We start from the raw sequence: 230,686 nt of genomic DNA, 5'->3' as shown, positions 1-230,686 counted from the left end.
AAGTTAGAAAAGCTGTTGGGACCGATTTTCCGATATCTGTAAAGTTAAATTCAGCAGATTTTCAGAGAGGAGGATTTACCGAAGAAGAATCACTGGAAGTAATAAAGATGTTAGATAAGGAAAAGATTGATCTGCTAGAAATATCAGGAGGGACTTATGAAAAACTAGCTTTCTTTATAATGAATGAAGAGGATTCTGAACTTAAAGAAAGCACTAAACAAAGAGAAGCGTATTTTATTGATTTTGCTAAGAAAATAAGAACTATCAGTAAACTGCCTCTAATGATTACTGGTGGTTTTAGATCTTATGATTTTTGTAATGAGGTGTTAGCCAATGGAGAGGTTGATTTGATAGGTATGGCTCGTCCTTTTATTACAAACAGAGAGGATATAGTTAAATTTCTAGATGGAGAATTACCGCATCTTAAAAACTTGGTACTCCGCACTGGATTAAAACAATTGGAAGATGCTGCAGAAGGCGGTTTTTACGCCAGGCAAATTATTCGGTTTTCTAAAGGAAAAGGATTGAAAACTAATATGAACCCACTTTGGTGTTCTATGTTTTTAATATTATATGAATTCCGAAAAGCAATGGCGAAGAAATTGGTTTGAAAAAATAATCCCTAAAACAGTAGACTGTTTTAGGGATATAAAATTGTTACTTTAAAACTTTAGCAACATCCACCACCATCATAGTGGTACGTAGATTCGCTAATGAAAATATCATCTCTTCCCAGATCAGCAAGGGCACCAGCAGTTTTATCACAAACCGCAATAGGTTGATTTTTCAGTAATACGTGTCCTTTTTTATCATCAAAATAACCTTCATTACCATAATAAATGGCAGCCTTACCAGTAAAAACGCATGGTCCGTCTTCTGGCATAGGATCCTTGATCGCGGCAACTTCTATTGACTCGATATAGATTAATTCATCGGTTTCATAGTTTTTAGGATCCAAAATACGATACGGTTTACGCGCTCTAATTTCTATGGTTCCAAAACCAACATCTGTTAATGCTTTTACATACTCGGCAATTGGTAAACTGCCACTTAGACATAAAGCTCTTAATCGTTCATCATTTCTGAGCGTATCATTCATAGGTTGCTCGCAAGTAGGATCGCTCATCACTAATCTGCCATGAGGTTTTAATACCCGATACATTTCTTCAATAGCTTTCTTAAGGTCTTCTGCTTTAAAAATATTGAATAAACAATTTTGAGCTGCAACATCGATACTATTATCTTCTACAGGGAGATTCAGTGCATCACCAAATCTTAGGTCGACAAATTCACTCTTGAACCATTCATTTTGTTCTTCTGCTTCTTTAAAATTTTTATGAGAAGCATCCAGCATTTCCTGAACTACATCAATACCAATCACACCACCTTTTTGACGAGAGAAATATGAAAATTGTAATAATTCCATTCCTCCACCAACACCAACATAAAGTGTTTTTGGATTATTGGTTAAATCACGAGCGTTTACTGTACTCCCGCAACCATAATTCATTTCTTGCATGATCTTTGGGATTTTTAATCCAGGTAGTTCCCAAATGGGATTTGTAGTACAACATAAACCTACATCTGGAGTTAATGCTGCTTCTTTATATACATCATGCGTGGTTTCTAAATAGCTCATATTTTTATTTTCTTTATTTTGAAGGGATAATTACTTAATTTATTAATGTTTAAAGAGATTTTATCAATTCTTTGAATAAAAGGATCATTTCTGGTTCTGCTTTTCCGGCCATGGCAATAATCTCGTCAATATTTACAGGTTGTAGGTTGTCCGGATCACATTCGTCTGTAAGAACAGATACTGCTGCAACTCTAAGATCCAAATGATTTGCTACAATAATTTCAGGAACCGTACTCATCCCTACAGCATCAGCTCCAATAATTTTTAGATAGCGATATTCTGCACGAGTTTCTAATTGCGGTCCTACTACTGATGCATACACACCTTTATGCAGATTGATGTTGTTTTCTTTAGCAATGGATTCTAATTTTGCATTAATTTTAAGGTCATAAGGAGCGCTCATATCTGTAAAACGAGTTCCTAATTGTTCCACTCCTTTAAATGCCAAAGGAGATCCTCCCTGAAGATTAATATGATCATCGATCAGCATTAATTCGCCTTTCTTAAAGTTTAAATTAATCGCTCCGGATGCATTAGAAACTAAAAGTGTTTTGATTCCTAATTGATGCATAATTCTAACGGGATATGTCACATCTTGCAGAGAGTAACCCTCGTAGAGATGAAAACGCCCTTGCATTACCACTACTTTTTTGCCTTCTAATTTTCCATAGATTAACTTTCCTTTGTGGAATTCTACAGTGGCTGTAGGGAAATTGGGAATGTGATTATAACTTACTTCTTTTATGATTTCTATTTCATCTAGTAACTGCCCTAATCCGGTTCCTAAGATGATGCCTATTTCTGGATTATCAAATCCTTTTTCTTGTAAGTATTCGGTTGTTTCTTTAATGTATTTAGTCATTTTGATAGCTTAATAAATGTTGAAAAACTGAAATGTCCTTGATATCTTCATAATAATCTATATCATTACGTTCTTCTAATAATTTAATATTTGTTTGTTGTAGATCGTTCAATGTATTTTGAAGTACAGTATTTGTTCCCCAGGATTTGTTTTGAAAAACTTTGGAATTCAGCTTTTTCATACCTAGTAAATAATACCCGCCATCTTCTGCGGGACCTATTACATAATCATGTATTTCCAGAGCATTGAATGCGTTCTGTATATCAGATTGGCTTAGGTCGTACATATCACTTCCTATAATGATGATATTGGTGTACCCTGCTTTAAACCCACTCTTGAAAGCATTATACATCCGATCACCAAGATCTTCTCCTTCTTGTTGTTTTTTATCATAAACAGTAGGATTCCAGATATCGTTCTCTCCAATTCGTGTGGAATAGTATACTTCTTTTGCCACTGTAAGATTTTTGGTAATAGATACCGTATGTTCTAACAATAGCTCGTAAACTTCCAGGGCGGCGTGATCTCCTATGGTTGCCGCTAAGCGAGTTTTACATTTACCCAATTCAGGATTTCGGGTAAAAATCATTAATAGGTTCTTTTCTTTCACTGTGTATATACTTTTTTTCCTTTATGTAACCATTTCCCCCATTGTTTGGAAAATGCGTGTATTTTATCCGTTTCTTTCCCTTTAGCGTTAATTACTTTATAATTATCATTTTTCCATTCAAAAATTCCGCCATATAGGTTATAGACATTGTTGTAGCCCGCTTCTCGTAGTTTTTCTGAAATGTCTTCTGATCGTATTCCTAAACTGCAGTAAACAATAATTTTTGATCTCTTATCTATGTTTTCGTTGGATACAGTATTAATATTAAAATGGTCATATCCTACATGGATTGCACCTTTTAGGTGACTAGTATTGTACTCATTTATTTCTCTAGCGTCTAATAGAATTACTTCACTTTGTATCTCACTTAATTCTTTTACCGATATATATGGAATACTTTCATTATTGTATTGATCCAGTAATTCATCAAGTGAATCCTGGCTAATAGCTAAAAAAGGAAATAAAATTAATAATAGTACTACGATTATTTTTCTCATATATAACAACATGTCTAGTTAATATAGCTATACAATGTAATTGATTGTTAAAGTGCAGATCTATTTGTAGAGATCAGTTTTTAAACCTGTATTCAGGACTGTTCCATAAACTTCACTTAAGAAGAAAAGGTAGTTGTTAGTATCTAAATAGTGTAAAAACTGGAATTCGAAAAAATAGGAGAACCTTTATTATAAAAGGATTGGAGATAACAAGTGTCTTTTATAGAACCTGTATGTTTTGATATCTCTATTTGGGAATTTGTAATATGATATATAATAGCCTGAAGCGTTTCAGAAAAAGTAAAATTAAGTTTAGAAATGATTTTTAGATCATCAACGGTATCAATGTCATATAAAACCTCAAGTTGTGCAACTTCAATTTCTGTATTTTTAATTAAAAATGATATACTCTTAGCTAAATGTTTTGATTGCCAAGGAAGTTTTAAGAAGGTATTTCTATTGAACTGAGATTTATGTAATCCCATCAGATAAAATCCACCATCAACAGATGGACCCAAGACAAACTTGCTGTTTTCAAGTTGTTTGGCACTTTCTAATAAATGATGTTTCTTTAAATGAGGTGTGTCATTTCCTATCGTGATTATATTTTCGAATCCAAGATCATAAGTAGCCTGAATAGCATTTACGAAACGTTCTCCGAAGGTCTTACCACTTTGCCTTTTTTCTGTAAGCACAAAAAATGGAAGTCCAGAGCTCTCTACAGTGTTCATTGTTTTTTTGGTAAGCTCCGTAAAAAGTTTTTCACCACCAATAATAGGTTTATGTAGAAGCTCTTCCTTAGAGGAGTTCACAAAAACTAATATGGCGGTTTTAATGTTCATATGTTGATCATTTTATGCTACAGTTCCTTGACAACTACTTCCAGCCCCAGCTGTACAGCCATAACAGTGCTGAGAGATGATGATATCTCTGTTTTGTAGTAGTTCTTCATTATACTCACTAATATGTTTTACTTTACTGGCAACTTTAAGATCTAACATTTGGTTAAAATCACAATCATATAACCAACCATCCCAGCTTATAGAAATAGTATTAGTGCACATTACATTTGCTACAGCAGATGGATTATACGCCTCTACCAACGAATACATATAGTCTTCATAATTTTCTGAAGCAATTAGATAATCTAAAAATCTACTGATCGGTAAATTAGTAATTGCAAACAAATTATGAAAGCGAATTCCAAAATCTTCTAATAAAGCTTTTTTAAAATCTTTTTCCATAGACGCTTGATCACCTGGTAAGAAAGCACCAGATGGATTATAAACCAAATCTAATCTCAAACCACTATCTGGCATGCCATATCCACGTTCATTAAGTTCTTGTAATGCTTTAATAGATTTGTCAAAGACACCATCTCCTCGTTGTTTGTCAGTTTTACCTCTAGTCCAATGAGGCATTGAGGAAACTACATGTACATTATGTTTTTTGAAGAAATCAGGTAAATCATAGTACTTTTTATTAGCTCTAATAATGGTAAGATTACTTCGTACAATAAAATCTTTGATTCCGGCTTTGCTTGCTTCTTCTACAAACCATCTAAAATTAGGATTCATTTCTGGAGCGCCTCCTGTTAAGTCTAAGGTGTGAGCTCCTGTTTTTTTAATGACTTCAAGACACTGTTGCATGGTCTCCTTAGTCATAATTTCTTTTCGATCTGGACCTGCATCTACGTGACAATGTTCGCAAACTTGGTTACACATATATCCTACATTAATTTGGAGTATTTCCAATTTATTAGGGCGCAATGTGTCATATCCAATTTCGGCAATTTTATCAGCGAATTTAGGCAATTCTCCATTTGCAAAAATACCATTATTCAGAATCTCTAGTTGTCTATTAGAGTTAGCCAGCTCGTTATTTCTTTTCTTTAGTGACTTAGTAGCCATACATTGTTTTTAGCGGTAATATTCTCTTTTTAATAAAGTAAAGCGTATGAATAGCAATCCGTTTACATTGACAATTTTTCGTATTTATTCATCATCTGCACACCGTGTACCAATGTAGCTCCACTCTCTATAGCTGCTCCTGCGTGCACAGCTTCCATCATTTCTTCTTTAGTAATTCCTCTCTGAAGCCCATCCTTCGTATAGGCATCAATACAATAAGGGCATTTTACTACGTGAGAGACTGCTAATGCAATTAAAGACTTTTCGCGTGCAGTTAATGCCCCTTCTTCAAAAACTTTTCCATAGTAATCAAAGAATTTAGTTCCAAGTTCTTCACTCCATTCTGTTATCTTTCCAAATTTTCTTAGATCCGCGGGATCGTAATATGTTTTAGACATGCTGTGTCATTTTTTAGTTACAGACATTTACTGTTAGTCGTATAGAATTTACCAAAACTTACAATAAACTTATATTTATTTTATAAGGACTAAAATCATCATTATGCTGTTAAAATAAAAGCTAATGTTAAATAATTAAGTCTTTTTTTTACAAATTGTAGGTTATAAAAAGATGAAAAGACCGGAATCGTATACTTATTGAAGTGTTGCTTTAATTTTGATATTGGTTTTTTTAATTGCAATTGTTAAGATAATGAGCTTCTTTTTAATTTGAAAATAGATAGATAATATTTAGTAGTAATTATAAAATTCTTTGATTTAATATATATAATTAATCTTTACTAGGTTTTGTTTTGTTAGCTGTTGAATCATTTCTTCCTTTAATAGTTAAAAAGCATAAATAGCTGAATTACAGTGTTTTTTTTGAATATTTGAAAATTATCTTTAAACTTTTGTTATGATATGTAAATACAATGTTAAGATTGGTTTGTTATAGCGAATTACGATGTAATGTTGTAGTTTTATCAATATTCATAGTAGAAAATCTAAAATATTTATTTACTCTTTAAATGATTATAGAGTTAATATTTTTTAAGTAAATAGAGGGGATAGATTTGTTTAATCATTTATTGCAAATAACTAAAAAGCAAAATCAGTGAAAATTTATAAAAAATTTAATTTTAGGAGTACTAGCATAATTATTACAATAGGTCTTTTATTAATAGTTCCTAAATTTAGTTTTTCTCAAGATAAAGGGAGTCAAGAATCTTCAGATATTATTGAAAGAAAAGTAGATTCCCTACTTTCTTTGATGACCGTTAAAGAAAAAATAGGACAACTTGTATTATATAATGGAAGTTGGGATGTAACCGGACCGCCTTCTGATGTAGGGAATAAAGAAAAATATGAAAAACTGAAAAACGGAGAAGTTGGAGCTATGCTTAATGCTACTTCTGTTGCAGGAACTAAAGAATTGCAGAAAACCGTTATTGAAAATTCACGATTAAAAATACCGTTGCTTTTCGGATATGATGTCATACACGGTTTTAAAACTATGTTTCCTATTCCACTTGGAGAAAGTGCAAGCTGGGATCTAGAGGCGATTACAAAGTCATCATCTATAGCGGCAAAAGAAGCAACGGCTTCTGGGATTAATTGGGCATTTGGCCCCATGATGGATATTTCTAGAGACGCTCGTTGGGGTAGAGTTATGGAAGGAGCGGGAGAGGACCCTTTTTTAGCTTCAAAAATTGCTGTTGCTAGAATTGAAGGTTTTCAAGGAGATGATTTGTCTAAAAATAATACGTTAGCTGCTTGTGCTAAACATTTTGCTGCATATGGTTTTGCAGAAGGTGGAAGAGATTATAACACAGTAAGTATTGGTGAGTATGAGTTGCATAATACGGTATTGCCTCCTTTTAAAGCTGCAGTAGATGCTGGTGTGGCTTCTATGATGAGTTCATTTAATGAAATCGATGGTATACCAGCGACTGGACATAAAGGATTGCAGAGAGATCTTCTTAAGAATACTTGGGATTGGGATGGATTTATAGTTTCTGATTGGGCATCTATTGCAGAGATGATATTTCATGGGTATGCAAAAGATAAAACACATGCAGCAGAACTGGCAATACACGCCGGTAATGATATGGATATGGAAGGAAGAGCTTATGAAACAGGTTTAGAACAGTTAGTAAAAGAGGGGAAGGTAGATGAAAAACTAATTAATGAAGCTGCTAAGCGAATACTTCGAGTTAAATTTAAGTTGGGATTATTTGATGACCCATTCAAATATTGTGATGAAGAACGAGAGAAAAAAGATGTATACACTAAAGAACATATAGAAGTTTCTAGGGATGTGGCCAAAAAGTCTATCGTTTTACTAAAAAATGATAATGACGTATTGCCTCTTAAAAAGGATATCAAAAGTATTGCAGTTATAGGTCCATTAGCTGATGATAAAGATACTCCAATTGGTAGTTGGAGAGGTATGGCAACCCCTAATTCTGCGGTTTCACTTTTAGAAGGAATTAAAACAGCAGTAGATCAAAGTGTTAAAATATCATATGCTAAAGGAGTAGAGCTTGGAGTGGGTGAAAGGAGTTTTGTACGTGATTTAAAAGTAAACAGAGATAGTTTTAAAGGTATTGAAGAAGCAGTAAAGATAGCTAAAGGTGCGGAGATTGTAGTTTTAGCTATTGGAGAAGAAGCTTTTCAGTCTGGAGAAGCTAGAAGTCAAGTAAGTATTGAGTTAACGAAGCCTCAACAAAAATTATTCGAAGAGATCTATGCAGTTAATAAAAATATAGTAGTTGTTCTTATGAATGGTCGTCCTATGGCGATTTCGGATATTGCTGAAAAAGTACCTTCGATATTAGAAACCTGGCATTTGGGATCAGCATCAGGAAATGCAATTGCAGATGTATTGTTTGGTGATTATAACCCTTCTGGTAAACTACCCGTTTCTTTTCCGAGACATGTTGGTCAGCTTCCTTTATATTACAATGTAAAAAATACAGGAAGACCTTCAAATCCTGATGGAATGGTGTTTTGGTCACATTATACGGATGAGAAAAATGATGCTTTATTTCCTTTTGGACATGGGTTAAGCTATACGACTTTTGAATATAAAGATCTAAAAGTAAGTACTCCGTCTTTTGCTTCTGGTGGGAATATCTCAGTTTCGGTAACTATTACAAACACAGGTAAGAGAAAAGGGAAAGAAGTTGTGCAATTATACATTAGGGATTTGATAGGAAGTTTAACACGTCCGGTGAAAGAATTAAAAGGGTTTGAGTTAATTGAACTCGAACCAAAGGAAAGTAAGACAGTTACTTTTAGTGTTAACGAAGAGACTATCCAGTTTTATACAGCCAATAAAAAATGGGAAGCAGAGCCTGGAGATTTTAAGGCTTTTGTAGGAGGGACTTCAGATACGGGTCTTGAAATTGATTTTTCTTTTAAAAAATAAATGATGCAAAAACTATATATAATATTATTGGTTCTAATTGTCGTAAGTTGTAATTCAGAATCAAATAAAGAGGATGGAAAATCGATGTCAGAAAAACCAATTAAAAGTACAGAATTAGATAATGAAGTAGCAAGCTTACTTTCTAAAATGACTTTAGAAGAAAAGGTTGGTCAGATGACACAGATTACGCTTGATGTTGTAACAAAAGGCGATAATCAATATAGTTCATCACAGCCTTACAAGTTGGACTCTGCATTGGTTTATAAAGCTATTCATACGTATAAGGTTGGTTCAATACTTAACACTCCAGGAGTACCTTTATCAAGGCAAGATTGGTATAAAACGATTAAAACCTTCCAAGATGAGGCTGCAAAAACGCCAAGACAGATTCCAATTATTTATGGGATTGACGCTATTCACGGAGTAAACTACACAATCGGAGCCACATTATTTCCGCAACAAATAGGATTGGCGGCAACTTTTAATAAAGATTTGGTTAAAGAAGCAGCAAAAATATCGGCTTATGAAACCAGAGCTTCTTCGATTCCCTGGAATTTTTCTCCTGTTTTAGGTTTAGGGAGAAATCCGTTATGGCCAAGATTATGGGAAACATTTGGAGAGGATGTGTATTTAGGAAAAACTATGGGTGTCGCAATGATAGAAGGGTATCAGGGAACATTGGGAGATCCAAATACAGTTGCTTCCTGTATGAAGCATTATTTGGGATATAGCGTTCCACTTTCTGGTAAAGATCGTACACCTGCATGGATACCAGAGAGAGAATTGAGACAGTATTTTTTACCCGCATTTAAAGAAGCAGTAGATGCAGGATCTGTAACCTTAATGATTAATTCTGGCGAAATTAATGGCGTTCCGGTACATGCTAGTAAGTTTTTACTAACAGATGTGTTAAGAGGTGAATTAGGTTTTGATGGTATTGCTGTTACAGATTGGGCAGATATCAATTATCTGCATACTAGACACAAAGTAGCCGAAACTATCAAAGACGCAATTAAAATGTCTGTTAATGCGGGAATAGATATGAGTATGGTGCCACATGATTTTGAGTTTTCAGAATTACTTGTTGAATTAGTGAAAGAAGGAAGTGTTTCTGAGGAAAGGATTAATGATGCAGTTTCTAGAATATTAAAAGTTAAGATGCAATTAGGGTTGTTTGAGAATCCCGTTACTGATCCAAAGGATTATCCTGATTTTGGATCTGATAAGTTTGCTGAGGTTAGTAAAAAAGCAGCAGTAGAATCTTTTACATTATTAAAAAATAAGAATAATATTCTTCCTCTAGAAAAGGGTGCTAAAATATTAGTAACAGGTCCAACTGCTAACACTATGAGATCACTTAACGGAGGTTGGTCTTATAATTGGCAGGGTAGCGAGGCTGATAATTATGCAAAAGATAAAAATACAATAGCTGAGACTTTTACGAATTCAGGTAATGCTACATTTATACAAGGAGTTTCTTTTGAAGGTGAAAATAATATTAATGAAGCAGTGAAAGCTGCAAAACAAAGTGATGTAATATTATTATGCCTAGGCGAAAATTCATACACAGAAACCCCAGGAAATACAAATTCTATACTAATGCCAAAGGATCAAATCGATTTGGCCAAAGCGCTATCTAAAACTGGAAAAAAAATAATACTTGTTTTATTAGAAGGAAGACCAATTATTTTTAATGAAATAGAACCGTTGGTTGATGCAGTTTTTATGGGGTACTTACCCGGTAATTATGGAGCAGATGCTTTAACAGATTTATTATTTGGGATAGAGAATCCATCAGGAAGATTGCCTATAAATTATCCGAAACATCCACATGCGTTTGTAAATTATAATCATAAACACTCGGATAACATTTCTGTACCTAATTATTATGATTCTGACTACGATCAGCAATATGAATTTGGAGATGGATTATCGTACACTAGTTTTGAATATGCTGATTTATCAATTAGTTCTAAAGAAATGAATCAGGATGGCTCAATTGAAGTTTCTGTAAATGTTACTAATACCGGAAGTAGAAAAGGAAAAGAAACTGTGTTACTTTTTATAAGTGATCTGTATGCTAGTATTACACCAGAAGTTCGTGCGCTGAAAGGGTATGATAAGATTACATTAGATAAAGGAGAATCTAAAAAAGTATCATTTACAATCACGAAAGATGAATTATCCTTTGTTAATGAAAATTTAGAAACAGTTGCGGAACCAGGTGATTTCGAAATTAGAATCAGAGATTTAAAGAAAAAAATTAAGCTTAAATAATTATCTAGATTTAGTATCTATCTTTTAGTGGATCAACATTGATGACTTATTAATGTTTTATAAACAAGTGGTTTGTGAAATGTGTTAAGATTTTAATGGTATATTTGATAAGCTTACTTATGTAAAAACTCATCTAATGTATCGTTTTTTTATTATACTTTGTTGTTTGTCTTTTTCGGTTTATTCCCAATCTATAAAGAATAAGACACTTCCTAAAATTACCCATTATGATACTAAAAATATGGGGTTTAATGCTCAGTCTTGGAATATTCAACAGGATGAGAATGGTTTAATTTATATTGCTAATGGGCATCAAGTTTTGATATTTGATGGGACTGATTGGTCTTCTGTAGCTACTAATTCGGAAATGGTCAATAGAAGTCTATTTGTTAAGAATAAGGATACAATTTATTTTGGCGCAGACGGGCATCATGGTATGTTAATTAAAAATGGCTATAATAACTATGATTTGCAGCCATTAAGGAATAGTAAGAAAGACGTTGTAGCAGATATAGAGGAATATTGGAGAACTCATTTTATTAATAATGAGATCATTTTTCAAACCTTCAGGAATTTATATGTTAATCAAGATAATATCATTACTAAAATTCCAGCTCCTTATCGCTTTAAATGGAGTTACAAGGTAGATGATCAAATATATGTAAATGATCTTAAGTATGGTGTTTTTAGATTACAGGAAACTAACCTGATCCCAGTGATTAGCGATTCTAATTTAAATGAGAATGTTATTGGAGTTACAAAGGTTAATGAAGATCTAATCATTATTACAGATACTAAGGGAGTATATAGACTTATTGGAGATAGTCTGGTTCCTCTTAATTTTTCAATGTCTGATGAAGTAGAGAAAGCCCAGATCTTTTCTTTTCTAAAACTTAGTGACAACAGAATAGCACTTGGAACAGTTTCTAATGGCTTATATATCATAGATCTTAAGACAGGAGAAACGGATAATATCAATAAACGAAATGGGTTACAAAATAATACAATACTCTCTATATATCAAGATTATGAAGATAACCTTTGGCTTGCGTTAGACTACGGAGTAGATTATGTAAAATTGAATTCTCCTCTTACTTATTATTATGATTATTATGGAGACCTAGGGTCCACTTATGCTGTAGTTAAAGAACAAAATCTGACGTATTTAGGAACCAATCAGGGACTATATGTTTCAGATAATTATGATATCTCCGGAAATTCTAATGATGTTTTAGAATTGTTACTTAATGGACAGGTCTGGAATATAGAAAGAGTTGAAAACGAAATTTATGTTGGACACGATAAAGGTGCTTATGCTTTAAATGGAAAGGTTTTAACAAGAATGGGAGAAGATTTGGGTGCTTGGAATTTTCGAAAATATGAAGTGCCAGGACAGAATGATGTCATCGTTTCTGGAAATTATAACGGAATCTCCTTGTACCAAAGAAATGGAAATGAATGGGAAGGATATAAATTAAAAGGTTTTGAAAAATCAGGGAGATATTTGGAAGTTGATGAAGAAAACAATCTTTGGGTGGCTCTGGGAACTGATGGTGTGTTTAAGTATCGTTTGGATTATGATAGTAAAGAATTAAAAAACCTTGCGTTTTATCCAGTAAGTGATTTTGACGGAAAAAGAGTATCGCTTTCAAAGGTTGAAAATAAGATTGTCATAACGTCAAATTTTCATTCTTATACTTATTCTAGCAATGAAAATACTTTTACAAAGTCTGAAATCGGTTTAAATCGAGGATATGCTCCCAGAATACTTAAAAAAGAAAATGAAACCTGGTTTGTAGATAATGATAAAGTAGTGGTAGAGGACAAAAACGGTCTTACAGCGCTGCCCGAACTAAAAGACCAGTTAATACCAGATGTTCTTAATGTTTTTTCATTGAATAAAGAGAATAAAATCATTCCTGTTTTTAATGGTTATGCTATGTATTCTAAAGGTAGAAAGACAATGAATAGAAATATTGGAAGTGATGTGTTAATCAGGAATTTCGTTTCGGTGAATAGTGGCAAATCATATGTTTTTGATTCGGAAATACCATTTTCAGATAATGATCTTAAGATTAATTATGCGCTACCTATATATGGTCAGGAAATAGCATATCAAACCCGTTTAAATAACAAGGAATGGAGTAAGAAAACTACAGCAACGGAGCAAACCTTGTTTAATCTTAAAGAAGGAGAATATACGTTTAAAATAAGAGCTAAATACAATGGTGATTTTAGAGAAAGTACTTTTGATTTCAGCATAAAACCTCCTATTTACAGAACACATTGGGCGTATGTTTTGTATCTGCTACTATTGTTATTGTTGATTATTTCGATAATCGGAATTAATCGATATAAAATGAAGAAGCAAGAACGAATTTTGTTAGAACAGAAAGCAGAAAAACTTCAAAAACAGGAAGAAGAGCATAGAGCTCAGAAATTAGAACAGGAACATAAAATTATTGAGTTAAATAATTCCAAATTACAGGATGAGATAAAGGCAAAAAGCAGAGAGCTTACTCAGATTGCTTATGTTAACCTAAATAAAAATAAGATTCTCAAGAAAATAAAGGATAAAATTGTCAAAGTACAAAGTTCTTCTCCTCAGAAACTGCCCACTAATAGCTATAATGAATTGGTAAGATTGGTGGATTATTATATTACAGATAAAGAAAGTAAGTTGTTTGAAATTAATTTTGATAAGTCACATCAGGAGTTTTATGAAAAACTTTCTAAAAATTACCCTAACCTAACTTCCAAGGATTTAAGGTTATGTGCATACCTTAAAATGAATCTTTCTTCAAAAGAAATTGCTCCACTATTAGGAATAAGTTCACAAAGTGTGGATGTTAGCAGGCATAGATTAAGAAAAAAGCTTAATTTAGGCTCCAAAGATAATTTGACTAATATTCTTATAAGTCTAAAATAAGAAATTTCTAATAGTAAGGTCATGAGGAAAAAGGTTACCCTAAAACAGCTTGCCAAAGAATTGAACCTATCCATTTCTACAGTTTCTAAATCATTAAAGAATGATTCGGAAATAAGTCAGAAAACCATTAATAGAGTTCACGAATTAGCTAATTTTTATAATTATAAACCTAACGCATTAGCCGTAAGTTTAAAAAGCAATAAGACAAATACTATAGGAGTTTTATTACCGGAAATTCTAAATCATTTTTATGCAAAAGTGTTATATGGTATTGAACAGGAAGCTTCTAAAAATGGGTATAAAATTGTAACCTGTATAACCAATGAGTCTTATGAAAAGGAGGTGGAGTATGTAGAAATGCTTAATTATAGCAGTGTAGATGGATTTATATTAGCGTTGAGTAAAGAGACGCAAATGCTTAATAAGCTAGATCACTTTAAAGATCTAAAAAGAGACAATGTTCCTTTGATCATGTTTGATAGGGTAAGCGGAGAAATAGATTGTGATAAAGTAATTGTTGATGATAAACATGCATCAAAAACAGCTATCCAACATTTGATAAAAACTGGATGTAATAAAATTGCAGTGATTTCTACCATTTTTGATCTTAGTGTAGGCAAATTAAGGTTAGAGGGTGCTCTAGAAGAAGTTTCATTACACGATGAGGTGTCATTGATACAATTGCCTATAAATAATGTAGAGACCGAAGAAAATGAAATAGAATCATTTCTTAAGAATAATGAAATAGATGCAGTACTTGGATTGGATGAGACTGCAGCGGCGATAGCAATAAATATGGCTAATAAATTGGGATATAGTATACCGAAAGAGATTTCAGTAATTGGCTTTACAGATGGTTTATTGTCAAAACACTCTTATCCTAAATTAACAACAGTATCGCAACATGCAGAAGACTTAGGTTCAAAAGCAGCAAAAATGTTGCTTGATCGATTATCTAATGCATCAGAGAATAATTATCAAACAAAAACTGAGATTGTAAAAACTTCTTTAATACTTAGAGATTCCACAAATTGATCTTATTCAATTACAAAGGTTTTCATTTCAGGTCCCACTCCCGTAATGGTTAACTTTTTCCAGCCTGATGGTAGAATTGGATTTTTTTGAATAATACCATCATCAGTAATGTACAATCCTGCAAATCCAAAAATTACTGCCTGTAACATGCCTCCGGCTCCTGTTGCAAAATAGGGGTTGTTACTTGTTGCGGCTTCGGCAAGTGCTCCAAAAGGAGGTCTCTTGTTAGGTTCATAACTCCTTTTAAAAAGTCTGAAAGAATTTTCGGCATCTCCTAGTCTAGCATAAATAACTGCAAATACGCTTTGCGCCATCGCAGGACCTTCTTCAGCGAGTTTAGATTCATAATAAGATAAATCTTTAAGTATTGTTTCCCGATCAGAGATGATATCCAAAGGATAAGCTAATAAATTTACATCTGCTTGTTTGATTCGATCTCCATTATATGTACTATGCTCTTTAGTAGTGCCATCATCAAACTTATGAATGACAATTTTTTCGGCAACTTCTTTCCATATTTTATGTGGTATAAGTCCAATTTCTTTTGCTGCAAGAGATGCATATCTTAAACAGGTGATGGCTGATCCATTAGTAAAAGCATTGTCATCAATGTTAGATGCAAATTCGTTAGCTCCTACTACGTTTTTAATAGAATATGATCCATCAGAGTTTTTTGTAGTCCGACTTACCCAGTAATCTGCCACTTCTTTTAATAAAGGGTAACCACGCTCTTGAAGCCATTTTTTATCTTTAGTCACTCTATAATAATTCCAGAAGGCGATACCTACATCTGCGGTTATGTGATGTTCAAAAGTTCCTGTTAATGCCCAAGGAGGGGTTGCTTCTTCTCCTGTGTCATCACTTTCCCAAGGAAACATGGCTCCTTTATATCCAAAATTAATAGCTTTTCTTTTTGCTACATCAAGTCTATCTGATCTGTAGTTAACTAGAGAGCGAGCAATATCCTGATTCAATACTAATAATGGAGGATACATCCATAACTCAGTATCCCAGAAAATATGTCCGTTATAACCTTGTGAGCTTAAACCCATTGGCGCAATACTAAGATTAGAATCTCCTCTTGAGAATGCATAAAGATGATATAATGCCAATCTTATATCCAATTGAGATTGAAGGTCTCCATCTATAATGATGTCCCCTTTCCAAAGGTTTTTCCATAAACCTTTATGTTGATTTAATAAGTCATTTCTTGGAGTAAGTAAGTTGAAAATAACAAAACGCTCGCTTTCGTTTTGGGGATCAAAAAAATCCTGAGTAGAACATTGGGCAGCAGTCCAAGCAAATTTATAGTGCTCCCCTTTTTTTACTTTTTTTTCAAAAGATAAATGATTGTTATACTCCGAAATTTTGTGGTGCGTTAGTTTGGGACGTTGATTTTCTTTTCCAGAATTAATATCGTGCCATATAAAAGTAGCTGATGTGCCAACTGTATGTTTACCTAATCTACTTTTTGCAACTGTTTGGAGAATTGGCATTGTTGTTTCTGCATCTTTTAATGTTCTAAAAGTACTCAATGGGGTAAGGTATTCTTCTGGAGTTTGAATTTTCCCCACGACTTTAAGGTCAATGTCCTTAGAGGTCTTTATTTCGAAATCAATATATCCAGAATAAGGTACATTTCGAAGCGCATATATAGTATATGAAATTTCTGCAATGGAATTATAGCTGAATGTTGTTGTGAAACTGGCTTCTTTCATATTCAACGTCTGTTTCCAATTACTGATATTTTCATTTCTTAACTTAACGTTGTTTATATATAGATCAAGATTTCCGAAGTTCATTCCTAAAAGTATCCTGCTAACACCAAGAGGAGATTCTTTATCATAAACATTGTTTAGAATGATTTTATCAGTTTCCAAAATATTGGAAGATGGGAGAATACCAATTCTTCCATTAGCGGTTACAATACCGGTATAATTTTGATTCTCAGTTGTAGATAAAGTCCATCCGCTTTTTTGTGAAAGTGCAGAGGTAATAGCAAAAAGGTGTAATAAAATTAGAATACGACAAGTTTTGGTAACCTTAAATGACATAACAAGATGATTTTGTGAAGTAAAAAAAATGTATTCATTCAAAAAATAAATACACTAAACAATTTACTAAACAAATTTTAAAAACTGTAATAAGATAAGTTGATATAATAATACAAGCGTTTGTATTATGGTATTTTCTGAAAAACCAAAAAATCTCCTATAATTCATCAATACTTTTCTTATGTAGAATGTTTTAAGTGCTTTCTCTTTCAGTTAGTTGCGTTTCTAATCGAACTATTGTTTTCTTGTGATCCATTTCATCAGGCTCATTAAGTTGATTGATAAGAAGCTCCGCAGCTTTTTGACCCATTTCAAAACTTGGTTGAGATACACATGTCAAAGTTGGGACAAATACTTCTCCCAGACCTAAATCTCCAAAGCCTATTACAGCAACTTCTTCTGGTATTTTTTTGCCTGTTTTTAGTAGGGTTTTCATAGTTAGTAGGCCATAATTATCAGTACAGGCAAAGACTGCATCAGGAGTAGTAGATAAATGCTGGAAAAAATCAAGGATTTCTTTATCTTCAAATTCTCGATGAAGAGAATTACAATGCAAAATTAGTTCTTTGTGAACAGGAATATCGTATTCAGTTAACGCTGCAATAAAACCTTTATATCGATCTTGGAATACCTTCTTTTCTTTTATGCCTCCGATGAAAGCAATTTTTTTCTTTCCTTTTTTTATTAGGAATTCTACAGCGGCAAAAGAAGCTTTTTTGTCATCTATCATTACATGATCAGCTCCAGAAACTTGTTCTCTAATATTGTCAAATAATACCATTGGCATTCCTTTGCTGATTAAGTCATTTAGATGAGCTACATTTTCAGTTTCATGTGTGGGTGATAAAATAATACCATCTACCAAACCCCTTTCAAAGGAAATTAAGTTTTCTTTTTCGAATTCATATGAGTTTCTAGAGGAACTAATAAGTATTTTATAATTATGATTTCTGGCATATTGATCAATCCCTCTGCAAACTTCAATAAAAAAAGGTTCATCATATCGAGGAATCAGAACCCCAATAATATTAGTTTTGCCTGAACTAAGACTTTTAGCAATTTGATTAGGCATATACCCCATCAACTTCGCAGTGTTAAATACTTTTTCCCGAGTGCTTGGTTTTACTCTTGGATTTTCATCTAAAGCACGAGACACTGTTGCAATAGAAACGTTAAGTTTTCTTGCAATATCCTCAAGTTTCACCCTTCTTTTTTTAAAACCCATTAAAATTAGTATTAAAATATTATCAATAAATATCTTATTTTGATAAAAAAACGATAATACAAACGTTTGTATTTTTTTTAGTAGAAGATTTACTTTTTTAGGATGCTATTTGTTATGTATTTTGTGGTAACATGAATTAGCACAAAATAATACAGTATTAAGATTTATTAAATAATAAGTTTTTTTAAAACCTTCCCCAAAATAAAATATTCAAATTTCGGTATTTGAATCACCTACGCTAATTTATGATAAATAATGTTATGACCTATGTTTTTTTAAGAAATTGAAAAATGGTTTGATAAGAAGTCTATTGGTTGTTTTTTTATGATTGTATAGAAAAATTTTAAAGATGTGTCTATATAAAATCTATACTTAATCGTTTACATTCTTTATTTGGACCTTCTTTTTATATCTTACTGATATTGGTTAATTATTTGATTATCAGTTTTTTAAATTTAAAAAACTACTATTAAACCTGTATTGTATAGGTAATGTAAAGATTTAGATATTTGAAATTCTATGTGAATATTATTGTAGTTTTGATAAAAAAAGAACTTAACATGTATCAATATTGATATATTTTAACTTTTTTTTTATTAATTCAGTTATATACAATGTTTTTTGAGAAAAAATTAATTAGAATCGATTTAATAGCGTCTGAATCCTTTAATAAGTAAGAATAATTATTGTTTAAAAATTAAAATTTATTAAGTGGAGCTTACTTGGTTTAAAAAAGGAACAATCTATCAGATATACCCTCGGAGTTTTAATGATAGTAATGATGACGGTATAGGAGATTTGAGAGGGATTATCAAAAAATTGGATTATATACATAGTTTGCATATTGATATTATATGGTTGAGCCCGATTTTTAGTTCGCCAAATGACGATAATGGATATGATATAAGTGATTATTGTTCTATTATGCCAGAGTTTGGTACTATGGATGATTTTGATGAATTATTAAAAGAAACTCATAAAAGAGGGATGAGGTTGATTTTGGATCTTGTTGCTAATCATTGTTCGGATGAGCATAAATGGTTTGAAGAGGCTAAGAAATCTAAAGATAATCCATATAGAGATTATTTTCATTGGAAGAAACCTTCGATTGATGGTGGTCCTCCAAACAACTGGAAATCCTTTTTTGGCGGAAGTGCTTGGGAGTTAGATGAATTTTCGGGAGAATATTATTTGCACCTTTTTACTAAAAAACAACCTGATCTAAATTGGGAAAATCCTAAAGTGAGAGAAGAGATATATGATGCAATGCGTTTTTGGTTAGATAAAGGAGTTGATGGATTTAGGATGGATGTCATTCCTTTGATATCCAAACCTGATGGATATCCCGATGCACCAGAAGTAGGTTTTAGAAAAATTATTGAAGATGTCTATGCCAATGGACCTACTGTTCATAGGTATCTTAATGAAATGAATAAAGAAGTTATCAGCAAATATGATGCTTTTTCGTTGGCAGAGGGAGTTGGTATTAATGAAGACACTGTTGGACTTTATGTAAACTACGATAGAAAGGAATTAGATATGTTATATCATTTCGATATTCTTGAGTGTACAATAGTAAATGGAAAATTTGAAGAAGCTTCTCCGTTCGATCTGATCCAGATGAAACGGATATTTAAAAAATGGCGAGATGCTATACATGAAACTGGTTGGATTGCTAATGCTATGGGAAACCATGATTTCGCACGTATGGTGTCTAGGTTTGGAGACGATAAGAAATACCATAAAGAGTCCGCTAAGATGTTAATGACCATGTTATCAACCCAAAACGGTACCTTGAATATATATCAGGGTGATGAGATTGGAATGACCAATATATCCTTGCTTAATGTTGATGAAGTAAGAGATATACAGTCTTTAAATTTTTATAATGAAAATAAAATAACTCATAGGTACACAGAGGAATTGGCTCTAGAGATGATTAATAAAGAAGGACGTGATAATGCAAGAACTCCAGTACAGTGGAGTGATGAGATAAATGGGGGTTTTTCTGAAGAAGAACCTTGGTTAAAAGCTAATCCTAATTACAAAGATATTAATGTAGAGCATCAGGACAAAGATCCTAATTCTATATTGAATTTTTATAGAAGTTTATTAAAAACAAGGAAAGAACATGATGTATTTGTGCATGGTGATTTCGAAGAAATAGAATTTAATAACCCTAAGCTGTATATATATATAAAGAAACTTGGCGAAGAGAAAATTATGGTAATGCTTAACTTCAATAGCTCTGAAGAGTTATTTGATTCTGGAAGTAGTATAAATGAAGTTGAGATTCTTTCGAATAATTATGAAAACCTAGATATTGAAGATAATAAGGTTGTCTTGAAGCCATATCAAGGGGTGATACTGGATTTAAAATAAAATTGAAGTATAACAAAGATGAATCAAGTAGAAAGTGAAATTAGTTTTTGTTTGTTAGCGAAGGAGTTTTTCTGATAGGAACTCCTTTAGAAGAGGTAACATAGGGGCATCTTAAAATTGTAACTTTTGTTTTCAAATATTTATTTGTAGTTACTAACGTGTCGATTGTTCTAGTAAGACGAAGAAGCCCCTGTTACTTGTTTTTTTGATAGAAAATTAATTTTTTAACGATAAAAGTATGAATAATTAACAACTAAATATTTAAATTTAATCAAACTCTAAATTATGAAAAGTATGATACTCAAAAAACTCATGTTTCTTTTGGTATTTATCTCGGGGAATATGATGTTTGCACAAATCACAGTTACAGGGGTGACTTCTGATGCAAATGGTCCCATACCTGGGGTGAATGTACTCGTAAGAGGTACAACAAATGGGGCAATTTCTGATTTCGATGGAAACTATACCCTAAACAATGTAGCAGAAGATGCTACCTTGATTTTTAGTTATGTCGGATTCCAGACCAAAGCGATAGAAGTTAATGGGAAAACGGTCATTAATGTTACCATGACAGAAGATGCTGCTGAATTAGAAACAGTGGTAGTAATCGGGTATGGAACACAATCTGTAAAAGATGCAACAGGTGCTGTGGCTGTAGTTAGTTCTAAAGACTTTAATCAAGGGGTGATTGCGTCTCCTGAGCAATTGATTCAGGGTAAAACTGCTGGGGTTCAGATTACACAAACAAGTGGTGAACCTGGAGCAGGAGTCAATTTGAGAATTAGAGGAACAAGTTCAGTTAGATCGAACAACAATCCTTTGTTTGTAGTTGATGGGGTTCCACTAGCTGGTGATGAAACAGGTGCCACAGGTAGTGATATTGGAGTCGGTTCAAGTGCATCCAGAAACCCATTAAACTTTATTAGTCCAGGAGATATAGAGAGTATTAGTATTCTGAAAGATGCATCGGCAACGGCTATTTATGGGTCTAGAGGAGCTAATGGAGTAGTTATTATTACTACCAAAACTGGTAGAGGATCTACAAAACCAACATTCGAGTTTTCTTCTACTGTTAGTATCGCCAAACCTGCAGAAGAATTTGATTTATTAGATAGGGATCAATATTTAGCAGCGATCGATTCTTTTGGAGGAGATGTTGCTTCTCAGGATTTTGGTAATAATACGGATTGGCAAGATGTTATCACTAGGACTACGGCTTCTCAAAATCAGAATTTGTCGTATGCGCAAAGTTATAAAAATGGAAATGTAAGAGCTTCTTTTGGATATGGTAAACAATTCGGTGTTATCGAGAAAAGTTCATTAGAAAGAATAACTGGACGGATCAATGCTTCACATCGTTTTTTTGATGAGAAATTGAAAGTAAATTTTCAAGGAACTATTTCTAGGGTTAATGATCAGTCACCTCCAATCGGTGGTGATGCAGGTTTCCAAGGAGATTTATTAGGGGCGGCTTATATAGCGAATCCAACTTGGCCGGCGAATTCTGGTTTTGATCCAGGAGGTTCTTTTGTAAATCCCTTAAACTTGTTGGTAAATAGTCAGAATGAAACAAAAACAAATAGAATATTACTAAACGGTTCTATTGAATACAAAATTATAGAAGGTTTATCTGCAAAACTTAATTTAGGATACGATGATTCAGAATCCACAAGAGGAAGTGCAATTTCTGGAAGTGTTATTGGTTTGCAAAATGGAACACCAGGTAATGGAAGAGCAACCGTAAATGATATTGACGTAACCAACAGGTTATTGGAATTTACAGTAAACTATGAAAAGGATTTAGGTGATTCTAATTTCTCGATATTAGGAGGTTATTCTTTCCAAGACTTTTCCAGATCAGGAAGAAATATAGGAGGATTTGGCTTTAATACCGTAAGTTTAGATGGTATGATTGATGGTTTGGAAGCTTCTGCGGATGCTATTGAAGGTAATATTGATGGTCCTTATCAGCAGTATATAGTTTCAGACAGGATAAGAGACGGAGGAGGAACAATTGCGGGAGCCTTTATCAATAGAATAGTCCCTAATGTTGAAGGTAGAGTTCCTTTTACTGCACCAAATGGTTTAGTGGCCTCTACGATTACAGGAGACACTTTTGATACTACAGATGAATTACAGTCATATTTTGTAAGAGCTAACTATACAATTAAAGAAAAATATATTTTTACTGCTACGATGCGTGCTGATGGTTCTTCAAGATTCGGTGAAAATAATAAATACGGATATTTTCCTTCCGGTGCAGTTGCTTGGAAATTGGATCAGGAAGATTTTATTCCAGATACTTTTTCTACCTTAAAATTGAGAGTTGGATATGGTGTCACGGGGAATCAAGATGGATTAGGATTTGGAAACTTCATACGTAGAGAGAGATTTGTTGCGCCGAGTATAGAAAATGGAGGAGAGGTAGTAGTTCCGGGAACAAGTGATGTTTCTTTTGAGAACCCAGATTTAAAATGGGAAGAAACTTCTCAGTTAAATTTTGGTATCGATTTTGGATTTATGAATGATCGTCTTAATGGTAGTTTAGATTTGTATAGAAAAGACACACAAGATTTGCTTTTACAAGTACAATCAGCTCAACCGGCAGCGCAACCTTTTACATTTACTAATGTAGACGGTAATGTAATAAACCAGGGAGTTGAATTTGCCATTAATTATGATATCATACAGCTAGAAGATTTAACTTGGAATTTTGGTTTTAATATTGCTTATAATAAAAATGAGTTACAAAATTTTGAAGGTGCATTTGATGCAGGTGCTATCTTTGGTCAAGGTCTTACAGGAGCATTTTCTCAACGATTAGTAGAAGGACAACCATTATTTTCGTATTTCCTAAGAGAATTTCAAGGTTTTGATCCAGATACTGGCTTGGCTATTACTGCTAATGATGATGCTCAAGTTTTTGTAGGTAAAAGTGCTTTGCCAGATATTAATGTTGGAATCTCTACCAGTTTTAACTATAAAAATTGGGATGCAAGTGTGTTTTTTGCAGGGCAGTTTGGTCATTATGTTTATAATAATACTCAAAATGCTTTTTTCACTGCAGGAAGTATCAACGGAGGTCGTAATGTTACCACAGATGTTATCGGAAATGGAGAAGCAGGAACAAATGCTGCAGATGTATCTACCCGTTTCTTAGAGAGCGGAGACTTCCTAAGACTGCAAAATGCAACCATTGGATATAATGTGCCTCTTTCAGGTAAAGGAGTTTTTAAAACGATGAGGTTATATGCAAGTGGTCAAAATTTATTTGTAATTACAGATTATAGCGGTTTAGATCCTGAAGTGAGTACAGCTCCAACCACAACGAGTAACAATCTTCTGAACAACCTCCCTACAGCGGGAATTGATTATACAGCCTTTCCAAGGCCAAGAACCTATACGTTTGGGTTAAATGCTACATTTTAAAAAAAATAGAATCATGAAAAAAGAACATTTTAAGTCAAGTTTGTTGATCGTATTATCGATGCTACTTGTAGTTTCCTGTACTGATCTTGAGATTGAAGAATCGGATTCTTCAATCGCAGATTCTGAAACTGAATTTACAGGAATTGAAGAACCCGGTCCTTTTATAGATAATCTTTACTCTGGAGATCTAAAAGGAATTATAGAAAATCAGCAGGATTTTTATGCATTAAATGAAGTGACTACTGATGAGTTATTAGTACCAACAAGGGGTACGGATTGGGGAGATAATGGGATATGGAGAAAATTACATGAGCATACTTGGACTGCTCAACATCCTTATATCTTAAATAACTGGAATAATTTGAATCAATTAGTTTTTCGAGCTAGTCAGATAATTGATGATAGAACAACTAGTGCAAGCACTGAGCAAAAGGCTAGTGCCAGATTTATAAGAGCATATGCTATGTTTTGGGTGATGGATATGTATGGTGTGGCACCGTTTAGAACCCCAGGAGATGGTCCGGAGATTAATCCGATGGTAATGACTAGATCCGAAGCTTTTGATTTTATCCTTGATGATTTAAATACTGCTTTGCCTAATTTGCCAACTCGGGGTCCTAGTGAAGAAAACTTAAGACCTACTGAGGCAGCAGCAAATTTCCTGTTGGCTAAGTTATATCTTAATAAGCATATTTATCTAGGTCAAGGGGACCCAGCAGCTTCTGATATGACCAAGGTTATAGAATTAGTGGATGCTATATCGGGAGATAGTTATTCTTTACAATCTGGTTATTTTGATATTTTTAAACCTGATGTAGATACAGAAACAATCTTTTTTACTATTGCAAGTGTAGGGAATAGAATGTGGAATGGGCTACATTATAATCAAAATGCTCCTGGTAATGGCGGTGGAGGTTGGAATGGTTGGTCTACTCTAGCAGAGTTTTATGATTTGTTTGAAGGAGATCCAAATATAAATGTACCTGGTAGTGGTCAAGAAGAGCGTAGAGGTTTTGTACCAACGGATGGATCTAATTTCGGTATCGGTTTTGGATTTTTGATTGGTCAGCAATATGATGCCTCCGGGAATCCCCTTACTGATAGAGGAGGAACACCTTTAGAATTTGAAAAACAATTTATAGCTTTATCCGGTAATACAGAGCGTGCTGGTATTCGTACTATCAAGTATCACCCAGAAAATGGTGCTTTTGCTGGTCATCAAATTTTATTTAGATATGCGGACGCACATTTGATGAAAGCCGAGGCTATTTTTAGAGGAGGAACCTCAGGAGATGATCCGTTGATAATGATAAATGAATTAAGAAACCTAAGAAATGCTGATCCTCTTGCCGCGCTTACGGAGGAAGATATCATTGACGAAAGAGGGAGAGAGCTATATAAGGAAATATGGAGACGTAATGATCTTATTCGTTTTGGAAAGTTTGATGATTCATGGGATTTAAAAATCAATACAGATGATTTTAGAGCATTATTTCCTATTCCTGCTTCTGCTTTATTGTCTAATCCTAATTTATCACAAAACCCTGGTTACTAACATAATAAATTGCTAAGATTTGTTAGAACAGAGCCCTTCAAGTATTGAAGGGCTCTGTTAATTAATGTATTCTAAATTATACTTATAATTGATAAATTACTTTAAAAATATTAGTTTAGGTGTACTGTTCACAATTATCTTAATCTCGTGTAAAAAGAATAAAGAGAATCACTTTTTTGAACTTTTATCAGAAAAAGAGACAGGAATTTCTTTTAAAAATAAACTAGAAGACACTCCAGATCTTAATATACTTACATATCTCTATTATTATAATGGAGCCGGTGTAGGTGTTGGAGATTTTAATAATGATGGTTGGGAAGATTTGTATTTTGTTTCTAATCAACATGAGAATGAACTATATATCAATCAAAAGAATTTTCAATTCAAAGAGGCTACTGCGAATATTCTTAAAGATCAAGACGGATGGTCTACTGGCATTACTATAGTTGACATTAATCACGATGGGTTGCAAGACATATATCTATGCAAAGTTGGAAATTATAAGGGGTTACAAGGGAAAAATAAACTATTTGTGAATCAAGGATTAGATGATGGAGGAATTCCTGTTTTTAAAGAAGAAGCATCTTTATACAACCTTGATATATCTAGTTTTTCTACACAAGCTAGCTTTTTTGACTATGATCTTGATGGTGATTTGGATATGTATCTCTTAAATCACTCAGTTCATCCTAATCGTACCTACGGAAGAGGGGTTAAACGAAAACAAATAGATTCTCTATCTGGGGATCGATTATATCGAAATGATGACAATAAATATATAGACGTTACCAGAGAAGCAGGTATTTTTCAAGGAGCGATAGGATATGGTTTAGGGATTGCTACAAGCGATATTAATAATGATGGATACCCTGATATTTATGTTGGGAATGATTTTTTTGAAAATGACTATTTATATATCAATCAAAACGATGGTACTTTTAAAGAAGTTATTACTTCAAGTTTAAAAACAATACAGCATACATCCCATTTTTCTATGGGTGCTGATATTGCGGATATTAATAATGATGGATGGTCTGATATTTTATCGCTAGATATGTTACCAGAAGATTTAACAACGTATAAATCATCCGGAACCGAATATGGATTCACAATATATAATCAATATCTTAAAAATGGATATCAACCTCAGTATATGCAAAATGCCTTACAGTTAAACAGAGGGAATGAAAACTTTAGCGAGATCGCTTTTTTTTCCGGGATTGCAGCAACAGAATGGAGCTGGACACCATTAATAGCAGATTATGATAATGATGGTTTTAAAGACATTTTTATTTCTAACGGAATAAAAGGAGCTACCAATGATATGGATTTTATAAGCTTTATTGCTAATGATAATATTCAGAAGCGTATCAATGAAGGAATGACTAAAGAAGATTTAGCATTGATTGATGAATTACCTGATAAAAAAACTACAAATTATTTCTATCGTAATAGCGGAGATTTGACTTTCGAGGATGTTTCTAATGTGTGGTCAGAGAGTTTGCCATCGTATAGCAATGGTGCAGTGTATGCAGATTTAGATAATGATGGAGATTTGGATATTGTAACTAATAACATTAACGAAAATGCTTTTGTGTATCAAAATCAGGTAGATACTTTGGAGCATAATAATTATATCAAAATAAAACTGAAAGGAACAGCAAAAAACCTAAATGCTATTGGAGCTAAAGCAACGATTTATACTGATAAAGGTTTACAAACTTCAGAAGTGTATACAACCAAAGGATATTTATCTTCGGTTTCACCCATATTACATTTTGGATTGAGTAATAGTTCCAGCGTAGATTCTATTGGCATTAGATGGCCTGACGGAGATAGATCTATGTATAAGAACATTACATTAAACACAACAATTACCTTAAGTAAGGATAATCTTTATACCACCGCCTTTAATATTAGCAAACTTTCGTATACTTTTGATAATGATTCTCTATCTATAAAATTTAAGCATCAAGATTATGAAACTAAGGACTTTAGTACAGAACCCTTAGCGCCCTATGCAATTTCTAATGAAGGGCCTCATATATCTGTAAAGGATGTAAATAAAGATGGACTGGAAGATGTTTTTGTTCCTGGGGGAAGATTTAAGGCAGGAACACTGTTTTTACAAGAAATATCGGGAAAATTCAATAAAATTGAACAGCCCGATCTGGAATTATATAAGAAATATGAAGATGTGGATCAGCATTTTTTTGATGTAGACGCTGATGGTGATTTAGATCTGATTACAATTTATGGAGGTAATGAAAATTATTCTGGATATGAGACAAGTCCAAAGCTTTTCATTAATGAAAATGATCAGTTTAAAGTAAATCTAGGTGCTTTTCCTGATATTAAAATGAATGCTTCAGTAATTGTTACATCAGATTTCGATCAAGATGGTGATCAGGATGTTTTTATTGGAAGTAATAGTGTTGCAGGATCTTATGGAAAGTCTCCGAAAAACTATCTTTTCCAGAATAATGGGAAAGGTGTTTTTAAAGAAATAACCGAAACCAATGCTCCAGATTTATATACTATCGGACAAGTGTTTGATGCTAAATTTATTGATGTCAATAATGACGGGTATCAAGATTTAATAGTGGCAGGACATTATATGCCAATAACAATTCTAATGAATAACAGAAAAGGAAGCTTTAAAAAAGAGATGGTGCCTTCTTTAAAAAATACAAACGGTTGGTGGAATTGTATTGTAGTTCATGATATGGATCAAGATGGAGATGTAGATATTGTTGCTGGTAATTGGGGACTTAATAGTCGTCTTAAAGCTTCAGAAGAAGAACCAATTCAGTTATATCTTAATGATTTTGATGATAATGGTAAAGTAGATCCAATTGTAACCTATTTTTATCAAGGAAGAGAAACACCAATTGCAACCAAAGATGAATTAACTAAACAAATACCACAACTCAATAAAAAGTTCTTATCATATAAAGCATTTTCCGAAGCCAATTTCAAAGATTATTTTTCAAAAGGAAAAATTGATCAAGCAGAGAAAAAACAAGTATTTACGCTTAAGACGATATATTTTGAAAACAAAGGCAATCTTGATTTTACTATGCATGATTTTCCTTGGGAGGCACAAGTATCTTCTGTTCATGATATATTAATTCATGATATAAATGATGATCAATATCCTGACATAATTCTCGGCGGTAATACCTATGAGATCAGCACACAATTAAGTAGATTAGATGCATCTTACGGGGTTGTGCTCTTAAATGATAAAGAAGGAAGCTTTGTAAGCTTTAAAAACACGGATTTGAAGGTTAATGGAGCCTTAAGATCTATTAAAACAATCAAGATTAAAGAAGAGGAATATTTTCTGTTTGGTATTAATAATGACAGTATCCAAGTTGTTAAAAAAATAAAAAAGAAGCATGAATAAGTTCCTATATAGCGGTCTTATATTACTACTATTTTTTTCCTGTGGGGAAGAAAAAATAGAACAAAAACCAGTAGAGCAAAGGAATACTTTGTTTACCAAACTAACTCCTGCAAAGACAAATATTGATTTCATCAATCAGGTAGATAATGAAAAAGACTTCAATATTTTTACCTATAGGAATTTCTATAATGGAGGCGGTGTAGCTATTGGTGATATAAATAATGATGGTTTACCTGATGTGTATTTAACTGCCAATAGAAAAGAAAATAAACTATATCTCAATAAAGGAAATTTCACATTTGAAGATATTTCTAAATCTTCCAACACAACGGGAAAGAATTCTTGGTCCACGGGAGTAGTCATGGTGGATGTCAATGCGGATGGATTATTGGATATTTATGTCTGTAACGCGGGTAATGTAAAAGGAGATGATCAGAAAAATGAACTTTTTATAAATAACGGTCCTTCGGCAAGTTCGGGAGCCATAACGTTTACAGAAAAAGCAGCAGAGTATAATCTGGCCGATAGTGGATTTACAACCCACGCGGCATTTTTTGATTATGACAAAGATGGAGATCTGGATGTATATATACTTAATAACAGTTTTATTCCAGTAAGTAGTCTAGGTTATGTAAATAAACGTAACCTTAGAGCAAAAGATTGGGATATCCCCGAAATTTTAAAAGGAGGAGGAGATAAGTTACTCAGAAACGATGATGGTGTATTTACAGACGTAAGTGAAACTTCAGGGATATTCGGAAGCCTAATTGGTTTTGGATTAGGAGTAACGATAGGAGATGTTAATAAAGATCTGCTTCCGGATATTTATGTGTCTAATGATTTTTATGAAAGAGATTACCTCTATATTAATCAGGGTGATGGAACGTTTAATGAAGAAATTAAGGATTGGGTAAAGCATCTTAGTATTTCCTCTATGGGAGCAGATATGGCAGATATCAATAATGATGGATATCCAGAAATTTTTGTAACTGATATGTTACCTGAGGATGATCAGCGATTAAAAGAAACCAGTTCTTTCGAAAGTTATGATGTCTATCAATTAAAGAAAAGCAGAGATTTTTATAATCAGTATATGCAGAATTCCCTTCAGCTTAATCATGGTGATAATACGTTTTCTGAAATCGCTTTTTATAGCGGTGTTGCCAAAACAGATTGGAGTTGGGGAGCACTGTTATTTGATATGGATAATGATGGCTATCGTGATATTTATGTAAGCAATGGAATTTATCATGATCTCACTAATATGGATTTTATGAACTTTTTTGCCAATGATATCATTCAGAAAATGACTTTAACCGGTAAAAAAGAAGAAGTAGATTCTATTATTAATAAAATGCCTTCCACACCAATTTCTAATTATGCCTTTAAAAATAATGGAGATCTAAGTTTTTCTGATGTAACAAAATCTTGGGGTTTCGAAGAGCCAACTTTTTCTAATGGATCTGCTTATGGAGATCTGGATAATGATGGGGATTTAGATCTTATAGTTAATAATTTTAACATGCCAGCTGCTATTTATCGGAATAATAGCGAGCAGGAAAATAATAACTATCTGAAAATTAAGATTAATGGAGATGCTAAAAATACTTTTGCCATAGGTAGTATTGTCGAGACATATATTAACAATGAAACGTTAATCCAAGAATTAATCCCTACAAGAGGTTTTCAATCATCAATAGATTATATAATGACCATCGGTCTTGGTAAGAGAAATAAAGTAGATTCTCTTCGGGTTATTTATCCAGATGGAAAATCGCAATTAATTAAAGATGTTATAGTAAATAAGAAAATAACGTTGAGTCATAAAGATGCGGATCAGGAGTATAAGTATCTCTCAGAAAAAAATGATACCTATTTTGAAGAAATTGAAAACACCTTAGATCATCATAAAGAAGATCCATATGTAGATTTCAATTATGAAGGGTTGATATACAAAATGCAATCCAGAGAAGGTCCGGCGATGGCAATTGCTGATATTAACGGAGACGGTAATGAAGATGTTTTTATCGGTGGAGCCTATGATCAACCTGGTAAGTTATATTATCAGAATGGAAGAGGTGAACTAACATTATCCAAATTCGAAACAGAAACCTTTTTTGAAGATACCGTCGCTATTTTTGAAGATATTGATGGAGATCAAGACATTGATTTAATTATAGGTTCAGGAGGAAATTTTAAAGGTGCTAAAACTGGAGTTAGAAGTTATATAAATGATGGAAGAGGATATTTTTCTAGAGGAGAAATTATTTTACCAACAATTACTAATATATCTGCGTTGGCTCCTTATGATTATGATCAGGATGGAGATATTGACATATTTGTTGGAAGTCATAGTATCATTGGTACATACGGAGTTTCTCCACAAAGTTATTTACTGGAAAACGATGGTAAAGGTAATTTTATAGATGTAACTAGTAATAAAGCTGCTGAAACTAAAAACACCGGAATGATCACTGATGCCGCCTGGCAAGATATGGATGGAGATAGTAAAAAAGATTTAATTCTTGTTGGTGAATGGATGTCTCCAAAAGTTTTTCTTAATAACGGAAATTCATTAAATCAGATAAAAACAAATTTAGATGAAGTTTCCGGTTGGTTTAATACAGTAGAAGCTACGGATCTTGATAATGATGGAGATGTAGATTTGGTACTTGGTAATAGAGGATTGAACGCTATTTACCAATGTACTAAAGAAACACCATCCAAGATGTATATCAACGATTTTGATAATAACGGAACCGTAGAACAAATTGTTACACAGACGATAGATGGCAAAGACATGCCAATACATTTAAAGAATGAAATAACGGCGCAAATTAATGTTTTGAAGAAGCAAAACCTTAAATTTTCTGAATATGCCACCAAGTCAATTGATGAATTGTTTTCTAAAGAAATTTTAGATAATACAACCATTAAAACGGTAAATAACTTTGCAAGCTTAATAGCATACAATAATGGGGATAATACTTTTGAGATCAAAGAACTTCCAAGAGAGGTACAATTATCCTGTATCTGTGATATTGAAACGGAAGATATAAATAAAGACGGCTACTTGGATCTTATCGTAGCGGGTAACAACTATAATTTTAAGCCTCAATTCTCCAGATTAGATGCTAGTCGCGGAAACGTCTTGCTAGGGGATGGTAAAGGAAATTATAAGGATCAAAAATCATCAGGATTTTTGGTAGAGGATGAGGTGAGAGTCATGCGTTGGATGAAAAATAAATCTGGAGAAAAATATTTGCTTGTTGGCATTAATAATAAAGCTCCAAAAATATTTAAAGTAGACAATAAATAGCCTAAGAATAGATTTCATAAGAATGATCAAGAATATAATCATATTAACATTGGGGCTGTTGCTTGTATCTGGGTGTAAAAAACAAAACGCACACCAAGGTGAATTATTTGACAAAATAACTTCAGAGATTACTAATATCAAGTTTCAGAATACACTGACTCCAACTGAAGAATTAAATATTCTTGATTATCTGTATTACTATAATGGAGCTGGAGTCGCGGTGGGAGATATTAATAAGGATGATTTAGTGGATGTGTTTTTTACTTCTAATCAAGGCAAGAATAAACTTTACCTCAATAAAGGAAACTTTCAATTCGAAGACATTACGGATAAAGCAGGAGTAGCAGGAAATTCTGATTGGAATACAGGAACTGTAATGACAGATATTAACGGAGATGGATATCTGGATATTTATGTTTGTGCGGTTGTTGGGCTTCAGGGGTTAAAAGGTAAAAATGAATTATTTATTAATAATGGTGATAATACATTTACAGAGAAAGCTTCGGATTATGGATTAGATTTTCAGAACTATACCACTTCAGCAGCATTCTTTGATTACGATAATGATGGAGATTTGGACATGTATTTATTAAATCACGCAATCCATACTCAGAATTCTTTTGGCAGAGCTGCGCTTAGAAATAAAAGAAGCTCGGAAAGTGGTGATAAATTACTTCGTAATGATGGAGATGTATTTACCGATGTTAGTGCAGAAGCAGGAATTTTTGGTGGAGGAAATGGATATGGTCTTGGGATAGCAACAGCAGATTTTAATAATGACGGATATATAGATATTTATGTGAGTAATGATTTTCACGAAGATGATTATTATTATATCAATAATGGTGATGGCACTTTTAGTGAATCTCTCAAGGAAAGTTTTGGCCATACCAGCCGTTTCTCAATGGGTAATGATGTCGCTGATATTAATCACGATGGATATGCAGATATAATTACATTAGATATGACTCCCGATGATGAAACAGTGCTGAAAGCTTCTGCTGGAGATGAAACGGTAGATATGTTACAAATGCGTATCAATCGATTAGGGTACCACTATCAGTATGCTCGTAATATGCTTCAGATCAATCAAGGGGATTATTTTGCTGAAACCGCTTTGCTAAGTGGTTTAGCAGCTACCGATTGGAGTTGGTCTGCATTGTTTGCAGATTATGATCAAGATGGAGAACAAGATGTATTTATATCTAATGGAATTCCAAAACGCCCTAACGATCTGGACTATATTAAATATATTTCTAATGAAAAAATACAAGAAAAACTAAACACTAAAAAGTTAGTAGATAATGAGGCATTAAATATGATGCCTTCCGGCAAGGTGCAAAATTGTATTTTTAGAGGAGGTAAAGAGATTAGCTTTGTAGATAAATCTTCCAGCTGGCTCCCGATAGAAAACACAGCCTCTACAGGAAGTGCTTATGCTGATTTTGACAATGATGGAGATCTAGATATTATGACAAACAATATCAATGCGCCAGTATCTTTCTATAAGAACAAAACAAATAAGAAAAGTAGGTTTTTAAAACTGAAATTTGATTTCAAAGACAAAAATAAACTAGGAATAGGAACCAAAGTAATATCCTACCATCAAGGAATAGCACAGTACAAGCAGTTATTTACTTCTAGGGGTTTCCAGTCTTCTTCAGAACCTATGATTCATTTTGGATATGATACTATTGCAACTATAGATTCGCTAAAAATTATATGGCCTGACAATACGATTCAGATTGCGGAAAATATCGCAACAAATCAAACCTTAACGATTAAATTATTGCACAAAAGAAATGCCGTAAATTATGAAGAACTATTTCCTAAAAATAAGGGATGGTTTAAAAAAGTAGATTCCATTCCTGGATTGCAGTATATACATAAAGAGAATAATTATACGGATTTTAATCGTCAAAAATTAATACCCTATAAAATTTCGGATCGAGGACCAGCTACTGTGATAGGGGATCTAAATGGAGATGGAAAAGACGATGTTTTCTTTGGGAGTTCTAAACTTGAAGCATCTCAAATATATATCCAAACCGATTCGGGTTTTAAACAACTGGAATCAGAATTTCTTAATACTGATAAAAAAAAGGAAGACGTAGCTGCAATTATAGAGGATTTAAATAGTGATGGTAAAAAAGATTTGCTAGTTGCATCTTCTGGAGGAGAGTTTTTTGGGACATCTAAGGAGTTGGTGGATAGATTATATATAAACTCAGATGCAGGTTTGTCTAAAAGTGATTTTCCGGAACTAAATGAGCACGAATCAGTAATTAAACCGTTTGATATAGATGCTGATGGAGATCTTGATCTTTTTGTTGGAAGTTATGCCGTTTCTAATGATTTTGGTAAGATCCCAAATTCGTATCTCTTGATCAACAATAATGGAAAATTTACCATAAAAGAAAACCAGGAGATTCAACAAGTAGGAATGGTTACTGATGCCCTCTGGAGTGATTTTGACAATGATACAGTAAAAGATTTGATTGTAATAGGAGAATGGATGTCACCACGTTTTTTTAAAAATAATAACGGAAATCTAATTGATGTTACAAATAAAGTTTCTGAAACAGAATTAAAGGGGCTTTGGCAATCCATTATAGATTTTGATGTTGATAATGATGGTGATATTGATTATCTGTTAGGTAACTTCGGATTGAACTCTAAACTTATTGCTTCTTCAGAGTTTCCGTTAAGATTATATTATTCTGATTTTGATAACAATAATAAAACAGAAACAATTTTGACATTACCTAAAAACGGAAAATACTATACCGCATTGGGTTTAGATGAATTGTCCGGTCAGTTAAACTATCTAAAGAAAAAGTTTACTACATACAAAAGTTTTGCGGGTAAAACGGTGGAAGAAGTTTTTGGGAAAACAGCATTACAGAGCGCTGAGCTGTTAGAAGTACATCAATTAGCCTCTGGCTATTTGAAAAATGAAAAAGGGACATTTGTGTTTGTTCCTTTTGAGGATTCTCTTCAATTAGCCCCAATTATGGCGATGTTAAAATATGATTTTAATAAAGACGGAAAGGAAAAAGTGTTTATGGCAGGCAATTATTTTGGAGTGATTCCTTATCACGGTAGATTTGATGGTTTTGCCGGTGCAATAATGAAAGGAGATACTTCTTTGATTGAAGCCCAAGAGTTGCATATTAATTTGAGTCAGAAGTCGGTTAGAGGATTAAATATTATTAATTTTGTAAATAAGGATTATTTACTAATCACATTAAACAATGGAAAAGCAGAAATTTATGAAATGCTTCAATAAATTAAACAAAATACCCATCTTGGTTAAGAGTAAGAATATACTTTTATTCACTTTTTTGCTATTGTTTTTAAATGCTTGCCAAAAAGAAGTCAAAGAGATTGAAATCACCTCTGGTGATTACCACCAAGCTGTGGATAAAATAACAGAAGTTATGGTGCATGATATTTTTTCACCACCTGTAGCTAGTAGAATATATAACTATGCCAATATTGCTGCATACGAAGTGATAAGACAAGAAGACGATAGCTATAAAACCTTATCAAATCAATTACACGGTCTAAAATCTATTCCTACTGTTGATACAACCAAAAATATTAATTATAAGCTTTCCGCATTAGTTGCATATCTTGAAGTAGGTAAATCATTGCTTTTTTCAGAAGATCGTGTAGAAGCATATCGTGATAGCGTATATAATGCATGGAAGTTACAAAATGAAGTAACTTTTAATGATTCTAAAGCATATGGATTAGAAGTAGCTGAGTATATAAAAAATTGGTATGCTGCAGATAATTATGCTCAGACTAGAACAATGCCTAAGTTTTCAGTAAATACAGAAGATCCTTCTCGATGGCAACCAACTCCACCAGATTATATGGATGGTATTGAACCTCATTGGAAAGAAATTAGACCATCGATTATAGACTCCTCCTCGCAGTTTAAGCCTGCTAAATATCCTGATTTTTCGTTAGAAAAGGATACGCCATTCTATAAAGAATTAATGGAAACTTATGAAGTTGGCCAGAAAATTAAGGAAGAAGGGGAAGACTCAGAAAAACTGGAAATCGCACAATTCTGGGATTGTAATCCATATGTTTCAACACATAAAGGGCATTTAATGTTTGCGACCAAGAAAATTACACCAGGCGCACATTGGATTGGGATATGTAAAATAGCTAGTAAAAAAACCAATGCAGATTTTGCGAAAACCGTTTTTGCCTATACCAAAACCTCTATCGCGATAGCAGATGCATTTATAAGCTGTTGGGATGAGAAATACAGAAGTAATTTGATTCGTCCAGAAACTTTGATCAATCAACATATTGATGAAAATTGGACTCCAGTTTTACAGACTCCACCATTTCCTGAATATACGAGTGGTCACTCTGTGGTTTCCGGAGCGGCTTCGACAGTGCTGACAGCTATCTTTGGAGATAATTTTGCTTTTGATGATGATACCGAATTACAATATGGTCTTCCCGTTCGTTCTTTTAAGTCTTTTAACCAAGCGGCTGATGAAGCAGCAATTAGTAGACTATATGGTGGAATCCATTATAGAGCGGCTATAGATTTAGGATTAGATCAGGGACGTGCATTAGGAAGTTTTGTGGTTCACAAATTAGAAATGAATACTTCAAATTCCAGAGTAGCAAGTTCTAACTAATATGAAGAAAATTGTAGTTTTAATCTTGGGGATACTATCCTGTGTGTCCATTTGGTATTTATTTATAAAAGAATATGATTATCAGATAACGTTTAAATCAAAAGGCTCACCAGGAAGTGTTTATCATCAAATAGTTAGTTGGGAATCTTGGGGAGCAGATCCAAGTGCAAGGAATATTAGTACAATAGATACAACATTATTTCAGAAAGTGACCCAGCGGATTACTTTAAAGGACACGATTATTAATTTAGATTGGACATTAGAAAGCGTCAATGATTCTATAACAGAAATTAAGGTAGGAATCAAATCAAATGACCATTCAATCATTAATAGATTAGGAGCACTTACTGGAGAAACTGAGTTTACCAGATCACTAAAAAAAGAATTAAAAGGTTTTGGGAAAGGAGCAAATAAATTTGCTAAGAATTTTAAAATTCAAATTGAAGGAATATCTGAAATACCACCTTTAGAGTATCTATATGCTTCTTCAAAGTCTAATCGAATAGAAAAAGCGATCATGATGTTAAGGTTAAATTCTGATCTTTATCCTAAAATACTAGACAATGAAGTGGAAAAAAACGGATATCCTTTTGTGAAAATAACGGAATGGGATACTTCTACTGACGCAATTAAATTTAATTTTGGTTTTCCTATAAAGTATAAAGATTCATTACCAATAAGTTCTGTAATAAAGCATGATAAGTCACCTGCTCAAAAAGCCTTAAAAGCCACGTTTTATGGTAATTACAGGGATAGTGATCAGGCCTGGTTTGCGTTAATAGAATATGCTAAAAGAAGAGGTATTTCTATAGAAAAAAAACCTTTAGAAATATTTTATAATGATCCTATGCTAGATGGAAATGCGTCGCAATGGAAAGCCGAAGTTTTTCTACCAATAATAGATTAAAAAAGGTTTATACCAGTTACGTTTGAATTTACTGTAAAAGAATAGTTTATTGCGTTAAACTCAAAGAAATGGTATTAGATCAATTTGATTATATCAAAATCTACCTACCACACCTAATTGACCTGCACCAAGTTTAAGATCCCATTTAATCCTGAACTTTTTACTGTCATAAACATACCGTTCTTTCTTGTTAAGATAGTTATCAATACCATCTACTATAACTACACTTAATGCTACTCCAAGTACTACATCAGTTAGCCAGTGGGCTCCACTCCATAAACGAGATACAGGGCTTATTAGACCTACAGCATAGATTCCTCCTTTTATATAGGGATTGTCAAATTGTTTAGCAATTGCATAGGCTGTAGTAAATGATAAGATCGCATGTCCAGAAGGAAAAGAATGATATCCTGCTTCACTAGAGTTAAAACGAAAACTTAAGCTACCTTCTTCTGTAGTTGGTCTGGCTCTGCCCACAAGTGTTTTGCTTACCGTTTGAAGAATTCCTCCGGCGGTTGCTGATGCTATAAGTAAAACTCCTGTTTTTCTTATTTTTTCATCTTTTGTAATCAAACCCAAAGCATAAATACTAGTTGTTAGTCCATAATTGAAAAGTGGTTTTCCAAAACGGAAACCACTTTCTTTTATTATATCAGGTACACCTTCACTCTGATTAGTGAAATAATCATTAGTGCGTTCGTCAATTACAAGTAAAATGGTACTACCTGCGATAATACCTCCTAATGTTGCCCAATCTTTGCCTTTCCATCTAAAAGGCTGTGTATAGGCGTTTTTGACTCCGCCAAAAGCAGAAAGACCATCGTATTTTAGCATTTGCCATCTGGTCATTTCATATTGCGATTTTTCCGTTTTTTCTTTAGAAGTTGATTCTGATTGTTCTCCTTCTAATTGTTTTTCAAGTTGTTCTTCTGATTTTTCTTGTGCATAGGTTACAACAGAAAAAAGAAATAGTAATAAAAAAACAGGGCGCATATTAAAATGTTTCATAGGCAGTATTTGGAAAGTAAAAATAACAACTTATTCGTAAATAAAAGTCATAATGTATAGAATTGGCTTATATAAAGTGAAGTTATAATAAGATAAAACAAAAAACCCGAACTTATGTTCGGGTTTTTAAGGTGGTGCCTCCAGGAATCGAACCAGGGACACAAGGATTTTCAGTCCTTTGCTCTACCAACTGAGCTAAGGCACCTTGCTGTAAGCGGATGCAAATATATAACGCTTTTTTTAATCCTCAAAAGAAAAATTTAAAAAAATCGTTTTGTACTTTTGCAAATTCATAATTAGAGTATGTAACGATCTGTAATATTTAATGTTGTAAATAATAAATTATTATTACGAATTGTACCTACTTCTATAAAAACACTAAATAAGGACAGATGAATCTGGTTATTGATGTCGGTAATACCTCTATAAAAATTGGCATTTTTGAAGAGACTTCAATGATTCACAAAGAAACCTTGAAGTCAGAAAATTTTCGCAAGGTGATACAGAAGGTTAAAAATGATTATCCATTAATAAAACACAGTATACTATCTTCTGTTTCGAATGTTAAGGAAGAAGATGTGATTTTTGCCAAAGACTTATTTGATATATTAGTTTTGGATCATACCTTGACGATGCCTTTTAAAAACTTATATGCTACTCCAACAACACTGGGTGTAGATAGATTAGCATTAGTAGCTGCATCTGTACTTAAGTTTCCTACAAAGGATACATTAATAATAGATGCAGGAACGTGTATCACTTATGATTTTAAAAATAAAAAGGAAGAATATTTAGGTGGAGCTATAGCGCCTGGTCTCAGATTAAGATATACAAGTTTAAACAGTTTTACTTCAAAACTACCATTGTTGGACCCTGAATCTCCAAAAAATCATATTGGAGATACTACAAATCAAGCCATACATTCTGGAGTTGTGAACGGTGTTTTGTATGAAATTGGAGGAGCAATTGCAGAATATTGCAACACTTACCCCAATTTAACAGTTATTTTAACCGGAGGAGATGCACATTTTTTGTCTAAAAGATTAAAAAATAGCATATTTGCCACCTCTAATTTTTTATTGGAGGGACTAAATCACATTTTAGCTTTTAATAATAGTCAATGATAAAGAAGATTTTAGTAGTAATTCTGGTAATAGTTACCAGCGTATCGTATGCTCAGGAAGGCACCTCTTCACCCTATTCTTTTTTTGGAATAGGATTGCAGAAGTTTAAAGGAACAGTAGAAAATAGGTCGATGGGGGGATTGGGTATACTTACGGATAGTATTCACTTAAATCTTCAAAACCCCGCATCTTATGGAGAATTAGCATTAACGACCTATACACTAGGTGCTAATTATAATGGATTGAATCTTGACAATGCAGCAGGAGATGATTCTTATAAAGATAATGCATCTTTGGATTACTTAGCTATTGGTATCCCAGCAGGTAAATTTGGTTTTGGTTTTGGAGTTATTCCAATCAGTTCTGTTGGATATCAGACAAACTCTTTTAATAGCGATGGTTCTGAAAATCAGTTCTTTGGAACTGGTGGGTTGAATAGAGTATTCGTTGCAGCAGGGTTCAAAGTTAACGAGAATTTAAGTGTAGGTTTGGATATTAATTATAACTTTGGTAATATAGAGAACAAGTCTATTAAACGAACCGACTTTGAATTTGAAAGTAGAAGAATTGATAATTCTGATCTATCAGGTATTAATCTGTCTTTTGGTATTGCATATAATAGAATGATTTCAGAAAAACTGAAGTTGACTACATCGATTGTATCAACTCCTTCATTTAATTTAAATTCTGAAAATTCTGTAGAATTAGCTACGGTAACTATATTAGCGAATGGAGCAGAAATCGTTAATAATAGGACAGAAGCAGATACTGAAGATCAGAAATTAGACCTTCCGGCTGAGTTAAAAGTTGGAGCTGGAATTGGAGAGCCAAAAAAATGGTTTATTGGAGCAGAGTATATCTATCTTAATGCAAGTAGTTTTGAGAATAGATCATTTGCCGCAGATAATGCAGTATTTGAGAATGCGTCAAAAGTAAAATTAGGAGGTTATTACATCCCTAAATACAATTCTCTTACTAGTTACCTTAATAGGATTGTATATAGAGGAGGAGTAAGGTATGAAGAGACAGGTTTAAATATCAATGGGCAGACGATTAATGAGTTTGGCATATCTTTTGGAGTAGGGTTACCAGTCGGCAGATTATTTTCTAATGCTAATGTAGGTTTTGAGTTCGGTACAAGAGGAACAACAGATGCTGGTTTAGTAAAAGAAGAATTTTTTAATATATCATTAGGCCTATCTTTAAACGATAGATGGTTTAGAAAAGTGAAATTTAATTAACTACAATTATACAGCTATGAATACTAAAGTTTTATATACAATAGCAGCAGGATTAGTTTTAAGCGCTACAAGTGTTAGTGCTCAGGCTACTGACTGCGCTACTACGGCTTCAATAGCCTATGAGCATGCTAAAGTAAAAAATTACGAGGCAGCAGAAGAGCCTTTATGGAAAGTAAGAAAAGAATGTCCGACGCACAGTGTTGCAACTTTTCAGTTTGGAAAAAAATTACTAGAAAGTAAATATAAAAAAGCAACTGGGGCAGAAAAAGCAACTCTTGCAAATGAGTTGATTTCTTTATGGAAAGAACGTTACCAGTATTTTCCTGCTAAAACTAAAGTAGGAGACATGTATTCTGATATAGGTCAGATTATGTATGATAACAAGATAGGAAATGCAGAGACTCAATTTGCAGAATTTCATAAAGCATATATAGACGACAAAAGTAACTTTAAGCGTCCTAAGAAATTGTATACATATTTTTCTCTGTTAGTTGATTTACAAGCAGCAGGTAAGAAAGAGCTTCAGGATGTTTTCGATTTATATGACGATATCACAGAAAAGATCGAAGAAGAAGAGAGTAAAAAAGCAAAAACAATTGCTACACTTTCTGAAAAAGAAGAATCAGGAGCTGCTTTGAGTTCTAAAGAAAAAAGAAACCTAAAAAATGCAGGTATAAACTTAAGAGCTTATAGTAAAGTAAAAGGTGGAATCAATCAAAAGCTAGGTGAATTGGCAGATTGTAAAAACTTAATACCTCTTTATAATGGTCAGTTCGAAGGTAAAAAGAATGACATTAATTGGTTAAAAGGCGCGGCAGGTAGAATGTCTGCAAAAGAGTGTACTGATGATCCTTTGTTCTTTAAGTTAGTAGAGGCGTTACATAAGGCAGATCCATCAGCAAAATCGGCTTACTATTTAGGAATATTAGCGCTTAAGGATAAGAAAACATCTAAAGCCTTAGAATATTTTAACCAATCGGCACAGTTAGAAACAAAAGCTAGTGATAAAGCTAAAGTGTACTTTAGAATTGGAGAAGTAGTGAAAAAACAAGGTAATTATAGTAAAGCTAGATCTTACTATAAGAAAGCATTAGCGAATAAGCCATCGTATGGAACTGCATATCTTAGAATAGCAGCAATGATTGCTAAAAGCGCTAATAGTTGTGGAACTGATGTGTTTAGTAAAAGAGCAGTATATTGGTTGGCAGAGCGATATGCACGAAAAGCTGGTAAGGTAGATCCAAGTCTTAAAAAGACTGCTGCTGCAACTGCTGCTAATTATAAAGCAAAAGCACCTTCTAAAACAGATATCTTTAATAACCCTGGAATTACTTCAGTGAAAATCGGATGTTGGATCGGTGAAACGGTAAAAGTACCGAAGCTATAATGCAAAAAAAGAATTTATATATACTATTAAACTTTGTCACAGCATTTGCTGTGACATTGTTTTTTTCATGTCAATCAAATACATCAAAAACTAATAACTACCTTATAACAGAAGATGCTCCAATGGCTGAAGGTTACGAGCTGAACCTAAAATATACCGACTCTGGTAGACTTACTGCGATTCTTAAAACACCCTTAGTAAAGGATTATACTAATAAAAATTTTGGGTATCAAGAATTTCCTGAAGGTATTATTCTGGATATCATTGATAAAGATGGTAAGATTAGTGTAGTTAAATCAGACTATGCTATTTATTATAAAGTAACAGGGCTTATCGATATGAGAGGAAATGTGGATATAAAGACAGCAGATAGTACTCATCTTATAGCACGTCAACTTTACTGGGATCAGAGTATAAACTGGGTATTTACGGATCAGCCTTATAAAAGTATTCTTCCTGATGGTACTGTTAACGAAGCAGATGGTTTTGATGCTAATCAAGATTTTACTATATTGAATTCTCGGGTCAATGAAGGAATAATGTTCATCGAGGAATAATTTTATATGATGAAAATTTTTAGATTTTTTGAACTTGCCTACCTGGCGATTATGTGTTTTTTCTTATATCAGGCTTATGAGGAGTGGGGTAAGGAAGGTAGTAGAAGTATTTTATACTTATGTTTTGCAGGAGTAGCAGTTTTTATGTATTTCTTCAAAAGGAATTTCCGGAAAAGATTCGATGCCAATAACAAGGATAATTAATGGAACTACAAATTATTGTAATTGTACTTTCTGTTATTCTCTCCGCTTTTTTTTCTGGGATGGAGATTGCTTACATATCTTCCAATAAAATCCATATCGAAATAGAAAAAAAACAAGATGGATTTCTTTCAGGTATCCTATCCCGGTTAACTAAAAAACCTTCAAAATTTATTGCTACTATGTTAGTGGGTAATAATATTGCTTTGGTGGTTTATGGGTTTTATATGGGTGAACTTTTAATGGGTTTTATTGAGGGTTATTATCCAGATATGGCCGGAAGTGTTAACTTATTGCTGCAAACAATAATTTCTACCTTGGTGATATTGCTTACTGCAGAGTTTCTTCCTAAGGTGTTTTTCCAAATTTATGCAAACACACTGCTGAAATTTTTTTCATTTCCTGCCTATATTTTTTACGTTATTTTTTGGCCTATTTCATTTTTTGTTATTCGGATATCTGATTTTGTGCTAAAGAAATTCCTTAAAACAGATGGAGATGAGGTTCAGTTAGCATTTACGAAAACTGAACTTGGGGATTATATTAATGAGCAAATGGAAACTGTTGAGGAACATGATGAAATCGATAGTGAGATTCAGATTTTTCAGAATGCACTTGATTTTTCGGATGTGAAATCTCGTGAGGTTATGATTCCGCGTACTGAGATTATTGCAATCGAAAAATCTCAATCCTTGGAAGAAGTAAGTCAACTTTTTATTGATACGGGTTTATCTAAAGTATTAGTATATAATGGAACTATTGATGATTTAATAGGGTATGTGCATTCTTTTGAATTGTTTAAAAAACCAAAATCTATAAGATCTATTTTACTTCCAGTGGTTTTTGTGCCCGAAACTATGTACGTAAAAGATGTACTTAATCTTTTGACAAAAAAACACAAAAGTATTGCTGTAGTTATTGATGAATATGGAGGGACTAGTGGAATTATAACGGTAGAAGATATAGTAGAAGAGCTCTTCGGTGAGATTGAAGATGAACACGATTCTATTGATCTCATAGAGGAAAAATTAAAAGAAAATTATTACCGTTTTTCTGCCAGAATGGAAGTAGATTACATTAATGAAACCTATAAGTTAAATCTTCCGGAAAGCGAATACTATGAAACCCTTGGTGGAATGATTGTTAATCACACAGAAGAAATCCCAGAACAAGGAGATATTGTAAAAATAGATACAGTAACAATCAATATTATTGAGACTTCTAATACCAAAATTGAGATTGTGGAGCTACAGATATTATCAGAAGATTGATATTTATGTTCGTCGATTGTTATTAGAACATACTTTAAGGTTATTGTTTGATGTAAACAGTTATTTCTGGAAAAATATCACCTATCTAACTAATTAATTTTAAATCTTGTATTGTGTTTTAAATCAGAAGAATAGTGGTTTGTGTTTAGCAGGAATATCAATGAATTTAGACTTCTGAATATCTTCAAAAATAAAAAGCAAAAAAAGTTGTAAAGACTTTCTGTCTTTAATTGGTAATATTCTAATAAAATGGTATTTTCGCCCACTATATTTTCAATAAATTAAACTTATAATGGCAGTTTTAAATAAAATCAGACAACGATCCGTTTTCTTAATTGTGATTATCGCATTAGCGCTTTTCTCATTTGTATTAGCGGATTTGATTCGAAATGGAGGAGCGATTTCTCAAAAAGCAGCAAATACAATTGCTACGATAAATGGAGAAGAAATTGATAGAACTGATTTTGCAAAAAAAGTTGAGGCAGCATCTAGAAATTTTGGATCCAATGGATCTAATATTCAGACTGTAAACTACGTTTGGAATCAAGAAGTGAGACAAATAGTTTTTGATGGACAGTTTGAAGAACTTGGAATTAGAGCCGGTGCTGATGAAGTAAATGACTTATTAAAAGAAGGATTGGCTAATAATCCAACTTTTCAGAATGAAGCAGGTGTATTTGATAATGCAAAAATGCAGGAATATGTAGCTAGTATTAAGTCAAACCCTGCTGCTTATCAGCAATGGACAGATTATAAAATTTCTTTAGGTAAAGGAGCTTTAGAGCAAACATACCTTAATATGATTAAAGCAGGAGTAGGTGTTACACTTAAAGAAGGTGAGTTAGCATATAAAATGGAAAATGATGTAGTTGATATCAAGTATGTTCAACTTCCATTTTCTTCTATTGAAGATGCCGATGTAAATGTATCAGACGCTGAAATTCAGGCATATGTGGATAAGCATCCTGAGTTGTATAAGGCTGAGGCTTCAAGAAATATGAGATATGTGTTCTTTAAAGAAGAACCAAGCCAGGAAGATGAAGACGCATTAACGGCAGATGTTGCTAAAGTTATACCAGAATTCAAAACTGCTGAAAACATTGAAGAATTTGTAAATGTAGATCAAAGTTCTGCATTAAAATACGATGATCGTTTTGTGTTTAAAAAGGATTTACCTGCAACTGTAGCAGATACATTATATAATGTACCAGTAGGTGAGGTGTTTGGACCTTATAAAGATGGGAAATTTATAAAAATATCTAAGGTTGTTGCTCAGACACAATTACATGATTCTTTAAAAGCTAGTCATATTCTTGTTTCCTGGAAAGGATTAGGTACAGCTGGTGATACTGAGCGAACAAAAGAAGAGGCTAAAACACTTGCAGATAGTATACTTACAGTTGTTAAATCTGATAAAGCACAATTTTTAACATTGGCTAAAGGTTTTTCTGCTGATACTTCTAATAAAGATAAAGGTGGAGATTTAGGTTATTTCCCTCCGGGAAGAATGGTGCCTGCATTTAATGACTATATTGTTGATAACAATGTTGGACATATTGGAGTTGTTGAGACTGCTTTTGGATATCACGTAATTACTATAGAGGATAAGAAAAATGAGCAAAAGGCTGTAAAATTAGCTACTGTGGCTCAAGAAATTGAAGCTAGTGAAAAAACAATAAATACTATTTTCACAGAAACGACAAAATTTCAGATTGCTACAAAAGATGCTGATTTTGCAGAGAAAGCTAAAGAAAGTGAGTATGTTGTTCGTCCGGTGAATAAGATTAGCGAATTAGCAGAAAACATACCTGGATTAGGAGCTCAGAGATCTATTGTGCAATGGTCGTTTAATGAGGAGACTAAGATTGGAGATGTAAAACGTTTTGACGTAACCGATGGATATGCTGTGGTACAGTTAACTGCTAAAGCTTCTAAAGGTGTACAAAAAGTAGAAGATGCTAGCGCTTCTGTAAAACCAATTCTAGTTAAAGAGAAAAAAGCAGAAATGCTTAAAAAGAAAATTTCTGGAAGTACGTTAGCAGATATTGCTAAAAATCAATCTCAGACAGTGAAAACCGCGTCAGCTTTAAGTATGAAGACACCTACTATAAGTGGTGCTGGAACAGAACCTAAAGTGGTTGGAGCAGCATTCGCTTTAGAAACTGGTGGGATTACTAAGCCAATCGTAGGTAATAATGGAGTGTATGTAGTAGAAGTTACTAAGAAGACTCCAGCTAGTGGATTGGATACGTATATGAGTTACGCGGCTCAGGAGTCTAAGACACAAGCCAATGCGGTTAATACTAGAGTGTTCAATGCACTTAAAGAAGCTGCAGAAATAGAAGATAAAAGAGCTAATTTCTACTAGAAAACTAGTTTTCTAAAATATAAAAAAACCTGAAGAACATATGTTCTTCAGGTTTTTTTATTGCTAATGGTTATATGATTTTTCTAGTTCTTTCCTCTCACCTTTTGCTCCCATTTCCAGGCAGAGGATAGTGCTTCATCCAAACTGCTCTTGGCTTTCCAGCCAAGTTCTTGGTTAGCTTTGTCCGTATTAGCATAAGCCGAGATAATATCTCCTTCTCTTCTATCTACAATTTTATAATTTAATTTTTGCTGAGATACTTTTTCAAAAGATTGTATAACCTCTAATACAGAGCTGCCAGTTCCGGTTCCTACGTTAAATACTTCATAATTAGATGTATTAGTTTTATTTAGAAGACGTTGTAGGGCAATCACGTGAGCCTTGGCAAGATCAACGACATGTATGTAATCTCTAATACATGTTCCATCCTCTGTTGGGTAATCATCACCAAATACAGAAAGTTCTTCTCTAAGCCCAATTCCTGTCTGCGTAATAAACGGAACTAAATTCTGAGGAACTCCAATAGGTAGTTCACCAATTTCTGCAGAAGGGTGCGCTCCAATAGGATTAAAATAGCGCAGTGCAATTGCATTCAGGTTTGGTTTTACTTTACAGGTGTCTTTTATAATTTCTTCACCAATTTGCTTTGTATTTCCATAAGGAGATTCTGCAATTTTCACAGCTGCATTTTCAGTAATAGGTAATTCATCTGCTTGACCATATACCGTACAAGAAGAACTGAAAATAAAACTGGTTTCATCTTTTTTCTGTAGTTCTTGGAGAATATATACAAGTACGCTGATATTATTTTCATAATATAAAAGAGGTTTTTCTACACTTTCTCCAACAGCTTTGGATGCTGCAAAATGAATGACACCTTCGATATCCGTATGACGTGTAAAAAAGTCCTGGACCTTATTTTTTTCCCTAAGATCGAAGTTTTCAAAAATTGGCAGTTTTCCTGTAATAGCCTTAATTCCGTTTAGAACATCGGTAGAAGAGTTAGAGCAGTTATCAATGATAACGACATCATATCCTTCGTTTTGTAATTCTACTACTGTATGTGATCCGATAAACCCCAATCCACCGGTAACTAGTATTTTCATTTTTTTTGTTTTCAAGAGTTTTATTGTAATAGAGTGTAAAGTTAATATAATACTGGTTATAACTAAAAATAGATCGGGATTTAGTTTTAGTAGTTGTCAGAAAATCAAGTAAGTGCTAATGACTAACACCGTAATAATAGCACCAACTATGAAAGCGTATTTCCATGGGGTTGTATCTATCACGTTTGTAGTTATAGGTACATAAATATCTGTTTTTGGTTTAAGAATCCCAATGATAAACATAATGGCTACATTAATTACAAATAGAATTCCCATAATGTGTAAAAAATGTGGATATGCTTCAGCTTTGATAACAGCTAATTGGTCTATATCTGTAATACCATTAGAAGCTGCTTCAGATAATGCTTCGTTTGTAAAATAAGGACCTAGGATAAGTAAACTCACTAGGTACATAAGAACTCCAGCAATTAATACTACTTTAGCTCCAAGAGCAGGTACCTTTTTTGTAAGTATCCCAATGATAACTACTGCTAAAATAGGAACACTTAAACTTCCTAAAGCTTGCTGAATATAAGAAAATAATCCTTCTGGAGCATTAGCAATAAATGGCGCGATTGTCATAGAAATCAGAGCAACGATAAGTCCAAATAATTTTCCTGCTTTTACCGTCTGAAGATCACTTGCATCAGGTTTAAAGAATTTTTTATAGAGATCAAATCCAAAAAGTGTCGCACTACTATTTAATAAACTATTAAATGAACTTAATACAGCACCAAAAAGTACAGCTGCAAAAAAGCCAAGCAATGCAGGAGGAAGTACTTTACGAACAAGTTCTGGATATGCTTGATCTGCAGAATCAAGGTTTCCATTAAATACATTCCAGGCTATAATACCGGGAAGTACAACTATTATAGGAATAAGGAATTTTACAAAGGCTGCAAGCATCATTCCTTTTTGCCCTTCTTTTAAACTTTTTGCACCAAAAACACGCTGTAAAATGGATTGATTAGTTCCCCAATAGTACATCTGTGCTATCATCATTCCTGTAAAAATAGTTCCTACAGGAATAGATGAAGTAACTCCTCCGGTAACATTAAACTTATCTTGATTTTCTGCCCATAAGGTATTGATACCATCCATCATGCTTCCATCACCAACTAACTTTAATCCAAAGTATGGAATTAGCAGTCCGCCTATTAATAATCCTATAGCATTTATAAGATCTGATACGGCAACCGCTTTTAGCCCTCCAAAAATGGCGTATATGACCCCTATGAGTCCAATGCTCCATACACAAAGCCAAATAGTAGAAGATTTAGACCAACCTAATAACGTTGGTAAGTCAAACATGGTACTAAAGGCTAATGATCCAGAATATAGAATTGTAGGTAGTAGTACGATACTAAATGCTACCAGAAATAAAACAGATAATATTGCTTTTGTATTTTCGTCAAAGCGTTTTTCTATAAACTCAGGAATTGTAGTAATACCGCCTTTCATGTATTTAGGAAGTAGCCATATAGCAGTAAGTACCATGGCAATGGCAGCTAATGTTTCCCAAGCCATAACTAGTACTCCTTCTGTAAAGGCTTGCCCATTAAGCCCTACAATCTGTTCTGCAGATAAATTTGTAAGTAATAATGAACCTGCAATGGTTATGGCACCAAGACTTCTACCTCCTAGATAGTATCCATCGGCAGATTTTTCGTCAGTGCTCCTGGTTTTCCACCAAGCATATATTGCTACAAGTAATGTAAATCCAATAAAAGAGAATATTCCCATTTGTGTTATATGTTAAATGAATTTAGAAAATCTATCGATTTCATGTTTTAATTTTAAGCGATTTCATGTTCATAATATGTGGATGCATCTTGTAATAATAAATCCAGATATTTATTTTCGTTTTCCAGGCGTTGTTCATCCCATCCTAAATATTTTATAAGGTCTTCTTGTACCATAGATCGATATTGACGTGCACTATTAATGTCAAAATATAATCTTCCGGTTCGTCGTACAAAAAAATCCGCCAATCCATTAATCATCTCATGATGTACTCCATACCATACTTCTGACCGTATTAATTTTTCTTCGATAGAATCATTTAAAAAATAACCTACTTTATTTATGATAGTATTAGCTTGTTTACCGTATGTGGTGGCTAGATACCATCCATAATATTCATCTTGTACGTTTAGTTCTTTTAGCTGTTGATTAATTTCCAGAAGATATTTCTCGACTTCCTCGGTATCTTTTAGGGGATCACTGGTAAGAGGAATGTTTTGAGTAAACGATTTTGAAAACTGTTCCCTTTTCTTAGAACTCATTGTTTTCAGAACTGTATCGATTACACGTTGTGCCATTTTTCGATATCCGGTAAGCTTTCCTCCGGCAATTGAGATTAACCCTGTTTTAGAAACAAAGATCTCATCTTTTCTAGATAATTCTGAAGGGTCTTTACCATCTTCGTGTATAAGTGGCCTTAGTCCCGCCCAATTGGATTCTATATCTTCTATTGTTAGTTGCACAGTTGGAAACATGTTATTTACTGCATCTAATAAGTATTGGGCATCTTCTTGTGTAGCTACAACACGATTTAAATTAGCTTTGTAGTTGGTGTCGGTAGTTCCAACATATGTTGCCCGACCTCTTGGAATAGCAAAAATCATTCTTCCATCAGGAACATCGAAGTATACAGATTGTGTAAGCGGAAACCGTTCTCTAGAAAAAACAATGTGCACTCCCTTAGTAAGATGCAAGTGTTTGTTATTCATAGAATGATCCTTTTCTCGTAATAAATCTACCCAAGGACCTGCTGCCGAAACATAATTTCGTGCTTTGATAATAAATCTTTTTCCTGAATTATGATCTAAACATTCTAAACTTTTAATCTTTCCTTCATCATCATAATTAAAAGTTGTCATTTCACAATAGTTGATAATATTAGCTCCATAAGAGGCTGCTTTTTTCAGAAGTTCTACAGTAAGTCTTGCATCATCAGTTCGGTATTCTGCATAATAACCTCCTCCGGTAAGACCATTTTTATTTAATAAAGGTTCTTTTGCAATTGTATCCTCTATGCTGAGCATTTTTCGTTTGTCATCTCCTTCTACATTTGCCAAAAAATCATATACTTTTAACCCAATAGCGGTCATCATTTTTCCATAGGTTCCTCCTTCTATTAATGGTAACAGCATCTTTTCTGGCACTACCAAATGCGGGGCAAGTTTATGAACAGTAGCTCGCTCACTACCAGATTCTTTTACAAGTGCGATTTCCATTTGTTTAAGATATCGCAATCCACCGTGAATAAGTTTTGTAGATTTATTACTGGTTCCAGAAGCAAAATCGTTTTTTTCTACTAAACACACTTTTAATCCTCTAGAAGCAGCATCTAAAGCAATTCCTGCCCCAGTAACTCCTCCGCCAATAATGATGAGGTCATATTTAGTTGTCTGAGCTTTTTGCAATTGTATGTGTCGATCAAGAATAGAGAATCGAATTGGACCTTCTTCTTTAGCAGAGAGCATTTTAGCGTTAGAAGATTTTGTGCGTTCTACCGCTTCTTTCCATCCGCTGTATTTTCTGTTTCGCTCGTGTTCTGTAATCTGGGGTTTAAACCTGGTATCTACAATTCTAATTTTTGAAATATCCTTTTTTGTCCAAACCCCAGCTTTTATCCCTGCCAGGAATGCAGCACCAAGTGCTGTTACTTCTAACATTGCAGGTCGATCAACTTCTACATTTAGAATGTCGGCCTGAAATTGCATTAAATAGTTATTAGCAGATGCTCCACCATCTACTTTAAGTTCTTTCATGAGTTTACCACTATCTTCTATCATTGCGTCTAACACATCACGAGTTTGATAGGCTAAGGCGTCTACAGTAGCTTTTATGATTTCATTTTTTCCTGAATCCAGTGTTAGTCCGTAAATAGCGCCTTTAGCATTCATGTCCCAATAAGGAGCTCCTAAACCTGCAAATGCAGGAACTACGTATAAACCTTCTGAAGATGGAGTGGATTTGCAGATTTCTTCAGTTTCTGAAGCTTTTGTAATAACTTGTAATTTATCACGCAGCCATTGCACAGAAGCGCCTCCAACAAAAACGCTACCTTCTAAGGCATATTTTATATTGTCTTCCGGAAGACTGCAGCACAAAGTAGTTAGTAAGCCATTCTTAGACTGATACGCTTTTTTTCCTGTATTTAACAATAAAAAACAGCCAGTTCCATAGGTGTTTTTAGCAATTCCGGATTTGTAGCCTCCTTGTCCGAATAAAGAGGCTTGTTGATCTCCGGCAACGCCATATATCGGAATTTCTTTTCCTTGATAAGAAATACTTCCAAAATCGGATGAAGAATGCTGAACTTCAGGCAGCATGTTCTTTGGAATATTTAATGCATTTAGCATAGTTTCATCCCATTCTAATCGTATAATATTATACAACATCGTTCTGGATGCATTAGAATGATCCGTGATATGCTTAGCACCATTAGTAAATTTCCAAATAAGCCAGGTATCAATTGTACCAAATAATAAATCTCCTCTTTCGGCTTTTTCTCTGCCACCTTTTACATTATCTAGTATCCATTTTAATTTTGTTCCAGAAAAATAAGAGTCAATTACTAATCCAGTATTTTTAGACACATAATCTTCTAGCCCAATAGATTTAAGATTTTTACAAATTTTCGATGTTCTCTTATCTAGCCATACGATAGCATTATAAATAGGCTTTCCTGTTGTTTTATCCCAAACTACCGTAGTTTCCCTTTGATTAGTGATGCCTACTCCTGCAATCTCATCTATACTTATTTTGGATACAGACAATACTTCTTCAAGTACTTCTTGTTGATGCCTGAAAATCTCAATAGGATCGTGTTCTACCCATCCTGATTTAGGATAATGTTGAGTTAATTCTTTCTGAGCAATACCGCAAATAGCACCTTTATTATCAAAAATGATGGCTCTGGTACTTGTAGTTCCTTGGTCAAAAGCGATAATATATTTTTTATTCATCAGAGGATGTTTGACTTTATTTCTATATACTTTATTTAGCTATCGATTTTCTATAATTATCTTAAAAAACAACAGATATTTCAGGATATTCATCAATTAATTATAAATATCTAAATTATTTAGGCAATGAAAAAGAGAATTGCTAATTAAAAAAAATGTAATCGTTTGTATTATTTTTTATATCGGGTATTATCATTTTTATTGTTTTTTTAATAGAATACTTCAGGTTTCGGTATTCTTTTCTAATATGATTAAGCCACAAATGGGGACTTTTATCTGAATAGCACCTATGAGAATTATTATATCACATTCGTGTACTTTTTTTCCGGTACAATCATAGGTAACACAGTTATATGCTCCATAATTTTGATTGCTACTTAATATGATCTTGGTGTTTAACTGCCCATTTATGATATCAACTCTATTTGTTTTTTCTTCGAAATCAATAATGTAATTATCAAATAATCCAATAATTGTATGTTCCTCTAAAGAAGATTTAAGTACAGGATAGTTTGCTAAAGGTTTTTGTGGGGTAAATTTTCCTTTTAAGAAGACATCGGAATGATTCCTCCAATAGTGCGTATAAAAATGGATCATTGACAACTCATCTGATGTTGCTTTTTGGAGTAAAATAGAAAGTTGCGGTACTCCAAATAAAGTATTCACTAATTGTAAAGCTTTTATTTCTAAAGGTTCTTGTGCGTGATACGTAAACATATCACTGTGTACAGCAGTTTCGCCACAAAGCATCTTGATATCGGTAATTCTTACTCGATTCATCACAGAATCACCTGGGCAGTCAAATGCTCTAAACATATTACCATATTTGCGCATAGCCGGACCTGTATATTTTTGACGAAATTCGATAACAACTTCTGGATTAATAGCGTGTAATGAACTTATGATATCTGTCATTAATCGATCTACTGCCAGATTCACAGAGGAGTAATCCCTTCCTTCTTCTTTAGTTAGTTTGGTACTGGGATATACTTTAAATTCATCGATGAAATCCAGTTTAAAACCGTCAATTCTCCAGGTTTTTAATGCATTTACATATAAGCTTACCAGATATTCTCTTACTTCAGGATACCTGGGGTCAAATACAGGAGCCCAACGATGTTCTTCTGTAAGGAATTTACCTTTGAATTTTTGATACGCTTTCGATTTTTTACCGCAGAAAGGAACGGAATACCACAAAGCTAATTTCATTCCTGTAGTATGGATTTTGCTGACAAAATTTTTCATTTCAGGAATTCTCTCAGGATACCAATCACCCGTATAATCATACCCTCTATTTTCATCATTGGTTTGCCATCCGTCATCAATTATTATTAACTCGTATCCTAATGTGTAAGCAATTTTACATTCTTTAATGAGATCATCTTCATCGAGTTTTTGATGAAATTGGTACCAGGTAGAATAAACCGGAACTTTTGCGAAATCAGGAACAATTGCCGGAGTGAGATTTTCAAAACTCTCCCACCATTTCCCTACATTTTTTAAAGACTCCGAAAAAGGCTGATGACTTTGATCAATTCTTAGTTGTGCGTTATAGCCTGTAATTGTGTGATATCTTTCTGTAAAAAATGAAATATGACAATAAATGCAATTATCTTCTTCTCTATATAATGCATTTAATTTTTTAGTATTTATAGCATCAGAACAGGCAAATGTAATGATGTTACTGTCATCATGACCAAATAAAGAAATTACAGGAGAATCTACAGAAATTCTTGATTCCATATGATCTAGTTCCCAATCATCCATGATTCTTTTGGTAAAATCCGTTGTAGGTTTCCAGACTCCTTTTACATTAATAACAGGGATCTTCCATTTAAAAGTCACTTTTTGTGGTTGAAATTTAGTTTCAGATGAAAAATTAATATTATATATAGTAACCCCATTTTGTTCTTCAAGTAGGGTTATATCAACTTGAAAATCCTTGGATTCTTGTATTACCTCTATATTGTGAGTAACTATTTCTTTCATGTACTTTTTATCCTTTGATGTTTTGTGAAATCAGTTTTTTGCTAAAACATTTCTTTTTTTGATTATACTATGCACCACTATACTATCATTGTTTTGTGTGGCAAAAACTAATTTTTCTTTATTTTTCTTTTGGACTGAAATGATATGATTAGATTGCTTTGCAACCAAAAAACCACTTTTACTATTTTCTATTGGAATAAATCCTTTTTTTGAACCTTTTAGATGTATCCCAATCATTGCATCGTGTCTGCCGTAATTGGCTTCTGCGGAATAATTATTGCCCACCATCAAAACATCTTTAAAACCATCTTGATTGATATCTTCTACAAGGAAATCATTGATAGGGGATCGTTGACAAACTTGAGGTAAATAGGATACTTTAAAAACGTTGTTTCCTATATTCTCTGCGTAAATTGATTGAAATATATGAGCACTGAGAGTTTCTTTGTCTAAATCATTGATGTTTAATAATTCCTGAAAGCTGACTTTGGCAAATTCATTGTATGTAGGGAATCGTTTTTTTAAACCCACCAACTGCTTCATAATGTCATCTCGAGTATGGATAGGTTGAAGAGATAAGCCATCAGTAGTTTCGAAATACTGAGCTAATACGGGATCGATACTTCCGTTATTATCAAAATCCTTTGTGTAAACATATACAGCTTGATCAAACATTGGCTGTATGAATCCATTGGTTCCCTGATTACCTGCAAGTATATCCTGATCGCCGTCATTATCGAAATCCGCGAGCGTTATACTGTTCCACCAACCAGACATTTTTATTTTTTTTCCTTCTGTATCTTGCCATTGTATAGGGATTTCTTTTGCTCCGTCTTTGTTGATATCATAGATGGAAATAGGCATCCACTGTCCAACTACGATTAGTTCTTTAGTCTTATCATTATCAATGTCTGCCCAAGTAGCATCGGTCACGATACCAGGTTTAGAAAATGAAATATTATTATTTACAGACAGATTACCTTGTTCATTGGTTAGTACATAACTAGGAGTATGAAATGGATATTTACCTGGCAGAACACCACCGCCGATAAAAATGTTTTGGGATCCATTAGTATCTACATCATCTGCAACAACACAAGTTGTATTTGTTTTAATTTTAGAAAGAACTTTGTAATTTGATATAGAAAAATGCCCTTTTCCATTGTTAATGTATATTCTATCTGTTAGTAATTCTTCGTTACTACCTGCGTCACTTCCTCCGCTTCCGATATATAAATCTTTATCTCCATCGTGATCTATGTCAATAAACAATGAGGCAGTGTCTTCATATTTGATATCTAATTTTTGAATAGGTCTATAAATTCCATTTTGGTCTTCAGCAAAAAGAATTCCTGGAACATTTTTACTACCTCCAATGAAAATCTCGTCGCCTTGTTGATTGTCAATGTTTCCTTTTATAATACAAGGACCTAAAGCATTAAATTGATGACTTAGTAATGATTGTTGTGTATAATCATTTAAATAATTCTCTGTATGCAAGTAAGAAAACGAAGTATGCTCTTTTTTAAAAATTAAATCAGTTTCTTTTTCTAAACTCTTGTTTGAAGCATCTTGATAGTTAATAGGTAAGAGTTGGTTCGAGGAGATGTTTTTTTGTGTGCTAACATTTCCGTCAGGCCATATTATTTGTAATGAGTCTACTCTTTCTGAGTGAATACCAAAATGAATAGTAGGTTCTACAGATGATAAATACCCTTTAACAGTAGATTGATATTGTGTTTGTTTACTGCCATTTTCCCACAAAGTAATTTTTGATCCTATGGCATTTCTGTTTCTGTCAGTTCCTTTTAGTTGTATTCTCAAGAACTTTTTACCTTTTTCTGAAGTATGATTTTCTAAAATAAACGCCGGACTGTTAATATTATTTATAACCAAATCTATATCTCCATCCAAGTCTAAGTCTGCATAGGCAGAACCATTAGAGTATGATTTTTGATTCCCTATCCATTGAGAAGAAACATCAGTAAATTGAGTTTTACCATTATTTTGATACATCACATTAGGAAGATGAATTCCCGGAAGTTGTTCAACAAGACTTTTAAATTTCTCTTTTCTAGCCGCAGGAGTTCCAAAGATGTTGTTGTATTCTGAGTAGTTGATAAAATCCAAATCGGTAATATCTTTTACATAGCCATTGGTAATGTAGATGTCTTTATTCCCATCATTATCATAGTCTGCAATTAATGGTGCCCAACTCCAATCAGTACTAGCTATACCTGAAGCAAACCCAATTTCTGAAGCTGGAAGTATTTGATCTTTTATAAAACCATTGTGCAATTGTAAGGTGTTATGAATATATTGAGGAGTGTACCCATTTCTCTGGGACAATAAATATTTATCATAATTATTGGAGCCTAACATTTTCTTTTGTCGTTCATAATCCTTCGGAAGCATATCGACTACCATAATATCGGGTAGAATATCATTGTTGATATCTGCTACATCGACTCCCATTGCATTGTATGTTTGCTTAGATAAAACTTGTTGATTGATTTCATCAAATCCAAGATGCATCCCAATAGTGTCAGTTCCTTTGTTTATATACAAAAGATCATTAGTAATAAAATCATTACTGATGTAGATATCTGGTAAATTATCATTATTAAAATCATTGATAGCTATGCCAAGACCAAATCCTTTATGAGTGATTCCTAAACTATCGGATACGTTGGTAAAGTATATTTGATTCGTATCTTCTTTAGTTTTGTTTTCTAATAAATAATCTGATAAATGTTTAGGTTGGTATTTTTTAGGAATAGGGGTATTCCTATCTCTTTTTGTATTTCCATTATGAACAATATACGCATCTAAATCGCCATCCAGATCATAGTCGAAAAAAACAGTTTGTTGACTGTAATTTCCATCATCTAATCCATAAATTGAGGCTTGCTCTTCAAAATAGGGGATGCCTTTTTCGTTTAATCCCTTGTTTATGAATAACAAATTGTTGCAATCGTTATTGCATTGAGCTCCACCAACATTGAGATAAATATCATCTAATTCATCTGAATTTATGTCTACAATACTTACTCCAGTAATCCAAGAATTTGTTTTGAAATGGGACTCAATAGAGATATCTTTAAACTTCATATCACCCAGATTTAAATATAGCTTACTAGATGTTTGATTTGCAGTAAAAACAATATCTGGTAAATTGTCATTATTAAAATCACCGATGCCAACACCTCCACCATTATAACAATATTGAAAATCAATAACATTGATAGAATCGTTTTCAATAATTGTATTTTGAAAAATAACTGAGCTATGTGAAGATGGAACCAGCGTAAATAGAAAATCTTCTGAAGGCTGTTTTTTACAACCAAAAAGTAATAGAATTAGAGCGATATGAATTAGATTTTTTTTCAAAAAAAAGGTGTTATAAAATTTTCAAAACCAAGCAAACTTTCCCCTGAGTTTGCTTGGTTGACTAAAACAACTAAATATTACAATCAAACAATTACTTATACTATACGTTTAGTATCCATCATTTTGATCTAAGTTAGGATTGGCTTGTAATTCTGGTAATGGAATCCATAAAAGTTCATCTTGTCCAGTAGTAAATACAGCTGCTGGTCCTGCAAGAGATTTAGGATGACGACCTCCTGCTACAGTAGAACCAGGGCCTAATATATCATCTGCTAATTCCCAACGTACTAAATCGAAAAAACGATGCCCTTCGCCGGTTAATTCCATAATCCGTTCATCTATAATAGCTTGCTCTACTTCTTCTTTGGACAATGTATTAGGTAATAGCGAAATCTGTGCGCGTTCTCTAACTTGATTGATAAATGGTATGGCATTTGGCGTGGCGCCATTTTCATTAAGAGCTTCGGCTAGCATTAATAATACATCAGCATATCGTATGATTCTCCAGTTAGTTCCTAATGTATGTCCAAAACCAGGAATTTCTGCGCTAGATAAGCCTTCATCTAAACCTGCGTATTTCCTGGAAAATAGAGCAGGAACTCCTCGCCTTTCTGCGATTTCGATGCTTGGAGCGAAATCCTCTATAAACGGAGCTCCTCCATATCCAGTAGCTCCAGGATAATCAAAGGCAATGGTTACATTTCTTCTTACCGTATCTCCATTATCTTCAAAAACTTGAAGAATATGTGGATTTATAACATGTCCTTGATCTAAACTTACATGTGGAGGAGAGTAATCAATGTACCAATTGGATTGCGATCCTGTAAGTGGTGAATCTGCTCCCCAAACAAAATTATCTTGTTCTACATATTGAAGTTCGTATACAGATTCTGAATTATTTTCTACAGAAGAGTTAGACGAAAAATTATTCCCATAATTCTCAGAAGGAAGTAAAGAATATCCTAGTGTAGTTACTTCTGTAAAGTCCGTAACTGCATTTGCCCAGTCTTCCATATATAAATAGGTTTTTCCCCGTAATGCAAGTGCTGCTCCTCTGGTAGGACGTCCTACATCATTTGCTCCCCAAGATTGCGGAAGTCTGTTGACTGCTTCAGTAAGGTCTGCGATGATTGCTTCATTAAACATTGCCGGTGTTGCGTTAGAAGGAAAAAATTCTTCCGGGTTTTGCGTGTCAGGTGTTTGCATAACAAGTGGAGCAGTTCCAAAGAGATTTAATAAATACCAATTACAGAATGCACGTTGAAAATGTGCTTGTCCTAAAATTTCATTTTGAACTTCTCCTGATAGCACACCATTTTCTGCATCTTCTTCAATAATTTTATTAGCTCTAGCGATAGATTGATATAATTGAGGGTACAAGTCTACCGCCCATCTAGAGATGCCTGGCTGTCCTTCTAAAGTAGACATAGTTGTATTTTGTTGGAACGGTATTACGTTAAAGGCATCTGATCGCAACATAGCACCGGTATGGATAACTCGTCCCCAAAATAAAACAGCAGTTAAAGGATGGTACATCCCATTTACAGCAAGTCTAAAGTCATTTTCCGTTTGGAAGAATTCAGGTTCTGCTACATTATTTGGGTTTGAAATGTTAAGGTCTTCTTCGTTACAACTATAATATATTACTACAAAAAGTAATAACGTTATAAAAGGAAATAGTTTTTTAATTGTTTTCATATCGTATTCTTTTGTGTGTTTTTAAAATGACATTTGTATCCCAATCATAAAGGTACGAGGCCTAGGTTGCGCCCTTACATCAAGTCCTCTGTCAAAAACAGAATCAGCACTAGTTAATGGTGTAAAACCAAAGAAACCACGATTAGTTCCTAATCCACTATTGTTGGATCCTATTTCGGGGTCGTATCCAGAATAATTTGTAATAGTAAATACATTCTGAATATTAGCAAATACTCTAGCATTAGATACCCATTCTTTTCCTATAAAATCATTAAAGTTATATCCTATTTCGAGGGTTTTCAGACGGAAAAAAGAACCATCTTCTACAAAGAAATCTGATGGAAGCTGGTTTCCGGCAGTGTCTTGTGTTGTTACGCGAGGAAGATTAGTATTTGGGTTCTCAGGAGTATACGCATCTCTTACAATTCCAAATTTGTTATCATCCAAGAAGAAATACCCAAAGAATTTGGTAACATTGTAAATTTCGTTTCCTTGAACTCCATTAAAGAAGGCTCCAAGATCCCAATTTTTATAATTTACAGACAGGTTAATACCATATGTGAAATCTGGTGTTGGATCACCCAAAGAGGTTTGATCTTCGTCATTTATTCTACCGTCATTATTAATGTCTACTCTTCTAAAATCCCCTGGTTGTAGCAATGCCCTGCGGTCCGGGTCATTAGCGAGAAAAGGATCGTTGTCTATTTCTGCTTGGTCATTATAGATTCCATCTGTCCTAAACCCAAAGAAAAATCCTAAAGGTTGTCCAACCTCAAAACGATTTGCTCTTAATCCTTCTTCATTATATGAAGGACCTACAATTGGGTTTGGAGAATCTGTTAATTCATTTTGGATGGCAGAAATATTAAAACCTACATTAAAGGTCAAATCACCACCTTTGTCATAGCTATAAGCTGCTTCAAATTCAAAACCTTTATTATTAATAGATGAAGCATTTTGAAATACTGGGTTTACAGATCCATTAGAATCTGGAATTGCTACAGCTTGGATAACATCTTCATTATCTCTATTAAAATAATCTAAGCTTAGTTTTAAATTATTGTCTAATAATGAAGTGTCTACACCAAAATTGATAGTTTTTGATGTTTCAAAACTTAAGGTGGGATCTACTAAACTTGTAATAGCAAATCCCGGAATTTGTCCGGAAGCACCTCCAACCGTGATCGGAGAATTAGGTTCTACTACGGATTGATTTGAAAAAGGATCCACATTTTGAGATCCTAGTTCTCCATATCCAGCTCTAAGTTTAAGTGAATTAAAGAGTCCGTCTTGATTAAAGAAGCCTTCATCACTAATGACCCATCCAGCAGAGAAAGAAGGGAATGTACCTGTATTAAATCCATCTGCAAAAAGAGAGGTCTTATCACGACGTACGATAGCAGTAAACAAATATTTTTGTTTGTAATTATAGTTTACACGTCCAAAAGTTGAGAAAAGTTTATTATCAAAACGTCCTCCACCTGAGTTTATAATATTATCAGTAAACTGTGCTATATTGGTTATATTATTACTAGGAAGCCCTTCCGCATAAATTGCAATTGTGTTTGTAGTAATGTCCTGTCGAGCACTCCCTATAAGAACATCAAAATTATGTTCTCCAAGACTTTTTTTATAATTAAGAGTAGGCTCGACATTTGTAGCATAGCGTTCTCCTCTAACTTCAGTAAGATCATTGAGGGGATTATCATTTACTTCACTATCTATATTACTTTGAAAGAATGTGGGTTGAAATGTATTTCTATAAAAATTAGTGTATTCGGTTCCTACATTTAGTTTAGCAGTAAGCCCTTCAATAATTTCATAAGAAAAATTCATGTTTCCTAGAAAATTACGTTCTATATTCTGATCATTAACTAATTGTGCGTTTGCAAATTTATTAGTCCCTCCAATTCCGAAAACAGGATCACTAATAGCTTCAAATCCCCCTTCATTTTCAGGAGCAAAAGGACGAATAATAGGAACAGTACCTCCTTGATTTCCAAAAGCATTATTACGTGTAAAGCGGTTTTCAGAAAACCCGAAAGATTCCTGGATTTTAAGCTTTCCTATTTTAAATTCACTATTTAGACGTATATTTTTACGGTTGAATTCTTCACTGATTAATAATCCTTCTTCATCATAATAATTCGCACTAAAAAAGTATTTTGAGTTTTCACCACCACCAGATATATTAAATCCAAAATCTTGAATTGTGCCTGAGTTTATGCTTAAATCTTGAAAATCTGTGTCGATTCCTGGATCAGGTATGTTTCCAGCAAGACCATCGTTAATTCTACGTTGGTTAAGAAACGCGATATACTCGGAACCGTTAAGTAAATCAAGTTTTCTAGGCTGCGTGTTAACTCCACTTCGTATGTCGATATTTACGGTAGGAGAAGAGTTTTGTTTACCTCTATTGGTAGTAACTATAATCACTCCATTTGCAGCACGAGAACCATAAATTGCTGCAGATGTTGCATCTTTTAATACTTGAAGATTTACAATGTCTTTTGCATTTAAGAAATTTATATTATCAGAAATAGCACCGTCAACTACGTATAGGGGGAAGGAATTAGTTAAAGAACTTACCCCACGTACAAAAACATTTGCAGGGCTACCAGGCGCACCACCTGCTGTTTCAACCTGAACTCCTGCAAGCTTACCTTGTAAGGCTGAGGTTGGGTTTGCTGTAACGACTTGTGCAATGTCTTCAGACTTGATCTGGGATATAGCACCGGTAACATCTCTCTTAGATTGTGAACCATATCCTACAATAACTATTTCATCTAATGCTGCAGCATCTTCCTCAAGTGTTATATCTATAGTAGTTCGACCATTTGTCGGTATTTCCGCAGTTATAAAACCTACATAACTAAATATTAAAATGGCATTATCGGCTACATTATTTAGGGTATACCTACCATCGAAATCTGTAGTGGTACCATTATCAGTCCCTTTTACTAAGATGTTAACTCCGGGCAAGGGGCCATTCGGTTCATTTACTGTTCCCAAAACAGTTTGTTGTGCGCTAGCCAGGATGGTTGTTAGGCCAATGAGTAACATCATGACACGATTAAATATTTTTCGCTTCATATGATTTGTGTTTGTTAATAGTTTTTTTCTGAGTTGAAGTTAGATGAGAGTATTTAATTATGCTATGATACTCTATGCTACTTCACAAAAGTAAAATATTTATTTTGATATCAAAAAATAAAATCACAATTTTTTGAAATATATGTAATTAATCAATCAAATAAATAAGAATTTGTGATAACACCTTTTTGTTGTCAATAAATAAATGACCAAGTTTTGTGTGGGAAAAACAAGAGTAATGTAGACGAACGATATCGGCTTGTAGCGTCTAAAAGAGAAAAAGTCTATAGAGAATTACGCTGTCGGAGATAAGTAGGAACAATTTCTTGAATAGGTTTTCCTTCTTTAACAAAATGAGCTGCTTTTTTTGCAATATATGTGAAATCAGTAGAAATTGTCGTTATACCACCAAAAGCAATCTCTTTTATAATATTATCATCATGAGCCAGAATACCTATATCCGATCCAATTCGATATTCCATTTTTCGGGCATCTTTTAGAACCTTCCAAAGTTGCGTGTCACTAATAGAAAAGTATGCCGTACTTTTTGTCAATGTATTAGGTTCATAACTATCTACTACTTCGCCATTAATATCGTAATCCGATATGTAACGATTAAAAGCATGTAGAATTCCTGGAGGGAAATCAGAGTATTTCTTAAAGAATAATACAAACCTTTTGTATTTTTTTATTTGGGTAGTAAGCTCCACTAGTTTTTGATATGTTACTTCCTCAAATTCTTGAGAAATATAGGAATAATCTTTGGGCATTTTTAAATACCGGTCTACAATTAATAATCGGTCAGACGGTATTTGTTTCATCATTGATGAAACTTCTTTTTCCTGAATTGGCGCTATAACATACATGCCATATTTACGTGATATATTATCTATTACTGTCTTAAGTAAAGTAAGATTATTGTGGTGAAAGAAAATATCAATATGGTATTTTTTACCAAGCTCCTTTCTAAAAGTATTGTAAAAATCTTCCTGAAAACTATGGAATGCAAATAAAATTAATGCCACCTTTAATTTTACATTAGTTTCTTCACTAATGATATAATATCCCTTAAGATTTTTGGATTCTACGAGTCCGCGTTCTTTTAATTCGGTATATGCTTTCACAAAAGTTTTTCTGGCATATCCTACTTCTGCTACCATTTCATTAATAGAAGGTAATTTGTCTCCTACTTTTAAAACTCCAGAGTCAATTGCACTTATAATCCCGTTAACAATTTGTTCGTGCTTCGATAGTGTATTTATATCCTGAAGGTCGTATATTTTCTGAAGTAACGATGACATAGTAATTGTGAGTTCTAAAGTCTATAAATTTAAGCTTAAATACTAGATTTCAAAATTATATCCCGATTCTTGTAGTCTTTGATATTTGATACGGTCAAATTTATATAGATAAGCGCCTTTTTTAGAACCACTTTTGTCTTTTTCTTCAAGTTTGATAATTACATCAAAAGAAAGTATTTTTTTTCGAAAATTTCTAGGGTCTAATGGTTTTCTATAAATAGCCTCGTACAATGCTTGTAGTTGGGGGATAGTAAACTTTTCTGGTAAAAGTTCAAAACCGATAGGTTTATATCTTGCAATTTCTTCAATTCTTTGTAGAGCATCGGATACCATAAGATTATGATCTAGAATTAAATTGGGAATTGTATCTATGTCAAACCATGCTGCTTGGTTTTCTTTAACTGTATTTTTTATATATTCATTAATGCGTATTAAGGCATATTGGGCAATTGATACACAACGGAATCCTGGGTCTCTATCTACAGAACTATATGTTTTTAGCTCTTTCATATATACATTTTGAATACCAGTAGATTCTTTTAGAACCCTTTTTGAGGCTTCAGAAACACTCTCTCCGATTTTCACAAAACTTCCGATAAGAGATAATGAATCTTTAAAAGGGTTTATTTTTCGATTAAAAACTAACAACTTTAGTTTTCCGTCTTCAAACCCAAAAATGATACAATCAACGGCAACATAAAATTTATCTTTTTCTTGGTATGAGTTCATGCTATCAGTTAACAGGTTTGATTTTCCCGAAATGGATTTAGATGCAAATTAGTAAAAAATACAGCATTAATAATAAATGTAAAAAATACATTTATTATATTTGTTTGGTTTTCAGAATTAAAATAGGTATTTGTTTCAGTCCTATTTATCAAATTATATTGAAAAAATGGCAATAAATAAGAGTTTTGTAAAAGGCTTTAAGTCAGAATTGATTGTTCATTCTCCAGGAAGAATTAACTTTATTGGGGAGCATACTGATTATAATAATGGATTTGTTTTACCTACTGCCATAGATAAAAAAATAGTATTCTCTTTTCAGAAAAATGATTCTGAGCATGTGTGCAAAATTTATAGTTCAACTTATGATAAAATGCTTGATGTAAATCTATCTGAACTAGAACCAAGTAAAGAAGAATGGGAAAATTATATATTAGGAGTACTTAGTGAAATCTCTAAAATTTCGCAGGAAGTAAAAGGTTTTAATTGCATTATTGATAGTCAATTACCTATTGGCGCTGGAATTAGTTCTTCTGCCGCCTTAGAATGTGGCTTAGCTTATGGACTTAATGAACTTTTTAATCTTAACCTCTCTAAAATAGAACTTGTCGAGCTTTCACAACGTGCAGAGCATAACTATGTTGGAACTAAGTGTGGGATCATGGATCAATTCGCATCTGTGATGAGTGAGGATAAGAAAGTAATTCTTCTGGATTGTAAATCAAAATATTATCGACTAATCGATGCTAATTTTGAACCTTATAAAGTTTTATTGCTCAATACAAACGTCTCACATAATCTAGCATCTAGTGAATATAATACCCGTAGAGATGAATGTGAGAAGGTAAAAGAAATTATTTCTAAAAAATATAATAAAGTCAAATCTCTTAGAGAAGTAACTAAAAGTATGCTAGATGAATTTAGAGATGAACTTACTGATGTCCTTTATCGGAGAGCTTATTATATAATTGAAGAAAATAATCGAGTGCTTCAGGCTTCAGAATTACTAGAAAAAGAAGATGTACAAGGTTTTGGAGAATTAATGTATCAGTCTCATAGAGGATTACAGCATTTGTACGAGGTGAGTTGCCCTGAATTAGATTTTTTAGTAGATTTTTCTGAAGATTATAATCAGATCGTTGGTTGTAGGATGATGGGTGGTGGTTTTGGAGGATGTACTATTAATCTAATACATTCTGATAGTGTTGATGACTATTGTCTAAATGTCAAAAAAGCATATAGAAAAGAATTTAATATCGAGTTAACCTCTTTTGTAACTGTTCCGAGTCAGGGAACTATAATACGAGCTAATGGAACAAAACATTAATCAAAATCCGCATAGAAGATTTAATATCTTGACGGGAGAATGGGTCTTGGTATCACCTCATAGAACCAAAAGGCCATGGCAAGGAAAAACAGAAGAACATTCCAAGTTTTCTAATATATCCTATGATGAAGACTGTTATTTATGTCCTGGAAATACAAGAGCTAGTGGTGATATCAATCCCAATTATCAAAAACCATTTTCATTTATTAATGATTTTTCAGCACTATTGTCTGAGATTCCTAATGAAAAATTTGAGGTAGGGTTACTTCGGGCAGAAACAGAAATAGGTATATGTAAAGTAGTTTGTTTTTCACCTAATCATGGGTTGACACTTCCTATAATGAAAGTAGAGGAAATAGCATCAGTAATTGAACTTTGGAAGCACGAATTTAGTGTTTTGGGAAATATGAAGGATATAAATTACGTGCAAATATTTGAGAATAAAGGAGCAATTATGGGATGTAGTAACCCACATCCTCACGGACAAATATGGGCTCAAAAATCGATACCAGAAGAGGTTAAAAAGAAAACAATACGGCAAAAAGAATATTGGGATACACATAAAAAATCACTTTTGTTGTCATATTTAGAGCAAGAGTTAGAGCAGGAAGAAAGAATTTTAATAGAAAACAATCATTTTGTAGCATTGGTTCCATATTGGGCAATTTGGCCCTATGAAACTATGATTATACCCAAAAGAAATATTCAGCGCATAGACCAATTAACGAAGGAAGAAGTAGTCAGTTTTGCAGAAATCATAAAACAATTAACTACAAAATATGATAACATTTTTAAAACCTCATTTCCTTATTCGGCAGGAATACATCAGGCTCCAACAGATGGCTTAAACCATGAAGAATGGCAGATGCATATGGCATTTTATCCTCCATTACTTAGATCATCGAGTATAAAGAAATTTATGGTAGGTTATGAAATGTTTGCAAATCCCCAGAGGGATGTTACTGCTGAGCAAGCGGCTAAGACAATTAGAGAGCAGCCAATAGAGCATTATTCTTTGCAGTTATAAATGATTCTGCTAAAATTATAAGATTTTAGCAACCTCTTGGTTAACAAATTCCAGAAATCTTTCATCTTTTTCTGTAAACGGATCAGGAGTTTCAGAATCAATATCTATTTGTCCGATATTCTCTCCATCTTTAAATAACGGAATAACAATTTCGGATTTAACAGTAAAACTACAAGCAATATAATTGTCCTGAGCCTGAACATCAGGAACTATGAAGTTCTCATTAGAAACTGCTACCTGACCACAAATCCCTTTCCCAAATGGTATAATAATATGATCAGTTTCCTCACCAACGTATGTTCTTAGTTTTAGCTCTTCTTTATCACCATTTTTGAAATAAAAACCAACCCAATCGTAGTATTCAATAGTATCATTAAGCAATTGACAAATTTTATGTAATCTATCAGTTACAGGGTTGTCTTCATTTTTAAGGATGTTAACAACCTTAGGTTTTAAATCTTCAAATAGCATTCCTTACAATTTTCCGGCAAAAGTATTTAAAATATTTAAAAGTGTGGGTTTTTTAGAATGGTATTGTTTTGTTAAAAATTTCTAAGGAAAATGCAAAAAAATAACGATTCTATAAATATTACGTATTTTTGCTTTTACATGAAAAAGGATTTTCAGAAAATAACATCAACATTATTAGCTTGCCTGGTATTACTTTCTACGTTTTCGTTTACCGTAGAAAAGCATTACTGTGGACGTTTCTTGGTTGATGTTGCGGTGTTTTCTAAAGCCAAAGATTGTGGGATGAAAATGATGGGTCATTCTGATGATCAAAACATACAAATGAAGAAAAAATCTTGCTGTAAAGACGAGATAATTGTTCTGGAAGGACAGGATGAGCTTAAAGTTTCTTTTGATCAAATAGATTTTTCTCAACAAGTATTCATTGTATCATACTTAAATTCTTATATAAATCTATTTTCTCTACCAGAAGAAAAGCATTTGGTTTCTAAAGAATATTCTCCGCCCGAACGGGTCACAGATATTCTCATTCTGCACGAGACTTTTTTAATTTGATTTAGTTTATTATTCTTGATTGGCAAGAGTAATCTTTATGGTTATTTGTGTCAAACAGATGTTGTTTCTATTAGAAAGAATACAACTGATTTCAATTAATAGTTGACTAAATCTTACTATATATGCTCAATAAAAGCATTAAATTTTTAATCGAAAACAAATTCATAGCAGTTTTATTACTACTTATTTTAATAGGTTGGGGTCTTATCCATTCGCCTTTTAAATCAGATCTGTTTTTTTTGCCGAATCATCCGGTAGCGGTTGATGCAATTCCTGATATTGGAGAAAATCAGCAGATTGTCTTTACGAAATGGTCAGGAAGATCACCACAAGATATTGAAGATCAAATTACCTACCCGCTTACTACCTTATTATTAGGAGTTCCTGGAGTAAAAACTATTCGTAGTTCTTCTATGTTTGGGTTTTCTAGTATTTATATCATTTTTGAGGAAGATGTAGAATTCTATTGGAGTCGTAGCCGTATTCTAGAGAAACTAAATTCATTACCCAATGGATTGCTACCTAATGGAGTAACTCCATCATTAGGTCCTGATGCTACAGGCTTAGGTCAAATATTCTGGTATACGTTAGAAGGACGAGATGACCAAGGAAAAGTAACCGGTGGTTGGGATCTGCATGAGCTAAGAAGTATTCAGGATTATTACGTTAAATATGCTTTATCCTCAGCCAATGGAGTTTCCGAAGTGGCATCGATTGGAGGATATGTCCAGGAATACCAGGTAGATGTAAACCCTGAATTAATGAAGCAATACGGTATTGGGTTGCATCATGTTGTAAAAGCGGTAAAAGAGAGCAATCGTGATATCGGAGCTCAAACTCTGGAGATTAATCAGGCAGAATATTTGATTCGTGGTTTAGGATATATTAAATCTATTGCTGATATAGAAAATGCCACTGTAGGTGCCGAAGAGTATACCGCCATAAGGATAAAAGATATTGCAAAAGTCTCTCTGGGACCAGCAGCCAGACGTGGAATTCTAGATAAAGAAGGAGCTGAGGTTGTAGGTGGAGTAGTAGTAGCTCGATATGGAGCAAACCCGATGGAAGTGATTGCCAATGTAAAGGATAAAATCAATGAGTTAAGTTCAGGATTACCTTCTAAAATTCTTAAGGATGGTCGTACTTCTCAGTTAACGATAGTTCCTTTTTATGACAGAACTGAATTGATTAAGGAAACCTTAGGAACGCTAAACGAAGCGTTAACTCTAGAGATATTGATTACTGTTTTAGTGATTATTATTATGGTTTTCAATCTTCGAGCATCTATTTTAATTTCTGGATTATTACCAGTAGCAGTTTTGATGGTTTTTATAGCCATGAAAATGTTTGAAGTAGATGCTAATATAGTAGCGCTATCCGGTATTGCCATTGCTATCGGTACTATGGTAGATGTAGGTGTTATACTTTCAGAAAACATCATACGACATCTTGATGAAAACGATGAAGAGTTGCCCGTTAATATTGTGGTTTATAATGCTACCACCGAGGTTTCTGGAGCTATTCTAACAGCTGTTTTAACGACTATTATAAGTTTTGTTCCGGTTTTCAGGATGATAGGAGCAGAAGGAAAACTTTTTCGTCCATTAGCATTTACTAAAACTATGGCATTAACAGCATCTATTATTATAGCCTTGTTTTTAATACCTCCTTTTGCTGCATATTTATTTAGAAAACGATCTATTAAAAAAACGATAAGTTATACAATCAATATTGCACTGATTGTAGCTGGAGTGACAGCAATTTCTTTTGGTATTTTATTAGGTCTTATTCTTATCGCATTTGGTACTTCCAGAATTTTACAACTTACCAATAAACTTTCTGTGAAGAAAGTACATCTAATTCATATTATAATCTCCGCGATAACTATTGTTTTTCTGCTGGCAGAGTATTGGAGACCTTTAGGAGTTGATAAAAGTATTTTCTGGAACTTGATCTTTGTAGGATGTATATGTTTTGGATTGTTAGGGATATTTTCTTTATTCCGAAGATATTATGTTGTCATTCTAAACTGGGCACTTGATCATAAATTATTATTTATGTCATTACCGATAGGAATAGTAATTTGTGGTGTATTTATTTTCCAAAATACAGGAAAGGAATTTATGCCATCCCTTAACGAGGGTTCTTTTCTATTGATGCCTACTTCGCTGCCGCATGCTGGAGTTGAGGAAAATAAAAGAGTATTGCAGCAGTTAGATATGGCTGTAGCTACAATTCCGGAAGTAGAAACTGTTGTCGGTAAAGCAGGAAGAACAGAATCTGCACTGGATCCTGCTCCATTATCCATGTATGAAAATATCATTCTTTATAAGCCAGAATATATTTTAAATGAGCAAGGCGAACGTCAACGTTTTAAGACGAACGATAATGGATTATTCGAGTTGAAGGATGGAGGTTTTGTTTCTAATGCAAAAGCTAGGAAAAATCAATTAATTCCTGATGAAGATGGAGAATATTATAGAAATTGGCGTTCTCATATCAAATCACCAGATGATATCTGGAAAGAAATTGTAAAAGTGACCAGACTTCCAGGAGTAACCTCTGCTCCAAAGTTACAACCTATTGAGACAAGGTTAATCATGCTTCAAACAGGAATGAGAGCTCCAATGGGTATCAAGGTAAAAGGACAAGATTTGGCGTCTATTGAAGCTTTCGGTATACAATTAGAAGGTGTTTTAAAGCAAGTAGAGGGAGTTAAGGATGAAGCTGTTTTTGCCGATAGAATTGTAGGGAAACCTTATTTGTTGATTGATATAAATCGTGATCGTATCGCACGTTATGGAGTTTCTATCGAAAAAGTGCAACAAATACTGGAAGTAGCTCTAGGAGGAATGACGCTTACTGAAACGGTTGAGGGCAGGGAACGTTATGGTATTAGAGTGCGATATCCTCGTGAGTTGCGTTCTAATCCAGATGCTATCAAGAATATTTATATTCCTGTAGCACAAGGAAATCCAATTCCTCTAAGTGAATTGGTAACAATTAGATACGAACAAGGACCACAAGTGATAAAAAGTGAGGATACATTTCTTGTAGGGTATGTGTTGTTTGATAAATTAGATGATTATGCAGAAGTTAATGTAGTAGAAAATGCCCAGAAATTGATTAAAGAGAAAATAGATGCTGGAGAAATAACAGTTCCAAAAGGAATCAATTATCAATTTACCGGCACCTATGAGAATCAAATGCGAGCTGAGAAAACACTCTCATTGGTGGTTCCTTTGGCCTTACTTATTATTTTTCTGATATTGTATTTTCAGTTTAAATCAGTGACCACATCCCTTATGGTTTTTACAGGAATTGCAGTAGCTTTTGCCGGTGGGTTTTTGATGATTTGGTTGTATGGACAAGATTGGTTTTTAAATATTAATGTCTTTGGTGAGAATTTGAGAGATTTGTTCCAAATGCATACAATCAACTTAAGTGTAGCCGTTTGGGTGGGATTCATAGCCTTATTCGGGATTGCCACAGATGATGGAGTCGTTATGGCTACCTATTTGATGCAAACTTTTAAAAGAAATAAGCCAAAAACATTAAAAGAAATCAGAACCTCTATAGTAGAAGCAGGCGAAAAAAGAATACGACCTTGTCTAATGACTACAGCAACTACAATTCTGGCACTACTGCCAATATTAACATCAACCGGAAGAGGAAGTGATATTATGATACCAATGGCGATACCCAGTTTTGGGGGAATGCTAATAGCATTGATCACCTTGTTTGTAGTACCTGTACTATTTAGTTGGAGAGAAGAAATTTTATTTAGGAAAGCGGAAAATGAAAAGTGAAAAGAGGAAAGTGAAAAGTGAAAAACTAAAAATATATGACTAAGAGTATTTTAAGAGATAAGAGTTATAAATTTTCTATCCATATCGTTAAGGTGTGTCAGAAATTGGTTATGGAGAAAGAGTTTGTATTAAGCAAACAATTGTTGAGAAGTGGTACCGCTATTGGTGCACTTATAAGAGAAGCAGAATTTGCAGAGAGTAAAAAAGACTTTGCACACAAAATGAGTATTGCGCTCAAAGAGGCAAATGAATCTGTTTACTGGTTGGATTTGATGAAAGATACTGAATTAATTGAAGTTGAGATATATAAGCCAATTCATTCATTGAATAAAGAGTTGGTAGCAATGTTAGTAAGTACAATTAAGACAACAAAAAACAAATAATAGCAAAAATGAATACATATCTAATATATATCCGTAAAGGCTTTTTGTTATTAGTTTTTACACTTAAAGAATTAATGACTTTTCACTTTTCACTTTTTACTTTTAGGTTAAAGAAACTAATAACTTTTAGTTTTTCACTTTTAGTTTTTCACTTTATAAGCGGACAAACACTTCAGGAATACATAAAGGAGGCAAATGAAAACAATCCAGAGCTCAAAGCTTTTCAGAATGGATTAGATGCTAGTATCGAAAAAGTAAATGAAGCAAGAAGCTTGCCTAACACTAAGATCGGTACAGGATATTTCATCAGTGAACCAGAAACTAGAACAGGTGCGCAAAAAGCTAGATTTTCGGCGCAACAGGACATCCCATGGTTTGGTACTATAAAAGCAAGAAAAGAAACGGCGTCCACAGAAAGTGATGTGCATAAAAATAAATTAGAAATTGCAAAAAGAAAAATCACTTTACAAGTTGAGCAAAAGTATTACAGACTATATGAGCTTAAAGCCAGTCAGAATGTATTGGATGAACAAGATACTTTATTAGATACATATATTGAGATTGCGCTTAAGGAAGTAGAAAACAATAGAGCTTCTACTGTAGATGTTTTAAAATTGAATATCGCAAAAAACAATCTTGAGAATCAAAAGGAAATTCTAAAAGGAGAAATTCTTACTGCAGAAACAGCTTTGAATCAATTATTACATAGAGATGGTTTTGATCCTTTAGTTGTTCCTGATAATTTATTTATTCCCGAAGAAGAGCCAACCATGATGTTGGATGACATCACCTATCATCCAGAATTAATTACGTATGACTATCTAAATGATCTACTGGAAAAAAAAGAGAATGTCAATGCCAAAGAATCTCTGCCATCTATAGGTTTAGGATTGGATTATGTAATTGTTCAGGAACGTCCTAATGTAAGTTTTTCTGATAACGGTAAAGATATTATTATGCCTATGGTTTCCGTTTCGGTACCACTTTTTTCTAAAAAACATAAATCACGTTCTAAACAATATGAACTTCAGAAAGAAGAGGTGTTTCAGAAAAGAGAAGCTTCTCAGAATAATCTGGAAAACCTGATGGAGGAGGCAATAAATAATAGGATTACCGCTCGTATTAATTATAATACGCAACAAAAAAATATAGAACAAGCAAAGCAAGCAGAGAAGATACTATTATCTGAATACCAAACAGCTCAATTAGATTTTGAAGAGATATTGGATATTCAGCAAATGTTATTGGCTTTTGAAAATAAAAAAATCCAAGCTATAGCAAATTATTTTTTGCAAACGGCTGTTCTTAATTACCTACGTTAACAAGTATTAAAAAAGTATAACCCTACAAAAATTAAAAAAATGAATAAAATAGTTTTAAAAATCACAGTCGCTGTCATAACCCTATCAATAGTATCTTGCGGGAAAGATAAAAAGGAGCCAGTAAAACTGGTTCCAGCACAAGAAGAAGCTATCAGTACAAGTGATGTAGATCTCAATATTACAGATTCCAGAAGTGAAGTAGTTTTTACGGATGAAAATATTGATAAAATATATAATCAATATTTAATGATAAAAAGAGGATTGGTAAACTCTAATTATGAGGTAGTACGACAGGAAGCGAAAAAACTGGATGACTTTCTTAAAGATGCTGAAGAAACTAAACAATTAAAGGCTACTGCAAAGTTAATTTCACTTACTAAAGAGGTGAAAAAACAAAGAGATTTTTTCGTTACTCTTACTGCAGAAACTGAGAAACTGATTAGTGCCGCCGATATTACTTCTGGAGAAGTATATAAGCAGTTCTGTCCGATGGCTTTCGAAGGTAACGGAGGATATTGGTTATCTGACTCTAAAGAAGTTCGTAATCCTTATTATGGAAATAAAATGTTGAAATGTGGTAGTGTGAATCAAACGATAAAATGAAAAAGAAATATCATATAGAAGGCATGACCTGCGAAGGATGTAGATCCGGTGTAGAAAATATAATGAATGCGATTCCTGAAGTTACAAGTGCTACAGTGAATCTTGAAAACAAAGAAGCCGTTGTCGTGTCTAAAAAACAGTTGAACATTGAAGTTTTCAAAAAAGCAGTGCCCGATAAATACATAATTACAGAAAAAGAACGTGATAATGACAATCTATCTGTAATTGGTGATCATCTAACTAAAGAGAAAAGCGAATTACAACAATTATATCCACTGTTCTTGATTTTTGGATATATCACAATTGCTTCGGTTTTGCTTAATTATAATCCTTGGCGTATTGATGATTTTATGCTGGATTTTATGGGGTTATTTTACGTCGTATTTAGCTTTTTTAAATTTCTCGACCTAAAAGGCTTTCCGGAATCCTTCAGGATGTATGATCCTTTGGCAAAAATATTGCCAACTTATGGTTGGGTGTATCCTTTTATCGAAGTAGGATTAGGGCTTATGTTCTTAATGCGTTTTAAGATTAATATTGCATTAGGTGTAACTATCCTGGTTTTAGGAATAACAACCATCGGTGTTACCAAAGTACTGGTTGATAAAAAAAGCATTCGATGTGCTTGTTTAGGAACAGCCTTAAAATTACCAATGACCAAGGCTACTTTTATAGAGAATACAATCATGTTAGTAATGGCAATATGGATGTTTATAAAGATATATTCTTAAGAAAAATATACAATAATGGTTAAAAGAAAAACGGCAGTAGTCATAAGAAAAGCGCATCGATACTTAGGTATATTTTTGGGTATACAATTTCTGATGTGGACTATTAGTGGGTTGTATTTCAGCTGGACTGATATTGATGAAATACACGGTGATCAATTTAAGAAAGAAGTAACACCAATTGCCCACAACAATTTATTACGATTAGATGCTATTTCATATGGATATAGTATTTCTTCTTTGGAATTAAGAACTATCGCAGATGAACCTTATTATTGGGTTAATGATAGTGTACTGATAAACGCCCGATCTGGGATGATAAAGTCTGAAATTTCTAACGAAGAGGCGCTAAAAGTTGCTTCAGCACATATGATTGAAAATTTAGAGGTTGCATCTATTGAATTAATTACAGAAGTAGGAAAGCATCATGAATATAGAGGGAGATCATTGCCTGCTTACGTAATTAGTTATGATCACCCAGAAAATATAAAGGCATATATATCTGCGGTAGATGGTTCATTTCAGAAAGTTCGTCATCAATCTTGGAGGTGGTTTGATTTTTTATGGATGACACATACTATGGATTATGAAGGAAGAGATGACTTTAATACGATTGTATTAAGAGCTTTCTCCTTGCTAGGGTTGATAACGGTGCTTAGTGGTTTTGTGCTTTGGTATATCTCCTCACCAACACTTAGAAAAATTTTCAAAAGATAAGTAAGATGAAGAAGAACGTTGTTTATATCGGTATAGCATTATTGACAGGTTTGTTTATAGGATATTTTATTTTTGGAAGAAACACTGGCAAAGAAGCTGAAGGAGCACACGATCACAGCGAGGAAGTTTCTGATCAAACATGGACCTGTTCTATGCATCCGCAGATTATGCAATCAGAACCAGGAAATTGTCCTATATGTGGTATGGATTTAACTCCTGCTGAGACTAATGATTATGGACTAAGTTCAGATCAGTTTAAGATGACTGAAAATGCTATTGCTTTAGCTAATATTCAAACTTCTATTGTAGGAGGAACTATTGTAAATTCTGAAGAGTTAAAATTTTCTGGTAAAATCAAAGAAAATGAAGAAGCTAATACTGCTCAAGTGACTCATTTTTCTGGTCGTATAGAAAAACTTTTTGTAAATTCAGTAGGAGAGCAGGTAGATAAAGGACAGGCTATTGCTATCATTTATTCACCTGAGTTAGTTGCCGCGCAACAAGAATTATTAACCGCTGCAAAACTTAAAAAAGACCAACCGGAATTGTATAAAGCAGTTAGAAATAAATTAAAACTCAGAAAACTTTCCGAAAAGCAGATCAATCAGATAGAATCTTCTGGAGAAATTAAAGAAACTTTTACAATATATTCTCACGTCTCAGGAGTAGTTTCTCAAAAAATGGTAGAGGAAGGAAATCACATTGATAGAGGTCAGATACTATATAGAATGACAAACTTAAGTACCGTTTGGGCTTCTTTTGATGTTTACGAAAATCAAATTGGATTGATAAAGAAAGGGCAAAGTATCAAAGTCAAAACAAATGCATACCCTAACGAAAATTTTGATGCAACAATTTCATTTATAGATCCAATTTTGAATACGGCTACAAGAACAATTACTGCAAGAGCAGTATTAAAAAATAGTAATTCAATTTTTAAACCAGGAATGTTTGTTGAGGGAATTATTTCGGTTAATAATGCAGAATCGAATACTACTATTCTAATCCCTAAAAGTAGTATATTATGGACTGGAGAACGCTCTGTTGTGTATGTTAAGACACAATCTGATCAACCCGTTTTTGAGATGAGAGAAATAACCCTTGGTGATTCTAAAGGAGATTCTTATTTGATTCTTGACGGGCTTAAAAAAGGAGAAGAAATCGTAACCAATGGAACTTTTACAGTAGATGCTTCCGCTCAATTACTAGGAAAAAAATCCATGATGAAGCGGAATAATTTAACAGATAAGGGTAATAACGGAGAAAGAATTAGTGAAATGTATTTGCCTAATAGTTTTCAAAAAGAATTTGTAGCAAACTTATCAGCATACTTTCTTTTAAAAAATGCTTTGGTAGCAAGTGATGCTAATAATGCTTCCATATTTTCAGAACAGATGCTAAGAGGAATAAAAGCTATGCATACTTCTGAATTACAAAAGATAGAATTAGATAATGTTAATATGATTATTCAAAATTTAGAAGGAATGGTCAATAAAGAAGATTTAAAAGATCAACGGGAGTATTTTGTAATGCTCAATGAAAGCTTAGAAGCATTAATTAAAAATTTTGATAATCTTTCAGATACAATTTATATCCAAAAATGTCCTATGGCAGATAGTAATAAAGGAGCTATTTGGTTAAGTAAGGAAGAAGAAATAAGAAACCCTTATTTTGGAGATCAAATGCTTACTTGTGGTAGCATAATTGATACTTTAAAGAAAAGTTGATGTCTATTTCATAGCTTATTTTAACATAATAAATGTTAAAATATTAACTTATTGTTTCAATTGTAATCCAAAACAACGTATCTTTAATATAGGGAAATATTGGATTACGTTTTTTAATAGATTACAATGGCTAGAGCTGTATGGTATTTTTTATAAAGAAAAAAACCGTGCGGATGCTTTTTATTATGCTTAAGTTATTCTAATAAATGTAATCAGAAACGAAAGGGATATGGTAAAAAAACTACTTTTTATTACATTTTTAGCCTTACTTTTTTCTTGTAAGGAAACTTCAGTAACTACAATGACTAGTGCAAGTACGTTGGCTTTGTTAGAGAAATCTAAAGCTATTCAATTACGCGCAGAAAGGGTGGAAAAGCACATGCAGAAATGGCAGGACTCCTTGGATCGGTATGATAATCAAAAAATTGCTCAAGACGAGGTAAAGGATGATGAATTTGTAGACATAGAAAAGTTATCAAACTATTTCGTATTGGATATGAAATATGCTACAAAAGATAATTTTCTAAAAAAAGAAGTGTATTCTTGTGAGCGATGTTATATGAGAGGTGTGGTGGCAAAAGCATTGATTAAAGCCAATAAGGATTTCATGAAGAAAGGTTATAGAATTAAACTGTTTGATTGTTACCGTCCTTATAGTGTGCAGAAAAAAATGTGGAAAATCTTTCCTAATCCTGGTTATGTGGCTGATCCAAAAGGAGGATCAATTCATAATAAAGGTGCTGCAGTAGATATTACACTTACGGATTTACAAGGCAATCAATTGGATATGGGTACGGATTTTGATCATTTTGGGAAAGAGGCACATCATGCTTATAAAGAATTATCAGAAAAAGTTATAGCTAATCGTAAGTTATTAAGAGAGATTATGGAAAAACACGGTTTCTCTATTATAAGAACAGAATGGTGGCATTACAATTTTAAAAATAAGAAATTTAAGATTTCTGATTTTAGATGGAAATGTAGTTAATAGTTAAGAGCTCTCTCTTCATAACAAAAAAAACAGCATTCACAATTTGCGAATGCTGTAAGAGCACAATTATAAAATCGGAAAAAATTAGAATTGTTCCTGCATTTATTTATAAGTATTTATATGCTTGTGTTGTTAAAAATTCTTCAAACTCCTCAGAAGTGGCTAGGTTATAGAAAACCTGTACAGCATTCTGATAATTGTCACTTTCAAAAAGTTGTTTTCCAGCTTGTTTCTCGATAGTTTTTAGTTCATCCTCAAAAAGCATATGAAACATGTTTTCATTAAGTGTTAAACCATTATCCATTTTAACTTCATTCTTAAGCCATTGCCAGATCTGAGTTCTACTAATTTCGGCAGTTGCAGCATCTTCCATAAGATCATATAAGGCAACCGCGCCATTTCCTCCTAACCAAGTGGCGATGTAGTGAATTCCGACGTTGATATTTTTTCGAATTCCATTTTCGGTAATGGTTCCTTGAGGGATTTCGAGAAGATCTTCCTCTGTAACTACAACATCATTTCTTTTTACATCTAATTGATTAGGCTCTTGCATGTGCATATCAAAAACATGCATCGCTAATGGTACTAATCCCGGATGAGCTACCCAAGTACCATCGTGGCCATTCTTTACTTCACGTTCTTTGTCTGCTTTTACTTTAGCAAAGGCAAGTTTATTACGCTCTTCATCTCCTTTAATAGGAATCTGAGCAGCCATACCACCTATAGCTAGAATGTTTCGCTTATGACATCTTTGGATTACACGTTTACTATATGCATCCATAAAAGGACTGGTCATTGTTACCTGATCACGATCAGGAACTACAAATCCTTTATGGTTTCTTAGTTTTTTAATGTAACTAAATATATAATCCCATCTTCCACAATTAAGACCAACGATATGCTCTTTTAATGCATAGATGATTTCGTCTAATTGAAAACTTGCAGTAATGGTTTCTACTAATACGGTCACTTTAATGGTAGCATGTTCCATGCCTAAATACTCTTCAGAGAAATCGATCACATCATTCCACCATATGGCTTCTGTAAAATGCTCTAATTTTGGTATATAATAATAAGGAGCAGTTCCATTTTCTTTTAATTGTTCATTGTTGTGGAATGCATACAATGCAAAATCAAATAAGGAAGCACTGATCTCTTCGCCTTCAATTAAAAGGTGTTTTTCATTAAGGTGTAATCCCCTAGGGCGTACAATTAATGTAGCTATTTCTTCATTAAGTTGGTACGTTTTATCCTTCTTAGGATTGTAGAACGAAATAGTTTTATTGACGGCATCCGTAAGATTTTTTTGTCCTTGCAGGCAGTTCTCCCATAAAGGAGCGTTACTGTCTTCGAAATCCGCCATGAATGTTTTCGCACCAGAATTTAATGCATTAATGACCATTTTTCTGTCGACAGGGCCAGTAATCTCCACTCTACGATCCTGAAGATCTGCAGGGATTGGAGCTGCTGACCATTCGCTATTGCGAATCTCTTTAGTGTTTTCCGGAAACGATGGATAGGTTTCCAGATCAAACAACTGTTGCTGTTGTTCTCTGTTTCTTAAAAGTGTTAATCGTCTTGCGTCAAAACGATTATGCAACGCTTCGAGAAAAGCTAAAGCACCATCCGTAAGAATCTCTGGATGGTAGTTTTTCACCTCTTTCGTAAAGCTAATTTTCTGATTTAGGTTTGTTTGAGTTTCCATAACTATATCGTTTGAGTGAACAATATTAAAAAAAAGTTTTTTATAAAACAAGCGAACGTTCGCTAAATGTAATATTTTTGTTTTTGAAAATGTTCGCAGAAATCGCTACTTTTGGCTTTATGGCAATAGCAGAAGAATATATTAGATTAATTTTTGGATTGAAAATCAAGCAGATACGTACAGATAAAGACTTGTCTCTTTTTGGCCTATCTAAGTTAAGTGGGTTGTCTAAGTCGTATTTAAATGAGATAGAAAAAGGAAAAAAGTACCCTAAAACAGATAAAATTATTAAGCTTGCAGAAACCTTGGAGGTTCCATATGATAGTTTAGTTTCTTTAAAATTAGACAAAAACCTAGCTCCAATTGGTGAGATTTTGCAATCAGGAATCCTTGATGAAATCCCACTGGAACTCTTTGGGATACAACAAAGTGATCTTATCGATATTATTGCTAACGCACCTTCAAAAGTAAATGCATTTATTAGCACGATTATAGAGATTGCTCAGCATTACAACATGAGTAGAGAAGGGTTCTATTTAGCTTCGTTAAGATCGTATCAGGAAGCACATAACAACTTTTTCAAAGATCTTGAAGATACTGCTATACGTTTTGCAAACTCCTATCAACTAGATTTGTCAGGCAATATAACTGCTGCAGAATTAGAAGAGATTTTGATTGAGGAATATGGGTATACTATAAATACAGCTGGAATACCCCATCACGAAGAACTTGATAATTTAAGATCTGTATTTGTTCCAACAACAAAAACGCTGTTGTTGTCGGATAGAGTAGACGAACCTCAGAAAACCTTTATTTATGCAAAGGAGTTAGGGTATCAGTATATGGAAACTAAACAGAGACCTTATACTTTTACTTGGATCCGCTATGATAATTTTGAAGAAGTGTTGCATAATTTTTATGCTTCTTATTTTGCAGGAGCTTTAATTATACCAAGAAATCATTTAAAGGAACATCTTAAGGATCTTTTTAGTACGAAACGATTTTCTGAGAAAGCTTTTCATAAAATAATGAAGTTTTATAATGCATCTCCAGAGTCTTTTTATCAACGCCTTACTAATATTTTGCCAAAGGATTTTGGAATGCAAAATGTATTCTTTCTTAGATTTACGCATAAAAAAGGGGTAGAGAAATTTAATTTGGTAAAGGAATTACATATCACACATCAGCAACAGCCTCATGCCAATGAAATAAATGAACATTACTGCAGAAGGTGGATGGCTATTAAAACATTGCAGCGAACTGCTAATGAAGACATACCGTATTCTTTTGATATTCAGATTTCAGATTACGCAGATACAGATCAGCAGTACCTAGTGTTTACATCAGCGACCAAGGATCCGTTTAGAAAGGATTATTATCGTAGTATTGGAATTGGATTTTTGATTTCATCAGCCCTGGAAAAAAAGATCAGTTTTGTAAATGATTCTAAAATACCAAAGGTACAAGTAGGTGTTACTTGCGAGTCCTGTTCTATTATGGATTGCGAAGTTAGAAAAGCACCACCAAAACGATTATTAGCAAAAGAAAAATATAAACGAACTTCTCAATTAGTAGCAGATATTGTAAAGGAGTATTCTTAGTGCTCGAAGAATCCTACTTTTTTGTAAGAATAAATTTCACTGTTTACAGGGTTCAACCATATTTTTGATTGGGGAAATTATACTATTTTTATTTTTTTTAAAAATAGTTAAATTTTTATGGTAACATTTTTATTTATAACGACACTACTATATAGATGCCTAAAAAATAGGCACTGTGAATTCACATAATTTATTTATTAATTTTTAAACTTTTTAAACATGAAAAAAGTATTTTTAGGGCTATTTGTAGCCGGAACCATGATGAGTTTTACAAGTCCTAATGAAGGAGTTGAAACTGAAGTATTAGAAGATTTTGCTTGTACTATATCAGGTAGTGGTTACACTGTTACTGCTGATTCTTGTCAGGAGGCACGTGTACGTTGGGAAAAGCTGTTAGAATCTGAGAAACAGTAAGCAACTGAACTAACTTTAAGTAAAGATGCCTGATTTCTAGGCATCTTTACTGTTAATAATATAAAATTTAATTTATGAAGCTTTCTAAACAGAGTAAAAATTCATTAGGTTTAAAATCAATGGCATTTGTTTTTTCGTTGATAATATCCTCTACGTTTGCACAAAAAAAATATTATTCGATAGAATATGAACACACAGATATTAATGGATATAGTTGTTCTAGTGAATTAATGATCTATAACGATGAAGCAATTTTTAAGATTAATGATAAAAGAGAGGGGGGAATTACTTCTTCAGCTAATGGGCAAATGTATTATGCCAACACGGACGAATTATCTACTTTTACTTACTCTAATACTAAAGAAACATTTATAAGAACTCTTTATAAAAAAAGAGAATTAGTTTACAAGTATTCAAGTGATCATCTAGAATGGACAATTACTGAAAATTCAAAAAAAATCGGGATATATAATTGTATTCAAGCATTAGCAACATTTCATGGAAGGAATTATGAGGTTTGGTTTACTTTAGAAGTTCCTATTAATTATGGACCGTTGCGACTCAATGGACTGCCAGGTCTAGTTGTAGAAGCAACTACAGATAAAGGTTTTTTTGTTTCGAAATTAATTTCCATTAAAACAAATAAATCTGTAAATCAGATGTTTTCTTTTAGCAAAGACTTTTTTAAGAAACAGGAGAAGAAAGTTCAAAAGTACGAGGATTATGAAAAAATTATGACTGAGACTATGATACGACGTAAATTAAAAATGATATCAATTTTTAATGAAGACGGAGGTACTGCTACCCTATCTTTTGATGAAGATCAAAATGCATTTACTAGGTATATAATAGATATACCAGAAAATGCTATCAAAGAATTACAGAAAATCAATTAATGCCCAAAAAAGAATATATTATATTGCTTCTGGCGTATTTTATTATCCTAGATTTATATTCGCAAGAACTATCAGGAACTGTTAGAGATAATTTCGGCACAGCAATATCAAGAGCAAATGTAATTATAAGAACTTCTGATAAAGATTCAGAGATTTCAGAATTTTTTATTTCTGATGATAATGGAAATTTTTCACATACGCTTAGAAAAAAGTATAGTACTACTGTTTTTTTAGAGGTTAATGCACTTAATTTTGATAAAACGGTAGATAGTATCGTTAATCCAGAAATTAGTAAAAAGTATGTTTTTGATTTTATTCTTTCTCCTAAAATTACTCCATTAGAAGAAGTTATTATCTCTGAACGTAAAAAATTTAATGTTAAAAAAGATACAGTAACCTTTAATCTAGAAGCATATAAGGATGGTACAGAGCGTAAAGTAGGAGATATACTTAAAAAACTACCAGGAGTAGAGGTGGCCGAAAATGGCACTATTAAATATAAAGGAAAATCGGTAAGCGCGTTACAATTGGATGGTGATGATTTGTTCGGTTATAATTATGCGATTGGCACCAAGAATATTTCAATTGATATGGTGGATCAAATAGAAGCGATTGATAACTACTCCGAAAATCCATTACTTAAAGGAATTGAGAACTCTGATAATGTGGCCTTGAACCTCAAACTCAAGAAAGGAAAAGTTGATTTTTCAGGTACTGGAAATGTAGGTTTGGGTTATGGAGATAAAACATACTATAATACGGGAATCAATATTCTAGGAATAGCCAAACGGTTTAAGTCCTTTGGGATTTTATCATATAATAATATTGGGCTTAGCAATTCTCCTTTTGATTATTTTTCTGCATCCGTGGGTCTGGAACAATTACAAAACGAAAATCTATATAGCAAAGCAGTTATTAACGAAACACCTTTAAGCAGTGTTTTGAATGATAGAAGAACCCGGGTAAATAGTGAATGGCTTGCTAATTATAATTTCATATACCGTTTTTCTCCAAAGCTGAGTGTAAAAACCAATGTGTATTATGTAAAAGATAAATTTGTGAGGCAAGAGTTATTTCAAAACACCTTTTTTGCAAATAATGAAACTATTAATTATACAGATCAAACAAATATCACCAAAAGACCCGAAAATAAAAGGTTAGAGTTAAAGTTTACGTATAATCTCTCTAAACGCTCCTTGTTGGAACTAGAGACTCTGATCAATAAGCAGAATATTACTTCTAGAAATGAACTTATCAAAAATTTTGAAAATCCAGGTCAAACGGAGTTAAATACAGAGGATTTCTTATGGAAGAATAAACTACAATTTACAAACAAATTAGGAAAAACTAGTGCATTGCAATTTGTTTCACTCTATTCAAGAAACAATAAACCACAGGGTTTTAATACATTTGGGGATTTTTTTTCAGCTTCGGATGTGATCAAATCATATCAACAGCTTAGTGAGTTCCGAAAAGAAAATTTTCAGAATAATTTGGTATTTCTATTCAAAAGGAAGCAGATAAAGTATGCATTAACGTCTGGGGTTCAACATTACAAAACTCCGTTTGAATCTTCATTGAAAGAAAATGAAATGGCAGTTACAGATTTTCAAAATACTTTTGATTATTTCAAAACTAATTACTTTTCGCATTTCTCATTAGCATATAAAAACAAATACTGGAAGATAGAACCTTCCTTAGCAATTAATTACTTATCACAAAAACTTGAAGCTTTTACTACTTCAATAAGAAGTCAAAAGAAAGATGTTTTTTTCTTACAACCTAATTTAAAAACGACTCTATATATTAACAGTGTCTCCAGAATAAGATTTGAAGGGAGTTATGAGCAGAAAACTCCTGAGGATCAGTACTTATTTTCAAATGGAATTGTCATAGATAACAGGTCTATTGTGAACAATAAAGTGGCTCTGGATTTACAGGAGCATCAAAATTATTCTTTAGGGTACAGATGGAATGATATTTTTAAAAATATAGATATCAATTTAGTTGCAGGATATAATACCAAAAATAATGTGTATTTGTCAGCTATTGATGTTAGTTCGAATTTCACAAGTATAACTTATTTTCAATCTCCGGTTCGTTTGGACAATTGGTTTGCGAGCTTATCTTTTGAAAGATATCTTCGTTTTATAAAAACAACTTTCAAACATTCTTCTCAATATACAGTCTCAAATTTCAAGAATATCTTGAATCAATCCGATTTGAGAAGTGGTCAATCCGAAAATTATAACGGAGACATTTTTATGAAAACAGCTTTCAGGATTCCTGTGAATTTTGAAAATAAAATTAGTTATGGAGTTTCTAAATTTTCAGTTGAAAATCAATCAAATATCACAAATATTACATTGAAAAATTCCTTCAAAACTATCCTAAAGCCTAATAAAAATTGGTTGTTTACTTTTACATACGACTATTTCAAACCTGACACCAGAAAAAGTGATGATTTTTCTTTTTTAGATTTCAATATTCGATATATTTCAAAAAAGTATAAATGGTTCTCAGCAAGTATAGAAGGTAACAACTTGTTGAACAACAAAGTCTTTAAACAGATAGAGAATTCAGATTTTTCTACTACCACATATCAAAGTAATCTGATTCCTCGGTATTTTATGTTGTCTTTAGATGTAAGCTTCTAGATATAGTGGCAGATATTGTAAAGGAGTATTCTTAGTGCTCGGAGAATCCTACTTTTTTGTAAGGATAAACTTTATTGTTTATACGGTTCAACCATATTTTTGATTGGAGGAATTATGCTATTTTTATTTTTTTTAAAAATAGTTAAATTTTTATGGTAACATTTTTATTTATAACGACACTACTATATAGATGCCTAAAAAATAGGTACTGTGAATTCACATAATTTATTTATTAATTTTTAAACTTTTTAAACACGAAAAAAGTGTTTTTAGGGCTATTCATAGCCGGAACCATGATGAGTTTTACAAGCTTAAATGCAACAGAAATGATTCCTGTTGAAGAAGATTTTGGAGTTTGTTGTGCTGCTAGTGGAGGTGGTCATTCAGTTACATATTGCGAGGGAGGTTTTGATACGGGACATGCGTGTTCTGTTGCTCAAGATTTATTAGAACTTACAAAACTGTAAATTATAGTTAATAATTAGACATATCTTTTATAGGTATGTCTAATTTTTATTTTTAAGCGTAAACATTAAGATATGAAATTAAAAAAAAGTGCTTTATTAAGAAAAAACTGTTTTGTTGCTTTTACTTTTTTTGGTTTAATTACTTGGGCACAGAATAATTATACGATTGAATATGAGTTTATAGATAGTGATAAAGCCATTTTAGAAAGTAAACTGATCATACAGGGAAATGAGAGTGTTTTTGTGATAAAAGATAATAGAGAATCGGGGATGACATATTCTGAAGATGGAACACCATTAAGCAATGTTATTAATGATGATCTGGGGCTTTTTATGTATAGTAATGAATATTTTGTGTATACACGAATACCATATCCTTTATCAAGAAAAGGAACTTCTTATAAGTATAAAGCAAATACTATGAATTGGGAGTTAACAGGTGAAACTAAAAAAGTGGGTTCTTTTATTTGTCAAAAGGCTTCATTAGATTTTCACGGTAGAAAGTATCAAGTTTGGTTTACAACAGAAATACCAGTAATCTTTGGACCATTAAACCTTAATGGTTTGCCGGGATTGATTGTAGAGGTTATTGAAGAAAATGGTTTTTGCAGTATAAAATTATTGAGTTTTAAAAAGATAAGTGATGAAAATTTATTGAAAAATGCGAGAGCTTTTTTTCAGAAAAAAGACATTATGGAGTATGATGCTTATGAATCTTTTATGAATGATTTTGTAATTGAATACAAAATTAAAAAAGCACAAAAAATTTCTGAATTCTTAAAGAAGCATGGCGGAACTGCAGATATTAATTTAGGTAAAGGGCAATATCATTTTGTAAGGTATTTAATAGATATTCCTAAAGGAACATTAAGAGAATTGGAAAAGATTGACTTATACTAAAAATTTGAAATTTGTAGCAAGATTACACTTTAAGTATGTGTATATTAATAGTGTTTTTATTTTTTTTGGAATAGTGTCTTCTCAGGCTCAACAGATAAAAGGTACTGTAAAAGAGTATTCTGGAAAGTCCGTGCCAAGAATCAGTATTATTGTAAAAACCGATAAAAATTCCTCTTCTATATCAGAATTCCTGATTACGGATAGTGAAGGGAATATTAATTACACACTTAAGAAAAAGTATATAAAAACTATATATCTTGAGGCAAGTGCTTTGAGCTATGAAAAAGCCATAGATAGTATTATAAACCCTAAAGCTGATCAGGTATATACTTTTGATTTTACATTATATCCCAAAATCAATGAATTGGATGAAGTAGTTATTTCAGAACGCAAAAAGTTTAATATTAAAAAAGATACCGTTGTTTTTAATGTTGGGAAATATAAAGATGGAACGGAACGTAAGGTTGAAGATATATTACAAAAATTACCCGGTGTTGAAGTAGCACCCAGTGGTTCCATAAAATATAAGGGAAAAGAGGTGTCTGCCGTTCAGTTAGATGGGGATGATTTATTTGGAGCAAAATATAGTATTGGAACCAAAAACATCTCTATCGATATTGTGGATCAAATTGAAGCTATTGAGAATTATTCTAAAAATCCCTTATTAAAAGGAATCGAAAATTCTGGAGCGGTAGTTCTGAATTTAAAACTTAAAAAAAATAAAACAGATTATTCAGGTACAGCAGATTTGGGATATGGTTATGGAGATCGTAATTATGTTGATGCTACTACTACTCTTATTGGAGTATCTGATAATCTAAAGTCTTTCGGGATTCTGGGGCTTAATAATACAGGTAATTACCCAGCATTTGGTCGAACTTCTGGAAGTTTTTTAGCTTCTGGTTCTGGTCAAACTGAGGATGAAAGCGATATTTTCAGTAAAAAAATCATTAACGAAACACCAATTACGAATAGTTTAGGGTTTAAACGATCCAGGATCGATGAGAGGCAGGAAGGAAGTTATAATATTTTATATAAATTTTCGGAAAAAGCAAAAGTTAAAGCTAATGTAATTTATCTAAAGGATGATGTTTTTCAGGAAGAACAATTTCGGAATAATTTCTTTTTTGCTACAGAAACTTTTGGGTATACAGATAGAACGCAAATTATTCAAAAACCAGAAGCTAAAGCAATAGACCTAGATTTTACTTTTAATACTACTAAAAAATCTTTATTAGAAATAGAAACAAGTTTGAGTGAATACTTGCAACAGTCTACCAATAATTTTGATCGAGATGGTATCTCTAATGGTACTACCGGTTTGTCTTTTGAGGATTTTTTATTTAAAAACAAATTGAAATACACACATAAAGTCAATAAAACAAATGCATTACAATATGTCTCATTATATTCTATAAATAATACTCCACAAGAATTTAAAACTATAGGTAATTTTTTTTCTACCGAAGATGCAATCAATTCATATAATCAATTCAGTGAATATCAAAAAGAAACTTTTCAGAATCGTTTGATATGGCTAGGAAGAAAAAAAGCAACTAAGTATGCATTTACTCTTGGAATAGATCATCAAAAAAATCCATTTGAATCATCTTTGACCGAAAATCAAATTCTTATTAGTACTCTAAACAATAATTTTGAATATCAGAAGACTGACTATTTTTCACTTTTTTCTGCGATTTATGAAAATAAAAAATGGAAATTTGAGCCATCATTATTTCTTAGGTATTTGATGCAGGATATAGATGTAGAGATGAATGAATCAGGAAATCAAGCCAAGAATTCTTTCGTTTATGAACCTTCTTTGACTATTTCTCACAAAATATCTCCAGTTTCCAAATTTAATTTCTCAGGGAGTTATGAACAAAACACTCCGGAAGAAAATTATTTATTTAGTAATGGTGTGATTACAAATAACAGAACAATTCAGCAAAATGAAGTCTCTTTAGAATTGACAAAAATTCAAAAATACTCTTTAGGATATCAATTAAATGATTTGTATCACAATATAGAAGCTAATGCTATTTTTGGATATACCGATACCAAAAATGTTTTTCTGTCTAATTTAGAAGTTAATAATAATGTAACAAGTATAACTTTTTTTCAATCGCCAACTGATTTAAATAGTTTGTTTGCAAATGTTTCTATCGAGCGTTATTTAAGATTTATACAAACAACACTAAAGATATCTTCGCTTTATACTGTTTCAGAATTTAAAAACTTTATAAACCAATCAGAATTACGTGATGGAATATCAGAAAACTATGAAGGAGTTCTTTTTGTAAAAACAGCATTTAGAATACCAATAAATTTTGAAAACTTTTTAACGTATCGAATAAATTCATTTTCTATAAATGGGCAAGTTTCTAACACTAATTATGCAGTCAATAATTCTTTTAAAACAATTATCAAACCTAATAAAAATTGGCTGTTTACTTTTACCTACGACTATTTCAAACCGAACACCAGAAGAAATGATGATTTTTCTTTTTTAGATTTCAATATTCGATATATTTCAAAAAAGTATAAATGGTTCTCAGCAAGTATTAAAGGTAATAACTTATTGAATAACAAAGTCTTTGAACAGGTAGAGAATTCAGATTTTTCTACAACCATATATCAGAGTAATCTGATTCCTCGGTATTTTATGTTATCGTTAGATTTGAGTTTTTAAGTCAAGCCTAGTTTAAAAATAATATGGTTATTTATTTATAAATACTTTACCTAATTTATCCAAATACTGCGATGTAGTTTCTTTTAGATACACACCCAAACCGATAGCTGTTTTGTCCAGTAGATTCATTTTAAAAAATGAATAATCAAATTGATGTAGTTGTCCACTGGTTAAGGAAATTCGTTTTTGTGCTAAAATTTCGCATTCAGAACTGGAGATATTATTGATTCCTCCTACATCAATATATGTACGCAGTCGATCTTCTGTATTGGTTAAAGCTTCTTCTAAAATTGATAAGCTTGTTGCTGCATCTGCGAGAATTTTTCGTTGGATATTAATGTGGTCAATAGCTATTTCTTTATCAGATTGCACCTGTTTATCGGTCTTTTCAATAGAATAATAATCCTTGTCAATATCGCGATTAAACTGTTTGATAGTTTGTAAATGAATATGCCCTAAATCTCGCATGGGGGTGATAATAGCTGTAAATTTAGTTTGAAGTACTGCATAATATGATCGTTCGTTGGCTAATGAGCCTTGATCATGTTTGTCTTTTGCTATCAGAAAAAAATCAAGTATTCCTTTTTCGACTTCATAGTCCACAGCTCTGGTACGAGTTAATAATTGAGAAAATGGTTCCGCCTTTGTGGTAAACTGTTTAATTAATATTAGTATTTCATCCAAAGATTCATTTCCTGTTTCCTGAAAACGATCATTATCTAAGTCTATAGGTTCAGGCTTGTGATCAGTAGGCTTGTTTTTCTTTCCGCTGTCTTCAAATAAGTCATCATATAAACTAGGCATGCTCCTATTGAAAGTTAAAGTTGTTTTATTTTTTTATTATCCCAAAGATACTGTTTTTAGCAAAAGATTGTATCATACGTTACTGACACCGTTATGAATTACAAACCCCGTTTCAAACTTTTGAAACGGGGTTTTATCTTTTTTAGCAATGAATTTATTCTTAATGAATTTGCTAAATAACTTCGCTGTCGTCGTACGACCTACATCATTCCTGGCATTCCTCCGCCCATTGGTGGCATTCCGCCTCCAGCAGGAGCATCTTCTTTAATATCAATTAATGCACATTCTGTAGTAAGGATCATTCCTGATACAGAAGCTGCATTTTCTAAGGCGATACGAGTTACTTTCTTAGGATCGATGATCCCAGCTTTCAACATATCTACATACGTTTCAGTCTTAGCATCATACCCAAAATCACCTTTTCCTTCTAGTACTTTAGCAATCACTACAGAACCTTCTCCGCCTGCATTTTCAACAATAGTTCTTAGCGGAGATTCGATAGCCTTATTTACAATCTGTATACCAGTAGCTTCGTCAGCATTTTCAGTTTTCACTTTATCTAATGTGGCTTTTGCTCTTACTAAAGCTACACCACCACCTGCAACAATACCTTCTTCTACTGCTGCGCGAGTAGCGTGAAGTGCATCGTCTACACGGTCTTTCTTTTCTTTCATCTCTACTTCAGAAGCAGCACCTACGTACAATACAGCTACACCACCAGCTAATTTAGCTAAACGCTCTTGTAATTTTTCTCTATCATAATCAGAGGTTGTGGTTTCGATCTGAGATTTGATCTGGTTTACTCTGTTTTTAATTAAATCTTCTTCACCAGCACCATTTACTACCGTAGTGTTATCTTTATCGATAGCTACCTTTTCCGCAGTTCCTAAGTTTTCGATAGTTGCACCTTCTAGGGTAAATCCTCTTTCCTCAGAGATTACAGTACCACCTGTAAGGATCGCAAGATCCTCTAACATTGCCTTACGTCTGTCTCCAAAACCTGGAGCTTTTACAGCAGCAATTTTTAATGCACCTCTTAGTTTATTAACAACTAATGTTGCTAATGCTTCTCCATCGACATCTTCTGCGATGATCAATAAAGGCTTTCCTGTTTGAGCAACTGGCTCAAGAATAGGTAATAAATCTTTCATTGCAGAAATCTTCTTATCATATAATAAAATATATGGATTTTCAAGATCTGCTGTCATTTTTTCGCTATTAGTAACAAAGTAAGGAGAAAGATATCCTCTATCAAATTGCATTCCTTCTACAATATCAACGGTAGTGTCTGTACCTTTTGCTTCTTCTACAGTGATCACTCCTTCTTTTCCCACTTTTCCGAAAGCTTGCGCGATAAGCTCTCCGATTGTTTCATCATTATTAGCAGAAATTGCTGCTACTTGCTTAATTTTATCAGAAGAGTTACCTACTTCTTTAGTTTGCTTTTCTAAATCCTCAGTAATCGCAAGAACGGCTTTATCAATACCACGTTTAAGATCCATTGGATTAGCACCTGCTGCTACATTTTTAAGACCTTCTTTTACGATAGCCTGTGCTAATACAGTAGCTGTAGTAGTACCATCTCCGGCAAGATCATTAGTTTTAGAAGCAACTTCTTTTACCATTTGTGCTCCCATATTCTCCAGAGCATCTTCTAATTCTACTTCTTTAGCTACAGAAACACCATCTTTAGTTACTTGAGGTGCTCCAAATGATTTACTGATAATTACATTACGACCTTTTGGTCCTAGAGTTACTTTTACTGCATTTGCTAATGCGTCCACACCGCGTTTGATTCCGTCACGTGCTTCTATGTCAAATTTTATGTCTTTAGCCATAATATTTTTTTAATTTGTGTTTTTTGATTCAGTTTTTTAAACAATCGCTAGGATATCATCCTCACGCATAATTAAATAGTCTTTTCCATCTAATTTTAATTCAGTACCGGAATACTTCCCGTAAAGTACAGTATCACCAACTTTAACAGTCATTTCGTGATCCTTTTTACCGCTACCTACTGCAGCTACCTTACCTTTTTGTTGCTTTTCTTGTGCTGAATCAGGGATGTATAATCCTGAAGCTGTTTGAGTTTCAGCTGGAAGTGGCTCAATAACCACACGATCTGAAAGAGGTTTAATATTTACTCCCATTATAATTAGTTTTATATTTTAAAATTAAAATGAATTATTTGATGCTATGCATTTCAGAAATTATGCCAGTGGTGTGATACTGACAAATTGAAACAAAAAATGCCGACTGTATGACAAGTCGGCATTTTATTTTTGTTCTACAAGAATTAATCTTGTGGAGTGTCATCCGTTGTTGGATCCGGTGTTACAGGTGTGTCAATTAATTCCACATCATTGGTATCTACCGTCGGATCTTGATTTGTTGTCGCATCCATAAGATCTACATTTGATAAAAGAATTAGCGCTAATAGCAAAGTAGCTAATGCCCAAGTACTTTTATCTAGGAAATCTGTTGTTTTTTTTACACCGCCTAATTGCTGTGTTCCACCGCCACCAAAAGAAGATGATAGACCTCCTCCTTTAGGATTCTGAACCATAATTACTACAACTAGTAAAAATGATACGATTACGATTAGTATTAAAAAGATTGAAAACGTTGTCATTATATATTGTTATTTATTTTCTTGTATTTTTTTTATCGCTCGAATTTGGTCTGCAAAGAAACCACTTTTTTCGGGATTTTTCAAAATTAATATTTTATATGCTTGAATTGCCTTTTTATACTTTTTTTGAGCTAAGTATACTCTGGCTAAAGTCTCTGTCATTAACTCGTCTGGAGCAACCATATGTTTATTGGCAAGGTTGCGTGCAGGAGCATTCTTTTCAACAGGCTTAATCTTTGGGTTACTGGCTATAAACTCATCAATCAAATTAAATTTATGTTCTTTATCCGACCGTTTTTCTGTTTGTTTTTCCTTTATAATTTCCTTGCTTTCATCCTTAATGCTATCTTTTTCTTCAGTGTTTCTATTTATGGGTTGGATGGATGAGAGTTTTAACCATTCTGCGAAGGAGTGCGCTTCTTTTTTGTTAAAATCAAGAGGTTTGTCAACTTCTAACTCTTTTTCAAGGCTTTTTACAGCGTTCGATTCTTCTGTAGAATCACTTTTTTCGGATTGTTCAATTATAGTTTCAGCAATAGTAATATTTCTGGAGGAGTTTTCTTCTTTAGATGAAAATAGGGCAGGATCAAGTACTTCTTCTGCCTCTTCTATTTTCATGGATACGGCATCATCCAGTGAAATTCTTGAAAGTACCTTTACCTCTTGTGCATCTACCACGTCGATATCTACTTTGTTTTTCTTTGATGCTATAGGTTCTTCAATATCTTTATCAAAGAGTTTAGATGTAATAAAATCAAATAAAACACCTCTATCCGTTGTATGCGCGGCTGTGGTTTTTAGCTCTTGATTATACCTAAAACTTTCGTCATCTTTTAAGCCTTTTAATATCAGAGCTCTTACAGATTGGAAATAGGGAAACTCCCGAATAATTTTTTCCAAATTTTCTGTTTGCTCCTTGTTAATTAAAGAAGGATTTTGAAATAAATATGTAAGTTCTTTAGTATTCAAAAAACAATAATTAAGTTTTTACCACTTGGCTAAGGTAGCATTAAGTATATCCTGTGTTATTCTTTCAAAAATCACATCCACAGCTTCAGCTCTTACAGCGGTTTCGGATTGCGAAGCAGGAAAGTCAAAAAAGAAGGAAAAACGTTGTTCAAGGTCTTCTTTAGGGTTTTTAGTATCATAAAAACGAACATTTACTGCAATTGTAAGTCGGTTTTGAGCTGCCGTATTTTGTGAGGTAGCATTTGTTGGTATTACAACATCCTGAACAATTTCTCCTTCATAAGCAATGTCTCCATTAGAGGTTACGAGATCCAGATTAGTTTGGTTTAGAATTAAATCCTGTAACTGATTGGTAAAGGCTTGATCTGTTCCTGGATTAATAATAGCTGCTTGATTTTGGAAAAAGGCGACCTGAAACGTAGCAGCGTCTGTATTAATCCCACTAAAAGAGTACGCACCACAGCCTTGAAGCACTGCAATGGCTATCAATCCAATTAAAATATGTTTTATTTTTTTCATTTAAATAAAAATTCGCATAAATTTTGAGATTTATCTATCCTATAATAATAAGGGTTTATAAATCATATTGCTTTATTTTTCTATATAAAGTTCGTTCACTAATTCCTAGCTCTTCTGCAGCGGCTTTACGTTTTCCACGATGACGTTCTAAGGACTTTTTTATCAATTCTAGTTCTTTATCGTGTAATGAGAGTGTTTCTTCTTCCTCAATTTCCTCTGCAAAATGATATTTGTCATCCTCTTTTTTTGTAACTTCTGCAGGTGTTATTTGTAAAACCTCTGTTGTTGTTGTTGGTGCTATAGGTTCTTCAAAAGGGATTTCTTCTTCCTCTTTATCGTCGCGATAGATCTTTCTAATTAACCCTTCGTGTTCCTCTTGCACTTGTTGTGAGTTTCCGCTCTGCATCAACTCCATAGTTAACTTTTTGAGATCGTTAAGATCGTTTTTCATATCAAAAAGCACTTTATATAAAATCTCTCTCTCGTTACTAAAGTCACTATCTTTTTTGTCCGAAGAAATTACCGCAGGTAGATTGCTTCCTATGTTAGGTAAATATCCTCGTAAAGTGTTAGCTGATATGGTTCTGTTTTGTTCAAGGACTGATATTTGCTCTGCAATGTTGCGTAATTGTCTGATATTACCACTCCAATGATATTTCTCTAATAAAAGAGCAGCATCTTCTTCTAGTCTAATAGTTGGCATCTTATACTTTGTAGCAAAGTCAGAGGCAAATTTTCTGAATAAGAGATGTATATCTTCTTTACGCTCTCGTAAAGGCGGTAATAGGATTTCTACTGTACTTAATCGATAATAAAGGTCTTCACGGAATTTTTCCTTTTTGATAGCTTCAAACATATTTACATTTGTAGCGGCTACAATACGCACATCTGTTTTCTGTACTTTTGAAGATCCTACTTTAATGAACTCACCATTCTCTAGTACTCTAAGCAGTCTAACCTGAGTTGTTAAAGGTAGTTCTCCCACTTCGTCAAGAAATATAGTTCCACCATCTGCTACTTCAAAATACCCACTTCTTGTGGAAGTAGCACCTGTGAAAGCTCCTTTTTCGTGGCCAAATAATTCACTGTCAATAGTCCCCTCTGGTATAGCGCCACAGTTAACTGCAATATACTTGCCGTGTTTTCTATGAGATAGCGAATGAACAATTTTAGGAATACTTTCTTTACCAACACCACTTTCTCCCGTAACCAGAACCGAAATGTCTGTAGGAGCTACCTGAATAGTTTTTTCTATAGCACGATTTAGTTTAGGATCATTTCCTATGATCCCGAATCGTTGTTTTGTAGCTTGAACTGATTCCATTTAATAGAGCTATATTAGTATGTTTTCAATGTTAAACTTAATTATTATCAGAATATCCTACTGCTTCTCCGAGTAGTGTGGCGCTTGTGCACTGATCAATACGAACCATGACAAAATCTCCTATTTTATAATCGCCTTTAGGGAAAATTGCAACTATATTTTTTGTGGTTCTTCCGCTCCAATGTTTATCTGATTTTTTAGATTCTTTTTCTATTAAGACTTCAAAAGTTTGTCCAATATAGGATTCATGCCTGTAAGCACAATGTTTACGTTGTAATGCAATTACTTCTGCAAGCCTCCTTTTTTTAACTTCTTCCGGAACATCATCTTCTAGCTTTCTTTCGGCCAACGTTCCTGGTCTTTCAGAATAAGCATACATATAACCGTGTTCATACTTAATGCGTTCTAACAACGATAATGTATCCTGATGATCTTCTTCGGTTTCTGTCGGAAAACCAATAATCATATCCTGGGTTATAGAACAATCAGGAATGATTTGTTTTATGTTATCCACTAGTTCAATATATTCTTGGCGTGTATGTAAGCGATTCATTGCTGCAAGAATGCGATCGCTTCCACTTTGTATAGGTAGGTGAATATGTTTACAGATGTTTTTGTGCTTCGCCATTACCTCAATTACATCTAATGTCATATCCTGAGGATTGGATGTGGAGAAACGTATACGCAGTTTAGGATACTTTTCTGCTACTAGATCCAAAAGCTTTGCAAAATCTGTGGCAGTAGCTTTTTGTAAATCACTAGCCTTGTCAAAATCTTTTTTTAGTCCTCCGCCATACCATAAATAACTATCAACATTTTGGCCTAATAATGTAATTTCTTTGAAATTATTGATAACCAGATCGTCTATTTCTTTCAGAATACTTTGCGGATCACGACTTCGTTCTCTTCCTCTGGTAAAAGGTACTACGCAAAAAGTACACATATTATCACAACCTCTAGTGATAGAAACAAAAGCAGAGACTCCATTGCTTTGTAAGCGAACTGGAGAGATATCTCCATAGGTCTCTTCTTTTGATAAAACTACATTTACCGCATTGCGCCCTGCATCAACCTCTTCTATCAAATTAGGTAAATCTTTATAGGCATCAGGTCCTACTACTAGGTCAACAATCTTTTCTTCTTCTAGGAACTTACTTTTTAAACGTTCTGCCATACATCCTAGAACACCCACTTTCATGCTTGGATTTATTCTTTTTACTGCGTTATATTTTTCTAAACGTTTTCTTACTGTTAGTTCTGCTTTTTCACGAATAGAACAGGTATTTACCAAAACCAGATCAGCATCTTCAAGGTTTTGAGTAGTGTTAAAACCTTCTTTAGCTAAAATTGAAGCTACAATTTCGCTGTCGCTAAAATTCATTTGGCATCCGTAGCTTTCAATAAAAAGCTTTCTGGTATTTCCTTCTTTTTCGTCCAGAGACAATGCTTGTCCCTGGATGTTTTCATCAATAATCTTCTCCATGTGTGATAATATCCTTGTCTATTCAACTCAAATAGTGTGCAAAGATACTCTTTAAAACGACATATGACAAAGTGGCAGGATTATATTTGTTTAAATATTTATATTTGAGAAAACTAATCAACTAAATCAATCCTGTGTATGAATGCTAGTCAACTCTTTGATAAAATAGAAAACATTAGTCCAATAGATTTTGGGAATATTTTTAATAAAAGTATCGAGCTTTTTAAGAAAGTATGGTTGCAGGGATTTATTCATTTGCTTATTTCTTTTGTGGTTATCATTCCACTAATCATTGTAATGTACATTCCTATTGTTGCGTTAGCAAGTATAAATGGTTTTGATGATTCATATGGTGAATACTCTAACCAATTCGAAGAAGTTTCTATAGGATTAGCTATTTTGTTTGTAGTATTGGCAGTTGTAGTTTCTATGATTGCTTCTGCGTTTCAATTTGGTATTATTGCTCATTTCTATCAAACTTGCAAACAGGAGGATTTGGAGCTACATCAAGGATCAAATTATTTTATGTTTTTTAAAGGAAAGTACTTAGGGAAAATATTAGTTCTTGCTATTGCTATTTCAGTAATTTCCATAGTAGCTATGTCCTTATGTTTTTTTCCGCTTTTATATGTAATGGTGCCTTTACAATTGTTAGGTGTTATTTTTGCATTTAATCCTGATGTGAGTGCTTCAGATTTGATTAAAGCAAGTTTTAAATTAGGTAATAAAATTTGGCTCATGGCTTTTTTGTTGATTTTAATATCAGCCGTTTTAGCAGAAATTGTTGGTTTGATGGCTTGTGGGATAGGAATATTTTTTACTATATTCTTTGTTCGAATTCCTGTTTACTACATGTACAAGGATACTATAGGTTTCGAAAATGAAACAGAATCCGAGGAATGGAATGCGATTGTTGAATAAAAAAGTAAAATAAAACCTGCTGATTTTGCAGGTTTTTTTAGTATAATTTTTGAGAAAAAATTTTGATCTCGAAAAATTGATATACTTTTGCTTCCAGAAATAAGTCATCAACGCTGGGTTATTACCAACTGAAAATATTTATTGGCGATTCCATCTGTCAACCAATAAATAGTATTTATCAACAGATGAAAAAAAAGGATTATGGCTAAGAATTTAGTGATTGTGGAGTCACCAGCTAAGGCAAAGACAATAGAAAAGTTTCTAGGAAAAGATTATAAAGTAGCTTCTAGTTTTGGACATATTGCAGATTTGCCCGCAAAAGAACTTGGTGTGGATGTTGAAGAAGGGTTTAAACCAAAATATATTGTCTCAAAAGATAAGAAAGATGTGGTTAAAAAGCTGAAAGATCTTTCTAAGAAAGCAGAGATGGTATGGTTAGCTAGTGATGAGGATCGAGAGGGAGAAGCTATTGCTTGGCATTTGGCAGAAGAGTTAAAACTAGATAAAGATAAGACACGTAGAATTGTTTTTCACGAGATTACTAAAAAAGCAATACTTAAGGCAATTGAAAATCCGAGAAGTATAGATTATAATTTAGTAAATGCGCAGCAAGCTAGACGAGTGCTTGATCGATTAGTAGGATATGAATTATCTCCTGTTTTATGGAGAAAAGTAAAAGGAGGATTATCAGCAGGAAGGGTACAGTCTGTATCTGTGAGGTTGATTGTAGAGAGAGAACGTGAGATACTTGGTTTCGCTCCTGTTGCTTCTTATCGCGTTGATGCAGAGTTCGCTAATGAAAAAGGAAAGTCTTTTAAAGCGAAATTGCCTAAGAATTTTTCTACAAAAGAAGAAGCGCAAGCATTTTTAAAGAAGAACCTGGGAGCTGGTTTTAATGTTGCTGATCTTACTACCAAACCAGCAAAAAAATCACCTGCACCACCATTTACAACATCTACCTTACAACAGGAAGCATCCAGAAAATTGTATTTTTCTGTTAGTAAGACAATGACGATGGCGCAACGTTTGTATGAGGCTGGATTGATTACCTATATGAGAACAGATAGTGTGAATCTATCTACAGAAGCTCAAAACGGTGCAAAAGCAGAAATAATTTCTGCATACGGAGAAGAATATAGCAATCCTAAACAATATAAAGGAAAAGCAAAAGGAGCTCAAGAGGCTCACGAAGCAATAAGACCGACGGATTTTTCAAGACATACGGTACCGGTTGATTATGATCAACAACGTCTCTACGAATTAATCTGGAAAAGAGCGATTGCTTCACAAATGAGTGATGCTAAATTAGAAAGAACCAATGTGAAAATTGGATCTACTTCTCATAATGAGCAATTTGTTGCAAATGGAGAGGTGATAAAATTTGAAGGTTTCCTTAAAGTGTATCTTGAAGGCAATGATGATGAAGATGAAGAGCAAAGCGGCATCTTGCCTGCTATGAAAGTTGGTGAGAATTTGTTTAATAATTATGTTACCGCTACCGAAAGATTTACCAGACCACCAAGCCGATATTCTGAAGCGGCTTTAGTAAAAAAATTAGAAGAATTAGGTATTGGCCGTCCATCTACGTATGCGCCAACAATCTCTACCATCCAAAATAGAAACTATATAGAAAAAGGTTCTAAAGAGGGAGAAGAGCGAGGTTATGTTCAGATTACGCTTTCTGGTGATGCAATTAAAGAGAAAAATTTAAAGGAAAAAGTAGGAAGTGATAAAGGAAAATTAATTCCGACCGATGTGGGAATGGTGGTTAATGACTTTTTAGTAAATCATTTCTCTTCTATTTTAGATTATAATTTTACAGCAAAAGTAGAGCAAGACTTTGATGAAATTGCTGAAGGCCAGGAAGACTGGACTCATGTAATGAAAGAGTTTTATGACGAGTTTCATCCTAGAGTAGAAGATGTTGCTCAGAATGCAGAGCGTGAGGTGGGAGAAAGGATTTTAGGAGAAGATCCAGATTCTGGGAAACCTGTAAGTGTTCGTTTAGGAAAATTTGGACCAATGGTACAAATTGGTACTGCAGAAGATGAGGATAAACCAAGGTTTGCTAGTTTGGCACCAGGGCAAACGTTAGGGAGTATAACTTTTGAACAAGCAATGGATTTATTTCAATTGCCAAAAGAGCTAGGTGATTATAAAGGGGAAACAGTTACTGTAAATAATGGACGTTTTGGTCCATATGTAAAGTTTGGAGCTAAATTTGTTTCTCTTGATAAAGGAGAAGATCCCTTAAGCACATCATTAGAAAGAGCAATCGAACTTATTGATGCTAAAGAAAAGGCAGATGCTCCAATATATACATATGAAAATTTACCAGTGCAAAAAGGAACTGGTCGGTTTGGTCCATTTATTAAATGGAATGGGATGTTTATCAATGTGAATAAAAAATATGACTTTGATAACCTTTCTGATGAGGATATTATTCAGCTTATTGAAGAAAAGAAACAGAAAGAGATTGATAAAGTAATTCATAATTGGGAGGAAGAAGGTATCCGAGTTGAAAAAGCAAGATGGGGGCGAAGCAATGTTATAAAAGGTAAAATCAAAATTGAATTACCTAAAACTGTAGATGCTACTAAACTTACTTTAGAAAAGGTAAAAGATCTTATCGAAAAGAATGCTCCTAAAAAGAAGACTACTGCTAAGAAAAAAACAACAAAAAAGACTACTAAAAAGAAATAAGTATATAATAATATGTCTTTAGAGTTTCTTTCACCAGTCAGCGAAATAGTGGCAGCGCATGTTGCATTGCTACCAGATCAATCATTAGGCAAACAGATTAAAGTTCATACTTCTGACTATGGAGTTCCTGATCTTGATAAAGTAGATATTGCAATTATTTGCGTTAGAGAGAATAGAAATGATATTAATTTTCTGGGAGAAGAGCTGCATTTTGATACTATACGAAAATCTTTATATGACCTGTTTCCAGGTAATTGGGATACTTTAATTGTAGATCTTGGAGATATTATTCCAGGAGAAGAAGTAAGCGATACTTATTTTTTAATGAAAGATATTCTTGCTACACTACTTCAAAAAAATGTGATACCCCTAATTATTGGAGGTAGTCAAGATTTAGTATATGGTCAGTATCGTGCTTTTGATATTTTGGAGAGAATGGTTAATCTTGTCAATGTAGATAGTAGGTTTGATTTAGGAAATACTTCTCAGCCAATAACAAATACCTCTTTTGTAGGTAAGATTATTGTAGAACAGCCTTATAATCTTTTCAATTATAGCAATATAGGGTATCAAACTTATTTTAATTCACAAGAAGAAATAGATTTAATAGAGAAATTATATTTTGATGCATATCGGTTGGGGGAAGTGACATCAGATGTTACAATTGTAGAGCCTATCATGCGCGATGCTGATATTGTAGCAATTGATCTTGGGGCTATGAGCTCTACGTATCTTAATTACAAGTATGCTTCACCGAATGGTTTTGATGGTAGAGAGATATGTGCTATTGCAAGATATGCTGGTATTAGTGATAAGGTAAAAAGTTTTGGAGTCTATGAATTCAAAAACTTTAAACATGAAGAAACGACGGCATTGTTAATTGCACAAATATTTTGGTATTTTATTGAGGGAGTTAATTATAGGTCCAATGAGTTAGATATTAAAAATCAGACAGGAACACTTCACTATAGTGTGCCTATAGAAGATGAAGTTCTTTCATTTTATAAAAGCGATAAAACAGAAAGATGGTGGATAGAAATACCTTTTATTTCATCTGGAAATAATAAATTGAAAAGACACACGTTATTACCTTGCACATACAACGATTATGAGCGTGCTTGTAATCAAGAAATACCTGAAAGATGGTATAAGGCAAAACGAAAAAACGAAGTTTAACATTTTTATTAGGGAGATTTAAGGTTTTTTTTGGAAAAAAATTGTTTTTCTGGAAATAAATAAATAGGTTTACCACCTTAAATCTCGAAGATCTTAACCTAAAACACGTTATGAAGAAATTTGTATCACTCTTTGCTATTGTAGCAATACTATATAGTTGTGGCGGAGGAAACCGCGGAGAACTAGTTGGAGTAAAGGGTAAAAAATGGCATCCGGAGAAACCCTACGGAATGGCCCTCATCCCCGGAGGATCATTTATTATGGGTAAATCCGATGATGACAAGGCAGCATTAGCCAATGCGCCTACCAAGACAGTTACCGTTCGATCTTTCTACATGGACGAGACTGAAGTTACTAACAGTGAATATAGACAATTTGTTCGTTGGGTTCGCGATTCCACCGTAAGGATGAAATTAGCTATAATGGCTGATGAAATGGGAAAAACTCCTGGAGATGATGGTATTGGAGAATACGCATTTCTTGATGCGAATACCGAAGATATGTCTGTATATGAGAAATATGTCTATGATAACTATAGCGGAACCGGAGAAACGGGCTATGAGGGTCGAAAACTTAACAAGGACATAGATATTGAATGGGATACAGAGGATTATCCTGATGAGTTTTACACAGAAGTAATGGATTCTTTATACATACCATTAGAAGAATCTTACAATGGAAGACGAACGTTTGATGTGCAAAACTTTAAATTCAGATTTACTTGGATGGATATTCAAGCTGCAGCTCGTGCGAAAAAAGGAAGAAGAAAAGATTTCGTTAAAGAGACAGTGATTGAGGTATATCCTGATACTACCGTTTGGATTAAAGATTTTAATTATTCATATAATGAACCAATGCATAATGATTACTTCTGGCATAGTTCATATGATGATTATCCGGTAGTTGGAGTTTCTTGGGAACAAGCTAAGGCTTTTTGTACTTGGAGAACTATCGAGAAGAATTCTTATCAGAAAAAACGTAATAAGGAGTTTGTAAACTATTTTAGATTACCTACAGAAGCTGAGTGGGAATATGCAGCAAGAGGTGGATTAGAATCAGGAACATATCCTTGGGGTGGACCTTATGCTTTGAACGACAGAGGTTGTTTCTTAGCTAATTTTAAACCTTTACGAGGTAATTACGCAGCTGATAACTTCTTGTATACAGTGGAAGCAAAAACATTTGACCCAAATGATTATAACTTATATAACATGGCAGGTAATGTTTCAGAGTGGGTGCAGTCTTCTTATGACCCTGCAGCCTATGAATATGTATCATCAATGAACCCGAATGTTAACGATGATCAGAACAAACGAAAAGTTGTGCGTGGAGGATCCTGGAAAGATGTTGCTTATTTCCTACAGGTAAGTACCAGAGATTACGAATACGCAGATTCGGCTAGAAGTTATATTGGATTCAGAACGGTACAGGATTATATGGGTACTGACGTTACTGGAGAAGATAATACCCAAAATCAGAATTAGAATAAGTCCCAAAATTTATCTATCAACCTTAATTACTAACCCTTTTTTAATTTAATACTTAAAAAAAATTTAAAAAACTAAACACATTTATTATGGCAAATTCAAAATCAAGCAAGAAATTAATGAACATGGTATACGGTCTGGGAGCAGCTGTAGTAATCCTTGGAGCGTTATTTAAAATTATGCACTGGCCAGCAGGTAATGAAATGCTTATCATTGGTCTAATTACTGAAGCATTGGTATTTACAGTTTCTGCATTCGAACCTGTTGATGATGATTTAGATTGGTCTTTAGTGTACCCTGAATTAGCTGGAGGTAATAAGAAAGACAAGAAAGAAAATCAAACTCCAGAAGGAATGTTGTCTAAGAAATTAGATGAAATGCTTAAAGAAGCGAGAGTAGATTCTAGTCTTATGAGTAGTCTTGGAGAAAGTATTCGTAATTTTGAAGGAGCTGCAAAAGGAATTTCTCCTACGATTGATTCAATCCAAGGTCAGAAAAAATATAGTGAAGAGATGGCAAAAGCTGCTGCTTCATTAGAATCATTAAATAGTCTTTATAAAGTACAGTTAGAATCTTCAGCATCTCAGGCTGAGGCTAATCAAGCTATTGCAGATAATGCTCAGAAACTTAAAGACCAAATGGAAAGTCTTGCCAGTAACTTATCTTCTCTTAATGGAGTATATGGTGGTATGTTAAGTGCTATGAACAGAAACTAGTATTTAACTAAATTAAAAAATAACTACCAAAATATAGAAACATGGCAGGAGGAAAATTATCACCAAGGCAGAAGATGATCAATCTTATGTACTTGGTATTTATAGCAATGATGGCATTAAATATGTCAAAAGAAGTATTATCGGCTTTTGGTCTAATGAACGAAAAGTTAACTGCTTCTAATACAATCTCTACAGAGCGTAATGCGGCTTTTATGGCTGGTTTAGCGGATAAAGTTTCAGAACAACCAGAGAAATATACACCGCTTAAGGAAAAAGCTGATCAAATAAGTGCTTTATCTAATGAGTTTAATGATTATTTGGAATCTATAAAAAGTGGCCTTTTAGAAGGAAAGGATGATCCTACGGATTATGAATCAATGGATAAAGGAGACGAGCTAGATGAAAAATTCTTTAAAGGAGGAGTTTTGTCTGGTGATGCTAAAGCATTTATGGATAATGTGTCTAAATATCGAGATGGAGTTTCAGCTGCTATTCGTACTGTTAAAGAGGTGGAGCCGGCTGTAGCGGATGATGTAGACAAAACATTTAGCACGAATGATGTTGAAGATAGTGAAGGCGTAAAAAAGAATTGGTTAAAATATAATTTCGAAGGTTTTCCTTTAGTAGCTTCTCTTACTAAGCTAACTCAAATGCAAGCTGATGTTAAGACGACAGAAAGTAAAGTGTTATCGGCTTTGTTAGCAGGTCAGCAAGCTTCAGAACTTTCGTTTAGTAACTATGAGGCAATAGTTGTTCCGGACAAGACAGCTTTCTTTAGTGGAGAGAAGTTTAAGGGGCGTATTGTATTAGGTCGTTTTGATGCTACCTTGAAGCCTACTAAGGTTACCGTTAATGGTAAAGAACAGACAGAAGTAACTAATGGACAAATAATGTTGGATTTCCCTGCAGGTAATGTTGGTGAAAGAGAAGTAAAAGGAGAACTTCAATTCAAAGAGGGTGATTCTACTGTAACTATTCCAATTAAAAGTTCTTATGCAGTAATTCCAAAACCAAATTCTGCAGTAATTTCTGCTGATAAGATGAATGTGGTGTATCGTGGAGTACAGAACCCAATGACGATTTCTATTCCAGGTGTTCCTTCTGTAAATGCAAGTGCTCCGGGTCTTAAGAAAAGAGGTGGTGCTGGTAAATATATGATGAATGTTACTACAGTAAAAGCTAGAGAGGTAAATATTAAAGTTAGTGGTAAATTACCAAATGGTTCTTCAGTAAGTGATACCAAGAAATTCAGAATAAAAGATATCCCTAGACCAGTCGGTACTGTAAGAGGTGAAGATGGTAGTATAAAAATGTCTAAAAGTGGATTACAAAAAGCTTCTATAGGAGCAATACTTCCGGACTTTGATTTTGATATTAAATTAAAAGTAACTGGCTTTAAGTTTAAGGTAGAAGGTCAACCAACTATTAATGTTAGAGGAGGAAGATTAGATTCTAGAGCGCAATCTGCTCTTAGAAAAGCAAAACGCGGATCTTCTGTTCAGGTTATAGACATTAAAGCACAGTTAACAACCAATGCTGGATATAAATTAAAGAAAATATCTCCGGTTATCGTTGAGTTAACGAACTAAAATAAACTAATGATTATGAATTTGAGAAATTTGTTATTAACCGTTTTTAGCCTATTCGTGACCTTGTTTTCGTTTGGTCAGGCTAACATTTTGAACGCTGATAGTCCAGAAGATATCGGAAAGAAAACGATCGAACAGATCCAAGCCGATAATGACCTTCCGTTAGAGTATGGTTATGTTGACAAGCGTGATGTACTTTGGGCGAAAACTACGTGGGAGACGATTGATCTTGATGAGCGGATTAATTTTCCATTGTATTATCCAATTGATACTGTTAATATAGGAGCAGATAGACGTGCATTATATGATGTTTTGTTATCCAATGTTAAGAACGGCAAAATCCAAAAGATTTACGCAGATTCATATTTTACAGAAACACGTACTTTAGGTGATCTTGATGGTACTTTATCCAAAATAGACACTTTAGATTTAGGGTATGAGCAGTTTAATGCAGGTGAGACTGTAGATCCTCAATATATCGAGATTACTACTATTAGTGCAGCTGATATTTCAGAGTATAAAATCAGAGGATATTGGTACTTTGATAAGCGTCAGGGAGAATTAAGATACAGATTGTTAGGTATCGCTCCAGTAGCACCGGATGTGAACTTTATAAATGATGATGAGCCAGATATGGTTCCATTATTCTGGGTTTGGTATCCCGATGTTAGAGAAATACTTCATAACGCAAAAGCATTTAATAGGAAGAATACCTCAATGCCTTTTACGTATGATCATGTGCTTAATGCCAGACGATTTAATTCTGTCATATATAAAGAAGATAACATTCAGGGTGACCGGGAAGTTAATGACTATATAATTGACAATGCTTTGATGCAATTGCTTGAGAGCGAAAGAATTAAAGAGAGTATCAGAAACTTTGAAATGGATATGTGGAGTTACTAAACTCTGATGTTTCTAATATAATATATAAACGCCCAACTAGTAAGTTGGGCGTTTTGTTATTTTTGATTTATGATAGATTATATAATCGTTGGATTTGGATTAGCGGGATTAGCTTTTGTAGAGAAACTAAAGAATAATAATAAATCATTTATGGTTTATGAAAATTATTCGCAGAAATCCTCCAGAGTTGCAGGAGGATTGTATAATCCTGTAATACTCAAGAGATTTACAGCCGCTTGGCTTGCTTCAGAACAGTTGGAACTAGCGCTACCCTTTTACAAAAATATACAAGATAATCTTGGAGAAGCCTTAGTGTCTGAACTTCCCGTTTTGAGAAGATTCAATAATATTGAGGAGCAAAATTTATGGTTCGAAGCTTGTGACAAGCCTGTTTTAAAAACTTTTCTTTCATCAGAGTTAATCAGAAATGAAAATGAGGCATTGGATGTTCCTTTTCATTATGGAAGGGTTAAAGGCACTGGTAAAATTGATATTAAAAAGTTGCTGTCCCTATATGTTTTAGATTTGGAAAAAAAAGAATCGCTAATAAAGGAATCTTTGGAACACAATGAATTAGCAATTGAAACGGATTTTATAGATTATAAAGGCTTAAGGGCTAAGAATATTGTTTTTGCTGAAGGTTTTGGCGTTAGAAACAATCCTTTTTTTAATTATTTACCATTGCAAGGGAATAAGGGTGAGTATATTATTATTAAATGCAAAGATTTGCAACTGAAAGAGGCAGTGAAATCATCTATATTTATTATTCCGCTGGGCGACGATTTGTATAAGGTAGGAGCTACTTACAATAATCAGGATAAAACACCGGATATTACTACATCTGCAAGAGAGCAGCTACAAATGAAGCTAGAACGTTTCCTAAAAGTGGATTATGAAGTAGTTGATCAGGTTGCTGGAATTAGACCGACTATTAGAGACAGAAGACCGTTAATCGGAACACATCCTGAATATAAAAACATGCATATTATCAATGGATTAGGAAGCAGAGGCATATTAATTGGCCCTTATGTGGCAAACAAACTCTATGATTTCATTGAGAATGATGGATCTTTAGATAAGGAAATTGATATCAAACGTTTTGAAAATTTACGATAGGTTTTACTTTTTCCTGTAGTGCATGAATATATTAATCCAGATGTTTCTGGATAATCGAAGAATTATTGGAAAAAACACCAACAGAGTTCCAACTATTACAAAAAAGGTATTTAATAGGTCTAATTTCAGAAAAATGTTTCCAATTAGAAAGGCTGCAACTGCAAAAGCAATCCCTACGCCATAGCTTACATACATAGCTCCATAAAAAAAGGAGGGTTCTATCTTATATTTAGTATTACAATGACTGCAACGTTCGTGCATCTGAAAAACTTTCCCCAATTTATATGGGTTCGTTTCCTTATACATACTTTCATTTTGACAAACAGGACATGTGCCTGTAAAAACGCTGTAGATTTTAGTTCCTTTTAAGAAGCTCATAGTACTTTTATTCTATCACAAAATTAGCCATCTTTGCACAAAATATTCAAAAGCTGATGTTAAACATACACAATTTGTCAATTTCGTTTGGAGGAGAATATCTTTTCGAAGAAATAGCCTTTAGGTTAAGTGCAGGAGATCGAGTAGGACTCGTAGGAAAGAATGGAGCAGGTAAGTCCACTATGCTTAAAATTTTATCTAGAGAGCAAGAGCCCGATTCTGGGCATATTGCCATGGACAAAGAAGTAAGAATTGGATTCTTAAAGCAGGATATTGATTTTGTGCAAGGGCGTACGGTACTGGAAGAAGCTTATGAAGCTTTTGTAGAAATCAAAAAAGCGGAGCGGGAGATTGATGAGATTAATGCGCAACTGGCAGAGCGTACGGATTATGAAAGTGAAGGTTATAATCAACTTATTACTGATTTAAGTGATCTCACACATCATTATGAGATTCTTGGGGGATATAATTATCAAGGAGAGGCAGAAAGAGTATTACAGGGACTTGGATTCGAAAGAGAGGTTTTTAATAACTTGACAGACACTTTTTCTGGAGGTTGGCGTATGCGAATCGAATTGGCAAAGCTTTTATTGCAAAACAACGACGTATTATTACTTGATGAGCCGACGAATCACCTGGATATAGAATCTATTATTTGGTTAGAGAGTTTTTTAAAAACCTATGCCGGAGTGGTTATTATTGTTTCTCACGATAAAATGTTTCTCGATAATGTCACTAATAGGACTATCGAAATTTCTTTAGGCCGTATCTATGATTATAATAAACCATATTCTAAATACTTGGTACTGCGTAAGGAATTACGTGAGCAGCAGCTGGCGACACAAAAGAACCAATCCAAACAAATTGAACAAACTGAAAAGTTAATTGAAAAATTCAGAGCCAAAGCATCTAAAGCATCTATGGCACAATCCCTAATCAAAAAATTGGACAAGATTGATCGAATAGAGGTTGATGAGGATGATAACGCCGTAATGAATATTAACTTTCCTATAAGCGTACAACCTGGAAAAGTAATAGTTGAAGCTATCAATACCGGAAAGAAATACGGGGATAAGGAAATTCTCAAGAATGTCAACTTACTTGTAGAACGGGGTTCTAAAACTGCCTTTGTGGGTCAGAATGGTCAAGGAAAGTCAACATTAGCAAAAATGATTCATAATGAAATACCTTATTCCGGTGAACTTAAGTTGGGGCATAATGTACAGATTGGTTATTTTGCCCAGAATCAGTCAGAATATCTGGATGGTGAGTTAACAGTGCATGACACGATGATTCACGCTGCTAATGAGAAAACAAGAAGCAGGGTGCGCGATATGTTGGGGTCCTTCTTGTTTAGAGGAGAAGAGGTGGATAAAAAAGTAAAAGTACTCTCTGGAGGAGAGCGAAATCGTCTAGCGCTATGTAAATTGCTTCTGCAACCTTTTAATGTGTTGATCATGGATGAGCCAACGAATCACTTAGATATTAAATCAAAAAATGTACTAAAGACGGCGCTAAAGAATTTTGAAGGTACATTAATTCTAGTATCTCACGATAGGGATTTTCTACAAGGATTGACGAATACGGTTTATGAATTTAAAGATAGAAAAATAAAAGAATACCTTGGAGATATAGACTTCTATTTAGAACAGAGACGCGTTGATAATCTTCGCGATTTGGAAAAAAAGGATAAACAGACTACAGTTGCTTCTGATACAAAAGAAACAGCAAAGCAATCCTACGAGAATCAGAAAAAACTGAAATCTCTGAATAATAAGTTGAGTAATGTGGAATCTAAGATCAATAAACTCGAAAGAGAAATTAAGGATATAGATGTAAAATTAGAAATCAACTACGATCAGACTATTGCGGAACCTGATTTTTTCGATAAGTACCAAGCAAAAAAAGACAAATTAACTTCTTTGATGGAAAATTGGGAAACTTTACAAGAAGAAATAGATACATTATCTTAATTCTTGTTTTAGAGGTAATATTAGAAAATTATTCAAAAAATAGAGATGTAAATTAAGACTTTTGTATTGTAATGTATGTATTTTTAAAGATCCTTGAATTCGAGTATGTTACCTAAATGTTAAGATCAAACAAATCGTATACTTGAGAATAATTTTTATCGTTAGTTTCAGGTACAACTGAATATTTATAGATATTTTTGTACCTGTAAATTAAATTATACAATGTATGAATGATACAAAAGCCATCGACTTAAATGCTCACGCACTATCTTGGATTGGAAAGATTCATTATGATTTTGGGTTTTTAGTTCAGAAAGCCTTTGGTGAAAATGGGTTGGATTTATCCAAAGAGCAATGGAGTGTTCTTAAGCGTTTGAAGGTGAAAGATGGACAACCGCAAAATGATTTGGCTTTTATTACCCATAGAGATAAGACTTCTATGACCAGATTGGTTAATACAATGGAGAGTAAAAATCTTGTGGTGAGAAAAAGTGATGAGAAAGATAGAAGAGTAAATAGAATTTTCCTTACAGATTATGGAAAAGAAGTGATCGAGAAAGTAACTCCGATTATGTATGATCTCATTCCGGCAGTACAGGAAAGTCTGAGCAATGAAGAAATTGAAAACTTGATCAGTACACTTAAAAAGATCAAAGATAAAATTGCTGAAATAGCAGATTAATAAAATAATCATAAATATTTTAAAAAAAGACACCTAATCATTTTAGGTGTCTTTTTTAGTTTAAGGAGTTGGGTTTATTTTATGAGTTCTTTAACTGCAACACACGTTCGTTGTTGATAGTTTTGTGTGGCTTTTTAGATTAAAAGTTTAAACAAACTGTTGTGTATGAGAAATGTAATACTTTCTATCCTTGGATTATTACTTATTGCTGGAGCTTTATTTGGAGCAAAAAAGCTTATTGATAGTAAAACCAGAGTTAAACCAAGATCTGCAAAGGTGATTAAAACCGTTTTCGTAGATACCATTAAAAATGGTACGGTGCCGATTAAGATCACTGCTAATGGTAATTTAACTGCAAAAAGAAGATTAGAGTTATTTTCTGAAGTTCAAGGAGTGTTTCGTGGAGGGACTAAACTGTTTAAAACTGGTCAGCAATATCAAAAAGGCCAAACATTAATTAGAATTGATGCTTCAGAATATTATGCTTCTGTACAATCTGCTAAAAGTAATTTATATAATTTGATTACTTCTATAATGCCTGATTTACGCCTGGATTATCCTGAGATCTATAATAAATGGCAAAACTATCTTACCAATTTCGATATTGATAAAGTAACACCTGAACTTCCTGAAACTAATTCAGAAAAAGAAAAATATTTTATTACAGGTCGAAATATCTACACAACTTATTATAATGTAAAAAACCTGGAACAACGTTTGTCCAAGTATAGGATTTCTGCACCATTTTCTGGAGTTCTTACAGAAGCTTTAGTTACAGAAGGAACCCTGATTCGTCAAGGGCAAAAACTAGGAGAGTTTATAGATACAAGCGCCTATGAAATTGAAGTAGCGATAGGAAAGGAATATTCAGATTTGTTAAAGATAGGAGAATCTGTAGTGCTTTCAGATCTTAATACATCCAAAACATATACAGGCATTGTAACCCGAATAAACGGAAGGGTAGATCAAGCTACACAAACGATCACTACTTTTATTGAAGTCAAAGATGCATCATTAAAAGAAGGAATGTACCTAGAGGCAAGTCTGGATGCCAGAAAAGCCGAGAACGCTATAGAAATTGATCGTAATTTGCTTCAGGATGGAGATAGGATTTTTGTAGTTAGAGATAGTATCTTGGATATGATTGATGTACAACCTGTTTATTTTTCTGATAAGAAAGTCATTCTGAAAGGAATCCCAGATGGAGATGTAATTCTTAACAAACCAGTTCCTGGAGCGTATGCCGGAATGTTGGTAAAAATATATCAAGGTAAAGGAAGAAAGTCATCAGCTGCTGATGGGAATGTGAGTAATGCTAATTCAAAACAGTAGTTATGCGTAAGATTATTTCTTATTTTATTAGATATCATGTGGCTGTAGATGTAATTGTCATTGCTTTTATAGCATTTGGGATTTTTGGTGCACTTTCTCTTAAATCCTCTTTTTTTCCACTTACAGATTCTAAAAATATCAATATAAGCGTTGTTTATCCTGGTGCCTCTCCATTGGAGATCGAAGAAGGTATTATACTAAAGGTAGAAGATAACCTTAAAGGTTTGGAAGGAGTAGAGCGTGTAACCTCAACCTCCAGAGAAAATAGTGGAAGTATCAATGTCGAAATCGAAAAAGGAAAAGATATTGACTTTATGTTGCTCGAAGTTAAAAATGCGGTGGATAGAGTGCCTTCATTTCCTACAGGAATGGAGCCTATCGTAACCTCTAAACAAGAAGCAATTAGACCTACAATAGATTTTGCTATAAGTGGAACTGATATACCTTTGGTTACTTTAAAACAAATTGCTAGGCAGATTGAAAATGATCTCAGAGCAATAGATGGGATCTCTCAGATTACGATTAGTGGGTATCCTGATGAAGAAATCGAAATCGCGGTAAATGAAAATAATTTGCTAGCCTTCAGCCTTAGTTTTAGTGAAGTGGCCCGAGCAGTAAGCCAAGCTAATATATTGACCACAGGCGGTACTATAAAGACCAATACAGAAGAATACCTTATTCGTGCAAATAATAGATCATATTATGCAAATGAACTTTCTAACCTGATCATACGTGCAGATGCATCCGGGCGTACCATTAGACTTAAAGATGTTGCAGAAATTAGAGATCGTTTCTCAGAATCGCCTAATGCCACTTATTTTAATGGAAACCTTTCTGTTAATGTTCAGATAACGAGTACGAATACCGAAGATCTGATTTCTTCGGCAGAGAAGGCCAAAGAATATATAGAGCAATTTAATCAGAAGTATAATAACGTTCAGCTTAATGTGATTAGTGATCGTTCCATTACTTTAGTACAACGTACCAAATTGCTTACAGAAAATGCAATTATCGGGATGATACTTGTACTTATATTCTTATCGTTATTCCTAAATACCCGTTTGGCATTTTGGGTAGCGTTTGGGTTACCGATTGCCTTTTTAGGTATGTTTGTATTAGCCGGATATTTTAATGTAACTATTAATGTACTATCGCTCTTTGGGATGATTATTGTAATCGGGATTCTAGTAGATGATGGTATCGTAATTGCCGAAAATATTTATCAGCATTATGAAAAAGGGAAAAGCCCTGTTCAAGCTGCCATTGATGGAACTATGGAGGTGATTCCTCCAATAGTCTCTGCAATTTTGACTACAATAATAGCTTTTGGAATCTTCTTGTTTTTAGATGGTCGTATTGGTGATTTTTTTGGAGAAGTATCTGTTATAGTGATTCTTACTCTTGGAGTGTCATTAATAGAAGCATTAATTATTCTTCCTGCCCATTTAGCGCATTCTAAAGCTTTGAAGTCTGAGGATAAAAGACCTAAAACAGCGATAGGGAAGTTGTTTTCTAAGCTTCGTTATGTCAATACTTTTGGAGATAAAATCATGAGATGGCTGCGCGATAATGTGTATAGTCCTACACTTAGTTTTTCACTAAAGAATAAACTTTTTACTTTTTCCATATTTATAGTGATACTCATCCTTACAGTAGGAAGTGTTGGTGGAGGAATTGTGAGAACTGCATTTTTTCCTCGTATTGCTAGTGATGTCATTTCTATCGACCTTGGTATGCCTAACGGGACTAATGAAAAAATAACCGATTCTATTATTTCTATGATAGAAGAAAAAGCATGGCTTGTTAATAAAGAGCTAAGTGAAGAATTTTTAGTTGGTGAAGATTATGAAGGAAAGCAGTTATTCGAAAATGTAATCAGAAGTGTAAACTCATCTTCTAATGCTTCCTTACGTATTAATATGTTACCAGGACAAGAACGACCAAATGAGGTAAACTCTGGATTGGTTGCGAACCGAATACGAGAAAAAGTAGGTCCTGTTTTTGGGACTGAGCGATTAATTTTTGGGTCTGGTGGGAATTTTGGAGGAAGCCCAGTTTCTGTTTCATTATTAGGAAGCAATATTCAAGAATTAAAAGCGGCAAAAGCAGAATTTAAAACAGTTCTGGAAAATGATTCCAGGCTGAAGGATGTCGCGGATAATGATCCTGCAGGGATAAAGGAGATTCGACTGGAACTAAAAGAAAATGCATACGCACTAGGTCTTAATTTACAAGACGTAATGTCACAGGTAAGAGGAGGATTCTTTGGGGTTCAGGCACAACGGTTCCAAAGAGGTCAGGATGAGATACGTGTTTGGGTGCGTTATGATAGAGAAAATAGATCTTCGATTCTGGATCTCGATAATATGAGAATTTCTACCTCAACCGGTGAAAGGATACCGATCAGTGAGATTGTTGATTATTCAATTGAGCGAGGAGATGTATCCGTTAATCACCTTGATGGAAGAAGAGAGGTGCAGATTTCTGCAGATTTAAAAGATCCTGAGACTACAAGTTCTACAGATGTTTTAGAAGAAATCCGTACGATAATTATGCCTGAGATTATTGCTAAGTATCCTACAGTAACACCCTCATATGAAGGTCAGAATCGAGAAGCTGGAAAATTTCTTGGGTCTTTAGGCCCTGTTGGCCTCACTGCATTGGCTTTAATCTATATTACGATTGCATTTACTTTTAGAAGTTATAGCCAACCATTGTTGCTTTTACTTCTTATACCTTTGAGTCTTCCTGCAGTTGCATTTGGACATTGGGTTCACGGTTTTCCTATTAATATATTATCGTTATTAGGGATTATTGCGCTGATTGGTATTATGGTAAACGATGGATTGGTGCTCATAGGAAAGTTTAATAGTAACTTACGAGCTGGAATGACATTTGACAGTGCTATTTTTGAAGCAGGAAAATCTCGTTTTAGAGCAATTTTTCTAACATCCTTAACTACTATTGCAGGATTGGCACCATTAATTTTTGAAGAAAGTCGTCAGGCAAAATTCTTGATTCCTATGGCAATTTCTATAGCATACGGAATTGGATTTGCAACAGTACTCACCTTGTTAGTATTACCACTATTTTTATCATTTAGTAATAAGGTAAAAGTAGGAACTAAGTGGTTGGCTACAGGAAATAAAATTACCAAAGAAGAAGTAGAACGTGCTATAAAAGAACAAAAAGAGGAACATGAATTACAAGCATAGATATATAGCAGGATTTATCTTGCTTTTGTTTATGGCTGGCGGCAACGTTTTTGCCCAAAAGCTAACAAAACAAGAAGCTATTCGGTTGACTTTAGAAAACAACTACGGAATTCTAATAGCCACCAATAATATCGAGGCAGCTAAAAATAATAAAGGAGTATTAAACTCAGGATATTTGCCTACACTGGCAGCTAATGCAGGGGCAAATTATCAGGAGACATCTTCTACTACTTCATTTCCAGGGGCAACGATAAGAGTACCTGTTGAAGGTACTATGGATTCTATTACCCGACCTCGACCAGATATTGAGATTCTAGGTGCTGAAACACAAAGATATAATGCTTCGCTTGATCTCAACTATACTCTGTTTGATGGTTTGGGGCGATTTTATAATTATAAAAGATTAAAAGAACAATACAACTTGACAGAATTGCAGGCTAGAGAAACTATTGAGAATACGTTGCTACAATTGTTTTCTGTATACTATGAAGTTGCTAGATTGACGGAGAATGAACAAGTTCTTGAGGAGACACTTAGAATTTCTAAGGAAAGGGTAACTAGATCTACCTATCAGTTTGAATATGGTCAAAACACAAAACTGAATGTATTAAATGCAGAAGTAGATGTAGCCAATGATAGTATTAATTTATTAAATACAAAGCAACAGCTTATTAATACGAAACGAGATCTTAATATTATTGTCGATAATGAACTAGAAATACAATTTACAGTAGATACTATTGTCAATTTTATTTCAAGGTTAGAGATAGATAGTTATTTAGAAAAATCTATTGAGAATAATGTAACGCTGTTGCAAAATGAAAGTAACATTCGGATAAGTGATTATGACTTAAAAGTTAGCAAGTCAGGTTATTTGCCAGTTATAGGTCTAACGGGTTCATATGGCTGGAATGAAAACAGGAATCCGCCATCTGCTTTTTTTCCTGGTAATATCGGAGATACATATACATTAGCAGCCGGCGTGAGTTTAAGCTGGAACCTTTTTGATGGTGGAGGTACTATCACAAGAGTTAAGAATGCTAAAATTGCTTTAGACAATCAGGAATTAGCGAAAATTCAGGTAGAACAACAGGTAAAAAGAGATATCGCTAATGCCTTGGGGAATTATGAGAATCGCTTAAAAGTTTACGAGATACAGCAGCAAAATGTTCTGACGAACCAAAACAATTTTGAGCGTTCCAGAGAACGGTTTAACCTTGGTCAGATTACCTCTATAGAATTTAGACAAGCTCAAATTAACCTTATACAGGCGCAAACTAATAAGACATTGGCTAAATACGATGCAAAGCTAGCTGAGTTGCAATTGCTACAACTCACAGGTCAGTTATTGAATATTGAGTTATAATACGTAATGTCACACTTAACTGTCGCATTGAGCTCGTCGAAGTGTTTTTTTAGAATAAATTCATAAGGATTAATGTAATGTTTGAACATTTTTTTCAATGTCCATATTGTTGGGAAGAGATATCCATGTTATTAGACGTTTCAGTTTCTAATCAGGAGTATGTAGAAGATTGTGAGGTTTGTTGTAACCCTATTATGATAAACCCAAGATTCGAAGATCATGAACTAGTTTCTTTTGAAGCCTTAAGTATTGAGCAGTAAAATATAGCTTTTACTTTTGTGTGAATAAGATTTATATAGCGGAGTTAGTACCAATAGTATTCGCTGAAAGTTTTTTGATTTAGAGATGTTTATTAGAATGAAGAAAATCTTTAGAAATTCCTTACCGACTATTACCGATCTAGTTTAATTATAATGTTTTATCGGCCTTACTAATTCACGACAATATCAATGTAAGTGAACCTGTTATAGAGATTTATGGGAACTCAGTACCAGCAAGGACTGCATACCAGTTAAAACTTAAATAGCATAAATAATTCGTTTCTTATGCACTCATGTTTCAGTGTGAGATAAAACCGTAGCTCTGGTTATGCTTTGATTTAATAATTCATCTACACGTACCATAATTCAAATTATTTTTTAGACGATTTTAAATTCTATTTGATATAACTATTCATTCGTTTTAATGTCTCAAAAATTAGTAATCATTTTCTTTTATGATAGATATAACATTCTATTGCTATTTAATTAACGGTATAATTCCCTGTTTTTTATATCTTTTTAATGTGATAATAGTATCACAATTCATTAATAATAAAAACAAAAAAAATGAACAAGAGTATATTAAAAATCGGTAAATCAATTAGCAAATCAGAGCAAAAATTAATCAATGGAGGAATTGGCTCTCCTATAGGATGCAGAGTTTATTGTCCATCGTATTGTAAATGTAGTGGACCTCTTAATGATCTATGCGAATATATTACAACTGGAGAGCATTGTTCTGCCTTATAATCATTAAGTTATGATTGTATAAAACCCTATAAGAAAGTATTCTTTCTTATAGGGTTTGTACTATTAGTGTTTATAAACAGATTTTAAATATTATTAACCAACCAATCTCCAACCTCACTGGTTTTGTAAGCTTTTTGTTCTCCGGCTAAGTCTTCGGTAACAATACCTTCATTTAAAGATTTATCTACTACATTTCTGATGGTTTGTGCTTCCTCATTTAATCCAAAAGCAGTTTCGAACATCATTGCTGCAGATAATACTGTTGCCAATGGATTAGCAATATCTTTTCCTGCTGCTTGCGGATAGGATCCGTGAATAGGCTCAAACAAAGCTGTCTTTTCTCCCAGAGAAGCAGAAGGCATTAACCCCATTGATCCTGATATTACAGAAGCTTCATCTGTAAGAATATCTCCGAATAAATTCTCAGTAATCAAAACATCATAAGAATTAGGCCATTGTACCAATCGCATTGCTACAGCATCCACAAATTCATAACTTACTTCAACTTCGGGATAGTCTTTTTCCATAGCCTGTACAGTTTCTCTCCATAGACGAGAAGATTCTAATACGTTGGCTTTATCTACACAACATAGTTTTTTACTACGGGTCATAGCCATTTCAAATCCTTTTTTAGCCAAACGTTTTACTTCTTCTCTGGTATATGTACAAGTGTCATAAGCCGTGTTTCCATTATCTTCTCTACCTCTTTTTCCAAAGTAAATTCCACTAGTTAACTCACGAAGAAATACTAGATCAGTTCCTTCGATTCGTTCTCGTTTTAAAGGAGATTTATCAATCAATGAAGGAAAAGTAAAGGTTGGTCTTACGTTGGCAAATAACCCTAACTTCTGACGCATTTTTAGTAATCCTTGCTCCGGACGAACTTTTGCAGACGGATCATTGTCAAATCTAGGGTGACCGATTGCTCCAAATAATACGGCATCTGCATTTACACAAATTTCGTGAGTTTCATCAGGGTATGGTTCTCCTACGGCATCAATGGCAGCAGCTCCAGTTAATGCTGATGTCCAATTGATTTTATGCTCATACTTTTTTGCAACAGCATCGCAAACTTTTACGGCTTGATCTATAACTTCTGGTCCAATACCGTCTCCGGCTAGTAGTGCTATGTTTAATTCCATATGTATTTATTCTCAATTATTATACTTTTTGTCAAGCTGAGCTTGTCGAAGTTTATAGATAATTAATTTCAAATTGCCTTCGACAGGTTCAGACTGATACTTTTATTTATAGTTATACTGTCACATTGAGCGGAGTCGAAATGTATTGATTCTTTAAGTAGCTATCTCTCGACTCCGCTCGAGATGACAGAGGTGTTTTTAATATTATAATTCAATAATATTTAGCATTTTTTCTGTTGCCTTAATTGCAGAAACCGTTTGATCGGAATCTAATCCTCTGGTTACAAATTCCTTTACTTCAGTTTTCCAGGTGATCACCGTTTCGCAAAGTGCATCCGAATTACTTCCCGGAGGAATACGAACTGCATAGTCAATAAGTTTTGGAAGTGTCTTGTCTTTTTGTTTATATACTTTTCTAAGAGCATTCATAAATGCATCATATTGTCCATCGCCCTGTGCATGTTGTTCAATCACCTCATCATCCATTTTAATAGCCAATGTAGCAGAAGGTTTTAAACCTTTTGCATGATTTAAGGCGTAGGATTTGATTTTCACCTTGTCTTTATACAATTTGCTATCCAATACATCCGATATGATATACGGTAAATCTTCCTGAGTTACTACTTCTTTTTTATCACCGAGTTTAATGATCTTTTGGGTCACTTTCTTGATGTCTTCAGGGCTTAGTTTTAACCCTAATTCCTGAAGGTTTTTTTCGATATTAGCTTTACCAGAAGTTTTTCCTAAAGCATACTTTCGTTTTCGCCCAAAACGTTCCGGCATCAGGTCATTAAAATATAGATTGTGTTTGTTGTCACCATCTGCGTGGATTCCAGCAGTCTGCGTAAATACATTATCACCTACTACAGGTTTATTAGCAGGGATTTTAAATCCAGAAAAGGTTTCTACCAGCTTACTTACCTTATATAGTGCTGATTCCTTTACATTGATACTAATTTCTGGAAGGTAATCATTGATGACAGCAACTACACTTGCCAGAGGAGCATTTCCTGCCCGTTCTCCCATTCCGTTCATAGTGAGGTGTAGTCCATTGACTCCAGCTTTAACTCCTTCGATAGCATTGGCAACCCCAAGATCATAATCATTATGCGCATGAAAGTCGAAATGTAAATTTGGATATTTATTTCGTAAAGTGGATAAGTATGTATATGCCTCAGAAGGAATAAGAACGCCTAAGGTATCAGGCAGCAAAACTCTTCTTATAGGTTGTGTAGTCAGAAAATCAAGAAACTGATATACATATTCAGGAGAGTTGCGCATACCATTACTCCAATCTTCTAAATACACATTGGTGATGATTCCTTCTTGAGCTGCTTGTTTAAAAGTCGCTGCAATGTCTTCAAAATGCTGTTCGGGAGTTTTTTTTAACTGATATGTAAGATGATTTAAAGATCCCTTAGTGAGAAGATTCTGGACTTTAGCTCCGGTATCTTTCATCCATTGTAAAGATTTACCACCATCTACAAAGGTTAGTATTTCTACTTGATCAATATATCCATTTTCTTTTGCCCAATCAATAATGTTTTTAACCGCTTCAAACTCACCTTCGGATACTCGAGCAGATGCTACTTCAATACGGTCTACATTCAATTCTTCAATAAGAAGACGTGCGATCGTCAGTTTTTCTGAAGCAGAAAAGGATATCCCAGAGGTTTGCTCACCATCTCGGAGTGTAGTATCCATGATTTCTATTGATCGTTTGCTCATGCGATTTGTTTTTGCGTTAGCCCTTCGACTTCGCTCAGGGCTAGCTTTATTGTTTTATGTGTTAGGGATAGCAGTGGCATCCTTTTCTGTCATCCTGAGCTTGTCGAAGGAAGTCAGAAAAGATATAACGAATAGCCCGCTCGAACGCCCAAATGATTTGTTTAGAAAGGACGCGTAGTTGCAAATTCCTGAATTTCTGATTTCATTTTGGTCAGATAATCGATATCATCATATCCGTTCAGCATATTCTCTTTTTTATAACTATTAATATCAAAGGATTCTGATTCACCAGAAGCTTTGATCGTAATCGTTTGCTGAGGTAAGTTTACTTCGATTTCTGTATCAGGATTTGTCTTAATAGCTTTGAATATTTTTTCCAAAAACTCTGGACTTACTTGAACAGGTAAGACGCCAATATTAAGGCAATTACCTCTGAAAATATCTGCAAAGAAACTAGAAACTACACATCTGAATCCATAATCATATACTGCCCAAGCAGCATGTTCGCGAGAAGATCCTGATCCAAAATTTTTACCTCCTACAAGGATTTTACCACTATAGGTTGGATTGTTTAATACAAAATCTTCTTTTGGAGTATTATCATTATGATATCTCCAGTCTCTAAAAAGGTTATCTCCAAATCCTTTACGTTCTGTTGCTTTTAGAAAACGCGCAGGAATAATCTGATCAGTGTCTACATTCTCTATAGGTAATGGTACTGCTGTAGAAGTTATTATGTTGAATTTATCGTATGCCATTTTATAATGTTTTGTTTAAGAAAATTAATTGCATATTTCTTTCGATTCCTTCATTCTTATTTCTCCCTTGGGGAGAAAGGATTGTATGTATATGCAATCAATTTATTTCTAGTTTGTAATTTCTTCTAAAAGCGTTCTAGGATCAGTTACAACTCCTGTAACTGCAGTTGCAGCGGCAACGAGAGGACTAGCTAGTAAAGTTCTGGATCCAGGTCCTTGTCTTCCTTCAAAATTTCTATTGGAGGTACTTACCGCTAGCTTTCCTGCAGGGATTTTATCAGCGTTCATTGCCAGACAGGCAGAACATCCAGGTTCTCTAAGCGTAAAGCCTGCTTCAGTGATGATGTCTAAAATTCCTTCTTCTTTGATCAGTTCTTCTACTTCATGAGATCCAGGAACTAGCCAAGCAGTAATGTTTTCTGCTTTCTTTTTTCCTTTGATAATAGAAGCAAAGGCTCTAAAATCTTCAATTCTACCATTCGTACAACTTCCTAAGAATACATAATCTACGGGTTTACCAATCATTGCATCTCCTTCATTAAAATCCATATATCCTAAGGATTTTTTATAAGTAGCAACACCACCTTCTACATTAGATGCATCAGGAATATGATTCGTAATACCAATTCCCATTCCAGGATTGGTTCCATAGGTAATCATCGGTTCAATATCAGCACCATTAAAAGTAAGTTCTTTATCAAAAACAGCATCTTCATCCGTTTTTAAGGTTTGCCAATATTCCATGGCAGTATCCCAAGCTTCTCCTTTTGGTGTTAGGGGTCTTCCTTTAATGTATTCAAAAGTTTTTTCATCTGGTGCGATCATGCCTCCTCTTGCACCCATTTCTATACTAAGGTTACAAACGGTCATACGACCTTCCATCGTCATATTTCTAAACACGTCGCCAGCGTACTCTACAAAATAACCGGTAGCACCAGAAGTTGATAGCTGAGAAATAATATACAATGCAACGTCTTTTGGTGTTACTCCAAAACCAAGCTCTCCATTCACATTGATTCGCATTTTCTTTGGTTTAGGTTGCATAATACATTGTGTAGATAATACCATTTCTACTTCAGACGTTCCAATACCAAAGGCAATAGCACCAAAGGCTCCGTGCGTAGAGGTGTGTGAATCACCGCATACAATAGTTGCTCCAGGCAACGTAATGCCATTTTCTGGTCCAACTACATGGACGATACCATTTTTTTGATGTCCTAATCCCCAATGAGAAATTCCCCAAGCGGCAGCATTTTCTTCTAGCGCTTTTAGTTGATTTGCTGATAAAGGATCTTCTACAGGTAAATGTTGATTTATAGTTGGAGTATTATGATCTGCAGTAGCAAACGTACGTTCCGGATACAGAACGGTGTTTCCTCTGCTTTTTATTCCTAAAAAAGCTACAGGACTTGTCACTTCATGTATAAAATGGCGATCAATAAAAAATACATCGGGGCCATTTTCTATATTACGTACTACATGTGAATCCCACACTTTGTCAAATAATGTCTTACTCATTTTTACGATCTTTACTACAATACTGCAGATGCGTTTAGCATCTTATTATTAAAATGTTAAAAAGGAGGTAAATTTACGAGTTACGGAAGATATCAGCTAATAAAACCACCAAGTGAGGAGTAGTTTTAAGTATATCTCAATATTAGCAGTAATTTTAGATAATTTGATAAAAAAGATATTGATTTTAGTAAATTCTATTATTTTTATTTCAGTATATAATTTAAAATCAGACGGTAAGAATAGTAGGTTTAAAAAAAATGTTAGTTTTTGTTAAATATGCTTTGTAAAGCTAAAAAAGGTTGTATATTTGCCGTCCGCAAGGGATAATAAGTAATTTGTCGAGCTCATAACTCGAAGTTTAGAAGACAATTAAATTACTAAATTATATATCGCGGGATAGAGCAGTAGGCAGCTCGTCGGGCTCATAACCCGAAGGTCACTGGTTCGAGTCCAGTTCCCGCTACTAGCAAAGACAAGGCTTTCGAGAAATCGAAAGCCTTTCTTTTTTGCAATGGGTACAGAATAGGTACAGAATAACGTATTTTTCAAAACTTAATAAACACTGGTGGTAAATATTATTATTTGGTTTTAAATTCTATAAATCTTCATTTTACATTAGAGGGAGTTTATTATCATACAATATATCCGCAAGTTAAACTCGTAAAATACTTCCATCAAAAGACTACGGCATAAAGCCAACGCTTCTTCCACTACTCATTTATTCCGTTTCCTTTTGAGCCAAGATTTTATCTTCCGTTTGGTTTCTACTCAAATATTGTTTAATCAAAAATTTGAGTATTATGACAACAAAAGCGAGTACCACAAAGAAGCGCAGTAGAGAGAAATCTACTGCCAAGAAGGAAGTAAACGGAAAGAAATCATCCGTACTTCAAATTCAGAACTTACCACTGGGCAACATCAAGCCTGACATAGAACAACCAAGAAAGACTTTCAACAAAGATGCATTACAGCAACTTTCTGAGAGTATCGAAGAGCACGGTGTATTGCAGCCAATCACGGTAAGGCATCTAAATGGCCATTATGTCATCGTGATGGGCGAACGCCGATATCGTGCAAGCAAGCTGGCAGGAAAAAAGACCATACCCAGTATTGTGAGGACTTATGAGAACAATGATGTCCTTGAAGTTCAAATCATCGAGAACCTGCAAAGACAGGATGTAGAACCTACCGAGGAAGCTGAAGCGATTGCTTACCTAAGCGAGAAGTATGCGCCAATAGAAATTGCAAAGCGATTGGGCAGAACGGACAACTTTATCAGACAGCGCCTAAAATTGGCAGGTTTAATAGAGGGTTTCAAACACTTTGTTCGCAATGGCGAATTGACCATTTCCTTAGGTGTAGGTGTTGCATTGTTTGCACCAGAAGAACAGCAGATGATGTTGGAAACGATGGGCGAAGATTTTAATGCGCATCAAATCAACAGGATGATTAAGGACCAGTCCTATGACTTGGAAAAAGCATCTTTCGATGTAGCTGATAAGAAATTAGTGCCGAAAGCAGGCTCTTGTATTGAATGTCCATTTAATGCGGCCAATCAAGGTAATCTGTTTGGCGAGGGTAAAATGGTCTGTACAAAATCTGCTTGTTTTGAAACTAAGAAAAGTAAATCGTTCTTGAACTTGATTGAAAAGGCTAAGAAGCAATACATCCTACTAATTCCTGAAATACGACGGTATTGGGCAGATGACGAAAACAATCAGCTGGTTATTTCACAGTTGGAAAAAAGTGGCTTGAAGGTCTATCTGCTGGATGATGTTGAAATCATTGAAAATCCAATTAAGCCTACAATAGAAGCCATCAAAATAGAATATCAACATTACGATTATTCTGAGGACGAACTCAAGGCAGAATTGGAAGAAGCGATACAGAGCTTCAATGAAGAACTGGAACAGTTTATTACTGCAAAGGAAAAAGGATTTGTAAATGGTATCGTTTTTCATCCTGAGACTTACCAAAACAAGGAAGTTTTTGTCAAGGTAAGCGAGAAATCAAAAGATAAATCGAGTGAGTATTCAGCACCATTGGCCAACAGAAAAATGGCAGATTGCACACCTGAAGAACAAATCATTAAAATCAATGAAAGGGAAATCCGCAAGAAGCAAATAGAGAACAACAAGCAATTTGAAGAAGTGGTTCAAATGATTCGTGAGACCAAATACATCAATACGAAGAAGACACTCTCAACAGACGAAATGGTGGCATTCTCGATATCGCTCTTTGAAAATAATGTGGACTATATGAGCCAACAAAAGTATTTTTCAAAGTTCTTAAGCGAAACGTCCAAGATGACCGAAGTTGAAATGGTCGAGAATTTCAAGAAGAAATTCAAAAAGGAAATCTTTCACAAGCTGATACGCTATATGCTTACAAAGCAAGTGCATTTTGGCGAAAGCAATCACGTAAATAACCTGACAAACATTTCATTCTACAATGCAATGCAAGGGTATTATAAATCCAAGATTGCCGGTATTGAGAAGGAATATACCGAAAAACGAGACAAGCGTGAAGCACGTTTGAAAGAGCGCATCACAGTTCTTGAAAAGAAAATTCAGGAACTAAACGATTAGCTTTTGTTGTTTGAAGAAGGGTCGGCATTCGTGCTGGCCCTTCTTCTTTTTTATGATAGTACCAAAAATATGTATTTACAAGGAAGGGTTATCAATCAATAGTTAGCGCAAAGATAAACTCGTAAAATACACCCATCAAAAGACTACGGCATAAAGCCATCGCTACACCCTACGCTTATTTATTCCGTTTCCTTTTGAGCTGAGATTTTAGCTTCCGTTTGGGTACTGCTCAAATATTGTTTAATCAAAATATATCATTATGAAACGAGTATCTGAAAAATCTAAAATTTCGCCACAAGAGGCTGAAATACATTATCAATCGAGTAAAGAAAATTATAACATCGAAGGTGCGGAAAGCCACTTGGCTTATTACAGAGAAAAGCATCCAATCTATTATGCGGTGTTATTAAAAAATGTTTAATCTTAAATTCAAAAGCTATGTATTTACAAAATTTGCAACAGGATGAAATCTTCGTTCCATCAGAAATGAAATCCTTAAAAACTTTGACACAGATGGAATCCCGACGAGGGCTCGAAAACGTCATAATTTCAAATGGCAAAATCGTTAACGTGGTATCTAACAGTTATGGCCACATACCGAATCAATTGTTCTTCAGAAAAGCTGAGGAAATGCTAACCGATGCCCAGTTGAACTTTCACAAGCGCACCATCAACAAGAATGACAGGTCGTTCATTACCGATTTTATCATCGATGACAAAAGCCAGTTTACAGTCAAGAACGACAAGGACTTGATATTACCGATGCTTCGGTTCAAGAATTCCTATGATGGTAGCGAAAAGACCTCTGGCCATTTCGGGTTTTATAGAAAAGTATGTTCAAATGGCCTGCACGTTTCTCAGGCAGAAATTGAGTTTTCCATCAAGCACAGTAAGAACAATACAGACCTTATAATGCCAAAGCTGATCAATCTGTTCGACAAGTTTCTGGACAATGAGTTTTATACTATTACCAAGAAGTTCGATAAGATGAAGGAATTTAAAATCATCGACATACAAGAATTTGTTAAAGCCATTCTTGACAAAACAAAACTCTTTAGATACGAATGTAGCGACAAAAATAGCGACCCTTCAAAAAAGTCTCGTGAAGTCATCGAGATATTGAACTACGAAGCTTTGTTGCTCAATGAAGAGCCTAATCTTTGGCTGGGCTACAATGCATTCAATTCTGTACTTCATAACGTATTGAAGAAAAGCTTCGGTCAACAAGAACGATTAGATAAAAAGCTATTCGATGAAGTTTATGAGATGGCTTAATGCTGATAGGTTTATCCAGTACCTTAAACTGGATGACTAAATATATGATAAGCATTTACTTCCAATCCCACTCAGCACATTCCCCTTCATTTCGCGAAAAGCTGCATTCAGGTAAAAGAGCTTCACTACAAAGGTCTTGGACACAATCCCCAATTTCAGCTTTCCATTCCGTTAACCCTTTCCGTCCCGATAGCTATCGGGACTGCGAAGGAACACTGCATTCCAGAGCCAAAATTGTGAATTAAGTCCGCCTTAAATTCAACTAAAAAGAAAAATCTATAGTTCCAAGTAAAACAATAGGATAACCTTATTTTTGTTATGGTATAAAAATTGTTATTCAAATTAAAAAATAGCTAAGTGAACATCAAAATATGAGATTAATCATAATTTTTTCAATGCTACTATGTGCTTTCAATTTGAATGCACAAAACGCCAAATCGATAACAAACGAAATAGATGAATATCTGAATTCAGCTCATAAGGCTTACAAGTTTAATGGTGTTGCATTGGTCTATCACAAAAATGAACCTCTATTGAACAAAGGCTACGGCTACAGTCAAATCGAGGAAAAGATACCAAATACTACTGAAACAAAATTTCCGATTCTTTCAATTACCAAAACCATTACGGCGTCCATCATTCTAAAATTACAGGACGAAAAGAAACTGTCGGTAAAAGATAAACTGAATAAATATTTTCCAGAATATCCGAATGGCTCAAAAATTTCAATACATCATTTGATTACGCATTCAAGTGGAATATACAATTATACAGCCGATGTTGGGATTGAAGACTCAACATTGGTAAACAATCCTATTTCTAAAGATTTTGTCGTAAATTATTTTAAAGACAAACCATTGGATTTTAGACCAGGCAAATACTACAGTTACAATAATTCGGGATATTTCCTTCTTGGTCTCATAATTGAGAAAGTAACCGGTAAACTGTATGAGACTATTGTCAGAGAATATCTATTCGAACCATTTAAAATGTCAAACTCTGGTTTTGACTTTAACGGATTGCCAAAAAATGAAAAGGCTCAAGGTTATCAGTTTTGGAATAAAAATGAAGCAATACCTTATAAACACTATGACTCGACTTTTGCATATTCTGCTGGCTCTATTTATAGCACAACAAGTGATTTATCGCAGTGGGCAAAAGTAGTTTCAAATAAGCAATTTTTAAATCCAAAAACTTGGGAATTGGCGTTTAAACCAAAAATTAGAAATTATGGATATGGATGGGAAATTAGCAAATATTTTGACAAAAAGTACATAAAGCATTCTGGAGGTTATCCAGGCTTTATGTCCGAGCTAATTTACTATCCGAATGATGAACTAATCATTATTCTGTTGAATAATTATGGCACGTATGAACAAAACGTCTGGTCTATTGGTATGGGAATAACTTCAATAGTTTTGGGAATGCCCTATGATAAATGGACAATCAGGAATGACAACAAAATAGAGGTCAGCAAAATGCAAAAACACGTTGGACAATACAAAAGCGGAAAAAACCGACTTGAAATCAAATTAGTTGATGACAACTTATTTTTGGCTTTACCAAATTCACCTGATATGAGATTGCTTCCTGAAAATGAAAATCAGTATTTTTTGGACAATTTCAATACAAGATTTGATTTTAATAATGGAAAGTTAATTCTTCACGAACACGGACAGAACTTGGAGTACATAAAACAAAACTAACCGCAAAACATCAACCAATCTTAGCCGATAGATTTTGTGAGTCAGCCCATTCCCCTGCATTCCGCTGTTCTACACTTCGGGAAAAGAGCTTCACTAAAACAGTCTTGGACACAATCCCCAATTTTAGCTTTCCATTCCGTTAACCCTTTCCGCTATGCTGGAAAGGAACACTTCATTCCTGAGCCAAAATTATGAATCAAGTCCGCTTTTTCATCGGAAAGCCATCACTTCGGTTTTCTTAACAGGATTTTCGGCGCGGTCTTCTTGAGCCCTCACTCGAAAATCCTTAAAAACCGAACCGCTGTCTTGCAGATTTTAAGGGGTTTATAATGGATAAAGCCTTTGTTGTTTTTCGGGTCGTCGAAAAACAGGCACGACATAACCAATTCTAATTTAACCACAGCTACTTATTTCGCTTAACTATCGGTACGCTCAAACACAACTGCGTTTAAAAGAATTGCTAATGCCCTTATGGAACTTGTCAAGACTATACGAGTTTTAGTGAAAAATAAGGTTTCTACTTCCTTGAAAATCCAAGGATTTTACTACGTCGCAAACACACCTGATTTATTCCCTAAAAGTCTTGACAAAACCCACTCTATCCATTGTGCGGTGCACGAAAGAAAAGAACAAACACCCCTTAAAATTTAATCTGTTTTAAATCAATAGGGGAAATATAAATCACTTAAATATTTTATTATGAGTACTATTAAAAATCACGTACAGTTAATTGGAAACGTTGGACAAGAACCAACCATTACGAACCTTGAAAGCGGAAAGAAAGTAGCCCGTTTTTCATTAGCCACAAATGAGTATTACAAAGACAGCAAAGGTGAAAAGCAAACAGATACGAATTGGCATACAATTGTAGCCTGGGGCAAGACTGCCGAAATTGTAGAGAAGTATGTTGCTAAGGGAAAAGAAGTTGGAATATCGGGTAAACTAAAAACCCGAAGCTACACAACCGATGATAATGAACAACGCTATGTTACGGAAGTAGTAGCCGATGAAATCTTATTGTTAGGAAGTAAAAGCGATAAGTAAACCTAAAATGAAAGAGGGCGTAACGGTCGAAAGATGCGCCCTCTTTTTTTTCATTCACACATTAATCATATGCACAATGAAAGCACAAGTTAACGAAATAAAAATAAGTTATGAAGGTGGTGTTAAATCCAAAGATTGGGTTCAGGTTTCATCCTCTGCACAAGCTGCAGAAGTCCTTTTTCAAAACTGGGATAAACGTACAATGGAATTACAAGAGACGTTTAAAATTGTACTCTTGAATAACAGCAATAAAGTGAAAGGTATTTGCCAAATTTCACAAGGTGGAATTGCAGGAACTTTAGTGGATATGCGTATTCTATTTGCAACTGTTTTAAAGTCACTTTCAGTAGGTTTGATATTAGCACATAATCATCCGAGTGGTAAGTTACAACCAAGTGAAGCAGATATAAAATTGACAAACAAAATCAAAAAAGCTGCATCTATTTTTGACATCAGATTGTTAGACCATTTGATTTTTGCACCCGATGGGGATTACTATAGTTTTTCTGATAACGGAATTTTGTAAAGCAAATAGCTATGGTATATCTCAATTTTACAGACCTGAGCGAAGAAGCTCAAAACCGACTTTTAGAAAATTCTAAAAAAGACGTGGAACGAAAATTTGGCGATAGTATTCGCAAATACGTAAAAGAAAATTATACCTGTTTTGAAACTATGATTGAAGAAGAAGCAATGCAGAATCTATATTCCTATACCTTCATATTTAATCCTTGATTTTTTGAAATATTGAATTGACACCTCTGAATTTTCAGGGGTATTTTTGTATACAATTCATATCAAGTCAATAAAAAAACGTATCTTTATTTCGCTGAAATTCAGCATTCAATTTTAAGTAGGGTTATCCACTTTTCGACTTTCGCCGATATCCTTGCACATCGAAAAATAACATATCGGAAAATTATTTTCCTTGAAAATGGCAATCGGCTTTTTAGCCGGATTGTATGGATTTTTGTCCCGCGAGCGGGACGAAAAGGAATAGCAAGAGGGTAACACGCTGCGCGATGTTTCGGATTCCTTTTCGTTTTCAAATTGCTGATTATCAGCAATTTGAATTTATATTAATTTCTTGACAATCAGCAATTTGCGACAAAAGGGCTGTAAACGCCCATTTTTAGGGAAGATTTTGCGACAAATCGGCGAAATATGGACTCATTTACTGGCATTAGATTTAAAAAAGAAACTGCAAAACGTTTCCAAACATTCTCACGCACTTACTTCAAATCGCACACCGAAGCGATGGCTACAATGCTCGATTTTTTCTTCTACAATGAAATTTCGCCAAAAGAAAAATTAGGTCCGACAGGAAGAACCATCGAAGCTAAACTCTTAAAAAGAATCAATGCGGTTATTGCCATCATGCGTGATGTAGAAAAGACACAAACCAAACCTACGGTGGCTATGATTCAATCGCTGTTTGAAACAGAAGAACCAACCAAAAAACCGCTAATCGTAGAAAAGAAATATGCCGAAGAAAAGAAAGAAGTGCGCTTTCGCGAAAAGCAAAATACAAGTAATCAACTCTAATTTTTTAAGCTATGTACATTACAATCACATCTCAAAAATTGGGTAATAATTATTCACAAAGTTCAGCAGATTTCGTGGGTTATTTAGAGAAAGAAAATCAAGGTTTGGAACAACAGGATATGGAACACTTTTTCAATCAATATGGAGATGAGATTTCCGCTGAAGAAGTGGTCAAGGAAATTGATGGAAACACCGCAAAGTTAAAAAAGAAAGAACCCAAGTTTTATTCGATTACAGTCAATCCTTCAAAATATGAATTACGCAAACTTCAGAACAATAGCCAAGATTTAAAAAACTATACTCGTGAATTGATGAAGGATTATGTTGCCAGCTTCAATCGGGAAATCAATGGGCGACCTATTACGATAGATGACATTAAGTACTTCGCAAAAATTGAACGCCAACGCACCTTTAAAGGAACGGATTTTCAGATAAAAGAAAACCAACCCTTTGCCACAAAAATATTGCAGATCAAAGCGGAAATTAGAAATGTTCAAGCGGGAAGAGCTGAAGGGAATATCAAAAAAATGAGAAAAGAAATTGCCAAACTGGAATGTCAAGCACCACATCAACAAAATGGAAAACGGATAGTCCAGGGAATGCAAAAAGATGGAAACCAAAGTCATATCCATATCATCGTGAGCAGAAAGGATGCTTCCAATTCAGTCAGCCTTTCCCCAGGAAGCAAACACAAAGCCTCAGAAGTTGAAATGCACGGCAAAAATATAAAGCGAGGTTTTGACAGAGATAAATTTTTTGAGAATGCGGAAAAGACGTTCGACAAGACTTTTGGTTATAAACGCAACTTTGCCGAGACCTATAAGGCACGAAAAGATTTTGTTAAAAACCCCAAGCTCTACTTTGCTGCCTTGATGAAATTACCAGCAAATGAAAGAGCATTGGCTTTCAAAATGATGACAAAAACGGGATTGCCAATCGTTCCAAGTATTCCCGTTACTCAGGCGCAAATTGCACTTCGTGTTTTCAAACGATTAAGACGTGGTGCAAAAGTGGCCATAAAATCAAGTTCTATAGGCATATAAAAACAAATAGTTATGAAAGTCAAAAATCCATTAACAATATCGAAGAAAACTATAAGCATCTATGAACCCAAAATAGAATTGCTAGTAATGGATTGTATGGTTTATATGAAAGATTGCAGAGATAAGCAATTTGATTTGGCAATAGTTGACCCACCATACGGAATAGGCATTCATAAAATGAATTTCACCCAAAATCGGAAAGGTGGTCTAGCTAAACGGGGTGATTACAGCTCTATAAGTGACTGGGATAAAGAAATACCAAAGCAAGCTTACTGGGATGAGTTATTTCGCATTTCGAAAAATCAAATCATCTGGGGTGGAAATTATTTTTCATTACCACCAATGAAAGGTTGGGTTTTTTGGGATAAGAGAACGGATGCAAAATACAATACGGATTATGCCGATGGGGAATTGGCTTGGACTTCATTTAATAAACCTTTACGTTGTTTTCGTTGGTTGTGGAATGGTATGCTTCAACAAAATATGAAAAACAAGCAGATAAGAATTCACCCTACCGAAAAACCCAAAGCCTTGTACGAATGGTTACTTATGAATTATGCTAAAAAAGGTGACAAGATTATCGATACACATATAGGTAGCGGTAGTATTGCTATGGCATGCTGGAATATGAAATACGATTTAGTGGGTATGGACATCAATCCTGTTTATGTTAAAGCTGCTCAAAAGCGTTTAGACGATTACAGGAAGCAATTAAAATTATTCTAATGCTAACTACAAAACCTGAAATAGTACTTTTAATTATTGGTTTAGCCAGTATCGTTTTCTATGTGATGTTTCGAGTAAGTAAGTATGCTTTCTTATTAAATATCACTATGCTTTCGTTTCTCGTATCGTATATTTCTGAAGGAAATGAATTAGTATCAATATTATTGTACTTGGTTTGTCCTCTTATGCTAATTAATACAGGACTGTATGTTTTTCTGCATAAAACTGAAAACGCACAAAATGGAAATACTAAATATCGGGTCAGTTTTTCTACGAATAAAGGAAACTTCAAACTAGATAATATTAAACGTGGCGCATCCGTCATCGGATCCGCTGGAAGCGGAAAAACCGAAAGCGTAGTTTATGGTTTCTTAAACCATTTCCGGAAAGAGGATTTTTGCGGAATCATTCACGACTACAAGGATTTTGAACTGACCGAAATGGCATATCCCTTGTTTAAGGATGGTAATATTCCGTTTAAGGTCGTTTCCTTCGATAAAATCATTCATAGGGTAAATCCTATTGCGCCACGCTACTTAGAGAACGAGGAAAGTGTAAACGAAGTGTCGAGGGTACTAATTGAAAACCTTTTGGAACAACGTGAATCAGGAACTACAGGCACAACCAAATTCTTTAACGATGCTGCTGAAGGTTTGATTGGTGCTTTGATTTGGAAACTGAAGACGGATTACCCTAAATACTGTACACTGCCTCATTTAATAGCCATTTATCAATTATTGGACACTGATAGCCTTATCCAATTTTTGGAAACCAATACCACATCCAGAGCAATGGCAGATGCTTTTATTAGTGGTAAAGATTCAGATAGGCAGACAGCTGGTGTTAAAAGCACCTTGTCCAATGCCCTAAAACGCATTAGTACACAGCGAATTTTTATGGCATTATCCGCAGACGAAGTGCCATTGAATATTAATAGTGAAGAAAATCCTGCCATCATTTCCGTAGTAAACAATCCAAAATATGAAACATCGTATTCGCCTGTGATCGCCACCATTATTCACACCATCACCAAACAAATGAGCGTGCGAAATTCTAAGCCTTCATTTTTATTGATGGAAGAAGCACCAACAATTCGTTTGTTGAATATGCATCGAATTCCTGCAACTTTGAGAAGCTATGATATAGCTACTATTTATGTGATGCAGGATAAAATACAGAATGATATGATGTATGGTGATAAGGCGAGTAAAGCAATATTGAGTAATCTTTCTTACCAATTTTTCGGAAAGGTAAACGACCCAGATACCGCTAAATATTACGAACGTTTTTTTGAAATCATCAAAGACCCAACGAAAAGTATTAGCCGTGGGCATAACCTTGATTTTGATACCCGAATCACGACTGGAGAAAAAGAAATACCGAAAATAAGAGCTGATGTCTTTTTTAGGTTGAAGCAAGGAGAGTTTATTACTTATGCTGATGGAAAGGATAAAAAGGTACAGTTTAAATTGGCAAATATTCAAAGAGAGTTGCTCAAGGAATCTAAGCAGTTTTCCCAGTCTGATTTAGAGGAGAATTTTGAAAGGGTTTATGAAGAAGCCAAATCTATTTTTGAATAAGTAAATAACTAGTTTTTAAAAAAATCTGTTATATCCTGAAAAATAGATTTTTTATCTTTATTGCTATAAGTGGTGTATAGATAGTAACTATGCCTAATTGTTCCGCCTAATTTGAAAAAACCAATGGTAAAGGTACATTTCGATAATATAAGACAACAAATAATTAATGCTCTCGACAAAGCATCTGAAAGAATAATTGTTGCTGTCTATTGGTTTACAAACGAAGAACTTTTTGATAAATTAATTCAACAAATTGAGAAAGGATGCAGAGTTGAATTAATAATCCACAATGATTTTATAAACAACAGAAATACAGGACTCAATTTTCAGCAGTTTATTGATAAAGGTGGGGAATTTTATTTTTCTGATGGATATAATCCAATGCATAATAAATTCTGTGTTGTCGACAATCAAATTTTAATAAATGGTTCTTATAATTGGACTTATTATGCAGAGAATAAAAATAGAGAAAATGTACTAATAATAGAAGAAGAAAAAGATACTATAGAATCATTTATAAATGAATTTGAGCGACTAAAATCCTTAACCGAAAAAGTAACTGAAATCAGACAACTTACTCGTTTTGAAGTTGACGAAAATAATGTATTGAGAGCAAAAGATTATCTTGCAAATGACATTGTTTTTCAGGCAAAAGTCACAAATAGACCAGAAATTGTCGAATCTGCTTTTGAAATTGCACCAGATAATATCGAAGTTCAAAAAACTGCGTTTGCATTAGACTTGACTAAAAAATATAGATTAAAGCATTCTATTGGTTCGAGTCTAATAAATAATGGATATAAAATTATTGTAGAAAAAGGCTCTTTGATTCCTGTTTCTTCATCTGCCATTGTACGAACAACTGCCGATAATCAAACAAGTTCAGAAGCAACAATCCATTTTGGCGAAAACCCAAAAGCAACAGTTAATACTAAATTCGCAAAAATGCGTTTAAATGGATTACCAAAAAAACCAGCAGGTAAAGCGGAAATGAAATACCATTTCACAATTGACTTGAAAGGAAATTTAAGAATGGAAAAATATTCTCTTGATAATGGAAGAAAGCAAATTCTAACGAAAAAAATAACTGAAATTTTAGAAGAAATAATTGATGAAAAAACGTCGTAGAACACTATGTATAATTCATTGATAGAACTCGCCTACTTGCGAAAATCCTTGTGGGTTTTTTATTTAGTGTGTATTTGCAAAATTAGTTGCTCAAACACACAACGAAATCATACACAAAACTGTCATAGGTAATTAGATTTTACATGAGTAGAAGACCAAAATACAATTACGAAAAGGTAACAAAAACAGCCAAACAATATAAAACTAGAGGTGATTTTGTTAAATATGATGAACCATCTTACAGATGGGCTCAAAGGAATAATGTTTTGAATGAAATTTGCGCTCATATGGTATATGTTCGGAAGTATTGGTCTTTAGATAGTGTGCAACGTGAAGCAAGAAAATATAACTCTAGAACGGAATTTCAAAAACAAAATGTAAGTGCTTATGAATGGGCTTTAAGAAATAAAAAATTGGATTCTGTTTGCTCTCACATGAGTGTAAAAGGACACAAGTATAAGAGGGCATTATATGTGTATGAATTTGAAAACAATTCAGCATATATCGGTTTGACTTTTGATTATCACAAACGTGATATGGAACATAGACGAAGAGGTAGAGTTTTCCGAGAATTAAAGAAATCATCTGCAAAATTCATTAAACTAAATAAATGGCTAGAAGCAGAAGTAGCACAGAACGAAGAGAAGAAATTAATTGAAAAATATAGAAATAATGGTTGGCGCATTTTAAATGTTGTTACTGCTGGTAGTCTTGGTGGGAATGATATAAAATGGGATGATAACTCGCTAAAAAAAGAAGCCTTAAAGTATAAAACGATTAAGGAATTTAGAGAAAAAGCTCACGGTGCTTATTCAACTGCAGTAGCCAAAGGATTTGAAAAATTTGGTTCACATCTTAAATATGTACGCAATTATTGGGATTTAGAAAAGGTTGAAAAAGAGGCATTAAATTATAGTCATAAATCCGATTTTAGAGAGAAATCATCATCAGCATATGACTGGTGTTTGAGAAATAATATGATTGACGAAATATGTGGTCATATGAAATCAAGAGTAAATAAATGGGATTTACAAAAGGTGAAAGAAATTGCAAAGCAATACGATTCAATGACGGAATTTCAAAAAGGAAATAGAAGCGCATTTGAATGGGCTAGAAAAAGTGATTTTTTTGGAAAGATTTGTGACGGAATGAGACCTTTAAGAAAATCATGGAATTTTGAATTAGTCATTGAAGAAGTGAAAAAATATAGCTCTAAAGCAGAATTTCAAAAGAAATCTGGCTCTGCCTATGCTTGGGCTCAAAGGAATAGATTATTAGAGAAAGCATATAAATATTTAAAAAGAACAGTCTAGAGTAATGCATATGGCATCTAAGCACCTTGTGGGCTACTAAGAAACCAAACACTGGAAGTTGCTTGATTTTAATCATCTTACTTTGGAGATTTCAAAGGAATTTTCACTTGAATCTAGGCAATTATTCAAATACCGATTTAGAAGCTAGTTTCAATAGTATTTATCAAGAAGTTAAAACGATATTTAATCAATACGTTCAGATTGAGAAAGTATAAACTGGTGAAAAATTTTCAGTAAAGAAAACTGAAATTATTTTAACTAATAAAATGCTCTTATATTGAAGGAAAAATAAACACTTTGATTGAAAAAGAACAAATACAAAAGAGGCGTCAGGAAATTGCAGAAATCAGACACGCTGATAGTGTATATAGAGATATTGTAGCTAGAGAAAATGAAAGAGAAGACTTCGAGAAACGTTGGTTTTGGGAATTACTTCAAAATGCGAAAGACTCTGTTAACCCAGACCAAAGCATAAAAGTGAAAATCTGCATTGAGGAAAATGAAATATCATTTTTGCATACCGGCAATCCTTTTGAATTAGATGATATTTTAAGCCTTATTATTCAAGGTAGTTCTAAAAATAATAAGGAAGGTATGACCGGAAGGTTTGGTACAGGGTTTATGACTACCTATCTTCTATCTAAAGAAGTTAGAATTACTGGTAAACTAGTAAATAATCAAGGTTGCTTTGATTTTCTGCTCAACCGTAATGCAACAGATAATGAACATTTTTATTTCCTGCAGCAAGAGTCAAATAAACAATTTGATAATTCAATTAGGAATAATAGCTACTTAGGTGACGATGAATTTCAAACTAAGTTTACTTATAAGCTAGGAACAGAAGGAAAGAAGACTGCGAGTATAGGATTAAAATGTTTAGATGAACTTATTCCCATTACTCAACTATTCAATAAGCAACTAGAATCAGTAACTGTGATTGAGGATGGTATTACCAGGACCTTTAGCAAGTCATTGGTGCATAAGCACGAAATAGGCTCTATTAATGAATGGATGGTAAATACGCTTTATAATGGCAAAATGCAAACAAGTTTAAAGGCCTATGTGCAAAATGACCACAGGTTTGATGCTTGTATTATTACTACCTATCAAAATGAAACCGAAACAATTCTGCCGTTAACAAAGAACCATCCACGACTATATTATACTTTTCCATTACTAGGAACTGAAGAAATTGGAATCCCGATTATTATTAACTCAACTCATTTTGACCCTAGGGTTGAGCGGGACGGAATATATCTCAAGAAAGTATCAGAAGGTGGAAGTGAGGTAATTAACAAGGAAATAATAAATAAGGCTTTATCGCAAAGTTTACTGGCATTCGTACAATTATTTAAAGCCAAAAACATCTCTGGAATTCACGAAGTTTTTAATTTCAAACTTTCTAAAGATCTAAAATGGATGGACCACGACTGGTTCGTCAATTTAAAAAATAACACATTCCAGATACTTGCCACCAAACAAGTAATCAAGTATAATAATTCTGAGGAAGGCTTTACTAGTCTTAATGATTTAACAATTCCATTTACTGATAAAACCGATTATATTAAGGGTTTATGGGAACTTTTATCAAAAATACTTAAGCTAAAGGTGCCATTGGCTAACGAGTTGCAAAGTTGGGTTGAAGTTGCCCAAAGTTATTCATTTATTGAGCCCAAAATAGAAAACATTGATAAACTTGATTTTGTATGGGGTATTGATGAGTTAATTGATTTTGTTGAGCAAACTAATGATATTGAAACATTAAATTCTTTAATCAGTATTGAAGGACAGTTATGGCTTAACAACTTTTACTCTATAATTGTGCAAATTAAAAGGCATTTTCCACTAGAGAAATGTATTGCTTTAAATCGTAGGAATAACTTAAGAAAAGCTGAAGGTATTAGTTGGGATTTATGCAATGATGAAACTCTGATTGCTATATCCGATTTAGTTGGATTAAACTTTGCTGACAAACTCTTTTCAAAAAACATTCAAACATTTAATCTAAGTGGCGTTGAGAATTTTTCGCTTCAAGAGGCGGTAAGTGAGTTAAAATCTAAGCTCAATCAAATTACACCATCTGAAATAAGTAGCAGTTCATACCAAATATGTAATGCAAAATTCTTGAAATGGTTAATTTCTAAAGAAAATCAAGAATCAATTAAAGATTTAAAAGTTCTAAGAGGTGCCGTAAATAATAATAACGAGGATTTTATTTATGACCATTTTCCTAAATCCGAACACTTACTTTTAGGTCCAAAAAAATTATTCGAAAAAGAATTTCCAATCTATGCAAGCTTAGTGAGAGACAAAGATTGTATGAATGATATTTATACTGAGTTTTTAAGTAGTGAAGACTTTAGTTTTTTAAATGAAGGTGGGTTTATACATTATAGCCCAATTATTATTAAAACTGAAAATGCAACCATCAAATTGCTAGAAGATTTGATGATAAGCGAAAAGGATTTGAATAGTTTAAGAGATAGTGACGGAAACCTTAAATATAAATTCCAAGTCACTTATTCAGATTTCGCATACTTAACAACAAGTGATGGGCATATTTATGCCCGAAATACAACTCAAAAATCAAGTTTAGAACGGTTAAGGTTTTTGCTTAATGAAGCCATAGAAAAAGATGTTTTTTTTGATAAAGATTACCAAGAAATTAAAATCGATGATGTCGAAACTGCTATACAATTAAAAAAGTGCTTATGGGTATATCGTGCCAAACGATTAAATTGGATAAATATAAAAACTGAAAGTGAAGACTCGGAAACAAAGTTTGTAAGCGAAACACCTTCATCAAAAAATCTTTCAGAATTATTTAAGGAAAATGATGCCTTGCTAAAAACAATTCGTGGCGCCAGACAACAAACTTTTTTGAACAAATTAGGTGTTGGTGTTTCAGATTTAATTAGAAATACTTTGCCTACGGACGAACTTCGGTTGAGCTGGGATAAAGCAATAACAAATATGATTACAAGTGATGCCGACCCGGAACTTGTCCAAGAAATTTTTAACGACCCAAGTATTAGAAAAGAATATGAGAGAAGGCTCGGTGAGAGGAAGTTAATAAGCAGGAATCAGTTTATTGGTAAACTCATAGAAGATTTGTTTAAAGAATACATAACACAACTCAAAGCCGAAGGTGTCAATATAAATATTGAAAGAAAGCCATTTGGTAGTGATTATATTCTTACAGAGGAATCGTCAGATTTAATCAATCAACAGAACGAACGAGAGGCTTTTAAAATTAATAACTGGCTAGTAGAATTAAAAGCAACAGGAAAAGATTATGCTGCAATGACCCCTTTGCAAGCAAAAACAGCAACAGAACAGAAAGAAAATTATGCTCTAATTGTAGTGCCACTAAATGGTTTTGAACCTGATTTGGAATATCTCAGACAAAATACCAAGGTCATTCACAATATAGGTTATAAGATAGATAATGTTTTTGCAGATTTTAGCGAAATTGAAATTAAAAAAAGCCACCTTCACAATGGCCAAAATGGAATTTCTGTGAGCATAGAAGATCAAAACATTCGTTTTAGAGTAAATGCCTCTATTTGGAATAACGAGCACATCAGTATTAAGGCTTTTATTGAAACGTTCTTTGTAGATTCAAATAATTAATTTAAGGATAAAGGTTGAGTAATTTTTATTGAGAAGAGTAAGATATACAGAAAAAAGTAAGAATTTAAAATGAGTATTAACCAAAGTGAAATAATTAAAAAAACAGATGAATTTCTAGACACCCTTAAGCTCAATCTAAAGCAAATAAAACTCAAAAAATATCAAAGTGTAGTCTTCAATTCTTCAGAGTTTAGGACCAAAGAAATACTGAATGAAAGTGTACATAAGGTTAAAAAAAGCAGCCTTCCTCTAATTTACACAATCGAGTTATTAGAAATTAGTAAACTGCCTAAATTACTTGGTCTGTTCGAGGATTTTAGTGAAAGCAACAAAAAGAAAGTTAAGAACAAGGATAGGGTCAATCTTTCAAGATATAATAAGTCACTTTCATCTTTTCTATATGTCGGAAGCTCTACCACGGGCATTTACTCAAGATTAAAAAATCATTTTGGAACACGCGGTAATAGAGTATATAGTTTACATTTATGTAAATGGGACAATGGTATTGATTATGATATAAAGTTGAGAACTTATACTATTGAGAACGTAAAAAGCCCAAATACAATGCACGCTATAGTAGAACTGGTAGAGCAACAAGTTTGGGATGAATTAGAACCCAATTTTGGAAAGCGAAGTGGACAATAAAATGCTTAATCTCTACCTCATTTTTAAATATGAAGTAACTAGATTAAAACATTTAAATTTACAGAAACAATAGATAATAACTATAAATATTAAAAAAAGAAGCATTTGCTAGTATTAATTGGTTAACAAAGAAGAAATAATAGATTTAGAGAAAATTGTTCAAAAGGAATGTGATGAATATTCACTTACTTTAGAAGAATCGCACGATAATAACTTTAAGATTTATACAGATCAGTCTTCAGGAATCACACTTTTCCTTCAACTTGATGAGAACCACAATTTATCATTCTACTTTCTGCAACGAACTTACGATGTGTTTTACACTGGCGATAGATCGGATGCTCACGTAATTCTAAGCTTGATGTTTACGGCTTTCTTAAGGTTCTATAAGTCGGGAATTTCCTGTGAGCAATTTGATATTGGCCATCCTGTTGTTCCAGATGAAATATGGGGAAGATATTTGATACCAGTCCAAGCCCCAATTTTACATGGAATTTCGACTGCCAAACAACTCTTTGAGGTTGTCAAGGAAATAATAAAAATGGTGGCATTTTGGCGAGAAAGCTTATGGTATTTTGCAGGTTGCCCTTGTGATAAATGTATGACTGCTGGAAATATTGATAACTCAAACTATAAATACTCTTTCGAAGATGTTGAGGACATATTTTCACATTTGCATAGTATATCTAGCCGAAATAATTATAGGGATCGTGAACGACCAGAATGGGTATATTTCTATGACATAGAAGAGGAAGTTACGATGATTAAATCCAGTAGTCTCGCAAAGTTTCTCTACGCAACATTAGATTTGTGTACAGATAAAACTGAACAGTTAAAAGGACAGAATGGTACATTTGTGCTAAGCGATAACATAAAAAACTTCGTTCACGATGATACGAGATTTGAACTGGACGAATATTTCAATATTATCAATAAAGAAGGGAAACTAAAAGGATACCCCGTGATTCCTATGGAAAATATGGTCGTTACGGTAATGGAAGATTATATTATTGCATTGGGTAGAATATGTGGATTTGAAGAATATAAAAAAGAAAGAGAGCTCATTAGAGAGCGACACAATAGAGAATCTGAGCTGTTGTTTCCAATAGCACAATTTTTGTGGAAAGAAGAAGTTTGTCCAGACCAATTCGAATTATTAGTTAAGGCACTATTGGAACGTGAGCCAAACGTAAAAAGCGTTAGAAGACCAGCACCCATTAATCAAGGTGATAAAGGAAGAGATTTAATTATTGAGTGGAATGTAATAAATGAATATATGTCCGATACCACACCGCCAAGAAAGTTGATTAAAGTTGTAGGACAATGCAAATCGGGAAAATCTACAATCGGAAAAGGGAAAGTGTTGGATATACGAGATACTGTAGAAACTCATAATTCACAGGGCTTTTTCTTAGCCGTAAATACCCAAATTTCCGCAGCACTTACAGAAAAACTCGAATCGTTACTATCTCAAGGAATTTGGACTTCTTGGTGGAATAGGGATGATATTGAGATGAGACTGTCTAAAAATCAAGATTTAATCCCAATGTTTCCAAACGTTCTAACATCTAAAGACCAAGTCAAATTTGTGGATAGGGAAGATTAGTTACATTACAATTCAACATGATTGATTGAAATCAGAACACCAGATTGTTTTTGTTTAGAGTTTGTATTCAATAAGTGGTCAAATGGTAGTGTAATAGGTGGTGTAATAGGTGGTGTAAAGATTCTCAGGTGTTTGAAATAGAATAAATTAGATGAGGAATTGCTGATTTGTTTAATCAATAGTAAAATATCAATTATATCTCTCTTACTGTTTTTCATATGTAAAATATTGAAATTCAAAGCATTATTTCTAAAAGACATAGGAGATTTAAAAAGGTCCATTATCTCTTGGTCCGTTGTGGGTAACCTTCCATAGTCCATCTTCTTTAATCAATTTAAAAACACCAGGTTTTGGGTCATATGCTGTGGAATACTTTATCCAAGCAACTTCACCTTCCATAACTTCATCAACAATCTTGAAGTCGGATTTTGAATTTTTATCCTGAACGAACATTTCTTGAATGCTGGAAAGATTAGCATAGCCTTCTGCAGTAGTATGTTTTTTTAGAGACGCTTTATCACCGTAATAAAAACTTTCGGCAACAACTTTGGCAGTTTCAGAAGGAGACATATCCTTATTCCCAGCACAGGAAATAAATAGAAGTACAAGTGAGCAAATAAGTAATCTTTTCATAATATTATTAATTTGGGTTATTGATATATCTATGTGATATATTCAGTTTTATATTTCGTTCACCATCTTTCTCGTTCAATTCTAAAATTGCCCTACGGTCATTGGACAATGAAAATTTGGGCATTACATAAACAAACCGTACCAGTTTACCTTCTGCAATTTTTGACGGCAAATAGTGCTTGTAAATAGGCTCTTGATATAAACTCTGTAAAGATTTCTTTTTCCCTTTTTGTCGGGTCTCGATTGAGAGGTTCAAGAAATTCAAATCGTAATCCATTGAAGAATTATTCTCAATCTGAATAACAAAATAGAGTTCTTCTTTATCAAAAACAATATTTTCAACATTCAAGACAATGCCTTGAGTTCGCTTCTTAATCCGACCAACACGCTGGTTTCTGTTAAGAAGATAGGAACAGAATTTTTGATAATAGTAGGTCCTGTTATCTATATTCTTTTCAGAAGTAACAACCTGAATCGAATCGGTTACAATTGGTTTTTCATTCCCAATACTATTTGTTACTGGGATAAAATAATTGAGCTTTGACAGATGCTTCTTATATCTTACAATATACGAAAAAATTGCACCATTCCTGTTGACTACCAGTAGATTACTTTCTTTGCCAGGTTTAGCCTGAAGCAGCCCGAAATATTGTTCTTTTTCACGATTATAGCTGAAAACAAAATTATCCGAACCGGTTATGCCTTGTCGTATGGGTTCTGGAAAAAATAGCGCAACGTTTTTAGTGTCGTTTGCATAAATTGTATCTAGTACTGTGTCTGTTTGAGCTTTCGCGAAAGCGGAAATAATGAGAGCTGAAATTATAATATACTTTTTCATAAGAGTGCGTTTTTAAATACCCATTATGGGCTTCATAATTTTGGTTTTAGAATTAATTTGTAGTTGTTGAGCACAGTTACCTTCACGTTTCGATTACGACGTCTAAATACCTGCGTGATTCCGCCCACTTGGGGAACGGTAGGAATATTGATATCACCAATAACATCATCCAAAACTTCTGTGGTAGCTTCTGCTCTAAAATTATTTTGCACATAAATACCTTCGCTGCCATCCAACAAATCGAATGCCTTCAATTTGGTAGGATGATGCTTAATATTCTCAATTTCGATTAAAGCACGATTAGGTTGAAAGCTAATAAACCCAAAAACTGGTGTATTCTTTGGCATTGGCTTACCATTTATAGTTGCTGATTTAGTAAGACGCATCCGCAATCTAGTGTTCGCCTTAACAACCTGGTCGCCATCGACAACCACATATATCGTTTCATCCGTATTGCCAATAATCGAAACTTCATTGGGTTTTGGCGAAGCAGCAAAGAATAATTGATGCTCTAGCCCTAATTCTTTGGCTTCAATTTTTTGTTCTCGCATTATTTCGGCTGAATCGATTTGTTGTGCGCTTTTTTTCACAACTTTCTTTTGCCTTAAGTTTCTGTATTTCTTGTCAGAGTATTGAATTTTACCTGCATTGTATATACTATCCACAATGCGTTCTTTTTCGAGTTCTGGCAAATCAGGATTGTAAAGACCTGTGGAATCCAAAAGTTTTTCATCGTAGATGCTAGGTGCGTTATTCTCGCGCACTTCCTTTAAGTCATTGATAGCATCAAGTTTGGAATCATACTCTTTTTGGTTTTCGTCCAAGTCCGGTACCAAGGTTTGTTCAAGGTTTTCATTTTCACTTTCGTCATCGCCCATAACCATCATAGAATAGGAAATCAGGAAAATGAAAATCACAGCTAGTACTGCTGCAAAAACTATTTTGTTCTTTTCTACTTTCATAATCGTGGTTTTTAAGTGCCGATTATCGGCTCAACTTTCATCGTTTAATTTTTTTAAGGTGTTCTCGAAATAGTTTGTAATCAACAAACCGTGTGGATTGTTCGGAAAGTTTCTATCAACGGGAATTAAGTTTCCACTAGAAACCAGTTCATAAGTGTCTATTATTGAGCCTCTATTGATTTCAAAGACGGTAACCGTTCTAAAGGTGTATGTTCCGTTTTGTTCCCCTATTTGTGAATCAATACTTAGTACTTTTTGAATAAGCGAATATTGCAATAATCGATTGTAGACACCATCAGCTTTTTTCTGGCGATATAGATTGTCCACAGAACTATTACCCAGCCACAGAGCCTTTTCAAGATTCCTTTCGTAGTTACTGGCATCGATATTATAGAAGTAGTTGTGGAACAGGTCTAAATGGGCTAATGCCTCGACCTTGAAATTTTCTTTTTGGGTAACGAGCTTCAACGGAATAATACTACCATCGGTATTGATAGCAAAGGCACTATTGAGCGCTTCTTTATTCGTTTTAAAAGCCATCCATAATGAAAAGGTGCTAGATAGCATTGCAAAAATGACAACTGCCAACACGATAAATCTGTTCAATTTTAAGACGTTGTATATGTTCTTATATGGTGTTTTCATTTTCATTGGAATTAACTTGTAAATAATCTGAGGGTAAATGAGGTGGCGCGCTTGTATAATTTGAATTTTAGAAAAACAATAAAACCAACCGACCCAAGCTGAACTACAGGTGCAAAAAAGCCCTGACCAACATCAGTTCCAAAAAGGTTTGTCCAGAAGTTCGTATTGATTTCCGTATAGAGTGCATTTACAAATACGTTGACCAAAAAGAAGGCTGGCACCAACATATAAACCGCAGCGTATAATTTGAAAAATGTATAGGCAAGTGAACGGAATTTTTCAAAAACCGCCAGACTGATTACCAACGGAAAAAAGGCTTGCATTATACCCAATAAAAAATAGCGTTCTGCAAGGAAAAGCGGGTAGATGAACAAATCTAAAATCCAGAGGATAAGACTAATGATAAATGCAAATATTTTGAATCCATAAAGTGGTGTGACCAAGGCTTCATATAATAATGTCATAGCATTTTTTGCGGCATCCATAAGGTTGACATCTTCTTCAATAGGAATATCTTGCATCTGCAAGGGCAGTAAGGCAGGTGCCGTACCACGATATTGTGCTTCTATAGACACAAGAATACTATCAAAAAAACCCAGTACTTGAGTAGAAAAAATAACCAGGAGAACTATGGCAAAATTCTTTGCCAGTTCTCCTGGACTCAACCCCCAAGTATATCCGTCCTTATCGGCAATACCCTCATTATATTTTTTAAGGATATTAACCAGAAAGAACAATACGGCAAGTGTTTTCATTCCTGCAATGGTGTATTGCGAGAAACTGCTATTCTGTATGGTTTGAAATACAGTATCGATATATTCTAGTCCGATTGACATTACTTTTCTCTAATAGGTGGTTTCACGGTTATTAATTTTATCCTGCATTTTTCTGAAGGAAATAATGTCCTTGTAGCGTTTAGTTTTAGTTGTGATATTAGCAACCATTTCCTTTGATTCCTGTTCTTTCTGCTTTAAAACTTCAGCACGTTCAGCATCTGACATCTTTAAATTATCGCTGGATAGGATTTCACCCATAAATTCAACCGTGTCCAAAGAATTTTGGACTATGGCGTCGAATGATTCCGCAACTCGTGTTACTTCCTCTGGTTTTATATAGGGTGAGTTTAAAATATCCTGTAAATCGTTTTGCATTACGTTGATAAGGCGTTGATTGTTCTGTGCAATTTCCTCAACTGCTCTAAGCTGTTGTACAACGCTGGATACTTTCTCTATAGCTTCTTTAGCATCTTTCAGGAATTTTACAGACTTAATCATTTCAGCTGTCTGCTTGCCTGATTCTATAAGTTGTTTTACCAAGCTTACAAAGTTAGTGTTGTCATAAACTGGCATTCCTTGGGCTTTAGAGCCGCTAGGCAATAAAAGGGCGACCGTTAAGAATAGCCCAAACAAGATTGTTTTGATTTTTGTTTTACTAATTGTTACGTATTTGTTTTGGTATTCGTGAATTTTTGATTTCATAATATTATGTTTTAGATGTGAATTCTTTTATAGCTAATTCCATATCATTGGTCTTTTCGTAAATGGCCATTATGGCCTCATTTTCTTGTCCATCGGTCAGATAAGCTGCATACACTTCTTTGGGAACTTCAAGCCTAAAAATGTTGCTTTGCTTTCCTATTTTGATGAACATTTCGGTGTACTTTCGTGGTCCGGAAAGGTTGTTCTTGATGGACTTTAACTGGTTTAAATCGTGGCTTGAAAGGTTGAGCCTTTTGACCAATTCGTCATAGCCTTTTTCGTTGTTTAGGCTGTAAATGACCTGCGTATTCTCTAGTATGCTAGCAGATGTTGAATTATTGGGCAGCTGATTAATGGATTGCAGAATAATCCCAATCGCACCATTCTGTTTACGAATAGCTTGATAGTAGAATTCAACACTTTCCAGTACGTTGTCAAACTTTAGTTGTTTGGCAAACTCATCGAAAAGGATGATACCTTTTTCAGCCCTGTTTTTCCATATTGTTCTTTGGATGGCCGACTTAATCAGCTTCAACATTACGGACAAGATTTCCTTGTTATCCTTTACTTCATCTAGCTCAAAAACAATTAGGCGTTTGTCCTCAATTTTATAGGTTTGGTCTTCGCTAACTTCAAAGAGGAAGCTATATAGACCATCGCCGACATACTCAGACATTACGTGCAAGAAGCTGGTAATATTGAAATAGTCGGGATGGATTTTTAAGGTGTTCAGAAGGTCTTTCTGATTCCGCTCTATAAAATTGTAAAAACCATCCAGCGAATGATTTTCTGAAGTATTGTTGTAATAATGGCGCAGTATCTTTTTAACCGAAACTGATTGTGCTTTGGTCACTTTTAAATCAGAGGCGAACAGTTCAAATAAGAATACAGATAAGTCTTCCAAACGTTCAGGTGTGAGGTCGTTTACATCACTTATATAAAAAGGATTAATGCCTAGATTCTTTCCACTTTCATAACGAAGCACAGTGTATTTCTCAGGATAGAGTTTGGCAAACTTGGTATAAGAACCACCCAAATCTATTATGACTAGACGGACACCGCTCTCAAAATATTGGCGTAGAATGTTATTTGCTAAAAAAGACTTGCCTTCGCCCGTAGGGGCGAAAATGGCAAAGTTGCGTGCCTTGATACGTTTCTTACGTTCGTCCCAAACATCTTTTAGAACCGGAATATTATGTTCTCTATCATTAAAGATGATTCCGGTAGCATCAGAGTTGTAATTGGTATTATTGATAAACAAGCATAAAGCGTGTTTCAAATCCGTTACATATAAATCATTATTTGAGAAATTGGAAGAATAACAACAGTAACTATTTAGTATATAGTTTTTGCGTTCTTCGCCTCGTGGGTAATATGGAATAATGTCTAGTTCCTTAAACTCGGTTTTGATTTTTGAACCGATTCGACTTAAATTTTCTGGGTTCTTGTCCCAATAGACAATGTTGAGATGACCACGAATAATGCGTGCATTATCATCGGCATTTATTTGGTCCAGAATGTGTTGAATTTTACCAAGCACCACTTTGTTCTGTGAACCGAAATTTGAGCTTTTGTTGAGTTCCTCGACTTTCTTATCGAGCAGCTTGCGCCACTTCTGTTTGTCATCCAAATACAGGATTTGATTAACAATATGATTCTCATTAAGCGTAAGCCCTAAGCCATCAATAAACCCTTGATGAAACACAAAATCGTCAGAAGTGAATTTCTCATTGGTCTTGCTACTCTGTACACTTTCGCCAAAGCACAGTTCGCTATTGATGGCCAGGGCATCAAAATGGTTTTCGCCAATATTGACGCTTTTTTTATCTAATATGATGTCGGTATCAAAGCCTTCATTGAAACCGTTGAAATAGCTATTTGTGAGTTGTTGAATGTCTTTCGCGTTAAGCGGAACAAAGGTCATTTTTCGGCTATTGTTTATAAAAGAAACCGAATCACTAACCGAGCCGATGAAGCTCTTAACGTTGTCATCTAATTGTTGAACAATACCTTTTGAAACTTTACGAAAAGGATTGACATATTTTGAATTATTTAGAGCCTTGTTCTTAGTGAGCGTAAAGAACAAAAAGCAACGATGTTCCATATAAGCACGTCCTTTGAAATGGTCGTGTGTTGCTTTTTCTAAAAATGTTGTACTCGGAAGTTCTTCTGAAGTGTAACTCTTTTTAAGGTAGATATCCTGTTTTTGTACCACCGTGCCAATAGGTAAAGATTTTAAAGCCTGAAACCAAGCGCCGTGTATATCCTCAAAGTCTTTTTCTGATAGGGAATAAATTTCTGGTAGCGTTCCTTTATAGCACAGAACGACATTGCCATTATTGGCAAATATGATATTGTCTTGAATATCTGTAATGGGTCTATATTCTGATAGGTTAATCTTATTCATAATTGAAGCCAGAATTTCTTTTGTTACTTATTATTCTTGGAAAGGCTTTCGCCATCTGAAAGATTTGCGGGTTATGCGTTATTCTAGTTAAGGCTACGTACAAGGCAGCATTAAAAACGAGAACGCCAATTATTATCTCGAAACTGAAAGAGAAAATGATAATGAGCAGCGAAGCCAAAATAGACACCATCATTAGGGCGAACAGGGAAATAGGCAGCCCAAAAATGACTGCCCTTTTTCTAATGTTTTTATAGACCTCGAATTTCTTCATACAGCTTTTCTAATAAAGCCCTCGATGAGGGTTCATTTATACTACGATGCCTATTAGGTATGTGAAGATGCCGACAACTGCGCCAGCAATCAAAACAAATACAAGTACTCTAGTAATTCCTTTTTTTAGGTCTGCATTTTCCCCAAAGAAATGCCCTGCGTTAAAAAGGAAACCAACTAGAAAGATGACACCAAGTAAAATTGGAAATATGGTACGTATGGTATCGCCCACATCATTAACGGAATCTTCAATTCCACCAATTTGAGCAAAAAGTGATGTTGAGAGCAACGATAAAAAAGTTGCTAAGTAGATTGATTTTTTCATAATAAAACTGTTTAGATTTTTTGTTCATTTCCCTTTCTTAAATTTACATATATTTGTGATTAAATAACTGATAATCAAATATTTGTGAATAAAATATTATTTGAAATCAATTAAATTTAATTGTTATTATTTGGCATCAAATTCTATGAAATTTTGAAGGAAAGTTGTTGATAACACAAAAATTGAAAATGAAAAAAGTGCTTAAAAACGTCAGTTTTGTCTTTTTGCTTCTAAAAATGTGTATCGTTTTTGGACAAGAAACGAGTACTCAAAAAAGAATCGTAATTGATGTTGGCCACGGTGGAAAAGATGCTGGTGCGATAGGTGTAAATGGCATCCAAGAAAAGGATGTTGTACTCAATATTGCAAATACCATTTTGAAGCTAAATGATAAGTTGGATAAGCCTTTGGATATTTACTTAACTAGGTATAGCGATACACTCATTTCTTTATCTGACAGGACTAAGCTGGCCAAAGCTCTTAAAGCAGATTTGTTTGTGTCTTTGCACTGTAATCATTCAGATAACGCAAATGCGAGAGGAATAGAAGTTTATGCATCTCGAAAGCAAACGAACTATTTAAAGGAATCTATTTATATAGGGTATCAAATCGAAAAGATGCTTTGCAGGATTATAGGATATGAGAGCAGAGGTGTAAAGTTTGCAAACTTTCAAGTGTTATGGGAAACCATAAATTATTGTCCTTCGATTTTGTTAGAACTTGGGTTTTTGTCTAATCGAGATGAAGCGAAGTATATCAAACGGCAAGAAAGCATTTTTGCCCTTGCATTGTCTATTTTAAATATTCTACAATTTTAAAAAATGAAATTATGAAAGATATGTTTACAGAAGTGATGAAGAGTATAAAGAGTGTCTTGGTGGAAACTTTTTTAGAGATTAAACTAATGATCGCAGCATTACGAAAACTCTAATTTTCATTGGTTTGCCAAAAAGGATATTCATTTTTCAAGAAATAGATATTTATATTTTTAACTTTGCTGTTGTTATTTAAAGACAGTGAACGAAGAACCAATATATTTTGATTTTGCATCTACTACACCAGTAAACGAGGAAGTTTACAAGGCAATGTCGCCGTACTTTCTTAATTACTATGGGAATGCCTCTAGTAGTACTCATAAACAGGGGGAAATAGCTTCTAAAGCGATTGAAGAAGCCAGAAATCAAGTTTCAAGACTTGTGAATTGTAAAGAGAATGAGGTCTTCTTTACTAGTGGTTCAACGGAATCCATCAAGTTGGCCATGAGTCAAGTTTTCTACAATAGTTTAGATACAGGCACCCATATTATTACATCAACGGCAGAACACAAGGCTGTTTTGGATACGTGTAAGGATTTAGAAAAAATCGGTGCTCAGGTAACCTATCTTGATGTTGATGAGAATGGAAAAATAGATGTAGATTTACTAGAAAATAGTATTGGAAGTGATACAATACTTGTAGCCTTAATGCACGTGAACAATGAAACCGGTGTTATAACAGACATTCGGGATATTGGTGCTATATGCAAGAAGAAAAATGTTCTTTTTTTTACAGATGCGACACAATCTTATGGAAAACTTCCGCTCAACTTCCAAGAGGAAAATATAGACTTATTATGTTTCAATGCGCATAAAATTTATGGACCTAAAGGTATCGGTGGTTTATTAGTCAATACAACTGCTAAAACTAAATCAGGCGTAATAGTTAAGGGACTTATTGAATCCGTAAATTTAGGAACTCAAAATGTTCATGGAATTGTAGGGTTAGGGAAATCAAGTGAACTGGCAAAGTCCGAATTGCATGTAAACTACGATAAGATTCAAAAATTAAATAGGTATTTGACCCAAGAATTATACCAACTTGAACTTGGAACCGTCAATGGATTTTCAGCGAGCAGAAGTCCCTATATTCTTAATATACAACTGGCAAATCAAGATGCAGAGTCATTTATTTTAAAGCACAAAAACACAGTTTCGGTATCAATGGGTTCTGCATGTAATTCTAGATTATTGCAACAATCCCACGTGCTTAAAAGTATGGGGCTAACTAAGGAAGAATCCGAAAGTAGCATCAGAATAAGCTTTGGAAGTCCCACATCTCAATCACATTTAGATATTTTAATCAATGCCCTTAAAAACGAGAATAGTTAGTTTCAAAAGAATTTACTATTTCAGCTGCTAATCTTTTGATTCTCGAATTTCCTGTTCTAGGACTTAGTCTTACCCAAGAGATAACATCAAAAGTGGGATTGAGCTTACCGCGTAACAATATCAACTCTTTTTGTACCAAATACTCAACAGCTTCCCTATATGATTTCTCAACTGATATAAATTCTCTTGTTTTAGGCAATGGAAAGGATAGAAGTAATATGTCGTCTACATCATTTACCTCATAGCCCCGGGTTTCATTAAATCGTTTTCTCAAAGTTCCCTTTCTATTAAAGTGTGCACCGGCTCTACCAATTGTACCAGTATAACTGTTGGTCATTCCTACATAAACAATTTTGTGTTTTTTGGAAAGCCAGATGTAGATATAAGCTTGGTCTGCACCATTAAATGCCCCCATAATACTAGTCTCAAGCATACTTTTCGTCACTGTAATTTGGTGGCAAATCGTTCTCTAGTTTTCGGCACATATTGGCAAGAAATTCTGATACTATTCTTCTGGATTCACGTAAAATAACTTTTAGGTCGTCGTATTCATATTTTTCAATATTCTTGTAGGCGTATAATTCGGAATCGGCAAATTGAAGCATCATTAAGTCGAACAGAATCTGTAAATCTCTATTTTCGGCGTTATCTTCATAGATTAATCTTGCAAATCGGTGAATTTTATTAATCCTTACACAATTACCTAAATCGGTATCATAGTAAGGTTCCCACAAAAGGTTGTCTTCAACAGATGATACCCTGAATATCTTCGTGAGGTTAGGATTCTTTTCACCTTTAACGGCCTCTTCTTTTTCATCATCGGTATAGTCATCATCTACATCATCCACTTCTTCACCCTTATCCTCTTTCATCATTTTAATTATCCACTTGATTTTTGAGGTCATATCGTCCGTGATGGCTTTTAATCGCTCTAAAGCTATTTCCTCATCGGGTAGGTCATCACCTGGCAGAATTTCTATCTGTTCAAATTCTTCTAAGAGTTTATTTGCGATTTCATTAGGTGCTTTATTTATAATGTCACGACTTATCTTACCTGCGTTTTTCCAAGCTGCCTTACTTTTACTTTTAGCTTCCTTGGCAAAATCACTAATATTTCTAAAGGCTTCTTCAGAGAGGGTTAGCGAGGATTTTTTTACATCAATATTGAAGAAATCGTCTGCCTCGTCATTGATAAGTATTCTTCCCCTAAAGGCATAAAAATCTTGGTCGTATGGGATAATACCTTGTAGGTTTGAAGCCCAAGATATCAGTCTTTTATTTCTATACACATAAAAACCATAGTTGCCTGCTTCAATTAAATATCTTTCGCGCACTTCCTTGTCTCTCGACTCACCTATATTTTTAATTCTATAAATAGGTGGATAAGGAAGTTGCGTTATCTCAATAGTGACATTTATTTGTAGTTCATCATCAAGGGTAAGCTCTTTTGGTTTTTCTATCCATTGCACTTCGGTTCCGTCCCATTCATTTTCATTCAAGTTTCCATTTTCGTTGGCTTCAGCTACAAACAACGGGTCAATGGCATCTATTTTTTTGTCACCAATCGTAATATTGATTCCGCTTTCAGATAGGAAATAGAAATAAATGACACCAACTTTTGTTTTAAGTTCCTTAATGGTATTTCTAACACTTGGATGGTTGTTTAATCGAATAGCAGAAATAATAATGATGGTACCTTTGCCTTCTTTTAGATAGGTATCAATTAGTTCAGATTCATTCTCGTCAATTTCAGTCTTTTCTGCAAAGTATTCTTTTGCGTCCATTACTTTTGGAAGAGAGACTTCATACTTATTAAATCCACTACCATTCGAAGAAATAACTTTGAGTACATCACCCTGAGAAAATGAAGCTGATTTTAAACCCAAGCCAAATTTTGATAGGGACTTATCGTCATAATGGTCATCTGTTGAGCCAAGTTTTAATGCCTCTTCGATTGCATTTGCGTCCATACCATCGCCATCGTCTATGATGATATATTCCTTGACATTGTTCCTCTTACTATCAGAAAAATCTTCACGTTCTTTTTTGATTAATAAGTGTATGTTGTTTGCATTTGCTCTTACAGAGTTATCTATAATATCACAAATGGCGGCGGAAGTTGTGTAGCCAATTCTGCTCAATCCAAAAAGAAGCCTACCGGCATCTATGGATAAATCGATTTTATCACTCATATATTTATATTTTAAATGAAGCAGCTAGCACAACCAAGACCTTCCGCTTCAATAATTTCATCTTTCCAACTGTTGGTGGTTCTTTTGCTAAGCTGCCTTTTCATTCTCGTAAAATGTTCTTTTTTAATGGCTTTAACTCGTTCTGGTTTAGACAGCTCTTCTAAGGTCTCGCTATCCATCCAATTGTAACCGTCTTTTTCATATACCATAGCTTTTTTAAATAAGGTTGGATGATTTTCCAAGAGCCAAACCCATTCTATTTTTTGCTGGTAAAAACAAAAGAAACAACCCGACCTGCTTCGAGAATAGGTGCCAGTTTCTATTTTACCATCAATTTCTACTTGGTATGATTTTTTTATATAGTACGCTGGTATGCCAACACCACTCTCATCTAGTATTTTAAAGATGTCGTCTAATACCAAAACTTTATCATTATCTATTAAAGGGAATTCTTCTAAAAGGCCTACAGGATAATCGGTGTTTTCTTTTAAATACTCAAATACCACCCGATTAAATAATTTTACATCACTATTTAAAAGGAATTCTAATTTTTGCCCTTGCCTAAAGTTCGGTGAAATAGGCTGATTGACCCTATTGAGAATATCTTCTTTTAAATGGTTTGGACTTAGACTGTTATATAGTTTTGCAATCTTTGGAATATTATTATTAGCCAACACTTCTTTTATAACGTCTTCGCTCCAAATATTTTTTCTAAACGGAAAAATAGATTGCACGTTGGTTTTTTTGGATATATAGCCCTCTCTGTTTTCATCTCCACGTATTCCCACGTATGATATTGTAGGCTCATCACCAATGTATTTCTCAAAGGGTTCTAACTTTAGTTTTTTGGTGCACCATCTTGCAGTTGAAGAGGGAAGATAACCACCATATTCAGCTAGAAAATGGTCAAATGTGGTTTTGTACGGGGTTTCTTTTTCTGGTTCGACAGCAAAAATTGTTTTAATGTCTTTACCTAACCTGCTGTTTAAGGCTTCTATAAGTTCATAGGTTTCTTTTAATTCTTTTCCTGTGTCGCAAGAATAATAGTCTACATCCAAAGTGGGATATAGATTTTTAAGATAAAGTGCTAGTGCAGCACTATCTTTTCCTCCAGAAATTCCAAGTACGTGTTTAACCTTCATCGTGCAAAGTTTTTAAATATCTAATTATAGCAGCTGCACTCAATTTGTCATTTTTGGATAGTACCTTGGCCAAATCTTTCTGTAATTCTGAAACTTTCTTTTCTTCAGAAGCACTCAGAACGATATTTTGCTTTATGGTTTTACCTGAGACATCTGTTAATTGAAATTGTACTATTTCATTATTTACAGTTTCATTTGCCAAAGAATGTAATTCTAATAGATTATCTAAATTTGAGAATACCTTTCTTGTATTGTCCATCAAAAGGGCTTCGTCCTCATCAGTCATTTTCTCGATAGACTTTCCAAGAATCACATCAGCAATGGATTTTAGCCAAGAATCACGTTCGTCTAGTTTGGACATTATGCGGTTAAGAAAAACTTTTTCTTTTTGAATCAATAAGTGTGGTTTCAACGACTTGTAACGTGCTTGAATTTTACTTTTGTAATCTGTAAAATCATTAATTTTCAGATTTAGAGCGTCGCATATATTTTCTTCATACCTGTTTAACAAGCCTTCGTAGGCAACTCTAATTTCACTGATAGCCCCATTTAAGCGTTCAATGAAGTCATTTAGGATTTCACTATCATTTTCTTCGAGGTTGATGTTTTTATATCCTAATCCTTTAGGTATTTCTGATAGTAGCGCATTTTCTGGGTCCTTTGCAGATGCAATAGCATCCCTCAAGCCTTTAGAGGATGGACTTAATCGATTGGTTTTTTTAACGTAATCTGGTAGGGCATTATAAAACGTTATGAAACTACTGAAAATAGAAATCAGCGAACTTTCGGGTTTGTTACTAGATGTATTAACACCTGTAATCTCTTTATATTTATTGAAAAGGTTTAGTCTTACGCCTTCAATCTTATATGATTTCAGTTCATAATCGGAAGGTTTCTTATGCACAAGGTCAAGAACTTCGCTGGTTAGGTAAGGGACATAACCAGAAGCTTTGTGAAATAGTGCATAGTCTTGATTTTTTACAATAAGGAATATAGGAATCCAAAAATCTATGAACCCCTTCTTAAGTTTAAATGGTGGTTTAGATAGCGATTCGTATAATTCAGACAAGTTCTTTTTAATATGTTTTGAATCCTCTAAGAAATTATTACAATGTTTCCATAGCGGTTTAAAACTAGAATTCGTAGGCTCAGTGAGAATATATCCGTTGGTTTGAGCCTGGTGTATTCCTGTCTCTTTTATAAGTCCCAGATAAATGGATTTTTGAGGTGGAAACTTGTGGTCATCATAATTTAAGTTTTCCTCTTCGCTATACTGCAGTAAATCCTTCAAGAGGTTTTTACGTGCGGTTAGAATAGGGGTGCTTAAATGCTCTTTATTGACCATCTCGTTTAAATAACAAGGTGTGTCAGGATATTCTTTTTTTACTATTAAGGAAAGATTTCTGTTTAAGGTTACCTTTGAATCGATTTTGAGTTTTTTACCATCATAGAACCAATCAGCATTAGATTTTTCATAAATACCATATTCTAAAAGTTTTTGCAGTTTTTCTATTTCGTGGGCTTTCTCTTCCGTTAGTATTTTTTTTACAACATTGTCCTCTGCATACTTTTGTAATACAAAATCCATCTTTTCGATTTCATAGATACAAGACTTTACAAATTCAAAGTCTTTGAGAAGTACGTATAGTTGTGCCGGTTGTTGGACATCGGTATTCTTTAAATCCTTTTGTTTTATGTCTTTATTGAGAATTATATGTATGTAGCCGTCAATTCCCCCTTCAGGTTTAATGTTTTCTATGTAATCCGATACATTTACCTTAAAGAACCTTGGGGTGCCAATTTCAAAATAAGCTTCCTTGGCAAAATGATATTTTTCCGTAAAATAATATTTGGCTTTTGAAGCAATATTAATGACAGTATCAATATGAGAACTTGCGTCAATCAATTCCTGTTCTATATCAACATCCGTCCCCTCAATAAAGAAAAACTTATTACGATAATTATAGAACTTGATTATTTTTTGACTTATGAGCTTTTCAATATATTTTTCGGAATCAGGAATGTTTAAGGCATATTTACCATAATTTTCTAGGAAAGTTTTATCCAGCCTACCGAAAGATTTTGCAAATAAGTTTACCAGACCAATGGTCTTGATGATTTTCGCTAAGTGCTCATAACCTATATCGTTAATAGCCTCTGCTTTGTCCAATGCTTTTACAATGGTATTCCATTGAGGCTTGTGTGGGTTTGAATATCTATCTTCTAATTCACTAGTTAAATGAAGTGTTAGATAATCAAATACGTCAGCTACACTAAAAAATGTATGATTGTCTTCATCTATTTTATCAAAGAAAACTTGACTGTTAGCCAAAAAAGAGAACAAAGACCTTTCGTTTTGACCATACTTTTGTAAAGACTGAGCCAAGACATTTGCTGATAAAATATCGAATGGATAAAGTTTATTGGCTAAATCATAATTCAGAGTTTCTGAATTGCTCACCAATTTGCTTTCGTTTATTGTATTGAATAAATTTTGAAAACCAATTTGCTTTGGTTTTTTAATATTCAAACCTTCTATTCTTTCGGATGCTAGATAAAGTAGCTGCTCAATAGGTTCGTCAAATGAGATATCAATTAGTCTACCTTTGACTTTATCCCATTCGTTCTTTTGGTTTTGAGATAGGTCAATGGCGTAAGAACCAAAATTTTGATGCAACGTCGTAATTAAAATAATATTTCTATTGGAATCATTTACCAATTCAGCCAACTGTTGTATGAAATATAATTCGCTATCTGGATTGTGTTTGGCTGCGTATTCAAGAAATTTACCAAACTCATCGATTAAAATCACTAATATTTCATCCTTGTTTTTAAGTGATGTAGCACGCCTACTTATCGTCTCAATAAGATCTGAATTGGTTGTATCTTCCTTAACTTTGAAAGATTTCTTAAGCACTTCTGTTAAGGGTGCAGCTTCCCCTATAATTTTTAAGAATGAAAATTTTTGAACCCCTTTAAACTGGCCATTAAGGTGAGCAAAATAGGGTTTTCTGTCGTTAAGATTTTTTTCGAAAGCCCAAAGAAAACTAGACTTTCCCGTGCCATAAGAGCCAATTATATTAAATGAATGATGTCCCTGTTGAAAACCAGAAACTATTCTCTCAAAAACATTTTTTGCATTGGGTGTAACTACGTAATTGATGTCGTTTACGGCATCACGCTCAATATTTGTGGATGTTGTAAACTTATACATTATAGTAACGTTCTAATATGTCCCACTTGTTAGGGATATTTTTAATTTGTATTTCTTTTCTACCGGCATCCTTCTTATAAACAACACCTTTAAAAGCTTCCGATATTTCCTGAATTTTGAGTTCTGTACCTTCAGTAGAGCAAGCAAATACATCACCTATATTGTTTTGTATATCATCAAAACTTATAGACGTAAACTCTGGGAATTTGTCTAGGATTAGAAAGTAAAATATTTCTTTGGGTATCTCTGGTCTCTCACTTACTTTCAATTGAAAAACCGAACCTTCCTCGGTATCGGTAACTTTAGTAATAAGATTGAGGTCGATGAAGATGGACGATAAATCGTCTTCCATATCCTTAATGTTCTTATCGGCTAGATAGTATGTTTTTATGAATACCTTGATGTCGTTTTTCAATGAGTTTTCAGCTATCGAAGTTTCATTGTTAGTGGCTGCCCTTATCAAATACCTAAGTAGTTGCTGGGTTGTAAATTGTGAATTAACTCTACTTTTCCTGAATTGCTTAAAAACTAAAGGGTAAATAGATGCTAGGTTGGTGTCTAACAATTTATAGTGCAATAACCACAGCGTGCCTTCGTACTCTAAAAAAGGGTCATAACCTACATTACTATCAAAGATTTTATTAGCGAATACGGTGGCTTCGTCTTCTTGGTCATTTATGCCGAAAGCCTTTAACCAGAAATTAATGGACATCACCATATTTTTTCCAACACCTAAAGCTGTTACCGCATCAGGGTTTTTGAAAGACTGTCCTTTGGAAAGATAATCGTATCCCTTCTTCAACCAAAAATGGCGACAGTGAAATGTTTCGTGTCCTGTAAACGTTAGTTTATTCATTTATTTTCGATTCGCCGTTTTTATTTTTTAAATAGTTCAATTTGTCTTTACATTCAACTAAAATACGCTCTGGATTTTCTTCCTCTAAAAGGGTAAACACAACCTTGTCGGTTAAATATTTTTTTTCCAATTCAGAAACAGCAACATTATAGAATGAGGCGAAGTCTGACAGAAGTTCTCTTTTTGGAAGCCTCTCATTTCTCTCATATTTACCAAGTGTGGACTGGTCTATATCTAGTGCCGCTGCAACTTTTCTTATAGGCAGATTTTGCAATTCTCTTAGTGTTCTGAGATATTCACCCAATGTTTCCATCGTTGTTGAATTTTATTTTAGAGACAAAATTTGTCCTTACAAAAATAGGATTATTTAAGTCATTAACAACTTTTGGGATGGGATATAATGACTTTATTTTTGCGCTATGATATTAGGGTAGGAAATCACTTGGTGTTAATCGCCAATTCCCTGCATCATAGCTTCCATACCACCAAAGTTTAATATAAAGGTTGAGTAGTAGTGGTCAAACAAATCCTTTAGGTATTGGCCTAAATCCACGTGTTCCAATTCATTTTTGCCCTCTACTTTTTGCCTAATCTCATACCCTCTGTTTTTACTGATTGTATAAAGAAACAAGGTGTGAAAATATACCGAGGTGTAATATTTGCGGTTAGCTAATTCTAATTGTTCTTGGTTGATGTTCTTTTCCTTGGATTTAAAATTTTTCAGTACGGTACTGTCCATATTGATAAAAATGCGATTGAGTAAGTCGCCTTCAGCATCCGGAATCATAACAGTAGAATAATCCACATCGAGGCTGGTGGCTTCTTCAACCGCTTCCCAAGTGACGTCAGTATCAGCATTCCCTTCTGTGTTCTTGTACATAAAGACTAGCTTTGGCAATCCCAACAAATCATTATCGCTTTCTTTTTTCGGTGCCTCACTTTTTGGCTTATTGTTGTTAGCAATTTTTACCCAAAATAATTCCTCGATATCACCATTAGGGGATGACAAGCTTGCTTTTATTTGAATGCTGTCGCCCACCTTCAATTCATCTTTAGGATTAAGGGAAATTTTTATTTTTCCTTTGTTTGGACTACTTTTTACTACGTTAAAAACTTCATCAATTTCTTTAGGTTCACCAGGTTTATTTCCACCATCAGAATCATTAGGTTTTATGTTGAGTACACTAACCCTTAAATCCCCAGGTTCATCAATTCTATCAAAATAATCATTGGTTACATCTGTAGAAAAACGAATCGACTTTTCACCATTTATCGGTATTGTGGCAACTTCTTTTTTATTACTACTGTTAGCGTCGATTCTAAAAAATGATGGAAACCTCTTAGGCTCAAAAGGTGTGGGTTCTTTTTCATTTGAAGTACGATTCTTCCTTCCCTCAGTTTTCTTTTCCTTTTTTATGTCAAGCTTGAATGTTTGATTCAACAATTTTGCCAACTCAGAATCAAGTGGTAGATTTTTCGTAAAGTTTTTGAGTAATTCGCTTGTATTTGAAGACGTATCAATATCTACAGCTTGTTTTCTGCGTTTTTCTATTTCTGCCAACCTTCCATCTTTTGAGCTCAATTTTTTTGCCAGATAACTTCTAAGGAATTGAGTTTCATCGCCGTCCTTGAGCCTGTCCCTAGAGGCCATAAACAATTCTTTTCGAAAATTGTACTTCATATCAGTACAATCCACGTGAATCAATAAATGACTTTTTAACAAATTTAGCTTTAATGAACGCGTAATAAATTCAGAAGTGTAATGACCGTGGGTTTGTCCATTAAGTGAAAACATAACGGACATTGAATTTTTAAAATACCTGTCCTGTATGATTTTCTTGGTTTTCTTGAGGTCATAATCCTTTACCTTGGTTTTGAACACATAGCAGGACACTTTCATCTTACCAAAGACATCATCCGAGAAATTCTCTGAAAAGCTCTCGTCTAAATATTCGGATTCCTCAGCTGCTAAACGCCTCTTTAAACCGAATAAATCATTTTCCAGAACTTTATTATTTGGATAGCGGTCAGCGGTATCGACTGTTAAAATTGGTAATGCGGGTTGAAATAGAAACTCATTAATACTTTGGTTCAAGTCTTGGGCAAACCCGGAGTAGCCCTTGGGAAACTGATATGAATAGAGTTTTAATATGGTGCCTGTTTCAAATTGGCGATTGTTTAGACCAAGGTCTAGTTTTGAAGCTGAGAACGAAGGGATTTTTTTATCAATTAATAAGTACTCATACCACGTTTCTTTTGCTTGGTCAGATTCTTTTTTAGGATGCTCACGTACCAGGGTAAATCCAAAATTACCATCATTTGTGTACCTTTTAGAAGCAATAAGTTGGTATCGCTTTTTTCCGCAGAATACAATGGCACCACTTCCACCCATATTGTATTTACCCTGTACAAAATGAATATCGTTCTTATTACCACGAAGTAGCGAGAGAAAGGTGTCCTCAAACTTTTGGGGATGCTGCCCTTCGCCGTTATCATAAACTACTACAGATGTTGGATATTGGCTTTTCTGGTTCCTTGGTCCTTTACCGTCAGCAATAATTTGAATATTCTCGGCTTGTTCTTTGCGAAATGAAGATAAATCCCAATTATTTTCTGGATAAAACTTTTGAATGGCTTCGTCCATAGATTTAGGTGCAGTGTCAGATTTTGGGTCAATTCCCGAAAGAATGCATTCTTTTGTTAGTAAAGCATCAATGGCATTAGTGACTTTTTCTATTAACGCGGCAATAGGACTTGATTGTTGATTTTTTACCACACCATAATTACTGAAATTTCCACCCAATGGTTTCCAGTTTGAGTCATCAAATATTGTAGGATGAAGACCGATTATGTTTAATAAATCTTCTTCATCTTTAGCATTATACAATTTAAAAAAGAGTTCTTGATTATCAATTTTTGATGAAGGTCGGGTGAATAGGTCTGCCATAGATTTAAAAGAAATGTTATAGCCTCTAATATAGCAAAATCGAATGCTCACGAAAACAGTTTTCAGTTATTTTTAAAGTAGGCTAATGAGGCACTGGACCCTGTTTTTCCATAAAATTCACTTCCGCTTATCTCTAGCCTTAGTTTCAAAAGCAATGAGATTAAACAATTCTCGCATTCTGCTACGAACACGATTACCATAACGCTCTTCCAGCTCTTCAGCATTTAGGTTTGTAGTGGCGTGTGTTTTAATTTTATGTTTGGTATCTAGATAAAGTTCATAGCGAGAGAGTAGTACTTCACCCATTACATTTAAATCCTTGCCGTAAAACCGACCGGCAGGCTCTATACCTAAATCATCAAAACAGTAGAATTTGGTATTGCCATATTCTTCGACCGTTTTAAAGCCCAAATGGTTAAAGCTGAACGTCACGTTTCTACAGGGAATCATTTCATAGGGTCGTTGCATTGGGACGATATGTCGTAATAATTTCATCAAGCTGGTCTTACCACAACCAACAGGGCCTGAAAGCAGGATGCCTTTTTCGATGTCAATTCCGTAGGTTTCACAATTCTCTTTATCCTTAATGAAGTAAGAACATAGCTTCAATAGTATACTTTTATCTTCATCGTAAATCTTAAAATTTTTACCAAATAACAATTTGCCCTTGGCGTTCAAATAAATTAGGATTTTTGGAAAGTCATACATCACGCTTTTTCCATCAAACTTGCCCAGTGAATATTCTACGCCACCTTCAATAATTTTAGAGGGGTTGTCCATAATCTTTGTTTTTAGTGGTCCGCAAGTTGTCCTTGATTTGGGATGCCTGTTTTTTGTTTGGTCTGTTTTCTTCTTCGAAAAGCTCAGTTCTATCCATCCAATTTGTGGCCAATGAGCGCCAATCTCGTATTGGCTTTCCATCACTTGTTTTCCATTCTCGATCTGCATAGTGCTCATAGAATTTTTTTGCTTCATCAGCATCAAAACCTTTTTCTTCAAAAAATAAAATAACGGCCTGCCTGCCATTTGGCTGTTTTATATTGTTTTCTTGTTTGGTATTGTTTGTATTAGATACCAATGCTTGTCCACCTATGGGATGGTTTTGGTACACAACTTGTCCGTTTTTGGGATGGTGGTGTCCCTCTAGTGGTACACCTCTGGGATAGTACTGTTCTGCAAGCAGTTCTAATTCGGGATGGTACTGTCCCATAACTGGTTCGCTACTTGTACCAATTATGGACATCTTGATTTTACTACCTTTGTAAGGATTGTTGGAAGGATAATAGGACAGATATTGCCAAGTATCTAAATCCACAATGCATCTATGGTAAGTAGATTTTGAACCGATTTTAGCACAGCGCATTAGTTCCCTACGGTTCACGTAGAATTCATCCATAAAACGGCAACTGTTCCATTCTTGGAACAGTGCCATATACAAACTGATATGGGTGGGATTTAGGCGGTCATCAAAATAGAACTTCTCAAAAGCCGCGTTAAGTAGCTTTATATAGTTCATACCCTAAGAGCTAAGACCGTGTTGTACACGATTGGCAGTCATCACATTTTGGATTTCTTCAGCGTCGTAGTAGATGATGCCACCAACCTTGGTATATGGTAGTGTTCCGTTGATACGAAGGTTTTGTAATGTGCCTGGACTTACCTGAAGCACATCCATAACCTCAGAAGATTTTAGATATTTTTTGAGCTTCCCAGTAGCTTGTTTGGATAATAATTTTTTAATGTCATCGAGCAATTCCATTTTGAATTCCCGAAGGTCGTCTGTTGTAATAATACTTGTCGGCATAATAGAACGGTTTTAAAGAAAAGAGCTATCAAGGTTTCTATATCTTAATTTGATAGCTCTTAACCTGATTTGACTTTCGTTCTACAAATTTGAATAGCTTTAATGGATTTTATTCCCCAGTACAACCGTACTACGGTCAAAATTTAACATCTTGAAATTTGATTTGTTTTAGTGCTGTTTTCTTGAGTTTCCGTAATTAAGAGACCTTTAAATTGTATCAAAATTTATGGAAAACAGGTGTACAATGTGATTACCGTAGGTCAACCGTAGTACGGTCTTATTTTAAAGAATAAAAGAAGGGCAAACGAATAACTATTCCTCACTTTTGTCCATTTCCGAAAGAAGTGAGGCAGTCAGTTGGTCAAGAAACAATGTCCGGCTATTTTTGCGGTTTTTGATGTCTTGAAAGGTTTTGTAGATTTCCTTTGGGGTAAAGTCAAATACCTCTTCCAATATTTTAGATATTCTAATAATACTAAGACCTTTTTGTTTCGCAATTCCACTAGCAGATAATGCATAGAGAAGTTCTACCCAATCCGTATTTGTGAATGGCCAAGGAATTTTTTCCGTAGGTTTTATATTCACACTATTACCGTTCAATTTATTTTTAATAGAATGTTTCTTTTGGTCCATATAGTTGATAAGAGAAATATACGCCTTGAACTTTCCCAAAAGCATATCTCTTGGTGTACAAAAATCAGGGTCTTGAAAATAAAATTTGGAAGTAGTAATATGGTAAATATCAAGATGGCTTCTGGTATAGTAAGCTTTATCGAAGTGAGTTGCCCCAGATTTTACATATTGACCGAAGTCAAGATTATAAAGGAAAAATCGATTTAATTTGTTAATCTTCTTTTTTACAAATTTTAACTGGGCAGCTCTGTCCGCTTTTGGGAATTGAATTTCAAAAGAATGAATCTCAGAGAAGTAAATAAGCTTGACTAATGGTATTTGCTTAATTTTCTTGAAAAAGATTATTTCTTTATCGACACTTTCAAAATCATTGACCAAAATTTCTCTTTTGAAAACACTAAGCAAATTTCTACTTAGCTGGATGGAACGATAGGACTGTTCCAAAATCGGTAGATTTTCGAGCCTTATCTCGTCTAATGCTACGAGAAGGTTTTCGCCTAATGTTTTTAAATCCATTTACAGCCATAAATACAGTTAAGTCCTATCAATTTTGGACAATCTTAGTTTGGGTGGGTTAGTAGTTGTGAGGATTCTTTAGTTATCGAATGCGTAGGACTGATACTCTAAAAATATAAGTTTTTATGACAAGGAACCACGAAAGAACAAACGAAAAGTACTAACATAATTTTGAAATAAGGAAGTTTTATACCGTAGATATCTACGGAATCAACCGTATTTTCCTACGGTAATCGTTGTGGGATTAGAGATAATGCTATTTCGATTTTTTTCTGTAGCGAGAAATAAATTGCCTTCTATTCTTTGCACCTGTTTTTTTGTAGATGTTAGAGGCGTGTTTTGACACCGTACTTTCTGCAATGAATAAATCCTTAGCGATTTGTTTATAACTAAGATTGCCCAGAATTGATAAGGTAACCTCTATTTCTCGTCGTGTCAAGTTTTCGTAGATTATTTTTGTATCGGCGGAGTGGATTGCCTGTTCTTTGCTCATTGCAAATACCTCGTACATTTTTGTCTTATTTTCTAGAAAGTAAAGGTGTCTATCTATCTCAATAATCGTAATGGCGTAGAAAGATGCATTCATAACTGTGAAGGTCAACCATTGGTAATCTCCAATAAATGTCAGTACAGGTAAAAGAGCTATACTCGCCACACTAACCATTGATAATCTGTTACGACGTAATATATATTCATTTGGGTTACTTGGATTAGAAATCCTCTCGTAAAACATCCCTAAAAATAAAAAGGCAATTATCGAGATTGGTATGGTAAAAAGTAATCTTGAAGAGTTCAACGAATTTGTAAAGAAGTACGGGATTAGGAATAGAACGATGAAACTTGCTGAGACTAAAATTGCTAAATTTCGTATAGAAGAATTATATTTTAAAACCACAATATCATATTCCTTGTACAAGTAGTAAACGATATAAACGCATAACGCTATAGCAACACCATAAGTTATTATATATTGAAGAATGAGAGGTCCTGGGAAATTTTCAATGGGTAAGAACCCACCTGTTAGATTGTATGTTATAAACAGGATGCCCAGATAGAAAAACCTTTTATAACCACTGGAATACTTTCGTGTTGAATAGTAAAGTGTAAATAATACAATGACCGTATCTAATAAAAGATAGAAAAAAGTAGTCCAATGTATTGAAGTTCCAAACATCATTTATATTGTTATGCATTATGCTCAAATTTGTTGGTTTCTAAATTTTTAGTAACATTTTCCCATTGAAAAACCTGTCCGTTCATAGCTATATAAACGTCTGGTTTTAGAAATTGTAATGAGCTTATTGCAAAACCTAGATTAAATGGGGCATCGGTATTTTTTGATGTCCCTAGAATAAAAGACCCAACTAGGACAATGGTCTTACCAAGATTGAGTTTTCCTATGTATTTTGCGGTATCTTCCATAGTGAAAGTGCCATGCGTTATCAATATTTTAGTCGTTTTAGTTTCTTTTATTTTTCTTGCTAAAAGTGCCCTGTCATTTTCATCAATAGCTCTGCTGTCCTTTCTGAAGATACTCTCAATCGAATAATCAAAATCAACACTGGCATTGCTTAATAAATCTTCGATAGTTAGGTTCGATGTTTTGATTCCGTCTTCATCTACAGAATCTATACCTTCAATTGTGCCACCTGTAGTTAATATTTTTATCATTTTAATAGATTTTTGAGGATTCATAGAAACTAATTCTTTAAAGTTAACATAAGCTTTTGACTAAAAACTGGGCTCTCATTTTTTAAAAATGTTGCTTTTCAAGTAATTTTATATGTGGTAGAAAAGTTAAAATGTGTAGTGCCGTTCTAACAATGTGATAGGCTAACCAATTTTTTAACTTATTTAATGTACTTATTCTATTCTTTAGTTTAGTATTGGTGATTTGATTGCATTTTTCTATTATATCTTCAAAATCTTTTAGCAGGATTTCTGCGAAATCTTGAGAATGTATTTCAACATTCATTTCTATACTTCCATAGCAGCTAAGGTCATTGAGGTTAAATGAGCCTATTGTGGACCATTTGTTATCGACCACAGCTGCTTTGCCGTGTACAACAGACTTATTCCATTCATATATTAGCACATTTTGTTTTAAAAACAATGAATATAAATAAGAGGTTGCATTACGTATTAAAGGCACATCACTAATTCCTGCTAATATTAGCGTTACTTTTACTTTTCTTTTACAAGCACCTATTATAGTATTGTTTAGTCTTCTTCCTGGTAGAAAATAAGAACTAACAATAACTATTTCATTCTTGGCCTGATTAATAGAATTTATATAAGCGTCACATACTTCTGTTTTGTTTTTGAGCCAATCGTTTTGTCTAATTCCAACAAGTGTTTTTCCAGCAGAATGTAACACAGGTTTTATTTTTTTTGAACTTCCATCTTTAAAGAAATAATCTAGACATAGTTTTTGTAAATCTTGTGCAGCTGGGCAATCTAATTTTATAGCATAATCTAACCAAGGCTCATCACTCTCTTTACCGCGATATTTATTTGCAATATTTATTCCACCTATCATTGCAATTTTAGCATCAGCTACAATTACTTTGTGATGCATCCTTCTGCCTAAATAAAAATTGTTGAAAGAAAATAACGGCGAAAAAAATCGAAAAAATATTCCATTCTGTTGCAAGTCCTTTGTAAAATTATCAGTAAGTGACGAACTGCCATAAGCATCTAATAGAATATAAACCTTCACATTTCGATGTGCTGCTTCTTTTAAACAATTTGCTATATCATTTCCTGTTTCATCATTTTCGAAGATGTAAGTCTGTAAATGAATCTCTTCTCGCGCATTTTCAATGATTTCTTTCATCATAATGAAATATTCGTCACCAGAATGTATCAGCGTTATATTTTCATCGTCCTTAAAAAGCATATTTATCATCTGTCTACCGTTGTTTTTTATAACTTTTATGTTTTGTAAGCTAAAAATCTAATATTTGTTTTGAAATCATTCTTTATTCAATTTATCGAGATTTAAAGAAGGTAAAATCAATCCAAGAGTCAGTAAAATAGAAACACCAGCAATTATAAAAGGATAATAAAATCCACCAGCAACTAACCACGTTCCTATAATTGGTCCTAAAATTTGACCGATGCTATTAGTAGAACTTTGTATGGATATATTTCTTCCTGTATTTTTCTTTGATATCAAAGAAACTGCCGAGAGCAAATTTGGTGTAACCATGGCACCACCCGCGGCAAAAACAACAATTAAACCATAGACCAAGAATTCATTATTAAAAAATGGAAAGATAATTAAGGATATTCCAGATATTAGTAGCCCTAAAGCAATTTGATTTTTTGCTGATAAGATCTTTTCGCCATAACTGGCAAAAACTGGTTGCAAAATTGCCATTACTGATCCACAAAGCATAAAGCCAATGCCTACTTGGTTACTATTAAATGCTAATTCATCTTTACCATAGATTGAAAATACTGTTTCAAATAAGGTTACTACAAATTGCATCACAAACGAGAGTAACAGCAGAGCAATAAAATACCTGCTAAACGAAAAATGAAATATTACTTTCTTAGATTTGAATTTACTGACTTGCTTTGAATTTTGAAGCCATTTAACTACTATAAACAATACCATTAACCCCACTATGGCTACAAAAACAAAAGGGATAGAAAACTGGTTTAAATGTAATTGTCCAAACGAATATTCTAAATGTAAATCTGTTTGTGATAAGAAACCGCCAATTACGGGACCAAAAATAAGACCAGAACTTATTGAAACTCCAGACCAAGCCATAATCTTCGTTCTTCGTTTTTCTGAAGTGATATCACTTAAATAAGCATTACTTACGGGAATAACTGAGGATGTGAATATGCCACCAAATATGCGTGCAACATACAGCATAGTCAGCGACGTTGCAAGACCAGTAAGTAATTGCATTATTACAAAACCAATAAGACCTATTATTATAATTGGTTTACGTCCGTATTTATCAGATAGCTTGCCCCAAACCACTACAAATACTAATTGAAAAAATGGATAAATACTCGTTAGCAGTCCAATATGGAAGTTGATAAGGTCAGTATCGAGATTGTCTTTTAAAGCTAATCTTTCGGTATAGTAGGGAAGGGTTGGTAATAAAATACCATACCCTAACATTACTACAAATAAACTCAATAGGATTAAAAATATCCTGTTGAGTTTTTCTTTCCTATCCATTTACTTTTTACCAATTTTTCGCTTCAATAATTGCGCATTTATAGCCACTATAATCGTACTCAAACTCATAAATACTGCTCCTACAGCTGGTCCCAAAACAAAGCCTGAAGAATATAGTACGCCAGCCGCTAAAGGAATAGCTACAACATTGTATCCCGTTGCCCAAATCAGGTTCTGAATCATTTTGTTATAGGTTGCTTTTCCAAATAGTATTAGATTGGCAATATCCTGAGGGTTACTGTTTACCAAAATAATGTCTGCAGTCTCTGCTGCTACATCGGTACCAGAGCCTACTGCGATTCCAACATTAGCTTTGGCAAGAGCAGGTGCATCGTTTACGCCATCTCCTGTCATTGCTACAAACTCATCTTCTGCTTGAAGCTTTTCTACGATTTCCACTTTTTGATGTGGTAACACCTCTGCGTAGTAACCGTCCAATCCTAATTTTTCACTTACGGCTTTAGCTGTCTTTTCGTTATCGCCAGTAGCCATCAATACCTTGATGTTGTTCTTTTTGAACACTTTAATCGCATCCGCAGATTCTGGTCTTATTTCATCAGCAAGAGCGATGTATCCTGCTAGCTGACCATCGATTAATACAAACACAACAGTTTCAGCAGCGTCACTATAAGCATCTTCAGGAATAGTGATTTTTTCATCTCTTAAATATCCAGGACTTACTACCTTAACTTGCTTTCCTTCAACATTAGCTTCTACACCTTTACCTGTAATGGCATTGAAATTTTCTGGGTTAGGAATTGTAATATTATCTTCTTTGACCTTTTTTATAATTCCAACTGCAATAGGATGTTCCGAGCTCTGTTCCAAAGCACTTGAAAGCCTTAAGATTTCTTCTGTTGAATAATCTTGGTTTGTGGATTCAACTCTTGTGACACCAAAATCACCTTTTGTCAATGTTCCAGTTTTATCAAACAATAAAGCTGATATTTTTCGGGATTCTTCAAAAGCTGTTCGATTCCTTATCAATAAGCCATTTTGGGCAGATACTGCGGTAGATATAGCAACAACTAACGGAATGGCAAGTCCTAATGCGTGCGGGCAAGCAATAACCATAACCGTCACCATTCTCTCTAAGGCATATACAAAAGGAAAGCCTAAAATGAGCCAAACAGCCAATGTTCCAAAACCAATAGCCAAAGCAATGTAGGTTAACCATTTTGCAGCCCTGTCTGAAAGGTTTTGCATTTTAGATTTGGTCTTTTGTGCTTCCTCAACCATTTTGATGACCTTATTGAGATAGCTATCCTTACCTGTATGTTCTACCTTAACCTTTAAGGTGCTATTGCCGTTTACCGAGCCACCAATTACTTTATCATTTTCATCTTTTTTTACAGGTTTGGATTCCCCTGTAAGCATTGATTCATTTAAGTAACTCGAACCATCTACTATAATCCCATCAGCAGGAACTTTTTCACCAGGCTTTACTAAAATCACATCGTCTTTTAACAAATCTTCCAAGGGAATATCTTCTATAGTATCACCCTTTACCCTGTGGGCTTCGGCGGGCATCATACTTACTAATAGCTGTAGGGCTTTTGATGCACCTAGTACACTTTTCATTTCTATCCAATGACCTAAAAGCATAATTGCGATTAGTGTTGAAAGTTCCCAGAAAAAATCTTCACCACGTAAACCGAATACTGTAGCGGTACTATAAAAGTAGGCGACGCTAATAGCCATAGAAATTAGGGTCATCATTCCTGGTGAACCCTTCTTTATTTCTGACCAAAATCCTTTTAAAAATGGCCAGCCACCATAGAAATACACTACGGTGGAAAGTGCAAATAGGATATATGGGTTTCCTGGTAAGAGAAATTCATATCCAAAAAATTCTTGAATCATTGGGGATAAGAATAGAATTGGAACGGTAAGAACAAGAGTTACCCAAAACCGTTTTCGAAAATCGGCAATCATCATTTTGTGATGGTCGTGACCCATTTGACCGTGACCAGGATTATGACCAGAATGACCACCGCTTCCGTGGTTCATTTTAGAGTGGTCTTCTTTTTTGTGCTTCATCTTTGAATGGTCCATTTTAGAATGGTCCATTTCTTCGTGATTGTGATGTTCGTGGTTTTCCATTATTATAAAGTTTAAGTGTTATCGTAATTTTTTTCTCATTGCTTCAGAAATGTTTTCTGCATAGACCCCATAGGCATCCACCAAAGCGCCCTTAATACCATCTTTAGATGATATGGCATACAGTACGCTATATTATCATCGGTACTGCTCATACCTTCAAAACGATGGGTCTCATCGACTTTAAAATCTTCAGGTTTAATTTCGATTTTAAGTGATGCACATTCCAAACACGAAGGCTTTAGGTTAAAATCATAACTGTAACCTCTTTGCTTTAAATCGTTAATTGCTTCTGAAAGCGTATCGTAATTCTTCATTTTGTTTTAGTTATAAGTCATTGTAAAATAGCTGCCATCCGTTTCAGTGAATTTTTGAAACGTCAACAAATAGTTATTGTTTAATTCTTCAATAACAGTATAGTTGAGTTGTTTGATGCGGATACCCAATGCATAGGCCTTAATATTTATTTTTGATTCGATTTGTATATTTGCTTTGTCGGTATTCAATTGACGGTCATATATTCTAATAAGGCTTTTAGAACCAAAAAAGTTTAGTAGGCCAGAATCAAAATTCATTTCTATTTCAATATCTTTTAGATTGCCTAGGTCATATAACTTAGTAAAGTTTTTAGTTGAGCTATTGATTTCGGTTTCTTTAGAATTGGGTTTTGCAAACGGGAATGCCATTACCATAATGCTTGTTTCATCAGGTTTACATCGATAGGTCGTCGTGTATTTTTCTGTAGGTTTTTTTTCTTCATCAAATAATTCCGTTACGACCACAATTTGATAATATCCCTTTTTCTCTATTATTTTTCCGGCCTCAAACGTTTGCTTGTTAAGCAACACACCATCTTCATCAAAATTTTCACGTGCTATTGTCCTGCCTGAGATTTGCCCAACGAGCATTTCAGTTTGTCCATTCATTGGGATATTGAATAGGATAAGTAACAGTATATAGCTTTGTTTTATCATATGTGATGCATCAATTTCTTAACTTCTTTTGCCATAACATCACTCAAGTCAATTGCATTTGAAGGATGTGGAATAGTATTACAGGTCACTATTTTTTCTACGCCAGAATCCATTAGGTCTTGATAGGCATTGCCTGAAAAAACAGCGTGAATGCCCACACATATCGGCGATTTCATTCCAGCTTTTTTTAAGTGCCCTACGGTTTCAATCATTGTACGAGCTGTTGAGATAATATCGTCAACCAAAACAGGCGTGGCATCTTTATATTTATCTACATCAGGAACAGAAACTTCTACATCGCGGTCACCGTGACGTACTTTTTGTAAGACGGTAAATGGTGCATCTGCGTTTTTAGCTACTTCAGATACCCATTGTTCGCTTTCGGAATCCGGACCTATTAATACTGGGTTTTTAATATTTTCTTTTATCCACTTTGAAATGTCATCTGCAGCGTGAATGACTTTGTTTAGAATGTTATAGACTTCACTCAATGAGTGTATCCTGTGTAGGTGAGGGTCAACAGTGGTAATACTATCAGCAAAACCGGAAATTAACTTCCCGAAATAGGTAGAGGTAACGCCTTCACCCTCATTAAATATCTTGTCTTGTCGCATATATGCCAAATACGGTGCTACCAAACAAGTACACATAGCACCTAATGATTTTGCTGTATGGCTTAAAAAATATAGTGGTAATAATTTCTTATCAGGGTCGTGTAGGGTGCAGACCAAGACCACACACTTATCTTTTACGTCAGATAATATGCGCGTGTAGGATTCGCCGTCAGGGAACTTTCGTAAGGTGGTCTTTCCCACTTCAGCATTCATTTTTGTTGCCATTAGCTCTGTTAATTCCTCGTTTCCCGGAAGGCTAAATAGTATAGTTTTCATTTTATTTTTTATTTAATAGTTATAATGTCGTTATGACTGTTCTTGTACTCTAAGGCGTAATTTAATTCACCCTGCGATTCTGCAAAAAGCGTGAATAGTAAGTCATCTTTTTCAATTTTTTCATCTAAATGGACATTCAAAAGAATCCCAGCCGATTTAGACTGCGGTGCGCCAGAAAGCTTGGCGAGTTTTGCAATCTTTCGATTATCTATCCGCTTTAGACTGCCCGATTTTTCTGCTCTGATTTCAATTTTATAAGGTGCTAAAACAGGTTTTGAAAAGCGGCCTTGGGCTTTACAAATGGCAAGGAATTTTTCATAAGCTTTACCAGATATAAGCACTTCTTTGGCGGTTTCCGTTCCTTTTCCTTTTTCGACTTTGCCCGAAAGCTCTATAAGTTCTCCAGCCAAAAGCAATGACCTTTCCATTAAGTCCATCGGCGCATCTGTCTCATTTTTCAAAACCTTTAGTATATCGATGGCTTCTAAAGTTGGACCAATCCCTCTCCCTACAGGTTGCGTACCATCAGTAATGACCACTTTCACATTCAACCCGACAGTGTTGCCTACCGTTTCCATATGGTTTTTTAGTTTTTGTGCCATTTCTTCACTTCTAACTTTCGCAGTTTTTCCTACGGGAATATCTATAACAACGTGGGTTGAACCTGCCGCAGCCTTTTTGGAAAGTACCGAGGCTATGAGTTGCCCTTCGCTATCAATATCCAAGGCCTTCTCAATCTTAATCAGTACATCATCAGCGGGGCTTAATTGCGCTGTACCACCCCAAACAAAACAACCTCCTTCTTTTTCTACCACAGCCATTATTTCTTCGGAAGAGAGCGTAACATTGGTCAGAACTTCCATAGTATCTGCTGTACCTGCGGGCGAAGTAATGGCTCGCGAGGACGTTTTTGGCATTGTAAGTCCATAAGCAGCTACAATGGCCACTACCAAGGGTGTGGTTCTATTACCGGGTAATCCGCCAATGCAATGTTTATCGACAACGATTTCTTTATTCCAATTCAATTGTTTTCCAGAGGCAATCATAGCTTTTGTGAGGTCGGATATTTCATCAATATCCATTCGGTCTCCTGCACAGGCTGCAATGAATGCCGAAAGGTGTATGTTGGAATAGTCGCCTTCAACGATATCGGTTATGATTTGGTTATAGGCGTTGTAATCCAGTTTTTGGTTATAGATTTTTGCCCTGACGTGGCTTAACGATTCTATAGGTTCTAAATGGGAAACGTACAGGGTGTCATTGTCGGAAACATTCAACTTTTTTGCAGCAGCATCCGATAGCCCTATTTCGTTGGGTAGCAGTATGTCAGAATTTATAACATTGAGACTTGCTACAATTGAATGGGTTGCCTTTGATATCCTTATTCGTGTTAATGCTTCAAAACCTTCGGAAATACAGACGTGGCAATCCTCACGCATATACACCACATTTTCATTCTGAGTGTAGATTCCAAGATGTTTGTATTTTAAGATATTTGAGTGTTGTTCCATAGTTTATTTTATTTCTTCAATGCTATATAATTGTGGGATTTCAGCATTCCAATCATAGGTTTCCTTGATACCTTTTTGTAATGCTTCTGCACTTTCTTTTTCACCGTGCACTATGAAAATCCGCTCGGGCTTATTTTTTATTTTACTCATCCAATCCATAAGTTCTGTGTGGTCTGCGTGTGCCGAAAGCCCTTCGATTTCCGCAACTTCCATATGAAACGGCACCCATTTTCCATACACTTTCAATTCCTTATCGCCTTCCAGTAATTTTCTTCCCCGAGTGCCTTCGGCTTGATACCCCACAAAAAGCAAAGTGTTATTTGGATTTTGTGCCTGTGTTTCAAGGTAGTTGAGCATTCTACCACCAGTAAGCATTCCACTTCCCGCAATCACGATTTTTGATTTGTCATCGGTTCGTAATTCCATAGTTTCCCGATAACTACTTACGACCGTGAAATGTGAGCACATTTCATCACATTCATTGTCCTCTAATCTGTGCCAATCCCTTGTGCGGTGGAAGAGTTCGAGTACATTCGCTCCCATTGGGCTGTCCATTATCATTTGTACTTTCGGTATTTTGTTCTCTTTTAGCAATCTCCAAAAAATCAACATCATTAATTGGGCACGTTCTACCGAAAAGCTTGGAATAAAAAGGCTGCCACCTCTATTGATGGTATCGTTGACCAATTTTTCAATCTGTGGCAGTGCTTCTACTTCATCTGGATGAAATCTTCCGCCATAAGTGGATTCAATGAAAAGCACATCCGCTTTTTTGGGTTTTAGTGGTGGGTAGAGCAATAAATCATTGGTTCTTCCAATATCTCCCGAAAAGACAAAACGTTTTCCGTGTATATCCAACTCGATGTAAGTAGCACCGAGAATATGACCATTGTACTGAAATCTGGCCTTTATATTTTTCATCAATGGCATCCATTGAGCAGGTGGTACTCCCTTAAAATGTGGAATGGTTTTCTCAACATCGTATAAATCGTAAAGCGGTTCTGCCGGACTATGTTTGGAATAGCCTTCTTTGTTGGCACGTTCGGCTTCCTGCTCTTGGATTTTTGCACTATCGTTCAAAATGATTTTTGCAATGTCCAAAGTGGGATTAGTGCCGTATATTGGGCCTTTAAACCCTTGTTTTACCAATCGAGGTAAATACCCTGTGTGGTCCATATGGCCGTGGGTAAGCAAGACCATATCAATTTCTGAAACTTTAACGGGTGGATATTCCCAGTTTTTAAGGCGCAATTCTTTCAACCCTTGAAAAAGTCCGCAATCTATCAATATCTTTCTCTCTCCCGTATCCACTAAATATTTTGAACCAGTTACAGTACCGGCCGCTCCTAAAAAGTGGATGTTGATTCTATTGTTTTTCATCGTATTCTTATGTATTAGTGTCCACCACAACAGGAGGATGTGTTTCCTTTGTCTTGGGTCGATTTGTATAACGCTACCACTTCATTATATAGATTTCGTGAATCTTCTTTGATATAAAGTGCTACTTTTTTCATAGATTTAGGTTCAAAGTCTACCATATCCAATAGTATTTCCAAGGCCTCTTCAAGCAGTTTTGGGTCGTCTTCCAATGCTTCGTAAAAAGGCTCAAAATCTATGTTGTTCTGTTTTTTTAATTCTTCAGTTTTCATATAATTATTTTTTAATTGTTTTTACACAACGCTTCAGAATCTTCCAAAATCTTTCTATGTCTTGTTTTATCAATTCCGATTTGATTTAATAAAGTAGGTTTTTCGTGAAGCTCTTTGCATAGTACAATACCTTTATCCAATAATTTTGTCTTTTCAGATTTGGTCATTGTTGTTAATGCTGTTAAGGGATGAAATCCGGACTTGTCTATTCTGTCTTTTAAACCGTTTCCCATTGGATAATCCCAGCTTGTCAATAACAATCCAACACATTTGCCGTACTGTATTGCATCCGTAGTAAATCGTGTATTGGTATATACACCTCCTTTATGTAGTTTAGCTTCGTGACCTTTTTGATGTTCCCATTGTTTTTCAACATCCAAAAATCGTGAATGGATGTACAAGGGAATCTTGACATTACAAAACCTACCTTGGTCACTATGGTATTTGCATTCAATCATATAATGTTTGTTATCTTTCTGTGCAATAACATCTACTTCGTGCTGTACGCAATTGCCTTGTACAATCACACCAACCTTCGTTTCAAATCCTTCGTGTGCCAATAGTTTTCCCACTAACTTTTCAAACGGAAAGCCAGAAGGGCCCAATTCCATCAATGCTTTTTTGAGTTTGTATTTTGAAGCACTTACACGTGATTTACCTTTAAGCATTTTAAATGCCATTTGGTAGATTTTTTTTGTAGTAATCCCATTGTAAATTGCAGATTCAATTTGTGCTACTATTTGCTGAATTATCTCCTCACTTGCTTGAGCACGTCGCAATGAATCTTTGAGTTTGTCAACATTAAAAGGAACAATATCTCCCGAGTGTTTTATTATGTTTATTGAGCTGTCCATTGCTTAAATATGTATTGTCATTACAGGTAAAGTGGAATGGTTGGTAACACCTTCGGCAATACTTTTTGAAAACAGACTTAAAAATCCTGTTTTACCGTGTGTGACCATTGCTATTAAATCTGAAGGATGTTGTTTTAGAAATGTATTGATGCCTGTTTCAACTGAGGGTTCATTATACACAGCCATTGAATAGTTTTTCAACTCCGGAAAGTTTTGTAACATTTTTTCAATAGGGTCTAGGCCAAGTTTAATATTATTGAAATCGGTCTCGGTATTAATACGCAATAAGTGGATGCGGGCACCACATTTATTAGCAATGGATATTACCTGCTTAAAAGCATCGGTTATATTTTCTTCGAAATTTGAAACAAATACAATATTCTTAAACGGAAAATTGACTTCTTCATCTTTTACAACAATTACGGGTGCATTGGCTTTTCGTACAATTTCCTCGACATTGCTACCGGTAATCTCTCTTATGACACCTTTAGTGCCACTACTTCCTGTAATAATGAAGTCGTGGTGGTAATGACCTGAATGGTCTAAAATATCGCCTTGACCAGCGTCAAATTGTAAGAACCTGCGACACTTTAATCCTTCACGTTCGGCTGTTTTCTCCAATTCTCTTAAAGCTGATTTTGCTTTACCTATTTGCTTTAATGTTTCAGGATATCGTTTTTCCTTTTCTTTATCCAGTTTTACCCAATCCACAGGGGTTTTCATAAGATGTAAAAAGTGAATTTCAGAACTGTATAACTTTGCCATTTCTATACCTAGTTGTGCTGCTTTATTGCAATTCTTTGAAAAATCGGTTGGTACTAATATGTTTCTCATTTTTTGATGGTTTATAGGTTCGTATATTTTTTAGTCTAGGGTAACTTCATTTCCAGAAGGTACTTTCTCTTCAAAACAGTCTAAATTGTATATTGTGGTATCTGCGATGTTTTTTAATGCGGTTTCGGTTAAAAAAGCTTGATGACTAGTAATGAGAACATTATTAAAAGTCATTAATCTGGCAATGACATCGTCTTGCAAAATGGTATCAGAGTGGTCTTCAAAAAACAGACCTTCTTCCTCTTCGTATACATCTATTCCGAAATACCCAATCTTGCCAGATTTTAATCCTTCAATAACGGCTTTGGTGTCAACTAGACCACCGCGACTTGTGTTAATGAGCATAACACCTTCTTTCATTAGTGTTATGTGTTCTGTGTCTATTAAGTGCCTGGTTGATGGTGTCAATGGAACGTGCAGACTAATTATATCTGCCTGTTTGCAAATGGTGGTACAGTTGGTGTATATGACATCATATAAATCTATCAGGTTCTTATCTTCAGAAACATCGTGGGCTAGTATCTTACATCCCAAACCGTGCAGTATTTTTACGAGTACTGCTCCTATTTTTCCTGTACCAATAACACCTACTGTTTTGCCGTTTAGGTCAAATCCTGTAAGCCCGTTCAGCGAGAAATTTTGTTCTCGAACTCTATTGTGCGCTCTAACAATCTTTCGGTTAAGTGTTAAGATGAGTGCAAGAGTATGTTCTGCTATAGCATATGGTGAGTAGGCTGGTACACGAGCTACTTTTAGTCCTAGTTTATCAGCTTTTTTTAAATCAACGTGATTAAAACCCGCTGAGCGCAATACGATATATTCAATCCCTTGTTGGTACAATATATCTAAAACTTCAGCAGAGGCATTGTCATTTGAGAATAGTGCGACAGCTTTTGAGCCTCTTGCTAATCTAGCTGTTTCTTTAGTAAGCCTGTATTCCAGAAAATTCAACTCGTGCTTTCCATCATTAGCTTTAACAAGGGAAGGTTTATCAAATTTATGTGTACTGAATATTGTTGTTTTCATATCTTAATAATTTATGAACCAAAAACTTTTAAAAGGTCTTGCAATTCTTCATCTATATGATGCTGTTTTACGACATTTTGAAATGGGGTGGTGCAAATCATATTATTATATAACCCTACCATAACATTTTCAGAACCTCGCAAAAGCACGTCTATAGAAGCAGCACCAAGTCTTATCCCCAGCATTCTGTCAAAAGCTGATGGATGGCCGCCACGTTGAACGTGTCCTAGTCTTGTTATTCGTAAATCTATATCTGGGTTGACTTCCTTAATTTTGGATGCGACTAAATCTGTACCTGTTTCATCACCTTCGGATACTACAATTAGGAATGCATCCTCGCTATGGTAATTTTTAACTTTTTCTAGTAAGAGGTGTAAGTCCTGCGTACTTTCAGGAATTAGGATACCATTGGCACCAACCACTAATCCTGAATGGATACCAATATATCCAGAATCTCTTCCCATTACTTCTACAATGAACACACGGTTATGGGATTCAGCGGTATCTCGTATTTTATCAATATTTTCAATAGCAGTATTTACAGCAGAATCAAAGCCTAGGGTATAATCCGTTCCAGCAAGGTCATTATCAATAGTTCCAGGAATACCAATAAAAGGGATGTCACATATTTCTGAAAAGGCCAATAGACCTTTAAAAGTGCCATCGCCGCCAATAGCAATTAGGGCATCTACATGGGCTTTCCGTAGAGTTTGTAGCGCTTTTTCACGGCCTTGCAGGGTCATAAAGCGCTCACTTCTTGCCGTTTTTAGAATTGTGCCACCTTGGTGTACTGACTTTTGTAATTTGTGTGATTTTAATGGAATTAAATCACCATCTATTAATCCCTCATATCCTTTTCTAAAACCGCTTACTTTAATCTCATTAACTTCAGCACATTTTGTGATTGCATACAATGCAGCATTCATCCCAGGACTGTCGCCTCCGGATGTAAATACGCCTATATGTTTAATTTTATTTGTGTTCATTCGATAATGTTTTTTGAAATCTTATTTCTGAAATAGTAAAATCTTGGATTGTGCTCCAAACAAATTCTGCTTCTTTCAAAAAGAATTGATGGTCTCCTTCAGATGAAGTAATAAAGTGTACGTTTTTAAATTCCCTTGATAATTTTAAGGCATTTTCTAAAGGTGCCGTAGTGTCTTTTTCCCCGTGAATAAAAAGGATATCTTTATCCTTAATTTTCCTTGCTATCGCAAATAAATCTGTTTTCAATATGACTTCTGTGAGCGAATAATAATAACTCATCCAATGATGCTTTTTTGCATCTTCATAAACTTCATCCGTTAGGTTATCAGGCTTGAATGCACTTGACATAAATATGGGATGAATCATACAGATGTATTTTGAGAATTTGCTTGTTGAAATCCTATCTACAAAGGAATGTGTGGACATAACTTTCTTAAATTCATAAACATCTTTATAAACAGGTATGCCTATAAGTATTCCTGCTTTGAACCAAGTTGGTTGCTTTTCCAATAGTGCCAACGAAATTATAGCTCCCATTGAATGTCCAGCAATAAGTATATTTCCATCGTTGAACCCTTCCTTGTTTAGAACTAATTCTAAAGCTTGTTGCTGACTTAATAGAGAATAATCACTTTTTGGTTTTGGCGAATCACCAAAACCGAGAAGGTCAATAAGAAGTAATGTGTGTGTTTTGGTAATCCCATTTAATTCACGTTTCCAATAATTTATAGAGCCTGTCAATCCGTGCAACAAAACAAGTTTGTTCTCTCCAGAACCTATTATTTCATAGTTCAATAAAGTTTTGTTGGCATCATAAGCTGGTTGCTTACCAATCTTGTAATATTGATAACCTGCTATAGCAATAACAGGAAAAATAAACACTATGAATATGAGTAATAAGGTCATTGTTTTAAAGTTGGTGTATTAATCGTTTTCTCAGTAACCAAAATTGGTATTTTACCATAGAGCCTATTGAATACTATACAGGCAGTCAAATCACCCGTTACGTTTACAGCAGTCCTGAACATTCCTAATAGTCTTTCTACTCCAATAATAATGATTATGCCTTCGGCCGGTATGCCAACACTTCCCAAAACAGAAGCGAGTATAACAACGCCACCTCCTGGTATGGCAGGCGTGCCAATGGAAGCAGCGACAATAGTTACAATGACCACTACAATATTGAGCAAGCTCATTTCCAGACCATAGGCTTGAGCGATAAACAGCGTAGTTATGGTTTGATAGAGTGCAGTTCCATCCATATTAACTGTAGCACCAATGGGAATTATAAAATTACTGATGGTCTTGTCTACTTGTAGTTCTTCTTCAGCCGTTTTTAGTGATAAGGGCATCACAGCCGCAGAACTTGTCGTTGAAAAAGCCAATAGTTGTACATCCCTTATTTTTTTTAGGAATTGAAATGGGTTTGTTTTTCCCAATAGTGCAACAAGTCCTAAATAGAAAATCACCAATAATAAAAGGCCAAGAAGTACTACTCCAACATAGTATGTTAGACCAGATAAGGAACTTAATCCAACACTAGAGGTAAGCTGCGCCATAAGACCAAAAACGGCAATAGGTACTAGAAGCATTGACCATTTTACTACCGTCATACAGACTTCTTGTATGGCACTTAAAAGAAGCTTTACTGGGCGCAGTAAAGAATCCTCAAGCGATAGCACAGCTACACCAATAATGATTGTGAAAATCACGATACTTAACATTTCACCACTTACCATCGATGCCAAAGGATTTTCAGGAAGTAAATTTGATATGGCATCAGGTATATTTTCTAGGCCGAATGACAACCCAGTGTCTTCTGAGTTAACAGATGGTAAATCGTTGTGCTCAATTAGTGCCTGTTGGTGCAAGAAGCGTCCTGGTTTGAAGAGCTGAGAGATAATGGTACCAAGACTTACCGAAACTATAGTAGTGCCTAGAAAATAGAGTAACACACCACCACCTAATTTTTTTAGGCTGCCCTTATCATTACTTGCAATACCAGTGATGATAGATGCAACAATCAAAGGAATCATAATCATTTGAACCAACTTTAGAAAAAGTACACCAGGAAGTGCTAGCCAATTACCTGCCACGTCAGCTGTTTCTTTAGATATCCAACCATTTTGAGGACTCAAGAGCAAACCAAACCCAACACCTAGAAACAAAGCGATGATTACTTTGAGCCATAGGCGATTCTCTACCAGTTTTACCAGATAGTCGTTTAGTGATTTAAGTGATTTTATCTCCGTGTCAAACATTTCCTATTTTGTTATGCTATACTGATTTTTGAATCCAAATAAACACTTTGAACCAACTTCAATAATTCAACGCCTTCACCGAAAGGCTTTTGAAAAGCCTTTCTTCCTAATATTAGCCCTGAGCCTCCAGCACGCTTATTAACTACTGCTGTTGTAATAGCTTCAGTTAAATCAGTTTCCCCTTTAGAGCCACCACCTGAATTAATCAATCCTATTTTTCCCATATAGCAATTTGCTACTTGTAATCTGCATAAATCAATAGGGTGTTCTGTAGTGAGCGTTTCATACATTTCATCATCATATTTACCGAAATCGATATTCTTAAAACCAAAATTGTTGGTTGGAAGTTTTTGCTTAATAATATCTGCCTGTATGGTTACACCTAAATGATTTGCCTGACCAGTTACATCGGCAGCTGCGTGATAATCTTCTTTTTCTGTTTTGAATGCTTCGTTTCGGGTGTAGCACCATAAGATGGTTGCCATACCCAGATTATGAGCCTCTTCAAAAGCTTCTGAAATTTCTTTGAGCTGTCTATTGCTTTCTTCAGAACCAAAATAAATGGTAGCACCCACAGCAACGGCTCCCATATCCCAAGCCGCTTTTACCTTACCAAATAGTGTTTGGTCATATTTATTAGGATAGGTAAGTAGTTCATTGTGATTAATCTTCACAATAAAAGGTATTTTATGGGCATATTTTCTGGCATTTAGTCCCAAAACGCCAAAGGTTGATGCTACTCCATTACAACCAGCTTCTATAGCGAGCTTAATAATGTTTTCTGGGTCAAAATAATCTGGGTTTTTATAGAATGAGAAAGCAGCACTATGCTCAATGCCTTGGTCAACAGGCAGGATGCTTAAATACCCAGTTCCTGACAGATTTCCGTGACCGTACAACTGTGAAAGACTGCGTAGTACCTGTGGATTTCTATTGCTATTAATAAAAACCTTGTCAAGGCTATTATCACTTGGTGTTAGTAATTCATCTTTTGTTATTTTTTCACAGACGTGATTTAAATAATAGGGTGCTTTTTCGCCTAATATTTCTATAATGTTGTTGCTTGTTTTCATTTTGATAAGAATTAGTGTATACCTAAGCTTTCATTGGTTTTAGATATAGATTTAGTCCCATTTGCCTCTATTCCAGTAAGTGCCCTTATAGCATCTATAGTTTCTGGTATTACTATAGCTTGGTTATCCACGATATAGGCATAAAAGAGTTCATCTCCCACTACCTTTAGCATATCTTCCCAAAGTGCAACTTCATACATATCGCCCCAAGGTCTTCCCATATCCAAAAACATTTCTTTAATGGTATTGTTTGAGACTAGGCCTTGGTCATATTGAATAAACTTTATACGACTAGAAGTTTTAAAAGCATTTAAAACTTCTTCTTTCGAGGCTTGCTTTTTTAACTTCACATTCCAATAATGCATATGACTGAGGGTTTCAGGGACTTTTACCGCAGAAGTAATCACGTCCAATTCTGGGTCGACACTTTTAGCATCCGGACCTTGATGGCTCGGGATATCTCTTTCGGGAACCATTGTATTCATTATACCACCCAAATGACTTTCCCAAGGGTCTGTAGCTCTTCTTAAAAGCGTCCCTCTGGCATAATCCAATAAATCAGCTCTTTTTAACGCGGTTAACGTTCTTAATATAGAGGTTGTATTGCAAGAGACTACTCTGGTCGCATCTCTATTTAACGCCGATTCATAATTATTTTCGGCACTAAAGGAATGCCCCGTGGTTTCGTGTTTTTCGCCACCGTGCAATATGAATTTGATGTTCTGTTCCTTATAGATTGCCACGTTTTGAGCTGCAATCTTTTTAGGGGTGCAATCCACAACAAGGTCTGACTTATTTAAAAGTTCTTGCATATTTCCTTTTATTGTAATGCCTTCAGACTTCATTTTGTCTTCAGCTTCATCAGTTGCTGAATAGATATCGTACTCTTTTCTTACCGCATTTTGAATGCGCCAATCGCTTATGATATCACATACTCCAGAAAGCTTCATATCATCCTGTAGGTTGATTGCATCGGCCACTCTTTTTCCTATTATTCCGTATCCTATTACTGCTATTCTTTTCATATTATATTGTTTTAAGTGTTTGATTTTTTATTAAAATGATGGAACCGATAATGCCTGCAATTAGTGAAGAAAATAAAATGCCGACTTTAGCGGTATAGATAAATTCCTCATCGGCAAATGCCAATTCGTTTATAAAAAGGGACATTGTAAACCCGATACCAGCTAGAAAGGCAATTCCGTAGATGTGATACCAAGTAATGTTTTTAGGAAGTTTTGCTAATTTTAGAAAGACCAAAATTTTTGAAAATAAGACGACACCAATAAACTTTCCGAATATGAGACCAAAACCTATTCCTAGACTTATCGGATGGGTAAGTACTTCCAACACTTTTCCGTGTAGGTGAATACCAGCATTAGCAAAAGCGAATAATGGTAGTACGATAAAATTCACAAACGGATTTAAAGCATTTTCAAGCTTTTGAAGTGGTGTTTCAGCTTCTGAACTTGTAGTTTTGATTTCTTCTAGTATTTCTAATTGGGAATGAGAAATTAGCGAACCTCTTACAGGTTTTTCTTTATTGAACTTGTTGTGTAATGTCGCAAGGCGTTTTAAAAATGTAGCCTCGTTTATTTTTACACGACCGGGTATAGCTAGAGCTGTTAGTATGCCAGCAATGGTAGGGTGTACTCCTGAGAAGAAGAAAGCTAGCCAAACACCACCTATTCCTATAATGGCATAGAACCAAGTTTTTCTTACTCCAGCATAATTGCCAATAATTAGTAATCCAAAGAAAAGAAAGGCGTGAAATAAATCCATAGTGGATATACCAGAAGTATAAAAAAGTGCAATCACTAATACACCGCCTAAATCATCCACGACGGCAAGTGTTACTAAGAAGACACGTAACGCAATGGGTAAGCGTTTTCCGAAAAGAGCTAGTACACCTAAAGAAAAAGCAATGTCGGTAGCCATAGGTATTCCCCAACCTTGTGAAGCTTCACCAGTAGTGTTGAGGATAAAATATATGAGGGCAGGAAAAACCATTCCTCCAATAGCGGCACCAATAGGCAATACTGCATTTTGAGGTGTTGATAGTTTTCCACCTAATATTTCTCTTTTTAACTCTAAACCAACCTGAAGAAAGAACAGAGCCATTAATCCATCATTAATCCAGAGCAGTAATGGTTCGGTCAATTGAAAATTACCGATGCTAAATGAAATAGTAGTATTTAGAATATTTTGGTAGGTGCTTTGCCAAGGTGAATTTGCCCAAAGCATAGCTATTATTACTGCTATTAAAAGCACAATTCCTGTGTTACTAAATACTTTATTTGTAATGTTCCAGACGCTATTATGTGCAGTACTTTTAATCATTGATTGTTATTTTTTTACTGCGGGTTGCGAATTGATTGTGGATTTTGATTCTGATGGTTTGTTGAAATTTCTAATAATCAGGCGGTTGCTCTTTTCGTAAGTGAAATAGCTTACCGCCCAATTAAAACCAACCATCAATCTATTTCTAAAGCCGCTAATGGACATAAGGTGAACTATAGACCAGAGTAGCCAAGCGAAATAACCACCAAATCTGAATTTGCCTAAATCGGCTACTGCTTTACGTTTACCTACTGTCGCCAATGAACCTTTATCGTGATATTCAAAAGGTTTAATGGGTTTGTTTTTTATGATATTTAGTATTGATGTACCTAAATACTTTCCTTGTTGAATAGCTGTTTGCGCGACCTGTGGATGCCCTTTTGGTGTTTTTTCGGTAATTACAGCCGCTATATCACCAATGGCGAATATGTTTTTATAATCTTCTACCATCAAAAAGGGGTTGGTTTTAATACGGTTACCTCTGACAACATATTTTTTGTCAATACCTTTTGGAAACTGGCCTTTTACACCTGCTGTCCAGATTAGATTTTTTGCCATAATGATGTTATCACGATTTGTGATAACCTTTGAGCCATCATAATTACTTACTGATTCATTGAGTAATACATTTACATTCAAATCTTCTAGGTATTTTAGGGTTTTTGATGATGCCTTGTCTGACATCGAGCTTAACAACTCACCCCTAGCTTCTATCAAATAAATGTTCATGATAGTTGAAGGGTATTCTGGGTAATCTTTAGGAAGGATGTATTTACAGAATTCCGCTAAAGCTCCAGCCATTTCTACTCCTGCAGGACCGCCCCCAACAATCACAAAATTGGTTAGTGTATCACGTTCTTCATCATCACAGGTAATAGCAGCCTGCTCTAAATTTTGCAACATCATATGTCGGATATTGAGAGAATCGCGAATATCTTTCATCCCCAAGCTGTTATCAGCTACGTTATCCATACCGAAGAAATTGGTAGTTGTTCCTGTAGCTAACACCAAATAATCGTAATGAACATCTCCTTTATTGGTTCTTACAATATTTGAAGTAGGTTGAATTTCTTCTACTTCTGCCAATCGAAAAACCACGTTTTTATAACCGTTAAACTGCTTTCTGAAGGGAAACACGATGCTATCGGGCTCTAGGGCACTAGTTGCCACTTGGTAAAGTAATGGCTGAAACTGATGAAAGTTGTTTTTGTCAAACAAAACCACTTGTACCTTTTTGTTCTTTAGTTTTTCTACCAAAGCCAAACCTGCAAAACCACCGCCTACAATAACCAAACGCGGCCAATTGGTGTCTGGTAGGCATATATCATCTGTTACTTTACAAGTAGATTTTGATGATATACTATGTATGTGATTATCTTCCATAATTATTTTAGATTCTCTAACTGTTGTTTTTGTCCCTTGCTATCATTACCGAACATTTAGCGTGGGTGGCTAAATATTGTGAAACAGAACCCAATAATAGACGTGAGAGCGCACCCTGACCTTGAGAGCCAACTACAATTAAATCAGCATCCCAATCTTCAGCCTTTTCTAGAATTACATTTTTGGGTAGCCCGCTAACAACACTAGTGGTTATGGTAAGTGTTTTATTTAAATTCTTAAGGTTGTCACTGGCTTCGGAAACAATTTTTTCACCCAATTTTTGAGCACCGCTTATGAATTCTTCATAATAATTGTTTAAGCTACCACCTGTAGCCATCAGTTCAGGGCCTATTGCTATAGGAAATTCGTAAACGTTTATAATACAAATCTCCGTACTTGGTGGCAAGGTTATTCTGTTAAGCTGCTCAACAGCTGCTTTACTGAAATCTGAACCGTCTAGAGCCAATACTATTTTCATAATTTTTAGTTTATTAATAGAAATATTTTAGGCTTTATTTTTACTTATAAAGCTTTGGGCGTCTTGTTTTGAAGCGAAATAAAAGACGCTCCCTTTACTTTTATCCTGAACGATTACAGCATTGGCCTTGTCTACTTTTGTATCATCAATCGGATTACTTCCAAAGCGGACATTGTCAATGTTTTTCTGAAGTTTTTCAACACAGCCTTGACAACAACCAAAGTAGATTGTACCATCTACATCTATCGGTATTTGTTTTACACCCATAAACCTGTCGTTTACCATACAGACTTTTTCATTCGGTACGATTTCATAAGTTGTTTGAGAAGCAACAGCTGAATTCATTTGAATGGGTTTTGTTTTAGTGACTGCAAGCGTAGCTGTTTCAGCCTTATCTTTTTTCTGGTTGGAACACGAAAGCAATATTATTGAGGCTAAAATCAAAAATAGAATACTGATTAATAGCTTGTAGATTGTTCCGCTTGGATTTTCTACTGTTACTACTATGGGTTCGTTGTTCGGTTGTTTAAAATATCTTCGTTTCATTTTTTAAATTATTATTGATTATGAGTTTTATTTAGGCTAATTAGTTTATGCCAATACAAGTGTTCATATAAGCCAGACCAATACATTCCAAAGGTGAAGGCAAAAAGTAATTCTTCAATTGGGATTCCTAAGACTAGAATATGGGTGAGATTGTCGAGATTCCAATATAGTTCCACATATTGGGGGTAAAATGGAAGAATACTTCCAAAGTATATGAAATACAGTATGGTAAACAAGATGCCCCCAACCCATATCTTTCTTTTTAAATCTGGGCGACAGTATAGCGTGGATAGACCACCGATGAACATTGCTAAAGTGCCACAATAAATATGATTTAGTGTTGTAAAAACTGCTAGAATAAGGAAAACTAAAGCAGGTATAAATAAGATATATTTATGCAAAAGATGTCTTCTGTGATTTCGCTCTGTATGGTCTACTTCAATAAGGTTTTGTTTAAAAATTAGATTATAAAGTACCACGCCAATACCACCGATGGCAAAAGAAAAAATAAGGCTTTCGATATCGAAGCCTGTTTTTTGAGCCAAATCAAACAGCGAGGGTGGAAACCAATATTCTGGTACAAATAACGGTTCTGTTAAACCAAAGGGCATTGTGATTAGACTCATTTTGAGCATTTCTTTTCTATACCCTCTCTTTGAAACATAAATTATTGCCCAAAGGGTAAGAATGATAAGTGACCATATAAACCAAACGTATTGCATAAAACTATATCTCCTATTTTTTTACTTTTATTTGAGCGTTATAAAAAGCTCCTATACAAGCACCAATAAGCCATCCGAGAATGAAGGTTTGTATAATGCCAAAAAATGCTTCCAATAGTGGAACATCCATCCTTATAATATTGGTGGTATCTAAACCGTGTAAAAGGCTGTTAAAGAAAGTAATAGTGCCTTCTTGTCCTGCAGTAGCCATAACAATCATACAGCCTAAATAAATCAAGGCTCCAGTAAGACCAAAGGCAAATCCAAATTTTTTTATGTTTAATCGGTACATATTTTTATGATTTAAGATTAGTTATCTGATTTTAGAATCTTTTTTGATTCTTCGTATTCCTCTTTAGTAATGAAACCTTCAGCAAATCTTTTCTTAAGAATGTCCAAAGGATCTTCTTTTTTTGTCTTTTGGTAGGGTATATCTGTTGGGATTAAGAAAATCCAAACGATGAAAATGAGCCAAATAATCCACCATATTAGGTGCATTCCTCCAAAATGTCCGTCGTATAAATGCATAATTTTTAGTTTTAATTGTTATTGATTTATTTTTGAAATTGTATATCCGTTGAGCTTATCAAGTTGCTTTTGTATTTCTTGAACCGAGAGCGTTTCGTTCATAGAAATAATCGTGGCACCTTTTGGTGCTAAAAAAATCTCTACTTTTTCAATAATAGGATGTTCTTCCAATGTTTTCTTGACCCTTGAAACACATCCACCACAACTGATTCCTTCTATTTGAAATTTTTGTTTCATTGTGTTTGATATTAATGATGCTTATGTTCTTTTCTTTTTTCTGTTGAACTTTCAGCAGACTTCTTTTGATTATGGTCTTGACCATTATGGTTCCCATTATTGTGCTTGTGTCCTCCGTGGCCGTGAGACCCGTGTGGCATAAACAGATGTATAGCGAACATAAATAGTATGAAGATGAAAAGGGACGAGCCTCCACCTATGCCAAAAGAAGGCGCTAAAAAAATGAACAGAAGTGGTAAGCCACAGCCAATAATCATCCATATCCAGTGATTGTTTTTCATATTTATTCAGTTTTAAATATTATTAATGATGTTTGTGGGCATCTTTTTTCGAAGAGTCCATCTTGTTCATTCCTTTCATATCCATTCCCTTGTTGCTCATCATCTTCGTACACGATTCCATACAATCTTCGCTCATCATTCCTTTTTCGTGCATCATTTTCATCATATTGCCCATCATTTTTCCATCACTCATCATATTATTCATCATAGAGTGTATCATAGTGCTATCCTTCATCATCATTCGCATTCCTTCTTTTTTCATCATTGTGCCTACTATCTTTTTATTATTCTGCATCATTTGCATTGCGTGAGGTGTGTTTTGCATATGTTCCATAAAGGCAGACATATATTCGTGATTTTCAGAAATAGTGTTGAAAACCTCAGTACGGGTTTGAGGATTTTCCAGCAATGTTTCGGAATTCATATCCTGTTTACAACTACTAAGGCTTAAAAGCCCAAGCACGGTTAAAAGTAAAAGTGTGTTTTTCATCATTTTTAGTTTTAAGGTTATTGTTTGTTTTTTTAAACCCATTTCCCCTAATCTGTTCATCCTACTAAGGGAATGGGTTATCAGCTATTAATTAGCAGATTTTAGAAACTCCTCAATCTTTTTGCTTTCCTTTTCTGTAAGATTCGCTCTTACTCGCATATGTAGACTAATGGTTTCCCAATCTGTATCGTTATAATCTGAAGGCGAAGGTGCAATATGACACCTGTTACATACCTCGCCCCAAAGTTGAGCTCCTGATTTTTCCATTTCAAATTCTTGGTCACTACCTGCTACCTCCGTTTCTGGAATAGGGGTGTAAACTTCTTTTGTAGATGTACAGGCGACTATCGTTGTTAGAACAACAAGAATCGATGTTACAGTTACTGTTATTTTGTGTATTCTTTTCATATCTCTTGATTTATGATTCAATTAAAATCCAATCGCCCAATGGATAAATAATCCATCAGTGTTGGTAATACCATCTCCATCGTGGCCACCTTCAGTCTCGGTAGTTTGATAGCTAAGCTTTAATACAGAGCGCCAGCTTAACCAATAGTTGAGTCCAAAGGCATACTGAACTGATGCTTCTTCCCATTCTGCGCCTTCTGGGGCATTAAAATCAGAATAGCGCCCTACGAATTCTAACTTTTTTATAAAGTCATTTTCAGCCATTGTAGGTCTATAGCTTAGTTGGGCGTAAAATGAGTTGCTTTGATTGTCAAAGGAATATTCTTCAGTATCTCCATCCTCGTGTACTTCTACAAATGTTGCTGTATCTACATTAGAGTTATTATACTGGGCTTTGATATCTACAATTCCCTTTAAAGGTGATATAGGCTTTACATATGAGAAGTCTAGTGCAAAAAGAAAGGCACCCACATCCTCATATTGAGAGTCTTCCGTGCCGGTTCCACTTGTCGAGTAGGCCGAAAATCCTAATTCTGCCGATGAATCGGAAAATGGAAGTATTCCTATTCTACCACCATATGCTTTTGCTAGGTTATTATCTTCAAAATTTTCGAATTGTAAAATACCAGCTTCCTCGGGTTCTTCACTACCATCATTTATCCTTGGTCCATTGGTTGAGTAAATAGAATAATTAAGCCTTGGGCCTCCTAAGTCAAAAGCACCTCGAAGTTCTACACCAATTCCAGAGGAAGGTGCAATACCATCGTGTCCATACCCGAGAGGCGCATTAGGTAATCGATTTATCCAAGCAGGATGTAATCGTTCCATAAAGGTTCCGAAAGGCAAGAGGAATTTACCCGCTCTAATTGTCATATTCTTGTTGAGGACGTACATCACATCTGCATATTCAAGTCCAATCTCCAATTCATTTCCTTCTAATTTAAATTCTAATTCGGCTTCAAACATCAACCTGTCTGAATGCTTGTAGAGAAAAATTGGTGCATAGGTTAAGCCTAGAAATGTTGATTCTGTTTCGTCGTCAGAGTCCATATATTCAAACCCCGTATGTCCGTAACCACGCAACATAAATTGGGTTTTACTCGGTTCAAAAGTGTTATATGTTTGGCCATAAATTTGATAGCCAAAAGCAAACACGAAAAGTGATAAGATTAACTTTTTCATTATTTCAGGGTTCTTAAATAGTTAATAAGTTCCCAGCGTTTTTTCTCTGGGATTGAGGTTTTGTATGAGGGCATAGGTGAACGTCCTTGTTCTATCTTCCAGAAAATTGCGCCGTCAGATTGTGATTGAAAAGCTGAACTTGTTAGGTCTGCTGGTTTTGGTTTAAGCCCTGTGCCACCCATACCGTCACCTTTCCCTTTGGGACCGTGGCAAACAAAGCATAGCATTTTGTATATCTTCTTACCAGATGCCGCTGCCTTTGCATCACCTTTTAATGGGTTCTTGACTTTGTCCGCGCTTGCCGGAGCCACCCAATTATCTTGTTCTACAGGAGTATATTCTGTTCTAGGGGATTTGATAAACCCTACTGTTAAGAAGTAAATCAACCCTAGTAGGGTTACGCTGAAAAAAATCTTTTTTGTTTTCATATGATTAGGATTTAGTTTGTGTTTGTTTTTAAAAATGTTTTAGATTCGGTCTGGATAGAATTCAATGTGAAATCTTTCTTAAGTTCCATTTATTGTCATCGTTTTTTACCACTATCAGATTATCAGAAATAAATTTAGATGTGATGACAGGTGGATTTTTACTTTTAGTATATTTTGGAGAAATATGCTTAGATAACTGAGTTAAATGGTCTGTTACATTTCCGTTTTCATCAATGACCACTTCAAAATAATGGAAGTTAACAACATCTTTTTTAAAGATATCATTATAGCCTATGGTCTCTTTATGTACTATTAATGCCAAGGCCTTGTCACCCTGAAAATTTGAGACATTTAGAAACTGTGGTTTGATACTTATTTTTCCTTTTTTGTCAATGAAGCCATAATAAAGTACACCATCCTTTTGATGAGTTATAATACATTTTCCGTTACTGAACAAAGGATAGTTACCCTTGTCTGTTTTGGTCAGTACAAAGTCTTCTCTAAAGTCAATGATTATGGAGCCGTTTTGGTCAATAAATGCCCATTCATTTCCTTTTTTCACTGCGGCAAGGCCGTCGTGAAAAGGGGAGATAAAGTCAATATCTTCTATGGTTTGCCCAATTCCCAGCATTGGGATAATTAATAATGTGAGGAAGATTGTTTTCATTTTTATTCATTTTAGTTTGATGAAATTAGCGAATGACATTAGTCTTCATCTGCATAACTTTCGTTCTTATCTATATAATTTCATCGTAATAATTACGCTTCCAATTTTCTGTGTTTTTATAATCTGTCATGCTCATTCCAACCACATCTTTAAACTGTCTGGATAAGTGATTTACACTGCTGTAATCCAATAAGTATCCTATATCAGAAAAGGAATGTTGTTTGAGTTGAATGAGTTCCTTTACTTTTTCAATTTTTAATCTTATAAAGTACTTTTCAATGGTGGTCTTTTCTTTAGATGAGAACAGTTTACTCAATGCCTTGTAATCTCGATGAAGGGTTGATGATAAATGTTCCGAAGTCTTAACCTTTAAGGTCAATGGCAGTTCAACAAGTTGTTCAATCAGAATAATTTTTATTCTTTCAACGAGCATATCTTCTTCACTTTTTACAATTTCAAAGTCATTTGCGTGTAGCACTTTGGTAACATCTTGGTTAATTTGTGCATCGCTTAAGCCTGGTGCTTCCACTAAAAGCTTTCCTAGCTCTAGCGAAAGGACGGTTATTCCTAGTTCTCGTAGTTCTTGCTTTATTACTTTTAAGCAACGACTACACACCATATTTTTAACCCAAAATTCTTTTGGTTGTGTCATATTTATAGGGTATTGTTATTGGGCTTTTGCTCAATAGTTAGTCCTGTAATTGTATGTTTTACAGTCTAATGTGTAAATGATACTGTCGGGAATTGGGTACAATAGTATATAGCCAATAGCTATGCGCTGGCTACAACTAATTGTGCAGTAAAAGGGCTTTTACTGCGATGTAGAAAATCAAATTAAGTATGTCTCGTATAGAATATGTATATCCTTGTATAGCAAGGGCGGCCTATACGCTTCAAAAGGAACTATATTTTTGTCTAGTCCTTCAAAAAGATTGATGTAAGAATAAATAAATGTATTTAAGAAGACTAAAGTGTCAATTTCTAAAACCGTATTCGATTTTTTAAAGGTATCACTAGCTTCTTTTAAAATAGTCTGATTGTCGCAACAATCCTTTTCTTGTAAAGTAGTACATTTCTTAGTGGGGTTATTTTTCTTTTGAACTTTGTCTTTACAAGCTTGTGCTTCACTAAAAAAAGCCATATCCACTAATTTGTCACAGCAAAAATGCATATTCACCGTAAAAGAAGAGGTTGACAACAATATAAATGCTGCCAAAAAGAAAGACAATATTTTAGTAAAAATAATTTTCACAATGTAAAGTTAAGAAATTTTGTTTAACATTTAGAATATAATGTGATTACGACATCGTTTTTTAATGCGTTTAATATCAGGTATTTATGATGCTATACAAATTTTCATTCGTACAAATATAAATTTAATGATTAAACAGAAATATGATATTCGTCATATATTTAGATTTTCTAAAATGCATATGCTACTGAAAAATTTAGACCAAATGGATGCCCTGGACGTAACCCTGCCGGAACCCTCGATACCGCATATGTTGTATTAAAAAGATTTATAATATTAGAAGACAGGGTAAAGTTGTTATCAATAAAATAACGGGCAGACAAGTCCACTATAAAATTTGAATCTACTTTAAAATTCTCTGGGATTGAGCCAGAACCTGCCCTAGTTCTAAAAGCACTTGTGTATCTTGAGTTTACGTTTACCTCAAATTTTGTATGCTGTAATCCAATAGATGCGTTTAATTGATTTTTTGCAATGTAGGGTATCTCGTCCCCTTTGGTAACTACCCCATAAATATCCTCATTACTGTCAAAACTTGTTGAAAATTTAGTATCTGTAAGAGTGTAAGAGACGGATAAGGGAAGTTTAAATCTACTGGTCTGTTTGTATAGCAGGTTGTAATTAAGTAAGAACTCTATCCCGCTCACACGAACTTCACCTGCATTAAATTGGTCAAGGCTTCCTGTACCACCAGTAGCGGCCAAATCACTTCCAAGTAGGTTTTGGTAGTCATTGTAAAAGCCTGCAACTTCGCCATTGAAACCTTTAAAGCTAAATCGGGAACCCAATTCATAATTAATACTTTCTTCAGGATTTTGCCCTGGCGTATTACTGGGTGGCGAAAAGCCTTTGTGTACACCACCAAATATTGATAGGGTCTTACTGAACCTATAATTAGCCCCTATTCCAGGAATCCAGACATCCACTTCATTTTCTCTAATCGATAAATCTTGACCCGTCCGGGAAGGGTCATTAGTGCCATAATCTGTTCGGGTCAATGTAATGTTTTCATAGCGTAACCCTGGTGTCAATGTCAAATTTTCAATTTTTACCGTGTATAGCAAATGAGTTGCCAATGCTTTGGCACTGCCTATACGGTTGGCATCTGTTCCTTTTTCGCCAACTGTAGTCCGTATTAATTCTTGGTTTTGAAACGCATATCTATCCACCCATTGAAACCTATCTTCGTCATCTTCGTGATATCGTATTCCCGCTTCTAAGCGCTGTACCCATTGGTTACCCCATTTTAGCGTGGCAACAGATTGAATTCCATTTGAAGTATAAACCCTATTGTTAGCCTTTATACCTAATGCATCCATTTGGGTGTCTTCGTTACCCAAGAGGGTTTGATATTCAGAAGGAAAATTTTCTGGTGAAGACAAGATATTGTTGATACCTACGCGTTCGCCCAAATTTACATCATCTAATTTATACCAATTTCGTTTAAATTTATTGAGATAGCCTGTTGTCCTTATGTCAATGGATGGTGACAAACGGATAAAATGGGTGAGCTGGTACTGTTGGTGTTCGGCGGTCATGACATCTTCTGAAGAAGCCCTGTACCTTCTAAAAGGATTTTCTTCAAAATCTGCATCTGTCAGGCCCAAATAGGTTTCGTTCGCTTCTTCTTCTGAATATTGGATTTTAAACAAAAGTGACTGATAGATTTTGGCATCTAAATTTGTATTTATTCTGAATTTGGCCAAATAATCTGTCTTGTCGAAACCTGTGTTACCACCACCGTCTAAATCCTTAAAACCATCAGAACTGTAGTTGAAATAATCCGTCACAAACCCAAAATTCTTAAAACTATTGCCTAATACCAATTGGGTGTTTCTTGAATCATAGTTTCCTGCAGCAATCGACACTTTTCCAGAAAATTTTTCCGGTATACGAGAGGATATCATATTTATGGCACCACCTGTGGTGTTGGGCCCGTACTGTATTTGACTGCTTCCCTTTAACACTTCTATGGCTTCCATTCTGCCAATAGTAGGAAAATAGTAAGCAGCCGGTGCACTGTAAGGAGCAGGTGCAATCAAGACACCATCTTCCATTAAATTAATTTTAGCGCTACGCTCGGGCGAAGTACCACGTAAACTAATATTGGGACGTAATCCAAATCCATCCTCTTCGTAGATGTTGATGCCTGGAACGGTCTGTAAAATTCTATTGATGTTGGTATAAGAGAATTTTTTTAAATCCTTTTTAGAAATATAATTGGCCGAACCAGTTTTGTTTCTAGCCTCAAATTGGCTTCCAATTATAGAATTACCAATTATGATTACTTCTTTAAGTTTCTCTGTTTGTTTTTGAATTGTGTCTGTTTCATTACTTCCGTTTTGAGACCAGATTACACTACTTATAGCGATCATTAAAAAGGAGAAATAATATTTCATACTACTATTTTAATTTAGATTGAATAAAAATAAATAAACAAAAATATATATATGAAATCGAAAAATCAAGATTATTTAGAATTATTCTTAATTGTGTTTCTCTTCGAACCGAATCACTTTTATATCATATAGAAGTTTTTAGAAAATGTGATTTTTATCATATTTATCTATAGACCAGTATACTAGATTTGTATTTCATTTGGTGACCTGATAAACTAATTAATCATGGAAAGAGTATTTATAACAATCTTGATAATTACACTTGGACAATCAGTATTTTCTCAAGAGAGAATAAATGATCTTTCTATAGAGTATGAAGCTACTTCTAGAGGTTTTTATCAAAAAATGAAAGTAAGCAAAAAAACATTTGTTTATAGTGAAGATATAGCTGGTAAAAAGAGCAATACGGTAAAAATAAGTAATAAACAATGGAGGGAAATAGTGAATTTGGCAGATAAAATTAAACTTAAAGAACTCTCGTCTTTGAAAGCCCCATCTGAGAAACGAAAATTTGATGGTGCTGCATTTGCAAAATTAAAAGTGTTTACAAATGACAAAGAATATGTGTCTTCTAATTTTGACCACGGCAACCCACCAATAGAAATTAAAGGCCTTGTAGAGAATATTATTGCATTAAGTCAATTGGGTAAAAAGGATTAGTATTTTACCTGTATAGAGTCTAAAATTTTGTTAAACAAAATTAAAGTGTTAAAATTTTTGTAGCTTTGCAAAATAAATGAAGGCAATATTTTTTAAAATAGTATCATTTTGTATGGCACTTTTAGTGTTTGTCTCAACAATGTCTTTCACTATTGAAAGCCATTATTGCGGTGACGTGCTTGTGGATACTTCAGTGTTTGGTAAAGTTGAATCTTGTGGTATGGAGGTTCAGCAAAAAACGTCTTCAACAGAATGTGATATTACTAAGAAAGATTGTTGTAGCGATGAACAGCTCGTTGTTGATGGTCAAGATAATCTAAAAATTTCTTTTGATAAGTTAGATAAAGAGCAACAGATATTAGTTGCCACTTTCATCTACTCTTACGTAAATCTATTTACAGAATTACAAACAGAAAATATCTCTTTTAGAGATTACTCTCCACCTCCCTTGGTCAGGGACGTTCAAGTTTTAGACCAAACTTTCCTTATTTGATTTTTAAGTAATTAGTACTGAAGTCCTGCATTAATTTGTTTGGACTCAATCACTTGTTTGTTGCTTTGTCAACAAAAATTATAATTACTTAAAAATCATTTTTTATGCTAAATAAAAGCATCAAATTCTTAATAGAGAATAAACTGGTAGCCGTTTTACTACTGGCTTTATTTGTAGCTTGGGGTGTTGTGAATGCACCATTTGAATGGAATACTGGTTCGCTTCCTCGAAATCCTGTAGCTGTAGACGCTATTCCTGATATAGGCGAGAACCAACAAATTGTATTTACAAAATGGGATGGTCGCTCACCACAAGATATTGAGGACCAAGTAACCTATCCTCTTACCACATCACTACTTGGTATTCCAGGAGTGAAAACCATTCGTAGTTCTTCAATGTTTGGGTTTTCAAGTATCTATATCATTTTTGAAGAGGATATTGAATTCTATTGGTCACGTAGCCGCATACTCGAAAAATTAAATTCATTACCAGCCGGACTTTTACCAGATGGTGTAAATCCAGCACTAGGTCCTGATGCTACAGGTCTCGGACAGATTTATTGGTATACATTAGAAGGTCGTGATGAAAACGGAAATGTGACTGGCGGTTGGGATTTACAGGAACTTCGTAGTATTCAAGATTTCTATGTGAAATACGCATTGTCATCGGCAAGCGGCGTTTCGGAAGTGGCTTCTATTGGTGGCTACGTTTTGGAATACCAAGTGGATGTCAATCCAGAGTTGATGAAGCAGTATAAAATTGGTTTAAACGAGGTTGTCAAAGCAGTTAAACAAAGTAACCAAGATGTAGGTGCTCAAACATTAGAAATAAACCAAGCAGAATATCTTATACGCGGATTGGGTTATGTAAAATCTATTTCAGACCTAGAAAATGCAGTAGTTACCTCGGAAAATTTCACCTCTATACGTTTAAAGGACATCGCCAAAGTTTCTCACGGCCCTGCAACAAGAAGAGGTCTTTTAGATAAAGAAGGCGCAGAGGTCGTAGGTGGTGTTGTGGTCGCCCGTTATGGCGCTAACCCTATGGCCGTTATTAATAATGTTAAGGAGAAAATAAATGAATTAAGTTCGGGTTTACCTTCAAAAACTCTGAGCGATGGAAGGACATCGCAACTTACTATTGTTCCTTTTTATGATAGAACAGAGCTCATTCAAGAAACATTAGGGACACTTGATGAGGCACTTACTTTAGAGATTTTAATTACCATTTTCGTAATAATTATAATGGTATTTAATTTAAGAGCTTCAGTATTAATTTCGGGATTATTACCAGTCGCAGTATTAATGGTTTTTATTTCAATGAAGCTATTTAATGTCGATGCAAATATCGTTGCATTGTCTGGTATTGCTATTGCTATCGGGACGATGGTGGATGTGGGTGTTATCCTATCAGAAAATGTGCTACGGCATATTGACGAAAATGAGCAGAACTTACCTATGAACACTGTTGTGTATAATGCAACTGCCGAAGTCTCTGGAGCCATTTTGACAGCCGTGATGACCACCATTATTAGTTTCATTCCTGTGTTTACAATGATTGGTGCTGAAGGTAAATTGTTTCGTCCATTGGCGTTTACCAAAACTTCAGCCTTAACAGCGTCGCTAATTGTAGCATTATTTTTAATACCACCGTTTGCAGCCTATTTCTTTAAAAAACGGAGCGTAAAAAAATCATTTAGTTATATGCTAAACGGTGCTTTAGTTCTAACAGGAATTATTGCTCTTGTTTTTGGATTTCCACTTGGGTTGATATTAATGGCGTTTGGAGTAGTTGGTTTTCTTTCATTACAGGAAAAAATTACCTCTAAACGTGCCAATACTATAAATATATTCGTATCGGCTTTTGCAATCATTTTCTTATTAGCAGAATATTGGAGGCCTTTAGGAGTCGATCGAAGCATACTAGTAAATTTAATTTTTGTTGGTCTTATTTGCTTTGGACTACTAGGTGTATTTACTCTTTTTAGAAAGTACTATGTACGTATCTTAAATTGGGCGTTACGTAATAAGTTATTATTCCTTGCCCTGCCAACCACAATAATCATTTTTGGAGTGATGATTATGAGAAATACAGGGAAGGAATTTATGCCATCTCTTAATGAAGGCTCTTTCCTTTTAATGCCTACATCGATGCCACACGCTGGGGTTGAAGAGAATAAGCGCGTGTTACAGCAATTAGATATGGCAGTAGCCAGCATCCCAGAAATTGAAACTGTAGTAGGTAAATCTGGTCGTACAGAATCGGCTTTAGATCCAGCCCCTTTATCTATGTACGAAAATGTGATTCAGTATAAATCTGAATACATCCTAAATGAAAAAAGAGAAAGACAACGCTTTAAGGTAGATGAAGATGGATTATTTGTATTGAAAGACGGAAGCTTAGTTGTAAACCCAAATAGTGAAGTTAACGAAGCTGCTGACTATAATCTTTCTAAAACTAAAGATCCCTTTTCGGTGCGTCGTTCACAACTGATACCAGATGATGAAGGTGAATATTATAGAAATTGGAGGCCTGAAATTGAATCCCCAGACGATATTTGGAAGGAAATCGTAAAGGTCACAAAGCTTCCAGGAGTTACTTCAGCGCCTAAATTGCAACCTATTGAAACTCGCTTGGTTATGTTGCAAACTGGTATGCGAGCCCCGATGGGTATTAAGGTAAAAGGACAAGATTTAAATGAGATTGAAGCCTTTGGAGTACAATTGGAAGATATATTAAAACAGGCAGATGGTGTTAAGGATGAAGCTGTTTTTGCAGACAGAATTGTCGGGAAACCTTACCTTTTATTAGATATCGATAGAGACCGACTTGCACGGTATGGAATTTCCATACAACAAGTGCAACAGGTTATACAAGTCTCTGTGGGTGGTATGGTACTTACACAAACTGTTGAAGGCAGAGAACGATATGGTATTCGTGTGCGCTACCCAAGAGAACTACGTGCAAATCCTAATGACTTAAAAGATATTTATGTTCCCGTAGAAAAAGGAACCCCAGTGCCATTAAGTGAACTGGTTACGATTCGTTATGAGCAAGGACCACAAATTATAAAAAGCGAAGATACATTTTTGATAGGATATGTTCTCTTTGATAAGTTAGATGGATATGCCGAGGTAGATGTGGTGGAAAACGCCCAAGCTCTTATCCAAGAAAAAATAGATAGCGGTGAACTAATCGTGCCAAAAGGAATTAATTATCGATTTACTGGTACTTATGAAAATCAACTGCGAGCAGAGAAAACTCTTGGTGTTGTGGTGCCTTTGGCATTAGCAATAATTTTCCTAATTCTTTACTTCCAGTTCCGCTCGGTCGGAACTTCTTTAATGGTTTTTACAGGCATTGCTGTTGCCTTTGCCGGTGGATTTTTGATGATTTGGTTTTATGGTCAGGATTGGTTTTTGAATTTCAACTTCTTTGGAGAAAATTTGCGGGACTTGTTTCAAATGCATACCATAAACTTGAGTGTAGCGGTTTGGGTAGGGTTTATTGCGCTGTTTGGTATTGCAACGGATGATGGTGTGGTAATGGCTACCTACTTAACACAAACATTCGACAGAAATAATCCCACGGATAAAAAAGGGATAAGAGCATCTGTTGTAGAGGCAGGGGAAAAGCGTATTAGGCCGTGTCTGATGACTACCGCAACTACCATATTAGCTTTACTACCAGTATTAACATCAACAGGCCGAGGTAGTGATATAATGATTCCAATGGCTATTCCTTCCTTCGGTGGGATGCTTATTGCACTTGTAACACTGTTTGTAGTACCCGTATTGTATAGCTGGAAACAAGAATTTCAATTAAAAAGAGCGACGAAATGAGATATATAATTTTAATAGGACTTATTTTTTTCGCTTTCGCGGAAACAAATGCACAACAACTAGCTTCCTATATTCAGGAAGCTGAAAATAATAATCCTGAAATTCAGGCTTTTGAGCTGCGTTACAATATTGCGGAAGAAAAAGTAAACGAGGTCAATACGTTGCCAAATACAACGGTAAGTGCTGGATATTTTGTTAGTGAGCCAGAGACCCGAACAGGTGCGCAGCGTGCACGTTTTTCGGTTTCTCAAATGTTGCCTTGGTTTGGTACCATAACGGCAAGAGAGAACTATGCAAGCTCATTAGCAGAAACTCAATATATAGATATCGTAGTCGCAAAAAGAAAACTTGCTTTATCCGTTTCCCAATCCTACTACAAATTATACGCCATTAGAGCAAAACAGATAGTTCTAGATAAGAATATTGAGCTTTTGGAAACCTATGAGCGTCTGGCATTAACTTCAGTTGAAGTTGGTAAGGCATCCGCTGTAGATGTACTTCGTCTGCAAATACGACAAAATGAACTTGTCCAGCAAAAAGAAGTATTAGAACAAGATTTTTTAGCAGAACAGGTAACCTTCAATAATCTACTAAATCGGGATGAAAACACGGAGGTAATTGTAGCAGAAGAAATGTCCATACCGGATGAGGACCCATTAATTTTAACTGAAAATCTTCAGCTTAATCCTGAACTTATAAAGTATGATAAGCTATACGAATCTGTGGAACAATCTGAACTTTTGAACCAAAAAGAAAGTGCCCCAAATATTGGTTTTGGGTTAGACTATGTTCCAGTCGCAGAAAGACCAGAGATGAACTTTAATGATAATGGAAAGGATATTGTGATGCCAATGGTGTCTATTTCAATTCCAATTTTTAATAATAAATACAAGTCTACTACAAAACAAAATCAATTAAAGCAGTTGCAAATACAATCCCAAAAGGAAGATAGATTGAATAAACTGGAAACACTGTTAGCAGATGCAAAGTACAACAGAGAAAATACTAGAATAAAATTCAATATTCAATCGGATAACTTAATGCAAGCTAACGATGCAGAAGAAATTCTGATAAAGAATTATGAAACAGGCACTATTGATTTTAACGATGTATTGGATGTTCAAGAGTTGCAATTAAAATTTCAAATAAATCTTATCGAATCCATTAAGGGCTATTATATACAATATGCCTTAATTAATTATTTAACACAATAAAAATGAGAATAAGAAGCATAATCACATTATTACTATTTACCTCATTCACTTTTGCCCAAGTAGGCACAAATGGAGCGGATAGAAAGGAAGAAGGGCGACCTATTAAGGAGTATAACCTTACCATTGAAGAAAATAAAATGACGCTTGGTGGTGTCTCTGCCAATGCAATGACTATCAACGGTAGTATTCCTGGACCTGTTTTGGAATTTGAGGAAGGAGACCTTGCTATAATCAACGTAACCAATAAAATGGATGAAGAAACCTCGGTACATTGGCACGGTTTAATACTTCCCAATTTTTACGATGGTGTACCCTATTTGACCACGCCACCCATTGAGCCAGGAGAGACTTTTCAATACAGAATCCCAATCAACCAATCGGGTACGTATTGGTATCATTCCCATACAATGCTACAAGAACAGAAAGGTGTTTATGGCTCTATTATCATTCATCCAAAAGAAAAAACCTTGGAATATGATAAAGATTTGGTCGTGGTGTTATCCGATTGGACGAATGAAAAACCAATGAATGTATTGAGAAATCTTAAAAGAGGTAACGAGTGGTATCAAGTTAAAAAAGGTACAGCAGTTCCACTTAGTAGGGTCATTACAGAAGGTGCTTTTGGGGCTCAACTTAAATTTTGGAGAGACCGTATGGAAGGCGCTGATATTGCCGACATTTATTATCCCGCATTTTTGTCCAACGGTAAAAAATTGGCGGAGTATCCAGAATTCAGGGCAGGCGAAAAAATACGTCTTCGCTTCATCAACGCGTCCGCCTCTACTTATTATTGGCTGGATTTTGGCGGAGGAAACCCAATGGTGGTATCTAGTGATGGTATTGACGTACAGCCCGTATCTAAAAGCAGATTTCTATTTGGCATAGCCGAAACGTATGATGTTATTGTCACTATTCCCGAAGGCACCTTAGAAGTTACCGCAACAGCTCAAGATGGTTCAGGTCATACCTCTATACAATTAGGTAATGGCACCCTTTATCCAGCCAAAAGAATAGACAGACCTGATAAAGTAGAGATGATGAAACAAATGGGTAAAATGGATATGAAAATGGGAGCACCTGCAATGGTTGGAAATAAAAAAAAGAAGACACCTGAAGTTTTAATGCAGAAGTATGGGATGAAGATGGATATGAAAGACGGCCAAATGAAAATGCACGATAAAATGTCAATGAAAGATGGTAAGATGAATGACCAAATGGATATGAAAATGAAGATGGACGATACGATGGGAATGAAAAAGGACGGCCATATGCACGATATGCAAATGATTCAGAAAGATACTGCCTCTTTTGATTATAACACGCGGAAAACCTACTTCAACTACGACTTTTTAAAGGCAAAGGAAAATACCACCTACAAAGCCAATTTACCAATAAACGACATTCTGTTGAACCTGACCGGAAATATGCAACGCTATGTATGGAGTATGAACGGTGTTCCACTTTCGGAAACCGATAAAATAAAAATTAAAAACGGGGAAGTAACCCGAATAACACTCAACAACCTAACAATGATGCATCACCCAATGCACCTGCACGGGCATTATTTTAGGGTCATTAATGAAAACGGAGAACGTTCGCCCTTAAAACATACCGTCAATGTACCGCCAATGCAAAAAGTAGTCATAGAATTCTATAACGAAGAGTATGGCGATTGGTTCTTTCACTGCCACGTATTGTATCATATGATGGGTGGTATGGCAAGGGTTTTTAGTTACGACACCCCTCGAGATAAGCGTATGGCTGAATTTCCGGCAAAAAAAATAATTGATGAAACAGACCATTTTTATTCGTGGGGATTGGCTCGTTTAGGCTCAAACTTTAATGAACTCTTTTTAACGTCGAGCAATATCCGTAATGAATTTGGATTGAGAGCAGAGTTTGATTACGACCAAAACCTTGAAGCCGAAATAAATTATAATAGGTATCTCAATGATTGGGTGCGTCTTTACGTAGGTGTTAATACCGAAACTGAAATACCAAACTCTTTCGACGAGTTTAATACAGTTGGACTTGTTGGGGTAAAATACTTTACACCTTACAGGTTTAACGTAGATGTGAGTATGGATAATCAACTGCGCCCAAGAATACGTTTGGATAGGGAGCTATTGATTTTTCCTAGAATTTTTCTGGAGGGCGAATACGAATATAGAGCAGACTTTGGATGGGTCAATGATTTAGGAGATAGCTCTTATGAAAGTGAAACACAATGGTTGGTAGGTCTTTCGTACATCCTCTCTAGAAATTTTTCAATACAGGGTAACTATAACAACCGATATGGTTGGGGTGGTGGTCTCTTAGCACGATTTTAAATAAATATTAAAAAACAAAACATAACAATTAAATCAAGAACAAAATGAGCAAATTAAAATTAGTATTAGGAATAGTTGCAATAGCGTTTGTAACCTTAACAGTAGTGTCTTGTAAAGACGCAAAAAATGACAAGAACAATTCAACAGACCATCATTCAGAGATGAATGCGGATGAAGACCATTCAAAAATGAATCACGATAATAGCGATGGTCATCACGATGGTGATAAAAAGGAAATGACAATGGGTGGAAATGGCAATTCACAAGCTGTATTAAATGATTACTTCAATCTTAAAGATGCTTTAGTATCAGATGATAACGCAAAGGCTAAAGCACTTGGGGCAACTCTGGCAAAAACTTTACGTAGCCTAGATATCTCATCAAATTATTCAGAAAGTCAAAAGGACGATTTAAAAGATATTATTGAAGATGCAGTTGAGCACGCAGAACATATTTCTGAAAGTGATATAGCGCACCAACGTGAGCATTTCAAAATATTGAGCAAGGATATGACAGATATGGTTGCGATTACAGGAACAGATAAAAAGCTCTATGAGCAATTTTGTCCAATGTACGATGGTGGTACCGCTTGGTTAAGTATGAGTGAGGATATTAAAAATCCATACTACGGAAGTAAAATGTTAACCTGCGGAAAAGTCCAAAAAGAAATCAATTAAATGAAGGCTGTAAAAATCATAGCAATAGTATTGTTGGTTGCTTTTGTAGGCATACAGTTTATGCCTGTAGAACGTAATCAAAGCGATGGTGTTCCAAAAACCGACTTTATGTTGGTAAATGATGTCCCAAGCGATATCAAGAACAAATTGCAAGTCTCTTGTTATGATTGCCACAGTAACAACACACAGTATCCTTGGTACAACAAGGTGCAACCTGTAGCTTGGTTTCTAGAAGGCCATATCAAAGAAGGAAAAGCAGAGTTAAACTTCAATGAGTGGGATTCCTTATCTAGTCGAAGAAAGGCAAGCAAGTTAAGATCCATTATAAAACAAATTGAAAGTGGTGAAATGCCTATGGATTCTTATACTTTGATTCACAAAGAGGCAGCTTTTTCAGAAGAAGAAATTCAACAGGTTATTAAGTATATGGAAAATTTAAAAGACAGTTTATAATTAAAAAAAGATAAGATGAAAAATTTAAAAAAGAATATAGCATTGATGCTATTGTTAGCAGTTTCTTTTAGCAATGCACAGGAAAAAGAGAAAATGAATCATAATCACGATAAAATGATGACTATGAAAGGTGACACAAAATCCGAGGCGATTTTAAGCGATTATTTCAATTTAAAAAACGCCTTGGTGACAGATGATTCCAAAAAAGCAGCTGAATTAGGTGCGAAATTGGCAACTTCATTAAAAGCTTTTGACAAGTCAAAGTATAAGGTAGAAGAGCAAAAAGAATTGACGGACATTATTGAAGATGCTACAGAGCACGCAGAACATATTGCAAAAAGTGATATAGGTCACCAAAGAGAACATTTTAAGACATTGAGCAAGGATATTTCAGATTTGATAGTAATTACAGGTACGAAAAGTACACTGTACAAACAATTTTGTCCTATGTATGATGGTGGTAGCTCTTGGTTGAGTACCAGCAATCAAGTGAGAAACCCATATTATGGCAGTAAAATGCTCAAATGTGGAAAAGTAAAAGAGACTATTAATTAGATAATCCCTTCCTTATGTTTTGGAGTCTTTTAGTTTTATTAGTTAACAGAATGGTTTCGATTTTAAGGATATATTAATAGTCATTAAGTCCTGTCGTGGGAAGGAAAACAATGTTGATGGTTAGTGTTAGTTCCTTCCCGTGTCAGGCACAAGATAATTGAAAAAGAGAAGTTGATTTGGTTAATAGCAGCCTGCATAAGGGAGAGAGGTTAAATCCCCCTAGAATAATAGTATCTCTCTTCCTTTGACAGGCAAACAAAAAGTTTAAAAAGAGAAGTTTAGTGTAAGATACTTGAATTTGAGAGAAGGACTTATTTTTTTGATTGATGGAATACTGTCTAACTCTCATTTTCAGGTATTATTTAAAAATGTAACGATAACAAAATAAAATAATGAAAGATTGTTGCAAAGACGGATGCCATCGCAAAGAAGAGAAATCTGTAGTTAAAAAATGGTTCAATTATATAATATATGCAATACTGATTATAATAACTGTTGGTGCGTTGGCACTTCAATTATTTGATTAGAGGATTAATAAAGTGAATATGGAAGACATAACAAACACATCAAAAAATACAGGCTTTTATGAACAGCTTTTTAAAAAAGTATTACTCACTGCTAGTGTTGTTACTGCTTTGTCGTTAAGTTATGCATTATGGGCTAATGAAAATCCTGATAGCTTATTTCTACCTCTTTTAATTGTTGTGTTGGCTTTAGTCAAAACGGTCTTTATTGTGAGGCTCACTTTTATACAGTTAAGCAAAATAATAGGCGAAAGTCATCAACTTACACATGTTCTTACATTATTTGCTGTATTAATTGTTTTGATTATCCTGTCGTTTTCAGCAGATTATCAAGCGCTGTACGTGCTAAATTCTGAAAACTTTAAATCTGCCATATCACTTAATGGCTCATTTTTTATGCAATTCTTTGAGTTTATGTATTTCAGCTTAATCACATTTTCATCAGTTGGCTTTGGTGATATAGTACCATTAACAATTTCTGGTAAACTCTTGGTAATGATGGAAGTATTCTTGAGCTTTTTTGTTTTGGTTTTTGGTATTGCCAATATTAATAGAATACACGTTAACAAATAACCCTTTTAAAAACTATAATTATGAAAGTACTTAAATTAATTACACTAATAACTATTCTCATTACAACAGTCAATTTTACCAATGCACAAAACAGTAAGGATACGACAGATAAGCAAGACGTTATCGAAGTAATGAAATCATACAAGGACGCTTTACAAAACTTAACGACCGAAGGAACATTTGAGTTGTTTACCGAAGATTCTAAAGTGTTTGAATCCGGAGGTGCAGAAGGTTCTTATGCGCATTACATAGAACATCATTTGGGGCCAGAATTGGGACACTTTAAAAGCTTTACTTTTTCAGATTATGAAATCGATGTTCAGGTTGATGGCAATTATGCATTTACAACAGAAACGTATGTTTATACCATTGTATTGAAGCCCAATGATAAAGGTGAAAGTAGAACTATAGCTAAAAAAGGCGTAGCAACTTCCATTCTAAAGAAAATAGGTGAAAAATGGAAAATCATCAAAACACATTCTTCTTCAAGAAATAAAAAATAAAATCATATGAGACTACGTATTCTTTTTACCCTATTGTTGTGCACGCTTCTTTTTGTGTCTTGTAAGCAAAAAACAAAAGAAACCGAAACAATTCTAGAGCAATCAAAAACTGAAACTTCATCTAAGCCACCAAAAAAAGTATTAAGTCCACATACTTCAACTATGGGAATGGTCGGTGATGCGCATATTCATATTGATTATTCATCGCCTGGGGTTAGGGGGCGAATTATTTTTGGTGGATTAGTTGGTTACAATAATGTTTGGCAAGCAGGTGCACATATGGCCACTTGGTTAGAAACTAATAAAGATTTGACCATTGATGGAAAAGTACTACCTGCAGGTAAATATGGATTTTTTACAATACCATCAAAAGAGGATTGGACTATAATGATTAATAAAAATTGGAATCAGCACGGAAAAGATGATTACGATGAAAAAGATGATGTAATACGATTTAAAGTGACACCAATTATTACAGATGAAATTACGGAGCATTTAGAATATAAAGTAAATAAGTTAAGTGAAACAGAAGGTACTATTTCTCTTGCTTGGGAAAAGGTAACGATTAGCTTTCCTTTCAAATTAAACCAATAAGATGGTCAATAGACATACAGCATTAAAAATAAGAAAAGCGCATCGTTATTTGGGCCTCTTTTTAGGTATTCAATTCCTAATGTGGACGATTAGCGGTCTATATTTTAGTTGGACAGATATTGATGACATCCACGGTGACCAATTTAAAAAGGAGAAACCAAAACAAACGTCCTTTAATAATTTGTTAGGTACTGCTCAACTAAATTTAAAAGAACCAATTCAAAACTTGGAACTGTTGGAAATAGCCGGCGAACCCTATTATTGGATAAATGAGAACAATCTGTACAATGCGGTTTCAGGCAATAAAAAGAATGGAATTACAGAACAAGAAGCAATCAAAGTAGCTGAACGCTATATGTTACCGGATTTAAAATTAGACAAAATACGGAGGATTGAAACTGTAAGCGACCACCATGAATACAGAGGAAGACCTCTACCAGCTTATGAGATTTCATATAAAACTGATGAAAATCTTAAAGCTTACGTGGCCATTGACAATGGAGCTTTTCAAACAGTACGCCATCGAGATTGGCGCTGGTTTGACTTTCTCTGGATGACGCACACTATGGATTATCAAGGGCGAGATAATTTTAATACAATAGTTCTAAGAGCTTTTTCACTTTTAGGATTAATAACAGTACTCAGTGGTTTTTTACTGTGGTATACATCCTCACCTACAATTAGAAAAATATATAAGAGAACAAAAAAGTAATATTATGAATAAAAACATTATTTACATAGGTGTTGCGTTGATTGTTGGCCTTTTAGGCGGCTTTCTAATATTCGGTGGAGGTTCTGCTGATACGGCAACAAATAAGGTTACAGACGACCACAATCATTCGGAAGAAATTGCTTCTAATCAAATGTGGACCTGTTCAATGCATCCGCAAATTATGAAAGATGAACCTGGCGATTGTCCCATTTGTGGAATGGACTTAATCCCTGCCGATGCTGGTGCAGACGGCCTTAATGCTAACGAAATTAAAATGACCGAAAATGCAATGGCTTTGGCTAATATCCAAACATCCGTTGTGGGACAAGGACAAATGGGAGATAATTCTTTAAAGTTATCTGGTAAGATTATGACTAATGAAGAATCCAATGCCGTTCAAGTAACCTATTTTGGTGGAAGAATTGAAAAACTATACGTTAATTCTACGGGAGAACGTGTTGGAGCTGGTCAACGATTGGCAACCATTTATTCGCCAGAATTAGTTGCTGCACAGCAAGAACTACTAACCGCTTCATCACTAAAAGAATCACAACCCGAACTTTACAAGGCAGTACGCAATAAATTGAAACTTTGGAAGCTTTCAGAAAAGCAAATTAACACCATTGAAAATGCGGGTAAGGTACAAGAATACTTTCCTGTATTTGCCACGGTTTCTGGAACAGTAACTCATAAGATGGTAGAAGAAGGCGACTATGTAAAGCAAGGGCAGCCGTTATATAAGATTGCAAATTTTAATACCGTTTGGGCAGAATTTGATGCTTATGAAAATCAAATTGCGCTATTAAAAAAAGGACAGACTATTAAGATTACCACAAACGCCTATCGTAATGAAGTCTTTGATGCAAAAATTTCATTCATTGACCCATTATTAAATTCTGCAACCAGAACCATAGTTGTAAGAGCTGTATTAAATAATAAAAAAGACAAGTTTAAGCCAGGAATGTTTGTTGAAGGCAAGATTGAAGGGATTCAACCTGGTTCTAAAAGTACAGTGACTGTTCCGGCCACTGCTGTGATGTGGACTGGGGAACGCTCTGTGGTTTATCTTAAAACAAAACCAAATGAACCTGTTTTTGAAATGAAAGAAGTTCTATTAGGTAATGCCAATGGGGATACTTACACCATTTTAGAAGGATTAGAAAATGGAGATGAAGTAGTCACTAATGGTACATTTACCGTGGATGCAGCAGCCCAATTACAGGGTAAAAAATCTATGATGAATGCAGAAGGAGGTAAGACTATGACCGGTCATGAAGGGCATTTGGGAATGCAAGGTGATAATGCTGGAGATAAAATGGATAAAACCAATCACTCGCAAATGAACGAAAGGATTGATGTATCTAACAAATTTCAAAAACAGTTAAAAGAGGTTTTTGATGGCTATATTCTATTGAAAGATGCTCTTGTTAACGACGACTCTGAAGAAGCACAAACTGCTGCAAAAAGAGTAAGTCAGAATTTATCAAAAGTAGATATGAAATTATTATCTAATGAGGAAGCGCATAACCATTGGATGACGATTCAGAAAGAATTGAAAAATTCTACAAATGGAATTGAAAACAGTTCGGATATAGCGGTACAAAGAGGACATTTTAAACATCTTTCTGCTCATATGACAAGTGGTATAAAACTCTTTGGGATTGACCAAAAAGTGTATAAAGAGTTTTGTCCTATGGCAGATAACAATAAAGGTGCCTACTGGTTAAGTCTAGAAGAAGAAATTCGTAATCCGTATTACGGACAAGCGATGTTAAAATGTGGTGAAGTAAAGGAGACCATAGAATAATTAATCTTACAGGTTAAACGTATATAATTATATAGTCCCATAAATAAAATTATACAATGGCAAGAATAACGATGATGAGTGAGAGTAGAAGAAATAGGAGAAAAGCTGCAAGGAACAAGCACCAATACAAAAACAATATTTCTAGAAAAGATAAAATTATTGGTGTACTTGCTATCATTGTGATATTTATTATCGCTGTTATTGCAGCATATTACTATTCCCTTTCAAAAGCTGGGTTAAAGTTGTTTTAAAAAAAATGAGTTCTATAATACACATAAAAAATATGGTATGTCCACGATGTATCTCAGCAGTATCTAAGATTTTACAAGAACTAGAGATACCATATAGCTCAATAAAATTGGGAGAAGTTGAATTAATAAAATCTTTAAGCGTGGAAAATAAAAACAAGTTTTCCAAAGCGCTTCAAGAAGTTGGATTCAGTTTAATCAACGACCGTAGAAGTCAGCTTATAGAACAGATGAAAGCCTTGGTGGTAGACAAAATTTATCACTCATCAGAAGATTTGAACATTAAATGGGCAGACTTTATTAGTGAAAAATTGCACTTAGACTATAAATATTTAAGTTCTCTATACTCATCAGTGGAGAGTATCACATTTGAACAATACATTATTAACCAAAAGATTGAGCGCGTAAAAGAACTCATAGTTTATGATGAATTAACCTTAAGTGAGATAGCTTTTAAGCTAAACTATAGCAGTGTTGCTTATTTGAGTAATCAGTTTAAAAAAGTTACTGGGATGACGCCCACACAGTTTAAAAATAGTATAAATAAAAACAGAAAATCACTTGATGACTTTTAGGGTATTGAGAATTTAATGCTACTGTTATGTTGAACAATCGACTAGTATTTTAAATGAGGTAAAGTATTATCTATTGTAGCAAATACTTGTTTTGTGTAAATCTTAATTTTAATAACTTAAATTAATTAAAATAACCAAAAATATAAATTATGGAAAACAACGAAAAAAAGCCAAATAATTATTTAAAATTTTTCGCAATGATTGGAACATCAATGGTTGCAATGTTCTTTTTAATGTATACACACTCATATCAGATTATTGACCATTTCTGGTACAGTGAGACCAGATTTTTTATGACTTTGATTATGGGTGGGTCGATGGTCATTATTATGCTTCTGTATATGTTAAATATGTACAAAGACAAAAACAAGAATATTATGATTTTGAGTCTAGGGGTTTTGTTGATTGCAGGTGGAATTTGGCTAGTCCGAAGTCAAGTAACAGTTACTGGTGTCGACTATATGGAGGGTATGATTCCCCATCACTCTATAGCTATTTTAACTAGCGAACGATCTAAAATAAAAGATATTAGAGTAAGGAAAATTGCCGATGAAATCATTAAAGCACAACGTCGGGAAATAATGGAAATGCAGTGGTTAATCAATGATATCAAAGAAAATGGGATAGTGGAAACAGAAGAAGAAAAAGAAAAACGTCCTCTTCCCAAATTTGAAGGATCACTTATAGAAGAAACAAAGAATCTAAACGATTAAAAATATAGGCACACATCATCGATTAAAAGAAAAAGGATTTACGTCAAATAATCTTTCCAATTAGGGAAAGGCTTTAGAGGTTGAAAATCTTTTTTCTTTTAGAGGTTGATGAATTAAAAAAATGACTACCAGCCTGCAAAAGATTCTTAACGAGGATAGTAGATTGATTTTTCTCGAAACACTACATTTGCTTTTAGAATATTATATTAGAGATTTTAAATTATAGTTAATTTGAATGATATGTTAATCTTTTTTGTTTATTTAAGTATTTGCTTAAATAATTATATAATTGTAAATTTGCTAAATTTTTAATTATGGCTCTTGAATTAAGTTGCACCCGTGCAGAGGCAGACCAGAAGCAGTTGATGCGCTGTCGTAACACTTTGAATACAAGCTCAGAATTAATCAATAGTATTGGTAAGATACTGGCCCTGGCAGGTAATGAAACCAGACTGAAGATTCTATTCCTGTTGAACGAGGAAGGTGAGCTTTGTCCTTGTGATTTTTCAGATATACTGCAAATGAGTGTCCCGGCAATTTCACAACACATTCGAAAGATGAAGGATGCCGGATTGATTTCTTCGAGACGAGATGGTCAAACGTTGTATTACTCTTTGGTGAAAGATTCAAGCGAAGTATTGGAAGGAATTTTCGGCAGGCTTAAAGAAAACAAAAAAGTAGCATAGAATGAATATGGAAAAATCATCAAATACAGCAGCTTACACTGGAATAATTTCAGCAATAGCGGCATCAATATGCTGTATGACACCAGTTTTGGCTTTAATCGCAGGAACAAGCGGAATTGCTTCAACATTTTCTTGGATTGAGCCTTTTAGACCTTATTTAATCGGACTAACAATTTTAGTTCTTGGTTTTGCTTGGTATCAAAAACTAAAATCGCAAAAAGAAATTGACTGCGAATGTGAGACGGACGACCTGCCTGCCGGCAAGGCAGGAAAAACAAAACTTATTCAATCAAAAACCTTTTTAGGAATTGTAACCGCATTTGCAATTGTGATGTTGGCTTTTCCATACTATTCAGGAATTTTTTACCCAAACACAGAAAAGCAAATAATCTTAGTTGACAAATCGGACATAAAAACAACTGAATTCAAAATCAGCGGAATGACTTGTGCAAGCTGTGAAGAACACGTCAACCACGAAGTAAATAAACTTAATGGAATTGTAAATTCAAAGACGTCCTACGAAAAAGGAAATGCAATTATTGAATTTGACAAAACCAAGACGAATGAAATGGAAATTGAGAAAGCAATTAACTCAACAGGTTATAAAGTAACCGACAAGGAAGAAAACTAATGGAAATCCAATTAAAATCAGAAATTACATGCCCCAACTGCGGACATAAAAAAGCAGAAGACATGCCAACAAATGCGTGTCAGTTTTTTTATGAGTGTGAAAATTGTAAAAAGGTTCTGAAACCAAAAGAAGGAGATTGTTGTGTTTACTGCTCTTATGGAACTGTACCTTGTCCGCCAATTCAAGAGAATAAAAACTGTTGCTAATTCAGAATAGATTTTTGCACAACCATTGCATTAAATTTATCATATCTTTGTTACGATGAAATTTTTAGCATTCATATTATCAATTTATATTTTCGCGCTTAACTTGGCACCTTGTGAAGATAATGTTGCGCTTGATAATGAAGTTAAAATAGAAATTTCACAGGCTGTCGGTGACGATCATCAAAATTCAGATTTGTGTTCGCCATTCTGCAATTGTCATTGTTGCCATATCCACGCAACATATTTTAAAATTGTAGACTTTACAATAGATACAAACGATATTTCTACAGAAGTGTTTTATCACTTCAACGGTCTGGAAAAAGACTTCAATTCCACCATCTTACAACCACCCCAGGTATAATTCAGTTTTTATAGGATAACTATATCCTTTTTTGACCGTATTGGTCATTTTTATTCGATGGGTTTATCCAAACTTTCATCAAATTTTCAACTGAATTAATACATTTTCTATGATTAATAAAATCATTGATTTTTCAATCAATAACAAATTCATAATTGGTTTGCTAACGCTCACCATTATTGGAGCAGGTATTTGGAGTATGACCCAAGTACCAATTGATGCTGTTCCAGATATTACCAACAACCAAGTGCAGGTTATTACACAAGCACCAAATTTGGGAACGGAAGATATTGAGCAAATTGTAACCTATCCTGTTGAAGTCGCAATGAGCAACCTTCCCAATGTACAGGAAATTAGGTCAATTTCTCGTTTTGGCTTATCGGTGGTTACCATTGTGTTCGATGATGATATGGGAACATATTTGCCGCGACAATTAGTAGCAGAAAAACTAAACGAAGTCAAAGAGCAAATTCCAGCGGGTTTTGGCGAACCCACTATGGGTCCCATTTCAACAGGTTTAGGAGAAATTTACCAATACACACTAAAAGTAGCACCAGAGTTTAAAGACAAATATACCATTGCAGACTTGCGTTCTATGCAAGATTGGATTGTACAGCGTCAAATGGCTATGGTTGAAGGTGTGGTTGAAGTCAATGCTATAGGCGGCAAAATTAAGCAGTACGAAGTCGCTGTTGACCCAAACGATTTAAACGCTATTGGTTTGACTATTACAGATGTATTTAATGCACTTGAAGCTAATAACCAAAATACAGGTGGCGCATACATCGAAAAAAACCATCAAGCTAATTTTATTCGTGGGGAAGGGTTGGTGCGCAGTTTAGAGGATATTAAAAAAATAACGGTCAAGAACGTTAATAATATTCCTGTAACTATTGGTGATATTGCTACAGTTCAATTTGGTTCTGCAATTCGCTATGGTGCATTAACACAAGATGGTGAGGGTGAAGTTGTAGGTGGATTGGTGATGATGCTTAAAGGTGCTAATTCCAATGATGTTATCGCTAATGTAAAGGAGCGAATGGCACAAATAGAAAAGTCATTACCTGAAGGAATCATTATTGAATCATTGTTAGACCGAAGTAAATTAATTGGCGAAACAACCTCTACAGTTGCAACCAATCTAATTGAAGGCGCACTAATAGTCATTTTCGTTCTTATTTTCTTATTAGGAAACTGGCGAGGTGGTTTAATAGTAGCTTCGACCATTCCGTTGTCTCTGTTGTTTGCCTTTATATTGATGAATGTATTCGACGTGTGGGCAAATCTAATGAGTTTGGGGGCAATAGATTTTGGAATTATTGTCGATGGTGCAGTAATTATTGTTGAAAGTACTGTTTTTCTCATTACATCTCAAGTCCTAAAAAAGAAAAGCCTTACAGCTAAAGAGCGCGATAAAGTAGCTTCTAATGCTTCAAAAAAAATGATGAATGCTGCCTTTTTCGGTCAGCTTATTATTCTTATTGTGTTTCTTCCAATTCTTGCTTTACAAGGTATAGAAGGGAAAATGTTTAAACCAATGGCATTAACTTTCATTTTTGCTATGATAGGTGCAATGGTGCTTTGTTTGACGTATGTACCAATGATGTCTGCATTGGTATTAAGAGCACCAAAAAACGACAAAAAATCTTATGGAGATAGATTTGTGCATTGGGTTGAGGATAAATATCAACCATTATTGGTAAAGGCATTGCAAAAAGGAAAATGGATTATAGGTATTGCAGTCGTGCTATTCGGAATTGCAGTTTTTATGTTTAGCCAAATGGGCGGCGAGTTCATCCCGCAACTGGATGAAGGTGACATTGCATTTCACGCCATATTAAAACCAGGTAGTTCTCTAACAGAAACCATTGAAACAACGACAAAAATAGAGCAAATTGTAAAAGCTAAATTTCCAGAAGTCGAAAAAATAGTTAGTCGTATTGGTGTTGCAGAAATACCAACAGACCCAATGCCAATGGATTTAGCGGATGTTTTCGTAATTCTAAAACCAAAAAGCGAATGGACGACAGCTACTACTAAAGATGAGCTGATTGAGAAAATGAAAGAAGCGGTTGAAATCGTTCCGGGCGTTAATTATGAGTTTACCCAACCTATTGAAATGCGCTTTAATGAATTGCTTGAAGGTGTTCGAGAAGATATTGCCATAAAACTATATGGTGAAGATATTGATGTGTTGTCTCAAAAAGCTGAAGAAATATCTAAAATTATTGCAGGTACAGAAGGTATTGGTGATATGAAAGCGGAGGCAACAACCGGACTACCACAGATGACTATTAATTACGATAGGGATAAATTAGCGCAATACGGACTTCAAATAAATGCGCTAAATCAAACTGTACAATCTGCATTTGCTGGTGGTACGGCAGGCGTGATTTTTGAAGGTGAAAAACGCTTCGATTTAGTGGTGCGTTTAAGTTCTCAAAACCGAAAGGATATTTCAGATGTTCAAAACCTCTACATCAATCTACCTTCTCGCACTCAAATTCCATTACGTGAAATTGCAGATGTTAGCTACAAAGCAGGACCAATGCAAATAAGCAGAGATAACACCAATAGAAGAACCTATGTAGGTATCAATGTGAGAGGTCGTGATGTAAAATCATTGGTAACTGAAATAAAGAAAAAACTAGATTCACAATTAGAATTGCCTTCAGGTTATTTTATTCGCTATGGTGGCGCTTTTGAGAATTTGGAACGTGCAAGTAACAGATTGCAAACTGTAGTGCCAATAGCATTATTACTCATTTTTGTACTCATATATTTTGCTTTAAAATCATTACCACAAACCTTAATGATTTATATAGCCATTCCTATGGCAACCATTGGTGGTGTTGTCGCGTTATGGTTGAGAGATATGCCATTTAGTATTTCGGCAGGCGTTGGTTTTATTGTGCTATTTGGCGTTGCGGTTTTAAATGGATTGGTAATGATTAGCGGACTCAACGAATTGAAAGAGGAAGGCGTAGCTAATCTAAAAGATAGGATTGTAGAGGGTACTAAACGAAGAATTAGACCTATAATGCTAACAGCATTTACAGATGTATTGGGCTTTTTACCTATGGCAATTTCCGCATCAGCTGGTGCAGAAGTACAACGTCCATTGGCAACTGTGGTTATAGGTGGCTTACTAACTTCTACTTTGCTTACTTTATTCGTGTTACCAATTTTGTACCATTGGGTAGAAAACAAATCGTTTAAGTTCAAAATGAATAAAAAGATAGTTACAGCAACTGCGGTTTTACTTATAATGTTTGGTTTTTCGACACAAAGTAACGCTCAACAGATAAGCGATACACTTCCTGAAATAACAATACAGGAGGCTGTAAAACTCTCAAAAAACAATTATCCGTTGTTGAAGCAAAAGCAGTTGGAAATCACAAAACAGGAACAACTAAAAGCTACTGCCTATGATTTTGGTACAACTCAAATATTTACAGGAGGCGAGGAAATTAATAGCGGAAATGGTGTTTATACTACTATAGGAATTAGTCAAAGCAACATTGATGTGTTTGGTATTTCTGCAAAAAAGCGATTGCAAGAACGACGCATTCAATTAGCTCAAAAAGCGTTTCAACTTTCAGAATTGGAATTAGAACTGGAAGTGAAAAAAGCTTGGGCAAATGCCTTGCAGAGTAAAAGGAATTATAATTTGTACAAAGAGTTAGATTCTATTTATATCAACTTCGAAAAAGCTGTTGCCTTAAATTATGAAGTAGAAGCCATTTCAAGATTGGAATATTCAGCAGCTAAAAATCAAGCCTTACAGATTCAGAATAAATTTATGCAATCAAAAAGCGAATATGATATTGCATTACAACAGTTAAATTTATGGTTGGTTTCTGATACATTCTATTCGGTTTCTAATGATTTTGAAATTACTAGTGAAATCGATGTTGATGCTTTTAATCTGGAGGAACATCCTTTATATGGTATTGCACAATTACAGGTAACAGAAGCAGAAGCAACATATAAAGCTGCCAAAGCTGATAATTTACCCAAGTTAAATCTTCAAGGTGGCTTACAAAACGTAAATGGTAATTCAGGGTTTTATACCTATCAAGCAGGTGTTTCCATTCCTTTTTTGTCTGGCACAAATAAAGCAAAGGTTAAAACTTCAAAAATCGATAAGGAAATAGCCGACTCGAACATTCAGTTCAAAAAACAAGAAGTACAATCTAAGTTTATACAATCAAAAGAGAATTACCAAAAATGGAAAACGTCTTGGGTTTTTTATAAAAATAAGGTGTTACCACTTGTAAAAGAGCAAAAAGCAGGTGCCTTATTTGCCTATAAAGAAGGAGAGATAGATTATACAGGGTTTACACAACTCATAAAAGAAGCTATTCAATCTGAATTAGAAGCTCAAGAAGCATTAATAAATTATTTAGAAAGTACATTTCAACTACAATATTTTAATCAATAAGAAAATGAAAAACATACAATATATAATCTTAGCATTGCTAACAGTTTCCCTTTTAATTGTTGCTTGTGGAGATAAGGATAATCACAATAGTGAAGATGGCCATTCACAAAATGATGATGCAAAATCAGAAACTAAAGAAGACCATAGTGAAGAAGAAGTTATGCTTTCACAGCAACAGTTTGACGCTTTAAAAATGAAAACAGACACCTTAGTATTACGCAATATGAGCGGTTATGTAGAAGCTAATGGCGCATTGGAAGTACCACCACAAAACGAAGCGGCAATAACTTCTGTAGTTGGTGCAAATGTGGTATCTATAAAAGTTATTGAAGGCGATAAAGTTAATAAAGGTCAAGTCGTTGCGTATCTATCACATCCTAATATTATAAAAATGCAGACCGATTATTTGAATGCTTTTAGCAACAGTAATTTTTTAAAGAAGAACTATGAACGTCAGCAAAAATTATATGATTCAGGAGTAGGTTCTGGTGCCAATTTTCAAAAAGCCGAAGCAGAATATGATGCCTCTAAAGCTATGGTAAATGGATTGGAAGCTCAATTGAGACTATTAAACATAAATACGTCATCGGTACGAAATGGAACAATTGCTCAAAGTATATCATTACGAAGTCCAATAGATGGTTTCGTGCAAAAAGTTGAAGTTAAAACAGGGCAATATGTAGAACCACAAACCGAACTTTTCGAAATCGTAAACACGCATCACGTTCACGCAGATTTAATGGTTTTTGAAAAAGATGTATATAAAGTAAAGAAAGGGCAGAAAGTAACATTTACCATACAGTCCATACCTGACACAGAACTTATAGCAGAAATATATTCTGTAAGTAAAACATTTGAAGATAACCCAAAAGCGGTACACGTTCATGCTGAAATTGAGAACAAAAAAGGCAACCTAATCCCTGGGATGTATATTCAAGGTAAAATTCAAGTAGAGAACACCAAAACAAAAGCACTTCCTGAAAGTGCCATTATTAAAGACGGTGATAGGTATTATGTTTTTTCAGTAGAAAAAGAAAATGACGATTGGAGTTTTAAACCAGTAGAAGTTATTTTGGGTGCAAAAGACGACAATTGGATAGCGGTTCAATTTTCTGAAGACATAGAGTCAAATGCAAAATTTGCCTACAATAATGCCTACTATCTTATTGCAGAAATGAAAAAAGGCGAAGCAGAACACGAAGATTAGATTATGAAAACAATTGAACAATTATTGGAGTCAAAAGATATTCGCATAACAGCAATGCGTTTGCTGATATATAAGTTTCTTGCTGAGAAACAAGTAGCAGTAACTTTGAGTGATATCGAAAATGCTTTTGAAAAAGCAGATAGAACTACATTATATAGAACAGTAAAAACCTTTGAAGAAAAAGCGATTGTACATCAAATAGACGATGGTACAGGAATTACAAAATATGCGTTGTGTGAAAAGGGATGCAATTGTGAGATTGAAACAGATTTGCATTTACACTTTCATTGCAATAACTGTAATGAAACCATTTGCTTAACAGAACATAAAATACCTCAAATTAAAGTGCCAGAAGGTTTTATTTCAGAAAATGTAAACTTGGTAGTAAAAGGTATTTGTGATAAATGTAGTGGTTAATAATGCACTTCCATTGCAGGCAATTTTACAATAGCTTTGAATTATTAATAATTTAATAATGAAGAAAAAGAAACTCAATTTACGAGATATAAAGCCAAATCCTAAAAAAGAGCATAGTCAAAATGATGGTCACAATCACAGTGGTTCAGAAAGCGTAGGAAAGTTTAATACCTATTTGCCAGCAATTTTCAGTTTTGTAATGTTAATGATAGGTGTTGCTATCGATTATTTCGATATGTTCCCATATTTTAAAGGATGGATTCGTTTACTATGGTATGTGGTAGCCTATATTCCCGTAGGTTTTCCTGTGATAAAGGAAGGGTGGAACAGTATTATAAGTGGCGATTTTTTTACCGAATTTTTCTTAATGTCTATTGCAACCATAGGCGCATTCGTAATTGGAGAATATCCTGAAGGAGTAGCGGTAATGTTATTCTATGCTGTTGGTGAGTTATTTCAAAGTGCAGCAGTAAATAAAGCAAAGGGCAATATTAAAGCTTTGCTCGATGTACGTCCTAATGAGGCTTTGGTATATCGCAATAATGATTACATTTCTGTAAGTCCAGAAACGGTTGAAATTGGAGAAAAAGTGCAAGTCCGTGTTGGCGAAAAAGTGCCTTTAGACGGTATTCTACTTTCCGAAAAAGGCTCATTTAATACAGCAGCATTGACAGGCGAAAGCAAACCTGATACAATTGCAAAAGGCGAGAAAGTATTTGCAGGCAGTATTAATATGGATGGTGTTATTGAAATTGAAACTACCAAAGAGTTTAAGGATAGTTCCATTGCGAGAATTTTAGATATGGTGCAGAATGCAACAGCAAGAAAATCAAAAACAGAATTATTCATCAGGCAATTTGCACGCATTTATACACCAATTGTTGTGTTTTTGGCTATTGGTGTTACTTTCATTCCTTACTTTTTCGTAGATGATTATGTCTTTAGAGACTGGTTATATCGTGCCTTAATATTTTTGGTTATATCCTGTCCTTGTGCTTTAGTCATATCCATTCCGTTGGGTTATTTCGGAGGATTGGGTGCAGCTTCAAAAAATGGAATTTTGTTCAAAGGAGCTTCCTTTTTAGATGCTATGACCAAAATAAATGCATTGGTGATGGACAAAACAGGAACGGTTACCAAAGGTGTTTTCAAAATCAAGGAAATCAAGTCTATAGGTTGGGAAGAATCTGAATTTATGAAATACCTAATGGCTATGGAAGAACAATCCACACATCCAATCGCAAAAGCCATTTTGGAATATAAAGATGAGGGTGCAGATTACAAGGCTTCCGAAGTATCTGAAATAGCAGGAAAAGGTTTAAAAGGTATTGTAAATGGTAAGACTGTTTTAGTTGGTAACAAAGCTCTAATGACAGCCAATAAAATCAATGCTTTAGAGGAAACAGAAACTATTGTAGAATCTATAGTGTTAGTATCAATAGACAATACATTTGCAGGCTATGTTGTTATTGCAGATGAATTAAAAGATGATGCCAAAGAAACAATTACCAATTTGCACAAAGTAGGTGTCAAAAATATAATAATGCTCTCTGGTGACAAACATTCCATTACCCAACAAGTCGCAAGAGAATTAGGAATTGAAAAAGCTAAAGGAGGATTATTACCAGAGGATAAGCTAAATGAAGTTGAAGCTTTAAAGAAGAATCCAGAAAACAAAGTAGCATTTATAGGTGATGGCATCAATGATGCACCTGTTTTAGCAGCAAGTAACGTGGGTATAGCTATGGGTGGCTTAGGAAGTGATGTGGCTATTGAAACCGCAGATGTCATTATTCAAACCGACCAACCTTCAAAAGTAGTTAGAGCTATTAAAATTAGTCGTTCCACTCGAAAAATTGTATGGCAGAATATCATATTGGCTTTTGGCGTAAAAGTTATAGTATTAATTTTAGGAGCAGGTGGTTTAGCAACAATGTGGGAAGCAGTTTTTGCAGATGTTGGTGTTGCATTGTTAGCAATATTGAATGCTGTTAGATTGCAAAGAATGACTTGGAGTTAAAGCATAATACTATGAAGAGAAAAGAACATTGGGAAAACGTTTTTAAAACAAAACCCTTAAACGAAGTGAGTTGGTATGAAGTTGTGCCAGAAACATCTTTATCTTTTTTTAAAGAATCTAATATTTCTAAATCTGCAAAAATCATCGATATTGGTGGTGGAGATAGTTTTTTGGTAGATAATTTATTAAAGCTAGGTTATAAAGATATCACGGTGTTAGACATTTCTGAAGCTGCATTAGATAGAGCTAAACAACGTTTAAAAGGCCAATCAAAGAAAGTAAAATGGATTGTAGCCGATGTTGCTGATTTTTCACCACCAGAACACTATGACTTTTGGCACGATAGAGCAGCATTTCATTTCTTAACAGAATTACAAGATATAAATGGTTATATCGAAACTGTTCAAGAGTATCTAAATAAGAACGGTAATTTAGTTGTTGCCACTTTTTCTGAAAATGGTCCCAAAAAGTGTAGTGGTTTAGAGATAAAACAATATTCGGAAAGCACCATGACCAATCAATTTAAAATGTACTTTGATAAAATTAGGTGCATTAAAATTGACCATAAAACGCCCTTTGATACCAATCAAAATTTCGTGTTTTGCTGGTTTAGAAAAATAACGTAATCATTCATAATCATTGCCGTTGAATTTTTCTGAATAAAAGAAGGTGAATGAGTAAATTCTACAAATCCTTCAGCAAATAACGTAACATATTAAAGACTTTAAATCCTGAAATTTGTAGGCTACAAATGAACATAGGATTATGGAGACCATAAACATATTTAAAACCAAAGAAAAGAACCATAAATTAGGAATAAAAGAATCATTCCCGGTTACAGGTATGACCTGTGCGTCTTGTGCAGCGAGTGTTGAATCTGTATTAAAACATACGGAAGGCGTTTTTGATGCAAGCGTAAATTTTGCCAATAGCTCTGTTCTTGTAGAGTACGACAAAGAGTTGAGTCCTAATCAACTTCAAAATGCACTTCGCGAAGTGGGCTATGATATTATCATTGATGCGGAGAATCCTTCGGAAGTACAACAAGAACTACAGCAAAAGCACTATCAAGACATAAAAAATCGCACTATTTGGTCAGCCATTCTTACGCTTCCAATTTTTGTATTAGGAATGTTTTTTATGAAATGGGAACCAGGTAAGTGGATTTCTTTACTATTGGCTTTCCCTATTCTGTTTTGGTTTGGGCGTAGCTTTTTTGTCAATGCTTTCAAGCAAGCGAAAAACGGTAAGGCGAATATGGATACCTTGGTGGCCTTGAGTACCGGAATTGCATTTTTGTTTAGTATTTTCAACACCTTTTTTCCTGAATTTTGGTTGAGCCGTGGTATCGAGCCTCACGTCTATTATGAGGCGGCTACTGTCATTATAACTTTTATTTCCTTGGGGAAACTTTTGGAAGAAAAGGCAAAATCCAATACCTCTTCAGCCATTAAAAAGCTGATGGGTTTACAACCCAAAACGCTAAAGATTATTGAGAATGGGGAAGAAAAGGAGATTTCTATTTCGACTGTGCAAGTAGGTCAAACTATTTTGGTAAAACCTGGAGATAAAATTCCTGTAGATGGGTTGGTGTCTAAAGGAAGCTCTTATGTAGATGAAAGTATGATTACGGGAGAACCTGTTCCAGTAGAAAAATCAGATGGTGGAAAAGTATTTGCGGGTACGGTAAACCAAAAAGGTAGTTTTCAATTTACCGCTGAAAAAGTAGGTGGAGAAACCTTGCTTTCCCAAATCATTAAAATGGTTCAGGAAGCCCAAGGAAGTAAAGCACCTGTACAGAAACTGGTTGATAAAATCGCAGGAATATTTGTTCCGATTGTATTAGGGATTTCTGTTATTACCTTTATTGTTTGGATGTCGGCTGGAGGCGATAATGCATTTTCACAAGCCTTGTTGACATCTGTAGCAGTATTGGTTATAGCCTGTCCTTGTGCGTTAGGTTTGGCAACACCTACTGCCATTATGGTGGGTATTGGTAAAGGTGCAGAAAACAATATTCTTATAAAAGATGCCGAGAGTTTAGAACTCGGTCATAAAGTGAATGCGGTCATTCTTGATAAAACGGGTACCATTACAGAAGGGAAACCGTTAGTAACTGATATACTTTGGAAGGATAAACTTGAAAATCAAAATCAATACAAACAAATTCTTTTGGCAATAGAAGCACAATCAGAACATCCTTTGGCAGAAGCGGTAGTCAACCATTTTAAGGAACAAGATGTTCAACCCGCCGAAATCACTTCTTTTGAAAGTATCACGGGAATGGGTGTTAAAGCAGAATCGGAAAATGGGACAAAATACTTTGTAGGCAACCATAAATTAATGGTCAAGAATGATATTCAAATCGATGCTGCCTTAATGCAAACAGCAGAAAGCCTCGAAGAACAAGCAAAAACAGTCATTTTCTTCGGTAATGAAAAACAAGTGCTGGCGATACTCGCTATTGCAGACAAGATTAAGCAAACTTCAAAAAAGGCCATTGCAACGCTTCAGGAACGAGGTATCGAGGTTTATATGCTTACAGGAGATAATAATAAAACTGCATCTGCTGTCGCAAAACAAGTAGGAATAACAAATTACCAAGGGGAAGTAATGCCTTCAGAGAAAGCAGCTTTTGTGGAAAAACTGCAAGCTGATGGTAAGATAGTAGCTATGGTTGGTGATGGTATCAATGATTCCCACGCTTTGGCACAAGCCAATGTAAGTATCGCAATGGGTAAAGGTTCGGACATAGCAATGGACGTTGCGAAAATGACCTTGATAACGTCTGATTTGCAATCTATTCCAAAAGCGTTGGAACTATCAAAAAGAACCGTATTGGGCATACGCCAGAATCTGTTTTGGGCATTCATATATAATCTCATTGGGATTCCAATTGCAGCAGGCGTTTTGTATCCCGTAAATGGATTTTTATTGGACCCAATGATAGCAGGAATGGCAATGGCATTCAGTAGCGTTTCTGTCGTTCTAAATAGCTTAAGGCTTAAACGAGTAAAACTTTAAGATTAATTATAAATTCAAATACTATGAAAACTTTAAAATTTAAAACAAATATCAATTGTGGTGGTTGTGTATCAAAAGTAACCCCTTTTTTAAACAAACAAGATGGTGTTGAAAGCTGGGAAGTTGATACTGCGAATCCAGATAAAATTCTAACAGTAGAAAGTGATGGTGCCTCAGAAGAAGATGTAAAAGCTACTTTGCAAAAAGTAGGATTTAAGGCAGAGTCCTTAGAGTAATACCTTTAAATAAATTAATATGAGTTACGTTATTCTCTTAAGTGTCATTCTTCTTTTGGTTGTTCACTTTTATAGAAAAGCACAGCGACAAAAGGTGCAGCCTTTCCCAAAGCATTGGCACAGTCTGTTGTTAGATAATGTGCTCTACTATCGTAATCTTTCAAAGGAAAGACAAGTAGCTTTTCAGCAGCGAATGATGCAATTTTTAAGTGAAGTCTATATTGATGGCGTACAATTGGAATTGCAAGAGCTCGACAAGATTTTAATTGCTGCGAGTGCAGTAATACCTGTTTTTGGCTTTAAAGAATGGCATTACACCAATTTAAGTGGAATTCTACTGTATCCGGATAACTTCAACGAGGATATGCAATTTGGTAGCAAAGGTAATTCGCGTAATATTGGAGGAATTGTTGGGAATGGACGTTTCCAGAAGCAAATGATTTTATCTAAAAAAGCATTATATCACGGTTTTAAAAATACAACCGATAAAAGCAATACCGGCATACACGAATTTGTTCATCTTATTGATAAATTAGACGAGAGAACAGATGGTGTGCCAGAGCGATTATTAGAACATCAATATGCCATACCTTGGTTGAACTTAATCCATAAGGAAATAGAAGCGATAAATGATAATCATTCTGATATCCGAAAATATGGAGGTACAAATCAGGCTGAATTTTTTGCAGTAGCTTCAGAATATTTTTTTGAACGTCCAGACTTACTAAAAAAGAAACATCCAGAATTGTATAAAATGTTGGTAAAGTGTTTTAATCAAAGACTAACAAATACAAATCCAATCAAAAATTAACTACGCTATCCAATGCATCATCAGCATCTTTATGGATAAAATTGGCTTGATAATTTAAAGTTGTCTTTAAATCGCTATGACGGTATAGTTTTTGGAGCATCAACGGATGTATTTTGTCGCCAGCGATATTTCCGAAGGTGTGCCGCGCAATATGATTTGAAAGATTTTTATTAAGATTGCATCTTTTCGCAATGCGTTTTAAGTATTTATTGAATAGTTTCGTTGCATTTCTCGTCTTTTTAAAAACTTCTTCATCATTCGCGATATTTGTGTCTTTTAAAAAAGGAAAAACATAACCACCATTTTCTTCTTTTGATTTCTTATATATACTTAAAATCTTTGCAGCCTTGCTTGGAATTTTTAAGCTCACAGGTTTTTCGTTTTTATCCATTGTATATAACAATCTGTTATCTACAAAATCTGCCCATCTCAGTTGTACGCTATCAGAAATTCTTATGCCTGCAAAATAAAATGCGATAAGCCATACGTTACGTGTGTGCCATATTGATGTTCGAATTTCTAAATCTAAATTTTCAATTTTTTCAACTTCATTAATGGTTAAACCAATTTTATGACCAGAGCTAATTCGAATTTTCTGTTTATCACTACCAAACGGGTAGTATTTAACATCAACGATACCATCTTTAATCGCTTTATTAAAGAGAGTGCGTATAAAGATAAGTTGGTTAACGACGGTACGTGATTGTTGACCAAGATAGACAGTACAAAAATCCTTGTAGTTATCTAAGAACGATTCTGTAATATCTTGAAATTTTAGTGACTTGTTTTTCTTGAAGTGATTTACTGAATCTAAAAAGGAGTGTTCCCCTTTTCTACCTTTACTTACTCGTTCTTTTCTGCGATTTTTTATGTCTTGAATTATTGTTGCTTTGTCTTTCGATGTATTAAGATTTAAAAATTCTTCAAGATTATATAAAATTGATAATTCAGATTTTGCTACTGAGAATATACCTTTCTCATATTTATTCATAACTCTATTTGAGGCTATTGCGAAAAATGACTTAGTACCACCGGCGCCTTTTAATTTTTGTTTTACCTCTCTTGGTGTGAGATTTTTTTTTGACTCAAAATAGATGTCGTTTGCTTCAGTTAATTTTTTTAACAAGAAGTTGTTTAGTTTTTTGGAGTTTGGATGTGTACGCTTTACTTTTCCATTATTAGTATCCCAGTCTTTTTCAAGGACATATTGTCCTATAAATCTATAGTTTGTTTTGTAATTTTCGCTAATTCTCAATGCAAGTGGAGCGGTACCATCTTTACGCTCTTTATTTTTCCTCCTAACTATTTTTATACTTGCCATATCTGATTTATATATTTACAAAGTTAAGAAAATAAAGCAAATTGGGTACAGAATAGGTACAGAATATTTTGAATTTAGATGATATTAAATGAATCTATAATTTATGTATATAACTATAAATCATATATTTAATGATATTATGATTGATATATAAGGGTGTTACCTTTAAGCTCATAACCCGAAGGTCACTGGTTCGAGTCCAGTTCCCGCTACTAAATAAAGCTTCACAGAAATGTGAGGCTTTTTTGTTTTATTGATCTAGACGCGAGCAAATATCGGATCAAGACCAATTGTTGTGTTTATGCAAATATTTGTGTTAATCTAAAAAGGAAGAATTCTACATTTTTGACA

189 protein-coding genes, 2 tRNA genes and 1 pseudogene (1 of these 192 cut by a window edge) are annotated in these 230,686 nt (G+C 34.4%); 99 read left to right on the top strand and 93 right to left on the bottom strand.

Annotation, left to right across the window (positions count from 1 at the left end):
- On the top strand, positions 1 to 611 hold the 3' portion of the coding sequence (locus tag Q0910_RS14610; RefSeq protein ID WP_299218013.1) for an NADH:flavin oxidoreductase/NADH oxidase family protein. 610 nt of this gene lie to the left of the window's left edge; only the last 611 of its 1,221 coding nucleotides appear in the window; its start codon lies beyond the left edge, outside the window; its stop codon occupies positions 609 to 611.
- A 59-nt stretch (positions 612 to 670) separates the two neighbouring features.
- On the opposite strand, the gene arsM is transcribed toward Q0910_RS14610, so the two are convergent.
- From arsM to Q0910_RS14575, 7 genes are all read right to left on the bottom strand, one after another.
- On the bottom strand, positions 671 to 1,639 hold the full coding sequence (arsM, locus tag Q0910_RS14605; protein ID WP_299218012.1) for an arsenosugar biosynthesis arsenite methyltransferase ArsM: 969 nt from the start codon (positions 1,637 to 1,639) through the stop codon (positions 671 to 673).
- 49 nt (positions 1,640 to 1,688) lie between these two features.
- A complete protein-coding gene (locus Q0910_RS14600; protein ID WP_299218011.1) occupies positions 1,689 to 2,501 on the bottom strand; it encodes a purine-nucleoside phosphorylase in 813 nt (270 codons plus the stop codon).
- Positions 2,494 to 3,120, bottom strand: a complete 627-nt coding sequence (locus Q0910_RS14595; protein ID WP_299218132.1) for a TIGR04282 family arsenosugar biosynthesis glycosyltransferase — start codon at positions 3,118 to 3,120, stop codon at positions 2,494 to 2,496. Before Q0910_RS14595 ends, Q0910_RS14600 begins: the two co-directional genes overlap by 8 nt.
- A complete protein-coding gene (locus Q0910_RS14590) occupies positions 3,108 to 3,608 on the bottom strand; it encodes a rhodanese-like domain-containing protein (protein ID WP_299218009.1) in 501 nt (166 codons plus the stop codon). Before Q0910_RS14590 ends, Q0910_RS14595 begins: the two co-directional genes overlap by 13 nt.
- Before the next feature lie 143 nt (positions 3,609 to 3,751).
- Entirely contained in the window at positions 3,752 to 4,450 is a 699-nt protein-coding gene (locus Q0910_RS14585) for a DUF2064 domain-containing protein (RefSeq protein WP_299218007.1), read from the bottom strand.
- A 12-nt stretch (positions 4,451 to 4,462) separates the two neighbouring features.
- Entirely contained in the window at positions 4,463 to 5,518 is a 1,056-nt protein-coding gene (gene arsS / locus Q0910_RS14580; RefSeq protein WP_299218005.1) for an arsenosugar biosynthesis radical SAM (seleno)protein ArsS, read from the bottom strand.
- A 62-nt stretch (positions 5,519 to 5,580) separates the two neighbouring features.
- Positions 5,581 to 5,916 (bottom strand): arsenosugar biosynthesis-associated peroxidase-like protein, encoded by a 336-nt coding sequence (locus tag Q0910_RS14575; protein ID WP_298545331.1) that lies wholly within the window; start codon positions 5,914 to 5,916, stop codon positions 5,581 to 5,583.
- A 655-nt stretch (positions 5,917 to 6,571) separates the two neighbouring features.
- Between Q0910_RS14575 and bglX the strand changes: the two genes are divergently transcribed.
- The 4 genes from bglX (at position 6,572) to Q0910_RS14555 (ending at position 15,128) form a co-directional block, all read left to right on the top strand.
- Positions 6,572 to 8,887 (top strand): beta-glucosidase BglX, encoded by a 2,316-nt coding sequence (gene bglX / locus Q0910_RS14570; protein ID WP_299218003.1) that lies wholly within the window; start codon positions 6,572 to 6,574, stop codon positions 8,885 to 8,887.
- Between the two features lie 3 nt (positions 8,888 to 8,890).
- A complete protein-coding gene (locus Q0910_RS14565; RefSeq protein ID WP_299218000.1) occupies positions 8,891 to 11,164 on the top strand; it encodes a glycoside hydrolase family 3 N-terminal domain-containing protein in 2,274 nt (757 codons plus the stop codon).
- A gap of 136 nt (positions 11,165 to 11,300) precedes the next feature.
- The gene (locus Q0910_RS14560; RefSeq protein WP_299217998.1) at positions 11,301 to 14,093 is read left to right on the top strand and encodes a LuxR C-terminal-related transcriptional regulator; all 2,793 of its coding nucleotides are present in this window, start codon (positions 11,301 to 11,303) and stop codon (positions 14,091 to 14,093) included.
- A 21-nt stretch (positions 14,094 to 14,114) separates the two neighbouring features.
- Positions 14,115 to 15,128 (top strand): LacI family DNA-binding transcriptional regulator, encoded by a 1,014-nt coding sequence (locus tag Q0910_RS14555; protein WP_299217995.1) that lies wholly within the window; start codon positions 14,115 to 14,117, stop codon positions 15,126 to 15,128.
- Positions 15,129 to 15,130: 2 nt separating this feature from the next.
- On the opposite strand, the gene Q0910_RS14550 is transcribed toward Q0910_RS14555, so the two are convergent.
- Both Q0910_RS14550 and Q0910_RS14545 read right to left on the bottom strand, forming a co-directional pair.
- The gene (locus Q0910_RS14550) at positions 15,131 to 17,182 is read right to left on the bottom strand and encodes a glycoside hydrolase family 65 protein (RefSeq protein ID WP_299217993.1); all 2,052 of its coding nucleotides are present in this window, start codon (positions 17,180 to 17,182) and stop codon (positions 15,131 to 15,133) included.
- A gap of 193 nt (positions 17,183 to 17,375) precedes the next feature.
- Positions 17,376 to 18,407 carry a LacI family DNA-binding transcriptional regulator gene (locus Q0910_RS14545; RefSeq protein ID WP_299217991.1) on the bottom strand — a complete coding sequence of 344 codons (1,032 nt, stop codon included), beginning with the start codon at positions 18,405 to 18,407 and terminating at the stop codon, positions 17,376 to 17,378.
- Between the two features lie 711 nt (positions 18,408 to 19,118).
- On the opposite strand from Q0910_RS14545, the gene Q0910_RS14540 reads away from it, so the two are divergent.
- The 8 genes from Q0910_RS14540 (at position 19,119) to Q0910_RS14505 (ending at position 38,078) form a co-directional block, all read left to right on the top strand.
- Entirely contained in the window at positions 19,119 to 20,789 is a 1,671-nt protein-coding gene (locus Q0910_RS14540) for an alpha-glucosidase (RefSeq protein WP_299217989.1), read from the top strand.
- Between the two features lie 285 nt (positions 20,790 to 21,074).
- Complete coding sequence (locus Q0910_RS14535; protein WP_299217986.1) at positions 21,075 to 24,218, top strand: SusC/RagA family TonB-linked outer membrane protein; 3,144 nt, start codon at positions 21,075 to 21,077, stop codon at positions 24,216 to 24,218.
- A gap of 13 nt (positions 24,219 to 24,231) precedes the next feature.
- Positions 24,232 to 25,773 (top strand): RagB/SusD family nutrient uptake outer membrane protein, encoded by a 1,542-nt coding sequence (locus Q0910_RS14530; RefSeq protein ID WP_299217984.1) that lies wholly within the window; start codon positions 24,232 to 24,234, stop codon positions 25,771 to 25,773.
- Between the two features lie 88 nt (positions 25,774 to 25,861).
- Positions 25,862 to 29,182 carry a VCBS repeat-containing protein gene (locus tag Q0910_RS14525; protein WP_299217982.1) on the top strand — a complete coding sequence of 1,107 codons (3,321 nt, stop codon included), beginning with the start codon at positions 25,862 to 25,864 and terminating at the stop codon, positions 29,180 to 29,182.
- The gene (locus tag Q0910_RS14520) at positions 29,175 to 32,501 is read left to right on the top strand and encodes a VCBS repeat-containing protein (protein WP_299217980.1); all 3,327 of its coding nucleotides are present in this window, start codon (positions 29,175 to 29,177) and stop codon (positions 32,499 to 32,501) included. Before Q0910_RS14525 ends, Q0910_RS14520 begins: the two co-directional genes overlap by 8 nt.
- 22 nt (positions 32,502 to 32,523) lie before the next feature.
- Positions 32,524 to 35,790: a VCBS repeat-containing protein gene (locus tag Q0910_RS14515; RefSeq protein ID WP_299217978.1), complete on the top strand. Its 3,267-nt coding sequence runs from the start codon at positions 32,524 to 32,526 to the stop codon at positions 35,788 to 35,790.
- Complete coding sequence (locus Q0910_RS14510) at positions 35,756 to 37,171, top strand: vanadium-dependent haloperoxidase (RefSeq protein WP_299217976.1); 1,416 nt, start codon at positions 35,756 to 35,758, stop codon at positions 37,169 to 37,171. Before Q0910_RS14515 ends, Q0910_RS14510 begins: the two co-directional genes overlap by 35 nt.
- Before the next feature lies 1 nt (position 37,172).
- Entirely contained in the window at positions 37,173 to 38,078 is a 906-nt protein-coding gene (locus Q0910_RS14505; RefSeq protein WP_299217974.1) for a hypothetical protein, read from the top strand.
- A 93-nt stretch (positions 38,079 to 38,171) separates the two neighbouring features.
- On the opposite strand, the gene Q0910_RS14500 is transcribed toward Q0910_RS14505, so the two are convergent.
- Both Q0910_RS14500 and Q0910_RS14495 read right to left on the bottom strand, forming a co-directional pair.
- Positions 38,172 to 39,086 (bottom strand): phosphatase PAP2 family protein, encoded by a 915-nt coding sequence (locus Q0910_RS14500; RefSeq protein ID WP_299217972.1) that lies wholly within the window; start codon positions 39,084 to 39,086, stop codon positions 38,172 to 38,174.
- A gap of 132 nt (positions 39,087 to 39,218) precedes the next feature.
- Positions 39,219 to 39,291, bottom strand: a tRNA-Phe gene (locus Q0910_RS14495).
- A 187-nt stretch (positions 39,292 to 39,478) separates the two neighbouring features.
- On the opposite strand from Q0910_RS14495, the gene Q0910_RS14490 reads away from it, so the two are divergent.
- From Q0910_RS14490 to Q0910_RS14465, 6 genes are all read left to right on the top strand, one after another.
- A complete protein-coding gene (locus Q0910_RS14490; RefSeq protein WP_299217969.1) occupies positions 39,479 to 40,210 on the top strand; it encodes a type III pantothenate kinase in 732 nt (243 codons plus the stop codon).
- Positions 40,207 to 41,451: a hypothetical protein gene (locus tag Q0910_RS14485; RefSeq protein WP_299217967.1), complete on the top strand. Its 1,245-nt coding sequence runs from the start codon at positions 40,207 to 40,209 to the stop codon at positions 41,449 to 41,451. The genes Q0910_RS14490 and Q0910_RS14485 overlap by 4 nt, the downstream gene beginning before the upstream one ends.
- 16 nt (positions 41,452 to 41,467) lie before the next feature.
- Positions 41,468 to 42,838 (top strand): tetratricopeptide repeat protein, encoded by a 1,371-nt coding sequence (locus tag Q0910_RS14480; protein WP_299217965.1) that lies wholly within the window; start codon positions 41,468 to 41,470, stop codon positions 42,836 to 42,838.
- Positions 42,838 to 43,395, top strand: coding sequence for an LPS export ABC transporter periplasmic protein LptC (lptC, locus tag Q0910_RS14475; protein ID WP_299217963.1), 558 nt, complete (start codon positions 42,838 to 42,840; stop codon positions 43,393 to 43,395). Before Q0910_RS14480 ends, lptC begins: the two co-directional genes overlap by 1 nt.
- Positions 43,396 to 43,598: 203 nt before the next feature.
- Entirely contained in the window at positions 43,599 to 44,867 is a 1,269-nt protein-coding gene (locus Q0910_RS14470) for a hemolysin family protein (RefSeq protein WP_299217961.1), read from the top strand.
- A gap of 292 nt (positions 44,868 to 45,159) precedes the next feature.
- Entirely contained in the window at positions 45,160 to 47,235 is a 2,076-nt protein-coding gene (locus Q0910_RS14465) for a peptidylprolyl isomerase (protein ID WP_299217959.1), read from the top strand.
- Positions 47,236 to 47,318: 83 nt separating this feature from the next.
- Here Q0910_RS14465 and galE read toward each other — a convergent pair whose 3' ends face one another.
- From galE to Q0910_RS14420, 9 genes are all read right to left on the bottom strand, one after another.
- The gene (gene galE, locus Q0910_RS14460; protein ID WP_299217957.1) at positions 47,319 to 48,341 is read right to left on the bottom strand and encodes a UDP-glucose 4-epimerase GalE; all 1,023 of its coding nucleotides are present in this window, start codon (positions 48,339 to 48,341) and stop codon (positions 47,319 to 47,321) included.
- Positions 48,342 to 48,437: 96 nt separating this feature from the next.
- Positions 48,438 to 50,084 (bottom strand): solute:sodium symporter family transporter, encoded by a 1,647-nt coding sequence (locus tag Q0910_RS14455; protein ID WP_299217955.1) that lies wholly within the window; start codon positions 50,082 to 50,084, stop codon positions 48,438 to 48,440.
- A 53-nt stretch (positions 50,085 to 50,137) separates the two neighbouring features.
- Positions 50,138 to 53,317 (bottom strand): glycerol kinase GlpK, encoded by a 3,180-nt coding sequence (gene glpK, locus Q0910_RS14450; protein ID WP_299217952.1) that lies wholly within the window; start codon positions 53,315 to 53,317, stop codon positions 50,138 to 50,140.
- A gap of 222 nt (positions 53,318 to 53,539) precedes the next feature.
- Complete coding sequence (locus tag Q0910_RS14445; RefSeq protein ID WP_299217950.1) at positions 53,540 to 55,306, bottom strand: glycoside hydrolase family 36 protein; 1,767 nt, start codon at positions 55,304 to 55,306, stop codon at positions 53,540 to 53,542.
- A 30-nt stretch (positions 55,307 to 55,336) separates the two neighbouring features.
- Positions 55,337 to 58,696, bottom strand: a complete 3,360-nt coding sequence (locus Q0910_RS14440) for a VCBS repeat-containing protein (protein ID WP_299217948.1) — start codon at positions 58,694 to 58,696, stop codon at positions 55,337 to 55,339.
- A 108-nt stretch (positions 58,697 to 58,804) separates the two neighbouring features.
- Entirely contained in the window at positions 58,805 to 60,394 is a 1,590-nt protein-coding gene (locus Q0910_RS14435) for a RagB/SusD family nutrient uptake outer membrane protein (protein WP_299217946.1), read from the bottom strand.
- Positions 60,395 to 60,415: 21 nt separating this feature from the next.
- Positions 60,416 to 63,487, bottom strand: coding sequence for a TonB-dependent receptor (locus tag Q0910_RS14430; RefSeq protein WP_299217944.1), 3,072 nt, complete (start codon positions 63,485 to 63,487; stop codon positions 60,416 to 60,418).
- Between the two features lie 284 nt (positions 63,488 to 63,771).
- A complete protein-coding gene (locus tag Q0910_RS14425) occupies positions 63,772 to 64,788 on the bottom strand; it encodes a GntR family transcriptional regulator (protein WP_299217942.1) in 1,017 nt (338 codons plus the stop codon).
- A gap of 42 nt (positions 64,789 to 64,830) precedes the next feature.
- Positions 64,831 to 65,517, bottom strand: a complete 687-nt coding sequence (locus Q0910_RS14420; RefSeq protein WP_299217939.1) for an NUDIX domain-containing protein — start codon at positions 65,515 to 65,517, stop codon at positions 64,831 to 64,833.
- A 166-nt stretch (positions 65,518 to 65,683) separates the two neighbouring features.
- Here Q0910_RS14420 and galK point away from each other — a divergent pair, with 166 nt between their 5' ends.
- Together galK and Q0910_RS14410 are read left to right on the top strand one after the other, a co-directional pair.
- Positions 65,684 to 66,841: a galactokinase gene (gene galK, locus Q0910_RS14415; RefSeq protein ID WP_299217937.1), complete on the top strand. Its 1,158-nt coding sequence runs from the start codon at positions 65,684 to 65,686 to the stop codon at positions 66,839 to 66,841.
- The gene (locus Q0910_RS14410) at positions 66,825 to 67,868 is read left to right on the top strand and encodes a UDP-glucose--hexose-1-phosphate uridylyltransferase (RefSeq protein ID WP_299217935.1); all 1,044 of its coding nucleotides are present in this window, start codon (positions 66,825 to 66,827) and stop codon (positions 67,866 to 67,868) included. Before galK ends, Q0910_RS14410 begins: the two co-directional genes overlap by 17 nt.
- Positions 67,869 to 67,883: 15 nt before the next feature.
- Here Q0910_RS14410 and Q0910_RS14405 read toward each other — a convergent pair whose 3' ends face one another.
- Positions 67,884 to 68,339 (bottom strand): GAF domain-containing protein, encoded by a 456-nt coding sequence (locus Q0910_RS14405; protein ID WP_299217933.1) that lies wholly within the window; start codon positions 68,337 to 68,339, stop codon positions 67,884 to 67,886.
- A gap of 90 nt (positions 68,340 to 68,429) precedes the next feature.
- Here Q0910_RS14405 and Q0910_RS14400 point away from each other — a divergent pair, with 90 nt between their 5' ends.
- The 9 genes from Q0910_RS14400 (at position 68,430) to Q0910_RS14360 (ending at position 79,171) form a co-directional block, all read left to right on the top strand.
- Positions 68,430 to 68,894 (top strand): hypothetical protein, encoded by a 465-nt coding sequence (locus Q0910_RS14400; protein ID WP_299217931.1) that lies wholly within the window; start codon positions 68,430 to 68,432, stop codon positions 68,892 to 68,894.
- A gap of 122 nt (positions 68,895 to 69,016) precedes the next feature.
- Positions 69,017 to 72,703 (top strand): efflux RND transporter permease subunit, encoded by a 3,687-nt coding sequence (locus tag Q0910_RS14395; RefSeq protein ID WP_299217929.1) that lies wholly within the window; start codon positions 69,017 to 69,019, stop codon positions 72,701 to 72,703.
- A gap of 35 nt (positions 72,704 to 72,738) precedes the next feature.
- On the top strand, positions 72,739 to 73,086 hold the full coding sequence (locus tag Q0910_RS14390) for a four helix bundle protein (RefSeq protein ID WP_299217926.1): 348 nt from the start codon (positions 72,739 to 72,741) through the stop codon (positions 73,084 to 73,086).
- Positions 73,087 to 73,094: 8 nt separating this feature from the next.
- Complete coding sequence (locus Q0910_RS14385) at positions 73,095 to 74,408, top strand: TolC family protein (RefSeq protein WP_299217924.1); 1,314 nt, start codon at positions 73,095 to 73,097, stop codon at positions 74,406 to 74,408.
- A 39-nt stretch (positions 74,409 to 74,447) separates the two neighbouring features.
- Positions 74,448 to 75,011 carry a DUF3347 domain-containing protein gene (locus tag Q0910_RS14380; protein WP_299217922.1) on the top strand — a complete coding sequence of 188 codons (564 nt, stop codon included), beginning with the start codon at positions 74,448 to 74,450 and terminating at the stop codon, positions 75,009 to 75,011.
- The gene (locus tag Q0910_RS14375; RefSeq protein WP_299217920.1) at positions 75,008 to 75,742 is read left to right on the top strand and encodes a heavy-metal-associated domain-containing protein; all 735 of its coding nucleotides are present in this window, start codon (positions 75,008 to 75,010) and stop codon (positions 75,740 to 75,742) included. The genes Q0910_RS14380 and Q0910_RS14375 overlap by 4 nt, the downstream gene beginning before the upstream one ends.
- A gap of 15 nt (positions 75,743 to 75,757) precedes the next feature.
- Entirely contained in the window at positions 75,758 to 76,456 is a 699-nt protein-coding gene (locus Q0910_RS14370) for a PepSY domain-containing protein (protein WP_299217918.1), read from the top strand.
- 5 nt (positions 76,457 to 76,461) lie between these two features.
- On the top strand, positions 76,462 to 78,183 hold the full coding sequence (locus Q0910_RS14365; protein ID WP_299217916.1) for an efflux RND transporter periplasmic adaptor subunit: 1,722 nt from the start codon (positions 76,462 to 76,464) through the stop codon (positions 78,181 to 78,183).
- Positions 78,184 to 78,412: 229 nt separating this feature from the next.
- Positions 78,413 to 79,171, top strand: a complete 759-nt coding sequence (locus Q0910_RS14360; protein ID WP_299217914.1) for a M15 family metallopeptidase — start codon at positions 78,413 to 78,415, stop codon at positions 79,169 to 79,171.
- Between the two features lie 109 nt (positions 79,172 to 79,280).
- Here Q0910_RS14360 and aceB read toward each other — a convergent pair whose 3' ends face one another.
- Entirely contained in the window at positions 79,281 to 80,879 is a 1,599-nt protein-coding gene (gene aceB / locus Q0910_RS14355) for a malate synthase A (protein WP_299217912.1), read from the bottom strand.
- Between the two features lie 89 nt (positions 80,880 to 80,968).
- Between aceB and Q0910_RS14350 the strand changes: the two genes are divergently transcribed.
- From Q0910_RS14350 to Q0910_RS14320, 7 genes are all read left to right on the top strand, one after another.
- Positions 80,969 to 82,480, top strand: a complete 1,512-nt coding sequence (locus tag Q0910_RS14350; protein ID WP_299217909.1) for an XRE family transcriptional regulator — start codon at positions 80,969 to 80,971, stop codon at positions 82,478 to 82,480.
- 219 nt (positions 82,481 to 82,699) lie between these two features.
- A complete protein-coding gene (locus Q0910_RS14345) occupies positions 82,700 to 82,894 on the top strand; it encodes a hypothetical protein (RefSeq protein ID WP_299217907.1) in 195 nt (64 codons plus the stop codon).
- Positions 82,895 to 82,968: 74 nt separating this feature from the next.
- Positions 82,969 to 83,790, top strand: coding sequence for a GLPGLI family protein (locus Q0910_RS14340; RefSeq protein WP_299217905.1), 822 nt, complete (start codon positions 82,969 to 82,971; stop codon positions 83,788 to 83,790).
- Positions 83,790 to 86,447, top strand: coding sequence for a TonB-dependent receptor (locus Q0910_RS14335; protein WP_299217903.1), 2,658 nt, complete (start codon positions 83,790 to 83,792; stop codon positions 86,445 to 86,447). Before Q0910_RS14340 ends, Q0910_RS14335 begins: the two co-directional genes overlap by 1 nt.
- A 263-nt stretch (positions 86,448 to 86,710) precedes the next feature.
- Entirely contained in the window at positions 86,711 to 86,914 is a 204-nt protein-coding gene (locus tag Q0910_RS14330) for a hypothetical protein (protein WP_299217901.1), read from the top strand.
- A 72-nt stretch (positions 86,915 to 86,986) separates the two neighbouring features.
- Positions 86,987 to 87,814 carry a GLPGLI family protein gene (locus tag Q0910_RS14325; protein ID WP_299217898.1) on the top strand — a complete coding sequence of 276 codons (828 nt, stop codon included), beginning with the start codon at positions 86,987 to 86,989 and terminating at the stop codon, positions 87,812 to 87,814.
- Positions 87,815 to 87,818: 4 nt separating this feature from the next.
- Complete coding sequence (locus Q0910_RS14320; protein ID WP_299217896.1) at positions 87,819 to 90,506, top strand: hypothetical protein; 2,688 nt, start codon at positions 87,819 to 87,821, stop codon at positions 90,504 to 90,506.
- 27 nt (positions 90,507 to 90,533) lie between these two features.
- Here the strand turns inward: Q0910_RS14320 and Q0910_RS14315 are convergent, their stop codons facing one another.
- The 8 genes from Q0910_RS14315 to miaB form a co-directional block, all read right to left on the bottom strand.
- The gene (locus Q0910_RS14315; RefSeq protein ID WP_299217894.1) at positions 90,534 to 91,310 is read right to left on the bottom strand and encodes a hypothetical protein; all 777 of its coding nucleotides are present in this window, start codon (positions 91,308 to 91,310) and stop codon (positions 90,534 to 90,536) included.
- 200 nt (positions 91,311 to 91,510) lie between these two features.
- Complete coding sequence (gene groL / locus Q0910_RS14310; RefSeq protein ID WP_299217892.1) at positions 91,511 to 93,148, bottom strand: chaperonin GroEL; 1,638 nt, start codon at positions 93,146 to 93,148, stop codon at positions 91,511 to 91,513.
- A 36-nt stretch (positions 93,149 to 93,184) separates the two neighbouring features.
- Positions 93,185 to 93,460 (bottom strand): co-chaperone GroES, encoded by a 276-nt coding sequence (locus tag Q0910_RS14305; protein ID WP_219007873.1) that lies wholly within the window; start codon positions 93,458 to 93,460, stop codon positions 93,185 to 93,187.
- Between the two features lie 146 nt (positions 93,461 to 93,606).
- The gene (secG, locus tag Q0910_RS14300; RefSeq protein ID WP_299217890.1) at positions 93,607 to 93,942 is read right to left on the bottom strand and encodes a preprotein translocase subunit SecG; all 336 of its coding nucleotides are present in this window, start codon (positions 93,940 to 93,942) and stop codon (positions 93,607 to 93,609) included.
- A 9-nt stretch (positions 93,943 to 93,951) separates the two neighbouring features.
- Positions 93,952 to 94,911 (bottom strand): hypothetical protein, encoded by a 960-nt coding sequence (locus Q0910_RS14295; RefSeq protein WP_299217888.1) that lies wholly within the window; start codon positions 94,909 to 94,911, stop codon positions 93,952 to 93,954.
- Positions 94,912 to 94,929: 18 nt separating this feature from the next.
- Positions 94,930 to 95,430, bottom strand: a complete 501-nt coding sequence (locus Q0910_RS14290) for an LptE family protein (protein ID WP_299217886.1) — start codon at positions 95,428 to 95,430, stop codon at positions 94,930 to 94,932.
- Between the two features lie 55 nt (positions 95,431 to 95,485).
- On the bottom strand, positions 95,486 to 96,754 hold the full coding sequence (locus Q0910_RS14285) for a sigma-54 dependent transcriptional regulator (protein WP_299217883.1): 1,269 nt from the start codon (positions 96,752 to 96,754) through the stop codon (positions 95,486 to 95,488).
- Between the two features lie 37 nt (positions 96,755 to 96,791).
- Entirely contained in the window at positions 96,792 to 98,237 is a 1,446-nt protein-coding gene (miaB, locus tag Q0910_RS14280; protein ID WP_299217881.1) for a tRNA (N6-isopentenyl adenosine(37)-C2)-methylthiotransferase MiaB, read from the bottom strand.
- Positions 98,238 to 98,375: 138 nt separating this feature from the next.
- Between miaB and Q0910_RS14275 the strand changes: the two genes are divergently transcribed.
- The 8 genes from Q0910_RS14275 (at position 98,376) to Q0910_RS14240 (ending at position 108,851) form a co-directional block, all read left to right on the top strand.
- Positions 98,376 to 99,158, top strand: coding sequence for a hypothetical protein (locus Q0910_RS14275; RefSeq protein ID WP_299217879.1), 783 nt, complete (start codon positions 98,376 to 98,378; stop codon positions 99,156 to 99,158).
- Positions 99,159 to 99,359: 201 nt separating this feature from the next.
- The gene (gene topA / locus Q0910_RS14270) at positions 99,360 to 101,861 is read left to right on the top strand and encodes a type I DNA topoisomerase (protein ID WP_299217877.1); all 2,502 of its coding nucleotides are present in this window, start codon (positions 99,360 to 99,362) and stop codon (positions 101,859 to 101,861) included.
- Between the two features lie 12 nt (positions 101,862 to 101,873).
- Positions 101,874 to 103,037, top strand: a complete 1,164-nt coding sequence (locus Q0910_RS14265) for a formimidoylglutamase (RefSeq protein WP_299217875.1) — start codon at positions 101,874 to 101,876, stop codon at positions 103,035 to 103,037.
- A gap of 110 nt (positions 103,038 to 103,147) precedes the next feature.
- Positions 103,148 to 104,521, top strand: coding sequence for a gliding motility lipoprotein GldK (gene gldK / locus Q0910_RS14260; RefSeq protein WP_299217873.1), 1,374 nt, complete (start codon positions 103,148 to 103,150; stop codon positions 104,519 to 104,521).
- Between the two features lie 92 nt (positions 104,522 to 104,613).
- Positions 104,614 to 105,240, top strand: a complete 627-nt coding sequence (gene gldL, locus Q0910_RS14255; RefSeq protein WP_299217868.1) for a gliding motility protein GldL — start codon at positions 104,614 to 104,616, stop codon at positions 105,238 to 105,240.
- Positions 105,241 to 105,281: 41 nt separating this feature from the next.
- Positions 105,282 to 106,829, top strand: coding sequence for a gliding motility protein GldM (gene gldM, locus Q0910_RS14250; RefSeq protein WP_299217866.1), 1,548 nt, complete (start codon positions 105,282 to 105,284; stop codon positions 106,827 to 106,829).
- A 15-nt stretch (positions 106,830 to 106,844) separates the two neighbouring features.
- On the top strand, positions 106,845 to 107,735 hold the full coding sequence (gene gldN / locus Q0910_RS14245) for a gliding motility protein GldN (RefSeq protein WP_118460259.1): 891 nt from the start codon (positions 106,845 to 106,847) through the stop codon (positions 107,733 to 107,735).
- Between the two features lie 69 nt (positions 107,736 to 107,804).
- Positions 107,805 to 108,851 (top strand): FAD-dependent oxidoreductase, encoded by a 1,047-nt coding sequence (locus Q0910_RS14240; protein WP_299217863.1) that lies wholly within the window; start codon positions 107,805 to 107,807, stop codon positions 108,849 to 108,851.
- A 3-nt stretch (positions 108,852 to 108,854) separates the two neighbouring features.
- Here Q0910_RS14240 and Q0910_RS14235 read toward each other — a convergent pair whose 3' ends face one another.
- The gene (locus tag Q0910_RS14235; protein ID WP_299217860.1) at positions 108,855 to 109,229 is read right to left on the bottom strand and encodes a DUF983 domain-containing protein; all 375 of its coding nucleotides are present in this window, start codon (positions 109,227 to 109,229) and stop codon (positions 108,855 to 108,857) included.
- 56 nt (positions 109,230 to 109,285) lie between these two features.
- On the opposite strand from Q0910_RS14235, the gene Q0910_RS14230 reads away from it, so the two are divergent.
- The 7 genes from Q0910_RS14230 to Q0910_RS14200 all read left to right on the top strand — a co-directional run bounded on the left by Q0910_RS14230 (position 109,286) and on the right by Q0910_RS14200 (position 118,807).
- On the top strand, positions 109,286 to 111,202 hold the full coding sequence (locus Q0910_RS14230) for an ABC-F family ATP-binding cassette domain-containing protein (RefSeq protein ID WP_299217858.1): 1,917 nt from the start codon (positions 109,286 to 109,288) through the stop codon (positions 111,200 to 111,202).
- Between the two features lie 226 nt (positions 111,203 to 111,428).
- Positions 111,429 to 111,884: a MarR family winged helix-turn-helix transcriptional regulator gene (locus Q0910_RS14225; protein WP_299217856.1), complete on the top strand. Its 456-nt coding sequence runs from the start codon at positions 111,429 to 111,431 to the stop codon at positions 111,882 to 111,884.
- Between the two features lie 165 nt (positions 111,885 to 112,049).
- Positions 112,050 to 113,216 (top strand): HlyD family efflux transporter periplasmic adaptor subunit, encoded by a 1,167-nt coding sequence (locus Q0910_RS14220; RefSeq protein WP_299217853.1) that lies wholly within the window; start codon positions 112,050 to 112,052, stop codon positions 113,214 to 113,216.
- A 2-nt stretch (positions 113,217 to 113,218) separates the two neighbouring features.
- Complete coding sequence (locus tag Q0910_RS14215) at positions 113,219 to 116,431, top strand: efflux RND transporter permease subunit (RefSeq protein ID WP_299217851.1); 3,213 nt, start codon at positions 113,219 to 113,221, stop codon at positions 116,429 to 116,431.
- 31 nt (positions 116,432 to 116,462) lie between these two features.
- Positions 116,463 to 117,797, top strand: a complete 1,335-nt coding sequence (locus tag Q0910_RS14210; RefSeq protein WP_299218130.1) for a TolC family protein — start codon at positions 116,463 to 116,465, stop codon at positions 117,795 to 117,797.
- Positions 117,798 to 117,874: 77 nt separating this feature from the next.
- Positions 117,875 to 118,057 carry a CPXCG motif-containing cysteine-rich protein gene (locus Q0910_RS14205; protein WP_299217850.1) on the top strand — a complete coding sequence of 61 codons (183 nt, stop codon included), beginning with the start codon at positions 117,875 to 117,877 and terminating at the stop codon, positions 118,055 to 118,057.
- Between the two features lie 567 nt (positions 118,058 to 118,624).
- Positions 118,625 to 118,807, top strand: a complete 183-nt coding sequence (locus Q0910_RS14200) for a hypothetical protein (RefSeq protein WP_299217848.1) — start codon at positions 118,625 to 118,627, stop codon at positions 118,805 to 118,807.
- An 83-nt stretch (positions 118,808 to 118,890) separates the two neighbouring features.
- Here Q0910_RS14200 and leuB read toward each other — a convergent pair whose 3' ends face one another.
- From leuB to leuC, 4 genes are all read right to left on the bottom strand, one after another.
- Complete coding sequence (gene leuB / locus Q0910_RS14195) at positions 118,891 to 119,949, bottom strand: 3-isopropylmalate dehydrogenase (protein ID WP_299217845.1); 1,059 nt, start codon at positions 119,947 to 119,949, stop codon at positions 118,891 to 118,893.
- Between the two features lie 204 nt (positions 119,950 to 120,153).
- Entirely contained in the window at positions 120,154 to 121,677 is a 1,524-nt protein-coding gene (locus tag Q0910_RS14190) for an alpha-isopropylmalate synthase regulatory domain-containing protein (RefSeq protein ID WP_299217842.1), read from the bottom strand.
- Between the two features lie 161 nt (positions 121,678 to 121,838).
- The gene (gene leuD, locus Q0910_RS14185) at positions 121,839 to 122,435 is read right to left on the bottom strand and encodes a 3-isopropylmalate dehydratase small subunit (protein ID WP_299217840.1); all 597 of its coding nucleotides are present in this window, start codon (positions 122,433 to 122,435) and stop codon (positions 121,839 to 121,841) included.
- 108 nt (positions 122,436 to 122,543) lie between these two features.
- Positions 122,544 to 123,953 carry a 3-isopropylmalate dehydratase large subunit gene (leuC, locus tag Q0910_RS14180; RefSeq protein ID WP_299217838.1) on the bottom strand — a complete coding sequence of 470 codons (1,410 nt, stop codon included), beginning with the start codon at positions 123,951 to 123,953 and terminating at the stop codon, positions 122,544 to 122,546.
- Positions 123,954 to 124,343: 390 nt separating this feature from the next.
- On the opposite strand from leuC, the gene Q0910_RS14175 reads away from it, so the two are divergent.
- The 17 genes from Q0910_RS14175 (at position 124,344) to Q0910_RS14095 (ending at position 143,785) form a co-directional block, all read left to right on the top strand.
- Positions 124,344 to 124,416: transfer RNA gene (locus tag Q0910_RS14175), tRNA-Met, on the top strand.
- 337 nt (positions 124,417 to 124,753) lie between these two features.
- Complete coding sequence (locus Q0910_RS14170; RefSeq protein ID WP_299217836.1) at positions 124,754 to 126,541, top strand: ParB/RepB/Spo0J family partition protein; 1,788 nt, start codon at positions 124,754 to 124,756, stop codon at positions 126,539 to 126,541.
- 259 nt (positions 126,542 to 126,800) lie between these two features.
- Positions 126,801 to 126,962, top strand: coding sequence for a hypothetical protein (locus Q0910_RS14165; RefSeq protein ID WP_299217833.1), 162 nt, complete (start codon positions 126,801 to 126,803; stop codon positions 126,960 to 126,962).
- 17 nt (positions 126,963 to 126,979) lie between these two features.
- Positions 126,980 to 127,816 carry a DUF932 domain-containing protein gene (locus Q0910_RS14160; protein WP_299217832.1) on the top strand — a complete coding sequence of 279 codons (837 nt, stop codon included), beginning with the start codon at positions 126,980 to 126,982 and terminating at the stop codon, positions 127,814 to 127,816.
- A gap of 371 nt (positions 127,817 to 128,187) precedes the next feature.
- The gene (locus tag Q0910_RS14155) at positions 128,188 to 129,522 is read left to right on the top strand and encodes a serine hydrolase domain-containing protein (protein ID WP_299217829.1); all 1,335 of its coding nucleotides are present in this window, start codon (positions 128,188 to 128,190) and stop codon (positions 129,520 to 129,522) included.
- A 699-nt stretch (positions 129,523 to 130,221) separates the two neighbouring features.
- On the top strand, positions 130,222 to 130,566 hold the full coding sequence (gene ssb / locus Q0910_RS14150) for a single-stranded DNA-binding protein (protein WP_282041012.1): 345 nt from the start codon (positions 130,222 to 130,224) through the stop codon (positions 130,564 to 130,566).
- Between the two features lie 76 nt (positions 130,567 to 130,642).
- Positions 130,643 to 131,092, top strand: coding sequence for a JAB domain-containing protein (locus Q0910_RS14145; RefSeq protein WP_299217824.1), 450 nt, complete (start codon positions 130,643 to 130,645; stop codon positions 131,090 to 131,092).
- 11 nt (positions 131,093 to 131,103) lie between these two features.
- Complete coding sequence (locus Q0910_RS14140; RefSeq protein ID WP_299217822.1) at positions 131,104 to 131,301, top strand: hypothetical protein; 198 nt, start codon at positions 131,104 to 131,106, stop codon at positions 131,299 to 131,301.
- Between the two features lie 429 nt (positions 131,302 to 131,730).
- Entirely contained in the window at positions 131,731 to 132,111 is a 381-nt protein-coding gene (locus tag Q0910_RS14135; protein WP_299217820.1) for a BfmA/BtgA family mobilization protein, read from the top strand.
- Positions 132,112 to 132,122: 11 nt separating this feature from the next.
- Entirely contained in the window at positions 132,123 to 133,154 is a 1,032-nt protein-coding gene (gene mobB / locus Q0910_RS14130) for a MobB family relaxase (protein WP_299217817.1), read from the top strand.
- 12 nt (positions 133,155 to 133,166) lie between these two features.
- On the top strand, positions 133,167 to 133,880 hold the full coding sequence (locus Q0910_RS14125; RefSeq protein ID WP_299217815.1) for a DNA methyltransferase: 714 nt from the start codon (positions 133,167 to 133,169) through the stop codon (positions 133,878 to 133,880).
- Positions 133,880 to 135,460, top strand: coding sequence for a type IV secretion system DNA-binding domain-containing protein (locus Q0910_RS14120; protein WP_299217812.1), 1,581 nt, complete (start codon positions 133,880 to 133,882; stop codon positions 135,458 to 135,460). Before Q0910_RS14125 ends, Q0910_RS14120 begins: the two co-directional genes overlap by 1 nt.
- Before the next feature lie 111 nt (positions 135,461 to 135,571).
- A complete protein-coding gene (locus tag Q0910_RS14115; RefSeq protein WP_299217811.1) occupies positions 135,572 to 136,588 on the top strand; it encodes a phospholipase D-like domain-containing protein in 1,017 nt (338 codons plus the stop codon).
- Between the two features lie 143 nt (positions 136,589 to 136,731).
- On the top strand, positions 136,732 to 137,901 hold the full coding sequence (locus Q0910_RS14110; protein WP_299217809.1) for a hypothetical protein: 1,170 nt from the start codon (positions 136,732 to 136,734) through the stop codon (positions 137,899 to 137,901).
- 297 nt (positions 137,902 to 138,198) lie between these two features.
- Positions 138,199 to 141,534, top strand: coding sequence for a hypothetical protein (locus Q0910_RS14105; protein ID WP_299217807.1), 3,336 nt, complete (start codon positions 138,199 to 138,201; stop codon positions 141,532 to 141,534).
- A gap of 69 nt (positions 141,535 to 141,603) precedes the next feature.
- Entirely contained in the window at positions 141,604 to 142,179 is a 576-nt protein-coding gene (locus Q0910_RS14100) for a hypothetical protein (protein ID WP_299217804.1), read from the top strand.
- Positions 142,180 to 142,297: 118 nt separating this feature from the next.
- Positions 142,298 to 143,785, top strand: a complete 1,488-nt coding sequence (locus Q0910_RS14095) for a restriction endonuclease (protein WP_062054284.1) — start codon at positions 142,298 to 142,300, stop codon at positions 143,783 to 143,785.
- Positions 143,786 to 143,790: 5 nt separating this feature from the next.
- Here Q0910_RS14095 and Q0910_RS14090 read toward each other — a convergent pair whose 3' ends face one another.
- Genes Q0910_RS14090 through Q0910_RS14045 form a run of 10 tightly spaced genes read right to left on the bottom strand, consistent with a single transcriptional unit; the run spans position 143,791 to position 151,343 of the window.
- Positions 143,791 to 144,003, bottom strand: coding sequence for a hypothetical protein (locus tag Q0910_RS14090; RefSeq protein ID WP_299217797.1), 213 nt, complete (start codon positions 144,001 to 144,003; stop codon positions 143,791 to 143,793).
- A gap of 49 nt (positions 144,004 to 144,052) precedes the next feature.
- A complete protein-coding gene (locus Q0910_RS14085) occupies positions 144,053 to 144,418 on the bottom strand; it encodes a hypothetical protein (RefSeq protein WP_299217795.1) in 366 nt (121 codons plus the stop codon).
- 7 nt (positions 144,419 to 144,425) lie between these two features.
- Complete coding sequence (locus Q0910_RS14080; protein ID WP_299217793.1) at positions 144,426 to 145,256, bottom strand: DUF4138 domain-containing protein; 831 nt, start codon at positions 145,254 to 145,256, stop codon at positions 144,426 to 144,428.
- A gap of 32 nt (positions 145,257 to 145,288) precedes the next feature.
- Positions 145,289 to 146,218 (bottom strand): conjugative transposon protein TraM, encoded by a 930-nt coding sequence (gene traM / locus Q0910_RS14075; protein ID WP_299217791.1) that lies wholly within the window; start codon positions 146,216 to 146,218, stop codon positions 145,289 to 145,291.
- Between the two features lie 30 nt (positions 146,219 to 146,248).
- A complete protein-coding gene (locus Q0910_RS14070; protein WP_299217789.1) occupies positions 146,249 to 146,863 on the bottom strand; it encodes a conjugal transfer protein TraK in 615 nt (204 codons plus the stop codon).
- Between the two features lie 11 nt (positions 146,864 to 146,874).
- Complete coding sequence (locus Q0910_RS14065; RefSeq protein ID WP_299217787.1) at positions 146,875 to 147,699, bottom strand: hypothetical protein; 825 nt, start codon at positions 147,697 to 147,699, stop codon at positions 146,875 to 146,877.
- Between the two features lie 9 nt (positions 147,700 to 147,708).
- A complete protein-coding gene (locus tag Q0910_RS14060; RefSeq protein WP_299217785.1) occupies positions 147,709 to 148,341 on the bottom strand; it encodes a conjugal transfer protein in 633 nt (210 codons plus the stop codon).
- Between the two features lie 4 nt (positions 148,342 to 148,345).
- Complete coding sequence (locus Q0910_RS14055; RefSeq protein WP_299217783.1) at positions 148,346 to 150,748, bottom strand: TraG family conjugative transposon ATPase; 2,403 nt, start codon at positions 150,746 to 150,748, stop codon at positions 148,346 to 148,348.
- Positions 150,741 to 151,019, bottom strand: a complete 279-nt coding sequence (locus Q0910_RS14050; protein WP_299217781.1) for a hypothetical protein — start codon at positions 151,017 to 151,019, stop codon at positions 150,741 to 150,743. The genes Q0910_RS14055 and Q0910_RS14050 overlap by 8 nt, the downstream gene beginning before the upstream one ends.
- A gap of 36 nt (positions 151,020 to 151,055) precedes the next feature.
- A complete protein-coding gene (locus Q0910_RS14045; protein ID WP_073243663.1) occupies positions 151,056 to 151,343 on the bottom strand; it encodes a hypothetical protein in 288 nt (95 codons plus the stop codon).
- Positions 151,344 to 151,531: 188 nt separating this feature from the next.
- Between Q0910_RS14045 and Q0910_RS14040 the strand changes: the two genes are divergently transcribed.
- Together Q0910_RS14040 and Q0910_RS14035 are read left to right on the top strand one after the other, a co-directional pair.
- Positions 151,532 to 152,161, top strand: coding sequence for an N-acetylmuramoyl-L-alanine amidase (locus Q0910_RS14040; protein WP_299217779.1), 630 nt, complete (start codon positions 151,532 to 151,534; stop codon positions 152,159 to 152,161).
- A 198-nt stretch (positions 152,162 to 152,359) separates the two neighbouring features.
- A complete protein-coding gene (locus Q0910_RS14035; RefSeq protein WP_299217777.1) occupies positions 152,360 to 153,490 on the top strand; it encodes a cysteine desulfurase family protein in 1,131 nt (376 codons plus the stop codon).
- On the opposite strand, the gene Q0910_RS14030 is transcribed toward Q0910_RS14035, so the two are convergent.
- The 47 genes and pseudogenes from Q0910_RS14030 to Q0910_RS13800 all read right to left on the bottom strand — a co-directional run bounded on the left by Q0910_RS14030 (position 153,471) and on the right by Q0910_RS13800 (position 198,498).
- Entirely contained in the window at positions 153,471 to 153,923 is a 453-nt protein-coding gene (locus tag Q0910_RS14030) for a GIY-YIG nuclease family protein (protein WP_062054264.1), read from the bottom strand. The two genes, Q0910_RS14035 and Q0910_RS14030, sit on opposite strands and share 20 nt — an antisense overlap.
- On the bottom strand, positions 153,916 to 155,682 hold the full coding sequence (locus Q0910_RS14025) for an ATP-binding protein (protein ID WP_299217774.1): 1,767 nt from the start codon (positions 155,680 to 155,682) through the stop codon (positions 153,916 to 153,918). Before Q0910_RS14025 ends, Q0910_RS14030 begins: the two co-directional genes overlap by 8 nt.
- Positions 155,683 to 155,693: 11 nt before the next feature.
- Entirely contained in the window at positions 155,694 to 156,824 is a 1,131-nt protein-coding gene (locus Q0910_RS14020) for a phosphoadenosine phosphosulfate reductase family protein (protein ID WP_299217771.1), read from the bottom strand.
- Positions 156,814 to 160,038 carry a hypothetical protein gene (locus Q0910_RS14015; RefSeq protein WP_299217769.1) on the bottom strand — a complete coding sequence of 1,075 codons (3,225 nt, stop codon included), beginning with the start codon at positions 160,036 to 160,038 and terminating at the stop codon, positions 156,814 to 156,816. Before Q0910_RS14015 ends, Q0910_RS14020 begins: the two co-directional genes overlap by 11 nt.
- On the bottom strand, positions 160,031 to 160,894 hold the full coding sequence (locus Q0910_RS14010) for a DUF4007 family protein (protein WP_299217768.1): 864 nt from the start codon (positions 160,892 to 160,894) through the stop codon (positions 160,031 to 160,033). The genes Q0910_RS14015 and Q0910_RS14010 overlap by 8 nt, the downstream gene beginning before the upstream one ends.
- Complete coding sequence (locus tag Q0910_RS14005) at positions 160,887 to 161,207, bottom strand: helix-turn-helix transcriptional regulator (protein WP_034260614.1); 321 nt, start codon at positions 161,205 to 161,207, stop codon at positions 160,887 to 160,889. The genes Q0910_RS14010 and Q0910_RS14005 overlap by 8 nt, the downstream gene beginning before the upstream one ends.
- Before the next feature lie 135 nt (positions 161,208 to 161,342).
- Entirely contained in the window at positions 161,343 to 163,841 is a 2,499-nt protein-coding gene (locus tag Q0910_RS14000; RefSeq protein WP_299217765.1) for a hypothetical protein, read from the bottom strand.
- 117 nt (positions 163,842 to 163,958) lie between these two features.
- Positions 163,959 to 164,621 carry an ATPase gene (locus tag Q0910_RS13995; protein ID WP_299217763.1) on the bottom strand — a complete coding sequence of 221 codons (663 nt, stop codon included), beginning with the start codon at positions 164,619 to 164,621 and terminating at the stop codon, positions 163,959 to 163,961.
- On the bottom strand, positions 164,605 to 165,357 hold the full coding sequence (locus Q0910_RS13990) for a hypothetical protein (protein WP_299217761.1): 753 nt from the start codon (positions 165,355 to 165,357) through the stop codon (positions 164,605 to 164,607). The genes Q0910_RS13995 and Q0910_RS13990 overlap by 17 nt, the downstream gene beginning before the upstream one ends.
- Before the next feature lie 3 nt (positions 165,358 to 165,360).
- Positions 165,361 to 165,645, bottom strand: a complete 285-nt coding sequence (locus tag Q0910_RS13985; RefSeq protein WP_034260619.1) for a helix-turn-helix domain-containing protein — start codon at positions 165,643 to 165,645, stop codon at positions 165,361 to 165,363.
- 312 nt (positions 165,646 to 165,957) lie between these two features.
- Positions 165,958 to 166,794 carry an RteC domain-containing protein gene (locus Q0910_RS13980; RefSeq protein WP_299217754.1) on the bottom strand — a complete coding sequence of 279 codons (837 nt, stop codon included), beginning with the start codon at positions 166,792 to 166,794 and terminating at the stop codon, positions 165,958 to 165,960.
- Positions 166,795 to 167,050: 256 nt separating this feature from the next.
- The gene (locus Q0910_RS13975) at positions 167,051 to 167,968 is read right to left on the bottom strand and encodes a helix-turn-helix transcriptional regulator (RefSeq protein ID WP_299217751.1); all 918 of its coding nucleotides are present in this window, start codon (positions 167,966 to 167,968) and stop codon (positions 167,051 to 167,053) included.
- Between the two features lie 11 nt (positions 167,969 to 167,979).
- Positions 167,980 to 168,465, bottom strand: coding sequence for an asparaginase domain-containing protein (locus tag Q0910_RS13970; protein WP_299217748.1), 486 nt, complete (start codon positions 168,463 to 168,465; stop codon positions 167,980 to 167,982).
- A gap of 82 nt (positions 168,466 to 168,547) precedes the next feature.
- Positions 168,548 to 169,702, bottom strand: a complete 1,155-nt coding sequence (locus Q0910_RS13965) for a phospholipase D-like domain-containing protein (protein WP_299217745.1) — start codon at positions 169,700 to 169,702, stop codon at positions 168,548 to 168,550.
- Between the two features lie 66 nt (positions 169,703 to 169,768).
- On the bottom strand, positions 169,769 to 170,998 hold the full coding sequence (locus tag Q0910_RS13960; RefSeq protein WP_299217742.1) for an MFS transporter: 1,230 nt from the start codon (positions 170,996 to 170,998) through the stop codon (positions 169,769 to 169,771).
- Positions 170,999 to 173,101 carry a copper-translocating P-type ATPase gene (locus tag Q0910_RS13955; RefSeq protein WP_299217739.1) on the bottom strand — a complete coding sequence of 701 codons (2,103 nt, stop codon included), beginning with the start codon at positions 173,099 to 173,101 and terminating at the stop codon, positions 170,999 to 171,001.
- Between the two features lie 18 nt (positions 173,102 to 173,119).
- Positions 173,120 to 173,415, bottom strand: a pseudogene (locus tag Q0910_RS13950) (phosphoribosylpyrophosphate synthetase).
- Between the two features lie 6 nt (positions 173,416 to 173,421).
- On the bottom strand, positions 173,422 to 174,024 hold the full coding sequence (locus Q0910_RS13945; protein ID WP_240315478.1) for a hypothetical protein: 603 nt from the start codon (positions 174,022 to 174,024) through the stop codon (positions 173,422 to 173,424).
- 44 nt (positions 174,025 to 174,068) lie between these two features.
- On the bottom strand, positions 174,069 to 174,962 hold the full coding sequence (locus Q0910_RS13940) for a ribose-phosphate pyrophosphokinase (RefSeq protein ID WP_299217724.1): 894 nt from the start codon (positions 174,960 to 174,962) through the stop codon (positions 174,069 to 174,071).
- A gap of 8 nt (positions 174,963 to 174,970) precedes the next feature.
- Complete coding sequence (locus Q0910_RS13935) at positions 174,971 to 176,473, bottom strand: thymidine phosphorylase family protein (protein ID WP_299217721.1); 1,503 nt, start codon at positions 176,471 to 176,473, stop codon at positions 174,971 to 174,973.
- 3 nt (positions 176,474 to 176,476) lie between these two features.
- Positions 176,477 to 177,853 carry an MBL fold metallo-hydrolase RNA specificity domain-containing protein gene (locus tag Q0910_RS13930; protein WP_062054226.1) on the bottom strand — a complete coding sequence of 459 codons (1,377 nt, stop codon included), beginning with the start codon at positions 177,851 to 177,853 and terminating at the stop codon, positions 176,477 to 176,479.
- A 14-nt stretch (positions 177,854 to 177,867) separates the two neighbouring features.
- A complete protein-coding gene (locus tag Q0910_RS13925) occupies positions 177,868 to 178,122 on the bottom strand; it encodes a hypothetical protein (protein ID WP_299217714.1) in 255 nt (84 codons plus the stop codon).
- Between the two features lie 11 nt (positions 178,123 to 178,133).
- Positions 178,134 to 178,976, bottom strand: a complete 843-nt coding sequence (locus Q0910_RS13920) for an ATP cone domain-containing protein (protein WP_289194974.1) — start codon at positions 178,974 to 178,976, stop codon at positions 178,134 to 178,136.
- A gap of 3 nt (positions 178,977 to 178,979) precedes the next feature.
- Positions 178,980 to 179,810, bottom strand: coding sequence for a universal stress protein (locus Q0910_RS13915; RefSeq protein WP_289194973.1), 831 nt, complete (start codon positions 179,808 to 179,810; stop codon positions 178,980 to 178,982).
- 30 nt (positions 179,811 to 179,840) lie between these two features.
- Complete coding sequence (locus tag Q0910_RS13910) at positions 179,841 to 180,836, bottom strand: 2-hydroxyacid dehydrogenase (protein WP_289194972.1); 996 nt, start codon at positions 180,834 to 180,836, stop codon at positions 179,841 to 179,843.
- An 11-nt stretch (positions 180,837 to 180,847) separates the two neighbouring features.
- A complete protein-coding gene (locus Q0910_RS13905; RefSeq protein ID WP_299217707.1) occupies positions 180,848 to 181,822 on the bottom strand; it encodes an ATP-dependent 6-phosphofructokinase in 975 nt (324 codons plus the stop codon).
- Positions 181,809 to 182,729: an alpha/beta hydrolase gene (locus tag Q0910_RS13900; protein ID WP_299217704.1), complete on the bottom strand. Its 921-nt coding sequence runs from the start codon at positions 182,727 to 182,729 to the stop codon at positions 181,809 to 181,811. Before Q0910_RS13900 ends, Q0910_RS13905 begins: the two co-directional genes overlap by 14 nt.
- Positions 182,726 to 184,084, bottom strand: coding sequence for a dicarboxylate/amino acid:cation symporter (locus tag Q0910_RS13895; RefSeq protein ID WP_299217700.1), 1,359 nt, complete (start codon positions 184,082 to 184,084; stop codon positions 182,726 to 182,728). Before Q0910_RS13895 ends, Q0910_RS13900 begins: the two co-directional genes overlap by 4 nt.
- 11 nt (positions 184,085 to 184,095) lie before the next feature.
- Positions 184,096 to 185,157, bottom strand: coding sequence for a class I fructose-bisphosphate aldolase (locus Q0910_RS13890; RefSeq protein ID WP_299217698.1), 1,062 nt, complete (start codon positions 185,155 to 185,157; stop codon positions 184,096 to 184,098).
- Between the two features lie 11 nt (positions 185,158 to 185,168).
- Positions 185,169 to 186,182, bottom strand: coding sequence for a type II glyceraldehyde-3-phosphate dehydrogenase (locus Q0910_RS13885; RefSeq protein WP_299217696.1), 1,014 nt, complete (start codon positions 186,180 to 186,182; stop codon positions 185,169 to 185,171).
- Position 186,183: 1 nt separating this feature from the next.
- Positions 186,184 to 187,497 (bottom strand): Na+/H+ antiporter NhaA, encoded by a 1,314-nt coding sequence (gene nhaA / locus Q0910_RS13880; RefSeq protein ID WP_299217694.1) that lies wholly within the window; start codon positions 187,495 to 187,497, stop codon positions 186,184 to 186,186.
- A gap of 6 nt (positions 187,498 to 187,503) precedes the next feature.
- Positions 187,504 to 188,880: an NAD(P)/FAD-dependent oxidoreductase gene (locus Q0910_RS13875; RefSeq protein ID WP_299217692.1), complete on the bottom strand. Its 1,377-nt coding sequence runs from the start codon at positions 188,878 to 188,880 to the stop codon at positions 187,504 to 187,506.
- A 16-nt stretch (positions 188,881 to 188,896) separates the two neighbouring features.
- On the bottom strand, positions 188,897 to 189,358 hold the full coding sequence (locus tag Q0910_RS13870) for a universal stress protein (RefSeq protein WP_299217689.1): 462 nt from the start codon (positions 189,356 to 189,358) through the stop codon (positions 188,897 to 188,899).
- 27 nt (positions 189,359 to 189,385) lie between these two features.
- Entirely contained in the window at positions 189,386 to 189,904 is a 519-nt protein-coding gene (locus tag Q0910_RS13865; protein ID WP_299217686.1) for a hypothetical protein, read from the bottom strand.
- Positions 189,905 to 189,915: 11 nt separating this feature from the next.
- The gene (locus Q0910_RS13860) at positions 189,916 to 190,530 is read right to left on the bottom strand and encodes a lycopene cyclase domain-containing protein (RefSeq protein ID WP_299217682.1); all 615 of its coding nucleotides are present in this window, start codon (positions 190,528 to 190,530) and stop codon (positions 189,916 to 189,918) included.
- 109 nt (positions 190,531 to 190,639) lie between these two features.
- Entirely contained in the window at positions 190,640 to 190,918 is a 279-nt protein-coding gene (locus tag Q0910_RS13855) for a DUF5676 family membrane protein (RefSeq protein WP_299217678.1), read from the bottom strand.
- 17 nt (positions 190,919 to 190,935) lie between these two features.
- On the bottom strand, positions 190,936 to 191,154 hold the full coding sequence (locus tag Q0910_RS13850) for an SHOCT domain-containing protein (protein ID WP_299217675.1): 219 nt from the start codon (positions 191,152 to 191,154) through the stop codon (positions 190,936 to 190,938).
- Between the two features lie 18 nt (positions 191,155 to 191,172).
- Positions 191,173 to 191,391 carry a heavy-metal-associated domain-containing protein gene (locus Q0910_RS13845; protein ID WP_299217672.1) on the bottom strand — a complete coding sequence of 73 codons (219 nt, stop codon included), beginning with the start codon at positions 191,389 to 191,391 and terminating at the stop codon, positions 191,173 to 191,175.
- Positions 191,392 to 191,402: 11 nt separating this feature from the next.
- Positions 191,403 to 191,531 carry a hypothetical protein gene (locus Q0910_RS13840; RefSeq protein ID WP_299217669.1) on the bottom strand — a complete coding sequence of 43 codons (129 nt, stop codon included), beginning with the start codon at positions 191,529 to 191,531 and terminating at the stop codon, positions 191,403 to 191,405.
- Positions 191,532 to 191,694: 163 nt separating this feature from the next.
- Entirely contained in the window at positions 191,695 to 192,162 is a 468-nt protein-coding gene (locus tag Q0910_RS13835) for a hypothetical protein (RefSeq protein ID WP_299217666.1), read from the bottom strand.
- 87 nt (positions 192,163 to 192,249) lie between these two features.
- Positions 192,250 to 192,570 (bottom strand): hypothetical protein, encoded by a 321-nt coding sequence (locus Q0910_RS13830; protein ID WP_299217663.1) that lies wholly within the window; start codon positions 192,568 to 192,570, stop codon positions 192,250 to 192,252.
- A gap of 21 nt (positions 192,571 to 192,591) precedes the next feature.
- Positions 192,592 to 193,752: a hypothetical protein gene (locus Q0910_RS13825; RefSeq protein ID WP_299217658.1), complete on the bottom strand. Its 1,161-nt coding sequence runs from the start codon at positions 193,750 to 193,752 to the stop codon at positions 192,592 to 192,594.
- The gene (locus Q0910_RS13820; protein ID WP_299217655.1) at positions 193,752 to 194,180 is read right to left on the bottom strand and encodes a cytochrome c; all 429 of its coding nucleotides are present in this window, start codon (positions 194,178 to 194,180) and stop codon (positions 193,752 to 193,754) included. Before Q0910_RS13820 ends, Q0910_RS13825 begins: the two co-directional genes overlap by 1 nt.
- Positions 194,181 to 194,241: 61 nt before the next feature.
- On the bottom strand, positions 194,242 to 194,847 hold the full coding sequence (locus Q0910_RS13815) for a WG repeat-containing protein (protein WP_299217652.1): 606 nt from the start codon (positions 194,845 to 194,847) through the stop codon (positions 194,242 to 194,244).
- Between the two features lie 70 nt (positions 194,848 to 194,917).
- Positions 194,918 to 195,499 (bottom strand): AraC family transcriptional regulator, encoded by a 582-nt coding sequence (locus Q0910_RS13810; RefSeq protein ID WP_299217649.1) that lies wholly within the window; start codon positions 195,497 to 195,499, stop codon positions 194,918 to 194,920.
- 177 nt (positions 195,500 to 195,676) lie between these two features.
- Positions 195,677 to 196,099: a hypothetical protein gene (locus Q0910_RS13805; protein WP_299217646.1), complete on the bottom strand. Its 423-nt coding sequence runs from the start codon at positions 196,097 to 196,099 to the stop codon at positions 195,677 to 195,679.
- Between the two features lie 170 nt (positions 196,100 to 196,269).
- On the bottom strand, positions 196,270 to 198,498 hold the full coding sequence (locus Q0910_RS13800; RefSeq protein ID WP_299217643.1) for a TonB-dependent receptor: 2,229 nt from the start codon (positions 198,496 to 198,498) through the stop codon (positions 196,270 to 196,272).
- A 225-nt stretch (positions 198,499 to 198,723) separates the two neighbouring features.
- Between Q0910_RS13800 and Q0910_RS13795 the strand changes: the two genes are divergently transcribed.
- The 28 genes from Q0910_RS13795 (at position 198,724) to Q0910_RS13660 (ending at position 229,014) form a co-directional block, all read left to right on the top strand.
- A complete protein-coding gene (locus Q0910_RS13795) occupies positions 198,724 to 199,158 on the top strand; it encodes a hypothetical protein (RefSeq protein ID WP_299217640.1) in 435 nt (144 codons plus the stop codon).
- Between the two features lie 76 nt (positions 199,159 to 199,234).
- Positions 199,235 to 199,651, top strand: coding sequence for a hypothetical protein (locus Q0910_RS13790; protein ID WP_299217635.1), 417 nt, complete (start codon positions 199,235 to 199,237; stop codon positions 199,649 to 199,651).
- A gap of 104 nt (positions 199,652 to 199,755) precedes the next feature.
- The gene (locus Q0910_RS13785; protein ID WP_299217632.1) at positions 199,756 to 203,493 is read left to right on the top strand and encodes an efflux RND transporter permease subunit; all 3,738 of its coding nucleotides are present in this window, start codon (positions 199,756 to 199,758) and stop codon (positions 203,491 to 203,493) included.
- On the top strand, positions 203,490 to 204,707 hold the full coding sequence (locus tag Q0910_RS13780) for a TolC family protein (protein WP_299217630.1): 1,218 nt from the start codon (positions 203,490 to 203,492) through the stop codon (positions 204,705 to 204,707). The genes Q0910_RS13785 and Q0910_RS13780 overlap by 4 nt, the downstream gene beginning before the upstream one ends.
- Before the next feature lie 2 nt (positions 204,708 to 204,709).
- The gene (locus Q0910_RS13775) at positions 204,710 to 207,037 is read left to right on the top strand and encodes a multicopper oxidase domain-containing protein (protein ID WP_299217627.1); all 2,328 of its coding nucleotides are present in this window, start codon (positions 204,710 to 204,712) and stop codon (positions 207,035 to 207,037) included.
- 44 nt (positions 207,038 to 207,081) lie between these two features.
- The gene (locus Q0910_RS13770; RefSeq protein ID WP_299217624.1) at positions 207,082 to 207,714 is read left to right on the top strand and encodes a DUF3347 domain-containing protein; all 633 of its coding nucleotides are present in this window, start codon (positions 207,082 to 207,084) and stop codon (positions 207,712 to 207,714) included.
- Positions 207,715 to 208,167 (top strand): heme-binding domain-containing protein, encoded by a 453-nt coding sequence (locus Q0910_RS13765; RefSeq protein ID WP_299217621.1) that lies wholly within the window; start codon positions 207,715 to 207,717, stop codon positions 208,165 to 208,167.
- Positions 208,168 to 208,182: 15 nt separating this feature from the next.
- Positions 208,183 to 208,722, top strand: coding sequence for a DUF3347 domain-containing protein (locus tag Q0910_RS13760; RefSeq protein ID WP_299217618.1), 540 nt, complete (start codon positions 208,183 to 208,185; stop codon positions 208,720 to 208,722).
- 545 nt (positions 208,723 to 209,267) lie between these two features.
- Positions 209,268 to 209,819 (top strand): potassium channel family protein, encoded by a 552-nt coding sequence (locus Q0910_RS13755; protein WP_299217614.1) that lies wholly within the window; start codon positions 209,268 to 209,270, stop codon positions 209,817 to 209,819.
- Between the two features lie 20 nt (positions 209,820 to 209,839).
- Positions 209,840 to 210,322, top strand: a complete 483-nt coding sequence (locus Q0910_RS13750; protein ID WP_299217611.1) for a nuclear transport factor 2 family protein — start codon at positions 209,840 to 209,842, stop codon at positions 210,320 to 210,322.
- A gap of 6 nt (positions 210,323 to 210,328) precedes the next feature.
- Entirely contained in the window at positions 210,329 to 210,916 is a 588-nt protein-coding gene (locus Q0910_RS13745) for a DUF2911 domain-containing protein (RefSeq protein WP_299217609.1), read from the top strand.
- Between the two features lies 1 nt (position 210,917).
- Positions 210,918 to 211,628, top strand: coding sequence for a PepSY domain-containing protein (locus Q0910_RS13740; protein ID WP_299217605.1), 711 nt, complete (start codon positions 210,918 to 210,920; stop codon positions 211,626 to 211,628).
- Positions 211,629 to 211,632: 4 nt separating this feature from the next.
- Positions 211,633 to 213,435, top strand: a complete 1,803-nt coding sequence (locus Q0910_RS13735; RefSeq protein ID WP_299217602.1) for an efflux RND transporter periplasmic adaptor subunit — start codon at positions 211,633 to 211,635, stop codon at positions 213,433 to 213,435.
- Positions 213,436 to 213,491: 56 nt separating this feature from the next.
- The gene (locus Q0910_RS13730; protein ID WP_299217599.1) at positions 213,492 to 213,686 is read left to right on the top strand and encodes a hypothetical protein; all 195 of its coding nucleotides are present in this window, start codon (positions 213,492 to 213,494) and stop codon (positions 213,684 to 213,686) included.
- Positions 213,687 to 213,691: 5 nt separating this feature from the next.
- Entirely contained in the window at positions 213,692 to 214,258 is a 567-nt protein-coding gene (locus Q0910_RS13725; protein WP_299217595.1) for an AraC family transcriptional regulator, read from the top strand.
- A gap of 149 nt (positions 214,259 to 214,407) precedes the next feature.
- Positions 214,408 to 214,971: a DUF305 domain-containing protein gene (locus Q0910_RS13720; protein WP_299217592.1), complete on the top strand. Its 564-nt coding sequence runs from the start codon at positions 214,408 to 214,410 to the stop codon at positions 214,969 to 214,971.
- A 314-nt stretch (positions 214,972 to 215,285) separates the two neighbouring features.
- Positions 215,286 to 215,657, top strand: a complete 372-nt coding sequence (locus tag Q0910_RS13715) for a metalloregulator ArsR/SmtB family transcription factor (RefSeq protein ID WP_289194932.1) — start codon at positions 215,286 to 215,288, stop codon at positions 215,655 to 215,657.
- A 1-nt stretch (position 215,658) separates the two neighbouring features.
- Complete coding sequence (gene merTP / locus Q0910_RS13710; RefSeq protein WP_299217586.1) at positions 215,659 to 216,288, top strand: mercuric transport protein MerTP; 630 nt, start codon at positions 215,659 to 215,661, stop codon at positions 216,286 to 216,288.
- Positions 216,288 to 216,494: a GDCCVxC domain-containing (seleno)protein gene (locus tag Q0910_RS13705; protein WP_289194930.1), complete on the top strand. Its 207-nt coding sequence runs from the start codon at positions 216,288 to 216,290 to the stop codon at positions 216,492 to 216,494. Before merTP ends, Q0910_RS13705 begins: the two co-directional genes overlap by 1 nt.
- A gap of 55 nt (positions 216,495 to 216,549) precedes the next feature.
- Positions 216,550 to 216,855 carry a DUF6660 family protein gene (locus tag Q0910_RS13700; protein ID WP_062054126.1) on the top strand — a complete coding sequence of 102 codons (306 nt, stop codon included), beginning with the start codon at positions 216,550 to 216,552 and terminating at the stop codon, positions 216,853 to 216,855.
- Positions 216,856 to 216,964: 109 nt separating this feature from the next.
- The gene (locus tag Q0910_RS13695) at positions 216,965 to 221,299 is read left to right on the top strand and encodes a CusA/CzcA family heavy metal efflux RND transporter (protein ID WP_299217578.1); all 4,335 of its coding nucleotides are present in this window, start codon (positions 216,965 to 216,967) and stop codon (positions 221,297 to 221,299) included.
- A 4-nt stretch (positions 221,300 to 221,303) separates the two neighbouring features.
- Positions 221,304 to 222,506, top strand: coding sequence for an efflux RND transporter periplasmic adaptor subunit (locus tag Q0910_RS13690; protein ID WP_289194928.1), 1,203 nt, complete (start codon positions 221,304 to 221,306; stop codon positions 222,504 to 222,506).
- Between the two features lie 3 nt (positions 222,507 to 222,509).
- The gene (locus Q0910_RS13685; RefSeq protein WP_289194927.1) at positions 222,510 to 222,923 is read left to right on the top strand and encodes a transcriptional repressor; all 414 of its coding nucleotides are present in this window, start codon (positions 222,510 to 222,512) and stop codon (positions 222,921 to 222,923) included.
- A gap of 58 nt (positions 222,924 to 222,981) precedes the next feature.
- Positions 222,982 to 224,943 carry a heavy metal translocating P-type ATPase gene (locus tag Q0910_RS13680; RefSeq protein ID WP_299217570.1) on the top strand — a complete coding sequence of 654 codons (1,962 nt, stop codon included), beginning with the start codon at positions 222,982 to 222,984 and terminating at the stop codon, positions 224,941 to 224,943.
- Between the two features lie 11 nt (positions 224,944 to 224,954).
- Entirely contained in the window at positions 224,955 to 225,569 is a 615-nt protein-coding gene (locus tag Q0910_RS13675; RefSeq protein ID WP_062054428.1) for a class I SAM-dependent methyltransferase, read from the top strand.
- Between the two features lie 139 nt (positions 225,570 to 225,708).
- A complete protein-coding gene (locus tag Q0910_RS13670) occupies positions 225,709 to 227,967 on the top strand; it encodes a heavy metal translocating P-type ATPase (RefSeq protein ID WP_299217565.1) in 2,259 nt (752 codons plus the stop codon).
- A gap of 23 nt (positions 227,968 to 227,990) precedes the next feature.
- Positions 227,991 to 228,203, top strand: a complete 213-nt coding sequence (locus tag Q0910_RS13665; protein WP_062054114.1) for a heavy-metal-associated domain-containing protein — start codon at positions 227,991 to 227,993, stop codon at positions 228,201 to 228,203.
- A gap of 19 nt (positions 228,204 to 228,222) precedes the next feature.
- Positions 228,223 to 229,014, top strand: coding sequence for a M90 family metallopeptidase (locus Q0910_RS13660; RefSeq protein WP_299217560.1), 792 nt, complete (start codon positions 228,223 to 228,225; stop codon positions 229,012 to 229,014).
- Here Q0910_RS13660 and Q0910_RS13655 read toward each other — a convergent pair.
- On the bottom strand, positions 229,004 to 230,335 hold the full coding sequence (locus Q0910_RS13655) for a tyrosine-type recombinase/integrase (RefSeq protein WP_299217557.1): 1,332 nt from the start codon (positions 230,333 to 230,335) through the stop codon (positions 229,004 to 229,006). The two genes, Q0910_RS13660 and Q0910_RS13655, sit on opposite strands and share 11 nt — an antisense overlap.
- Positions 230,336 to 230,686 lie beyond the last annotated feature (351 nt).

Origin of the sequence: uncultured Aquimarina sp. (genome assembly GCF_947495315.1) — a bacterium.
In the GTDB taxonomy this organism is placed as follows: Bacteria; Bacteroidota; Bacteroidia; order Flavobacteriales; family Flavobacteriaceae; genus Aquimarina.
This window is presented reverse-complemented; position numbering and strand designations above follow the sequence as displayed.

Bases quoted from the DNA above. Each gene is read 5' to 3' on its own strand.
- arsM (WP_299218012.1), bottom strand. From the start codon at position 1,639: ATGAGCTATTTAGAAACCACGCATGATGTATATAAAGAAGCAGCATTA.
- Q0910_RS14600 (WP_299218011.1), bottom strand. From the start codon at position 2,501: ATGACTAAATACATTAAAGAAACAACCGAATACTTACAAGAAAAAGGA.
- Q0910_RS14590 (WP_299218009.1), bottom strand. From the start codon at position 3,608: ATGAGAAAAATAATCGTAGTACTATTATTAATTTTATTTCCTTTTTTA.
- Q0910_RS14585 (WP_299218007.1), bottom strand. From the start codon at position 4,450: ATGAACATTAAAACCGCCATATTAGTTTTTGTGAACTCCTCTAAGGAA.
- arsS (WP_299218005.1), bottom strand. From the start codon at position 5,518: ATGGCTACTAAGTCACTAAAGAAAAGAAATAACGAGCTGGCTAACTCT.
- Q0910_RS14575 (WP_298545331.1), bottom strand. From the start codon at position 5,916: ATGTCTAAAACATATTACGATCCCGCGGATCTAAGAAAATTTGGAAAG.
- Q0910_RS14565 (WP_299218000.1), top strand. From the start codon at position 8,891: ATGCAAAAACTATATATAATATTATTGGTTCTAATTGTCGTAAGTTGT.
- Q0910_RS14560 (WP_299217998.1), top strand. From the start codon at position 11,301: ATGTATCGTTTTTTTATTATACTTTGTTGTTTGTCTTTTTCGGTTTAT.
- Q0910_RS14555 (WP_299217995.1), top strand. From the start codon at position 14,115: ATGAGGAAAAAGGTTACCCTAAAACAGCTTGCCAAAGAATTGAACCTA.
- Q0910_RS14550 (WP_299217993.1), bottom strand. From the start codon at position 17,182: ATGTCATTTAAGGTTACCAAAACTTGTCGTATTCTAATTTTATTACAC.
- Q0910_RS14545 (WP_299217991.1), bottom strand. From the start codon at position 18,407: ATGGGTTTTAAAAAAAGAAGGGTGAAACTTGAGGATATTGCAAGAAAA.
- Q0910_RS14535 (WP_299217986.1), top strand. From the start codon at position 21,075: ATGAAAAGTATGATACTCAAAAAACTCATGTTTCTTTTGGTATTTATC.
- Q0910_RS14530 (WP_299217984.1), top strand. From the start codon at position 24,232: ATGAAAAAAGAACATTTTAAGTCAAGTTTGTTGATCGTATTATCGATG.
- Q0910_RS14520 (WP_299217980.1), top strand. From the start codon at position 29,175: ATGAATAAGTTCCTATATAGCGGTCTTATATTACTACTATTTTTTTCC.
- Q0910_RS14515 (WP_299217978.1), top strand. From the start codon at position 32,524: ATGATCAAGAATATAATCATATTAACATTGGGGCTGTTGCTTGTATCT.
- Q0910_RS14510 (WP_299217976.1), top strand. From the start codon at position 35,756: ATGGAAAAGCAGAAATTTATGAAATGCTTCAATAAATTAAACAAAATA.
- Q0910_RS14505 (WP_299217974.1), top strand. From the start codon at position 37,173: ATGAAGAAAATTGTAGTTTTAATCTTGGGGATACTATCCTGTGTGTCC.
- Q0910_RS14500 (WP_299217972.1), bottom strand. From the start codon at position 39,086: ATGAAACATTTTAATATGCGCCCTGTTTTTTTATTACTATTTCTTTTT.
- Q0910_RS14490 (WP_299217969.1), top strand. From the start codon at position 39,479: ATGAATCTGGTTATTGATGTCGGTAATACCTCTATAAAAATTGGCATT.
- Q0910_RS14485 (WP_299217967.1), top strand. From the start codon at position 40,207: ATGATAAAGAAGATTTTAGTAGTAATTCTGGTAATAGTTACCAGCGTA.
- Q0910_RS14480 (WP_299217965.1), top strand. From the start codon at position 41,468: ATGAATACTAAAGTTTTATATACAATAGCAGCAGGATTAGTTTTAAGC.
- lptC (WP_299217963.1), top strand. From the start codon at position 42,838: ATGCAAAAAAAGAATTTATATATACTATTAAACTTTGTCACAGCATTT.
- Q0910_RS14470 (WP_299217961.1), top strand. From the start codon at position 43,599: ATGGAACTACAAATTATTGTAATTGTACTTTCTGTTATTCTCTCCGCT.
- Q0910_RS14465 (WP_299217959.1), top strand. From the start codon at position 45,160: ATGGCAGTTTTAAATAAAATCAGACAACGATCCGTTTTCTTAATTGTG.
- galE (WP_299217957.1), bottom strand. From the start codon at position 48,341: ATGAAAATACTAGTTACCGGTGGATTGGGGTTTATCGGATCACATACA.
- Q0910_RS14455 (WP_299217955.1), bottom strand. From the start codon at position 50,084: ATGGGAATATTCTCTTTTATTGGATTTACATTACTTGTAGCAATATAT.
- glpK (WP_299217952.1), bottom strand. From the start codon at position 53,317: ATGAATAAAAAATATATTATCGCTTTTGACCAAGGAACTACAAGTACC.
- Q0910_RS14445 (WP_299217950.1), bottom strand. From the start codon at position 55,306: ATGAAAGAAATAGTTACTCACAATATAGAGGTAATACAAGAATCCAAG.
- Q0910_RS14435 (WP_299217946.1), bottom strand. From the start codon at position 60,394: ATGAAAACAATTAAAAAACTATTTCCTTTTATAACGTTATTACTTTTT.
- Q0910_RS14430 (WP_299217944.1), bottom strand. From the start codon at position 63,487: ATGAAGCGAAAAATATTTAATCGTGTCATGATGTTACTCATTGGCCTA.
- Q0910_RS14425 (WP_299217942.1), bottom strand. From the start codon at position 64,788: ATGTCATCGTTACTTCAGAAAATATACGACCTTCAGGATATAAATACA.
- Q0910_RS14420 (WP_299217939.1), bottom strand. From the start codon at position 65,517: ATGAACTCATACCAAGAAAAAGATAAATTTTATGTTGCCGTTGATTGT.
- galK (WP_299217937.1), top strand. From the start codon at position 65,684: ATGGCAATAAATAAGAGTTTTGTAAAAGGCTTTAAGTCAGAATTGATT.
- Q0910_RS14410 (WP_299217935.1), top strand. From the start codon at position 66,825: ATGGAACAAAACATTAATCAAAATCCGCATAGAAGATTTAATATCTTG.
- Q0910_RS14405 (WP_299217933.1), bottom strand. From the start codon at position 68,339: ATGCTATTTGAAGATTTAAAACCTAAGGTTGTTAACATCCTTAAAAAT.
- Q0910_RS14400 (WP_299217931.1), top strand. From the start codon at position 68,430: ATGCAAAAAAATAACGATTCTATAAATATTACGTATTTTTGCTTTTAC.
- Q0910_RS14395 (WP_299217929.1), top strand. From the start codon at position 69,017: ATGCTCAATAAAAGCATTAAATTTTTAATCGAAAACAAATTCATAGCA.
- Q0910_RS14390 (WP_299217926.1), top strand. From the start codon at position 72,739: ATGACTAAGAGTATTTTAAGAGATAAGAGTTATAAATTTTCTATCCAT.
- Q0910_RS14385 (WP_299217924.1), top strand. From the start codon at position 73,095: ATGAATACATATCTAATATATATCCGTAAAGGCTTTTTGTTATTAGTT.
- Q0910_RS14380 (WP_299217922.1), top strand. From the start codon at position 74,448: ATGAATAAAATAGTTTTAAAAATCACAGTCGCTGTCATAACCCTATCA.
- Q0910_RS14375 (WP_299217920.1), top strand. From the start codon at position 75,008: ATGAAAAAGAAATATCATATAGAAGGCATGACCTGCGAAGGATGTAGA.
- Q0910_RS14370 (WP_299217918.1), top strand. From the start codon at position 75,758: ATGGTTAAAAGAAAAACGGCAGTAGTCATAAGAAAAGCGCATCGATAC.
- Q0910_RS14365 (WP_299217916.1), top strand. From the start codon at position 76,462: ATGAAGAAGAACGTTGTTTATATCGGTATAGCATTATTGACAGGTTTG.
- Q0910_RS14360 (WP_299217914.1), top strand. From the start codon at position 78,413: ATGGTAAAAAAACTACTTTTTATTACATTTTTAGCCTTACTTTTTTCT.
- aceB (WP_299217912.1), bottom strand. From the start codon at position 80,879: ATGGAAACTCAAACAAACCTAAATCAGAAAATTAGCTTTACGAAAGAG.
- Q0910_RS14350 (WP_299217909.1), top strand. From the start codon at position 80,969: ATGTTCGCAGAAATCGCTACTTTTGGCTTTATGGCAATAGCAGAAGAA.
- Q0910_RS14345 (WP_299217907.1), top strand. From the start codon at position 82,700: ATGAAAAAAGTATTTTTAGGGCTATTTGTAGCCGGAACCATGATGAGT.
- Q0910_RS14340 (WP_299217905.1), top strand. From the start codon at position 82,969: ATGAAGCTTTCTAAACAGAGTAAAAATTCATTAGGTTTAAAATCAATG.
- Q0910_RS14335 (WP_299217903.1), top strand. From the start codon at position 83,790: ATGCCCAAAAAAGAATATATTATATTGCTTCTGGCGTATTTTATTATC.
- Q0910_RS14325 (WP_299217898.1), top strand. From the start codon at position 86,987: ATGAAATTAAAAAAAAGTGCTTTATTAAGAAAAAACTGTTTTGTTGCT.
- Q0910_RS14315 (WP_299217894.1), bottom strand. From the start codon at position 91,310: ATGCCTAGTTTATATGATGACTTATTTGAAGACAGCGGAAAGAAAAAC.
- groL (WP_299217892.1), bottom strand. From the start codon at position 93,148: ATGGCTAAAGACATAAAATTTGACATAGAAGCACGTGACGGAATCAAA.
- Q0910_RS14305 (WP_219007873.1), bottom strand. From the start codon at position 93,460: ATGGGAGTAAATATTAAACCTCTTTCAGATCGTGTGGTTATTGAGCCA.
- secG (WP_299217890.1), bottom strand. From the start codon at position 93,942: ATGACAACGTTTTCAATCTTTTTAATACTAATCGTAATCGTATCATTT.
- Q0910_RS14290 (WP_299217886.1), bottom strand. From the start codon at position 95,430: ATGAAAAAAATAAAACATATTTTAATTGGATTGATAGCCATTGCAGTG.
- Q0910_RS14285 (WP_299217883.1), bottom strand. From the start codon at position 96,754: ATGGAATCAGTTCAAGCTACAAAACAACGATTCGGGATCATAGGAAAT.
- miaB (WP_299217881.1), bottom strand. From the start codon at position 98,237: ATGGAGAAGATTATTGATGAAAACATCCAGGGACAAGCATTGTCTCTG.
- Q0910_RS14275 (WP_299217879.1), top strand. From the start codon at position 98,376: ATGAATGCTAGTCAACTCTTTGATAAAATAGAAAACATTAGTCCAATA.
- topA (WP_299217877.1), top strand. From the start codon at position 99,360: ATGGCTAAGAATTTAGTGATTGTGGAGTCACCAGCTAAGGCAAAGACA.
- Q0910_RS14265 (WP_299217875.1), top strand. From the start codon at position 101,874: ATGTCTTTAGAGTTTCTTTCACCAGTCAGCGAAATAGTGGCAGCGCAT.
- gldK (WP_299217873.1), top strand. From the start codon at position 103,148: ATGAAGAAATTTGTATCACTCTTTGCTATTGTAGCAATACTATATAGT.
- gldL (WP_299217868.1), top strand. From the start codon at position 104,614: ATGGCAAATTCAAAATCAAGCAAGAAATTAATGAACATGGTATACGGT.
- gldM (WP_299217866.1), top strand. From the start codon at position 105,282: ATGGCAGGAGGAAAATTATCACCAAGGCAGAAGATGATCAATCTTATG.
- gldN (WP_118460259.1), top strand. From the start codon at position 106,845: ATGAATTTGAGAAATTTGTTATTAACCGTTTTTAGCCTATTCGTGACC.
- Q0910_RS14240 (WP_299217863.1), top strand. From the start codon at position 107,805: ATGATAGATTATATAATCGTTGGATTTGGATTAGCGGGATTAGCTTTT.
- Q0910_RS14235 (WP_299217860.1), bottom strand. From the start codon at position 109,229: ATGAGCTTCTTAAAAGGAACTAAAATCTACAGCGTTTTTACAGGCACA.
- Q0910_RS14230 (WP_299217858.1), top strand. From the start codon at position 109,286: ATGTTAAACATACACAATTTGTCAATTTCGTTTGGAGGAGAATATCTT.
- Q0910_RS14225 (WP_299217856.1), top strand. From the start codon at position 111,429: ATGAATGATACAAAAGCCATCGACTTAAATGCTCACGCACTATCTTGG.
- Q0910_RS14220 (WP_299217853.1), top strand. From the start codon at position 112,050: ATGAGAAATGTAATACTTTCTATCCTTGGATTATTACTTATTGCTGGA.
- Q0910_RS14215 (WP_299217851.1), top strand. From the start codon at position 113,219: ATGCGTAAGATTATTTCTTATTTTATTAGATATCATGTGGCTGTAGAT.
- Q0910_RS14210 (WP_299218130.1), top strand. From the start codon at position 116,463: ATGGCTGGCGGCAACGTTTTTGCCCAAAAGCTAACAAAACAAGAAGCT.
- Q0910_RS14205 (WP_299217850.1), top strand. From the start codon at position 117,875: ATGTTTGAACATTTTTTTCAATGTCCATATTGTTGGGAAGAGATATCC.
- Q0910_RS14200 (WP_299217848.1), top strand. From the start codon at position 118,625: ATGAACAAGAGTATATTAAAAATCGGTAAATCAATTAGCAAATCAGAG.
- leuB (WP_299217845.1), bottom strand. From the start codon at position 119,949: ATGGAATTAAACATAGCACTACTAGCCGGAGACGGTATTGGACCAGAA.
- Q0910_RS14190 (WP_299217842.1), bottom strand. From the start codon at position 121,677: ATGAGCAAACGATCAATAGAAATCATGGATACTACACTCCGAGATGGT.
- leuD (WP_299217840.1), bottom strand. From the start codon at position 122,435: ATGGCATACGATAAATTCAACATAATAACTTCTACAGCAGTACCATTA.
- leuC (WP_299217838.1), bottom strand. From the start codon at position 123,953: ATGAGTAAGACATTATTTGACAAAGTGTGGGATTCACATGTAGTACGT.
- Q0910_RS14170 (WP_299217836.1), top strand. From the start codon at position 124,754: ATGACAACAAAAGCGAGTACCACAAAGAAGCGCAGTAGAGAGAAATCT.
- Q0910_RS14165 (WP_299217833.1), top strand. From the start codon at position 126,801: ATGAAACGAGTATCTGAAAAATCTAAAATTTCGCCACAAGAGGCTGAA.
- Q0910_RS14160 (WP_299217832.1), top strand. From the start codon at position 126,980: ATGTATTTACAAAATTTGCAACAGGATGAAATCTTCGTTCCATCAGAA.
- Q0910_RS14155 (WP_299217829.1), top strand. From the start codon at position 128,188: ATGAGATTAATCATAATTTTTTCAATGCTACTATGTGCTTTCAATTTG.
- ssb (WP_282041012.1), top strand. From the start codon at position 130,222: ATGAGTACTATTAAAAATCACGTACAGTTAATTGGAAACGTTGGACAA.
- Q0910_RS14145 (WP_299217824.1), top strand. From the start codon at position 130,643: ATGAAAGCACAAGTTAACGAAATAAAAATAAGTTATGAAGGTGGTGTT.
- Q0910_RS14140 (WP_299217822.1), top strand. From the start codon at position 131,104: ATGGTATATCTCAATTTTACAGACCTGAGCGAAGAAGCTCAAAACCGA.
- Q0910_RS14135 (WP_299217820.1), top strand. From the start codon at position 131,731: ATGGACTCATTTACTGGCATTAGATTTAAAAAAGAAACTGCAAAACGT.
- mobB (WP_299217817.1), top strand. From the start codon at position 132,123: ATGTACATTACAATCACATCTCAAAAATTGGGTAATAATTATTCACAA.
- Q0910_RS14125 (WP_299217815.1), top strand. From the start codon at position 133,167: ATGAAAGTCAAAAATCCATTAACAATATCGAAGAAAACTATAAGCATC.
- Q0910_RS14120 (WP_299217812.1), top strand. From the start codon at position 133,880: ATGCTAACTACAAAACCTGAAATAGTACTTTTAATTATTGGTTTAGCC.
- Q0910_RS14110 (WP_299217809.1), top strand. From the start codon at position 136,732: ATGAGTAGAAGACCAAAATACAATTACGAAAAGGTAACAAAAACAGCC.
- Q0910_RS14100 (WP_299217804.1), top strand. From the start codon at position 141,604: ATGAGTATTAACCAAAGTGAAATAATTAAAAAAACAGATGAATTTCTA.
- Q0910_RS14090 (WP_299217797.1), bottom strand. From the start codon at position 144,003: ATGAAAAACAGTAAGAGAGATATAATTGATATTTTACTATTGATTAAA.
- Q0910_RS14085 (WP_299217795.1), bottom strand. From the start codon at position 144,418: ATGAAAAGATTACTTATTTGCTCACTTGTACTTCTATTTATTTCCTGT.
- Q0910_RS14080 (WP_299217793.1), bottom strand. From the start codon at position 145,256: ATGAAAAAGTATATTATAATTTCAGCTCTCATTATTTCCGCTTTCGCG.
- traM (WP_299217791.1), bottom strand. From the start codon at position 146,218: ATGAAAGTAGAAAAGAACAAAATAGTTTTTGCAGCAGTACTAGCTGTG.
- Q0910_RS14070 (WP_299217789.1), bottom strand. From the start codon at position 146,863: ATGAAAACACCATATAAGAACATATACAACGTCTTAAAATTGAACAGA.
- Q0910_RS14065 (WP_299217787.1), bottom strand. From the start codon at position 147,699: ATGTCAATCGGACTAGAATATATCGATACTGTATTTCAAACCATACAG.
- Q0910_RS14060 (WP_299217785.1), bottom strand. From the start codon at position 148,341: ATGAAATCAAAAATTCACGAATACCAAAACAAATACGTAACAATTAGT.
- Q0910_RS14055 (WP_299217783.1), bottom strand. From the start codon at position 150,748: ATGAATAAGATTAACCTATCAGAATATAGACCCATTACAGATATTCAA.
- Q0910_RS14050 (WP_299217781.1), bottom strand. From the start codon at position 151,019: ATGAAGAAATTCGAGGTCTATAAAAACATTAGAAAAAGGGCAGTCATT.
- Q0910_RS14045 (WP_073243663.1), bottom strand. From the start codon at position 151,343: ATGAAAAAATCAATCTACTTAGCAACTTTTTTATCGTTGCTCTCAACA.
- Q0910_RS14040 (WP_299217779.1), top strand. From the start codon at position 151,532: ATGAAAAAAGTGCTTAAAAACGTCAGTTTTGTCTTTTTGCTTCTAAAA.
- Q0910_RS14030 (WP_062054264.1), bottom strand. From the start codon at position 153,923: ATGCTTGAGACTAGTATTATGGGGGCATTTAATGGTGCAGACCAAGCT.
- Q0910_RS14025 (WP_299217774.1), bottom strand. From the start codon at position 155,682: ATGAGTGATAAAATCGATTTATCCATAGATGCCGGTAGGCTTCTTTTT.
- Q0910_RS14020 (WP_299217771.1), bottom strand. From the start codon at position 156,824: ATGAAGGTTAAACACGTACTTGGAATTTCTGGAGGAAAAGATAGTGCT.
- Q0910_RS14015 (WP_299217769.1), bottom strand. From the start codon at position 160,038: ATGTATAAGTTTACAACATCCACAAATATTGAGCGTGATGCCGTAAAC.
- Q0910_RS14010 (WP_299217768.1), bottom strand. From the start codon at position 160,894: ATGAATAAACTAACGTTTACAGGACACGAAACATTTCACTGTCGCCAT.
- Q0910_RS14005 (WP_034260614.1), bottom strand. From the start codon at position 161,207: ATGGAAACATTGGGTGAATATCTCAGAACACTAAGAGAATTGCAAAAT.
- Q0910_RS14000 (WP_299217765.1), bottom strand. From the start codon at position 163,841: ATGGCAGACCTATTCACCCGACCTTCATCAAAAATTGATAATCAAGAA.
- Q0910_RS13995 (WP_299217763.1), bottom strand. From the start codon at position 164,621: ATGGACAACCCCTCTAAAATTATTGAAGGTGGCGTAGAATATTCACTG.
- Q0910_RS13990 (WP_299217761.1), bottom strand. From the start codon at position 165,357: ATGAACTATATAAAGCTACTTAACGCGGCTTTTGAGAAGTTCTATTTT.
- Q0910_RS13985 (WP_034260619.1), bottom strand. From the start codon at position 165,645: ATGCCGACAAGTATTATTACAACAGACGACCTTCGGGAATTCAAAATG.
- Q0910_RS13980 (WP_299217754.1), bottom strand. From the start codon at position 166,794: ATGGATTTAAAAACATTAGGCGAAAACCTTCTCGTAGCATTAGACGAG.
- Q0910_RS13975 (WP_299217751.1), bottom strand. From the start codon at position 167,968: ATGTTTGGAACTTCAATACATTGGACTACTTTTTTCTATCTTTTATTA.
- Q0910_RS13970 (WP_299217748.1), bottom strand. From the start codon at position 168,465: ATGATAAAAATATTAACTACAGGTGGCACAATTGAAGGTATAGATTCT.
- Q0910_RS13965 (WP_299217745.1), bottom strand. From the start codon at position 169,702: ATGATAAATATGCTTTTTAAGGACGATGAAAATATAACGCTGATACAT.
- Q0910_RS13960 (WP_299217742.1), bottom strand. From the start codon at position 170,998: ATGGATAGGAAAGAAAAACTCAACAGGATATTTTTAATCCTATTGAGT.
- Q0910_RS13955 (WP_299217739.1), bottom strand. From the start codon at position 173,101: ATGGAAAACCACGAACATCACAATCACGAAGAAATGGACCATTCTAAA.
- Q0910_RS13945 (WP_240315478.1), bottom strand. From the start codon at position 174,024: ATGAATGGACAAACTGAAATGCTCGTTGGGCAAATCTCAGGCAGGACA.
- Q0910_RS13940 (WP_299217724.1), bottom strand. From the start codon at position 174,962: ATGAAAACTATACTATTTAGCCTTCCGGGAAACGAGGAATTAACAGAG.
- Q0910_RS13935 (WP_299217721.1), bottom strand. From the start codon at position 176,473: ATGGAACAACACTCAAATATCTTAAAATACAAACATCTTGGAATCTAC.
- Q0910_RS13930 (WP_062054226.1), bottom strand. From the start codon at position 177,853: ATGAAAAACAATAGAATCAACATCCACTTTTTAGGAGCGGCCGGTACT.
- Q0910_RS13925 (WP_299217714.1), bottom strand. From the start codon at position 178,122: ATGAAAACTGAAGAATTAAAAAAACAGAACAACATAGATTTTGAGCCT.
- Q0910_RS13920 (WP_289194974.1), bottom strand. From the start codon at position 178,976: ATGGACAGCTCAATAAACATAATAAAACACTCGGGAGATATTGTTCCT.
- Q0910_RS13915 (WP_289194973.1), bottom strand. From the start codon at position 179,810: ATGAGAAACATATTAGTACCAACCGATTTTTCAAAGAATTGCAATAAA.
- Q0910_RS13910 (WP_289194972.1), bottom strand. From the start codon at position 180,836: ATGAAAACAACAATATTCAGTACACATAAATTTGATAAACCTTCCCTT.
- Q0910_RS13905 (WP_299217707.1), bottom strand. From the start codon at position 181,822: ATGAACACAAATAAAATTAAACATATAGGCGTATTTACATCCGGAGGC.
- Q0910_RS13900 (WP_299217704.1), bottom strand. From the start codon at position 182,729: ATGACCTTATTACTCATATTCATAGTGTTTATTTTTCCTGTTATTGCT.
- Q0910_RS13895 (WP_299217700.1), bottom strand. From the start codon at position 184,084: ATGTTTGACACGGAGATAAAATCACTTAAATCACTAAACGACTATCTG.
- Q0910_RS13890 (WP_299217698.1), bottom strand. From the start codon at position 185,157: ATGAAAACAAGCAACAACATTATAGAAATATTAGGCGAAAAAGCACCC.
- Q0910_RS13885 (WP_299217696.1), bottom strand. From the start codon at position 186,182: ATGAAAAGAATAGCAGTAATAGGATACGGAATAATAGGAAAAAGAGTG.
- nhaA (WP_299217694.1), bottom strand. From the start codon at position 187,497: ATGATTAAAAGTACTGCACATAATAGCGTCTGGAACATTACAAATAAA.
- Q0910_RS13875 (WP_299217692.1), bottom strand. From the start codon at position 188,880: ATGGAAGATAATCACATACATAGTATATCATCAAAATCTACTTGTAAA.
- Q0910_RS13870 (WP_299217689.1), bottom strand. From the start codon at position 189,358: ATGAAAATAGTATTGGCTCTAGACGGTTCAGATTTCAGTAAAGCAGCT.
- Q0910_RS13865 (WP_299217686.1), bottom strand. From the start codon at position 189,904: ATGAAACGAAGATATTTTAAACAACCGAACAACGAACCCATAGTAGTA.
- Q0910_RS13860 (WP_299217682.1), bottom strand. From the start codon at position 190,530: ATGAGTCTAATCACAATGCCCTTTGGTTTAACAGAACCGTTATTTGTA.
- Q0910_RS13855 (WP_299217678.1), bottom strand. From the start codon at position 190,918: ATGTACCGATTAAACATAAAAAAATTTGGATTTGCCTTTGGTCTTACT.
- Q0910_RS13850 (WP_299217675.1), bottom strand. From the start codon at position 191,154: ATGCATTTATACGACGGACATTTTGGAGGAATGCACCTAATATGGTGG.
- Q0910_RS13845 (WP_299217672.1), bottom strand. From the start codon at position 191,391: ATGAAACAAAAATTTCAAATAGAAGGAATCAGTTGTGGTGGATGTGTT.
- Q0910_RS13840 (WP_299217669.1), bottom strand. From the start codon at position 191,531: ATGCCACACGGGTCTCACGGCCACGGAGGACACAAGCACAATAATGGG.
- Q0910_RS13835 (WP_299217666.1), bottom strand. From the start codon at position 192,162: ATGAAAAACACACTTTTACTTTTAACCGTGCTTGGGCTTTTAAGCCTT.
- Q0910_RS13830 (WP_299217663.1), bottom strand. From the start codon at position 192,570: ATGAAAAGAATACACAAAATAACAGTAACTGTAACATCGATTCTTGTT.
- Q0910_RS13825 (WP_299217658.1), bottom strand. From the start codon at position 193,752: ATGAAAAAGTTAATCTTATCACTTTTCGTGTTTGCTTTTGGCTATCAA.
- Q0910_RS13820 (WP_299217655.1), bottom strand. From the start codon at position 194,180: ATGAAAACAAAAAAGATTTTTTTCAGCGTAACCCTACTAGGGTTGATT.
- Q0910_RS13815 (WP_299217652.1), bottom strand. From the start codon at position 194,847: ATGAAAACAATCTTCCTCACATTATTAATTATCCCAATGCTGGGAATT.
- Q0910_RS13810 (WP_299217649.1), bottom strand. From the start codon at position 195,499: ATGACACAACCAAAAGAATTTTGGGTTAAAAATATGGTGTGTAGTCGT.
- Q0910_RS13800 (WP_299217643.1), bottom strand. From the start codon at position 198,498: ATGAAATATTATTTCTCCTTTTTAATGATCGCTATAAGTAGTGTAATC.
- Q0910_RS13795 (WP_299217640.1), top strand. From the start codon at position 198,724: ATGGAAAGAGTATTTATAACAATCTTGATAATTACACTTGGACAATCA.
- Q0910_RS13790 (WP_299217635.1), top strand. From the start codon at position 199,235: ATGAAGGCAATATTTTTTAAAATAGTATCATTTTGTATGGCACTTTTA.
- Q0910_RS13785 (WP_299217632.1), top strand. From the start codon at position 199,756: ATGCTAAATAAAAGCATCAAATTCTTAATAGAGAATAAACTGGTAGCC.
- Q0910_RS13780 (WP_299217630.1), top strand. From the start codon at position 203,490: ATGAGATATATAATTTTAATAGGACTTATTTTTTTCGCTTTCGCGGAA.
- Q0910_RS13775 (WP_299217627.1), top strand. From the start codon at position 204,710: ATGAGAATAAGAAGCATAATCACATTATTACTATTTACCTCATTCACT.
- Q0910_RS13770 (WP_299217624.1), top strand. From the start codon at position 207,082: ATGAGCAAATTAAAATTAGTATTAGGAATAGTTGCAATAGCGTTTGTA.
- Q0910_RS13765 (WP_299217621.1), top strand. From the start codon at position 207,715: ATGAAGGCTGTAAAAATCATAGCAATAGTATTGTTGGTTGCTTTTGTA.
- Q0910_RS13760 (WP_299217618.1), top strand. From the start codon at position 208,183: ATGAAAAATTTAAAAAAGAATATAGCATTGATGCTATTGTTAGCAGTT.
- Q0910_RS13755 (WP_299217614.1), top strand. From the start codon at position 209,268: ATGGAAGACATAACAAACACATCAAAAAATACAGGCTTTTATGAACAG.
- Q0910_RS13750 (WP_299217611.1), top strand. From the start codon at position 209,840: ATGAAAGTACTTAAATTAATTACACTAATAACTATTCTCATTACAACA.
- Q0910_RS13745 (WP_299217609.1), top strand. From the start codon at position 210,329: ATGAGACTACGTATTCTTTTTACCCTATTGTTGTGCACGCTTCTTTTT.
- Q0910_RS13740 (WP_299217605.1), top strand. From the start codon at position 210,918: ATGGTCAATAGACATACAGCATTAAAAATAAGAAAAGCGCATCGTTAT.
- Q0910_RS13735 (WP_299217602.1), top strand. From the start codon at position 211,633: ATGAATAAAAACATTATTTACATAGGTGTTGCGTTGATTGTTGGCCTT.
- Q0910_RS13730 (WP_299217599.1), top strand. From the start codon at position 213,492: ATGGCAAGAATAACGATGATGAGTGAGAGTAGAAGAAATAGGAGAAAA.
- Q0910_RS13725 (WP_299217595.1), top strand. From the start codon at position 213,692: ATGAGTTCTATAATACACATAAAAAATATGGTATGTCCACGATGTATC.
- Q0910_RS13720 (WP_299217592.1), top strand. From the start codon at position 214,408: ATGGAAAACAACGAAAAAAAGCCAAATAATTATTTAAAATTTTTCGCA.
- Q0910_RS13715 (WP_289194932.1), top strand. From the start codon at position 215,286: ATGGCTCTTGAATTAAGTTGCACCCGTGCAGAGGCAGACCAGAAGCAG.
- merTP (WP_299217586.1), top strand. From the start codon at position 215,659: ATGAATATGGAAAAATCATCAAATACAGCAGCTTACACTGGAATAATT.
- Q0910_RS13705 (WP_289194930.1), top strand. From the start codon at position 216,288: ATGGAAATCCAATTAAAATCAGAAATTACATGCCCCAACTGCGGACAT.
- Q0910_RS13700 (WP_062054126.1), top strand. From the start codon at position 216,550: ATGAAATTTTTAGCATTCATATTATCAATTTATATTTTCGCGCTTAAC.
- Q0910_RS13695 (WP_299217578.1), top strand. From the start codon at position 216,965: ATGATTAATAAAATCATTGATTTTTCAATCAATAACAAATTCATAATT.
- Q0910_RS13690 (WP_289194928.1), top strand. From the start codon at position 221,304: ATGAAAAACATACAATATATAATCTTAGCATTGCTAACAGTTTCCCTT.
- Q0910_RS13685 (WP_289194927.1), top strand. From the start codon at position 222,510: ATGAAAACAATTGAACAATTATTGGAGTCAAAAGATATTCGCATAACA.
- Q0910_RS13680 (WP_299217570.1), top strand. From the start codon at position 222,982: ATGAAGAAAAAGAAACTCAATTTACGAGATATAAAGCCAAATCCTAAA.
- Q0910_RS13675 (WP_062054428.1), top strand. From the start codon at position 224,955: ATGAAGAGAAAAGAACATTGGGAAAACGTTTTTAAAACAAAACCCTTA.
- Q0910_RS13670 (WP_299217565.1), top strand. From the start codon at position 225,709: ATGGAGACCATAAACATATTTAAAACCAAAGAAAAGAACCATAAATTA.
- Q0910_RS13665 (WP_062054114.1), top strand. From the start codon at position 227,991: ATGAAAACTTTAAAATTTAAAACAAATATCAATTGTGGTGGTTGTGTA.
- Q0910_RS13660 (WP_299217560.1), top strand. From the start codon at position 228,223: ATGAGTTACGTTATTCTCTTAAGTGTCATTCTTCTTTTGGTTGTTCAC.
- Q0910_RS13655 (WP_299217557.1), bottom strand. From the start codon at position 230,335: ATGGCAAGTATAAAAATAGTTAGGAGGAAAAATAAAGAGCGTAAAGAT.